The 230686-nt window shown below is 72.2% G+C and carries 209 protein-coding genes, 7 tRNA genes and 1 pseudogene (2 of these 217 cut by a window edge); 154 read left to right on the forward strand and 63 right to left on the reverse strand.

Going from position 1 to position 230686, the window contains the following annotated elements:
• The 4 genes from ACZ516_RS24760 to ACZ516_RS24775 form a co-directional block, all read left to right on the forward strand.
• Positions 1-178, forward strand: partial view of a DUF3090 domain-containing protein gene (locus ACZ516_RS24760; protein WP_358578942.1) — the final stretch only. Its footprint begins 413 nt before the window's first position; the window shows 178 of its 591 coding nt (coding positions 414-591); the start codon falls outside the window, past its left edge; the stop codon is at positions 176-178.
• The gene (locus ACZ516_RS24765) at positions 142-963 is read left to right on the forward strand and encodes an SCO1664 family protein (RefSeq protein ID WP_358697498.1); all 822 of its coding nucleotides are present in this window, start codon (positions 142-144) and stop codon (positions 961-963) included. Before ACZ516_RS24760 ends, ACZ516_RS24765 begins: the two co-directional genes overlap by 37 nt.
• 121 nt (positions 964-1084) lie before the next feature.
• Positions 1085-2314 carry a cysteine--1-D-myo-inosityl 2-amino-2-deoxy-alpha-D-glucopyranoside ligase gene (gene mshC / locus ACZ516_RS24770; protein WP_358578947.1) on the forward strand — a complete coding sequence of 410 codons (1230 nt, stop codon included), beginning with the start codon at positions 1085-1087 and terminating at the stop codon, positions 2312-2314.
• 446 nt (positions 2315-2760) lie between these two features.
• The gene (locus ACZ516_RS24775; RefSeq protein WP_469011694.1) at positions 2761-5823 is read left to right on the forward strand and encodes an NPCBM/NEW2 domain-containing protein; all 3063 of its coding nucleotides are present in this window, start codon (positions 2761-2763) and stop codon (positions 5821-5823) included.
• 92 nt (positions 5824-5915) lie between these two features.
• Here ACZ516_RS24775 and ACZ516_RS24780 read toward each other — a convergent pair whose 3' ends face one another.
• The 9 genes from ACZ516_RS24780 to ACZ516_RS24820 form a co-directional block, all read right to left on the reverse strand.
• Positions 5916-7043: a PAC2 family protein gene (locus tag ACZ516_RS24780; protein ID WP_361078956.1), complete on the reverse strand. Its 1128-nt coding sequence runs from the start codon at positions 7041-7043 to the stop codon at positions 5916-5918.
• A gap of 162 nt (positions 7044-7205) precedes the next feature.
• Positions 7206-7988, reverse strand: a complete 783-nt coding sequence (locus ACZ516_RS24785; RefSeq protein WP_469011834.1) for a ferredoxin reductase — start codon at positions 7986-7988, stop codon at positions 7206-7208.
• Position 7989: 1 nt separating this feature from the next.
• The gene (locus tag ACZ516_RS24790; protein WP_469011695.1) at positions 7990-8643 is read right to left on the reverse strand and encodes a sulfite oxidase-like oxidoreductase; all 654 of its coding nucleotides are present in this window, start codon (positions 8641-8643) and stop codon (positions 7990-7992) included.
• A complete protein-coding gene (locus tag ACZ516_RS24795; RefSeq protein WP_361078950.1) occupies positions 8640-9998 on the reverse strand; it encodes an amidohydrolase in 1359 nt (452 codons plus the stop codon). Before ACZ516_RS24795 ends, ACZ516_RS24790 begins: the two co-directional genes overlap by 4 nt.
• Positions 9999-10028: 30 nt before the next feature.
• Positions 10029-10799: a phosphorylase family protein gene (locus ACZ516_RS24800; RefSeq protein ID WP_361078947.1), complete on the reverse strand. Its 771-nt coding sequence runs from the start codon at positions 10797-10799 to the stop codon at positions 10029-10031.
• On the reverse strand, positions 10796-11758 hold the full coding sequence (locus tag ACZ516_RS24805; protein WP_469011696.1) for an ABC transporter permease: 963 nt from the start codon (positions 11756-11758) through the stop codon (positions 10796-10798). The genes ACZ516_RS24800 and ACZ516_RS24805 overlap by 4 nt, the downstream gene beginning before the upstream one ends.
• On the reverse strand, positions 11758-12816 hold the full coding sequence (locus ACZ516_RS24810) for an ABC transporter permease (protein ID WP_469011697.1): 1059 nt from the start codon (positions 12814-12816) through the stop codon (positions 11758-11760). The genes ACZ516_RS24805 and ACZ516_RS24810 overlap by 1 nt, the downstream gene beginning before the upstream one ends.
• Before the next feature lies 1 nt (position 12817).
• Entirely contained in the window at positions 12818-14365 is a 1548-nt protein-coding gene (locus ACZ516_RS24815) for an ABC transporter ATP-binding protein (RefSeq protein ID WP_469011698.1), read from the reverse strand.
• Positions 14349-15413: a BMP family ABC transporter substrate-binding protein gene (locus ACZ516_RS24820; protein WP_469011835.1), complete on the reverse strand. Its 1065-nt coding sequence runs from the start codon at positions 15411-15413 to the stop codon at positions 14349-14351. Before ACZ516_RS24820 ends, ACZ516_RS24815 begins: the two co-directional genes overlap by 17 nt.
• A gap of 347 nt (positions 15414-15760) precedes the next feature.
• Between ACZ516_RS24820 and mtnA the strand changes: the two genes are divergently transcribed.
• Complete coding sequence (gene mtnA, locus ACZ516_RS24825) at positions 15761-16831, forward strand: S-methyl-5-thioribose-1-phosphate isomerase (protein ID WP_469011699.1); 1071 nt, start codon at positions 15761-15763, stop codon at positions 16829-16831.
• Positions 16832-17092: 261 nt separating this feature from the next.
• Here the strand turns inward: mtnA and mtnB are convergent, their stop codons facing one another.
• The 7 genes from mtnB to ACZ516_RS24860 form a co-directional block, all read right to left on the reverse strand.
• Entirely contained in the window at positions 17093-17704 is a 612-nt protein-coding gene (mtnB, locus tag ACZ516_RS24830) for a methylthioribulose 1-phosphate dehydratase (protein ID WP_361078934.1), read from the reverse strand.
• Positions 17701-18432, reverse strand: coding sequence for an acireductone synthase (gene mtnC, locus ACZ516_RS24835; protein WP_358696629.1), 732 nt, complete (start codon positions 18430-18432; stop codon positions 17701-17703). Before mtnC ends, mtnB begins: the two co-directional genes overlap by 4 nt.
• On the reverse strand, positions 18429-19022 hold the full coding sequence (locus ACZ516_RS24840) for a 1,2-dihydroxy-3-keto-5-methylthiopentene dioxygenase (RefSeq protein WP_469011700.1): 594 nt from the start codon (positions 19020-19022) through the stop codon (positions 18429-18431). The genes mtnC and ACZ516_RS24840 overlap by 4 nt, the downstream gene beginning before the upstream one ends.
• A gap of 142 nt (positions 19023-19164) precedes the next feature.
• Entirely contained in the window at positions 19165-20775 is a 1611-nt protein-coding gene (locus ACZ516_RS24845; protein ID WP_358696630.1) for a glycerol-3-phosphate dehydrogenase/oxidase, read from the reverse strand.
• 4 nt (positions 20776-20779) lie between these two features.
• Positions 20780-22324, reverse strand: a complete 1545-nt coding sequence (gene glpK / locus ACZ516_RS24850) for a glycerol kinase GlpK (RefSeq protein WP_358578983.1) — start codon at positions 22322-22324, stop codon at positions 20780-20782.
• Positions 22325-22405: 81 nt separating this feature from the next.
• Positions 22406-23197 carry an MIP/aquaporin family protein gene (locus ACZ516_RS24855; RefSeq protein WP_358696632.1) on the reverse strand — a complete coding sequence of 264 codons (792 nt, stop codon included), beginning with the start codon at positions 23195-23197 and terminating at the stop codon, positions 22406-22408.
• Positions 23198-23465: 268 nt separating this feature from the next.
• Positions 23466-24230, reverse strand: a complete 765-nt coding sequence (locus tag ACZ516_RS24860; RefSeq protein ID WP_358578987.1) for an IclR family transcriptional regulator — start codon at positions 24228-24230, stop codon at positions 23466-23468.
• A 276-nt stretch (positions 24231-24506) separates the two neighbouring features.
• Here ACZ516_RS24860 and metH point away from each other — a divergent pair, with 276 nt between their 5' ends.
• From metH to ACZ516_RS24880, 4 genes are all read left to right on the forward strand, one after another.
• Positions 24507-28046, forward strand: coding sequence for a methionine synthase (gene metH, locus ACZ516_RS24865; RefSeq protein ID WP_361078924.1), 3540 nt, complete (start codon positions 24507-24509; stop codon positions 28044-28046).
• A gap of 100 nt (positions 28047-28146) precedes the next feature.
• Positions 28147-28842, forward strand: a complete 696-nt coding sequence (locus tag ACZ516_RS24870; RefSeq protein WP_469011701.1) for an HAD family hydrolase — start codon at positions 28147-28149, stop codon at positions 28840-28842.
• A 339-nt stretch (positions 28843-29181) separates the two neighbouring features.
• Positions 29182-30789 carry an ABC transporter substrate-binding protein gene (locus ACZ516_RS24875; RefSeq protein WP_358578993.1) on the forward strand — a complete coding sequence of 536 codons (1608 nt, stop codon included), beginning with the start codon at positions 29182-29184 and terminating at the stop codon, positions 30787-30789.
• 52 nt (positions 30790-30841) lie between these two features.
• On the forward strand, positions 30842-32428 hold the full coding sequence (locus ACZ516_RS24880) for an ABC transporter substrate-binding protein (RefSeq protein WP_358578996.1): 1587 nt from the start codon (positions 30842-30844) through the stop codon (positions 32426-32428).
• An 83-nt stretch (positions 32429-32511) separates the two neighbouring features.
• Here the strand turns inward: ACZ516_RS24880 and ACZ516_RS24885 are convergent, their stop codons facing one another.
• Together ACZ516_RS24885 and ACZ516_RS24890 are read right to left on the reverse strand one after the other, a co-directional pair.
• Positions 32512-33183: a response regulator gene (locus ACZ516_RS24885; protein WP_030782872.1), complete on the reverse strand. Its 672-nt coding sequence runs from the start codon at positions 33181-33183 to the stop codon at positions 32512-32514.
• A gap of 14 nt (positions 33184-33197) precedes the next feature.
• On the reverse strand, positions 33198-34079 hold the full coding sequence (locus ACZ516_RS24890) for a RecB family exonuclease (RefSeq protein ID WP_358696636.1): 882 nt from the start codon (positions 34077-34079) through the stop codon (positions 33198-33200).
• A gap of 128 nt (positions 34080-34207) precedes the next feature.
• Between ACZ516_RS24890 and ACZ516_RS24895 the strand changes: the two genes are divergently transcribed.
• From ACZ516_RS24895 to ACZ516_RS24905, 3 genes are all read left to right on the forward strand, one after another.
• Positions 34208-35701 carry a site-2 protease family protein gene (locus ACZ516_RS24895; protein ID WP_469011702.1) on the forward strand — a complete coding sequence of 498 codons (1494 nt, stop codon included), beginning with the start codon at positions 34208-34210 and terminating at the stop codon, positions 35699-35701.
• A 115-nt stretch (positions 35702-35816) separates the two neighbouring features.
• Complete coding sequence (locus tag ACZ516_RS24900) at positions 35817-36719, forward strand: tRNA (adenine-N1)-methyltransferase (protein WP_358579005.1); 903 nt, start codon at positions 35817-35819, stop codon at positions 36717-36719.
• Between the two features lie 225 nt (positions 36720-36944).
• On the forward strand, positions 36945-37532 hold the full coding sequence (locus ACZ516_RS24905; RefSeq protein WP_358579007.1) for a hypothetical protein: 588 nt from the start codon (positions 36945-36947) through the stop codon (positions 37530-37532).
• An 18-nt stretch (positions 37533-37550) separates the two neighbouring features.
• Here ACZ516_RS24905 and ACZ516_RS24910 read toward each other — a convergent pair whose 3' ends face one another.
• Positions 37551-37865, reverse strand: a complete 315-nt coding sequence (locus ACZ516_RS24910; RefSeq protein ID WP_358579009.1) for a ferredoxin — start codon at positions 37863-37865, stop codon at positions 37551-37553.
• A 253-nt stretch (positions 37866-38118) separates the two neighbouring features.
• Here ACZ516_RS24910 and arc point away from each other — a divergent pair, with 253 nt between their 5' ends.
• The 6 genes and pseudogenes from arc (at position 38119) to prcA (ending at position 43827) form a co-directional block, all read left to right on the forward strand.
• The gene (gene arc, locus ACZ516_RS24915) at positions 38119-39885 is read left to right on the forward strand and encodes a proteasome ATPase (protein ID WP_358579011.1); all 1767 of its coding nucleotides are present in this window, start codon (positions 38119-38121) and stop codon (positions 39883-39885) included.
• Positions 39886-40098: 213 nt separating this feature from the next.
• A complete protein-coding gene (dop, locus tag ACZ516_RS24920; protein ID WP_358579014.1) occupies positions 40099-41610 on the forward strand; it encodes a depupylase/deamidase Dop in 1512 nt (503 codons plus the stop codon).
• A 124-nt stretch (positions 41611-41734) separates the two neighbouring features.
• Positions 41735-41953, forward strand: a complete 219-nt coding sequence (locus ACZ516_RS24925; RefSeq protein WP_223773680.1) for a ubiquitin-like protein Pup — start codon at positions 41735-41737, stop codon at positions 41951-41953.
• 58 nt (positions 41954-42011) lie between these two features.
• Positions 42012-42203: pseudogene (locus tag ACZ516_RS24930) on the forward strand (endonuclease domain-containing protein); the annotation flags it as partial.
• A complete protein-coding gene (prcB, locus tag ACZ516_RS24935) occupies positions 42155-43000 on the forward strand; it encodes a proteasome subunit beta (protein ID WP_358579017.1) in 846 nt (281 codons plus the stop codon). The pseudogene ACZ516_RS24930 and the gene prcB, both read left to right, overlap by 49 nt.
• A 53-nt stretch (positions 43001-43053) precedes the next feature.
• On the forward strand, positions 43054-43827 hold the full coding sequence (gene prcA, locus ACZ516_RS24940; RefSeq protein WP_358579019.1) for a proteasome subunit alpha: 774 nt from the start codon (positions 43054-43056) through the stop codon (positions 43825-43827).
• 78 nt (positions 43828-43905) lie between these two features.
• Here the strand turns inward: prcA and ACZ516_RS24945 are convergent, their stop codons facing one another.
• Positions 43906-44931 (reverse strand): LacI family DNA-binding transcriptional regulator, encoded by a 1026-nt coding sequence (locus tag ACZ516_RS24945; RefSeq protein ID WP_361078902.1) that lies wholly within the window; start codon positions 44929-44931, stop codon positions 43906-43908.
• Between the two features lie 130 nt (positions 44932-45061).
• On the opposite strand from ACZ516_RS24945, the gene ACZ516_RS24950 reads away from it, so the two are divergent.
• The 18 genes from ACZ516_RS24950 to ACZ516_RS25035 all read left to right on the forward strand — a co-directional run bounded on the left by ACZ516_RS24950 (position 45062) and on the right by ACZ516_RS25035 (position 63772).
• Positions 45062-46330, forward strand: coding sequence for an MFS transporter (locus ACZ516_RS24950; protein ID WP_469011703.1), 1269 nt, complete (start codon positions 45062-45064; stop codon positions 46328-46330).
• A gap of 9 nt (positions 46331-46339) precedes the next feature.
• Positions 46340-47701, forward strand: coding sequence for a Pup--protein ligase (gene pafA, locus ACZ516_RS24955; RefSeq protein WP_055550703.1), 1362 nt, complete (start codon positions 46340-46342; stop codon positions 47699-47701).
• A gap of 145 nt (positions 47702-47846) precedes the next feature.
• Entirely contained in the window at positions 47847-48845 is a 999-nt protein-coding gene (locus ACZ516_RS24960) for an FKBP-type peptidyl-prolyl cis-trans isomerase (RefSeq protein ID WP_469011704.1), read from the forward strand.
• A 58-nt stretch (positions 48846-48903) separates the two neighbouring features.
• Positions 48904-49278, forward strand: coding sequence for an FKBP-type peptidyl-prolyl cis-trans isomerase (locus ACZ516_RS24965; protein ID WP_358698338.1), 375 nt, complete (start codon positions 48904-48906; stop codon positions 49276-49278).
• 135 nt (positions 49279-49413) lie between these two features.
• Complete coding sequence (locus tag ACZ516_RS24970) at positions 49414-50367, forward strand: helix-turn-helix transcriptional regulator (RefSeq protein WP_358579031.1); 954 nt, start codon at positions 49414-49416, stop codon at positions 50365-50367.
• Positions 50368-50383: 16 nt separating this feature from the next.
• Positions 50384-51430, forward strand: coding sequence for a helix-turn-helix transcriptional regulator (locus ACZ516_RS24975; protein WP_469011705.1), 1047 nt, complete (start codon positions 50384-50386; stop codon positions 51428-51430).
• On the forward strand, positions 51427-51702 hold the full coding sequence (locus ACZ516_RS24980; protein WP_469011706.1) for a hypothetical protein: 276 nt from the start codon (positions 51427-51429) through the stop codon (positions 51700-51702). Before ACZ516_RS24975 ends, ACZ516_RS24980 begins: the two co-directional genes overlap by 4 nt.
• A gap of 9 nt (positions 51703-51711) precedes the next feature.
• On the forward strand, positions 51712-51909 hold the full coding sequence (locus ACZ516_RS24985) for a hypothetical protein (protein ID WP_358579037.1): 198 nt from the start codon (positions 51712-51714) through the stop codon (positions 51907-51909).
• 204 nt (positions 51910-52113) lie between these two features.
• The gene (gene tatA / locus ACZ516_RS24990; protein ID WP_358579039.1) at positions 52114-52395 is read left to right on the forward strand and encodes a Sec-independent protein translocase subunit TatA; all 282 of its coding nucleotides are present in this window, start codon (positions 52114-52116) and stop codon (positions 52393-52395) included.
• Positions 52396-52487: 92 nt separating this feature from the next.
• On the forward strand, positions 52488-53381 hold the full coding sequence (tatC, locus tag ACZ516_RS24995) for a twin-arginine translocase subunit TatC (RefSeq protein WP_358579080.1): 894 nt from the start codon (positions 52488-52490) through the stop codon (positions 53379-53381).
• A gap of 17 nt (positions 53382-53398) precedes the next feature.
• The gene (locus tag ACZ516_RS25000) at positions 53399-54295 is read left to right on the forward strand and encodes a diacylglycerol kinase (RefSeq protein ID WP_469011707.1); all 897 of its coding nucleotides are present in this window, start codon (positions 53399-53401) and stop codon (positions 54293-54295) included.
• A 43-nt stretch (positions 54296-54338) separates the two neighbouring features.
• Positions 54339-57152 carry a DEAD/DEAH box helicase gene (locus ACZ516_RS25005; protein ID WP_358579043.1) on the forward strand — a complete coding sequence of 938 codons (2814 nt, stop codon included), beginning with the start codon at positions 54339-54341 and terminating at the stop codon, positions 57150-57152.
• 333 nt (positions 57153-57485) lie between these two features.
• The gene (locus ACZ516_RS25010) at positions 57486-59114 is read left to right on the forward strand and encodes an ATP-binding protein (protein ID WP_361078881.1); all 1629 of its coding nucleotides are present in this window, start codon (positions 57486-57488) and stop codon (positions 59112-59114) included.
• Positions 59111-59518 carry a roadblock/LC7 domain-containing protein gene (locus ACZ516_RS25015; RefSeq protein WP_358579048.1) on the forward strand — a complete coding sequence of 136 codons (408 nt, stop codon included), beginning with the start codon at positions 59111-59113 and terminating at the stop codon, positions 59516-59518. The genes ACZ516_RS25010 and ACZ516_RS25015 overlap by 4 nt, the downstream gene beginning before the upstream one ends.
• Positions 59515-59943 (forward strand): DUF742 domain-containing protein, encoded by a 429-nt coding sequence (locus ACZ516_RS25020; protein ID WP_358579051.1) that lies wholly within the window; start codon positions 59515-59517, stop codon positions 59941-59943. Before ACZ516_RS25015 ends, ACZ516_RS25020 begins: the two co-directional genes overlap by 4 nt.
• Positions 59924-60538 carry a GTP-binding protein gene (locus tag ACZ516_RS25025; protein WP_358579054.1) on the forward strand — a complete coding sequence of 205 codons (615 nt, stop codon included), beginning with the start codon at positions 59924-59926 and terminating at the stop codon, positions 60536-60538. Before ACZ516_RS25020 ends, ACZ516_RS25025 begins: the two co-directional genes overlap by 20 nt.
• Before the next feature lie 55 nt (positions 60539-60593).
• On the forward strand, positions 60594-62078 hold the full coding sequence (locus ACZ516_RS25030; protein WP_361078877.1) for a cytochrome P450: 1485 nt from the start codon (positions 60594-60596) through the stop codon (positions 62076-62078).
• Between the two features lie 128 nt (positions 62079-62206).
• A complete protein-coding gene (locus ACZ516_RS25035; protein ID WP_361078874.1) occupies positions 62207-63772 on the forward strand; it encodes a phosphatidylinositol-specific phospholipase C domain-containing protein in 1566 nt (521 codons plus the stop codon).
• A gap of 10 nt (positions 63773-63782) precedes the next feature.
• Here the strand turns inward: ACZ516_RS25035 and ACZ516_RS25040 are convergent, their stop codons facing one another.
• On the reverse strand, positions 63783-64709 hold the full coding sequence (locus ACZ516_RS25040; protein WP_469011708.1) for an RluA family pseudouridine synthase: 927 nt from the start codon (positions 64707-64709) through the stop codon (positions 63783-63785).
• Between the two features lie 99 nt (positions 64710-64808).
• On the opposite strand from ACZ516_RS25040, the gene ACZ516_RS25045 reads away from it, so the two are divergent.
• A complete protein-coding gene (locus ACZ516_RS25045) occupies positions 64809-65402 on the forward strand; it encodes a GNAT family N-acetyltransferase (protein WP_469011709.1) in 594 nt (197 codons plus the stop codon).
• A gap of 89 nt (positions 65403-65491) precedes the next feature.
• On the opposite strand, the gene ACZ516_RS25050 is transcribed toward ACZ516_RS25045, so the two are convergent.
• Together ACZ516_RS25050 and ACZ516_RS25055 are read right to left on the reverse strand one after the other, a co-directional pair.
• The gene (locus tag ACZ516_RS25050; RefSeq protein WP_358579064.1) at positions 65492-66328 is read right to left on the reverse strand and encodes a siderophore-interacting protein; all 837 of its coding nucleotides are present in this window, start codon (positions 66326-66328) and stop codon (positions 65492-65494) included.
• A 52-nt stretch (positions 66329-66380) separates the two neighbouring features.
• Positions 66381-67286 carry a 5'-3' exonuclease gene (locus ACZ516_RS25055; protein WP_469011837.1) on the reverse strand — a complete coding sequence of 302 codons (906 nt, stop codon included), beginning with the start codon at positions 67284-67286 and terminating at the stop codon, positions 66381-66383.
• 268 nt (positions 67287-67554) lie between these two features.
• Between ACZ516_RS25055 and ACZ516_RS25060 the strand changes: the two genes are divergently transcribed.
• From ACZ516_RS25060 to ACZ516_RS25080, 5 genes are all read left to right on the forward strand, one after another.
• The gene (locus ACZ516_RS25060; protein WP_469011710.1) at positions 67555-68625 is read left to right on the forward strand and encodes a quaternary amine ABC transporter ATP-binding protein; all 1071 of its coding nucleotides are present in this window, start codon (positions 67555-67557) and stop codon (positions 68623-68625) included.
• Positions 68618-71230 carry an ABC transporter permease/substrate binding protein gene (locus tag ACZ516_RS25065; RefSeq protein ID WP_469011711.1) on the forward strand — a complete coding sequence of 871 codons (2613 nt, stop codon included), beginning with the start codon at positions 68618-68620 and terminating at the stop codon, positions 71228-71230. Before ACZ516_RS25060 ends, ACZ516_RS25065 begins: the two co-directional genes overlap by 8 nt.
• A 145-nt stretch (positions 71231-71375) precedes the next feature.
• The gene (locus ACZ516_RS25070) at positions 71376-72422 is read left to right on the forward strand and encodes a hypothetical protein (RefSeq protein ID WP_469011712.1); all 1047 of its coding nucleotides are present in this window, start codon (positions 71376-71378) and stop codon (positions 72420-72422) included.
• 58 nt (positions 72423-72480) lie between these two features.
• A complete protein-coding gene (locus tag ACZ516_RS25075; RefSeq protein WP_358579073.1) occupies positions 72481-73056 on the forward strand; it encodes a helix-turn-helix domain-containing protein in 576 nt (191 codons plus the stop codon).
• 22 nt (positions 73057-73078) lie between these two features.
• The gene (locus ACZ516_RS25080; RefSeq protein ID WP_469011839.1) at positions 73079-73792 is read left to right on the forward strand and encodes a helical backbone metal receptor; all 714 of its coding nucleotides are present in this window, start codon (positions 73079-73081) and stop codon (positions 73790-73792) included.
• On the opposite strand, the gene ACZ516_RS25085 is transcribed toward ACZ516_RS25080, so the two are convergent.
• On the reverse strand, positions 73719-74879 hold the full coding sequence (locus tag ACZ516_RS25085) for a TDT family transporter (RefSeq protein WP_469011713.1): 1161 nt from the start codon (positions 74877-74879) through the stop codon (positions 73719-73721). The two genes, ACZ516_RS25080 and ACZ516_RS25085, sit on opposite strands and share 74 nt — an antisense overlap.
• 70 nt (positions 74880-74949) lie before the next feature.
• On the opposite strand from ACZ516_RS25085, the gene ACZ516_RS25090 reads away from it, so the two are divergent.
• A complete protein-coding gene (locus ACZ516_RS25090) occupies positions 74950-75891 on the forward strand; it encodes a LysR family transcriptional regulator (protein ID WP_361078850.1) in 942 nt (313 codons plus the stop codon).
• 57 nt (positions 75892-75948) lie between these two features.
• Here the strand turns inward: ACZ516_RS25090 and ACZ516_RS25095 are convergent, their stop codons facing one another.
• The 3 genes from ACZ516_RS25095 to ACZ516_RS25105 all read right to left on the reverse strand — a co-directional run bounded on the left by ACZ516_RS25095 (position 75949) and on the right by ACZ516_RS25105 (position 79090).
• Positions 75949-76635: a gamma-glutamyl-gamma-aminobutyrate hydrolase family protein gene (locus ACZ516_RS25095; protein WP_469011714.1), complete on the reverse strand. Its 687-nt coding sequence runs from the start codon at positions 76633-76635 to the stop codon at positions 75949-75951.
• A gap of 65 nt (positions 76636-76700) precedes the next feature.
• The gene (eat, locus tag ACZ516_RS25100; RefSeq protein ID WP_358912943.1) at positions 76701-78146 is read right to left on the reverse strand and encodes an ethanolamine permease; all 1446 of its coding nucleotides are present in this window, start codon (positions 78144-78146) and stop codon (positions 76701-76703) included.
• A gap of 194 nt (positions 78147-78340) precedes the next feature.
• Complete coding sequence (locus ACZ516_RS25105) at positions 78341-79090, reverse strand: FadR/GntR family transcriptional regulator (protein WP_361078843.1); 750 nt, start codon at positions 79088-79090, stop codon at positions 78341-78343.
• A 75-nt stretch (positions 79091-79165) separates the two neighbouring features.
• Here ACZ516_RS25105 and ACZ516_RS25110 point away from each other — a divergent pair, with 75 nt between their 5' ends.
• The 6 genes from ACZ516_RS25110 (at position 79166) to ACZ516_RS25135 (ending at position 86401) form a co-directional block, all read left to right on the forward strand.
• On the forward strand, positions 79166-80536 hold the full coding sequence (locus ACZ516_RS25110) for a glutamine synthetase family protein (RefSeq protein ID WP_361078840.1): 1371 nt from the start codon (positions 79166-79168) through the stop codon (positions 80534-80536).
• A gap of 7 nt (positions 80537-80543) precedes the next feature.
• Positions 80544-81893, forward strand: coding sequence for an aldehyde dehydrogenase family protein (locus ACZ516_RS25115; protein WP_469011715.1), 1350 nt, complete (start codon positions 80544-80546; stop codon positions 81891-81893).
• Between the two features lie 5 nt (positions 81894-81898).
• Positions 81899-82678, forward strand: coding sequence for a 3-oxoacyl-ACP reductase (locus ACZ516_RS25120; protein WP_361078834.1), 780 nt, complete (start codon positions 81899-81901; stop codon positions 82676-82678).
• Positions 82679-82769: 91 nt separating this feature from the next.
• Positions 82770-84092, forward strand: coding sequence for a haloacid dehalogenase-like hydrolase (locus tag ACZ516_RS25125; RefSeq protein WP_469011716.1), 1323 nt, complete (start codon positions 82770-82772; stop codon positions 84090-84092).
• A 16-nt stretch (positions 84093-84108) separates the two neighbouring features.
• Positions 84109-85407 (forward strand): HAD family hydrolase, encoded by a 1299-nt coding sequence (locus ACZ516_RS25130; RefSeq protein ID WP_469011717.1) that lies wholly within the window; start codon positions 84109-84111, stop codon positions 85405-85407.
• Between the two features lie 28 nt (positions 85408-85435).
• Positions 85436-86401 carry a DUF2510 domain-containing protein gene (locus ACZ516_RS25135; protein WP_358588517.1) on the forward strand — a complete coding sequence of 322 codons (966 nt, stop codon included), beginning with the start codon at positions 85436-85438 and terminating at the stop codon, positions 86399-86401.
• Between the two features lie 66 nt (positions 86402-86467).
• Here ACZ516_RS25135 and ACZ516_RS25140 read toward each other — a convergent pair whose 3' ends face one another.
• Complete coding sequence (locus ACZ516_RS25140; RefSeq protein WP_361078824.1) at positions 86468-87670, reverse strand: amino acid deaminase/aldolase; 1203 nt, start codon at positions 87668-87670, stop codon at positions 86468-86470.
• Positions 87671-87842: 172 nt separating this feature from the next.
• Here ACZ516_RS25140 and ACZ516_RS25145 point away from each other — a divergent pair, with 172 nt between their 5' ends.
• The 3 genes from ACZ516_RS25145 to ACZ516_RS25155 all read left to right on the forward strand — a co-directional run bounded on the left by ACZ516_RS25145 (position 87843) and on the right by ACZ516_RS25155 (position 91383).
• Complete coding sequence (locus tag ACZ516_RS25145; protein WP_469011718.1) at positions 87843-89321, forward strand: hypothetical protein; 1479 nt, start codon at positions 87843-87845, stop codon at positions 89319-89321.
• Positions 89318-90571: a type VII secretion-associated serine protease mycosin gene (gene mycP, locus ACZ516_RS25150; protein WP_469011719.1), complete on the forward strand. Its 1254-nt coding sequence runs from the start codon at positions 89318-89320 to the stop codon at positions 90569-90571. Before ACZ516_RS25145 ends, mycP begins: the two co-directional genes overlap by 4 nt.
• A gap of 77 nt (positions 90572-90648) precedes the next feature.
• Entirely contained in the window at positions 90649-91383 is a 735-nt protein-coding gene (locus tag ACZ516_RS25155; RefSeq protein WP_469011720.1) for an SseB family protein, read from the forward strand.
• A gap of 4 nt (positions 91384-91387) precedes the next feature.
• Here the strand turns inward: ACZ516_RS25155 and ACZ516_RS25160 are convergent, their stop codons facing one another.
• Positions 91388-91765, reverse strand: coding sequence for a DUF1844 domain-containing protein (locus tag ACZ516_RS25160; RefSeq protein WP_358699297.1), 378 nt, complete (start codon positions 91763-91765; stop codon positions 91388-91390).
• A 389-nt stretch (positions 91766-92154) separates the two neighbouring features.
• On the opposite strand from ACZ516_RS25160, the gene infC reads away from it, so the two are divergent.
• The 10 genes from infC to ACZ516_RS25210 all read left to right on the forward strand — a co-directional run bounded on the left by infC (position 92155) and on the right by ACZ516_RS25210 (position 103310).
• A complete protein-coding gene (gene infC / locus ACZ516_RS25165; protein WP_358577958.1) occupies positions 92155-92820 on the forward strand; it encodes a translation initiation factor IF-3 in 666 nt (221 codons plus the stop codon).
• Between the two features lie 107 nt (positions 92821-92927).
• Complete coding sequence (gene rpmI / locus ACZ516_RS25170; protein WP_007829094.1) at positions 92928-93122, forward strand: 50S ribosomal protein L35; 195 nt, start codon at positions 92928-92930, stop codon at positions 93120-93122.
• A gap of 95 nt (positions 93123-93217) precedes the next feature.
• Positions 93218-93601 (forward strand): 50S ribosomal protein L20, encoded by a 384-nt coding sequence (rplT, locus tag ACZ516_RS25175; RefSeq protein WP_358577712.1) that lies wholly within the window; start codon positions 93218-93220, stop codon positions 93599-93601.
• Between the two features lie 159 nt (positions 93602-93760).
• Positions 93761-94603, forward strand: a complete 843-nt coding sequence (locus tag ACZ516_RS25180; protein ID WP_358577714.1) for a TrmH family RNA methyltransferase — start codon at positions 93761-93763, stop codon at positions 94601-94603.
• 38 nt (positions 94604-94641) lie between these two features.
• On the forward strand, positions 94642-95784 hold the full coding sequence (locus tag ACZ516_RS25185; protein ID WP_469011721.1) for a sensor histidine kinase: 1143 nt from the start codon (positions 94642-94644) through the stop codon (positions 95782-95784).
• Positions 95785-95965: 181 nt separating this feature from the next.
• A complete protein-coding gene (gene pheS, locus ACZ516_RS25190) occupies positions 95966-97096 on the forward strand; it encodes a phenylalanine--tRNA ligase subunit alpha (RefSeq protein WP_358577719.1) in 1131 nt (376 codons plus the stop codon).
• Positions 97096-99606, forward strand: coding sequence for a phenylalanine--tRNA ligase subunit beta (gene pheT, locus ACZ516_RS25195; RefSeq protein WP_469011722.1), 2511 nt, complete (start codon positions 97096-97098; stop codon positions 99604-99606). The genes pheS and pheT overlap by 1 nt, the downstream gene beginning before the upstream one ends.
• A gap of 386 nt (positions 99607-99992) precedes the next feature.
• Positions 99993-101027, forward strand: a complete 1035-nt coding sequence (locus ACZ516_RS25200; RefSeq protein WP_469011723.1) for a PP2C family protein-serine/threonine phosphatase — start codon at positions 99993-99995, stop codon at positions 101025-101027.
• A gap of 248 nt (positions 101028-101275) precedes the next feature.
• Positions 101276-102628 (forward strand): transcriptional regulator, encoded by a 1353-nt coding sequence (locus tag ACZ516_RS25205; protein ID WP_469011724.1) that lies wholly within the window; start codon positions 101276-101278, stop codon positions 102626-102628.
• Positions 102629-102713: 85 nt separating this feature from the next.
• Entirely contained in the window at positions 102714-103310 is a 597-nt protein-coding gene (locus ACZ516_RS25210) for an NUDIX hydrolase (protein ID WP_361078801.1), read from the forward strand.
• On the opposite strand, the gene ACZ516_RS25215 is transcribed toward ACZ516_RS25210, so the two are convergent.
• A complete protein-coding gene (locus ACZ516_RS25215; protein ID WP_469011725.1) occupies positions 103307-103564 on the reverse strand; it encodes a hypothetical protein in 258 nt (85 codons plus the stop codon). The two genes, ACZ516_RS25210 and ACZ516_RS25215, sit on opposite strands and share 4 nt — an antisense overlap.
• Before the next feature lie 190 nt (positions 103565-103754).
• Positions 103755-104615: a 3-hydroxybutyryl-CoA dehydrogenase gene (locus tag ACZ516_RS25220; RefSeq protein ID WP_358577733.1), complete on the reverse strand. Its 861-nt coding sequence runs from the start codon at positions 104613-104615 to the stop codon at positions 103755-103757.
• Positions 104616-104803: 188 nt separating this feature from the next.
• On the opposite strand from ACZ516_RS25220, the gene ACZ516_RS25225 reads away from it, so the two are divergent.
• Positions 104804-106039 carry a glycoside hydrolase family 10-like protein gene (locus ACZ516_RS25225; protein ID WP_469011726.1) on the forward strand — a complete coding sequence of 412 codons (1236 nt, stop codon included), beginning with the start codon at positions 104804-104806 and terminating at the stop codon, positions 106037-106039.
• A gap of 67 nt (positions 106040-106106) precedes the next feature.
• On the opposite strand, the gene ACZ516_RS25230 is transcribed toward ACZ516_RS25225, so the two are convergent.
• Together ACZ516_RS25230 and ACZ516_RS25235 are read right to left on the reverse strand one after the other, a co-directional pair.
• Positions 106107-106301: a DUF1918 domain-containing protein gene (locus ACZ516_RS25230; protein WP_361078794.1), complete on the reverse strand. Its 195-nt coding sequence runs from the start codon at positions 106299-106301 to the stop codon at positions 106107-106109.
• A 96-nt stretch (positions 106302-106397) separates the two neighbouring features.
• Complete coding sequence (locus tag ACZ516_RS25235; protein WP_469011727.1) at positions 106398-107363, reverse strand: DMT family transporter; 966 nt, start codon at positions 107361-107363, stop codon at positions 106398-106400.
• On the opposite strand from ACZ516_RS25235, the gene ACZ516_RS25240 reads away from it, so the two are divergent.
• Together ACZ516_RS25240 and ACZ516_RS25245 are read left to right on the forward strand one after the other, a co-directional pair.
• Complete coding sequence (locus tag ACZ516_RS25240) at positions 107362-108798, forward strand: aminotransferase-like domain-containing protein (protein ID WP_361078788.1); 1437 nt, start codon at positions 107362-107364, stop codon at positions 108796-108798. The genes ACZ516_RS25235 and ACZ516_RS25240 overlap by 2 nt on opposite strands.
• A 70-nt stretch (positions 108799-108868) precedes the next feature.
• A complete protein-coding gene (locus tag ACZ516_RS25245) occupies positions 108869-109306 on the forward strand; it encodes a GNAT family N-acetyltransferase (RefSeq protein ID WP_361078785.1) in 438 nt (145 codons plus the stop codon).
• On the opposite strand, the gene ACZ516_RS25250 is transcribed toward ACZ516_RS25245, so the two are convergent.
• Together ACZ516_RS25250 and ACZ516_RS25255 are read right to left on the reverse strand one after the other, a co-directional pair.
• Complete coding sequence (locus tag ACZ516_RS25250) at positions 109257-109784, reverse strand: DUF6314 family protein (protein WP_361078782.1); 528 nt, start codon at positions 109782-109784, stop codon at positions 109257-109259. The two genes, ACZ516_RS25245 and ACZ516_RS25250, sit on opposite strands and share 50 nt — an antisense overlap.
• 16 nt (positions 109785-109800) lie before the next feature.
• Positions 109801-110790: an aldo/keto reductase gene (locus ACZ516_RS25255; RefSeq protein ID WP_361078779.1), complete on the reverse strand. Its 990-nt coding sequence runs from the start codon at positions 110788-110790 to the stop codon at positions 109801-109803.
• 223 nt (positions 110791-111013) lie between these two features.
• On the opposite strand from ACZ516_RS25255, the gene ACZ516_RS25260 reads away from it, so the two are divergent.
• Positions 111014-111244 carry a hypothetical protein gene (locus tag ACZ516_RS25260; protein WP_361078776.1) on the forward strand — a complete coding sequence of 77 codons (231 nt, stop codon included), beginning with the start codon at positions 111014-111016 and terminating at the stop codon, positions 111242-111244.
• Positions 111241-112500 (forward strand): serine hydrolase domain-containing protein, encoded by a 1260-nt coding sequence (locus tag ACZ516_RS25265; RefSeq protein WP_469011728.1) that lies wholly within the window; start codon positions 111241-111243, stop codon positions 112498-112500. The genes ACZ516_RS25260 and ACZ516_RS25265 overlap by 4 nt, the downstream gene beginning before the upstream one ends.
• A 178-nt stretch (positions 112501-112678) precedes the next feature.
• On the opposite strand, the gene ACZ516_RS25270 is transcribed toward ACZ516_RS25265, so the two are convergent.
• Both ACZ516_RS25270 and ACZ516_RS25275 read right to left on the reverse strand, forming a co-directional pair.
• Positions 112679-114151: an MFS transporter gene (locus tag ACZ516_RS25270; protein ID WP_469011729.1), complete on the reverse strand. Its 1473-nt coding sequence runs from the start codon at positions 114149-114151 to the stop codon at positions 112679-112681.
• Entirely contained in the window at positions 114148-114744 is a 597-nt protein-coding gene (locus ACZ516_RS25275) for a TetR/AcrR family transcriptional regulator (RefSeq protein ID WP_469011730.1), read from the reverse strand. The genes ACZ516_RS25270 and ACZ516_RS25275 overlap by 4 nt, the downstream gene beginning before the upstream one ends.
• A 129-nt stretch (positions 114745-114873) precedes the next feature.
• Here ACZ516_RS25275 and ACZ516_RS25280 point away from each other — a divergent pair, with 129 nt between their 5' ends.
• Positions 114874-117093, forward strand: coding sequence for an NADP-dependent isocitrate dehydrogenase (locus ACZ516_RS25280; RefSeq protein WP_358577764.1), 2220 nt, complete (start codon positions 114874-114876; stop codon positions 117091-117093).
• A 153-nt stretch (positions 117094-117246) separates the two neighbouring features.
• Here the strand turns inward: ACZ516_RS25280 and ACZ516_RS25285 are convergent, their stop codons facing one another.
• Positions 117247-118017, reverse strand: a complete 771-nt coding sequence (locus ACZ516_RS25285) for a LysR substrate-binding domain-containing protein (RefSeq protein WP_469011731.1) — start codon at positions 118015-118017, stop codon at positions 117247-117249.
• Positions 118018-118074: 57 nt separating this feature from the next.
• Here ACZ516_RS25285 and ACZ516_RS25290 point away from each other — a divergent pair, with 57 nt between their 5' ends.
• Complete coding sequence (locus ACZ516_RS25290; RefSeq protein WP_358577770.1) at positions 118075-118494, forward strand: DUF5997 family protein; 420 nt, start codon at positions 118075-118077, stop codon at positions 118492-118494.
• A gap of 16 nt (positions 118495-118510) precedes the next feature.
• Here ACZ516_RS25290 and ACZ516_RS25295 read toward each other — a convergent pair whose 3' ends face one another.
• A complete protein-coding gene (locus ACZ516_RS25295) occupies positions 118511-119680 on the reverse strand; it encodes an alanine--tRNA ligase-related protein (protein ID WP_469011732.1) in 1170 nt (389 codons plus the stop codon).
• 238 nt (positions 119681-119918) lie between these two features.
• A complete protein-coding gene (gene rox, locus ACZ516_RS25300) occupies positions 119919-121373 on the reverse strand; it encodes a rifampin monooxygenase (RefSeq protein WP_469011841.1) in 1455 nt (484 codons plus the stop codon).
• Between the two features lie 199 nt (positions 121374-121572).
• Here rox and ACZ516_RS25305 point away from each other — a divergent pair, with 199 nt between their 5' ends.
• From ACZ516_RS25305 to ACZ516_RS25355, 11 genes are all read left to right on the forward strand, one after another.
• On the forward strand, positions 121573-122313 hold the full coding sequence (locus ACZ516_RS25305; RefSeq protein ID WP_469011733.1) for a VOC family protein: 741 nt from the start codon (positions 121573-121575) through the stop codon (positions 122311-122313).
• 175 nt (positions 122314-122488) lie between these two features.
• The gene (locus ACZ516_RS25310; protein WP_361078749.1) at positions 122489-122719 is read left to right on the forward strand and encodes an acyl carrier protein; all 231 of its coding nucleotides are present in this window, start codon (positions 122489-122491) and stop codon (positions 122717-122719) included.
• Complete coding sequence (locus ACZ516_RS25315; protein WP_469011734.1) at positions 122707-124080, forward strand: WS/DGAT domain-containing protein; 1374 nt, start codon at positions 122707-122709, stop codon at positions 124078-124080. Before ACZ516_RS25310 ends, ACZ516_RS25315 begins: the two co-directional genes overlap by 13 nt.
• A gap of 267 nt (positions 124081-124347) precedes the next feature.
• Positions 124348-124623 (forward strand): acyl carrier protein, encoded by a 276-nt coding sequence (locus ACZ516_RS25320; RefSeq protein ID WP_361078743.1) that lies wholly within the window; start codon positions 124348-124350, stop codon positions 124621-124623.
• Complete coding sequence (locus tag ACZ516_RS25325; RefSeq protein WP_361078740.1) at positions 124620-125828, forward strand: beta-ketoacyl-[acyl-carrier-protein] synthase family protein; 1209 nt, start codon at positions 124620-124622, stop codon at positions 125826-125828. The genes ACZ516_RS25320 and ACZ516_RS25325 overlap by 4 nt, the downstream gene beginning before the upstream one ends.
• Positions 125829-125903: 75 nt before the next feature.
• On the forward strand, positions 125904-127157 hold the full coding sequence (locus ACZ516_RS25330) for a wax ester/triacylglycerol synthase domain-containing protein (protein ID WP_469011735.1): 1254 nt from the start codon (positions 125904-125906) through the stop codon (positions 127155-127157).
• Positions 127158-127221: 64 nt separating this feature from the next.
• Positions 127222-128250, forward strand: coding sequence for an N-acetyl-gamma-glutamyl-phosphate reductase (gene argC, locus ACZ516_RS25335; protein WP_358577881.1), 1029 nt, complete (start codon positions 127222-127224; stop codon positions 128248-128250).
• Complete coding sequence (argJ, locus tag ACZ516_RS25340; protein WP_469011736.1) at positions 128247-129398, forward strand: bifunctional glutamate N-acetyltransferase/amino-acid acetyltransferase ArgJ; 1152 nt, start codon at positions 128247-128249, stop codon at positions 129396-129398. Before argC ends, argJ begins: the two co-directional genes overlap by 4 nt.
• Positions 129395-130348 (forward strand): acetylglutamate kinase, encoded by a 954-nt coding sequence (gene argB / locus ACZ516_RS25345; RefSeq protein WP_469011737.1) that lies wholly within the window; start codon positions 129395-129397, stop codon positions 130346-130348. Before argJ ends, argB begins: the two co-directional genes overlap by 4 nt.
• A complete protein-coding gene (locus ACZ516_RS25350; protein WP_469011738.1) occupies positions 130345-131550 on the forward strand; it encodes an acetylornithine transaminase in 1206 nt (401 codons plus the stop codon). The genes argB and ACZ516_RS25350 overlap by 4 nt, the downstream gene beginning before the upstream one ends.
• Positions 131551-131557: 7 nt before the next feature.
• The gene (locus ACZ516_RS25355) at positions 131558-132100 is read left to right on the forward strand and encodes an arginine repressor (protein ID WP_358577893.1); all 543 of its coding nucleotides are present in this window, start codon (positions 131558-131560) and stop codon (positions 132098-132100) included.
• Between the two features lie 7 nt (positions 132101-132107).
• Here the strand turns inward: ACZ516_RS25355 and ACZ516_RS25360 are convergent, their stop codons facing one another.
• From ACZ516_RS25360 to ACZ516_RS25370, 3 genes are all read right to left on the reverse strand, one after another.
• On the reverse strand, positions 132108-133148 hold the full coding sequence (locus ACZ516_RS25360; RefSeq protein ID WP_469011843.1) for a bile acid:sodium symporter family protein: 1041 nt from the start codon (positions 133146-133148) through the stop codon (positions 132108-132110).
• Between the two features lie 124 nt (positions 133149-133272).
• Positions 133273-133980, reverse strand: coding sequence for a L,D-transpeptidase family protein (locus ACZ516_RS25365; RefSeq protein ID WP_469011739.1), 708 nt, complete (start codon positions 133978-133980; stop codon positions 133273-133275).
• Between the two features lie 3 nt (positions 133981-133983).
• Positions 133984-134571 carry a pyridoxamine 5'-phosphate oxidase family protein gene (locus tag ACZ516_RS25370; protein WP_361078721.1) on the reverse strand — a complete coding sequence of 196 codons (588 nt, stop codon included), beginning with the start codon at positions 134569-134571 and terminating at the stop codon, positions 133984-133986.
• 172 nt (positions 134572-134743) lie between these two features.
• Between ACZ516_RS25370 and argH the strand changes: the two genes are divergently transcribed.
• The 4 genes from argH (at position 134744) to ACZ516_RS25390 (ending at position 139420) form a co-directional block, all read left to right on the forward strand.
• Positions 134744-136174, forward strand: a complete 1431-nt coding sequence (gene argH / locus ACZ516_RS25375) for an argininosuccinate lyase (protein ID WP_469011740.1) — start codon at positions 134744-134746, stop codon at positions 136172-136174.
• A 57-nt stretch (positions 136175-136231) separates the two neighbouring features.
• The gene (locus ACZ516_RS25380) at positions 136232-137206 is read left to right on the forward strand and encodes an aldo/keto reductase (protein WP_469011741.1); all 975 of its coding nucleotides are present in this window, start codon (positions 136232-136234) and stop codon (positions 137204-137206) included.
• Positions 137207-137327: 121 nt separating this feature from the next.
• Positions 137328-137879, forward strand: a complete 552-nt coding sequence (locus tag ACZ516_RS25385) for a TetR/AcrR family transcriptional regulator (RefSeq protein ID WP_358699243.1) — start codon at positions 137328-137330, stop codon at positions 137877-137879.
• Positions 137876-139420 carry an MFS transporter gene (locus ACZ516_RS25390; protein ID WP_469011742.1) on the forward strand — a complete coding sequence of 515 codons (1545 nt, stop codon included), beginning with the start codon at positions 137876-137878 and terminating at the stop codon, positions 139418-139420. Before ACZ516_RS25385 ends, ACZ516_RS25390 begins: the two co-directional genes overlap by 4 nt.
• Positions 139421-139903: 483 nt before the next feature.
• Here ACZ516_RS25390 and ACZ516_RS25395 read toward each other — a convergent pair whose 3' ends face one another.
• Complete coding sequence (locus tag ACZ516_RS25395; protein WP_361078709.1) at positions 139904-140593, reverse strand: lysophospholipid acyltransferase family protein; 690 nt, start codon at positions 140591-140593, stop codon at positions 139904-139906.
• Between the two features lie 389 nt (positions 140594-140982).
• On the opposite strand from ACZ516_RS25395, the gene ACZ516_RS25400 reads away from it, so the two are divergent.
• The 3 genes from ACZ516_RS25400 to ACZ516_RS25410 all read left to right on the forward strand — a co-directional run bounded on the left by ACZ516_RS25400 (position 140983) and on the right by ACZ516_RS25410 (position 143342).
• Positions 140983-142161, forward strand: a complete 1179-nt coding sequence (locus ACZ516_RS25400) for a glycerophosphodiester phosphodiesterase (RefSeq protein WP_469011743.1) — start codon at positions 140983-140985, stop codon at positions 142159-142161.
• Positions 142162-142273: 112 nt separating this feature from the next.
• Positions 142274-142801, forward strand: coding sequence for a sigma-70 family RNA polymerase sigma factor (locus ACZ516_RS25405; protein ID WP_361078703.1), 528 nt, complete (start codon positions 142274-142276; stop codon positions 142799-142801).
• A gap of 37 nt (positions 142802-142838) precedes the next feature.
• Positions 142839-143342: a GNAT family N-acetyltransferase gene (locus tag ACZ516_RS25410; RefSeq protein WP_358577917.1), complete on the forward strand. Its 504-nt coding sequence runs from the start codon at positions 142839-142841 to the stop codon at positions 143340-143342.
• 45 nt (positions 143343-143387) lie between these two features.
• Here ACZ516_RS25410 and ACZ516_RS25415 read toward each other — a convergent pair whose 3' ends face one another.
• Positions 143388-143819, reverse strand: a complete 432-nt coding sequence (locus tag ACZ516_RS25415; RefSeq protein WP_361078700.1) for a hypothetical protein — start codon at positions 143817-143819, stop codon at positions 143388-143390.
• 1 nt (position 143820) lies between these two features.
• Entirely contained in the window at positions 143821-144180 is a 360-nt protein-coding gene (locus ACZ516_RS25420; protein ID WP_358698360.1) for a hypothetical protein, read from the reverse strand.
• A gap of 71 nt (positions 144181-144251) precedes the next feature.
• Between ACZ516_RS25420 and ACZ516_RS25425 the strand changes: the two genes are divergently transcribed.
• From ACZ516_RS25425 to ACZ516_RS25470, 10 genes are all read left to right on the forward strand, one after another.
• Positions 144252-144899 carry an HAD-IA family hydrolase gene (locus tag ACZ516_RS25425; protein WP_469011744.1) on the forward strand — a complete coding sequence of 216 codons (648 nt, stop codon included), beginning with the start codon at positions 144252-144254 and terminating at the stop codon, positions 144897-144899.
• A 406-nt stretch (positions 144900-145305) separates the two neighbouring features.
• A complete protein-coding gene (locus ACZ516_RS25430; RefSeq protein ID WP_358577927.1) occupies positions 145306-146364 on the forward strand; it encodes a methionine ABC transporter ATP-binding protein in 1059 nt (352 codons plus the stop codon).
• Entirely contained in the window at positions 146361-147224 is an 864-nt protein-coding gene (locus ACZ516_RS25435; protein ID WP_361078692.1) for a methionine ABC transporter permease, read from the forward strand. Before ACZ516_RS25430 ends, ACZ516_RS25435 begins: the two co-directional genes overlap by 4 nt.
• A gap of 72 nt (positions 147225-147296) precedes the next feature.
• Entirely contained in the window at positions 147297-148130 is an 834-nt protein-coding gene (locus tag ACZ516_RS25440) for a MetQ/NlpA family ABC transporter substrate-binding protein (protein WP_469011745.1), read from the forward strand.
• 2 nt (positions 148131-148132) lie between these two features.
• The gene (locus tag ACZ516_RS25445; protein WP_361078689.1) at positions 148133-148969 is read left to right on the forward strand and encodes a MetQ/NlpA family ABC transporter substrate-binding protein; all 837 of its coding nucleotides are present in this window, start codon (positions 148133-148135) and stop codon (positions 148967-148969) included.
• Between the two features lie 133 nt (positions 148970-149102).
• On the forward strand, positions 149103-149744 hold the full coding sequence (locus tag ACZ516_RS25450) for a GNAT family N-acetyltransferase (protein ID WP_358912546.1): 642 nt from the start codon (positions 149103-149105) through the stop codon (positions 149742-149744).
• 154 nt (positions 149745-149898) lie between these two features.
• Entirely contained in the window at positions 149899-151119 is a 1221-nt protein-coding gene (gene cbiE / locus ACZ516_RS25455) for a precorrin-6y C5,15-methyltransferase (decarboxylating) subunit CbiE (protein ID WP_361078686.1), read from the forward strand.
• A 357-nt stretch (positions 151120-151476) separates the two neighbouring features.
• Positions 151477-156060, forward strand: a complete 4584-nt coding sequence (gene cobT, locus ACZ516_RS25460; RefSeq protein ID WP_469011746.1) for a nicotinate-nucleotide--dimethylbenzimidazole phosphoribosyltransferase — start codon at positions 151477-151479, stop codon at positions 156058-156060.
• A 184-nt stretch (positions 156061-156244) separates the two neighbouring features.
• Entirely contained in the window at positions 156245-157477 is a 1233-nt protein-coding gene (gene cobA / locus ACZ516_RS25465) for a uroporphyrinogen-III C-methyltransferase (RefSeq protein ID WP_358577941.1), read from the forward strand.
• Between the two features lie 98 nt (positions 157478-157575).
• Complete coding sequence (locus ACZ516_RS25470) at positions 157576-158394, forward strand: TrmH family RNA methyltransferase (RefSeq protein WP_358700669.1); 819 nt, start codon at positions 157576-157578, stop codon at positions 158392-158394.
• Positions 158395-158662: 268 nt separating this feature from the next.
• Here the strand turns inward: ACZ516_RS25470 and ACZ516_RS25475 are convergent, their stop codons facing one another.
• The gene (locus tag ACZ516_RS25475) at positions 158663-160033 is read right to left on the reverse strand and encodes a serine/threonine-protein kinase (RefSeq protein WP_358912633.1); all 1371 of its coding nucleotides are present in this window, start codon (positions 160031-160033) and stop codon (positions 158663-158665) included.
• A gap of 196 nt (positions 160034-160229) precedes the next feature.
• Between ACZ516_RS25475 and ACZ516_RS25480 the strand changes: the two genes are divergently transcribed.
• The 4 genes from ACZ516_RS25480 to ACZ516_RS25495 all read left to right on the forward strand — a co-directional run bounded on the left by ACZ516_RS25480 (position 160230) and on the right by ACZ516_RS25495 (position 162596).
• Positions 160230-160496, forward strand: coding sequence for a hypothetical protein (locus tag ACZ516_RS25480; protein ID WP_469011747.1), 267 nt, complete (start codon positions 160230-160232; stop codon positions 160494-160496).
• A 199-nt stretch (positions 160497-160695) separates the two neighbouring features.
• A complete protein-coding gene (locus ACZ516_RS25485) occupies positions 160696-160899 on the forward strand; it encodes a hypothetical protein (protein ID WP_358577948.1) in 204 nt (67 codons plus the stop codon).
• A 366-nt stretch (positions 160900-161265) separates the two neighbouring features.
• Positions 161266-162186, forward strand: a complete 921-nt coding sequence (locus tag ACZ516_RS25490; protein ID WP_361078678.1) for an aminoglycoside phosphotransferase family protein — start codon at positions 161266-161268, stop codon at positions 162184-162186.
• Between the two features lie 119 nt (positions 162187-162305).
• Complete coding sequence (locus ACZ516_RS25495; protein ID WP_361078675.1) at positions 162306-162596, forward strand: TFIIB-type zinc ribbon-containing protein; 291 nt, start codon at positions 162306-162308, stop codon at positions 162594-162596.
• A 55-nt stretch (positions 162597-162651) separates the two neighbouring features.
• Here ACZ516_RS25495 and ACZ516_RS25500 read toward each other — a convergent pair.
• The 5 genes from ACZ516_RS25500 to ACZ516_RS25520 all read right to left on the reverse strand — a co-directional run bounded on the left by ACZ516_RS25500 (position 162652) and on the right by ACZ516_RS25520 (position 163138).
• Positions 162652-162726, reverse strand: a tRNA-Val gene (locus tag ACZ516_RS25500).
• Positions 162727-162756: 30 nt separating this feature from the next.
• Positions 162757-162828 (reverse strand) — tRNA-Val (locus ACZ516_RS25505).
• A gap of 50 nt (positions 162829-162878) precedes the next feature.
• Positions 162879-162950: transfer RNA gene (locus ACZ516_RS25510), tRNA-Val, on the reverse strand.
• A 1-nt stretch (position 162951) separates the two neighbouring features.
• Positions 162952-163025, reverse strand: a tRNA-Cys gene (locus ACZ516_RS25515).
• Positions 163026-163065: 40 nt separating this feature from the next.
• Positions 163066-163138: transfer RNA gene (locus ACZ516_RS25520), tRNA-Gly, on the reverse strand.
• A 187-nt stretch (positions 163139-163325) separates the two neighbouring features.
• On the opposite strand from ACZ516_RS25520, the gene ACZ516_RS25525 reads away from it, so the two are divergent.
• From ACZ516_RS25525 to ACZ516_RS25535, 3 genes are read left to right on the forward strand one after another with little or no spacing between them, the layout of a single operon-like run.
• A complete protein-coding gene (locus tag ACZ516_RS25525; RefSeq protein WP_469011845.1) occupies positions 163326-164345 on the forward strand; it encodes a chorismate-binding protein in 1020 nt (339 codons plus the stop codon).
• A 2-nt stretch (positions 164346-164347) separates the two neighbouring features.
• Positions 164348-165169 (forward strand): aminotransferase class IV, encoded by an 822-nt coding sequence (locus tag ACZ516_RS25530; protein ID WP_361078672.1) that lies wholly within the window; start codon positions 164348-164350, stop codon positions 165167-165169.
• A 26-nt stretch (positions 165170-165195) separates the two neighbouring features.
• A complete protein-coding gene (locus ACZ516_RS25535) occupies positions 165196-166020 on the forward strand; it encodes a GNAT family N-acetyltransferase (protein ID WP_361078669.1) in 825 nt (274 codons plus the stop codon).
• Between the two features lie 59 nt (positions 166021-166079).
• Here ACZ516_RS25535 and ACZ516_RS25540 read toward each other — a convergent pair whose 3' ends face one another.
• Positions 166080-166610: a DsbA family protein gene (locus ACZ516_RS25540; RefSeq protein ID WP_361078666.1), complete on the reverse strand. Its 531-nt coding sequence runs from the start codon at positions 166608-166610 to the stop codon at positions 166080-166082.
• A 213-nt stretch (positions 166611-166823) separates the two neighbouring features.
• Here ACZ516_RS25540 and ACZ516_RS25545 point away from each other — a divergent pair, with 213 nt between their 5' ends.
• Both ACZ516_RS25545 and ACZ516_RS25550 read left to right on the forward strand, forming a co-directional pair.
• Positions 166824-167273: a hypothetical protein gene (locus tag ACZ516_RS25545; RefSeq protein WP_469011748.1), complete on the forward strand. Its 450-nt coding sequence runs from the start codon at positions 166824-166826 to the stop codon at positions 167271-167273.
• 290 nt (positions 167274-167563) lie between these two features.
• Positions 167564-167785 (forward strand): hypothetical protein, encoded by a 222-nt coding sequence (locus ACZ516_RS25550; protein WP_358590646.1) that lies wholly within the window; start codon positions 167564-167566, stop codon positions 167783-167785.
• A 64-nt stretch (positions 167786-167849) separates the two neighbouring features.
• Here ACZ516_RS25550 and ACZ516_RS25555 read toward each other — a convergent pair whose 3' ends face one another.
• Together ACZ516_RS25555 and ACZ516_RS25560 are read right to left on the reverse strand one after the other, a co-directional pair.
• Positions 167850-168407, reverse strand: a complete 558-nt coding sequence (locus tag ACZ516_RS25555; protein WP_358590648.1) for a CGNR zinc finger domain-containing protein — start codon at positions 168405-168407, stop codon at positions 167850-167852.
• A gap of 245 nt (positions 168408-168652) precedes the next feature.
• Positions 168653-169066 carry an SsgA family sporulation/cell division regulator gene (locus ACZ516_RS25560; RefSeq protein ID WP_003959770.1) on the reverse strand — a complete coding sequence of 138 codons (414 nt, stop codon included), beginning with the start codon at positions 169064-169066 and terminating at the stop codon, positions 168653-168655.
• Positions 169067-169257: 191 nt separating this feature from the next.
• Here ACZ516_RS25560 and ACZ516_RS25565 point away from each other — a divergent pair, with 191 nt between their 5' ends.
• Together ACZ516_RS25565 and ACZ516_RS25570 are read left to right on the forward strand one after the other, a co-directional pair.
• Positions 169258-169692: a TIGR02611 family protein gene (locus ACZ516_RS25565; RefSeq protein ID WP_469011749.1), complete on the forward strand. Its 435-nt coding sequence runs from the start codon at positions 169258-169260 to the stop codon at positions 169690-169692.
• A gap of 64 nt (positions 169693-169756) precedes the next feature.
• Positions 169757-169828: transfer RNA gene (locus ACZ516_RS25570), tRNA-Val, on the forward strand.
• Positions 169829-169964: 136 nt separating this feature from the next.
• Here ACZ516_RS25570 and ACZ516_RS25575 read toward each other — a convergent pair.
• A complete protein-coding gene (locus ACZ516_RS25575; protein WP_469011750.1) occupies positions 169965-172496 on the reverse strand; it encodes an SCO7613 C-terminal domain-containing membrane protein in 2532 nt (843 codons plus the stop codon).
• A gap of 93 nt (positions 172497-172589) precedes the next feature.
• On the opposite strand from ACZ516_RS25575, the gene ACZ516_RS25580 reads away from it, so the two are divergent.
• Both ACZ516_RS25580 and ACZ516_RS25585 read left to right on the forward strand, forming a co-directional pair.
• Entirely contained in the window at positions 172590-173036 is a 447-nt protein-coding gene (locus ACZ516_RS25580) for an SRPBCC family protein (protein WP_358585729.1), read from the forward strand.
• 39 nt (positions 173037-173075) lie between these two features.
• Positions 173076-173150: transfer RNA gene (locus ACZ516_RS25585), tRNA-Val, on the forward strand.
• Positions 173151-173323: 173 nt separating this feature from the next.
• Here the strand turns inward: ACZ516_RS25585 and ACZ516_RS25590 are convergent.
• A complete protein-coding gene (locus ACZ516_RS25590; protein WP_358585731.1) occupies positions 173324-174049 on the reverse strand; it encodes a 3'-5' exonuclease in 726 nt (241 codons plus the stop codon).
• A 167-nt stretch (positions 174050-174216) separates the two neighbouring features.
• On the opposite strand from ACZ516_RS25590, the gene ACZ516_RS25595 reads away from it, so the two are divergent.
• The 4 genes from ACZ516_RS25595 (at position 174217) to ACZ516_RS25610 (ending at position 178773) form a co-directional block, all read left to right on the forward strand.
• Positions 174217-174783 carry a DUF4365 domain-containing protein gene (locus ACZ516_RS25595; RefSeq protein ID WP_358585733.1) on the forward strand — a complete coding sequence of 189 codons (567 nt, stop codon included), beginning with the start codon at positions 174217-174219 and terminating at the stop codon, positions 174781-174783.
• Positions 174783-176012: a hypothetical protein gene (locus ACZ516_RS25600; protein WP_469011751.1), complete on the forward strand. Its 1230-nt coding sequence runs from the start codon at positions 174783-174785 to the stop codon at positions 176010-176012. Before ACZ516_RS25595 ends, ACZ516_RS25600 begins: the two co-directional genes overlap by 1 nt.
• 135 nt (positions 176013-176147) lie before the next feature.
• Positions 176148-178127, forward strand: a complete 1980-nt coding sequence (gene thrS, locus ACZ516_RS25605) for a threonine--tRNA ligase (RefSeq protein ID WP_358585737.1) — start codon at positions 176148-176150, stop codon at positions 178125-178127.
• Positions 178128-178206: 79 nt separating this feature from the next.
• Positions 178207-178773 carry an HIT family protein gene (locus tag ACZ516_RS25610; RefSeq protein ID WP_361078643.1) on the forward strand — a complete coding sequence of 189 codons (567 nt, stop codon included), beginning with the start codon at positions 178207-178209 and terminating at the stop codon, positions 178771-178773.
• Positions 178774-178779: 6 nt separating this feature from the next.
• Here the strand turns inward: ACZ516_RS25610 and ACZ516_RS25615 are convergent, their stop codons facing one another.
• Positions 178780-180435 (reverse strand): hypothetical protein, encoded by a 1656-nt coding sequence (locus ACZ516_RS25615; RefSeq protein WP_469011752.1) that lies wholly within the window; start codon positions 180433-180435, stop codon positions 178780-178782.
• A 164-nt stretch (positions 180436-180599) separates the two neighbouring features.
• Positions 180600-182816 carry an elongation factor G-like protein EF-G2 gene (locus tag ACZ516_RS25620; protein WP_469011753.1) on the reverse strand — a complete coding sequence of 739 codons (2217 nt, stop codon included), beginning with the start codon at positions 182814-182816 and terminating at the stop codon, positions 180600-180602.
• Positions 182817-183074: 258 nt separating this feature from the next.
• On the opposite strand from ACZ516_RS25620, the gene pgsA reads away from it, so the two are divergent.
• The 15 genes from pgsA to ACZ516_RS25695 all read left to right on the forward strand — a co-directional run bounded on the left by pgsA (position 183075) and on the right by ACZ516_RS25695 (position 198515).
• On the forward strand, positions 183075-183746 hold the full coding sequence (pgsA, locus tag ACZ516_RS25625; protein WP_358585745.1) for a phosphatidylinositol phosphate synthase: 672 nt from the start codon (positions 183075-183077) through the stop codon (positions 183744-183746).
• Positions 183743-184660 (forward strand): phosphatidylinositol mannoside acyltransferase, encoded by a 918-nt coding sequence (locus ACZ516_RS25630; protein WP_469011754.1) that lies wholly within the window; start codon positions 183743-183745, stop codon positions 184658-184660. Before pgsA ends, ACZ516_RS25630 begins: the two co-directional genes overlap by 4 nt.
• Positions 184657-185817, forward strand: a complete 1161-nt coding sequence (locus ACZ516_RS25635) for a glycosyltransferase family 4 protein (protein ID WP_358585749.1) — start codon at positions 184657-184659, stop codon at positions 185815-185817. The genes ACZ516_RS25630 and ACZ516_RS25635 overlap by 4 nt, the downstream gene beginning before the upstream one ends.
• 80 nt (positions 185818-185897) lie before the next feature.
• Positions 185898-186443: a hypothetical protein gene (locus ACZ516_RS25640; protein ID WP_358585751.1), complete on the forward strand. Its 546-nt coding sequence runs from the start codon at positions 185898-185900 to the stop codon at positions 186441-186443.
• Between the two features lie 141 nt (positions 186444-186584).
• Positions 186585-187499 carry a pyridoxal 5'-phosphate synthase lyase subunit PdxS gene (gene pdxS / locus ACZ516_RS25645; RefSeq protein WP_358585753.1) on the forward strand — a complete coding sequence of 305 codons (915 nt, stop codon included), beginning with the start codon at positions 186585-186587 and terminating at the stop codon, positions 187497-187499.
• The gene (gene pdxT / locus ACZ516_RS25650) at positions 187499-188104 is read left to right on the forward strand and encodes a pyridoxal 5'-phosphate synthase glutaminase subunit PdxT (RefSeq protein WP_469011755.1); all 606 of its coding nucleotides are present in this window, start codon (positions 187499-187501) and stop codon (positions 188102-188104) included. Before pdxS ends, pdxT begins: the two co-directional genes overlap by 1 nt.
• A gap of 77 nt (positions 188105-188181) precedes the next feature.
• On the forward strand, positions 188182-188940 hold the full coding sequence (locus ACZ516_RS25655; RefSeq protein WP_358585757.1) for a YebC/PmpR family DNA-binding transcriptional regulator: 759 nt from the start codon (positions 188182-188184) through the stop codon (positions 188938-188940).
• A gap of 169 nt (positions 188941-189109) precedes the next feature.
• On the forward strand, positions 189110-189685 hold the full coding sequence (ruvC, locus tag ACZ516_RS25660; protein ID WP_358585759.1) for a crossover junction endodeoxyribonuclease RuvC: 576 nt from the start codon (positions 189110-189112) through the stop codon (positions 189683-189685).
• On the forward strand, positions 189682-190293 hold the full coding sequence (ruvA, locus tag ACZ516_RS25665; protein WP_358585761.1) for a Holliday junction branch migration protein RuvA: 612 nt from the start codon (positions 189682-189684) through the stop codon (positions 190291-190293). The genes ruvC and ruvA overlap by 4 nt, the downstream gene beginning before the upstream one ends.
• A gap of 64 nt (positions 190294-190357) precedes the next feature.
• A complete protein-coding gene (ruvB, locus tag ACZ516_RS25670) occupies positions 190358-191431 on the forward strand; it encodes a Holliday junction branch migration DNA helicase RuvB (RefSeq protein ID WP_358585763.1) in 1074 nt (357 codons plus the stop codon).
• Between the two features lie 198 nt (positions 191432-191629).
• Positions 191630-192100 carry a preprotein translocase subunit YajC gene (gene yajC, locus ACZ516_RS25675; protein ID WP_361078625.1) on the forward strand — a complete coding sequence of 157 codons (471 nt, stop codon included), beginning with the start codon at positions 191630-191632 and terminating at the stop codon, positions 192098-192100.
• Between the two features lie 165 nt (positions 192101-192265).
• On the forward strand, positions 192266-194068 hold the full coding sequence (gene secD, locus ACZ516_RS25680; RefSeq protein WP_469011756.1) for a protein translocase subunit SecD: 1803 nt from the start codon (positions 192266-192268) through the stop codon (positions 194066-194068).
• Between the two features lies 1 nt (position 194069).
• Positions 194070-195191, forward strand: coding sequence for a protein translocase subunit SecF (gene secF / locus ACZ516_RS25685; RefSeq protein WP_358912585.1), 1122 nt, complete (start codon positions 194070-194072; stop codon positions 195189-195191).
• Positions 195188-195736 carry an adenine phosphoribosyltransferase gene (locus ACZ516_RS25690; RefSeq protein ID WP_358699427.1) on the forward strand — a complete coding sequence of 183 codons (549 nt, stop codon included), beginning with the start codon at positions 195188-195190 and terminating at the stop codon, positions 195734-195736. The genes secF and ACZ516_RS25690 overlap by 4 nt, the downstream gene beginning before the upstream one ends.
• Positions 195737-195974: 238 nt before the next feature.
• A complete protein-coding gene (locus ACZ516_RS25695; protein WP_469011757.1) occupies positions 195975-198515 on the forward strand; it encodes a RelA/SpoT family protein in 2541 nt (846 codons plus the stop codon).
• Between the two features lie 69 nt (positions 198516-198584).
• Here ACZ516_RS25695 and ACZ516_RS25700 read toward each other — a convergent pair whose 3' ends face one another.
• Together ACZ516_RS25700 and ACZ516_RS25705 are read right to left on the reverse strand one after the other, a co-directional pair.
• Positions 198585-199817 (reverse strand): DUF349 domain-containing protein, encoded by a 1233-nt coding sequence (locus tag ACZ516_RS25700; protein WP_358583942.1) that lies wholly within the window; start codon positions 199815-199817, stop codon positions 198585-198587.
• A gap of 133 nt (positions 199818-199950) precedes the next feature.
• Positions 199951-200775, reverse strand: coding sequence for a peptidylprolyl isomerase (locus tag ACZ516_RS25705; RefSeq protein ID WP_469011758.1), 825 nt, complete (start codon positions 200773-200775; stop codon positions 199951-199953).
• Between the two features lie 175 nt (positions 200776-200950).
• On the opposite strand from ACZ516_RS25705, the gene ACZ516_RS25710 reads away from it, so the two are divergent.
• The 5 genes from ACZ516_RS25710 to rpsD all read left to right on the forward strand — a co-directional run bounded on the left by ACZ516_RS25710 (position 200951) and on the right by rpsD (position 206091).
• The gene (locus ACZ516_RS25710) at positions 200951-201673 is read left to right on the forward strand and encodes an MBL fold metallo-hydrolase (RefSeq protein WP_358697976.1); all 723 of its coding nucleotides are present in this window, start codon (positions 200951-200953) and stop codon (positions 201671-201673) included.
• A gap of 13 nt (positions 201674-201686) precedes the next feature.
• A complete protein-coding gene (hisS, locus tag ACZ516_RS25715; protein WP_358697978.1) occupies positions 201687-202949 on the forward strand; it encodes a histidine--tRNA ligase in 1263 nt (420 codons plus the stop codon).
• Positions 202950-203041: 92 nt separating this feature from the next.
• Positions 203042-203683 (forward strand): vitamin K epoxide reductase family protein, encoded by a 642-nt coding sequence (locus ACZ516_RS25720; RefSeq protein ID WP_361078610.1) that lies wholly within the window; start codon positions 203042-203044, stop codon positions 203681-203683.
• A 71-nt stretch (positions 203684-203754) separates the two neighbouring features.
• Complete coding sequence (locus tag ACZ516_RS25725) at positions 203755-205128, forward strand: replication-associated recombination protein A (RefSeq protein WP_358583952.1); 1374 nt, start codon at positions 203755-203757, stop codon at positions 205126-205128.
• A 348-nt stretch (positions 205129-205476) separates the two neighbouring features.
• Positions 205477-206091, forward strand: a complete 615-nt coding sequence (gene rpsD / locus ACZ516_RS25730; protein ID WP_358583954.1) for a 30S ribosomal protein S4 — start codon at positions 205477-205479, stop codon at positions 206089-206091.
• Here rpsD and ACZ516_RS25735 read toward each other — a convergent pair.
• Positions 206079-208211: an ATP-binding protein gene (locus ACZ516_RS25735; RefSeq protein WP_469011759.1), complete on the reverse strand. Its 2133-nt coding sequence runs from the start codon at positions 208209-208211 to the stop codon at positions 206079-206081. The two genes, rpsD and ACZ516_RS25735, sit on opposite strands and share 13 nt — an antisense overlap.
• Before the next feature lie 171 nt (positions 208212-208382).
• Between ACZ516_RS25735 and ACZ516_RS25740 the strand changes: the two genes are divergently transcribed.
• From ACZ516_RS25740 to nusB, 13 genes are all read left to right on the forward strand, one after another.
• Positions 208383-208841 carry a DUF948 domain-containing protein gene (locus ACZ516_RS25740; RefSeq protein ID WP_469011760.1) on the forward strand — a complete coding sequence of 153 codons (459 nt, stop codon included), beginning with the start codon at positions 208383-208385 and terminating at the stop codon, positions 208839-208841.
• Between the two features lie 7 nt (positions 208842-208848).
• A complete protein-coding gene (locus ACZ516_RS25745) occupies positions 208849-209214 on the forward strand; it encodes a DUF6167 family protein (RefSeq protein ID WP_358697649.1) in 366 nt (121 codons plus the stop codon).
• A complete protein-coding gene (gene alaS, locus ACZ516_RS25750; RefSeq protein ID WP_358583961.1) occupies positions 209214-211883 on the forward strand; it encodes an alanine--tRNA ligase in 2670 nt (889 codons plus the stop codon). Before ACZ516_RS25745 ends, alaS begins: the two co-directional genes overlap by 1 nt.
• A 20-nt stretch (positions 211884-211903) precedes the next feature.
• On the forward strand, positions 211904-212368 hold the full coding sequence (gene ruvX, locus ACZ516_RS25755) for a Holliday junction resolvase RuvX (protein WP_358583998.1): 465 nt from the start codon (positions 211904-211906) through the stop codon (positions 212366-212368).
• Positions 212369-212492: 124 nt separating this feature from the next.
• Positions 212493-214190 (forward strand): endolytic transglycosylase MltG, encoded by a 1698-nt coding sequence (gene mltG, locus ACZ516_RS25760; protein ID WP_469011761.1) that lies wholly within the window; start codon positions 212493-212495, stop codon positions 214188-214190.
• Entirely contained in the window at positions 214187-215017 is an 831-nt protein-coding gene (locus tag ACZ516_RS25765; protein WP_361078592.1) for a shikimate dehydrogenase, read from the forward strand. The genes mltG and ACZ516_RS25765 overlap by 4 nt, the downstream gene beginning before the upstream one ends.
• A gap of 169 nt (positions 215018-215186) precedes the next feature.
• The gene (gene aroC, locus ACZ516_RS25770) at positions 215187-216371 is read left to right on the forward strand and encodes a chorismate synthase (protein WP_469011762.1); all 1185 of its coding nucleotides are present in this window, start codon (positions 215187-215189) and stop codon (positions 216369-216371) included.
• On the forward strand, positions 216368-216883 hold the full coding sequence (locus ACZ516_RS25775) for a shikimate kinase (RefSeq protein ID WP_361078588.1): 516 nt from the start codon (positions 216368-216370) through the stop codon (positions 216881-216883). Before aroC ends, ACZ516_RS25775 begins: the two co-directional genes overlap by 4 nt.
• Positions 216880-217977, forward strand: a complete 1098-nt coding sequence (gene aroB / locus ACZ516_RS25780) for a 3-dehydroquinate synthase (protein ID WP_469011763.1) — start codon at positions 216880-216882, stop codon at positions 217975-217977. Before ACZ516_RS25775 ends, aroB begins: the two co-directional genes overlap by 4 nt.
• 150 nt (positions 217978-218127) lie before the next feature.
• Positions 218128-219063: a Pro-rich N-terminal domain-containing protein gene (locus tag ACZ516_RS25785; protein WP_469011765.1), complete on the forward strand. Its 936-nt coding sequence runs from the start codon at positions 218128-218130 to the stop codon at positions 219061-219063.
• Between the two features lie 93 nt (positions 219064-219156).
• Positions 219157-220263: an aminopeptidase P family protein gene (locus ACZ516_RS25790; RefSeq protein WP_358583974.1), complete on the forward strand. Its 1107-nt coding sequence runs from the start codon at positions 219157-219159 to the stop codon at positions 220261-220263.
• Positions 220264-220321: 58 nt separating this feature from the next.
• Positions 220322-220888 carry an elongation factor P gene (gene efp / locus ACZ516_RS25795; RefSeq protein ID WP_358583976.1) on the forward strand — a complete coding sequence of 189 codons (567 nt, stop codon included), beginning with the start codon at positions 220322-220324 and terminating at the stop codon, positions 220886-220888.
• A 2-nt stretch (positions 220889-220890) separates the two neighbouring features.
• Positions 220891-221325 (forward strand): transcription antitermination factor NusB, encoded by a 435-nt coding sequence (gene nusB / locus ACZ516_RS25800; protein WP_358583978.1) that lies wholly within the window; start codon positions 220891-220893, stop codon positions 221323-221325.
• Between the two features lie 200 nt (positions 221326-221525).
• Here the strand turns inward: nusB and bldD are convergent, their stop codons facing one another.
• Complete coding sequence (gene bldD / locus ACZ516_RS25805; protein ID WP_055698930.1) at positions 221526-222026, reverse strand: transcriptional regulator BldD; 501 nt, start codon at positions 222024-222026, stop codon at positions 221526-221528.
• 224 nt (positions 222027-222250) lie between these two features.
• Between bldD and pyrR the strand changes: the two genes are divergently transcribed.
• The 7 genes from pyrR to ACZ516_RS25840 form a co-directional block, all read left to right on the forward strand.
• Positions 222251-222823, forward strand: a complete 573-nt coding sequence (gene pyrR / locus ACZ516_RS25810) for a bifunctional pyr operon transcriptional regulator/uracil phosphoribosyltransferase PyrR (RefSeq protein WP_358583980.1) — start codon at positions 222251-222253, stop codon at positions 222821-222823.
• Positions 222824-222912: 89 nt separating this feature from the next.
• On the forward strand, positions 222913-223899 hold the full coding sequence (locus ACZ516_RS25815) for an aspartate carbamoyltransferase catalytic subunit (RefSeq protein ID WP_358583999.1): 987 nt from the start codon (positions 222913-222915) through the stop codon (positions 223897-223899).
• A 2-nt stretch (positions 223900-223901) separates the two neighbouring features.
• Positions 223902-225188 carry a dihydroorotase gene (locus ACZ516_RS25820; RefSeq protein WP_361078577.1) on the forward strand — a complete coding sequence of 429 codons (1287 nt, stop codon included), beginning with the start codon at positions 223902-223904 and terminating at the stop codon, positions 225186-225188.
• The gene (locus ACZ516_RS25825; protein WP_358583984.1) at positions 225185-225754 is read left to right on the forward strand and encodes a PH-like domain-containing protein; all 570 of its coding nucleotides are present in this window, start codon (positions 225185-225187) and stop codon (positions 225752-225754) included. The genes ACZ516_RS25820 and ACZ516_RS25825 overlap by 4 nt, the downstream gene beginning before the upstream one ends.
• Complete coding sequence (gene carA / locus ACZ516_RS25830; RefSeq protein WP_469011768.1) at positions 225751-226893, forward strand: glutamine-hydrolyzing carbamoyl-phosphate synthase small subunit; 1143 nt, start codon at positions 225751-225753, stop codon at positions 226891-226893. Before ACZ516_RS25825 ends, carA begins: the two co-directional genes overlap by 4 nt.
• Positions 226886-230194: a carbamoyl-phosphate synthase large subunit gene (carB, locus tag ACZ516_RS25835; RefSeq protein ID WP_358583988.1), complete on the forward strand. Its 3309-nt coding sequence runs from the start codon at positions 226886-226888 to the stop codon at positions 230192-230194. The genes carA and carB overlap by 8 nt, the downstream gene beginning before the upstream one ends.
• Before the next feature lie 90 nt (positions 230195-230284).
• Positions 230285-230686 carry the beginning of a quinone-dependent dihydroorotate dehydrogenase gene (locus tag ACZ516_RS25840; protein ID WP_358583990.1) on the forward strand. The gene runs 705 nt beyond the window's last position, so only the first 402 of its 1107 coding nucleotides appear in the window; it begins with the start codon at positions 230285-230287; its stop codon lies beyond the right edge, outside the window.

Here is a 230686-nt window from a genome sequence, read left to right on the forward strand (position 1 = left end):
GGAGAACGGCCCGCCGATGCTGCGCGTGCGGCTCACCGGCGCCCAGGCCCGCGCCTTCGCCAAGCGGGCCCTCGACGTCGTGAACGCGGGTCGCCCGCCGTGCCCGCTGTGCAGCCTCCCGCTCGACCCGGAAGGACACGTATGCCCGCGTCAGAACGGATACCGGCGGGGAGCGTGACCACCGACCCCCGCACCCTCCTCACGCACGGGCAGCTCACTGTGCGCGGGCAGATCCGCGAGGCCTCGAACGCGGTGCTCTACTGCACGGTCGCGTACGAGGGCGAGGAGGCCGCCTGCGTCTACAAGCCCGTCGCCGGGGAGCAGCCGCTGTGGGACTTCCCCGACGGCACGCTCGCGCAGCGCGAGGTCGCCGCCTACGAGGTGTCACGGGCCACGGGCTGGGACCTCGTGCCGCCGACCGTCCTGCGGGACGGCCCGTACGGCGAGGGCATGTGCCAGCTGTGGATCGACGCCTCCGGGGACGAGGCGCTCCTGGCCCTGGTCGACGGCGACGAGCCCGGGGACGGCTGGAAGGCGGTCGGACGCGCCCAGGTCGACGAGGAGCGCACCGCGCTGCTCGTGCACGCGGACGACGACCGGCTGCGGCGGCTCGCGGTGCTCGACGCGGTGATCAACAACGGCGACCGCAAGGGCGGCCATCTGCTGGCCGCAGGCGGACGCCTCTACGGCATCGACCACGGCGTCACCTTCAACGCCGAGGACCGGCTGCGGACGCTGCTGTGGGGGTGGGCGGGGGAGCCGCTGACCGAGGAGGCCGTCGAGGTCCTGCGGGGCCTGCGGGAGGCGCTCGCGGACGGCGGGGCCCTCGCCGAACGGCTCGCCGCGCTCCTCACGAAGGTCGAGGTCGAGGCGGTGCGCGAGCGGGTGCGGTCCCTGCTGGAGTCCGGGCTGCATCCGGCGCCGTCGGGGGAGTGGCCGGCGATTCCCTGGCCGCCGGTGTAGGGCCGTAGGCCGCCGCGGACGGGCCCCGCACATCTTCGGGCGGACCGCAAGAGGGCCTCTTCGGCCGGCATTCGATGATCCCCACTCGTATGCGGACGCCCCGTCCGGTTAGGCTCAGGTCATGCATGCCTGGCCCGCTTCTGAGGTCCCCGCCCTTCCTGGCAAGGGCCGCGACCTCCGGATCCACGACACCGCGACCGGTGAGCTCGTCACCCTCGACCCCGGTCCCGTCGCCCGTATCTACGTCTGCGGCATCACCCCGTACGACGCGACCCACATGGGTCACGCGGCGACCTACAACGCGTTCGACCTCGTACAGCGCGTGTGGCTCGACACCAAGCGGCAGGTTCACTACGTCCAGAACGTGACCGACGTGGACGACCCGCTGCTGGAACGCGCCACCCGTGACGGCAAGGACTGGGTCGCTCTCGCCGAGGGCGAGACCGCCCTGTTCCGCGAGGACATGACCGCGCTGCGGCTCCTGCCGCCGCGGCACTACATCGGGGCCGTCGAGGCGATACCCGGCATCGTGCCGCTCGTCGAACGCCTGCGGGACATGGGCGCCGCCTATGAACTGGAGGGCGACACCTACTTCTCCGTCGAGTCCGACCCCCACTTCGGGGAGGTGTCCGGGCTGGACGCGGCCGCCATGAAGCTGCTCTCCGCCGAGCGCGGCGGCGACCCGGAGCGCCCCGGCAAGAAGAACCCCCTCGACCCGATGCTGTGGATGGCGGCCCGCGAGGGCGAGCCGAGCTGGGACGGCGCGTCCCTCGGGCGGGGGCGGCCCGGCTGGCACATCGAGTGCGTGGCCATCGCCCTGGACCACCTGGGCATGGGCTTCGACGTGCAGGGCGGCGGCTCCGACCTCGCCTTCCCGCACCACGAGATGGGCGCCTCGCACGCCCAGGCGCTGACCGGCGAGTACCCCTTCGCCAAGGCCTACGTCCACGCCGGGATGGTCGCCCTGGACGGCGCGAAGATGTCCAAGTCCAAGGGCAACCTCGTCTTCGTCTCCAAGCTGCGGCGCGACGGCGTCGACCCCGCGGCGATCCGCCTCGCCCTGCTCGCGCACCACTACCGCGCGGACTGGGAGTGGACCGACTCCGTCCTGACGGAGGCCGTCGAGCGGCTCGGCCGCTGGCGCGCCGCCGTGTCCCGTCCTGACGGGCCGCCCGCCGAGACGGTCGTCGAGGAGATGCGGGAGGCTCTCGCCGATGACCTCGACGCGCCGGCCGCGCTGGCCGCCGTCGACCGCTGGGCCGCGCGGCAGGGCGCCGAGGGCGGTACGGACGAGGGGGCGCCGGGGGTTGTGTCGCGGGCCGTCGACGCGTTGCTTGGCGTGGCCTTGTAGGTCTTGCTTCAGCTCGGTCGGTCGCCCTTCGGGCTCGTCCTCAATCGCCGGACGGGCTTGAAAGTGTCCCCCGGCGGGCTTGAAAGTCCCCGGACGGGCTTGGAGTCCCCCGGGGCGGGCTTGGAAATCCCCCCGGGTGGGCTTGGAAGTCCCCGGGCGGGAAGTCCCCGGACGGGCTCGGAAGTCTCCGGGCGGGTTTGGAAGTCCCTGGGCGGGCTGGAAATCCCCCCCGGCCGGCTCGGAAGTCCCCGGGCGGGCTTGGAAGTCCCCGGACCGGCTTGAAATCCCCCCCCCGGGCGGGCTTGGAGTCCCCCCGGGCGGGCGAGGCATTTTCGCGGCGTCGGCCTGAAAGCGTGGGTTCTTGGGGGAGGGGGCGGGGCGGAAGTCCAGGAGTGGGGTGGCTAAGTCCATGGCCCTGGCGGGGGGTGGCGCGCTAGACCTCCGGCATGAGATCTCCCACGCGCTTCAAAGCGGCGGTCGCCACCGCCCTGCTGGGCCTCCTCGCCGCGTTCGCGGTGCCCGGCGGCGGCGTACCGGCGCGGGCCGCCGAGGATCCCGCCACCACCGTCGGGGACGTCACCGGCTTCGACCACGCCGGTGGCGTCTACCGCCTGCGGGCGGGCGATGCCGAGGCCCGCGTCACCTTCGTCTCGCCGCGCACGTTCCGGCTCGAACTCGCCCCCGACGGACGGTTCACCGACCCCACCGGCAAGGACATCGTCCTGCCCCAGGGGAAGGCGCCGCGCACCACGTGGCGGGAGACGGGCGACCGCTACGAGCTGAGCACCTCCCAGGTGACGCTGCGCGCCTACAAGTCGCCGCTGCGCTTCGCCCTGTACCGCGCCGACGGCACCCGCCTGTGGTCCGAGTCCAAGGGCCTGACCTGGACGAAGGACACCACCACGCAGAGCCTCGCGCGCGGCGCCGACGAGCAGTTCTACGGCGCCGGGATGCAGAACGGCCGCGGCAACACCTCGCACCGCGGCAAGAAGGTCGAGGTCGGCGTCGACTACGACTGGGACGACGGCGGGCACCCCAACTCCGTGCCCTTCTACCTCTCGTCGGCGGGGTACGGCGTCTTCCGGAACACCTACGCCCCGAACACGTACGACTTCGCCGAGCCCGTGACCGCCACCGCGGAGGAACACCGCTTCGACGCCTATTACTTCGCGGGGAAGGGGAGCGACGCGGCCAAGGACGTCATCGGGCAGTACACCGGGCTCACCGGCAAGCCCTTCCTGCCGCCCGTCTACGGCCTGGAGATCGGCGACGCCGACTGCTACCTGCACAACGCCAACCGCGGCGAGCGCCACACCCTGGACGCCCTCGAGGTCGCCGACGGCTACGTCGAGCACGACATGCCGAACGGCTGGATGCTCGTCAACGACGGCTACGGCTGCGGTTACGAGAACCTTCCCGAGACCTCCAAGGGCCTCGCCGAGCGCAAGACGAAGATGGGCCTGTGGACCGAGGACGGCCTCGACAAGATCGCCGAGCAGGTCAAGGCCGGCCAGCGCGTCGCCAAGCTGGACGTCGCCTGGGTCGGCGACGGCTACAAGAAGGCCCTCGACGGCTGCAAGGACGCCCACAAGGGCATCGAGGACAACAGCGACGCCCGCGGCTTCACCTGGGCCCCCGAGAGCTGGTCCGGCGCCCAGCGCTGCGGCGTGCAGTGGTCCGGCGACCAGAGCGGCAGCTGGGAGTACATCCGCTGGCAGATCCCGACGTACGCCGGGTCCACCATGTCCGGCCTCGCGTACACCACCGGTGACGTCGACGGCATCTTCGGCGGCAGCCCCAAGACGTACGTACGCGACCTCCAGTGGAAGATGTTCCTGCCCGTCACCATGACGATGGACGGCTGGGCCGCCAGCGACAAGCAGCCCTTCCGGTACGGGGAGCCGTACACCTCCATCAACCGCAGGTACCTGAAGCTGCACGAGTCGCTGCTGCCCTACCTGTACTCGTACGCCCACGAGGCGACCCGGACCGGTGTGGGCGCCGTGCGGCCGCTGGCCCTGGAGTACCCGGGCGACCCGAGGGCGGCGACCGACGCCGCCAAGTACGAGTTCCTGACCGGCGAGGACTTCCTCGTCGCCCCCGTGTACAAGGACACCACCACGCGCGACGGCATCTACCTGCCCAAGGGCACCTGGACCGACTACTGGAGCGGACGCACCTACCGGGGCCCCACCACCGTCGACGGCTACAGCGCGCCCCTGGACACCCTGCCGCTGTTCGTCAGGGGCGGTGCGAGCGTACCCATGTGGCCCGGCGGCATCCGCTCCTACGCGGACCGCACGGCGCGCTCGCCGCTCGCCTGGGACATCTACCCGCAGGGCGAGTCCTCCTTCGAGCTGTACGAGGACGACGGCGTGACCCGGCGCCACCGCGCCGGGGAGTACGCCGCCCAGCGCGCGGAGGTGCGGGCCCCGCGCTCCGGCCCGGGGGACGTGCGCGTACGGATCGGCGCGAGCGAGGGGCACTTCGCCGGGAAACAGGCCACCCGGCCCTACGCGTTCACGCTGCACACCGGTGACGCGCCGAGCCGCGTCGGGCTGGACGGCCGCGCCCTGCCGCGCCTCGCGTCGAAGGAGGCGTACGAGAAGGCCGGGCACGGCTGGTTCTACGACCGGGACGACCGGGGCGGTGTGGTGCGGGTCAAGACGCCGTCCCGGCGCACCGACCGCGCCTTCGAGCTGACCCTGGACGACACGAGCGCCGTCGGCGGCGCCGTGCCCGGAGCGCCCGCCACCGTGCGCGTCCCCGCCGGCCAGGAACTGGGCGCTGGCACCCCCGGCAAGGTCGCCGTCGACGTCACGGCCGGCACGAAAGACGCCACCGGCGTCGACGTCACCCTCGACGCACCCGAGGGGTGGACCGTCATCGCCGCGCGGGCGGACCGCGTCCCGGCGGGCACCACGCGCCGCTTCGAGGTGGGCCTCACCCCGGCCAAGGACGCGAAGCCGGGCGAACAACCGCTGACGGCGCGCGTCCGGCACCGCTCGGCGGGCCAGGACCGCACCGCCGTCCAGCGGTTCGCGCTCGGCGTGATGCCCGAGGCGCCCGGCAAGGACACCTGGGCGAGCGACATGGTGTGGCTGAAATCCACCAACGGCTACGGCCCCGCCGAACGCGACCGCAGCAACGGCGAGTCGGGCGCCGGCGACGGGCACACGCTGACCCTCGCGGGCAAGACGTACGAGAAGGGGATCGGCACGCACGCCGACTCGGGCATCGAGCTCTACCCGGGCGGGCGCTGCTCGAAGTTCACCGCCGACGTGGGCATCGACGACGAGATCAACGGCTACGGGGAGGTGGCCTTCTCGGTCGAGGCCGACGGCGAGGTGCTGTGGTCCTCACCGAAGCTGACGGGTGCCTCGCCGACCGTCCCGGTGGACGTCGACGTGCGCGGGGCACGCCATGTGGAGCTGAAGGTGACGGACACCAACGGCGCCAAGAGCGGGGACCACGCGGACTGGGCCGGGGCCGCGTTCACCTGCGCGTAGCCATCGGCATCGCGCCCGGCGCCGCTGTCGTGCGGGGTGCCGGAACGGGGCGGCTCCCGTGCGGGAACCGCCCCGTGGGCGTGGCAGCGGCCTCAGTCGTCCGAGGTGTCGGCGGAGTCGGAGCCGCCGGAGTCCTCGCCGCTGCCCTCGCTGACGGAACCGTCCGAGGCCGGCTCGTCCGGAGCCGCCCCCTCGGGCGCCGGCCCCTGCGCGGTGGGCCCGTCGGGTGCCGCCTCGGCGTCCGAGCCGGCCCGCCGTCCCGGCTTGGACGGTTTCGGCGGACGCGTCCGCTCGCCGGACGTGTCCCGCAGGTACGATCCGCCCTCACCGCCGTCCGTGGCATGACCGCCCGGCTGCGGCGATCCGGCGGGACCGGTGGCCCCGTCCCGCCGCCGCAGATAGCGCTCGAACTCGCGCGCGATGGCCTCGCCCGACGCCTCCGGCAGATCGGCGGTGTCCCGCGCCTCCTCCAGCGACTGGACGTACTCGGCGACCTCGCTGTCCTCGGCGGCCAGTTGGTCCACGCCCAGCTGCCAGGCCCGCGCGTCCTCGGGCAGCTCGCCCAGCGGGATGCGCAGGTCGATCAGGTCCTCCAGGCGGTTGAGGAGCGCGAGCGTGGCCTTCGGGTTCGGCGGCTGCGAGACGTAGTGCGGGACGGCGGCCCAGAGGCTGACGGCCGGGACACCCGCGTGCGTGCACGCCTCCTGGAGAATGCCGACGATCCCCGTCGGGCCCTCGTACTTGGTCTCCTCCAGGTCCATGGTGCGCGCGAGATCCGGGTCGGACGTCACGCCGCTGACCGGCACCGGACGGGTGTGCGGGGTGTCGCCGAGCAGCGCGCCCATGACGACGACCAGCTCGACGCCCAGCTCGTGCGCGAAGCCGAGGATCTCGTTGCAGAACGACCGCCAGCGCATGGACGGCTCGATCCCGCGCACCAGGACGAGGTCACGCGGCTTGTCGCCGCCGACGCGGACCACCGAGAGCCGGGTCGTGGGCCAGGTGATCTTGCGGACCCCGTCGTCGAGCCAGACGGTGGGGCGATTGACCTGGAAGTCGTAGTAGTCCTCGGCGTCCAGCGCCGCGAACACCTCGCCCTTCCACTCCTTCTCCAGATGCGCGACCGCGGCGGAGGCGGCGTCGCCGGCGTCGTTCCAGCCCTCGAACGCGGCCACCATGACCGGGTCGACCAGCTCGGGAACTCCCTCGAGCTCGATCACCCAGGCCTCCTTCCGACGTTCCCTTGCGTACGCCCCAACCTTACGGCGTCGGCGGGGGCCCTCCGCAGCCCCCATGCGTGGGGGAATGCGTGATCACTGCCCACCCCCGGCGCCGGGAAACGGCGCTCACGGCGCGGACCGCGGCCACTGCTCCGGCACGCCTCAGCCGAAGCGTTCGATCCGGATCCGGTCCACCGGTTGGCCGGCCTCCACCAGCAGCCGCGAGGCGTGCTCCGCGAAGCCGTTGGAGCCGCAGACGTACGCCTCCCAGCCGCCCTCGGGCCGCCCCTTCGCACCGAGGAAGGGCGCCAGGTGCCCCGCGTGCAGCCGGCCCTCGGTACGGGTCAGCACGACGGTGGTCTCATCCGCGTATTCGTCGGCGTAGATCAGGTCCTCGGGCGTGCGCGCCGAGACGATCAGCCGCAGCGGCAGGCCGAGGCCGCGCAGGCGGTGGTGGCGGACCATCGACATCAGCGGCACCACACCCGAGCCCGCCCCGAGCAGCAGCGCGGGCCGGTCGCCCGGCCAGGCGAAGAAGCCGGACAGCGGGCCGCGCACCTCCACCGTGTCGCCGACGCGGGCCACGGTGTGCAGATGCCCGGACACCTCACCGCCGGGCACGTGGTCGAGGGTCAGCTCGATCTCGCCGCTGCCGTCGGGCGCGGAGGCGATCGAGTAGTGCCGCTGGGCGACATAGCCGTCCGGCGCCGTGAGCCGCAGCATGAGGTGCTGGCCCGGCAGATGGCCCGCCCAGTCGGGGACCTTGAGCCGGAACGTCGAGGCGGCCGGGGTCTCCCGGCGGATGTCCGTGATCAGCGCGCGCTGCCACAGGGCGGCGGCGCGGTTGCTGACGGCGATCCGGCCGGGCACGGCGAACCGCGTCGGCGGCACGAAGGGCCGTTCCGGGGAGGGGGTTTCGGGGGTTTCAGAGGTTTCGGAGGGGATGTCAGTCACCTGCGTAGCGCTCCTCGGCCCACGGGTCACCCCGGTGGTGGTAGCCGTTCCGTTCCCAGAAGCCCGGCTCGTCGTGGTCGAGCAGGCGCAGCCCCGCGACCCACTTGGCGCTCTTCCAGAAGTAGCGGTGGGGGACGATCAGCCGGGCCGGGCCGCCGTGCTCGGCGGGCAGCGGCTCGTCCCCGTACTCCCACACGATCCACGCCCTGCCGCCCGTCACGTCGTCGAGCGGGAGGTTGGTGGTGTAGCCGGTGTGGGAGTACGCGACGACGTGCGTGGCCGCGGGCAGCGGCCCGGCGTCGGCGAGGAACGTGTCGAGGCTCACCCCGCCGAAGCGCACCCCGAACTTGGACCAGCTGGTCACGCAGTGGATGTCGCCGCGGTACTCCGAGGCGGGCAGCGCGTGCGCCTCGTCCCAGGTCCAGGTGCGCGGCGCCGCCACGAGACCGTCGACGCGGAAGGTCCAGTCGGCGGCCGCGAGGGACGGGGTCACCTCGGCGGACAGCACGGGCCAGCCGTCCCGCGCGTCGTACTGGCCCGGGGGCAGGCGCGGATCGCGGTCGGCGGCCCGGGCGCGGCCGGTGAAGCCGCGGGTGGGCTCGAGGGCCTCGGCCCCGGCGGGCGGGGGGCGGAAGGGGGAGGTCATGCGGTGCTCGTCACTCCGGGGTCGGTCGCCGCGTCCCGCAGGGCGCGCAGGACAGCCGGTTCGTCCAGCGTACGCAGGGTGCGCCCGCGCATCAGGACGCGCCCGTCGACGACGGTGTCGCGCACGTCACCGGCCCTGGCGGCGTACGCCAGCGTCGACCAGGGGTCGTGCCGGGGCGCGAGGTGCGGCCGGTCCAGGTCGAGCACGATCAGGTCCGCCCGCTTGCCCGCCTCCAGGGAACCCAGTTGGTCCGCGAGGCCGAGGGCGCGCGCCGACTCGATCGTCGCCATGCGTACGGCCTGCTCGGCGCCGACCGCCGTGGGGTCGCCGCCCGCCTTGTGCACCAGGGCGGCGATGTTCACCGCGCCCAGCAGGTCCAGTGTGTTGGAGCTCACGGCGCCGTCCGTGCCGAGGCCCACCGTGACGCCGGCGGCCAGCAGATCGGGGACGCGGGCGATGCCGCAGCCCAGCTTCAGGTTGGACACCGGGCAGTGCGCGACGGCCGTGCCCGTGCGGGCCAGCGTCGCGATCTCCGCGTCGGTCAGGTCCACGGCGTGCGCGAGCAGCGTGTCGGGGCCGAGCACGCCGAGCGAGTCGAGCAGTTCCACCGGGCGCATGCCGTACCGCTCGGTGACCATCGCCACCTCGCCCGCGTTCTCGGCGGCGTGCAGGTGCAGCAGGGCGCCGAACTCCCGGGCGAGCGCGGTGATCTCCGTCAGCTGCCCGGGGTCCAGGGTGTACGCGGAGTGCGCGAAGACCACGGGGCGGGTGCCCGGCGCGGGGGTGCGGGACTTCAGGTCGGCCCTCGCCCAGCCGAGCCGCTCCGCGTAGGGGCGGCCGTCGGGCGGACCCGGCACGTCCATGAACGTCGGGCCGGTCAGCAGCCGCCACCCGGCGTCGCGCGCCACGGCCTCGGCCGCCTCGTGGAACCAGTACATGTCGAGCGCGGCGGTGACCCCGCCGCGCACGGACTCGGCGATCGCGGCGCCGAGCGCGGCCCTCACCGTGGCCGGGTCCAGGATCGCCGCCTCGCGCGGGATCACCCGGGCGAGGAAGCCCTGGAGGGTCACGTCGTCGGCGATGCCGCGCATCAGGTTCATCGCCAGGTGCGTATGGGTGTTGATGAGCCCGGGCAGCACGAGGCAGCCCCGGGCGTCGATCTCCTCGGCGGCCTCGTAGGCCCGGCGCAGCCGTGCGGCGGGGCCCACCTCGACCACGCGCCCGGCGCGGACGGCCACCGCGCCGTCCGGCACGACCGTGCCCGCGTCGTCGACGGTCAGCACGTCCGCGCCGTGCACCAGCAGGTCGAGGGAGCCGCCGCGGGCCTGGGCAGGCAGGTCGGTGGGGTGCGTCACTCGTGTCTCTTCCCGTTCGCCTCGGTCGTGTCAGTGCTCGGCCGCGGCCAGCAGGCGCAGCGCGTCCAAGGCTATCCGGGCGCCCCGCTCGACCCCTTCGGCGACCACGTCGCGGTGCGGGTCGTAGGCGCCGGTCGACAGGGGGTCGTCCGCGTCCACCAGTTCGTCGGCGTTGGCGCCGTCCACGACCAGCGCGCCGCCCGCCGTCAGACCGTGCGTCGAGGCGAAGACGTACAGGGCGGACAGCTCCATCTCGATGGCGGCGATCCCCGCGGCCGCGTACGCCTCGCCGGGCAGCGGCAGGAAGCCCGGCTGGAACGCCGCCCGCGTCCACACCACGCCCCGGTGGTAGGGGGCGCCCGCCGCCCGCGCCGCGCGCTGGAGGGCGATGACCGCCTCCGGGGCGGAGAACGCCGGGTACTCGGCGGGGATCAGCTGCTGGGTCACGCCGTCGTCGCGCACCGCCGCGTCCGCGATGACGAGGTCGCCGTCCTGGATGCCGGGGCGGATCGCGCCCGCCGTGCCGAGCCGCAGGAAGGTGCGGACGCCCGCCTCGGCCAGCTCCTGGAAGAGGAGGATCGCGCCGGGGGCGCCCACGCCGTGCGAGGCGACGACGACCTCGGTGCCCTGCCAGGTGCCGGTGAAGACGCGGTACTCGCGGTGGTACGACACCTCTTTCGCGTCGGACAGCAGATCGGCGACGGCGGCCGCCCGACCCGGGTCGCCGACCACCACCGCTCGGGCGGGCAGGCCGGTCCGGGGGACACGGGTGACGGGCAGCGCGTCGGTGAGGGACGTCATGAAGAGGCTCCTACCAGGGGCTCGGGGGCCGGCGGACCGGGGTCCGGGGACGTGGGGCCGGCGGGACGGCGCTTGTGCCGTCCGCGCCGCGCCGTGGACAGGAAGAGGGCGGCCAGGGTCACCACGTAGGGAGCCGCGTCGGTCGCCTGCGGCGGCAGGCCGTTGCCCTGCAGCCGGAAACCGACCGCCTCCGCGACACCGAACAGCAGCGCGGCGAGCAGCACCCCGACCGGCAGCGCCCGGCCCAGCATGACCGCGACCACGGCGATCCAGCCGCGCCCCGCCGTCATGTTCTCCGAGAAGAGCGTGACGTTGCCGAGCGCGAGTTGGGCGCCGGCGAGGCCGCACAGGAGACCGCTGGTGAGCACGGCCGCGTAGCGGTACCGCGCCGGGCTCACGCCGAGCGTCGCCGCCGCGTCCGGTGCCTCGCCGACACCGCGCAGCCGCAGCCCCCACGGGTGCCGGGCGAGGAACACGGCCGCGACGACGACGGCCGCCCAGGACAGGTAGACGAGGGGCGAGTGGCCGGACAGCACGGGCCCGAGAGACGGGACGGCGCCTAGGCCCGGCAGGCCGACGCCGTCCAGACCCGCGAGCGCCGGATCGGAGAAGGTGCCCTGCACGCCGAAGACCGTACGCAGCAGGAACCCGGTCAGGCCGACGGCGAGGAGGTTGAGCGCGACGCCGAGGACGACGGCGTCGCCGCGCAAGGTGATGGTGCCCACGGCGAGGATCATCGCGTACGCGGCGGACGCGAGGGCACCGAACAGGACACCGAGCCACGCGCTGCCGGTGAACCAACTGCCCGCCACGGCGCTGAAGCAGCCGATCAGCATCATGCCTTCGAGGCCGATGTTGAACACGCCCGCCCGCTCGCAGATCGCGCCGCCGAGCGCGGCGAGCAGGATCGGTGTGAGCGCGAGGAGCGCGGAGTGGAACAGCGCGGAGTCCACGGACATCACAGGCCCCCTTCCGGGCGTGCGGACTTCTCGGCGCGCCGCCACATGAGGCGCAGGCGGGCGGCCAGGAAGACGATGACGACGGCCTGGAGTACCTGCGTCAGCTCGCGCGGCACCTCGGTGGCCCGCTCCATGGCGAGCCCGCCCACGTCGAGCGCGGCGAAAAACAGCGCGGCGAGCGCGGTGCCCAGCGGCGCCGCCGAGGCCAGCAGTGCGGCGGTGAGCCCGGTCCAGGTGTGCCCGGCGGCGGTCAGCGAGCCGTCGACGAAGCGGTGGGGGAAACTGAGCACGCCGATCGCGCCGACCAGTCCCGCCACGGCCCCCGACAGGCTCATCAGGCGCAGGGTGAGGCGCGGCCGGTCGATCCCCGCGTACGCGGCGAAGCGCGGGTTCAGGCCCGTCATGCGGATCTCGTAGCCGGTGGCGGTGCGGGCGTCCGCGACGGCGAACGCCGCGGCGGCGAGCGCGACGAGGACGAGCCCCACGGTGACCGTCGACGAACCGAAGGCGGGCAGCGCGACACCGTCCGGCAGCGGCCTGGTCTGCGGCAGGCTCGAACCCTCCTCCTTGAGCGGGAAACGCGCGAGGTAGGAGGCGAAGGACTGGGCCGGATAGCCGAGCAGCAGACTGCTCACCAACAGCGGTACGCCGAACCGGTTCTGGCAGAGCGCGGCGAGCGCGGCGTAGCCGGCGCCCGCCGCCGTCCCGGCGAGCAGCGCGGCGGCCACGGCGAGCGGCGCGGGCAGCGGGACGTAGAGCCCGGTGGCCGCGGCGGCGATCCCGCCGAGCACCAGCTGCCCGTCGCCGCCGAGGTTCAGCAATCCCGCCCGCAGCGGGATGGCGAGCGCCACCGCGAGCCCGAGGATGTTGGTCCCGGTGGTCAGCGTCGACCCGATCCCGTCGGGCCCCAGCGCGCCGTCGACGACGGCCCCGTACGCGCCGAGAGGATCGGCCCCGGTCCCGAGGAGGAAGAGCGCCCCGACGAGCACGGCGGCCACCACGGAGTGCAGGGCGGGGGAGCGTGCGATCCGCGCTCCGGCGGACGTTCGGACCGCCATGTCAGGGGGCCTCCTTCAAAGGCGGGGCGGCGGCGTCGGCGGAAGCGCCCGCCATCGCGAGACCGAGCGTGCGTTCGTCCGCCGCGGCACGCGGGTACTGCGCGACGACGCGGCCCTCGTACATCACGAGGATCCGGTCCGCGAGGCCGCGGAGCTCGCTCAGCTCGGCGGAGACGAGCAGGAGGGCGTGGCCCGCGTCGCGGTGGGCGATCAGGTGGTCGTGGATCGTCTGCACGGCTCCGATGTCCACGCCCCGGGTGGGCTGCTCGACGATCAACACCGGCGCCTCGTGGGCGAGTTCGCGGCCGATGACGAGCTTTTGCAGATTGCCGCCCGACAGGGAGCCGGCCGGGTGCGCGGTCGACGCCGTCTTGATGCCGAAGCGCTCCACCAGCGTCCGCGCGTGCTCGCGCAGCCGCGCCGGACGGAACGGGCCGGGCCCGCGGTGGTGGCCCATCGCGAGGTTCTCCGCGATCGTCGCGGCCGGCGCGGTGCCCACCGCCGAGCGGTCCTCGGGGACGTACGCGAGACCGGCGGCGCGGCGCTCCCCGACCGTCGCGTCCGTGAGGTCCCGCCCGCCGAGCGTGACCCGGCCCCCGGTCACCCGGCGCAGCCCGGTGACGGCCTCGACCAGCTCCGACTGGCCGTTGCCCGCGACCCCCGCGACGCCGACGATCTCCCCGGCGCGGACCGTGAGCGTGACGCCCCGCACCCCGTCCGCCGTCAGGTCGGTGACCGCGAGGACCTCCTCGCCCGGCGAACCGGCCGGATGCGTCCGGTCGAGGTCCACCGCGTGCCCCGTCATGGCCGCCGCGATGCCGTCCGCGCTGGTGTCGGCGGTCCGCGTGTGCGCCGCCACCCGTCCGTCGCGCAGCACGGTCACGGCGTCGCTGCCCTCGATGACCTCGCGCAGCTTGTGCGTGACCAGCAGCACGGTGCGGCCCTCGTCCGCGAGCGAGCGCAGCACACCGAAGAGCGCGTCCGCCTCGGCGGGCGTCAGCACGGCGGTCGGCTCGTCGAGGATGAGCGTACGGGCGCCCCGGTACAGCAGTTTGAGGATCTCCACGCGCTGGCGCACGCCCACCGGCAGGTCCCCGACCCTCGCCGCCGGATCGACGGCGAGCCCGTGCTCCTCGGCGAGCGCGGCCACCCGCCGCAGCGCCGCCCCGCGGTCGGTGAGACCAAAGCGGCGCGGCTCGGCGGCGAACACCACGTTCTCGGCGACCGTGAAGGACGGGAAGAGCTTGAAGCTCTGGTGCACCATCCCGAGCCCGGCCGCGATGGCCTCGCTCGGGCTCGCGAAGGACACCTCGCGCCCGTCCAGGAGCACCTGGCCCGCGTCCGGCCGCCGCAGGCCGTACAGGACGGACATCAGCGTGGACTTGCCCGCGCCGTTCTCGCCCATCAGCGCGTGGATCTCACCGCGCCGGACGGTCAGGTCGACCCGGTCGTTGGCGAGCGTGCCGGGGAACTCGACGGTGATGCCCCGCAGTTCGACGGCGGGCACGGCCCTGGCGTCCGCGCCGGCGTCCTCAGGCCGCGGGGTCATCGACGGTCAGCTTCCCGGCGACGATGTCGTCGCGCAGCTCCTCGACGCGCCGCAGCACATCCTTGTTGGCGGGCTTCGCGATCAGGCACTTGGAGCCGGCGAGCCCCGGCTCCAGACCGGTCAGCGACATGCCGCCCTCTTTGAGGCCGTACGACACCGTGGTGCCGCCCTTGCCGTCGAGGATCTGCGCGATGCCCTTCTCCACGGCGACATCGGTCTTCTTCAGTACGTTGTCGACGACGACACCGGGGCTGCCCAGGCACTGGTTGGCATCCACGCCGTACGCCTGGAAGCCCTTGCCGCCGGCGGTCCCCGCCGCCTGGAAGACGCCCGTGTTGCCGCCCGCCGCGGCGGCCATGACCTGGTCGGCCCCGCCCGAGGCGAGCGTCGCCCCCTGGTCCTTGGCGCGCGCCGCGTCGTTGAACGGCGACTGGCCGCCGACGAACAGCGTCCGCGCGGACACCTTCGGCTCGACCTTCCGCGCGCCCGCCGCGAACGGCTCGCTGTAGCGGCGGAACTGCGGCGTGTCGAGCACGTCGACGGCCCCCACCTTCTTGCTCTTCGTGAGCAGACCGGCCTCCGCGCCCGCCAGGTACACCGCCTCGTGCTCGCGGAAGACGGCGCAGGTGACGTTCTCGTACGCCTTCTCGGTGCACGCGTCGACCAGCAGGAACTGCTGCTCGGGATGCTCCTTGGCCTGCTGCGCGAGGATGTCCGCGAACTCGAAGCCCACCAGTACGACGACGTCGGGCGCGGCGTCGACGGCCGAGGCGACGTTCTGCCGGCGCGAGTCGATGTCGCTGCTCTGGAAGACCTTCTGCGAGCCGCCCCGCGCCTTCGCCGCCGACTGCACTCCGCTGACGGCCAGCTTCAGGAACTCGTTCTGGGCGACCGGGTCGGGCGTCACGAGCGTGAACGCCTTGCCGCCGCTCTCGTGCGAACCCCCGCCCTTGGCCGCGGCGTTGCAGCCCGAGGCGAGGAGCGCGGCGCAGAGGGCACCGGCAGCGGCCGAGGTGAGCCGCGGGGACATGCGCGTACGCAAGGACATCAGGGACACGGGGAGCGCCTTAGTGGAGGTGCCCGGGAGCGGCCCGGGCGGGTGGCAGGAGAGTCGTACGTGTGCGAGCGGCGTCGCTTAGCGGGAACAGCGGCGACAGCGGCACATTCGGCGGCCGCAGGACACGGCGGGGCAGCGCTGCGCGGCGGATGTCGCGTGCATGGGCTGCCTCCTCACGCCGTGGATCGGACCGATCCGTCCTGGGTGGCGGTGAGAGTAACACCGGCTTCCGAGCGCTCGCACGAACGTCTCGAAATGTGGTTCCCGCACGTCAGGTACGGTGACCGCACCCCTCCTCCCGTGGCCTGATCGCCCCTTTTTCCTTCGGAGTTGAGCCCATGAACAGCCAGGATCTGCGCGCCGTGACCTGGACGGCCGCCGCGGACGGCGGCGCGCCGTCCCTGTCGCTGATCGACCAGACGGCCCTTCCGCACGCGCTGGAGCGGCTCGACGTCACGACGGTCGACGCGCTGATCGACGCGATCGTGCGCCTGGTCGTCCGCGGCGCCCCCGCGATCGGCGCGGCGGGCGGCTACGGAGTGGCGCTCGCCATGGCGCAGGGCGGGCGCGAGGGCTGGGACCGCGCCCGCCTGGACGCGGAGATCGCCCGGATCCGCGCGGCCAGGCCCACCGCGGTCAACCTGATGGTGTGCGTGGACCGGGTGGCGGCGCGCGTCGACGAGGGCATCGCCGCCGTGCTCGCGGAGGCGGACGCGGTCGTCCGCGAGGACCTGGCGGCCAACCGCGCCATGGGCGCCCACGGCGCGGACTGGCTGCTCGAACGCGTCGCCCCCGCCTCGGACCGCCCCCTGCGCGTCCTCACCCACTGCAACACCGGCGCCCTCGCCACGGCGGGCTGGGGCACGGCACTCGGCGTCATCCGGGAACTGCACGCCAGGGGGCGCCTGGAGAGGGTCTACGCCGACGAGACGCGCCCCCTGCTCCAAGGGGCCCGCCTGACCGCCTGGGAACTCGCCCAGGAGGGCATCGCGCACTACGTCCAGGCGGACGGGGCCGCGGCGGGCACGATCCTGCGGGGCGAGGTCGACGCGGCGATCGTGGGCGCGGACCGCGTCGCCGCCAACGGCGACACCGCCAACAAGGTCGGCACCGTCGCCATCGCCCTGGCGTGCGCGCACGCGGGCATCCCGTTCATGGTGGCGGCGCCCACCACGACGGTCGACCTCGCCACCGCGTCGGGCGACGCCATCCACATCGAACTGCGCGACGGCGACGAGGTGGTGGAGTGGGCCGGTGTCCGCACGGCCCCGGCCGCCTCACGCGGCCACAACCCCGCGTTCGACGTCACCCCGGGCTCCCTGGTGACGGCGCTGGTCACCGAGCGGGGCGTACGGGAGGTCGCGGCGGGGGAGCTGCCGGACACCTCCCTGCCGGACACCCTGGGGTAGCGCCCGCCTTCCGGGCGTCGGCCTGAGGTAGCGCCCACCTTCCGGGTGCCCGGCTGGGGTAGCGCCCGCCTTCCGGGCGTCGGCCTGGGGTAGCGCCCGTGTTCCGGGCGTCGGCCTGGGGTAGCGCCCACCTTCCGGGTGCCCGGCTGGGGTAGCGCCCGCCTTCCGGGCGTCGGCCCGGGGTAGCGCCTACCTTCACGCCCACCTGGGGTAGCGCCCACCTGCGGTGGCGGCGTCCCGAGCCCCCCGGCCGGTCGGTGCTCAGCCCCGCGCCGCCGCCAGCTCCAGCAGCCACTCCACGACCTCGGCGCGGTGCCGGGCCTCGCGGGGATCCGAGCCCCACACGTAGATCCCGTGCCCGGCCACGACCACGGCCGGCATCCCCGGCGTCAGCGCCGCTTCGAGGCGGTCGCCCAGCTCCGTCATGTCCTGGCTGTTGGCGATCACCGGCAGGGTCACCGAGACCTCGTGCGTCGGATGCCCGAGCCCCTTCAGCATCTCCAGGCCCTCGAAGGGGATTCCCCCGGGTGAGCGCTGCCCCATGACCACCGACGCCACCGTGTGGACGTGCACGACGGCCCCCGCCCCGGTCAGGCGCGCCACGCGCGCGTGCAGGGCCGCCTCGGCGGAGGGCCGGCCCGGGCCGACCGCCGCGCCTTCCCCGTCCGTCACCACCACGTCGGACGGCGTCAGTTCGCCCTTGTCCCGCCCGCTGGCGGTCACCGCGAGGCGCAGCGGATCCCGGGACAGCACGAGGGACAGGTTCCCCGACGTGCCCCGCATCCAGCCGAACGAGGCGAACCGCGCGGCCTCGGCGGCCAGCACGGCACCGGCCTCCTCCAGGTCCCGAGCGGCGGCGGTGGTCTCGGTCATGAACTGCTCCTGGTGGCAAGGGAGATCTCGGAGAAGTCCGCCGTCTGGGGGTGGTCCCCGACTCCGGCGGCGAAGTACGGCTCACCGGCCCTGCGCACCCCGACGGTCCGCCAGCCCGCGGCCCGCGCCGCGTCCAGCTCGCCCGGCCGGTCGGAGAGGAAGAGCAGGCGACCGGGGGAGTCGCCGGTATGCGCGGCGATGGCCCGGTAGGAGTCCGGCTGCTGCTTGGGCCCCGCGTTCTCGGTGTCGTACAGCCCGCTGACGAGCCCGAGCAGGTCGCCCTCCGGCGTGTGCGCGAACCACGCCCGCTGCGCGGCCACCGAGCCCGACGAGTAGACGTACAGCCGCAGCCCCTGGGCGTGCCAGCGGCGCAGTACCGGGATGACGTCGGGGTAGAAGTGCGAGACCAGCTCGCCGCGCGCGAAGCCCTCCGCCCACAGGATGCCCTGGAGCGTCTTGAGGGGCGTGGCCTTGCGGTCCTCGTCGATCCACTCGCCGAGGACCTTCTCCACGCGCCCCGCGTCGGCGTCGGGCTCGCCGATCTCGGCGCGCACCTGGGCGACGGCCCGCGCCACCTCGGGCTCCTCGCCCCGCGTGGCGAGCAGCGCCCCGAAGCGCTCGCGCGCGTACGGATACAGGACGTCCACCACGAAACCGGTGGCGCTCGTGGTGCCCTCGATGTCGAGCACCACGGCGTCCACGTCGAACCGCGCGTTGCGCACACTCACGCGGCGGACCCCGCGTACCCCGAGTGGATCTCGTCGAAGTCGGGGAAGCGGTCCGCGATCGGGCTGCCCGTGAAGTTCCCGATCCAGCCGTCCTCCTCGTGGAAGAAGCGGATCGCCGTGAAGGCGGGGGAGGTGCCCATGTCGAACCAGTGCGTGGTGCCGCGCGGCACGCCGAGCAGATCGCCCTTCTCGCAGTAGACGGCGTGCACTTCACCGCTCACGTGGAGGTAGAAGACGCCCGCGCCCGCGACGAAGAAGCGCACCTCGTCATCGTCGTCGTGCGTGTGCTCGGCGAGGAACTTCTTGCGGGCGGCGGCCGCCTTCGCGGGCCACTCGGGAGACGCGTCGGGATGCAGCGCCACCACGTCGACGGTCCTGAAGCCCTCTTCGGCGTTGAGCTTGTCGATCTCCGTGCGGTACGCGGCGAAGACCGTGTCGCTGTCCGCGTCGGCCGGGACGTCCTCGCGCACCGGCCACTGTTCGTAGCGCACGCCTATGGGGGCGAGCGCGGCGGCGATCTCGGCCGCGTCCGAGGTGCGGCGCACCACGGTCTGTGGCCCGGCCTCCGGCCAGGTCGTCAGGAGAGTCATGGATCACTCCGGGGCAGGTCGGACGGGTCTTCCCGGGATCGTAGCTCCCGGCCCCGGCCCGCCACAGGGTGTCCCAGTGCGTGGACGCGTAAGGGGCGGCCTCCATAGAGGCCGCCCCTTAGATGCTTCTACCGATGGGCCGTCAGGCCTTCTTGCCCAGCAGGTCCTCGACCTTGCCCCGCACCTCGTCCGTGGCCAGGCCCCGGATCGTCAGCGTGGTGCGGCGGCGCAGCACGTCGTCCGCCGTCTCGGCCCACTCGTTGTCCCGGGCGTAGACGACCTGCGCCCAGATCTCCGGGGCGTCGGGGTGGACGCGCTCGGCCAGCTCAGGGTTCTCGTTCGCCAGGCGGGCGATGTCGAAGGAGAGCGAACCGTAGTGCGTCGCCAGGTGCCGGGCGGTGTCGGCGGCCATGCGCGGGCCGGGGGCCGGGCCGTCCACCAGCAGGCGGTGGGCGACGGCGCGCGGGTTGGCGATGCCGGGCAGCGGCAGCTTCTTCGGCAGCTCGGAGATGGGCTCGTAGTCGTCGCCCAGCGGGTGACCGGGGAGCGACTCCAGCTTCTTCATCACGGTACGGCCGATGTGGCGGAACGTCGTCCACTTGCCGCCCGCGACCGACAGCATGCCGCCGCGGCCCTCGGTGACGACCGTCTCGCGCTTGGCCTTCGACGTGTCTCCGGGACCGCCGGGCAGCACCCGCAGACCCGCGAAGGAGTACGTGATCAGGTCTCGCGACAGCTGCTGGTCGCGGATGGAGAAGGCGGCCTCGTCCAGGATCTGCGCGGTGTCGGACTCCGTCACCTCGACGTCCGCCGGGTCGCCCTCGAACTCCTCGTCCGTGGTGCCCAGCAGCAGCATGTCCTCCCAGGGGAGGGCGAAGGTGATGCGGTACTTGTCGATCGGCGTCGCCAGCGCGGCCTTCCAGGGGGAGGTGCGCTTGAGGACCAGGTGCGCGCCCTTGGACAGGCGGATGGAGGGCGCCGCGTCCGGGTTCTCCATCTTGCGCAGGTGGTCGACCCACGGGCCGGTGGCGTTCAGTACGAGGCGCGCGTTGACGCCGAACTCGTCGCCGCTCATGCGGTCCTTCAGCTCCGCGCCCGTGACCCGGCCCTTGGTGAAGCGCAGCCCGGTGACCTCGGCGTGGTTGAGCACGGCGGCGCCGGCCTCGACGGCCGCGCGGACCGTCATCAGGGCCATGCGGGAGTCGTTCATCTGGTCGTCGCCGTAGACCGCGACGGCCTTCAGGTTGTCGGTGCGCAGCTCCGGCACGTCCTGCGCGGCCTTCGACGGCGAGAGCAGGTGGCCGACGCCGTCGCCGAAGGCGGACAGCGCGCTGTACGCGAAGACGCCCGCGCCCAGCTTGGCGGCGCCGTGCGGGCCGCCCTTGTAGACCGGCAGGTAGAAGGTGAGCGGGTTCGCCAGGTGGGGGGCCACCTGGCGGGAGACCGCGCGACGCTCGAAGTGGTTCTCCGCCACCAGCTTCACCGCGCCGGTCTGCAGGTAGCGCAGACCGCCGTGGAGCAGCTTGGAGGAGGCGGAGGAGGTGGCGCCGGCGAAGTCACCGGCGTCCACCAGGGCCACCCGCAGTCCCGACTGCGCGGCATGCCAGGCGGTGGAGATGCCCAGGATCCCGCCGCCGATCACCAGGAGGTCGTACGTCGCCTTGGAAAGCTGCTCCCGGGTCTCGGCGCGGCTCGGGTTGAGGCCGGCAGCCGGATGCGTCCCGAGGGCAGGGACGCTCTGCAGGGTGGTCATTGTCTTACTCCTCGCCACTCTCATCGAGCCAGCCCATCGACCGTTCCACGGCCTTGAGCCAGCTCTTGTACTCACGGTCGCGGGTGCCCGCGTCCATGTTCGGGGTCCATTCGGCGGCCCGCCGCCAGTTGGCGCGCAGCTCGTCGGTCGAGGACCAGAAGCCGACGGCGAGACCGGCGGCGTAGGCGGCACCGAGGCAGGTCGTCTCGGCGACCATCGGGCGCACCACGGGCGCGTCGAGGAAGTCCGAGAGGGTCTGCATCAGCAGGTTGTTGGAGGTCATGCCGCCGTCGACCTTGAGGGCCGCGAGCTCGACGCCGGAGTCCTTCGTCATGGCGTCGGTGATCTCACGGGTCTGCCAGGCCGTGGCCTCCAGGACGGCGCGCGCGATGTGCGCCTTGGTGACGTACCGGGTCAGGCCGGCGATCACACCGCGGGCGTCGGAGCGCCAGTACGGGGCGAACAGACCGGAGAAGGCCGGCACGAAGTAGGCGCCGCCGTTGTCCTCGACCGACGACGCGAGCGTCTCGATCTCGGCGGCGGAGTTGATCAGGCCCATCTGGTCGCGCATCCACTGCACCAGCGAACCGGTGACCGCGATGGAGCCCTCCAGGGCGTAGACCGGCTTCTGCTCGCCGATCTGGTAGCCGACGGTGGTCAGCAGCCCGGAGTAGGAGTTGATGGCCTTGTCACCGGTGTTCATCAGCATGAAGGTGCCGGTGCCGTACGTGGACTTCGCCTCGCCCTCGGCGAAACAGGTCTGGCCGAACAGGGCCGCCTGCTGGTCGCCGAGCGCGGAGGCGACGGGGATGCCGCCGAGCAGGTCGCCGAGTTGTCCGCCGGTGACCTCGCCGTAGACCTCGGCGGAGGAGCGGATCTCGGGCAGCATCTGCTTCGGGACGCCGATGGACTCGCAGATGCGCTCGTCCCACTCCATCTTGTGGAGGTTCATCAGCATGGTGCGCGAGGCGTTGGTGACGTCGGTGACGTGCTTGCCGCCGTTCACCCCGCCGGTCAGGTTCCAGATGACCCAGGAGTCCATGGTGCCGAAGAGGATGTCGCCCGCCTCGGCGCGCTCGCGCAGGCCCTCGACGTGGTCGAGGAGCCAGCGGGCCTTGGGCCCCGCGAAGTAGGAGGCCAGCGGCAGGCCGGTCTCGCGGCGGAAGCGGTCCTTGCCGACGTTGCGCCCGAGCTCCCGGCAGAGCGCGTCGGTGCGGGTGTCCTGCCAGACGATGGCGTTGTGCACCGGCTCGCCGGTGTTCTTGTCCCACAGCAGCGTGGTCTCGCGCTGGTTGGTGATGCCGATGGCCTTGATGTCGTCCCGGGTGATGCCGGCCTTGGACACGGCTCCGGCGACGACCTCCTGGACGTTGGTCCAGATCTCGGTGGCGTCGTGCTCGACCCAGCCCGGCTTGGGGAAGATCTGCTCGTGCTCCTTCTGGTCGACCGAGACGATCCGGCCGTCCTTGTCGAAGACGATGCAGCGGCTGGACGTGGTGCCCTGGTCGATGGCCGCGATGAAGGGGCCTGCGGTGTGTGCGTCGGTCACGGTGTGTGCTCCTGAGTTCTCTGCTGACGGCTCGGGCGTCTTAGGCGGTCATCGGTCGCTGTCGCGGATCCACTTGAACGCCTACTTGAAGGCGATGTTGTAGAGACCGCCGGCGATGGCGCCGCCGATCAGCGGACCGACGATCGGAACCCAGGCGTACGACCAGTCCGAGCTGCCCTTGTTCGGCAGCGGGAGCAGGGCGTGCACGATGCGGGGACCGAGGTCACGGACCGGGTTGATGGCGTAGCCCGTGGGGCCGCCGAGCGAGAGGCCGATGCCGACCACGACGAGCGCGGTGATCAGCGCGCCGAGGACGCCGAGGCCGTTACCGCCGTCGTTCAGGCCCTGCGTGAGGATGGCGAGCACCAGGACGACGGTGGCGATGATCTCCGTGACCACGTTCTGGACGTAGTTGCGGATCTCGGGGCCGGTCGCGAAGACGCCGAGCACCGGGCCGGCCGCGGGGGCGGCCTTCTGGTCCACCATGCCCTCCACGGAGGGCTGTGCCGCGAGGATCTCGGGGTCGGTCAGGTGGGCCTTGAACTGGCCCAGGTAGGTGACCCACACCAGGACGGCACCGATCATGGCGCCGAGCAGCTGCGAGGCCAGGTAGAGCGGGACGTCGCCCCACTTGGTGCCGCCCTCTATCGCGAGGCCGAGCGTGACCGCCGGGTTGAGGTGGGCGCCTGAGACGCCACCCGCGAGATAGGCGGCCGTCAGCACGGCGAAGCCCCACCCGAAGGTGATCGCGAGCCAGCCGGCGTCCTTGGCCTTTGAGCGCTTGAGCGTGACGGCGGCGCACACGCCGCCGCCCAGCAGGATGAGCACGGCGGTACCGATGGTCTCGCCGATGAAGATGTCGGAGCTGGACACCCGCGACTCCTTTGTCCTTCGTCCAGGGGAAGGCGAACCCCGGGTCCCTCCGGTGGTCCGCGACCTCAGGTGAGGTCGTTGCCGGCCCTTGGCCTTGTCACACTCTAACGCGTAATGCCGGTAGGTGTTCGACAATGCCGACCGATGGACGCGAGTCTCGCCCCGGGGTTACTCACCCGTCAAGAGTTCTGTTATTGAAAACACGATCGTTATTGATCGTTTCGCGTTATCGGTGATACCGCAGCTCGGGAGGGGTGGGACGGGGTCCCTAGAAGCGGCCCGCGCCCAGGTCCCGGGAGACGGCGCGCGCGCAGTCCCGGACGGCGGCGATCAGGTCCGGCCGCAGCTCGCCGTCCTTGCAGACGCGCTCCACGGCGCCGGTCACACCGACCGCGCCGACCGGCATGCGGCGCCGGTCGTGGATCGGGGCGGCGACGGCGGCGATGCCCTCCCAGGTCTCCTCGACGTCGGCCGCGTACCCGCGCGCGCGGGTGAGGTCCAAGATGTCCTCGAAACCCTCGGGGTCGGTCACGGTGCGCGCGGTGAAGGCCTCGTGCTCGACCTCGACGGCCTCGTTGTGCGCGACCGGGTCGTAGGCGGACAGGACCTTGCCCAGCGCCGTGGAGTGCAGCGGCTGCATGGCGCCGACCTCCAGGACCTGGCGGCTGTCGTCGGGCCGGAAGACGTGGTGGACGATCAGCACGCCCTGCTGGTGCAGGACGCCGAGATGGACGCTCTCCCCGCTGGAGCGGGCCAGGTCGTCGGTCCACACCAGGGCGCGGGCCCGCAGCTCGTGCACGTCCAGGTAGCTGTTGCCGAGGCGCAGGAGCTCGGCGCCCAGCTGGTAGCGGCCGGACGCGGGGTCCTGCTCGACGAAGCCCTCCGCCTGGAGGGTGCGCAGGATGCCGTGGGCCGTGCCCTTGGCCAGGTCGAGGGCGGAGGCGATCTCCGAGAGACCGAGCCGTCGCTCGCCGCCCGCGAGCAGTCGCAGCATCGCCGCGGCCCTTTCGAGCGACTGGATGTTGCGTGCCATCGCAGCCCCGACCTCCGTACCTCACACCACATATCGACGTTCGACAATGCTGAACACTATCGGTCGTTGTCGACCTCTCGCCAATGCCCGGACAGCACGCGTCGCCCCGCTCTCCCGGGTCAAGCACCTGTTCGAGCCAGGCCCGGGGTCCTGTCCACCGCCGTCCGCCCCGTGGACGTCTTCCCAAAGGGACCTTGGTCCCGGCTACCCTGGCCGGGTGCGCCCGCCCACAGCGGGCGCAAAGCCGACAGCCGTCGCACTCCAGGGAGCTCTTACATGGCCTCGTCGCCAACCCCGTCCGCGCAGTCCACGCCCGTCTCGGCCGAGAGCAAGGTCCGGGCCGAAGCCCTCCGCGAGGCCCTCGCCACCCGTGTGGTCGTGGCCGACGGCGCGATGGGCACGATGCTCCAGGCCCAGGACCCCACCCTCGAGGACTTCCAGCACCTCGAGGGCTGCAACGAGGTCCTGAACATCACCCGCCCCGACATCGTGCGTTCCGTGCACGAGGAGTACTTCGCGGTCGGCGTCGACTGCGTCGAGACCAACACCTTCGGCGCGAACTTCGCCGCCCTGAGCGAGTACGACATCCCCGAGCGGAACTTCGAGCTCTCCGAGGCCGGCGCCCGCATCGCCCGCGAGGTCGCCGACGAGTACACCGCCCGTACGGGACAGCAGCGCTGGGTGCTCGGCTCCATGGGCCCCGGCACCAAGCTGCCCACCCTCGGCCACGCCCCCTACGCCACCCTGCGCGACGCCTACCAGATCAACGCCGAGGGCATGATCGCCGGTGGCGCCGACGCGCTCCTGGTGGAGACGACCCAGGACCTCCTGCAGACCAAGGCCGCGATCCTCGGCGCCCGCCGCGCCCTGGAGGCCACCGGCGCGAACCTCCCGGTGATCTGCTCGGTCACCGTCGAGACCACCGGCACCATGCTGCTCGGCTCGGAGATCGGCGCCGCCCTGACGGCCCTGGAGCCGCTCGGCATCGACATGATCGGCCTGAACTGCGCGACCGGCCCCGCCGAGATGAGCGAGCACCTGCGCTATCTGGCCCGCCACTCGCGCGTCCCGATCTCCTGCATGCCCAACGCGGGCCTGCCCGTCCTCGGCAAGAACGGCGCCCACTACCCCCTGACGGCGCCCGAGCTGGCCGACGCCCAGGAGTCCTTCGTACGCGAGTACGGCCTCTCCCTGGTCGGCGGCTGCTGCGGCACCACCCCCGAGCACCTGCGCCAGGTCGTCGAGCGCGTGCGCGGTGTGCAGGCCCCGGCCCGCGACCCGCACCCCGAGCCGGGCGCCGCGTCCCTCTACCAGACCGTGCCGTTCCGCCAGGACACCGCCTACATGGCGATCGGCGAGCGCACGAACGCCAACGGCTCGAAGAAGTTCCGCGAGGCCATGCTGGAGGGCCGCTGGGACGACTGCGTGGAGATGGCCCGCGACCAGATCCGCGAGGGCGCGCACATGCTCGACCTCTGCGTCGACTACGTCGGCCGGGACGGCGTCAAGGACATGGCGGAGCTGGCCGGCCGCTTCGCCACCGCCTCCACCCTGCCCATCGTCCTGGACTCCACCGAACTCCCCGTCCTGCAGGCCGGTCTGGAGAAGCTCGGCGGCCGCGCGGTCATCAACTCCGTCAACTACGAGGACGGCGACGGCCCCGAGTCCCGCTTCGCGAAGGTCACCGCCCTCGCCAAGGAGCACGGCGCCGCCCTGATCGCGCTCACCATCGACGAGGAGGGCCAGGCCCGCACCGTCGAGCACAAGGTCGCCGTCGCCGAACGCCTGATCGAGGACCTGACCGGCAACTGGGGCATCCACGAGTCGGACATCCTCGTCGACACCCTGACCTTCACCATCTGCACCGGTCAGGAGGAGTCCCGCAAGGACGGCCTGCACACCATCGAGGCCATCCGCGAACTCAAGCGCCGCCACCCGGACGTGCAGACCACACTCGGCCTGTCCAACATCTCCTTCGGCCTCAACCCCGCCGCCCGCGTCCTGCTCAACTCCGTCTTCCTGGACGAGTGCGTCAAGGCCGGCCTGGACTCCGCGATCGTCCACGCCTCCAAGATCCTGCCCATCGCCCGCTTCGACGACGAGCAGGTCACCACCGCCCTCGACCTCATCTACGACCGCCGCGCCGAGGGGTACGACCCCCTGCAGAAGCTCATGCAGCTCTTCGAGGGCGTCAACATGAAGTCGATGAAGGCGGGCAAGGCCGAGGAACTGCTCGCCCTGCCGCTGGAGGAGCGCCTCAAGCGCCGCATCATCGACGGCGAGAAGAACGGCCTGGAGGCCGACCTCGACGAGGCCCTGACCGACACGCCCGCCCTCGACATCGTCAACAACACCCTCCTGGAGGGCATGAAGGTCGTCGGCGAGCTGTTCGGCTCCGGCCAGATGCAGCTGCCGTTCGTGCTCCAGTCCGCCGAGGTCATGAAGACGGCCGTCGCCTACCTCGAACCGCACATGGAGAAGGTCGAGGGCGACGAGGCGGGCAAGGGCACCATCGTGCTCGCCACCGTCCGCGGCGACGTGCACGACATCGGCAAGAACCTCGTCGACATCATCCTGTCCAACAACGGCTACAACGTCGTCAATCTCGGCATCAAGCAGCCCGTAGGAGCGATCCTGGACGCCGCCGCCGAGCACAAGGCCGACGTCATCGGCATGTCCGGCCTCCTGGTCAAGTCCACCGTGATCATGAAGGAGAACCTGGAGGAGCTGAACCAGCGCGGCATGTCCGCCGACTTCCCGGTGATCCTCGGCGGCGCCGCCCTCACCCGCGCCTATGTCGAACAGGACCTCCACGAGATCTACGAGGGCGAAGTGCGCTACGCCCGCGACGCCTTCGAGGGCCTGCGCCTGATGGACGCCCTCATCGCCGTCAAGCGCGGCGTGCCCGGCGCGTCCCTGCCCGAGCTGAAGCAGCGCCGCGTGCCCACCAAGGCCACCGCGGCCGTCCTGGAGGCGCAGGACGAGGGGCCCGCCCGCTCGGACGTCGCCACCGACAACCCCGTGCCCACCCCGCCGTTCTGGGGCACCCGCGTCATCAAGGGCATCCAGCTCAAGGAGTACGCCTCCTGGCTCGACGAGGGCGCCCTCTTCAAGGGCCAGTGGGGCCTGAAGCAGGCGCGCACCGGCGACGGACCCTCGTACGAGGAACTGGTCGAGACCGAGGGCCGCCCGCGGCTGCGCGGCTGGCTGGACGAGCTGCAGACCCGCAACCTGCTGGAGGCGGCCGTCGTGCACGGCTACTTCCCGTGCGTGTCCAAGGGCGACGACCTGATCATCCTGAACGACGACGGCTCGGAGCGCACGCGGTTCACCTTCCCGCGCCAGCGCCGCGGCCGCCGCCTGTGCCTCGCGGACTTCTTCCGCCCGGAGGAGTCCGGCGAGCGGGACGTCGTCGGCCTGCAGGTGGTCACCGTCGGCTCGAAGATCGGCGAGGCGACGGCCGAGCTGTTCGCCGCCGACTCCTACCGCGACTACCTCGAACTGCACGGCCTGTCCGTGCAGCTGGCCGAGGCCCTCGCCGAGTACTGGCACGCCCGGGTCCGCGCCGAGCTGGGCTTCGGCGGCGAGGACCCCGGCGACGTGGAGGACATGTTCGCCCTGAAGTACCGGGGCGCCCGCTTCTCGCTCGGCTACGGCGCCTGTCCCGACCTGGAGGACCGCGCGAAGATCGCCGAACTCCTGCGGCCGGAGCGGATCGGCGTCCAGCTCTCCGAGGAGTTCCAGCTCCACCCGGAGCAGTCCACGGACGCGATCGTCATCCACCACCCCGAGGCGAAGTATTTCAACGCGCGCTGATCCGGCCCGGTCGTACACTGGTCGGTCCAGCAGAGGCCGGTCGCTTCCTTGCTCCCAGCAGGCGACCGGCCTTGTCGTCCCCCACGGAAGGTGTGGTCGCATGACCAGTACGGTTCCTGCGCTCGGCACTCGAACGGCCGAAGGCTCCGCACTCCAGGCCGTCCTCCTCGACATGGACGGCACCCTCGTGGACACCGAGGGCTTCTGGTGGGACGCCGAGGTCGAGGTGTTCAAGCGGCTGGGCCACACGCTCGACGAGGCCTGGCGGGACGTCGTCGTCGGCGGCCCCATGACGCGCAGCGCCGGCTTCCTCATCGACTCCACGGGCGCCGACATCTCCCTCGCGGAGCTGACCGTGCTGCTCAACGACGGCTTCGAGGAGCGCATCAGCCGCTCCCTGCCGCTGATGCCGGGCGCCGCGCGGCTGCTGGCCGAGTTGGCCGCCCACGAGGTGCCGACGGCGCTCGTCTCCGCCTCGCACCGGCGCATCATCGACCGCGTCCTGGAGTCGATCGGTGCCCACCACTTCGAACTGACCGTCGCGGGCGACGAGGTGGCCCGCACCAAGCCCCACCCCGACCCCTACCTCCTGGCGGCCGCGGGGCTCGGCGCGCACCCCGCCCGGTGCGCCGTCGTCGAGGACACCGCGACCGGGGTCGCCGCCGCGGAGGCCGCCGGCTGCCGCGTGGTGGCCGTCCCCTCGGTCGCGCCCATCCCCGCGGTGGCGGGGCGCACGGTCGTCTCCTCCCTCGAAGACGTCAACCTTCCTTTCCTGCAAAGGCTCATGACCCTCTGACAGTTCCGTTTCACGCCTGCTGGGGGCTGTGACGTTTCCCACTTCGAGGGGGGTCGACAGCGGGATCGGCATGTGCAGAACCCCCCTTGGGGGTGTCGGAAGGCGTGGCGTTTGGTCCGGGTTTGGTGGGGGCGTGCACGAAACCTTCCGGTGTCGGGTTATCGGTGCGTCCACGCCCGGTTTCGCTGCGTGATGGGGGCACTCCTTCCACCCCCATCCGGCGCTCAACCGGTGCGGACTAATGTCGTCGCGAGAACATCGCCCCACCCCCGTGCCCCACCAACCCACACCCCGCGTTGCGGGATTCACGGGATCCAAGAGCTCTGGAGAACGTCGAGCATGAACCGCAAGACTTTGGTGCTGCCGGCCGTCATAGGTCTGCTCGCCCCCGCGCTCGCCGCGTGCGGTGGCTCGGGCAGCGGCGACGGGGACGACGCGATCGCCGTCGGCACCACGGACGCGTTCGCCATCTCCAAGGAGGTCCCGGCGCCGTTCGACCCCGCGTACGCCTATGACGCCGGGTCCTGGAACCTGCTGCGCCAGACCATCCAGACCCTCATGGCCCAGCCGCGCGGCGACGGCGAACCCCAGCCCGAGGCGGCCGAGAGCTGCGGCTTCACCGACACGGGCAACGAGCGCTACGCCTGCACCCTGCGCAAGGGCCTGACGTTCTCCGACGGCAAGCCGCTGACGGCCGCCGACGTGAAGTTCTCCATCGAGCGCGTGCGGGACATCAAGCTCAAGTACCCCAGCGGTTCGGACGCCCTGGTCGCCAACGTCGAAGAGATCGAGACCCAGGGCGACCGCGAGGTCGTCTTCCATCTCAAGACCCCGGACGCGACGTTCCCGTACAAGCTGGCCACGCCCACCGCGGGCATCGTCAGCAAGGAGCAGTACGGCAAGAACAAGCTGCGCGAGGGCTTCGAGGTCTCCGGCTCCGGGCCGTACCTGGCCGAGCAGGAGGTCGAGGACAACCGCCTGGTCAAGACGGTGTTCACCAAGAACCCCAAGTACAAGGGCTCGTTCAAGCCGCAGAGCGACAAGGTGGAGCTGCGCACCTTCGCGGACGCCGAGGCCATGGGCAAGGCGCTCGAGGACGGCGACATCGACCTGATGACGCGCACCATGTCGCCCGAGCAGGTCAAGGAGCTCGACGGCTCCTCGCACAAGAAGATCGACCTGGTCGAGATGCAGGGCCTGGAGATCCGCTACCTCGCGTTCGACACCGACGCCCCCACGGTCAAGAGCAAGGCCGTGCGCCAGGCCATGGCCCAGGTCGTCGACCGCGGCGCGCTGGCCTCGGCGGTGTACGGCTCGACGGCCGAACCGCTGTACTCGCTGGTGCCCTCCACCATCACGGGCCACGCCAACTCGTTCTTCAACAAGTACAACAACCCGAGCCCGGCCAAGGCCCGTTCGCTGCTGAACAAGGCGAACATCTCCACGCCGGTCAAGCTCACCCTGCACTACACCACGGACCACTACGGCCCGGGCACCAAGAAGGAGTTCGAGGTGCTGCGCGAGCAGCTGAACGACTCCGGGGTGTTCGACGTCTCCATCAAGGGCACGCCGTGGAGCACGTTCCGCGCGGCCGAGCGCGACGGCAAGTACGACGTGTACGGCATGGGCTGGTTCCCCGACTTCCCCGACGCCGACAACTTCCTCGCGCCGTTCCTCGACAAGGACAACTTCCTCGGCTCGCCGTACGTCAACCGCGACATCAACGACCAGCTGATCCCCACCTCGCGCCGTGAGGCCGACCGGCTGGCCGCGTCCAAGAGCATCCGCAAGATCCAGGACATCGTCGCCGAGGACGTCCCGGTGCTCCCGCTGTGGCAGGGCAAGCAGTACATCGCCGCGCGGGACGACATCACGGGCGCGCAGTGGGCCCTCAACGCCTCCTCCAACCTCCAGCTCTGGGAGCTGGGCCGCGGCGTGAGCGGCTGAGCCCCACCCGCTCCCACCCCCACCGCACGACCACAACACCAAAGGCACGTACGTGAAATCTCGTAACCAGTGGCTGGCCCTCCCCCTCACGGGTGGGCTCGCCGCCGCCCTGCTGACCGGCTGCGGAACGGAGTCGGGCGGGGCGGGGGACACGGGCGACGCCGTCGTGATGGGGATGTCGGACGACGTCCTCGCCACCGACCCGGCATCCGGCTACGACCCCGGCTCGTGGCTGCTGTTCAACAACGTCTTCCAGTCCCTCCTGAGCTTCCCCAAGGGCGCCACCGAGCCCGAGCCGGAGGCGGCCAAGAGCTGCGGCTTCACCGACACGGAGACCAAGGTCTTCAAGTGCGAGCTGCGTGACGGGCTGAAGTTCAGCAATGGCAACGCCCTGACCTCGAAGGACGTCAAGTTCTCCTTCGACCGCATGCGCAAGATCAACGACGCCGCCGGTCCGGCGATCATGTTCCCGATGCTGGACAGCGTCCGCACCCCCGACGCCAAGACCGTCGTCTTCCGGCTCAAGTACGCCGACGCGACCTTCCCCAGCAAGATCGCCTCGGGCGCCGGCTCGATCGTGGACCACCGCGAATACGCCCTGGACAAGCTGCGCGAGGACGGCAAGGCGGTCGGCTCCGGCCCGTACACGCTCGACTCGTTCGGCAAGGAGCAGGCGACCTTCTCCGTCAACTCCTCCTACAAGGGCACCGCCAAGGCCAAGAACGAGGGCGTGGCCCTCAAGTTCTTCCACGGCGACCAGAAGGGCCTGAAGAAGGCGCTCCTGGACAACGACGTCGACCTGGCCTACCGAGGCCTCGCCGCCGCCGACATCGCGGACATCGAGCAGGACACCTCTGCGGCCGGCAAGGACGTCGACATCGTCGAGGGCACCAGCGCCGAGGTGCAGCACCTGGTCTTCAACATGAAGGACCCGGTGGCCGGCAAGCTCGGCGTGCGCAAGGCCATCGCCTACCTGCTGGACCGGGACGCCCTGGTCCAGCAGGTCTACCAGAACTCGGCCACGCCGCTGTACTCGATCGTCCCGGCGGGCATCGGCAGCCACAACACCGCCTTCTTCGACACCTACGGCGCCCGTCCGCAGCGCGCGAAGGCCCTCTCCGCGCTGCGCGGCGCCGGCGTCGAGGGCAAGGTCAAGCTCACGCTCTGGTCGACGCCCTCGCGCTACGGTCCGGCCACGGACCAGGAGATGAAGGCGATCGCCGCGCAGCTCAACGACTCGGGCCTGTTCGACGCCGACGTGAAGTCCGTCGAGTTCGAGCAGTACGAGAAGGACATCGCGGCCGGCAAGTACGGCGTCTACGTGAAGGGCTGGGTGCCGGACTACCCGGACCCGGACAACTTCACGCAGCCCTTCTTCGGCAAGGGCAACGTCCTCGGGAACCACTTCGAGAACAGCGACATCACCACGAAGATCATCCCCCGCACGGCGACCGAGAGCGACCGCGGCAGGACCGACAAGCAGTACGCCGAGCTCCAGGACATCGTGGCCGAGCAGCTGCCGATCCTGCCGGTCTGGCAGGCCAAGCAGTACGCCGTCGTCCGCGACAACGTCTACGGCGTGGAGTCCTGCCTGGACGCCTCGACGGTCTTCCGGTTCTGGGAGATCAGCAAGGGCTGAACGCGGGAGACCGCATGACGACGGTGGCCGCCCCCCTCGGGGGACGGCCACCGTCGTCGTTACTTCACACCCTCGGCCCCGGCCTACTGCGCGCCGGGACGCACCAGCCCGCTCTCGTACGCGTACACCGCGGCCTGCACCCGGTCGCGCAGGCCCAACTTCGTGAGCACATGGCCGACATGGGTCTTCACCGTCGTCTCGCTGACGAAGAGGTCCGCGGCGATCTCCGCGTTCGAAAGGCCCCGCGCCACCAGCTTCAGGACCTCCACCTCGCGGTCGGTGAGCGTGTGCAGGGTGTCCGGCACCGGCTCGTCGCCCGAGGGGAGATGCGCCGAGTACTTGTCGAGCAGCCGGCGCGTGATGCTCGGCGCGAGCATCGCCTCGCCCGCGGCGACCACGCGGATCGCCTGCACCAGCTCGTTCGCCGGGGCGTCCTTGAGGAGGAAACCGCTGGCACCGGCGCGCAGCGCCTCCACCACGTACTCGTCCAGGTCGAAGGTGGTCAGCACCAGGACCTTCGCCGGACCGTCCCGGCCGGGCCCGGTGATCTGCCGGGTCGCCTCGACGCCGTCCATCCGCGGCATGCGGATGTCCATCAGCACCACATCGGGCTGCAGCGCCCGCACCTGGTCAAGAGCCTGGAGGCCGTCTCCGGCCTCGCCCACGACCGCGATGTCCTGCTCGGCCTCCAGAATCATCCGGAACCCGGTGCGCAACAGCGGCTGGTCGTCGACCAGTAGGACGCGGATCGCCACGTAACTCTCCTTAGCTAGCCCGGCCCCATTCTGCCCTGCTCGCCCTCGGCGGACTCGGGCACCCTCACCGGAAGCGGATACGGCGGGGGAGTCCCGCCGAACTCCGGACACACCGCCTGATGATCACACCAACCGCACAGTTTCGTCGGCCGGGGGCGCCACTCACCGGTCGCCGTCGCCCGCTCGATCGCCTCCCAGAGCGCGAGCAGCTTCCGCTCGACCCGCTCCAGGTCCGCGACGACCGGGTCGTACGTGATGACGTCACCGCTGCCCAGGTACACCAGCTGCAGGCGGCGCGGGACGACGCCCTTCAGCCGCCAGACCACCAGGGCGTAGAACTTCATCTGGAACAGCGCGCCCTCCGCGTACTGCGGACGCGGGGCCTTGCCCGTCTTGTAGTCGACGATGCGGACCTCGCCCGAGGGGGCGACGTCGACGCGGTCGATGATGCCCCGCAGCCTCAGGCCCGACTCCAGCTCCGCCTGCACGAACAGCTCGCGCTCGGCGGGCTCCAGCCGGGTCGGGTCCTCCAGGGTGAACCAGCGCTCGACGAGCTTCTCGGCGTCCGACAGCCAGCGCGCCATCCGCTCGCCCTCCGGATCGTCGGCGAACAGCTCGGTCAGCTCGGGCCTGGCCTCGCGCAGCCGGTCCCACTGGCCGGGGATGAGCGACTTGGCGCGCGGCGCCGTGCGCTCACTCGCGGGCGCGTCGAAGAGTCTTTCCAGAACGGCGTGGACCAGCGTGCCCCTGGTGGCGGCCTCGCTCGGCTTCTCGGGCAGCTTGTCGATCACCCGGAACCGGTAGAGCAGGGGGCACTGCATGAAATCGCCCGCGCGCGAGGGCGACAGGGATGCCGGGCGCACGGCCGCCGCGACACCTTCGGTGCTGGTTTCCATAGGGACAGACCCTACGACCCGCCACCGACAACAGCCGCATACCATCGACGGCAGACCCTCTCGCCCTGCATGATCGTGTGGGTGATCGCGCCATTCCGGGCGAGGGACGCATCGAACGAGGGGACATCGTGGACGAGAGCGGCGAGAGCGGCAGGCCGCAGTCCGACGGCGCACAGGGCCCGCGGCAGGGCGACACGGCCGCCCCCTCCGAGCCGACGCGCCCAAAGACGCGGCACCCCGACAAGGCCGACGAGGCCGCCGCGCCGGACGAGGCGGACGGGCCCGGAGGAACGCCCCGCCCCGGGGCCGCGGACACCCCGCCCCCCACGAAGCGGCAGGAGCAGGAGGAGGAGATCCCCGCCTCCCTGACCAAGGCCCTGCGTGAGATCCCCCGGCCCGGGCCACCCGAGGACGGGCCGCGCCCCACCAGGAAGGGGCCGCCGAGGCCCGGCCCCGGCAAGGAGCGCAAGAACCCCGGCGGCGGGCTGCTCATGGGCAGGCCCTTCGGCGTGCCCGTCTACGTCGCGCCCAGCTGGTTCCTCGTCGCCGCCCTCATCACCTGGGTCTTCGGCGGCCAGCTCGACCGCGTCCTGCCCGAGCTGGGCGGCGCCCGCTACCTCGTCTCCCTCTTCTTCGCCGTCGCCTTCTACGCCTCCGTCCTGGTGCACGAGCTGGCCCACACCGTCGCGGCCCTGCGCTTCAAGCTGCCGGTGCGCCGCATCCAGCTCCAGTTCTTCGGCGGAGTCTCCGAGATCGAGAAGGAGTCCGAGACCCCGGGCAGGGAGTTCGTCCTCGCCTTCGTCGGCCCCCTGCTCTCGCTCGTGCTCGCCGCCGTCTTCTACGCCGGCATGCGCGTCGTCGAGCCGGGCACCGTCCCCGGCGTGCTCCTCGCCGGCCTGATGGTCTCCAACCTCATCGTCGCCGCCTTCAACCTCCTGCCCGGCCTGCCCCTCGACGGCGGCCGCATGCTGCGCGCCGTCGTCTGGAAGATCACCGGGCGGCCCATGAGCGGTACCGTCGCCGCCGCCTGGGTGGGCCGCGTCCTCGCCGTCTCCGTGCTCATCGGGCTGCCCCTGCTCAACCAGTCCGGCGCCCTCGGCGGCGAATCGCAGGACATCGGCGGCATGAACACCGTCACCGACGCCCTGCTCGCCGCCATCCTCGCCGCGATCATCTGGACCGGCGCCGGGAACAGCCTGCGCATGGCCCGGCTGCGCGAACACCTGCCCGAACTGCGCGCCCGCACCCTGACCCGCCGCGCCGTCCCCGTCGAGTCCCACACCCCCCTCTCCGAGGCGCTGCGCCGGGCCAACGACGCCGGGGCCCGCGCCCTCGTGGTCGTCGACCCCGACGGCGACCCGATGGCGGTCGTCCGCGAGGCGGCCATCGTCTCCGTGCCCCAGCACCGCCGCCCCTGGGTCGCGGTCAGCGGCCTCGCCCAGGACATCACCGAGGGCATGCGGATCTCCGCCGAGCTGGTCGGCGAGGAACTGCTCGACACGCTGCGGGCCACCCCCGCCACGGAGTACCTGGTCATCGAGGAGTCCGGGGAGATCTACGGAGTGCTCTCCACCGCCGACGTCGAGCGCGCCTTCGTCAAGGCGATGGCCCGGCCGTCCTGAGCCCCGCCCCCCCTCACGCGGCTACCGGCGGAGGGCAGGGGCATACGTCGCCCCCCCGGCCCGCCTGACCTCGGGGATGGTCCGGAGCCCCCCGCGCGGCCGGTAGTCTGTTCGCATGTCCGAACCGACCGGTGCCGCCCGCCGTCGCGGGCCCTTCAAGGTCGGGGACCAGGTCCAGCTCACCGACCCCAAGGGACGCCACTACACGTTCACGCTCGAGGCCGGGAAGAATTTCCACACCCACAAGGGTTCCTTCCCCCACGACGAGCTGATCGGCGCTCCCGAGGGCAGTGTTGTCCGTACCACGGGGAACGTCGCCTACCTGGCGCTGCGCCCCCTGCTCCCCGACTACGTCCTGTCCATGCCCCGCGGCGCCGCCGTGGTCTACCCCAAGGACGCGGGGCAGATCCTGGCCTTCGCCGACATCTTCCCCGGCGCCCGCGTCGTCGAGGCGGGTGTGGGCTCCGGCTCGCTCAGCAGCTTCCTGCTGCGCGCCATCGGCGACCAGGGGATGCTGCACTCCTACGAGCGCCGCGAGGACTTCGCCGACATCGCCCGGCAGAACGTGGAGCGCTACTTCGGCGGCCCCCACCCCGCCTGGCAGCTCACCGTCGGCGACCTCCAGGACAACCTCAGCGACACCGAGGTCGACCGCGTCATCCTCGACATGCTCGCCCCCTGGGAGTGCCTGGAGGCCGTCTCCAAGGCGCTCGTCCCCGGCGGCATCCTGTGCTGCTACGTGGCGACCACCACCCAGCTCGCCAGGACCGTGGAGTCCATCCGCGAGATCGGCGGCTTCAACGAGCCGACCGCCTGGGAATCGATGATCCGCAATTGGCACATCGAGGGCCTCGCCGTCCGCCCGGATCACCGCATGATCGGGCACACCGGCTTCCTGCTCACCGCCCGCCGCCTCGCGGACGGCGTGGAGCCCCCCATGCGCCGCCGTCGCCCCGCCAAGGGCGCCTATGGTGACGACTACTCCGGCCCGAACGCCGACGGCGGCACCCCGCGCTGACCCGCGCGGCCGCCGTACGGCCAAGAAGCGGGCGCCGCCGCCGAGTTCCCCGACCGACCGGGGAACTCGGCGGCGGCGTCGTTTCGTTGACGGGACACCAGCCGCGTACCGCCGCGCACCAAAAGAGATCCGGGTACCCGGGGACCCCGGTGTTCCACCTCACTGTGACGTATGGCACGATGCTGGCCACCCCACCGGCACAGCTCTCACAGGAGACACTTCCTCGTGCAGCACCCCGCCGTCCCGGCCCAGGCGCACACCACCGCCCGCCCCGCCCACTGGCTGGCCATCGCCGCCGCGCTGGCCGCCGTCGTCACGGGCGCGGCCTTCCTCCAGCCCGACCCGGCGACCGCCGCGCAGTCGACGCCGCAGACGCGGGGCGGAGCCCTCGCGGGCGCGCCCGCGCCGGCCGCCGCGCCCGACCCCGCCTCGGTCACCTTCCCCCTCGACTGCGGCACCGTGCGCCCCGTCGTGAAGCAGAAGGCCACCGGCGACCTCGACGGGGACGGCAGGGCCGAGACGGTGGCCGTCGTGCACTGCCGCGCCGGTTCCGGCACCCCGCCCGACGGGATCTATGTGCTCACCGGCGAGCGCACGGGCAAGGCGCGCGTGGTGGCCACCCTCCTCGACCCGAAGGACCAGCTGACCGCGACCGATTTCGCCGTCCGTGACGGCGCGGTCACCGCGACCCTCCTCGGCTACTCCTCGCTCGACGTCCCCCGCTGCTGCCCCGACCGCGAGGAAGCGGCCAAGTGGCGATGGCGAAACGGCGCGTTCGAGCGGACAGCGCCCGCGGGAGCCCGCAGCGTCTGAGGCGCGGGGCGCGGCGGCTCAGTCGGCGTCGGGGCCGTACACCTCGACCCTGTCCGAAACGCGCCGTACATGGATGCAGTCGCCCGGACACTCCTTCGCGGAGTCGGCGACGTCCTGGAGCAGCGGCAGGGGGACGGGTGTGGTGGCCCCGGGGGCCTGCAGCAACTCGTCCTCGCCGCTCTTCACATAAGCCAGTCCGTCGATGTCCAGCTCGAAGACCTCGGGCGCGTACTGCGCGCAGATGCCGTCCCCGGTGCAGAGGTCCTGGTCGATCCAGACCTCCAGCAGATCGTGGCCCTCACTGCCGGTCTCGGCGTCGTGCCGCACGGTCATCTCTCCTGCCGGTCGTTTCGTCGAGCCGCCCGGCCGATCGGTAAGTCGGGCCAGCTCTGACGGGTGTTGAACGCTTCGACGATACAACCGCCCGCTTTCCGATGTTGTTGGGTGGGTATTCACCTGGTGTGAGGGGAAGCGCAAGGGTGAAGATCGGACACACCCCTTTGTCTTTGTGATCTAGGGGTTTCAATCGACACCCACCCAGGTAGGGTCTGGAAGCGTCCAGCTCCCCTTGGAGGAGGTGAGGACCGTGGCAGCCCACGACGACGACAACAACCGCGGCATCCGGCCGGGACGAGGGTCTGAGGACCCCGCCGGTCAGGTTGCCTATCTCGAGCAGGAAATCGCCGTCCTGCGACGCAAGCTCGCCGACTCTCCGCGTCATACGAGGATTCTCGAAGAGCGGATCGTCGAGCTGCAGACCAACCTGGCCGGCGTGTCCGCGCAGAACGAGCGGCTCGCCAACACGCTCCGCGAGGCCCGCGACCAGATCGTGGCCCTCAAGGAGGAAGTCGACCGGCTCGCGCAGCCGCCGGCCGGCTTCGGGGTCTTCCTCGTGGCCAACGAGGACGGCACGGCGGACATCTTCACCGGGGGCCGCAAGCTCCGGGTGAACGTCAGCCCCAGCGTGGAGCTCGAAGAGCTCAAGCGCGGCCAGGAAGTAATGCTCAACGAAGCGCTCAACGTGGTCGAGGCCATGGAGTACGAGAGCGTCGGCGACATCGTCACCCTCAAGGAGATCCTCGAGGACGGCGACCGAGCCCTGGTGGTCGGACACACCGACGAAGAGAGAGTGGTGCGGCTCGCCGAACCCCTCCTCGACGTCACCATCCGCCCGGGCGACGCCCTGCTGCTCGAACCCCGCTCCGGGTACGTCTACGAGGTCGTGCCGAAGAGCGAGGTCGAGGAACTCGTCCTCGAAGAAGTGCCCGACATCAGCTACGAGAAGATCGGTGGTCTCGGCGGCCAGATCGAGATGATCCGGGACGCCGTCGAGCTTCCGTACCTCTATCCCGACCTCTTCAAGGAGCACGAACTGCGGCCGCCCAAGGGTGTGCTGCTGTACGGGCCCCCCGGCTGCGGCAAGACACTGATCGCCAAAGCCGTCGCCAACTCCCTTGCCAAGAAGGTCGCCGAGGTCACCGGCCAGCCCGCGGGGAAGAGCTACTTCCTCAACATCAAGGGCCCCGAGCTCCTCAACAAGTACGTCGGCGAGACCGAGCGCCACATCCGCCTGGTCTTCCAGCGTGCCCGGGAGAAGGCGAGCGAGGGCACCCCCGTCATCGTCTTCTTCGACGAGATGGAATCCCTCTTCCGCACCCGCGGATCCGGTGTCAGCTCGGACGTGGAGAACACCATCGTCCCCCAGCTGCTCGCCGAGATCGACGGCGTGGAAGGGCTGGAGAACGTCATCGTCATCGGCGCCTCCAACCGCGAGGACATGATCGACCCCGCGATCCTGCGGCCCGGACGACTCGACGTCAAGATCAAGATCGAGCGCCCGGACGCCGAGGCCGCGAAGGACATCTTCGCCAAGTACCTCACCGAGCGGCTCCCGCTGCACGCCGACGATCTGGCCGAGCACAGTGCCGACCGGCACGCCACCGTGCACGGCATGATCCAGTCCGTCGTCGAGCAGATGTACGCGGAGTCCGAGGAGAACCGCTTCCTCGAGGTGACGTACGCCAACGGCGACAAGGAAGTCCTGTACTTCAAGGACTTCAACTCCGGCGCCATGATCGAGAACATCGTGGGCCGCGCCAAGAAGATGGCCATCAAGGCCTTCTTGGAGGCGAACCAGAAGGGCATCAGGGTCTCGCACCTCCTCCAGGCTTGCATCGACGAGTTCAAGGAGAACGAGGACCTGCCCAACACCACCAACCCCGACGACTGGGCCCGCATCTCCGGCAAGAAGGGCGAGCGGATCGTGTACATCCGCACCCTTGTCACCGGAAAGCAGGGCGCGGACACCGGACGCTCCATCGACACGGTGGCCAACACCGGTCAGTACCTGTAGAACCCAGGGCGGCTGCGGGTGTCCTTCACGGGTACCCGCGGCCGTCTGCTTTTCAACGAAGGCAATGATCTGCCCACCAGCGCAAAGGCGTTCTAGGCTCTGCGGTACCGCCGAGTCGCGCAGTGCGGGGACGGGCACCGCACACGCACCGGAGCACCAGCGGTACTTGAGCGCCGTTCCCGGACGGGAGCGCCGCCGGGCAAGGAGGGCCGCATGACCGTACGGCGAGTAATGGGCATCGAGACGGAGTACGGCATCTCCGTCCCCGGCCACCCCAACGCCAATGCCATGCTCACCTCGTCCCAGATCGTCAACGCCTATGCCGCGGCGATGCACCGGGCGCGACGCGCCCGCTGGGACTTCGAGGAGGAGAACCCGCTGCGGGACGCGCGGGGTTTCGACCTCGCCCGCGAGGCCGCCGACTCCAGCCAGCTGACCGACGAGGACATCGGCCTCGCCAACGTCATCCTCACCAACGGCGCGCGGCTGTACGTCGACCACGCGCACCCCGAGTACAGCTCGCCGGAGATCACCAACCCCCTGGACGCCGTCCTGTGGGACAAGGCCGGCGAGCGCATCATGGCCGAGGCCGCCGACCGCGCGGCCCAGCTCCCCGGGGCCCAGCCGATCCACCTGTACAAGAACAACACCGACAACAAGGGCGCCTCCTACGGCACGCACGAGAACTACCTGATGAAGCGGGAGACCGCCTTCTCGGACATCGTGCGCCACCTCACGCCCTTCTTCGTCTCCCGGCAGGTCGTCACCGGCGCCGGGCGCGTCGGCATCGGCCAGGACGGCCACGAGCACGGCTTCCAGCTCAGCCAGCGCGCCGACTACTTCGAGGTCGAGGTGGGCCTGGAGACGACGCTGAAGCGGCCCATCATCAACACCCGGGACGAGCCGCACTCGGACGCGGAGAAGTACCGCAGGCTGCACGTCATCATCGGCGACGCGAACCTCTCGGAGATCTCCACCTACCTCAAACTGGGCACCACCTCGCTCGTCCTCGCCATGATCGAGGACGGCTTCATCGCCGTCGACCTGGCCGTGGACCAGCCGGTGCGCACCCTGCACGAGGTCTCCCACGACCCCACGCTCCAGCATCTGGTCACGCTCCGCAGCGGCCGCTCACTGACCGCGGTGCAGCTGCAGATGGAGTACTTCGAGCTGGCCCGCAAGTACGTCGAGGAGCGCTACGGCTCCGACGCCGACGAGCAGACCAAGGACGTCCTGGCCCGCTGGGAGGACGTGCTCGGCCGCCTGGAGAGCGACCCGATGAGCCTGTCCGGAGAGCTGGACTGGGTCGCCAAGCGCGAGCTGATGGAGGGCTACCGCCGCCGTGACGGCCTGGACTGGGACGCGGCGCGGCTGCACCTGGTCGACCTCCAGTACGCCGACGTACGGGCCGAGAAGGGCCTGTACAACCGCCTGGTGGCGCGCGGCAAGATGAAGCGGCTCCTGGACGAGGCGGACGTGGAGCGGGCCAGGACCAAGCCGCCGGAGGACACCCGCGCCTACTTCCGCGGGCGCTGCCTGGAGCAGTACGCGGACGACGTGGCCGCGGCGTCCTGGGACTCGGTCATCTTCGACCTGCCGGGCCGTGACTCTCTGCAACGGGTGCCGACCCTGGAGCCCCTGCGCGGCACCAGGAACCACGTCAAGGAGCTCCTGGACCGCTGCCGCTCGGCAGAGGAACTGGTTCGGGTCCTGTCGGGCGGCTGAAAGGTCACCGGCGGGGGAATCACAGAGGTGGGCCCCGTAGATCGCGCGAACGCGGGGCCGATGTCGGACCCGGCTTGTAGGGTCTGATCAAGATAGGTCCAACCGAGCGAGCGGGGTGAGGCAGATGGCGACCAAGGACACCGGCGGCGGACAGCAGAAGGCGACGCGCTCCACCGAGGAGACCGAGGAGCAGGCGCAGGACGCGCAGGCGTCCGAGGACCTCAAGGAGCGCCAGGAGAAGCTGAACGACGACGTGGACTCCGTGCTGGACGAGATCGACGACGTACTCGAAGAGAACGCCGAGGACTTCGTGAGGTCCTTCGTCCAGAAGGGCGGCCAGTAAGCCGGTCCGGCCCGCGCCCGCGGCGCCGTGCGGACGCGCCGCGGGCAGCCTCCGCATCGCTCGCGCAATCCATGTGGATCACCGCCGCGTGCCGGGTAGGGTCCGTGGCGTAACACGCTTCAACTGCAATTCGGCCATCGGCAAGTTGGGAGACGATCCCGACGCTGTTCGTCGGGCTGCCGCCTATCTGGAGGGATCCTCGTGGAAGTCAATACTCGTAGCACCGGGCGTCTACCGGCTGCCTTCCTGACGCCTGGTTCGTCGTCCTTCATGGATTTCCTGTCCGAGCACCAGCCCGAGATCCTGCCCGGCAATCGCCAGATGCCGCCCACGCAGGGCGTGATCGAAGCTCCGCACGGCACCACCATCCTGGCGGTGACGTTCCCCGGCGGCGTGGTCCTCGCCGGTGACCGCCGGGCCACGATGGGCAATGTCATCGCCTCGCGGGACATGGAGAAGGTCTTCCCGGCCGACGAGTACTCGGCGGTGGGCGTCGCCGGCACGGCGGGCCTCGCCATCGAGATGGTGAAGCTCTTCCAGCTGGAGCTGGAGCACTTCGAGAAGGTGGAGGGCGCCACGCTCTCCCTGGAGGGCAAGGCGAACCGTCTCTCCACGATGATCCGCGGCAATCTCGGCATGGCCATGCAGGGCCTGGCCGTGGTGCCGCTCTTCGCCGGCTATGACGTGGACCGCGAGAAGGGGCGCATCTTCTCGTACGACGTCACGGGCGGCCGCTCCGAGGAGCGCGGGTACGCGGCGACCGGCTCCGGCTCGGTCTTCGCGCGCGGCGCCCTGAAGAAGCTCTACCACGACGGTCTCACGGAGGACCAGGCGACGACCCTGGTGGTCCAGGCGCTGTACGACGCCGCCGACGACGACTCGGCGACCGGCGGCCCGGACGTGGCCCGGCGCATCTACCCCATCGTCACCGTCATCTCCGACGAGGGCTTCCGGCGCCTCACGGACGAGGAGACCTCCGCGATCGCGCGCTCGGTCCTGGACAAGCGGCTGGAACAGCCCGAGGGCCCGCGCGCCGCGCTGCTCTGAGCGGACCGAATTCGTTACCGACTGAAGTTTTTTGACAGAAAGGGACGGATCCGGTGTCGACGCCGTTCTATGTATCACCCCAGCAGCAGATGGCCGACCGGGCGGAATACGCCCGCAAGGGCATCGCGCGCGGTCGCAGTCTGGTCGTCCTGCAGTATGCCGACGGCATCGTCTTCGTCGGCGAGAACCCCTCCCGGGCGCTGCACAAGTTCAGTGAGATCTATGACCGGATCGGTTTCGCCGCCGCCGGCAAGTACAACGAGTACGAGAACCTCCGGATCGGCGGCGTCCGTTACGCCGATCTGCGGGGCTACACCTATGACCGCGACGACGTGACGGCGCGCGGCCTGGCGAATGTGTACGCGCAGACGCTGGGCACGATCTTCTCCAGCGCGGCCGAGAAGCCCTACGAGGTGGAGCTGGTCGTCGCCGAGGTGGGCGAGACGCGCGAGGGCGACCAGATCTACCGCCTTCCGCACGACGGCTCCATCGTCGACGAGCACGGTTCGCTGGCCGTGGGCGGCAACGCCGAGCAGATCAGCCAGTACCTCGACCAGCACCACAACGACAGCATGACGCTGGCGGAGGCCCTGAAGCTGGCCGTGCGGGCGCTCTCGCGCGACACCAACGGCACGGAGCGGGAGATCCCGGCCGAGCGCCTCGAGGTCGCGGTGCTCGACCGCACGCGGCCGCAGCAGCGCAAGTTCAAGCGGATCGTCGGGCGGCAGCTGGCGCGGCTGCTCGACGAGGGCGGCGCGACGGACGCCGCCAGTGACACGGACGAGGGCCCCGGGCCCGTTCAGCGGTCCGGCGGAGACATCGAGTAGTCCGCCGCGGTGCGAGCCCCGCGCTCCGGCCCCTGCGGCCGGGACGCGGGGCGTTCGCGTGCGCGGGGCGCACCCGCGTCAGCGGGCGGGGCCCGTCGAGTCGCGGACGACCAGTTCGACGGGGAGCGGGCCGGCCTGCGGGGTGCGGCCCTCGACGACGGCGACCAGCGCCTCCATGCCGCGCTCGCCGAAGCGCTCGGCGGGCAGGCGCACCGTCGTCAGTTCGGGCTCGACGGCGGTGGCGAGGGTCAGATCGTCGAAACCGGTCACCGAGAGGTCCTCGGGGACGCGCAGCCCGAGCCGGCGCGCGGCCTTGCAGACACCGGCGGCGAGGAAGTCGTCGTCGCAGACGACCGCCGTGGGCCGGGGGCCGGGAGCGGCCAGGGCGGCCTCCGCGGCCGTGCGGGCCGCCTGGACGGTCAGCGGGGCGGTGATCCGGCGCACGGTCGCGCCCGTGCCGTGCAGCGCCGCCGCGAGGGCGTCCGCGCGCACGTCGAAGGTCCAGGAGTCCACCGCCGCCGCGAGGTGCAGGAAGTCGCGGTGGCCGAGGGCCAGCAGATGCTCCGTCACCTGCCGCATGCCGTCGGCCAGGTCGAGGTTGACGGTGGCGGCGCCGAGGCTGCGGGCGGGGTCGCTGTCGAGCATGACCAGCGGCAGGTCGTCGCCGCGGATGGTGGCGAGCGCGTCGGAGGCCATGGAGGAGGCGAGCACGCCGTCCAGGGAGGCGCGCGCCGAGTCGAAGGGGTCGCGGGCCGGGCCGGGGCCCTCGGGGGAGGGGTAGAGCAGGACGCCGAAGCCGTGCCGGGCGGCGACGCGGGCGGCGCCGGTGTGGACGTGCGCGAAGAACTCGTTGGTCAGGGCGGGGACGACGAGCAGCGCCGTCCGGGTCCTGCCGAGCCGCAGATTGCGGGCGGCGAGGTTCGGGCGGTAGCCGAGCTGCCGGGCGGCGGTCCGCACGCGCTCGGCGGTGGGCTCGGCGACCCGGCCGCGCCACTTGTCGCCGAGCACCAGGGAGACGGTCGCCTGGGAGACACCGGCGGCGCGCCCGACGTCGCGGCTCGTGGGGGGCCGGGGGGCGCCGGCTTCCTGCTGTGGCCCGGCCACTGTCACCTCCCTGCTCGTGCCCGCGTCCCGCGCGCACGGTGGACCCGCGTACAGCGCTCATGGTACGTATGACGCTCGACGTTATACGTAAAACCCCGGCCGTGGCGGCGTGGGGGAGGGGCGGTAATGCATGGCTGCGGGATACGCGGAGATCCTCCGGACGCGGTACGCGACGCGCCTGCTCGCGGGGACGCTGGTGGGCCGGCTGCCCAACGCCACGGCGGCGATCACCATCGTGCTGTTCATCCGGGCCGAGGGCGGCACCTACAGCCTGGCCGGCGCCCTCGCCGCGGTGTACGGCGTGGCCAACGCGGTCGGCCAGCCGCTGCTCGGCCGCCTGGTCGACCTGTACGGCCAGCCGCGCGTCCAGCTGCCCGCCGCCCTGCTCTCCGCGCTCGCCATGGCGGCCTTCGCCTTCACCGGCCCCGACCGGCTGCTCCTCGCCCACCTCGCGGTGGGCGTCGCGGGCCTGTGCACACCGCCGCTGGAAGGCGGGCTGCGGGCCCTGTGGCCCCATGTGCTCGGCAAGGAGGAGCAGGTCCACGCGGCGTACGCCATGGACGCGGTCGCCCAGGAGGTGATGTTCACCGTCGGCCCGCTGTTCGTCACCGGCTGCGTGGCCCTGTGGTCGGAACAGGCGGCCCTGCTCGTCGTGAACGCCATCGGCGTGCTGGGCGCCCTGTCCGTGGTGGCTTCGGCGCCGTCCCGGGCGTGGCGTTCGGCCCCCCGGGAGGCGCACTGGCTCGGCGCCCTGCGCTCTCCGGGGCTGCTCGCGCTCCTCGGGGCGTTCCTCTTCGTCGGCGTGGCGCTCGGCTCGATCACCGTCGCCGGCGTGTCGTACGCGGACGCGCACGGCGGCGACGTGGTGTACGGCTGGATGATGGCGGCGATCGGACTCGGCGCCCTGGTCGGCGGTTCCGTCTACGGGGCGCGGCGGTGGAGCGGCGTGCCGGAGCGGCGGCTGAGCGTTCTCGTGGCCCTGCTGGCCCTGGGCTACGTGCCGTTGACGCTGATGCCCGGCGCGCCGGCCATGACCGCGCTCTGCGCCGTCGCCGGCGTCTTCCTCGCGCCGTCGCTGGCCTGCGCGTTCATCATCGTGGACCGGCACGCCCCGCGCGGCACGGTCACCGAGGCGTTCTCCTGGCTGGTGACCACGTTCACGGTCGGGACCTCGCTGGGCACGGCCGGCGCCGGACCGGTGGTCGAGTGGGGCGGGACCGGCTGGGGGTTCGCCGTTCCCTCTCTCGCGGGAGCGGCCGCCCTGCTGGTTTTGCTGGCCACCTCACGGGTACTGGTGCCGGCCGTGCAGGCCCGGGAAACAGAGGTCGTTGCGAGTTCATCGGAAAATGATCGAAACGGTACGGCCGAACCCGGTTTCAGTGCCGGGCATCAGGCGTAATGTTCAGTCATGGACCGCCGCATTTTCGGGCTGGAGAACGAGTACGGCGTCACGTGCACGTTCAGGGGACAGCGCCGCCTGTCGCCTGACGAGGTGGCGCGCTACCTCTTCCGCCGTGTTGTGTCATGGGGCCGCAGCAGCAACGTATTCCTGCGGAACGGCGCCCGCCTCTATCTTGACGTGGGATCACATCCGGAATACGCCACACCCGAATGTGACAATGTGACCGAGCTGGTCACCCACGACAAAGCGGGCGAGCGCATTCTCGAAGGCCTGCTCGTCGACGCCGAACGCCGCCTGCACGAGGAGGGAATCGCGGGCGACGTCTATCTCTTCAAGAACAACACCGACTCGGCGGGTAACTCCTACGGCTGCCACGAGAACTATCTGGTGGCCCGGCACGGGGAGTTCTCCCGGCTCGCGGACATCCTCATCCCCTTCCTCGTCACCCGGCAGCTGCTGTGCGGCGCCGGCAAGGTGTTGCAGACCCCGCGCGGCGCCGTGTACTGCGTGAGCCAGCGCGCCGAGCACATCTGGGAAGGGGTCTCGTCGGCGACGACCCGCTCCCGGCCGATCATCAACACCCGCGACGAACCGCACGCGGACGCCGAGCGCTACCGCAGGCTCCACGTCATCGTCGGCGACTCGAACATGTCCGAGACGACCATGCTCCTCAAGGTGGGCGCCACCGACCTGGTGCTGCGCATGATCGAGGCGGGCACGGTCATGCGCGACCTCACCCTGGAGAACCCCATCCGGGCCATCCGCGAGGTGAGCCACGACATCACCGGCCGCCGCAAGGTGCGCCTGGCCAGCGGCCGCGAGGCCTCGGCCCTCGAAGTGCAGCGCGAGTACTACGAGAAGGCGGTGGACTTCGTCGACCGCCGCGGCATCCGCACCGGCACGGTCGAGCAGGTGCTCGAACTGTGGGGCCGCACGCTGGACGCCATCGAGGCGGAGGACCTCGACCGCATCGGCACCGAGATCGACTGGGTCATGAAGTACAAGCTCATCGAGCGCTACCGCGCCAAGAACAACATGACCATGTCGCATCCGCGGGTCGCCCAGATAGACCTCGCCTACCACGACATCCACCGCCGTCGCGGCCTCTACTACCTCCTGGAGAGGAAGGGCCAAGCCGCCCGCATCTGCAACGACTTGAAGATCTTCGAGGGCAAGTCGGTGCCGCCCCAGACCACCCGGGCGCGGCTGCGCGGCGACTTCATCCGACGCGCCCAGGAGCAGCGCCGTGACTTCACGGTCGACTGGGTGCACCTGAAGCTCAACGACCAGGCGCAGCGCACCGTGTTGTGCAAGGACCCGTTCCGGTCGGTGGACGACCGGGTGGAGAAGCTCATCGCCGGAATGTGACCGGATGACAATGTGGTCCGGGTGAAGCCGGTGGCGTTGTGGGAACGCAACACGGGCGCCGTACGTTCCTCGTACGGCGCCCTTCTCACGCCGTAGAGTTGCGCGCACGCCAACCGACAAGATCGACCGATACGAGGCCCCCACCGTGCGCCGACGCTCACTCCTCCTTGCCGTCCCGGCCGGCCTGCTCACGCTGGCAGGCTGTGGTGACGACAAGGCCGACAAGGCCAAGTCCAAGCCCAGCGACAGCCCGACCAACTCCCCGTCGGCCGCGCCGACGGCGAAGATCGTGGACGGACCGCTGCCCGAGATCACCAAGGGCGACAAGTTCCGCCAGAAGCCGACTGTCGCCAAGGGCCCCGGCAAGGCGTCCCCCGACCTCGCGGTCAAGACCCTGATCGAGGGCAAGGGCGAGAAGGTGGCCAAGGGGGACCACCTCCAGGCCGACTACCTCGGCCAGATCTGGGCCACGGCCAAGGTCTTCGACAACTCCTACGACCGCGGCAGCCCCACGGTCTTCCCGATCGGCGTCGGACAGGTCATCCCGGGCTGGGACCAGGCGCTCGTCGGCAAGAAGCTCGGCAGCCGCGTGGAGCTGGCCATCCCCCCGAAGATGGGGTACGGCGAGGAGGGCAACAAGCAGGCGGGCATCAAGGGCTCGGACACGCTCGTGTTCGTCGTCGACCTCGTGGACAGCTTCAACGCCAAGAGCTCGGCGAAGGGCAAGGAGGTCGCCCAGTCCAACAAGGACCTGCCCAAGGTCGGCACGAACACCGACGGCAAGGCCCCTGCCATCGACATCCCCAAGGCCGACGCGCCCGACAAGCTCGTCGCGTCCTACGTCCTGGAGGGCGACGGCGATGTGATCAAGGAGACCGACAGCCTCCTGTGCCAGTACAAGGGCGTGCTCTGGGCCGACGGCAAGGAGTTCGACTCCTCGTACAAGAGGAAGCAGCTCGCGCAGTTCCAGCTGGCGCAGGTCGTCAAGGGCTGGGCGCAGGGCCTGACCGGCAAGAAGGTCGGCAGCCGCGTCCTGATCGTCATCCCGCCGAAGCTGGGCTACGGCGACAAGCCCCCGCAGAACAGCTCCATCAAGAAGGACTCCACGCTCGTCTTCTGCGTGGACATCCTCGCGAAGGCCTGAGCCCGCGAGGATGTAAGACTGTCCGCGCTGACTTTCCGTACCAAGCAGGAGCACTTTCGTGAGCATTGAGAAGCCCGAGGTCGACTTCCCCGGTGGCGAGCCGCCGACCGAGCTGCAGATCAGGGACATCTGGGAGGGCGAAGGGGCGGTCGCCAAGGCGGGCGACTTCGTCAAGGTCCACTACGTGGGCGTCGCCTTCAGCACGGGCGAGGAGTTCGACGCCAGCTGGAACCGCGGCAACCCGCTGGAGTTCCAGCTGGGCGCCGGCCAGGTCATCTCCGGCTGGGACCAGGGCGTGCAGGGCATGAAGGTGGGTGGCCGGCGCGAGCTGATCATCCCCGCGAACCTCGCGTACGGCGACCGCGGCGCCGGCGGCGGCCGCATCGCCCCGGGCGAGACGCTGATCTTTGTCTGCGACCTGGTCGCCGTCTGATCACGTCCTTGACCTGATCCTTTCGTCGGGGGTCCATGCCTGACCGGGCATGGGCCCTCGGCTTTTGCCCGGACACCCCGGGGCGGTACGGTCATCGGTCGGAAGCACAATCTGAACAGCCGAGAAAGGGCGTCGATGGCCATTGCCAAGGCCGAGCGGCTCATGAACCTTGCGCTGTGCCTGCTCGGGACCCGGCGGCCGCTCAGCAAGCGGGAGCTGCGGGAGTCTATCGAGGCCTATCTGGAAGCGGGGTCGGACGACTCCTTCAACCGGATGTTCGAACGCGACAAGGACGACCTGCGTGAGCTGGGCCTGGTCATCGAGACCGTGGAGAACGTCGAGGGCGAGGTCGGCTACCTCGCCCGCCGCGACAGCAACCGCCTGCCGCCCATCACCATCGACGCCGAGGAGGCCGCCGCCCTCGGCCTCGCCGCCAAGGTCTGGCAGCAGGCGCGCCTGGCCGGAGCCGCCAGCGGCGCCCTGCAGAAGCTGCGCGCCGCGGGCCTGCCCGAGGACGCCGACCCCTACGGCACGCACAGCGCCCTCGAGCCCCGCATCCCCGCCCACGAAGCGGCCTTCGAGCCCTTGATGCTGGCGTGCCGCGACCGCCGCCCCGTCGTCTTCGACTACCGCAAGGCCACCGCCGCGCGCCCCGAGCAGCGGCACGTCGAGCCGTGGGCGCTCGAATGCTGGCGCGGCCACTGGTACCTCGCCGGCTGGGACCGCGACCGCAGGGCCGAGCGCGTCTTCCGCCTCTCCCGCATCACCGGCAAGGTCCGCGCCCGCGCCGGGAAGTACACCGCCGACGTACCGGACGTCGTCACGGTCCGCGAGACGGTCGCGGGCTGGGCGGGGGAGAGCGCCGACCGCACGGCCCGGATCCGGCTGCGCACGGGCGCCGGCTACCCGCTGCGCGCCAAGGCCGGCTCGGTGCGGGAACTGGGCGATGGCTGGGACGAGTTGGAGATTCCCTACGGCCATGGGCTGGACGCCTGGCTGGTGGAGTTCGGGCCCGACGTGGTGGTCCTGGAGCCCGCCGAACTACGGGCCGACGTCGTGGACCGGCTGCGCGCCGTGGCCAAGGGCTGAGGGGGAGCGAAGAGCAATGGCCTCGAACGCCATCGACCAGACGCGGCGCATGCTGTCGCTGGTGACCTATCTGCGCGAGCGCCCCGGCGCCCACGTCGGCGACGTCGCCCGCGCCTTCGGCATCACCCCGGACGAGCTGATCTCCGACCTCGACGTGCTGCCGATGTGCGGGACCAGCTTCCGCGGCGGCGACCTGCTCGACATCGACACCGACGGCGACCGCATCTGGTGGCACAACCCCGACGACGTGGCGGCCCCGCTGCGGCTCGCCGCCGACGAGGCGACCGCGCTGCTCGTGGCCGCCCGCGCGGTGGCCACCCTGCCCGGCCTGCGGGAGAGCGACCGGCTCGCCCTGCTGCGCGCCACCGCCAAGCTGGAGACGGCGGCCGGCGAGGCGGCGGGCGCCAGCGCCCGGCTCTCGGTGACCTTCGAGTCCGAGGGCGGCGTCTTCGCCGACGTCGACCGCGCCATCTCCGAGCGCCGCAGACTCTGGATCCGCTACTACTCGCCCGCGCGCGACGAGCTCACCGAGCGCGAGATCGACCCGATCCGCCTGGTCAGCGTCGGACACACCTATGTGGAGGCGTGGTGCCGCCGCTCCGAGGCGCGCCGCACCTTCCGCCTGGACCGCGTCGCCGAGATCAAGATCCTCGACGAGCCGTCCGCGCCGCCCGAGGTCGAGCTGCGCGACCTCTCCGAAGGCCTGGTGCAGCCCGCCGCCGAGGACCCGGAGGTCGTCGTCGAGGTCGGCCCCGGCGGCCGCTGGGTCGCCGAGTACTACCCCCACGACAGCGCGGAGGAACTGCCCGACGGCGGTCTGCGGATCACGCTGCGCACCCCCGAACCCGCCTCGCTGCGCCGCCTCGCGCTGCGGCTCGGCAGGGACGGCCGGATCGTCACCCCCGTCCAGCTGGCGGACAGCGCGCGCCAGGCGGCCCGCGAGGCGCTCGCCGCCTACGGCCAGGAGAGTGATCAGCCGTACGAGTCATGCGGCGAGCCGGGTGACGGATCGGCCCCGGGGCCGTACGGCCGGCCCCACGAACGGCAGGAGCAAGGGCGTTGAGCACACCGACCAGGTCCGGGCTGCCGGGAGTGCCGGCGCAGCCGAGGCGGGGCCCCGTCCTGTTCACCGCCGCCTGCACCGACTGCCGCGCCCGCTTCGAACTGTCCGCGGGCGCGCTGCGCCTGGTGATGGGCGCGAGCCCCCGCACCACCTTCTACTCCTTCACCTGCCCCGAGTGCGGGGCGGCGGTGCGCAAGCCCGCGGGCGAGCGCATCGTCGAACTCCTCACCGGCGGCGGGGTGCGGACGCTGCGTCTGCACCCCACCGTCTAGGCTCGGCGCATGTTCTGGGCGATGCTCGCGATCGCGGCGGGCTTCTTGGGCCTCGCCGTCCTCGGCGTAATGGCGATCAAGGTCTTCGTGGAGGCGCAGCGCCTCGGCCTGCAGGTGTCCGAGACCACTCGGAGGATCAACCGGGCGGCCGAGGACCTGGAGAAGGCCGCGGCCCAGGTGGCCCGCGCGGGGCGAGAGGCTCCTTAGCTCCGCGACCTGTCGAGTGCCCGAGAGGGGCGGGTACGCTGCGAACGCGGCCCGGATCGAGGCGGGGGCCGCACCCGGAGGACGCGCGGGGATTGCCGAGCGTTTACCCCGGGGGGTTACGATCGCTGACAGCGGAGATCGGATGTATGTCCGGTCTGCCTGGCAACCAGACTCCTGTCGCCTCGGTGAAGAAGGTAAAAAGCTATGGGTAGGCTCGGCCCCACCGAGATCGTCCTCATTCTCGTCATCGTCATCCTGCTGTTCGGAGCGAAGAAGCTGCCCGACATGGCGCGCTCCCTCGGCAAGTCGGCCCGCATCCTCAAGAGTGAGGCCAAGGCCATGAAGTCCGAGAGCAAGGCGGACGACGCCGTCCCGGCCGACCCGCCGAGCGACCCCGCCGTCCAGCAGCGCACCATCCAGGCGGCCCCCGGCGATGTGACCAGCTCGCGCCCGGTCACCGAGCCGACCGACACGACGAAGCGCTGATCCAGGGCCGGCGACGGCCGGCCTGCCGCACGAGATGAGGACGTGGGTTGCTCAAGTCTGCCCGCAAGAAGGAGAAGGACCCCGAGGGGCGGATGCCCCTCGCGGAGCATTTGCGCGAGCTCCGCAACCGGCTCGCCAAAGGGCTTCTCGCGATCACGGTCGTGTCGATCGTGGCCGCGTTCTACAGCCAGGAGCTGATGGAGTTCCTGGCTGATCCCGTGCCGCGCTGCGAGCCCGGCATGAAGCAGACCGGCGGCCACTGCGCGAAGGTGACGTTCAACGACCTGCTGTCGCCCTTCACCACCACGGTGAAGGTCAGCCTCATGGTCGGCATCATCGTCTCCAGCCCGGTCTGGCTCTACCAGCTGTGGGCGTTCGTCGCCCCCGGTCTGCACAAGCACGAGCGGAAGTACACCTACTGGTTCGTCGCCGCCGCCGTGCCGCTCTTCTTCGGAGGCGCCTGGCTGGCCTACACGATCCTCCCGGTCAGCATGCGCGTCCTGCTCGGCATCACGCCCGACGGCGCCGAGAACCTCCTCCCGATGGACACGATCCTCGACTTCACCGTCAGGATGGTCCTCGTCTTCGGCATTTCGTTCGAGCTACCCCTGCTCCTGGTGATGCTCAACATGACCGGCATGGTGACCGGCCGCCGCATGGCGACCTGGTGGCGCGGCGTGGTCATGGGCGTCTTCATCTTCGGCGCCGTGGCGACCCCGACCACCGACCCCGTCGGCATGATCGCGCTCGCCGGACCGATCGTCGTCCTGTACTTCATGGCGGTGGGCATCTCCCTCCTGAACGACCGGCGCCGCCGTCGCAAGGACCCCGACGCCGAACTCGACGACGACGAGGCGTCCGCGATCGACCTCACCCCCGAGGCCATCGGCGGCATCGAGCCCGTCGCCCCGCCCAGGGCGCTCCCCGAGCAGGCGGCCACGGCACGGGCCGATCACCGGGTGAACGGTTACGACGACGTGACCTGACCTTGTAGGGTCCGGCCGTGACCAGCGAGATCACCCTCTTCGTCAATCCCACCGCGGGACGCGGCCGGGGCGCCAGGGCGGCGCGGCCGGCCGCTTCGGCGTTGCGGGCCCGCGGCTTCCGCGTGGGCACCGTCATCGGCGCGGACGCTCCCGACGCCCTGCGGCGGGCGCGCGAGGCCGTCGCGGGCGGCACCGGGGCGCTGATAGCCGTCGGCGGCGACGGCACGGCGAGCCTCGCGCTCCAGGCCGTCGCCGGGACGCGGACCCCGCTCGGGGTGATCGCGGTGGGCACCGGCAACGACTTCGCGCGGGCCCTCGGGCTGCCGGTGCGGGACGCCGCGGCGGCCGGGGAGGGTGTGGCCGAGTGGCTCAAAGGGGCGCGCACCCGCGACATCGACCTGGGGCGGGTCGGCGGGACCTGGTTCGCGACCGTGCTCGCCTCCGGCTTCGACTCGCGGGTCAACGACCGGGGCAACCGGCTGCGGTGGCCCACGGGGCGCTTCAAGTACGACCTCGCGATGGTCGCCGAGCTGGCGGCCTTCAGGCCCGTCCCGTACCGGATCACCCTGGACGGCGGTGCCGTCCACGAGGTCGAGGCCACGCTGGTCGCCGTCGGCAACGGACCGTCGTACGGCGGTGGCATGCGGATCTGCGCCGGGGCCGACATGGGCGACGGCCTCTTCGACGTGACCGTGGTGGGGGCGTGCAGCCGTACGACGCTGCTCACGGTGTTCCCGCGCGTCTACCGGGGCACGCACCTCGGGCATCCCCGGGTCACCGTGCACCGGGCCGCCGCGGTGGAGCTGGCGGCGCCCGGGGTCACCGGGTACGCGGACGGGGAACCGCTGGGGGCGCTGCCGCTGCGGGCCGAGTGCGTGCCGGGGGCCGTGCGGGTCCTGGGACCTCCCGATTAATGATCGTCCGTTGTCAGTGGTGCCCGGTAGTCTCGAAAGCACGATGACAGAGGACCTCTCACCGGCCGAGCGGTACGCGGCGGCGCGCAAGCGCGCTGTCGAGCAGGCCACCGCACTCGCGTCCTTCCGCGAGATGTACGAATTCGGCCTCGACCCCTTCCAGATCGAGGCCTGCCAGGCGCTGGAGGCGGGCAAGGGCGTGCTCGTGGCCGCCCCCACGGGCTCGGGCAAGACGATCGTCGGCGAGTTCGCCGTGCACCTCGCGCTCCTCCAGGGCAAGAAGTGCTTCTACACCACGCCCATCAAGGCGCTCTCGAACCAGAAGTACGCCGACCTCGCCAGACGCTACGGCGCCGACAAGGTCGGCCTCCTCACCGGCGACAACAGCGTCAACTCCGACGCCCCGGTGGTCGTGATGACCACCGAGGTCCTGCGCAACATGCTGTACGCGGGCTCGCAGGCGCTGGTGAACCTCGGCTATGTGGTCATGGACGAGGTGCACTACCTCTCCGACCGCTTCCGCGGCGCCGTCTGGGAGGAAGTGATCATCCACCTCCAGGAGTCGGTCACGCTCGTCTCCCTGTCGGCCACCGTGTCGAACGCCGAGGAGTTCGGCGACTGGCTCGACACCGTGCGCGGCGACACCGAGGTGATCGTCTCCGAGCACCGGCCCGTGCCGCTCTTCCAGCACGTGCTCGCCGGGCGCCGGATGTACGACCTCTTCGAGGAGGGCGAGGGCCACAAGAAGGCGGTCAACCCCGACCTCACCCGCATGGCGCGCATGGAGGCCAGTCGCTCGTACAACCCGCGCGAGCGCCGCAAGGGCAAGATGGTCCGCGAGGCCGACCGCGAGCGCGAGCGTCGGCAGCGGTCGCGGATCTGGACCCCGGGGCGCCCCGAGGTCATCGAGCGGCTCGACGCCGAGGGCCTGCTGCCCGCGATCACGTTCATCTTCAGCCGCGCGGGCTGCGAGTCGGCCGTGCAGCAGTGCCTGTACGCCGGCCTTCGGCTGAACGACGACGAGGCGCGGGCGAAGGTCCGCGAGATCGTGGAGGAGCGCACGTCCTCCATCCCGGACGAGGACCTCCACGTCCTTGGCTACTACGAGTGGCTGGAGGGGCTGGAGCGCGGCATCGCGGCGCACCACGCGGGCATGCTGCCCACCTTCAAGGAAGTCGTCGAGGAGCTGTTCGTCCGGGGCCTGGTCAAGGCCGTGTTCGCCACCGAGACCCTCGCGCTCGGCATCAACATGCCCGCGCGCAGCGTGGTCCTGGAAAAGCTCGTCAAGTGGAACGGCGAGCAGCACGCCGACATCACCCCCGGCGAGTACACCCAGCTGACCGGCAGGGCCGGGCGGCGCGGCATCGACGTCGAGGGCCACGCGGTGGTCCTGTGGCAGCGCGCCATGAGCCCCGAACACCTGGCGGGTCTCGCGGGCACCCGCACGTATCCGCTGCGCTCCAGCTTCAAGCCGTCGTACAACATGGCGGTGAACCTCGTGGAGCAGTTCGGGCGGCACCGCTCGCGCGAGCTCCTGGAGACGTCCTTCGCGCAGTTCCAGGCCGACAAGTCGGTCGTCGGGATCTCCCGGCAGGTGCAGAAGAACGAGGAGGGCCTGGCGGGCTACCAGGCCTCCATGACCTGCCATCTCGGCGACTTCGAGGAGTACGCGCGCCTGCGGCGTCAGCTGACGGACCGCGAGACCGAGCTGGCCAAGCAGGGCGCGGCCCAGCGCAGGGCCGCCGCCGCGGCCTCCCTGGAGAAGCTCAAGCCGGGGGACGTCATCCACGTGCCCACGGGGAAGTACGCGGGGCTCGCCCTCGTCCTCGACCCCGGGCTGCCCGCCGGCCGGGCCAACGGCCACCGCGGGTTCGACCACGTCGACGGCCCGCGGCCGCTGGTGCTCACCGCCGAGCGCCAGGTCAAGCGGCTCGCGTCGATGGACTTCCCGGTGCCGGTCGAGGCCCTGGAGCGGATGCGCGTCCCGAAGTCCTTCAACGCCCGCTCGCCGCAGTCCCGCCGCGACCTGGCGTCCGCGCTGCGCACCAAGGCCGGGCACATCGTGCCCGACCGGCACCGCAAGGGGCGCGCGGCGGCCGCGGACGACCAGGAGATCGCCCGGCTGCGCACCGAGCTGCGCGCCCACCCCTGCCACGGCTGCGACGAGCGCGAGGACCACGCGCGCTGGGCCGAGCGCTACCACCGGCTCAAGCGCGACACCTCGCAGCTGGAGCGCCGCATCGAGGGGCGGACGAACACCATCGCCCGCACCTTCGACCGCATCGTGGCGCTCCTGACCGAGCTGGACTACCTGCGGGGCGACGAGGTCACCGAACACGGCAAGCGGCTCGCCCGGCTCTACGGCGAGCTGGACCTGCTGGCCAGCGAGTGCCTGCGCGCGGGCGTCTGGGAGGGGCTCGGCCCCGGTGAACTGGCCGCGTGCGTCTCGGCGTTGGTCTACGAGTCCCGGGTCGGCGACGACGCGCTCGCGCCGAAGCTGCCGTCCGGGGCCGCGAAGGCGGCGCTCGGCGAGATGGTGCGGATCTGGGGCCGGCTGGACGCCCTGGAGGAGGACTTCAGGATCCGCCAGGCCGAGGGTGTCGGCCAGCGCGAACCGGACCTGGGCTTCGCGTGGGCGGCGTACATGTGGGCGAGCGGCAAGGGCCTGGACGAGGTGCTCCGCGAGGCCGAGATGCCGGCCGGTGACTTCGTGCGCTGGTGCAAGCAGGTCATCGACGTCCTGGGCCAGATCTCGGCGGCGGCTCCCCGGGAGGGCGGCAGCACGGTCGCCAAGAACGCCCGCAAGGCGGTCGACCAGCTGCTGCGCGGCGTAGTGGCGTACAGCTCCGTGGGCTGACACGGCATCGAAGAGGCGGCGCGTCCTGCTCCTGGGCGCGCCGCCTTTTGCACGTTCGACGGCGTCACTCCATGTGTTCGGGTGATCGCCACGCGTGTAAATGGGGCGAGTGTATGCCCGGCGGCGGGGGCTGTGCAGAGGGTTGCCGAATATGACTCGGCGATGATTTCGGCGCACTAAGCTCGCCCGGAGCGCGGCGAGTTGGAACGAGTTGCGACGAGTTCGCATGCTTGTTCCCCAATCTTGTGATTGTTCGCTTTCGCGCTCCCGTCCGACCAGCTCTCCCGTACCTCCCCACCCCCTTTCCCCAAGACGACTGTTCAGAGGGCATACATGGTGAGTGTTCAATCGCCTCCCGGTGGCCGAGAAGTCCCCTACGCGCGCGTGCTGTTGCTGCCCGCCATGCTCATGGCCGCGGCGACCGGAGCCGCCGTCGCCACGGTGACGGAGCCGGCCCGGCCCGCCGTCGGCTGGTGCGGCGCCGTCGCGACCCTCATGGTCATCGTGGTCGGCGTCGAAGCCGTGCGGCGCGGCCGCACCATCAAGGGGCAGCGCGCACAGTACGCACAGCGGATCGCCCACCTCGAAGGGCGCATCGCCTCCCACGACGACGAGACGGTCCGCCTCGGGCAGGAGATCCTGCCCGAGGCGCTCTGGCGCCTCAGGCAGGGCGAGACCCCCGTCGACGTGGTGCGCAACGTCGTCGACAAGGACGAGGCCTACCGCGACCTGCCCGACGCCCAGCGCCAGTTGCTCCGCTCGGTCCTGGAGATCCTGGACCACGAGGGAGCGCTGCGCGAGTCCGCCCAGCGCGCCTTCGTGAACATCGCCCGGCGCGTCCAGTCGATCGTCCACCAGCAGGCCGCCGAACTGCGCGAGATGGAGGAGTTCCACGGCCGCAACCCCGAGGTCTTCGACGACCTGCTGCGCATCGACCACGGCACCGCGCTGATCGGCCGCCTCGCCGACTCCATCGCCGTGCTCGGCGGCGGCCGCCCCGGCCGCCAGTGGCCCAACCCCGTACCGCTGTTCAGCGTGCTGCGCGGCGCGATGTCCCGGATCCTGGACTACCCGCGCGTGGAACTGCACTCGATCGCCGACGTCGCGATCAAGGGCACCAGTGTCGAACCGCTCATCCACGCCTGCGCCGAACTCCTCGACAACGCCACCCGCTACTCGCCCCCGCACACGAAGGTCCACGTCACCGCCGTCGAGGTGCAGACCGGTATCGCCGTCGAGATCGAGGACGGCGGCGTCAGCCTCAGCGAAGAGGCCCGCACCCGCGCCGAGCGCATGCTGGCGCAGGCCCAGGCCGGCATCGACCTCAACGACCTCGGCGAGACACCCCGCCTGGGCATGGCGGTCGTCGGCCGCCTCTCGCAGATGTACCGCATGCAGATCTCCCTGCGGCAGTCCGCGTACGGCGGCGTCCGCGCGGTGCTCATCGTGCCGCGCGACATGATGACCACCGAGCCCGCCCCCGGCCTCGCCCACGGCATCGGCGCCTCCGCCGTGCCCCGCGTGGACAACGTCGGAAACCCCATCGAGGAGCCCGCGCGCAACATCCGCCGCAAGAAGCCGCGCGTCGTCACCGCCGGCCCGCCGCTGCGCTCCCCGCTCACCCCGACCGCGACCTTGCGGGACGACGACGTGCCCGAGGTCACCGAGTGGACCGAGAACGGCCTGCCGCAGCGCCGCAGCCGCGTGACGATGTCGCTCAAGGAGCGCTACGCCATGGAGGCCGAGGCCCAGCGGGCCGCCGAAGCCCACGCCGCGACGACCGCACCGCCTCCGCCCAGGAAGGAAGGGGCCGAACCGGGCCTGTGGGTCGAGGCGTTCATGAAGGGCGTAAAGGGCGACGGCCAGGCCGGCCCCGACCCCTCGGCCCCGCAGGGCAGCACCCCTCCGCAGGGAACCGACCGGAACAACCACGGCAACGCCGACGAGGGGGAGTGGCAGTGATCCAGCAGCGCGCCAATTTCGACTGGATGCTGAAGGAGCTCGCCGACGGGGTGCCGCAGACGCGGCAGATCGTGGTGCTCTCCGCCGACGGCCTGCGCATCGCCCGCTACGGTGGCGACCCGGACGCCGCCGACCGCATCGCCGCCGCCTGCGCCGGACTGCAGAGCCTGGCCGCCGCCGTGGCCACGGAGATCCCCCGCAGCGACGGCGGCATGAAGATGGTCATCATCGAGATCGACGGCGGCTACTTCTACCTGATGGCCGCCGGCACCGGCGCCTATCTCGCGGTGCTCGCCGACGAGACCGTCGACGCGGGCCTCGTCGCCACCCGGATGCGCGACCTCGTCGTACGCATCGGAGCGCATCTGACGAGTCCGCCACGGCGTGACGGGCAGGCCGTATGACTCCTCGGCACGGCCCTTCGCACGGCCCTTCGAACGGGGACGTCCCCTCCGCCCGGGACGCCCCCGACCCGGACGCCCCTGCGCAGCGTGAACGCCGCGACCCCCAGAACCCCGAGCGGCTGTACATCCTGACGGGCGAGGACTCCGAGCGGGCGCCGCTCGACCTCGTCACCCTCATCGTGGCCCAGGGCGAGGCGTCCCCACTGGCCCAGCCGGAGCACTCCGCGGTGCTGCGGCTGTGCACCACACCGATCTCCGTCGCCGAGCTGTCCGCCTATCTGGCGCTGCCGTTCAGCGTGGTGACCGTCGTCCTGACGGAGTTACTCGCCACCGGTCTCGTACAGGCGCGCGCCCCCATCGTCCGCTCCGCGATCCCCGACCGTTCCCTCCTCGAAGCGGTGATGCATGGACTTCAAAAGCTCTGACACGATCACCGGCCCCCGCAGCGAGGACGTCCTGCCGCACACGGCCACGGCCGCCGTGAAGGTCGTGATCGTCGGCGGGTTCGGGGTCGGCAAGACGACGATGGTCGGTTCGGTCAGCGAGATCCGCCCGCTGACGACCGAGGAGACCATGACCCAGGCGGGCATCGGCGTCGACGACAACTATGGCTCCGAGTCCAAGACGGCCACCACCGTGGCCATGGACTTCGGCCGCATCAGCATCTCCGACGAACTGGTCCTCTACCTCTTCGGCACCCCCGGCCAGGAGCGCTTCTGGTTCCTGTGGAACGGCCTGTTCGAGGGCGCGCTCGGCGCGGTCGTGCTCATCGACACCCGCCGCCTGGAGGTCAGCTTCGACGTGATCGGGCGCCTGGAGGAGCGCGGCGTGCCGTTCGTCGTCGCCGTCAACGACTTCCCGGACGCCCCGCAGCACCCGATCGAGACCCTGCGCAGGGCCCTGGACCTGGAGCCCGCGGTGCCGATCATGCCCTGCGACGCCCGGCGCAGGGAGTCCAGCCGGGACGTCCTGATGACCCTGATGCGCTACCTGCACTCCCTGACGGTGACCCGCGTCTGACACCCACCGACCTCTGCACCCCCGGAACCCCTTCCGCGAACCCGGAGCGACGACCGTGACGACCCCTTCCCCCTCCTGGCCCGGCGCCGACCACCTCGCCGCGCCCCCCGGCTGTCCCGCCCACGGCCTCGGCCCCGGCGGCCTGCGCCGCCTGTACGGGCCCGAGGCGGACACCGACCTCGCGGGCCTGTACGAGAAGCTGCGCGCCGAGTACGGCGCGGTGGCGCCCGTACTGATCCACAACGACGTGCCGATCTGGGCCGTGCTCGGGCACAGCGAGAACCTCCACATGGTCCGCACGCCCTCGCACTACTCCCGGGACTCGCGCCTGTGGCGCGCCGTGCAGGACGGCAGCGCCGGGCCCGACCACCCGCTCGCGCCCGTCTTCACCTGGCAGCCCATGTGCAGCTTCGCCGAGGGCGACGAGCACCAGCGGCTGCGCGGGGCGGTCACCGGCGCCATGTCCGGCATCGACCACCGCGGCATCCGGCGCCACATCAACCGCTACACGAACCACCTGATCAACGACTTCTGCGAGGACGGCGAGGCCGACCTGGTCAGCCGGTTCGCCGAGCATCTGCCGATGATGGTGATGTGCCACGTCCTCGGCATGCCCGAGGAGTACAACGAGCGGATCGTGCAGTCGGCCCGCGACATGATCAAGGGCACCGAGACCGCCATCGCCAGCAACGCGTACATCATGGAGGTCCTGATGGGCCTCGTGGCGCGGCGCCGCGCCCAGCCCGACGAGGACTTCACCAGCAGCCTCATCGCGCACCCGGCGCAGCTCACCGACGACGAGGTCGGCGCTCATCTGCGCCTGGTGCTCATCGCGGCCTACGAGGCCACCGCCAACCTCATCGCGAACGTCCTGCGGATGGTCCTGACCGACCCCCGCTTCCGCGCCCAGCTCAGCGGCGGCCAGATGACGGTCCCCGAGGCGGTCGAGCAGTCCCTGTGGGACGAGCCGCCTTTCAGCGCGATGGTCGGCTATTTCGCCAAGCAGGACACCGAGCTGGGCGGCCGGCACATCCGGGCGGGCGACGGGTTGATCATGGGCATCGCGCCGGGCAACGTCGATCCCGTCGTCCGCCCCGACCTGGCCGCGAACATGCGGGGCAACCGCTCGCACCTCGCGTTCAGCGGCGGGCCCCACGAGTGCCCCGGGCAGGACATCGGGCGCGCCATCGCCGACACCGGCGTCGACGCGCTCCTGATGCGCCTGCCGGACGTCGAACTGGACATCGACGAGCGGGACCTGCGGTGGACTTCGTCCATCCTGTCGCGGCACCTGGTGGAGCTGCCGGTGCGGTTCGCACCGCGCCCGCCGCAGGACGTCATGGCCCGGCCCTCGGCGCAGCTGCCGAGGCCGCGCACGGACTGGCAGGTCTCCACCCCGCCACCGCCCGCGCCGCAGGCCGCCGCGCAGGCCCCGCGGCCCGCGGCGACACCCTCCGCGACCACGACCGAGACCGCGCTTGAGCCCATGCCGGCCCAGGGCGCCTGGCGGCGCTTCCTCAGCTGGTGGCGCGGCTACTGACCCGACCTGGTGCGGCAGCGGTGTCAACGTGGGCACACCTCTGAGGCGGGCGTGAGAGAAACGTGAGAGAAGCGTGAGCGGCAGGGTGGAAGCTGGGCATCTATTGCCCCGCTCTGGACAGGAGTCCCATGCCCAGCCCCACCCCCCGCGCCACCGGCGCGGGATCGCGCAGACGGTCCCGCACGCTGGCAGCTTTGATGACGGTCAGTGTCGCGCTGGGCGCGGCACTGCTGACGCCCACGGCCGCAGGGGCGGCCGGGTCGACCAACAGGGACGCCTTCGAAAACCTCGGGCAGCCGGACCGGGCCGAGTGGATGTCGGGCGTCGCCAGCGAGACCAGGCTGTCGGCGATGTCCATCCCCGGCACCCACGACACGCTCGCTCTCCACGGCGGGGCGGCCGTGCAGACGCAGGAGGACTACGGCGACAGCGCGAAGACGCTGGCGGCGCAGTACGAACGCGGGATCCGCGCCCTCGACATCCGGGTCCGCGTCGTCAACGGCGGCCAGGACTTCGCGATCCACCACGCCGCCTTCTACCAGAACGCCAACTTCGACGACGTCCTGGAGAAGACGAAGTCCTTCCTCAAGGCGCATCCGACCGAGACGGTCGTGATGCGGCTGAAGTCCGAGTGCCCCTACTCGGGTGCCGCGCTGCACGAGTGCAAGCACGACCCGGAGTCGATGACCGCGAAGAACGTCAGGGACATCTTCGGTTTCTACGCGAAAAAGAAGGAATACTCCGACCTGTTCTGGGCCCCCTCCATCACGGGCGGCGGCCGGGCGGCGATCCCCAAGCTCGGGGAGGTCCGCGGCAAGCTGGTCCTGGGCAGCTTCGACAGCGTCGAGAACCCGCACTACGGGCTTGAGGGCTTCAACGACCACAACGAGGACCACTACCAAGCTTCGGACATCACGGAGAAGTGGAACTACGTCAAGAAGAACGTCGACGAGGCCATGTCCGACGCCTCCCACCTGTACGTGACGTACACGTCCGCGAACAAGGTCCCCGCCGGGGGGTCGCCGCGTCACTACGCCGGCGGGTACACGAAGGTCCAGAGCGGCGTCAGCACCGAGGTCCCGGGTGTGAACTACCACCTGATGAAGTACCTCAACAAGACACAGGGTCGCGTCGGCATCGTCATGATGGACTTTCCCGGCTGGGGCCTGGTGAACGCGATCATCGACCACAACAAGGACGATGCGCGCACCAGCGGCAACCGGATGGTCTGGCAGGTCAAGGGCGACAAGACCTACGTGAACACGCTCTACGGCCGCTGCATGGTGCGGGGTCCCGAGTTCGACGACTCCAAGTCCGGCGGTCTGGTCACCCAGCGCGAGTGCCAGTCGAGTCCGCCCAGCAGCCACCAGTGGGGGGCCGAGAAGCCCTCCTCGTTCGACGACAAGGGCCACTTCTGGATCAAGGCGAGCAACGGCAAGTGCCTGACCGTGCCCTACAACAACGGCACCCCGCCCGGCTCCGGCACCCAGATGTTCTGGTGGGACTGCGAGACCCGCTGGTTCTCCGGCAGCCAGATGTGGAACATCGTCCCGGTCAAGGTCACCACCTCGAACGGTGAACAGCAGGCCTACAAGTTCGTCAACAACTGGACGGGCATGTGCCTGTCGATGGACCCGGCCACCGCCGACAAGTCGGGCGGCAAGGTGACCCAGGAGACCTGCCCGAGCAAGTGACCGGTGCGGTTCAGACCGACCAGGCCGCCAAGGTGCGCCCGCTGACGAAGCGGTGCGGGTGGCCCGTGACCGGATCCGTGAACTCCAGGACGCGCGCCAGGAGTTGCAGGGGCCGCCGGAAGTCGTCCGGCGCCGCGGGTCCGGTCACCACCGGGTAGAGCGGGTCGCCGAGGATCGGCAGTCCCAACGCGTTCATGTGGACGCGCAGTTGATGGGTGCGTCCGGTGCGCGGGGTCAGCCGGTAGCGGCCGAGGTCGCCGCGGACCTCGACCAGTTCGACGTGGCTCTCGCTGTTCGGTTCGGCGTCCTCGACCTCGTACGCCGCGAGGACGCCGCGTTCCTTCACGATGTGGCTGCGCACGGTGCGCGGAAGCGACACCCCGGGGTCGTACGGCGCGATCGCCTCGTACTCCTTGTGGACGCGGCGGTCGCGGAACAGCGTCTGGTAGGCGCCGCGTTCGTCCGGCCGCACGGTGAACAGCAGCAGCCCGGCGGTCAGCCGGTCCAGGCGGTGCGCGGCGCTCAGCGTCGGGATGCCCAGATCCGTGCGGAGCCGGGCGAGCGCCGTCTGGGTGACGTGGCCGCCGCGCGGCATCGTGGCGAGGAAGTGCGGCTTGTCCACGACGACGATGTGCTCGTCCCGGTGGACGACGTCGAGGGCGAACGGCACCGGGACCTCCGGGGGCAGGTCCCGGTGGAACCAGAGGAAGGCGCCCGGCGCGTAGGGCGCGTCGGGCGCCACCGGAACGCCGTCCGCGCCGACGATCCGGCCGTCCCGGAGCATCGCGTCGATGACCCCGGGCCCGGCCGCGAGCCGCTCCACGAGGTGGTCGCGCACGGTCGGCCACGCCCCGTCGGCCGGCAGCCTGACCCGCACGGGGTCGACGCCCTCGCGCTGGGGGAGCGGGGCGGGCGGAATGCGGCTCTTGCGTCTCATCAGGGGGCCAGCGTACGGGGCGGCGCAGGTCAGGGCATGCGTCGGTGCGGGGGCGGAAAACCGGTGCCGTCGCGCGGGCCGCGCTGCCACGATGGGGCCATGCCCTTCACGATCTCCGACGTGGTCGCGCCCGGCACGCTCGCCCGCCGGGCGCAGCCCGCGCTCCCCGTCCCCGGCGCTCTGGTCCTCAGGCCCTGGACGGACGCCGACGCTCCCGCCGTGTACGAGGCGTTCCAGGACCCCCTGCTCCAGCGGTGGCACGCCCGCGTGGCCGACTCCGCGAGCGAGGCGCTCGGCTGGATCGCGGACTGGCGCGCGGCGTGGGCCGGTGAGGACGACGCGTACTGGGCGATCGCCGACGCCGTGACGGACGAGGTCCTGGGCCGGGTCGCCCTGCGGCAGATCCGCCTGGGGGACGGACAGGCCGAGGTCGCCTACTGGACGATGCCGTCGGCGCGCGGCCGGGGCATCGCGCCGCGCGCGGTCGACCGCCTCACGCGGTGGGCGTTCGACGAGGTGGGCCTGCACCGCCTCGAACTGACGCACGCGACGGCCAACGAGGCGTCGTGCCGGGTCGCCCTGAAGGCAGGCTTCCCCGCGGAGGGCACCAAGCGCAGCGCGCTGCTGCACGCGGACGGCTGGCACGACATGCATCTGCACGCGCGGATCGCGGGCGACCCCGAAGTGGCATGACGGGGCGGGGCGCCACCGGGGACGCGTACGGCAGAAGGCGGCCCCCTGCTTCCAGGGTGGCCGCCAACGCGTGCTTGCGGGCCCAGCGCCTACGCGGCGGCCTCCTGCTCCGCCTCCACCTGCGCGTTCCACTCCCGCTTGGAGGCCTGCCAGCCGTCCTCGTTGTGGCCGAGGCGCCAGTAGCCCGAGACGGACAGGCGCTCGCGCGGCACCTCGTGCTCGACGCGCAGCAGGCGGCGCAGCTCCTTCACGAAGCCCGCCTCGCCGTGCACGAAGGCCTGCACGTCACCCGCGGGCCACTCCAGGGAACGCACGGCCTCGATCAATGCCCGGCCCACCGGGCGGCCGGCGCGGTGCAGCCAGACGACCTCCGCGTCCGTGGCGATCTTCTGCTCCTCCTCGGGCCCCTCGACCTCCACGAAGATCCGGGCGACGGCGCCTTCGGGGAGGGCCTCCGCCGCGGCGGCGATCGCGGGCAGGGCGCTCTCGTCGCCGACCAGCAGGTGCCAGTCGGCGCCCGCGTCCGGGGCGTAGCCGCCGCCGGGGCCGAGCATGCGGATCGTGGCGCCGGGCCGGACGTCCCGCGCCCAGGGGCCCGCGAGGCCCTCGTCGCCGTGGATCACGAAGTCGAGGGCGAGCTCCCGCGCCCCGGGGTCCCACGAGCGCACGGTGTAGGTCCGGGTGACCGGCCACTGCTCCCGGGGGAACTCCTCGCGGATCCGCTGTATGTCGAAGGGCTCCGGATAGGTGACGCCCTCGGCGTCGAAGAGCAGTTTGACGTAGTGATCGGTGCACTCGCCCGCCGCGAACTCGGCGAGGCCCTCGCCGCCGAGCACCACGCGCTGCATGTGCGGGGTCAGGCGCTCGGTGCGCACGACCCGCCCCGTGTGGGTCTTCGGCGCTTTGCGTGCCGGACGTTCTGCCATGGCGGCGGCCTCCCCTGGTCCTCAGCTACTTAGGCTTACCTAAGCTAGCACTTCAGGGCTGGAGCGTGGTGAGGAGGCGGTGGAGCGAGCCGCCCAGGTTCCACCGCTCGGCCAGCTCTTCGAGGGCCGCCTCGTCGCGGGGCGCGCGGGGGAGTGCCACGTCGACCTCGGGCAGCGGGACGTCGGCGGCGACCCGGACGACCTTCGGCGCGACGGCCACGTAGGGTCGGGACTCGTCCAGGCGCCTGCGTTGCGAGGGGGTGAGCTTCGAGCGCGGGTCGTCCACGGCGGCCATGATCCCGGCCAGGTCGCCGTAGGCGTCCAGGAGCTTGGCCGCCGTCTTCTCGCCGATGCCGGGCACCCCGGGCAGGCCGTCGCTCGGGTCGCCGCGCAGCAGCGCCAGATCGACATAGCCCGGACCGTCCACGCCGTACTTCTCGCGCAGCCACGCCTCGTCGGTGACCTGGAGGGTGCCGACGCCCTTGAGGGGGTACAGGACGCGGATGCCGCGCGCGTCGTCCACCAGCTGGTAGAGGTCGCGGTCGCCGGTGACGATGTCGACCGGTCCCGTGGCGCGGGCCGCGAAGGTGCCGATCACGTCGTCGGCCTCGTACGCCGGCACGCCCACCCGGGCGATGCCCAGCGCGTCCAGGACCGCCTCGATCACCGGCACCTGCGGGGAGAGGGTGTCGGGGACCTCCTCGGCGTCCGGGCCCTGCGCGCTCTCCTCGGCGACGCGGTGCGCCTTGTAGGAGGGGATGAGCTCGACGCGCCAGTGCGGGCGCCAGTCCGCGTCCATGCACGCGACCAGGTCGTCGGGCCGGTGGTCCTGGACGAGGCGGGCGATGAAGTCGAGCAGCCCGCGCACGGCGTTGACCGGCGTGCCGTCCGGGGCCTTCACGGAGTCCGGGACGCCGAAGTAGGCCCGGAAGTAGAGGGAGGCCGTGTCGAGGAGCATGAGCCGTCGTGTTCGCTGAGTCACGGTCCGCATCATGCCGCACGGCACCGACAGCCTCCCTCGACCTGGGGCGACGACATGCGGACCAGCGGCGTAGTGAGCTGAGTCACTTCTGTGTTTGCTTCTCACGAGACGGGGCAGGCGCGCCGCCGGAGTGCACCCCGTCGAGGATTCAACATTTCGACCGGGCAAGTGGGCAGAGGCCACGGTGCTCCACGGCCCGCCGGCGGGGGAGGCGGGCCGTCTTGGTTCGACCCGAGAGGTGTATGTGTCCAGGCTGCAGGCCGAGCACTTGTACAAGGTGTTCGGCAGACGACCCGCTGACGCGGTGGAGCGACTCCGCCACGGAGCCGACCGGGAGGAGCTGCGCGCCGACGGCACCACCGCCGCCGTGATCGACGCCTCCTTCGAGGTCGAACCGGGCCAGATCTTCGTCGTCATGGGTCTCTCCGGATCCGGCAAGTCCACGTTGCTGCGCATGCTCAACGGGCTGTCGGAGCCGACGGCCGGTCACGTCCGCTTCGACGGCCAGGACCTCACCGAGCTGAGCGCGCGCCAGATGCGCCAGGTGCGCTCCAAGAAGATCAGCATGGTCTTCCAGCACTTCGCGCTCTTCCCGCACCGCAGCGTGCTGGAGAACGCGGGCTACGGCCTGGAGGTCCAGGGCGTGCCGCGCGCCGAGCGCGAGAAGCGCGCCACGGAGGCGCTGGAGCTCGCCGGCCTCAAGGGCTGGGAGAAGTCCTGGCCCGACGAGCTGTCCGGCGGCATGCAGCAGCGGGTGGGCCTGGCCCGCGCGCTCGCCACCGACGCCGACCTGCTCCTGATGGACGAGTCGTTCAGCGCGCTCGACCCGCTGATCCGGCGCGACATGCAGGACCAGCTCCTCGAACTCCAGAAGCGGCTGAAGAAGACGATCGTCTTCATCACCCACGACCTGAACGAGGCCATGCGCCTGGGCGACCAGATCGCCGTCATGCGCGACGGCCGCATCGTCCAGATCGGCACCGCCGAGGACATCCTGGTCACCCCGGCCAACGACTACGTCGCCGCGTTCACGCAGGACGTCGACCGCGCCCGGGTGCTCACCGCCGGCGCGATCATGGCGGACCCGGACAGCGGTTACGTACGGGCCGACGCGCCCGCCACGGTCACCGCCGACACCCCGATCATCGACCTGTTCACGCCCTGTTCCACCAGCGTGGTGCCGGTCGCCGTGACCGACGCGGACGGCGAGCTCGTCGGCGTCGTGCCGCGGGAGCGGCTGCTGGCCGTACTGGGCGAGCCGATGAGCCCCGAGGACGAACCGCAGGACAGCGAGAAGGTGGTCAGCGGTGCCTAGGATTCCGTTCGGTGAGTGGGTCAACGACACCGTCGACTGGCTGCTCAGCCACATGTCGTGGCTGTTCGACTTCTTCAAGACCGTCTTCCAGGGCGCCTACGACGGCATAGCCGACGTGCTCCAGGCGCCCGAGCCGCTGCTGCTCGCGGGCATCTTCGCCGTCATCGCGTTCTGGTTGCGCGGTGTGGTCGCCGGTGTGCTGACCTTTGCGGGCTTCGCGTTCATCGTCTCGCTGGAGCTGTGGGACCACGCGATGATGACGCTGGCCCTGGTGCTCGTCTCGACGGTCATCGCGCTGGTCGTCTCCGTGCCGGTGGGCATCTGGGCGGCACGGTCGAACACGGTCAGCGGCATCGTCCGCCCGGTGCTCGACTTCATGCAGACGCTGCCGGCGATGATCTACCTCATCCCCGCCATCCTCTTCTTCGGGATGGGTGCCCCCGCCGGCATCGTCGCCACCCTGATCTTCGCGCTCGCCCCCGGCGTGCGCATGACGGAGCTGGGCATCCGCCAGGTCGACAAGGAACTGGTCGAGGCCGCCGACGCGTTCGGCACCACCCCGCGCAACATCCTGCTGCGCGTCCAGCTCCCCCTCGCCCTCCCCACGATCATGGCCGGTGTCAACCAGGTCATCATGCTGGGCCTGTCCATGGCCGCCATCGCGGGCATGGTCGGCACGGAGGGCCTGGGCGCCGACGTCAACGAGGCCATCGGCCAGCTCAACGTGGGCCTCGGCTCCGAGGCCGGCGTCGCCATCGTCATCCTGGCGATCTACCTGGACCGGATGACCGGCTCGCTCGGCACCCAGGTCTCCCCGCTGGGCCGGCGCGCCGCCGCCAAGGCGCGTGCCGCGCGGGGTCTGAACATCTGGACCTACCGTCCGCAGGCCGCGGTCGCGGTCGTCGGCGTGGTCGTCCTCGCCCTCGTCGCGGGCGGCATGGGCGTCTTCGGCGGCTCGAAGTCCGAGGAAGCCACCGCGGACGCGGCGAACGTCGGCCGGGGCGCGAAGATCAACATCGGGTACATCCCCTGGGACGAGGGCGTGGCCTCCACCTTCCTCTGGAAGGAGATCCTGGAGCAGCGCGGCTTCAAGCCGCAGACCAAGCAGCTGGAGGCGGGCCCGCTCTACACCTCGCTGGCGCAGGGCGGCGTGGACTTCCAGACCGACTCCTGGCTGCCGACGACGCACGCCGCGTACTGGAAGAAGTACGGCGACAAGCTGGAGGACCTGGGCGCGTGGTTCGGCCCGACCTCGCTGGAGCTGTCCGTGCCCTCGTACGTGAAGGGCGTCGACTCGCTGGCGGACCTCAAGGGCAGGAGCGGCACGTTCCACGGCAAGATCGTCGGCATCGAGTCGAGCGCCGGGATGATGGGCCTGCTCAAGGACAAGGTGCTCGGGGCCTACGGCCTGGACAAGGAGTACAAGGTCGTCGACGGCTCCACGCCCGCGATGCTGGCCGAGCTGAAGCGCGCGTACGCCAAGAAGGAACCGATCGTCACCACGCTCTGGTCGCCGCACTGGGCGTACAGCGACTTCGACCTGAAGAAGCTCAAGGACCCCAAGGGCGCCTGGGGCAAGGGCGACGGCGTGCACACGCTGGCGCGCAAGGGCTTCTCGGCCCAGAACCCGCAGGTCGCCAAGTGGCTCAAGGACTTCAAGATGAGCGAGAAGCAGCTCACGGGCCTTGAGGCGGAGATCAACAAGGCGGGCAAGGGCAAGCAGCAGGAAGCCGTCCGCGCCTGGCTGAAGAAGAACCCGGGCGTCGTCGACAAGCTGGCCCCGCTGCCGGAGAAGTCCACGCCCGCCGAGGCCAAGCGCCCGCTGAACGCCGCGTACTTCGCTTGGGACGAGAACGTCGCCGTCACCAATCTCTGGAAGCGGGTCCTGGAGAAGCGCGGCTACACGATGAAGCTGACGCCCTCCGACGTCGGCCCCGTCTACACCGCGCTCGCCCAGGGCGACCTCGACCTGGACCTCGACGCCTGGCTGCCCACCGCCCAGAAGCAGTACTGGGAGAAGAACAAGGCGAACCTCGAGGACCTGGGCTCCTGGTACAGCCCGACGTCGCTGGAGGTCGCCGTCCCCTCCTACGTCAAGGACGTGAAGTCGCTGGCGGACCTCAAGGGCAAGGGCGACAGGTTCAAGGGCAAGATCATCGGCATCGAGCCCGGCACGGGTGTGATGACGGCGCTCAAGGACAAGGTCCTGCCCGGCTACGGCCTGGACGACGAGTACAAGATCGTCTCCGGTTCGACGCCCGCGATGCTCTCCGAGCTGAAGTCGGCGTACGCCAAGAAGGAGCCGGTCGCGGTCCTGCTCTGGTCGCCGCACTGGGCGTACAACGAGTACGGGCTGACCAAGCTCAAGGACCCCAAGGCCGCCTTCGGCAAGGGCGACACCATCCGGACGATCTCCAGCAAGGAGTTCCCGGAGCAGTACCCGCGGCTCACGAAGTGGCTCAAGCACTTCAAGATGAGTGAGAAGGAACTGGCCGGCCTGGAGAACGAGATCAACAAGGCGGGCAAGGGCCATGAGCCCGCGGCCGTCGACTCCTGGCTGAAGAAGAACCCGGGCTTCGAGGAGAAGATGACGCCCGCGCAGTAGGCCGATCCCTTCCTCCCCGTGTCCCGCTCCCGAGGGGTGGGCCTCGCCCTGTGGCGAAGCCCACCCCTCGGGGCGTTCCCGGGGCTCCCGCCGCTCCCTAGGCTGGGCACCCGCCCCTCCACTCGAACGTAAGTGCTGCCCCGCCGTGACCGTCCGCACGACGCCCCGCCTCGCCGTCACCTCGGCCCTGGCCCTCTCCGCCGCCCTGCTCCTCACGCAGCTGGCCCGCGCGGACGCCGCCCCCGCCTCCGCGGCCACCGCCCGCCTGGCCGCGCTCGCCTCCGACGTCACCACCGCCGACGGCCACCGCTACGACGCGCGGGACCACACCGGGCGCACCATGGACGCCGCCGAGATCGAACAGGCCCAGGACGGCCGCTACCTCGCCGTCTACCACACGCTGCTGCCCGACGGCCGCTTCCACGCCGCCGTCGCCACCTCCACCGACCTGCTGCACTGGCGGCGCCGCCACGACTTCGGCCCCGGCACCCACCAGGCCTCGCTCGCCCACGACGGGCGCGGCGGCTACGTCCTCGCGTACGAGAAGGACCCCCGCAACCACATCGCCGTCCGCGCCTACGACGACACGGCGGCGCTGCTCCACGGCCGCGCGGACCGCGCCTTCGACGCGCCCCGCACCCTGTCGCGCTGCGCCGAGGGCACCCCCGGCGTCACCGCCGTGCGCGGCGGCACCATCCACCTCACCGGGCACTACCGCGCCGCCTGCGACACCGACCGCCAGCTGCGGGCCACCCTCACCGGCTTCCGGCACTGGCACGCCGAACCCGACCGGCGCCTGGACCGCGCCGTGCGCGCCTGGGGCACCGGCGGCAACATCGGCGACCGGACGCCCGTCGCGCTCGGCGGGCAGGGCGCCGTCCTCGTCGAGGGGCAGGGGCGGCGCGCTGACTTCGGCAGCTGGGGCCTGTACGCCTACGATCCCGTGAGCGGCCGCGCCGACAGTCTCGACGTACGCACCCACGGCGGCAGCCGCGCCTTCGCCAACCCCTCCGCGACCTTGCTGACCGACCCGGGGGGCCGGCCCGCGCTGCTCGTCAGTCTGTTCGTCCCGGCCGAGGGTTCCGCCCCCGCGGAGGCCGGTCAGCTGCTGTACTGGCACAGGCTTCGATCGGCGGCGGGGGCGTGTGACCATCCGGCCGACGGGGCGGAACCGCCCGGTGAACATGCGTAGGGTGCTAAAGACCCCGCAGGGTGGAGAGTGGACCGACGCGCCGAAGGGAGCCGAGGCGATGGACGAGCACAAGGAGACCCTCCGGGTGGGCTCGGCCGTGCGGCGCCGCCGCCGGCAGCTGGAGCTCACCCTCGCCGTCGTCGCCGAGCGCAGCGGCCTGTCGGTGCCCTTCCTCAGCCAGATCGAGAACGAACGCGCCCGGCCCAGCAGACGCTCCCTCCAGCGCGTCGCGGACGCCCTGCGCACCACCGACGTCGAGCTGCTCGCCGCGGCGGACCCGGCCCGCACCGTCGATGTCGTGCGCGCCGACGACGACACGGACCTCGACACCTCCACGCCCGAGGCGCGCGTACGCCTGCTCGCCCGCGGCCACCACCAGCTCCAGGTCCTCGAATTCGTCGGCGACCACGACGAGGGCCGTGAACTCCAGCACCGCAACGACGAGTTGATGTACGTCGTCGAGGGCGCCGTCGAGATGGAGGCGGAGGGCCGCGCCTACCGCCTCGGGCGCGGCGACAGCGTCTTCCTCACCGGAGGGGTGCGCCACCGCTGGCGGGCCACGGTGGCGGACACCCGGGTCCTGGTGGTCGCCGTGGGGGACCACATCGAGGCGATCGACGACGGCGGGCGCTGAGGTGCCCGGGAAGCGGGGACCGCTGCGGGTCGTCTCGCTGGTGCCCTCGCTGACCGAGGCGGTCGCCGTGAGCGTGCCCGGCGCGCTGGTCGGGGCCACGGACTGGTGCGACCACCCGCCGGACCTGGACGTCACCCGGGTGGGCGGCACGAAGAACCCCGACGTGCCCCGGATCATCTCCCTCGCCCCCGACCTGGTGATCGCCAACGAGGAGGAGAACCGCGCCCCCGACCTGGCCGCCCTGCGCGCGGCGGGCGTCGAGGTCCTGCTGACCGAGGTGCGGACGCTGGATCAGGCCTTCCGGGAACTGCGCAGGGTCCTCGCGGCGTGCGGGGCCGGCTCGGCACGCTGGCCGGCCGAGGCGGAGACGGCATGGCGGCTGCCCCGCCCGCCGGCCCGGCTGCGGGCGGCGATCCCGATCTGGCGGCGGCCGTGGATGGTCCTCGGCCGGGACACGTTCGCGGGGGACCTGCTCGCCCGCCTGGGCATCGACAACGCCTGCGCCGGCCACGCCGAGCGGTATCCGCGCATCCCGGTCGAGGAGCTGTGCGCGGCCGATCTCGACCTGGTCGTCCTGCCCGACGAGCCGTACCGCTTCACGCGCGAGGACGGCCCGGAGGCGTTCCCCGGCCTGCCCGTCGCGCTGGTCAGCGGCCGTCACCTCACCTGGTACGGGCCTTCGCTGGTCGAGGCACCCGCCGTGCTCGGCGCGGCCCTGCGAGCAGCTCGCCGGTGAGGACACCGCGCGCGGTGAGCGCCAGCGCCACCGCCCAGGCGGCGACGAGGAAGGCGTAGAGCCCGGCCGCGAGCCAGTCGAACACCGGCAGGCCGGTGTGCCCGCCGAGCCCCTCGGCGCCCGTCACGCAGGTGCCGACCGGGAAGGTGAACGCCCACCAGGTCATCGCGAAGCCCATCCCGGCGCGCCGGGCGCGCCGCACCAGGGCGAGCGCGAGCGCCAGCCACAGCAGGGCGAAGCCCGTCACGGGCACGCCGTAGAGCACGGCGAGGACGAGGAAGCCCTGGTCGAGCGGGGCGGGTACGACGCCGGGGGCGGCGTCCGCGAACTTGTTGGCGGCGGTCGTCGACTGGCCCAGCGGGCCGAGCACCAGGAACAGGGTCGGGGTGAGCGCCAGGGGCGGCGGGCCCGAGGTCACCAGACGGGCGAAGACCACCGGCAGGACGACCAGGGTGGCGAGCAGGCTCAGGCCGAACATCGCCAGGCAGGCGTACAGCAGTGTCCGCTGGGCCGTGCCCTCGGGCAGCCGGGGTATCAGCAGCGGGCCGAGGGCCGCCGACACCATCGGGGCCACCACCGGCAGCAGCCACACGGGCGAGGCCTGGTCGGCGGTGATGCGATGGCGGACCACCATCAGATACGGGATGACGACGGCGCCGGCGAGGCCGATCAGGGTGCCGAGGGTGAACAGCACGGCGTCGACCGCGACCGCGGCGCCGGCGCCGATCCAGTCCTCGCCGACGATCAGCGCGCCGCCGCCGACCGCGAGCAGCGCCATGGACAGACAGCCGTAGAAGGGGGCCACGGCCGGGTCGAGGAGATGGGCGCGGGCCTGGTCGCGGTGGTGGGCCCAGTGCCCGGCGCGGGCGACGAGCAGCACGGCGAGCAGCACGAGGGACAGCGCCCAGACGGCGGTGCAGGCCGTCCGCAGGCCCGGGACCCGGTAGGGGAGGGTGGCGCCCGCCGTGGCGACGATGGCGGTGCCCATGACGGACGCGTACCAGTTCGGGCCGAGGTGGCGGACGGCGGGGAGCCGGGGGCCGGGGGTGGGGGGAGCGAGAGGAGCCGGGCGGGCGACGGTGACCATGGCTCCACCGTCGTACGCGGACGGAGGCCGCGCCAGGGAGTACGTTCCTATGAGGACATAAGCTGGCTTTATGAGTCAGCCCTCTCCGTCAGCTACGCCGCCCGCATCGGCGCAGGCGGCGCTCGCCCACCGCGTCCCCGACCTCGGGGCGCTCCAGCTGCTGCTGGCCGTGGCCCGGCTCGGCAGCCTCGGGCGGGCCGCGCGGGAGCTGGGCATCACGCAGCCGGCGGCGAGCAGCAGGGTCCGCGCGATGGAGCGGCAGCTGGGCGTCGCGCTGGTCGACCGGTCGCCGCGCGGCTCGCGCCTGACGGACGCCGGGGCGCTCGTCACCGACTGGGCGGGGCGGATCGTGGAGGCGGCGGAGGCCTTCGACGCGGGGGCGCAGGCGCTGCGCGACCGCAGGGACTCGCGGCTGCGGGTGGCGGCGAGCATGACGATCGCCGAGTACCTGCTGCCGGGCTGGCTGATCGCGCTGCGGAGCCAGCGCCCCGACACGGCCGTCTCGCTCCTCGCGGGCAACTCCGCGGCCGTGGCGTCGCGGCTGCTGGCCGACGAGGCGGACCTCGGCTTCGTCGAGGGGCTCACGGTGCCGGCCGGTCTCGACGACGTGGTCATCGCGCATGACCGGCTGGTCGTCGTGACGGCGCCCGGGCACCCCTGGGCGCGGCGCGGCGAACCGCTCGGCGCCCAGGAGCTGGCGGCGACGCCGCTGATCCTGCGCGAGGAGGGCTCGGGCACCCGCCAGGTCCTGGACGCGGCACTCGGCGGCCTGGCCCGCCCACTGATCGAACTGTCCTCGACGACGGCGGTCAAGGCCGCGGCGGTCAGCGGCGCGGGCCCCTCGGTCCTGAGCGAACTCGCCGTGGGCGAGGAGCTGGCGGCGCGCCGCCTGGTGGAGATCCCCCTGCGGGAGATCCGCCTGCGCCGCGCACTGCGCGCGGTCTGGCCCACGGGCCACCGCCCGACGGGCCCGGGAAGGGACCTGTTGACGCTCACGCGGGGCGGGCGCTGAGCCGAGCGGGGGCGCGGCCGTAAGGGCGGCGGAGTCGCAGGGCGCGGCGAGCCGCGCTCAGGAGGCGGCTCGGACCAGCGCCGTCATGACCCGCGTGTCCTCCCCCATCTCCGGGTGCCACTGCACGCCCAACGCCCAAGCGGGCGAGGCCAGTTCGATGGCCTCCACGGTGCCGTCCTCGGCGTGGGCCGAGACCGTGAGGCCCTCGCCGAGGCGGTCCACGGCCTGATGGTGGTACGTCGGCACGTCCGACGCCGCGTCCGAGGCGAGGGACGCGTAGAGCGTGCCCGGCACCGGTTTCACCGTGTGCGTGCCGAAGACGCCCGGCGCCACCGCGTGCCCGTCCAGGTGCTGCACCAGCGTGCCGCCGAGCGCCACGTTCAGCAGCTGCATGCCCCGGCAGATGCCGAGCAGCGGCGTCCCGGACTCCAGCGCGGCCTCGATCAGGGCCAGTTCCCAGGCGTCCCGCTCCGGCGCGGGCGGCCCGGTCAGCTCCTCGCGCCGCGCCCCGTACCGCCCGGGCTCGACGTCGGGCCCGCCCGCGATGACCACGCCGTCCAGCCGGGCGACGACGGAACGCGCGTACGACGGGTCGTCCGGCGGCAGCAGGGCGGCGAGGGCGCCCGCCCGCCGCACCAGGTTCGGGTACGCGGCGGGCAGCAGCGCCGCGGGCAGCTCCCACACGCGCCAGCTCGCCCGCGCCTCCAGATAGGTGCTGACACCGATCAGCGGCCTGCCGCCCACTGCGTTCTCCCTCGTCGTCGTCCTCGTGGTCCTCGTCGCCCTCGCCGCTGTCCGCGCCGAGGTGCTCAGTCTCGCTCCAACTCCGCCTCGGCGGCCGCGAGCGCCGCGAACTCCTCCTCCGGCGCGCTCGCCACCAGGTGGCGGCGGCTGTACAGCCCGAAGTAGGCGATCGCGACCCCGTACACCACGAGCGCGATGACCGCCGCCGTCACGTCCACCAGGAAGGTGGCGACCAGCGCCGCACAGGCGAGGACCAGCGCGACCGACGAGGTCAGGACGCCGCCGGGCGTGCGGTAGGGGCGCTCGAGGCCCGGCTCGCGGCGGCGCAGCACGATGTGCGAGAGCGACATCAGCGCGTACGAGATGGTGGCGCCGAACACCGCGACGTTCAGCATGCGGGCGCCGTCCCCGGTCGCCGCGGCGAGCCCGAAGCCGATCGCGCCGGGCACGAGCAGCCCGAGGTAGGGCGCCTTGCGGCTGCTGGTGAGCGACAGGAAGCGGGGGAGGTAGCCGGCGCGGGAGAGCGCGAAGAGCTGGCGCGAGCCCGCGTAGATGAGGGAGAAGAAGGACGCCACGAGCCCCGCGAGACCGGCGTAGTTGATGACGCGGCTCAGGCCCGTCGCCTCGCCGTCCGGCTGCAGCGCCTCGACCAATGGGTTGCCCGCGTCCTGGAGCGCGTCGGCGCCGCGCGCGCCGGCCGAGGCGAAGAAGGTGAGGAGTGCGAGGGCGACGAGGATGGCCATCGACCAGCGGATCGCCCGCGGCAGCGTGCGCGCCGGGTCCTTCGTCTCCTCGGCGGCCAGCGGCACGCCCTCCACCCCGAGGAAGAACCACATGCCGAACGGGAACGCCGCCCAGATGCCGAGCAGACCCATCGGCAGCCAGGAGTTGGCGCCGAAGGCGTCCGCGTCCACGGGGATGTCGTTCAGTCGGGCGGCGTCGAAGTCCAGGAACGCGCCGACGGCGAAGACCAGCAGCGCCGCCACGGCGACGCCGGTCACGACGAAGCTGAAGCGCAGCGCCTCGCCGACGCCCCACAGGTGGATGCCGATGAAGACGACGAAGCAGGCGAGGTAGACGGGCCAGCCGGAGGTGAGGCCGAACAGGCCGAGCGACTCGACGTAGTCGCCGATGAAGATGGAGATCGCGGCGGGCGCCAGGATGTACTCGATGAGGATCGCCGTGCCGGTCAGGAAGCCGCCCCAGGGGCCGAGCGCCCGGCGCGCGAAGCCGTAGCCGCCGCCGGCCGTGGGCAGCACGGAGGAGAGCTCGGCGAGCGAGAAGACCATGCAGGCGTACATCACGCCCATCAGGGCCATGGCGATCCCGAGGCCGCCGAAGCCGCCCTCGGCCAGGCCGAAGTTCCAGCCCGAGAAGTCGCCCGACACGACGTAGGCGACGCCGAGGCCGGTGAGCAGCAGCCAGCCCGCGCTGCCCCGGCGGAGCGTCCTGCGCTCCAGATAGTCGTCCGCCGGTTCGGCGGGGCTCGGCTTGCTGGACTCCACGGTCATGGCACGGCTCCTCTGCGGCGGCGGCACTGCGGGGCGGGGAGGGGGAGGCTGGGCGGCTTAGTGGCTTAGTGGCTTAGTGGCTTAGCGACTGGGCGGCTGGGCCGCTGGGCGATTCAATGGAACGGATGCATACCTTTGCCGTGCCGGGGGCGGGAAAGCAAGACCCGTGCGTTACGGAGAGGTAAAAGGCCGCCTCACGTCAAGAACCCCCGCAGCAGCGCCGCCGTGCCCGCGCAGTGCTCCCGCATCATCTCCCGCGCCCCGTCCGCGTCCCCGTCGAGCACCGCCTCCACGAGCGCGGTGTGCTGGCGCTGCGAGTGCTCCAGGTTGCGCACCAGTAGCGGGATGCAGTCCAGCAGGTCGTTCACGGTCGCCCGCACCGCGGCGTACTGCGCGGTGAGCGTGGGGGAGCCGCACAGCTCGGCGAGCGTCAGGTGCAGCAGCGTGTCCAGGCGGCGGTACTGCGACAGGGGCGCGTCGTGCGTCCGCGCGAGCGCCGCCCGCAGCCGGTGAGCCTGGTCGCCGGTGAGGCCGTGCGCCGCGCACAGCCCGGCCGCCCCCACCTCCAAGACCTCCCGGAAGCGCAGCGCGTCCTCCACGTCCACGTCCGCGATCCGCCGGCGCAGCTCGTCCTCGCCCGCCGCCTCGGGGCGCGGGCGCACGAAGGTGCCGCCGTACCGCCCGCGCCGCGACTCGACCAGGCCCTGGTCGGTCAGCACCTTCAGGACCTCCCGCAGCGTGACCCGGCTGATGCCGAGGCGGTCGGCCAACTCCCGCTCCGACGGCAGGCGTTCGCCGCCCGGCACCAGGCCGAGGCGGACGACCTGGAGGATCTGCTCCAGCGCCTCCTCGAAGCCGTTGCCCGCCCGCACCGGGCGCAGTACCGGAGTCAGCCCGTCCGCGTCCCGCGACACGGGAGATCTGCCCTCTTCCGGGTGCGACATCTCCGTACCCCCTTCCCAAGCAAAGGTTCTCCGCAATACCTTATGGCTCCCGGCTGACCCAAGGAGGCATTTCCCGTGGCAGACCGCACACCCCCGCTCGCCGTCGAGGAGCTGACCGCCCTCGTCGCGAGCGGCGAGATCGACACTGTCGTCCTGGCCTTCCCCGATATGCAGGGGCGGCTCCAGGGCAAGCGGTTCGCCGCCCGCTTCTTCCTCGACGAGGTCCTCGAACACGGCACGGAGGGCTGCAACTACCTCCTCGCCGTCGACACGGAGATGAACACCGTCGACGGATACGCCATGTCCTCCTGGGAGAGCGGCTACGGCGACTTCGCCCTGCACGCCGACCTCACCACCTTGCGCCGCGTCCCCTGGAACGAGGGCACCGCGATGCTGATGGCGGACCTCGCCTGGAACGACGGCTCACCCGTCGTCGCGGCCCCCCGCCAGATACTGCGCCACCAGCTCGACCGGCTCGCGGAGCTCGGCTACAGCGCGCACGTGGGGACCGAGCTGGAGTTCATCGTCTTCAAGGACACCTACGAGCGGGCCTGGGACGCCGGCTACAAGAACCTCACGCCCGCCAACCAGTACAACATCGACTACTCCGTCCTCGGGACCGGCCGCGTCGAACCCCTGCTGCGCCGCATCCGCAACGAGATGGCGGCCGCCGGGCTCGTCGTCGAGTCGGCCAAGGGCGAGTGCAACCCCGGCCAGCACGAGATCGTGTTCCGCTACGACGAGGCCCTCGTCACCTGCGACCAGCACGCCATCTACAAGACGGGCGCCAAGGAGATCGCGGCCCAGGAAGGTGTCTCGCTCACCTTCATGGCCAAGTTCAACGAGCGCGAGGGCAACTCCTGCCACATCCACCTCTCGCTCCAGGACGCCGACGGCGCCAACGCCATGGCCGGCTCCCCGGACGACCCCGGCGGCATGTCGCCCCTCATGCGGCACTTCCTCGCCGGCCAGCTCGCCGCGCTGCGCGACTTCTCCCTCCTCTACGCGCCCAACATCAACTCCTACAAGCGGTTCGTGCCCGGCTCCTTCGCGCCGACCGCCGCCGCGTGGGGCCACGACAACCGCACCTGCGCGCTGCGCGTCGTCGGCCACGGCCGCTCCCTGCGCTTCGAGAACCGGCTGCCCGGCGGCGACGTGAACCCCTACCTCGCGGTCGCGGCGCTGGTCGCCGCCGGCCTGTACGGCGTCGAGCACAAGCTCGAACTGCCGGACGAGTGCACCGGCAACGCCTACACCGGCGACCACGCCCACGTCCCCACCACCCTGCGCGAGGCCGCCGAGCTGTGGGAGAACAGCCCCATCGCCAAGGCCGCCTTCGGCGACGAGGTGGTCGCGCACTACCGCAACATGGCGCGGGTCGAGCTGACCGCCTTCGACTCCGCGGTGACCGACTGGGAGCTCCGCCGCTCCTTCGAACGCTTGTGAGGCAGCCTTGCTCGACGTACTGAACCCGGCGACGGAAGAGGTCATCGCGACCGTCCCCGCCGCCGACGCGGACGACGTGCGGCGCGCCGTGGAGCGGGCCGTGGGCGCCCAGCGGGCCTGGGCCGCCGTCGCCCCCGCGGACCGCGCCCGGCTGCTGCGCCGCTTCGCCGACACCGTGGACGGCCACCTCGACGAGCTGGCCGATCTGGAGGTCCGCGAGGCCGGTCACCTGCCGGGCAACGCCCGCTGGGAGGCGGGCAACGTCCGGGACCTGCTCCTGTACGCGGCCGGGGGCGCCGAACGCCTCACCGGGCAGCAGATCCCGGCGCCCGGCGGCTGGAACGTCACCTTCCGGGAACCGCTCGGCGTGGTGGGCGTCATCGCCCCCTGGAACTTCCCGATGCCCATCGCCGCCTGGGGCTTCGCCCCCGCCCTCGCCGCGGGCAACACCGTCCTGCTCAAGCCCGCCGAGACCACCCCGCTCACCGCCCTGCGACTCGCCGAACTGGCCCTGGAGGCCGGACTGCCCGAGCACGTCTTCCAGGTGCTGCCCGGCCACGGCCACATCACCGGCCGCGCCCTGGTCGACCACCCCGACGTCGCCAAGATCGTCTTCACGGGTTCCACGCGCACCGGCCGCGAGATCATGGAGCGCTGCGCGGGCCAGGTCAAACGGCTCACCCTGGAACTGGGCGGCAAGAGCCCCAACATCGTCTTCGCCGACGCGGACCTCGAGGCCGCCACCGACCCCTTCTCCTTCCTCGACAACTCCGGCCAGGACTGCTGCGCCCGCACCCGCGTCCTCGTACAGGAGTCGGTGTACGACGAGGTCGCGGCGCTGCTGACCGAGGCGCTCGGCGAGGTCGTCGTGGGCGATCCGCGGGATGCGAAGACACAGATGGGTCCGCTGATCTCCCGACGGCAGCTGGAGAACGTGCGCGCGCTCGTGCCGGACGAGGCGCCCGGCATCCGCGGCAGCGCCCCCACCGGGCCCGGCTTCTGGTTCCCCCCGACCGTCCTGACCGCCGAGCGGCCCGACTCGCCCGCCGCCGTCGAGGAGATCTTCGGCCCCGTGGCGGTGCTGCTGCCCTTCACCGACGAACAGGACGCGATCCGCCTCGCGAACGCCTCGCCGTACGGCCTGTCCGGCTCCATCTGGACGCGGGACGTGGGCCGGGCCCTGCGGGTCTCCGAGGCCGTCAAGGCCGGGAACCTCTCCGTCAACTCGCACTCCAGCGTGCGCTACTGGACCCCCTTCGGGGGCTACAAGCAGTCCGGCCTCGGGCGCGAGCTGGGCCCGGACGCGCTGCACGCCTTCACCGAAACCAAGAACGTCTTCATCAGCACGGAGGCCTGAACCCCATGTCAGAGAACATCTGCCGCCGCCTCGTCGGCCGCACCGCCGTCATCACCGGCGCCGGCAGCGGCATCGGCCTCGCCACCGCGCGCCGCCTCGCCTCCGAAGGCGCCCACGTCGTCTGCGGCGACATCGACGAGAGCGCGGGCAAGGCCGCCGCCGAGGAGGTCGGCGGGACCTTCGTACGCGTCGACGTCACCGACGCCGAGGAGGTCGAGGCGCTCTTCAGGACCGCCCACGACACCTACGGCTCCGTCGACATCGCCTTCAACAACGCGGGCATCTCACCGCCCGACGACGACTCCATCCTGGACACCGGCCTGGAGGCCTGGAAGCGCGTCCAGGACGTCAACCTCACCTCCGTCTACCTGTGCTGCAAGGCCGCCATCCCCTACATGCGGCGCCAGGGCAAGGGCTCCATCATCAACACCGCCTCGTTCGTCGCCAGGATGGGCGCGGCGACCTCGCAGATCTCCTACACCGCGTCCAAGGGCGGCGTCCTCGCCATGTCCCGCGAGCTGGGGGTCCAGTTCGCCCGCGAGGGCATCCGCGTCAACGCGCTCTGCCCGGGCCCGGTCAACACCCCGCTGCTCCAGGAGCTGTTCGCCAAGGACCCCGAGCGCGCCGCGCGCCGCCTCGTGCACATCCCCGTGGGCCGCTTCGCCGAGGCCGAGGAGATGGCCGCCGCCGTGGCGTTCCTCGCCAGCGACGACTCCTCGTTCGTCAACGCCACCGACTTCCTCGTCGACGGCGGGCTCACCGGCGCGTACGTGACCCCGCTGTAGGCACAGCGCGCCGTTCACCCGGCAGCCACCCGCACGTCGGTCGGGCGTCGCACGACGCCCGACCGGCCCGCGTAGACACGGGAGTGTGTTCGTGAACCTCAAGCGCCGCGCCATCGCGGCCGCATCCGTGCTCGCCGTCGCCACCACCGGCTTCCTCGGCGTCCAGGCCACCGCCGAGGCGACCCAGGACGCCCCGCCGCGGGCCGACAAGTGCCCCGCGCTCACCGTCTCCGCGGGCTGGTACGGCAGCAACAAGGCCAGACTCCAGCACATGGTGGACCGCTACGGCCGGTGCGGCGACGGGCACGGCGCCAAGCCGCTCGCCGCCTTCGACTGGGACAACACCGTCGTCAAGAACGACATCGGCGACGCCACCATGTTCTGGCTGCTGCGCCACGGCAGGATCCGCACGCCCTCGGGCGGCGACTGGCGCACCACGAGCCGCTACCTGACCGCCCCGGCGGCCCAGGCCCTGGCCAAGGCCTGCCCGGCCACCCGGGCCACCCTGCCCACGCACCGGAACACCGCCCGGGGCGCCGCCTGCGCCGACGAGATCCTGTCCGTCTACGGCGAGGGCGCCACGACCTCGGGCGCGCCGGCCTTCGCGGGCTTCGACCACCGGCGCATGGAACCGCAGTACGCCTGGCTCGCCCAGCTCACCCAGGGCTGGACCACCCGCCAGGTCAAGGGCTTCGCGGCCGCCGCGCGCGAGGAGAACCTCGCCGCGCCCGTCGGGGCGCGGCAGCGGGTCGGCACCCACCAGGTCACCGGCTGGGTGCGCTACTACGACCAGCAGCGCGACCTGATCCACACCCTGAAGAAGGCCGGTTTCGACGTGTACGTCGTCTCCGCGTCGCCCGAGCCGGTCGCCGAGGTGTGGGCCGCGGCCGTCGGCGTCGACGCCCGGCACACCCTCGGCATCCGCAACGTCCTCGCCCACGGCAGGCAGACCGCCCATCTCAAGGGCTGCGGCACCGTCGCGGACGGCGACGACTCGATGATCACGTACATCGACGGCAAGCGCTGCTGGATCAACAAGGAGATCCTCGGCGTGCGCGGCGCCGCCGCCGAGCGGGTCCAACCCGCCGCGCGGCGGCAGGTGTTCGCGGCCGGCGACTCGGACACGGACATCTCCTTCCTGCGCGACGCCACCGGCCTCAGGCTCGCCTTGAACCGCAACAAGAACGAACTGATGTGCCGCGCCTACGAGAACGGCGACGGCCGCTGGCTGGTCAACCCCATGTTCATCGAGCCCAAGGGCGAGAAGGCGGACCCCTACCCCTGCGCCACCACCGGCTACACCGAACGGGACGGCCGGCAGGGTCCGGTGCGCCGTACGGACGGCTCGGTGATCCCCGATCAGCGGGACACGGTGTTCGGGACGTCGACGCCGTCGCCCGCCGCACAGGACTGATGTACGGTCCACTCGCATGCGTAACAGAAACATTTCGGCGCTGACCCTGGCGGCGGCCGCCGCGCTGGCGGCGGTGCCCGCGGCGCTCCCCGCGGCCGCCGCCACGCCCACGAACTCCGCCACGGCAGAGGTCCGTTGTCCGCAGCTCTCGAAGAAGCTCAGCTGGTACGGCGACAACCGCGCCCGGCTCCAGCGGGTGATCGACGAGCGCGGCCGCTGCGCGAACCCCCACCCGGGCCACGGGCACGAGCGCCCGGTCGCCGCCTTCGACTGGGACAACACGGTCGTCAAGAACGACGTCACCGACGCGACCATCGCCTGGTCCCTGCGGCACGACAAGATCCTGCGCCCCAAGAGCTGGAAGGCCACCAGCAAGTGGCTGACCGACGAGGCGCACCGCGCCCTCACCGAGGCCTGCGGCACCGACGTGCCCGTCGGCAAGCCCCTGCCGACCTCCAGGAACACCGCCTGCGCGGACGAGATCTTCGAGATCCGCGAGGACGGCAGGACCATGAGCGGCGCCGCCGCCTTCGCGGGCCGGTGGGACCACCGGCACACCGTCCCGCAGTACGCCTGGGTGCCGCAGCTCTTCGCCGGGCACACCGTCCCTCAGCTGGAGTCGTACGCCGCGAAGGCCCGCAAGGAGGCGCTCGCCGCCCCGGTCGGCGCCACGCAGACCGTCGGCACCCATGAGATCCCCGGCTACGTCCGCTACTACGACCAGCAGCGCGACCTGATCCGCACCCTCAAGAAGGCCGGTTTCGACGTCTACATCGTCTCGGCGGGCTCCGAACCGGTCGCCGAGGTGTGGTCCAGGAGCGTCGGCGTCGACCGCGCGCACACCATCGCCATCCGCTCCGTCCTGGACCGCGAGGGCCGCATCACCACCTGGAACCAGGGCTGCGGCGATGTGCCCGTCAACAAGGGCGAGGCCATCCCCTACATCGACGGCAAGCGCTGCTTCATCAACCAGGAGATCTACCGGGTCAAGGGCAAGGCGGCCTGGCAGAAGCAGGACCGGGCGCGGCGCATCGCGCTCGGCGGCGGCGACGCCGACACGGATGTCACCTTCGTCGGCGACGCCACCGGCGCGCACCTCGTGCTGAACCGCAACAAGAGCGAGTTCATGTGCCGCGCGTACGACAACGCCGACGGCCGCTGGGTGGTGAACCCGATGTTCATCGAGCCGATGCCGCGCAAGACCGGCACCTACCCGTGCTCGACCGCCGCGTACAACGAGCACGACGGCAGCAAGGGCCCCGTGCTGCGCGACGACGGCTCGGTGGTGCCCGACCAGCGGGATTCGGTGTACTGACCTTCCGATCACGTCCTAGAGTGCCGGAATGAGCATGACACCTCCGCCCGGCTGGTACCCGGACCCGAACCAGCCCTCCGTCGAGCGCTGGTGGGACGGGGCCGCGTGGACCGAGCACCGCCGCGCCCCCGGCAACGCGCAGGCGGCGGCCCCGGCGGCGCAGGGCTTCGGCCCGGCGCCCGACCTGGCCGCGACGCCGGTGAGCACTCCGGGGACCCGCTCCGGCGGCGGCCGCGCGAAGACCATCGCGCTGGCCGCCGCCGGAGCGGTCCTCGTCGCCGCTATCGTCACGGGCGTCGTCGCCCTCACCAAGGACGACGGCGAAGCGCGGGGCGGCGACGCCCCGTCCGGCGCCCCGACCGCGACGCAGGGGAGCGAGAGCCCCTCCCCGACACCGACGCCGACGAAGACGTCCGACCCGAACCCCGACGTCCTCGTCGACGACCTCAACGGGCTCACGCTCCCCGTCATCGACGGCTGGGAGAAGGCCGAGAGCACCGTCAACAGGGAGCCGACCCTCCAGACCCCGGACACCTACGACTGCCCCGGCGACTCGGGCGTCTGCCGCCACGGCGAGATCACCTCGCACCCCGTGACCGCCACCGACGAGACCTCCCCGAAGGCGCTGGCCAGGGGCGACATCAACGACGCCGCCAAGAGCGTCTACGGCGAGGACGTCCTCGGCAACAACCCCTACGACGGCATCACCGGGCACGAGAAGGTCGCGGAGGGGACGGTCGCCGTCGCCGGCCGCAGCGGCTACTACGTGCGCTGGAAGGTGCGGACCGGCAAGGGCTCCGGAGGGTACGTGCAGTCGGTGGCGTTCAAGTCGAGCATCGGCGCCGAACCGATGGTCATCGTCCGCCTCTCCATCGACGTCGCCAAGGGCGCGCCGCCCCTGTCCGACATGGACCGCGTCGTCAAGGGCATCCGCTCGGTCGACGACAGCGCGACGGGCGGCGGGGTCGGCGAGGACGTGGGGGCGACGCCCTGAGGCGTCCCGCGGGGCTCCGGAGGGTGCCGCGGCAGGCTCCGGGGCGCCGCGGGCCGCGCCGCCCGGTCACAGGAAGGTGCGGCCCTCGCCCCGGTACGTCGGCACGCTCCCCGTCACCTCGTCGCCCGCCACCAGGTGCAGCGCGGCGAACCGCTCGCACAGCTCCCCGGCCTTGGCGTGCCGGAACCACACCTTGTCGCCGATCAGCAGATCGTCCGCCGCCGGGCCGTGCAGCGGCGTCTGCACCTCGCCGGCGCCCTCCTGAGGGTCGTACCGCAGGCCCTCGGGGAGATACGGCACCGGGGAGCGGTCCGCACCCGCGACCCCCGACGCCGGATAGCCGCCGCCGAGCACCGTCACCGTGCCCGGCCCCGGCCTGCGCACCACCGGCTGCGCGAAGAGCGCGGCCGGACGGCCGCTGAACGACGTGTAGTTGTCGAACAGCCGCGGCACGAAGAGCCCCGACCCGGCGGCGATCTCCGTCACCGCGCGCTCCGCCGCCGTGTGCTGCACGCTGCCGGTACCGCCGCCGTTGACGAACTCCAGGTCCGGCACCACCGCCCGCACGGCACCGATGGTCCGCGCCCGCCGCTCCGCCAGCTCCCGGCGCGCCGCGGCCTGCATCATCCTGATCGTCCGCGAGCGCGCCGGACGCCCCTCCACCGCGTCGCCCACGCCCGCGACATGGCCCTCGTACGCCATGACGCCCACGAGCCGGAAACCGGGCCGGCGGGTGATGGCCCGGGCCAGCGCGGCGACCTGCGCGGGCGCGTGCAGCGGGGAGCGGAGCGCGCCGATCCGCACGCGGCCGCCCAGTGTCCGGAAGGAGGTGTCCAACTCCAGGCAGACCCGCACTTGTTCCGTGCCGCCGTTCCTGGCCTCGTCGATCAGCCGCAGCTGCGCCGGGTCGTCGACCATCACGGTCACCGCGGCCGCCAGCTTCGGGTCGGCGCTCAGCTCGGCGAAACCGGCGCGGTCCGCCGAGGGATAGGCGAGCAGCACGTCCTCGAAGCCGGAACGCGCGAGCCATATCGACTCCGCGAGCGTGAACGACATGATCCCGGCGAAGCCGTCGCGGGCCAGGACGCGTTCGAGCAGGGCCCGGCAGCGCACGGACTTGCTCGCGACGCGGATCGGCTTGCCGCCCGCGCGGCGCACGAGGTCGTCGGCGTTGGCGTCGAACGCGTCCAGATCCACGATCGCGAGGGGGGCGTCGAGATGTGCGGTGGCCCGGTCGTAGCGGGCTCGGTCTGCGGCGAGGCCAGTCATGGCGGAAGCCTGCCAGAGACGATTACCCGAGGGTAGGGGGATGATCCGGGCAGATCGCCCGGGGCCCGGGAGGGGGGTTCCCGAACGGCCCTCCCGTGCCCGTAGAGTGACGCGCACGGAGCCTCGCCGGGCCGAGCGTTCCGGCAGCCGGAGCGCGAGGAGACGGGCGGGCATGAGCACGGAGGCGGGAGCGACCCCGATTCCCCCGCGCCCCACCGCGCCGCCCCGCCCCACGGCCCCGCCGGACGAGCCGCCCCCCGCGCCGTCCGCCCGCTTCCCCGACGTGCGCCCCCGGGTCGACGAGGACTGGCTCTTCGACGCCCTGCGCCCCACGCCCCCCTCCGAGGACCCCGACCACGCGTCCCGGGTGGCGGACCTCCTGGCCCCCTTCACCGAGGCGGCCCGCAGCAGGCCCCGCACGCTTCCCCGCCACATCCCGGCACCCCGCCCCAGCACGCCCCCTGCCGCCGAAGCGACGCCCCCAACGGCCGCCGCCGCCAAGAACACGACAGCCACGGGGACCGACGGCGTGGCGGGCGTACGAGACGCTGATGCGCAGGCCGCGGCCCCGCCCGCCGGTGACCTGCCGAGCCGACCCCGCGTAGAGCCGTCCGGCGAGCCGTCGACGCCCGCCCCACCGTCCGCGCCGGCGCGCACCGGCGAAGTGCCGCCCGCCGAACCGCCCACGCCCCGTGCGTCGTCGGCCCGTGCCGGGCAGGTGCCGGACGGGTCGTCGTCGGGGGAGGCGGCTGCCCCGACCCAGCACCTCGGCCCGGGCCGCCCGGCGGTCGGCGGCCCGATGACGGGTTCCGGCGCCGGCTCCGGGCGCCCCCTCGTCTTCCTCGCGCGGCCCGCCCTGGACGACGGCGCCTTCGCCCGGCCGCGCTCCCTCCGGGCCTGGGCGCGGCCCCGTGCCGTCGCCGCCGCCGTCTGCGTCGTCCTCGGACTGGGGCTCATCGGCGGTGCGGTGACCGGGAGTTGGCTGACCGGCGAGTCGGTGGCCAACGGCGGGTCCCCGCGCAGCGCGTACAAGGTCACCGGCGACCTGTGGCACAGCGCGCCCGTCGACCGGCTCTTCCCGCCCGACCTCAAGGGCGAGGGCGCGGGCCCCGGCGGCGCGGACCGCTCCTGGACCCGGGTCGCCGTCGCCCCCGACAGCGGCTGCGGGGCCGCCTTCGACCCCCTGCTGGCGAGGGCCCTCGCCCCCGTCGGCTGCCTGCGGCTGCTCCGCGCCACGTACACCGACGCGACCCGCAGCCACGTCACCACCGTCGGCCTGCTGTTCACCAAGGCGGACGCGGACGCCATGCGGGCGCTGCGGAACCGCTTCGCACGGGAGGGCCTCGGCAGGCGCCCGGACCTGATGCCGAGGACGTACCCGGCGAAGGGCACGGTCGCCGAGGGCTTCGGCGACGCCCAGCGCGCGTCCTGGACGGTGTCGGTGCTGCCGGACGCACCCGTCGTCGCGTACGCCGTGTCCGGCTTCGCGGACGGCCGCGTCGTCACGGACCCCGAGCCCGCCACCGAGGCGATGGGCGCCACCGCCACCTCGATGCCCGCCCAGTCCGGTCTCGGCCACGAGGCGAAAGGCATCGCGGACCGCGTCGAACGAGGCCTGCGCAAGACCATCGTCCGAGCGGAGGAGGCATGAGGAACACCCGCCGCACCCGCCCGAACCGCCGCACCCACCCGGACCGCCGCACCCGCCCCCATCGCCGAAACCACCCCCGCCGGCCGCTCCTCGCCGCCGCGCTCACCGCCGCCCTGGCCCTCGCCCCCGCCGCCCCCGCCCACGCCGACGACGGCATCCGCGCCCAGCAGTGGGCCCTGGACGCCCTGCACACCGACCGGATATGGCAGACCACCAAGGGCGGCGGCATCACCGTCGCCGTCCTGGACACCGGCGTCGACGACCGGCACCCCGACCTCGCGGGCAACGTCTTGGCGGGCAAGGACCTGATCGGCTTCGGTGCCGGCCGCGGCGACCGCCCCTGGGCCCGGCACGGCACCGCCATGGCCGGCATCATCGCGGGCCACGGGCACGGCGAGGGCAACGGCGACGGCGTACTGGGCATCGCGCCCGAAGCGAGGATCCTGCCGGTCCGGGTGATCCTCGAAGACGGCGACCCCGCCCGCGGAAAGGCCCGCGACACCCGGGGCACCGCCCTGGCCGAGGGCATCCGCTGGGCCGCCGACCACGGCGCGGACGTCATCAACCTCTCCCTCGGCGACGACTCCAAGTCCGCCCACCCCGAACCCGCCGAGGACGCCGCCGTCCAGTACGCCCTGAAGAAGGGCGTCGCCGTCGTCGCCTCCGCGGGCAACGGCGGAGAGCGCGGCGACCACATCTCCTACCCGGCCGCCTACCCCGGCGTGATCGCCGCGACGGCCGTCGACGAGAACGGCGCCCGCGCCGCCTTCTCCACCCGCCGCTGGTACGCCACCGTCGCCGCGCCCGGCGACGACATCGTCATCGCCGACCCCGACCGCAAGTACTACGAGGGCTGGGGCACCAGCGCCGCCTCCGCGTTCGTCTCCGGCACCGTCGCCCTGCTCCGCGCCGCCCACCCGCACCTCACGCCCGCCCAGCTCAAGCAGCTCCTGCGGGACACCGCCCGCGACGCCCCGCCCGGCGGCCGCGACGACTCCCGCGGCTTCGGCCTGATCGACCCCGCGGCCGCCTTCGCCCGCGCGGGCCGGCTCGCGCGGGACAAGCCCCGCACGACGGCGTACGGAGCCAAGTACTTCGGCCCGGGCCCCGAGGAGGCCGCCTCCGACAGCGGCCCCGCCCCCTGGGTCGGGCCCCTCGCGGGAGTCCTCGGCGTGGGCCTGCTCGTGGCCGGCATCTGCCTCTGGCGCGGACGCCTCGGCCCCCTGCCGACCTCGCGGCCCCGCGACTGACGGGACGGCGCCCACCGCCAGGCCGCCCAGGGGAGACCCGGACAGGCCGCCGCAAGGCGCCTCTGTAGGGTCGGGGCGTGGCGAACAAGAACATTCCCGACCCCGGCTTCTCCGACGACGACGGCACCGCCGACCCCCGGCTGGCCGCGGCGCTCACCGCCTGGTCGCAGGACCGCACGGCGCACGGCCCCGTCCTCGAAGCCCTCGCCGGGGCGCGGCTCCTCGTCCCCGTCGTCGCCGTCCTCGGCGAGGTCGAGGAGGACGAGAACGGCCTGCGCCGCGAGAAGACCAGCGACATGGCCGTCCCCACACTGCGGGCCGGTGACCGCAAGGCGCTGCCGGCCTTCACCTCCACCGAGGCCCTCGCGCTGTGGGACCCGGCCGCCCGGCCCGTCGCCGTGCCCCTGCACCAGGCGCTCCAGGCCGCCGCCCACGAACAGGCCGACACGATCGTCCTCGACCTCGCGGGCCCCGTCCCCTACGAACTGGGCCGCACCGCGCTGCTCGCCCTCGCCGAGGGCCGCGCCAGCGCCGACCCGCTCGCCGACCCCGCGGTCACCGGCGCCGTGCGCGCGGCCGTCGCCGCCGAGCCCGCCGTGCTCCGCGCCCACCTCGGCCCCGGCAGCTTTGACGGCATCCTCGCCCTGGTCGTCGACCCGGCCGCCGACCCCGCCGAGACGGCCCGGCGCGTGGCCCACCGCATCACCGCCGACGAAACACTGAGGGCCCGCCTGGTGCGCGGCCTCGACCTGGCACTCCTGCCGGCCGAGGCGACGCCACCGGGCGAGCCCCTCTACGTACGTACGGTGTGAGGGCTCAGCCGAAGACCGGCCCCGTGTACTTCTCGCCCGGGCCCTGACCCGGCTCGTCCGCCACGATCGACGCCTCGCGGAACGCCAGCTGCAACGACTTCAGTCCGTCCCGCAGCGGCGCCGCGTGGAAGGAGCTGATCTCCGTGGCGCTCGCGTCCAGCAGACCGGCCAGCGAGTGGATCAGCTTGCGGGCCTCGTCGAGGTCCTTGTGGCCCTCGCCGCCCTCGGCGAGTCCGAGGTTCACGGCGGCGGCGCTCATCAGGTGGACCGCCACCGTGGTGATCACCTCGACCGCGGGGACGTCCGCGATGTCGCGGGTCAGGGTGTCGAAATCGGGGGAGTCGCCGGCGGGGGACTCGGGGGTGGGGGTCGCGTCGCTCATGTCCACACGATAAGCCGCGCACCGCGCCGGCCCCGCCCCGGGAGAGGACGGAGGGACCGGTTCGCTCCCGCCCGGGGGAGCTGCTAACCTTGTGTAACGACCGGCCGGAGACCCGCGTGCCAACGCAAGGATCCGGCCCACAAGTGGAGGCTCCGATCTCCCACCTGGCCGCTCCCTGAGCGGCGGGTCACCGGTCAGGCGGCCGAAGCCTCAAGGCTTTGGGTCGCCCGATGTGCGCCCCGCGATCACCGCGGAGGTGCTCCGGTAGTACGTGGAGCCCCTTCTGTGATCGGTCGGGGCATTTTTTGTGGCCCCGCTCGGTTGGTCCAGTCAACAGACGTAACGCGGCTGTCCGCCAGACGGCCGCGTGGTGCTACCGAGGAGGATCCATCAGCGCCGAGCCCCGCATCAACGACCGGATTCGCGTTCCCGAGGTGCGACTTGTCGGTCCCAGCGGCGAGCAGGTCGGGATTGTTCCGCTTGCCAAGGCCCTGGAGCTTGCGCAGGAGTACGACCTCGACTTGGTCGAGGTGGCCGCCACTGCGCGTCCGCCGGTCTGCAAGCTCATGGACTACGGGAAGTTCAAGTACGAGTCGGCCATGAAGGCCCGTGAGGCGCGCAAGAACCAGGCGCACACGGTCATCAAGGAGATGAAGCTCCGGCCGAAGATCGACCCGCACGACTATGACACCAAAAAGGGTCACGTCGTCCGGTTCCTCAAGCAGGGCGACAAGGTCAAGATCACGATCATGTTCCGTGGTCGCGAGCAGTCCCGCCCCGAGCTGGGCTTCCGGCTGCTGCAGCGTCTCGCTTCGGACGTCGAGGACCTTGGGTTCATCGAGTCCAGCCCGAAGCAGGACGGCCGAAACATGATCATGGTTCTCGGTCCGCACAAGAAGAAGACCGAGGCGATGGCCGAGGCCCGTGAGGCCCAGGCGGCCCGCAAGGCGGACGCGAAGGCCAACCCCGGCCGCTCGCAGAACTCCGCCGAGGGGGAGGAGCTCTCCGAGGAGGCTCCCGCCGAGGCCCCGGCCGAGGCCAACGCCGAGGCCTGATCTCCCGGACGCGAGTCCAGGCGATCGCCAACTGACACATATGGCTCCCGGATGCCCGGTTTCACGACCGGGCATCGGAGTGCCACTGACGAGGAGAGAACGGCGCTATGCCGAAGAACAAGTCGCACAGCGGTGCCAGCAAGCGCTTCAAGGTCACCGGCTCCGGCAAGGTGCTCCGCGAGCGTGCCGGCAAGCGCCACCTGCTCGAGCACAAGTCGTCCCGTCTGACGCGTCGTCTCACCGGCAACGCCGAGATGGCCCCGGGCGACGCCAAGAAGATCAAGAAGCTTCTCGGCAAGTGAGTCCGGGCGCGCACCGCGCGTCCGAACTCTGACCGGGACCCAATCGATACCGGGTCGTGTGAGTCCAACCACGGCCCCGCTACAAGGAGTAAAAAGTGGCACGCGTCAAGCGGGCAGTCAACGCCCACAAGAAGCGTCGGGCGATCCTCGAAGCGGCCAGCGGCTACCGCGGCCAGCGCTCGCGCCTGTACCGCAAGGCCAAGGAGCAGGTCACCCACTCCCTGGTCTACAACTACAACGACCGCAAGAAGCGCAAGGGCGACTTCCGTCGGCTGTGGATCCAGCGCATCAACGCCGCTGCCCGCGCCAACGGCATGACGTACAACCGCCTCATCCAGGGTCTGAACGCCGCCAACATCGAGGTGGACCGCAAGATCCTCGCGGAGCTGGCCGTCAACGACCAGAACGCGTTCGCCGCGCTGGTCGAGGTCGCGCAGAAGGCGCTGCCGAGCGACGTCAACGCGCCGAAGGCCGCGTGACGCTGCGCTGAGCGTTGTTTCGGACCCGTGGGCCTGGTGGCCTGCGGGTCCGTTTCTGTTCGGGGGCGCGCCCGCCCCCTGCCGTCCGCGGGTTCGTGTGTGGCTGGTCGCGCAGTTCCCCGCGCCCCCTTCCGGGGCGCTGTCCCTGAGGTGAGTTTTATGGTTGCCGCTGAATTGATCTCCTCCAAGTCGCCGCGCGTCAGCGCCGCCCGGCGGCTCGCCAAGCGGAATTTCCGGGGCAAGGAGCGGCTGTTCCTCGCCGAGGGGCCGCAGGCCGTGCGGGAGGCCGCCGGACACGCGGACACGCTCGTCGAGCTGTTCGCCACCGTCGAGGCCGCCGAGCGCTACGCCGACATCGTGGGGGAGGCCCGCGGCGCCGGGGCCCGGGTGCACCTCGCCGACGAGGACGTCATCGCCGACATCTCCACGACCGTGACCCCCCAGGGCCTCGTCGGCATCTGCCGGTTCCTCGACACCCCGTTCGAGGAGATCCTCGCCGCGCGGCCGAAACTCGTCGCCGTCCTCGCCCACGTGCGCGACCCCGGCAACGCCGGGACCGTGCTGCGCTGCGCCGACGCCGCCGGCGCCGAGGCCGTGATCCTCACGGACGCCTCCGTGGACCTCTACAACCCCAAGTCGGTGCGCGCCTCCGTCGGCTCCCTCTTCCACCTGCCGGTCGCCGTCGGCGTCCCCGTGGAGCGCGCCGTCCAGGGGCTGAAGGACGCGGGCGTCCGCATCCTCGCCGCCGACGGGGCGGGCACGGACGACCTCGACACCGAACTGGACAAGGGCACCATGGGCACCCCCACCGCCTGGGTCTTCGGCAACGAGGCCTGGGGGCTCCCGGAGGAGACCCGCGCACTCGCCGACGCCGTGGTGCGCGTTCCGATCCACGGCAGGGCCGAGAGCCTCAACCTCGCGACGGCCGCCGCCGTGTGCCTCTACGCCTCCGCCCGTGCACAGCGCGCCGCCGGAGGGTGCCGCTCCGTCACATCGAGCTAGTAGGGTGACGGGCCAGTCCGAGAGGTGGGGTACGGGGAATGAGTGTCGGCACCAGAAGAGCACCGGGAGTACAGGACCTCGTCCGTGCCCGCACGGACCGCGGCGCTCCAGGTGATCTCGGCGACCTCGGACTGGACCCCGACGAGCTGCCCGACGGGCTCGTCGTGGCGGACGAGACGGGCCGGATCATCTGCTTCAACGCGGCGGCCGCACGGATCACCGCCGTCCCCGCCGCCGACGCCCTCGGCGCGCCCCTGGAGCACGCCCTGCCGTTAGAGGACCTGGAAGGCCGCCGCTGGTGGCAGCTGACCGACCCCTACGGCGGCCTCGCCATCCGGGTCGGCCAGCCCGAGCGCAATCTGCTGCTGCCGGGCGGCCGCGAGGTGCTGGTCTCCGCCCGCTATCTGCGCACCGCCCGCACCGGGCCCGTGCGCCGCGTCGTGGTCTGTCTGCGCGACACCGAGGCCCGCCGCCGCACCGAGCGCAGCCACGCCGAGCTGATCGCCACCGTCGCCCACGAGCTGCGCTCGCCCCTCACGTCCGTCAAGGGCTTCACGGCGACCCTGCTCGCCAAGTGGGAGCGGTTCACGGACGACCAGAAGAAACTGATGCTGGAGACCGTCGACGCCGACGCCAACCGCGTCACCCGGCTGATCGCGGAACTGCTCGACATCTCCCGCATCGACTCCGGCCGCCTCGAACTGCGCCGCCAGCCCGTCGACGTGGGCGCCGCCGTGGGCCGCCACATCCGGGCCTACGTCGCCTCCGGCCAGGACGCCGCCCGCTTCCTCGTACGGCTCCAGCGGCCGCTGCCCGACCTGTGGGCGGACCCCGACAAGATCGACCAGGTGCTGAGCAACCTCCTGGAAAACGCGGTGCGGCACGGCGAGGGAACGGTCACCATCGATGTGGCGCCCTCCTCCTCCGCGCGCGAGCGGGGCGGCGCCGAGACCGCCGTGACCGTCAGCGACGAGGGTCCCGGCATTCCGGAGGAGTCGATGGGCCGCGTCTTCACCCGCTTCTGGCGGGGCAGCAAGCGCGGCGGGACGGGACTGGGGCTGTACATCGTGAAGGGCATCGTGGAGGCGCACGGCGGGACGATCACCGTCGGCCGCGCCCCGGGCGGCGGCGCGCAGTTCCGATTTACGTTGCCCGTGGGGGCTCCCGCGTACCTCCTGTGAGTCGCCGACCGGCCGTCGGCGACTGACGGCGAGGACGTCCTGAGCAGCCCGCGGGCGCATTCGAACACCGCACCCCCGGTAGACTCGGTCGTTGGCACTGTGCGTCCCCAATCCTTGGGACACTCCGTCTCCGATTCGTCGACGGGGACCATCCGCCAGCCAACCGGAAGCACGGGAAGAGATGTCGGCACCGAACAAGTCGTACGACCCTGTTGAGGTCGAGGCACTGAAACCTGAAGAGATCGAGCGCATGCGGGACGAGGCGCTCGCCGCCTTCGCGGCCGCGGACAGCCTCGACGCGCTCCAGGAGGCCAAGGTCGCGCACACCGGCGGCACCTCGCCGCTGGCCCTCGCCAACCGCGAGATCGGAGCGCTGCCCCCGCAGGCCAAGGCCGAGGCCGGCAAGCGCGTCGGCATGGCACGCGGCGCCGTGAGCAAGGCGCTGGCCGCCCGCCAGGCCGAGCTGGAGGCCGAGCGGGACGCCCGCGTCCTGGTCGAGGAGGCGGTGGACGTCACGCTGCCCTACGACCGCACGGCCGCCGGCGCCCGGCACCCGCTGACCACGTTCATGGAGCGCGTCTCGGACGTCTTCGTCGCCATGGGCTACGAGGTCGCCGAGGGCCCCGAGGTCGAGGCGGAGTGGTTCAACTTCGACGCCCTCAACTTCACGCCCGACCACCCGGCCCGGCAGATGCAGGACACGTTCTTCGTGCAGGGCCCCAAGGGCGCCTCCGGCGACGAGTCCGGTGTCGTGCTGCGGACGCACACCTCCCCGGTGCAGGCCCGCGCCCTGCTCGAACGGCGCGAGCCGCCCGTCTACATCGTCTGCCCCGGCCGCGTGTACCGCACGGACGAGCTGGACGCGACGCACACCCCGGTCTTCCACCAGATCGAGCTGCTCGCCGTCGACGAGGGCCTGACCATGGCCGACCTCAAGGGCACCCTCGACCACATGGTCCAGGCGCTCTTCGGCCCGGACATGAAGACGCGGCTGCGGCCGAACTACTTCCCGTTCACCGAGCCGTCCGCCGAGATGGACATGGTGTGCTACGTCTGCCGCGGCGAGTCCGTCGGCAACCCCGACCGCCCCTGCCGCACCTGCGGCAGCGAGGGCTGGATCGAGCTGGGCGGCTGCGGCATGGTCAACCCCAAGGTGCTGACCGCCTGCGGCGTCGACCCCCGGAAGTACAGCGGATTCGCCTTCGGGTTCGGCATCGAACGGATGCTGATGTTCCGCCACAACGTCGAAGACATGCGAGACATGGTCGAGGGTGACATCCGGTTCACCCGGCCGTTCGGGATGGAGATCTGATGCGGGTCCCGCTTTCCTGGCTGCGGGAGTACGTCGACCTCCCCGCCACCGAGACCGGCCGTGACGTGCAGGCCAAGCTCATCGACGTCGGCCTGGAGGTCGAGACCGTCGAGCAGCTCGGCGGCGGCCTCAAGGGCCCGCTCGTCGTGGGCAAGGTCCTCACCATCGAGGAGCTGGAGGGCTTCAAGAAGCCCATCCGCTTCTGCACCGTCGACGTCGGCACCGCCAACGGCACCGGTGAACCGCAGGAGATCGTCTGCGGCGCCCGGAACTTCGCCGTCGGTGACAAGGTCGTCGTGGTGCTGCCCGGCGCCGTCCTGCCCGGCGACTTCGCCATCGCCGCCCGCAAGACGTACGGCAGGACCTCGCACGGCATGATCTGCTCCGGCGACGAGCTGGGCATGGGCGACGACGGCTCCGGGGGCATCATCGTGCTGCCGCCCGAGCACGAGGTCGGCACCGACGCCATCGAGCTGCTCGAACTGGTCGACGAGGTCCTGGACATCGCCGTCACGCCCGACCGCGGCTACGCCCTGTCGATGCGCGGCGTCGCCCGCGAGACCGCCATCGCCTACGGCCTGCCGCTGCGCGACCCGGCGCTGCTCGACGTGCCCGCGCCGAACTCCTTCGGCCACCCCGTCAAGATCAGCGACCCGCTCGGCTGCGACCGCTTCACCGCCCGCACCGTCACCGGCCTGCAGCCCGAGGCCCGCTCGCCGATCTGGCTCAAGCGACGCCTGCAGAAGGCCGGGATGCGCCCCATCTCGCTCGCCGTCGACGTCACGAACTACGTGATGCTGGAGCTGGGCCAGCCCCTGCACGCCTACGACCGCTCCCGCATCCAGGGGACGATCGGCGTGCGCCGGGCCGAGCAGGGCGAGAAGTTCACCACGCTCGACGGCGCCCAGCGCGTCCTCGACGCCGAGGACCTGGTCATCACCGACGACCGCGGGCCCATCGGCCTCGCGGGCGTCATGGGCGGCGCCAACACGGAGATCGCCGACCACGCTGCCGAGAGCGGCACCACCGATGTCGTCATCGAGGCCGCGCACTTCGACGCGCTCTCCATCGCCCGCACCGCGCGCCGCCACAAGCTGGGCTCCGAGGCCGCCAAGCGCTTCGAGCGCGGCGTCGACCCGCAGGCCGCCTCGGCCGCCGCCCAGCGGACCGTCGACCTGCTCGTGCTGCTCGCGGGCGGCACCGCCGAGGCCGGTGTCACCGAGGTCATCGCGCCCACCGCGCCGCGCACGATCACCATGCCCGCCGACCACCCCGACAGGGTCGCCGGTGTGACCTACGGCCGCGAGACCGTCGTACGCCGCCTCCAGCAGGTCGGCTGCGACGTGTACGGCCAGGACGACCTGACCGTCACCGTGCCGTCCTGGCGCCCCGACCTCGCGGAGCCGAACGACCTCGCCGAAGAGGTCATCCGCCTGGAGGGGTACGAGAACCTCCCCTCGACCCTGCCCAAGCCCCCCGCGGGCCGCGGCCTGACCGAGCGCCAGCGCCTGCACCGCCGGGTCGGGCGCGCCCTGGCCGGCGCCGGGTACGTGGAGGCGCTGAGCTACCCCTTCATCGGGGAGAGCGTCTTCGACCAGCTCGGCCTGGCGGCGGACGACCCGAACCGCCGCGTGGTCAAGCTCGTCAACCCGCTCTCCGACGAGGAGCCCGCCCTCCGTACGACGCTGCTGCCGGGGCTGCTCGCGGCGCTCCGCCGCAACGACGGACGCGGCAGCCACGACCTGGCGCTCTTCGAGACGGGCCTGGTCTTCCACCCGCAGGACGAACTGAAGGTCGCGGTGCGGCTGCCCGTCGACCGGCGGCCCACCGACGAGGAGATCGCCTCCCTCACCGAGGCGCTGCCCGTCCAGCCCCGGCACGCCGCCGTCGTCCTCGCGGGCGCCCGCGAGCAGGCCGGCTGGTGGGGCAAGGGCCGCCCGGCCGACTGGGCGGACGCCGTCGAGGCGGCGCGCACCCTGGCCCGCGAGGCCGGTGCCGAACTCATCGTCGACCAGGGGCAGTACGGCCCCTGGCACCCGGGCCGCTGCGCGGAGCTGAAGGTCGTCGTCGACGGCGACATCGTCACCGTCGGCCACGCCGGCGAGCTGCACCCGCGGGTCGTCAAGGCGCTGCACCTGCCCGCGCGCACCTGCGCGATGGAGCTGGACCTGGACCGCCTGGCGCAGGCCGGCGAGGGCACGCCGCGCGCACCGCGGATCTCCACCTTCCCGGTGGCCACGCAGGACGTCGCGCTGATCGTCGACAAGGAGGTGCCGGCCGCCGTGGTCGAGTACTACCTGACCGGCGGCGCGGGTGAACTCCTCGAGTCCATCCGGCTGTTCGATGTATTTGTTGGGTCACAGATCGGCGAGGGCAAGAAGTCCCTGGCGTACGCGCTGCGCTTCCGCGCGGCCGACCGCACGCTGACCGTCGACGAGGCGTCGGCGGCCCGTGACGCGGCCGTCGCCCTGGCGGCCGAGCGCACGGGCGCGGTGCTGCGCGGAGCGTAACCGCGTTCTGTCCCTGCCGACAGGCGCACCCTGAGGCGCACAGAGGGTCTCATCCGGATCATCGGATGAGACCCTCACTCATTGGAGTGACAACAGGCATCACCCTGGCCCGATCGGGTCACTCGGTCGACAGAATCAGAGCGGCCGTAGGGGTCGGCCTGCGCGCTGGACGGGGCCTTAGGGGGACCGACGGCATGATGATGATCCGTATCAGGGCTGGGGCTCCCCGCCGTTCGATGTCCTGGGCGAGGACCAGGGTGAGGACCGGGGCGAGGTCCGGGGCGAGGACGAGGGCGGGCGCGGGACGCCGAGGCCCCCGGGACCGCGACCGGAGCGCGGTCCTGTGCATCGGCAGACCCCGGGCCGCGTCCCGGCTGCCTCCCCGGGTGGGCCGCAGGCGGTTCCGCCGCCCGCTCACGCTGGGGCTGCCGACCGTCTGGGGCGCCGTCGCCGTCACGTACAAGCTGCTCTGCCCGCTCGCCCAGCAGAACGGCATGGGGGCGCGGATCGTCAGCAGCGCGGTCTTCTTCGCCGTCGGGTCCGGGCTGGTCGTGCACGTCCGCCGGGCGCTGCTGCGGGAGTTGCGGCAGGTCCGCGAGGTCGCCGGGGCCGCGCAGAACGCACTCCTGCGCCCCCTGCCGCCCCGCCTCGAAGGCCTCGCCCTGGCTGCCGGACGGTTCTCGGCCGCACGGGGCGCCTCCGTCGGGGGCGACCTGTACGAGGTGGTCGCCGGCGACCACGGCGTGCGCGTCGTCATGGGTGACGTCCGGGGGCACGGCATCGGCGCCATGGCGACCGTCGCCGCCCTTCTCGGCAGCTTCCGCGAGGCGGCCCACGACGAGCCCGAACTGCCGCTGGTCCTGAGCCGGTTGGAGCGGACCCTGGCACGGCACCTGCACGAGCGGGCCTCTGCCGGGTACCCCGTCGGCGGCGTCGTGCCGGACGCCCCGTCGGCCGAGGAGTTCGTCACCGTCCTGCTCCTGGAGATCGGCGCGGACGGGGAGGTCTCCGCGCTCAACTGCGGCCACCCCTGGCCCTTTCTGCTGAGCGGTCACGCCCGGCCGCTCGCCGCCGCCGACCCGCTGCCCCCGCTCGGCCCCTTCCCGCTCCCCGCCGACCTGCCCGTGCTGTCCTGCGGCCGATTGCTGCCGGGCGAGGCCCTCGTCCTGTACACGGACGGCATGGAGGACGCCCGCGACGCGGCCGGGGAGTTCTTCCCGCTCCAGGCCGCGCTCACCGAAGCCGCCCGCGTCCCCGCCCTCTCCCCGCAGTGCCTCATCCACTCGGTCCAGGCCGAACTGCTGCGGCACACCGGGCGGTCGCCCTCCGACGATGCGACCCTGCTCGTCGTGCGCAACGACCGCACCCGGGCCCGCGCCCCGCACCCGGAGCCGGAGTGCCGGGCCCGCACGATGAGTTGAACGCCGCCCGCCCCGCCATGGTGTCGGGCAGACGGCGGGGACGGACGGCGCCGGGACGGGCCGCCGCACTGCGTGAGGGGGGAGCCGGCGGCCCACCGGCCTCTTCTCCTGAACGAGGCACCCCAAGTCAAGCGAGCCCACACGGCGCGCGGCAGAGCGCACACCCCCCGGACCCGGGCACTCCGTTCACACCCCGTGTGAAGGCACCTCCACTACGCTGAGAAGCACCGAGCCACCGGAGGGCATTCATGCAGCCCAACACCCTGCTCGACGCGATCCTCGACGAAGCCGGCATCTCGCACGCGGGACTCGCCGCACATGTGAACCAGGCCGGGAAGTCCAGAGGACTCGCGCTGCGCTACGAACACACCGCCGTCTCCCGGTGGTTGAAGGGCCAGCGCCCACGCGGCCAGGTCCCCGACCTGATCTGCGAGGTGCTCGCCGCCCGGTTGCGGCGGCCCGTCACCCTCGACGACATCGGCCTCGGCCTGCCCGGCACGCCCGCCACCGCCCGCACCGGCACGCCGTCCTCCACACTCTCCGGCTTCGTGGAGCGGGCCACCGCCCTGTGGCGCTCGGACGAACAGCAGCGGCCCCACCTGCTCGGCGCGCCCGCGGTCACCGGCACCCCCGCGGTGATGCCGGTCTGGGAGTGGGAGAACCCGCCCGAGGACGTCGACGTGTCACGGGGCGGACACCACCCCGTCAGCACCGCCGACATCGACATGATGCGCGCCGCCCGCGCCCACTACGAGCAGATGTACCGCAAGACCGGCGGCATCGCGACCCGCACCCGCATCGTCGGCTTCCTGAACGCGGAGGCGGCGCCCCTCCTGCGCGGCAGCTACACCGACGAGATGGGACGCCAACTGCACCGCTCGACGGGTGGGTTGGTGGCCATAGCGGGTATCTGCGCCTACGACTCCGACGCCCACGGCCTCGCCCAGCGCTACTTCCATCAGGCCCTGCGGCTGGCAAAGGCCAGCGGCGACCGGGGACTTGGGGCGTACGTCATCGCACTGCTGGTCAACCAGTCGCTGTTCATGCGCGAATACCGCCAGGCCGTGGCGTTCGCCGAGGCGGCGCTGCGGGCCGCGGGCCGCGACCTGACCCCGGCGCTCGCCTCCGACCTGTACGCGATGCAGGCCAAGGCGTACGCACACCTGGGCGACGGCAGGAGCGCGCTGTCGTGCATCCGGCGTGCGGAGGCCGCCGCCGACCGCATCCTGCGGGGCCGCGAGCCGGACGAGACCGGTTATGTCCAGCCCGGACTGGTCAACGTACAAGTGGCGGAGGCCCTGCTGAGCCTCGGCGACCTGGCCGGCGCCCATGAACACGCCGCGGCCGCCGTGGACACGCCGGCGCACGACCGGGGCAGGGTCCACCGGCTGGCCATGCTCAGCCAGATCGAGCTGCGGCAGGGGAACACCGACGAGGCGGTGGCCACCGCCGTGCAGATGGCGGAGCAGGCGCGCGGCATGGAGTCGCAGCGGCTGCGCGACCGGCTGCGCGCCGTGCGCGAGCACCTCGTCCGCAGCGACTGCGCGGGCACCGCCGAGGCGGCCGCCCTCATCGACGGGGCGCTGCGCGTGCCGCTGTGACCCCCTGACGCTCCGCCGCGCACCCTGCTCTGCGGTCTTCCCCTGCTGCGATATTGCCATCTACTCGGCGGAAGGTGGCAGAACCGTGCAGTGGACGAAACAGAGCGAACAAACTGTGTATGGAAATCGATGGTTCACGGTCAATCTGGCAGACGTGGAGCTGCCCGACGGCCGGCACCTGGACCACTTCCTCATCCGGATGCGGCCCGTGGCCGTGGCCACCGTCGTCAACGACGCCAACGAGGTGCTGCTCCTGTGGCGGCACCGCTTCATCACCGACAGCTGGGGCTGGGAGCTGGCGGCAGGCGTCGTCGAGGACGGCGAGGACATCGCGTACGCGGCGGCACGAGAGATGGAGGAGGAGACCGGCTGGCGGCCGGGCCCGCTGCGGCACCTCATGAGCGTCGAGCCCTCCAACGGGCTCACCGACGCCCGGCACCACATCTACTGGTCCGACGAGGGGACCTACGTAGGCCATCCCGAGGACGACTTCGAGTCGGACCGCCGTGAGTGGGTCCCTCTCAAGCTCGTCCCCGACATGGTGGCCCGCGGCGAGGTCCCGGCCGCCAACATGGCCGCGGCGCTGCTCCTCCTGCACCATCTGCGTCTCGGCCAGGACACGCACGCCGGCCAGGACACGCGCCTCGGCCAGGACACGCATCTCGGCCAGGGCCCCGGCTAGCGGCCCATGGCCTGCCAGAACGCGACGGCGAACGCCGCGACCGACGCGAGGGCGACGATCGTGGGCAGCGGCCAGCGCGTGTGCTCCAGTGCGATGACCCTGGCCTCCAGGGCCGCCACGTTCTTGGCGGTCTGCTCGTCGTGCTGAGTGAGCAACGCCAGCCGTCCGTCGACGCGGGCCAGGCCCACGTCCAGGCCGCGGCGCAGCTCGGCGAGTTCTTCCGGGACCACGGCACTCTCGCCGTCGATGGTCACGAGGGCACTCCTCTCTGTAGTGGCGCGTCCCCCCTTCATCCGCACGGGCAGTCAACTCGCCTGGTGGAGCGGGCGGGAGCGTGTGCGACGGGCATATGCGAGCCCACCGCGCACACGGTGTGTGAACGCCGCGGGCCCGGCACTCGAAGGAGTGCCGGGCCCGTCGGCGCGCGGGAATTCACACCGGGTGTCAGCCGTAGGTGTAGAAGCCCGAGCCGGTCTTCCGGCCGAGGCGGCCCGCGTCGACCATCCGCTGGAGCAGCGGGGGAGCGGCGTACAGCGGTTCCTTGTACTCCATGTACATCGAGTCGGCGACCGAGGCGACCGTGTCCAGGCCGATCAGGTCGCTGAGCTTGAGCGGGCCCATCGGGTGGGCGCAGCCCATCTCCATGCCGTTGTCGATGTCCTCGCGGCTCGCGATGCCCGACTCGAACATCCGGATCGCGGAGAGCAGATACGGGATGAGCAGCGCGTTGACCACGAAGCCCGAGCGGTCCTGGGCGCGGATCGCGTGCTTGCCGAGGACCTTCTCGACCATGACCTGGGCCCGGCTGATGGTGCCCTCGGACGTGGTCAGCGCCGGGATCAGCTCCACGAGCTGCTGCACCGGCGCCGGGTTGAAGAAGTGGATGCCGATGACCTGGTCCGGCCGCGAGGTCGCGACGGCCAGCTTCACCAGCGGGATGGAGGAGGTGTTGGAGGCGAGGATCGCGTCCTGCCGGGTCACCACCTGGTCGAGCACCTGGAAGATCTCGGTCTTGACCTGCTCGTTCTCCACCACGGCCTCGATGACGAGGTCACGGTCGGCGAACTCGCCGAGGTCCGTGGTGAAGCTCAGGCGCTCCAGCGCCGCGTCGCGCTCCTCGTCGGAGATCTTGCCGCGCTCGGCCGCCTTGGAGAGTGAGTTGTACAGCCGGGTACGGCCGATCTCCAGGGCCTCGCCGGTGGTCTCCGCGACCTTCACATCCAGTCCGGAGCGGGCGCAGACCTCTGCGATTCCGGCGCCCATCTGGCCACAGCCCACCACTCCGACGCGTGCGATATCGGTCATGGAGTCGGTCACCTCGTGCCTTTCGCTGATCAACGGGGCCGGCAGGTCCCCCGTCCCCCATATGGATGCGGTGCCTGCCTCGGCCGTGAACGTTACTCCGCGATGAGGGGTCCATGGCGTGCCGGGTCGGGCATGCTGTCCGCAACCCGGCGAAAGGGGCCGGACACAGCGAGCTGAGGGGCGTACAGATGAGGCGTATGTCACGCCGGGGTTTCTCGGTGGCGGCCGCGGCGGCGATCGCGGGCCTGGCGACGGCCGGACAGGCGGCTGCGGCCCCCGGCCGGCGCCGCAAGAAGGAGCGCGAGCTGCGGGCGATGTGGCTGGCGACCGTGGTCAACCGCGACTGGCCCTCCAAGCCGGGCCTGCCCGCGCAGCAGCAGCGCGCCGAGCTGCTGGCCCACCTCGACACCGCGGTGAACCGCGGACTGAACGCGGTGGTCTTCCAGGTGCGGCCCACCGCCGACGCGCTGTGGCCCTCGCCGTACGAACCGTGGTCGGAGTATCTCACCGGCACGCAGGGCAAGGACCCGGGCTGGGACCCGCTGGGCACCGCGGTGCGGGAGGCGCACCAGAGGGGCCTGGAGCTGCACGCGTGGTTCAACCCCTTCCGGATCGCCAACCACACCGACCCCTCGCGCCTCATCGCCTCGCACCCCGCGCGCGTGCACCCCGACTGGGTGGTGCCCTACGGCGGGAAGCTCTACTACAACCCGGGCCTGCCCGAGGTGCGGCGCTTCGTGCAGGACGCGATGCTCGACGCCGTGCGCCGCTATCCGCTGGACGCGGTGCACTGGGACGACTACTTCTACCCGTACCCCGTCGCGGGCCAGACCTTCGACGACGACGAGGCCTTCGCCCGCCACGGCGGCGGCTTCCCCGACCGCGCCTCCTGGCGGCGCGACAACATCGACCGGCTGGTGCGGGAGATGTCCGGCCGGATCAAGAAGACCCGGGGGCGCACCCAGTTCGGGGTCAGTCCGTTCGCGGTCTGGCGCAACCTCGCGACCGACCCGACCGGCTCGGACACCCGGGCGGGCGTCCAGACGTACGACGATCTGTACGCGGACACCCGCGGCTGGGTGAAGAAGGGCTGGCTCGACTACATCGTGCCGCAGGTGTACTGGAACATCGGCTTCCCGGCGGCGGACTACGCCAAGCTGGTCCCGTGGTGGAACGACGTGGTGCGCGGCACGGGCGTACGCCTGTACATCGGCGAGGCCCTCTACAAGGCGGGCGACCCGGCGCAGCCCGCGGCCTGGCAGGACCCCGCGGAGCTGTCCCGCCACCTCACGTACGCCGAGGGCTTCGACGAGGTGCGCGGGCACGTCTACTTCTCGGCGAAGGAGGTCGGCGTCGACCGGATCGGCGCGATGGCCCGGGTGGTCGCCGACCACTACCAGGAGCCGGCGAAGCCACCGCGCTGAGACCCGTGGCGGTAGGGCCTCTCTTCCGGATCTTGCCGGGCTCGCGGCCTGATCCGAAAGAGAGGCCCTAGCTCGCCGGGTCCTGGTGCTGTACGACGGTGTCGGGGCCCGGCGAGACCAGCGTCTCGTGCCCGTTCTCGAACCGGACCCGGTACGGCGGGCCGCCGTCCGCGCCCAGGACCTCGACGACCTCCGCGATCCGGTCGCTCTGCCCGACGACCCTGCCGTGCAGCACCAGCTTGTCACCTGCGGTTGCGCGCATCTGGAGTGCTCCCTCGTCCCTCTCGACGGTCGCGTTCCGTGGCCGTCAGTCTACGACGGGTGGCCGCCGATGGCGCCGGGCCGGGCGGGCCGGGGATCAGCCGCGCGCCCGTTGGGTGACCGCGATGCACACGAGCACCGCCACCGCGGTCAGCGGGGCGGCGACGGGCAGGTGCTCGCCGAGCAGGAACACCGACCAGACCAGGGTCAGCAGCGGTTGGGCGAGCTGGAGCTGGCTCGCCTTGGGGACGCCGATGGCCGCCATGCCCCGGTACCAGACGACCAGGCCGAGGAACTGCGAGCCGATCGCGGAGTAGAGCAGGCCCGCCGTGCTGTGCCCGGTGAGCTGGAACGACTCGTGCTGGAGGGCGACCGCCGCGCCCACGGCGTTGAGCGGCAGGCACAGCACCAGACCCCAGCCGATGACCTGCCAGCCCGGCATCTCGCGGGCCAGCCGGCCGCCCTCGGTGTAGCCGGCCGCACAGATCAGCAGCGCGCCGAAGAGGTAGAGGTCGGCGGCGGACAGCGCGCCGCCGCTCTGCTGCACGGTGAACGCGATGACCGCGGCGGCCCCGGCGAGCGCCGCCGTCCAGAACGCGCGTGAGGGGCGCGCCCCGGTGCGCAGCGCCGACAGGACGGCGGTGGTCAGCGGGAGCAGGCCGACGACCACGGCCGCGTGCGCGGTGGTGGAGGTCTGCAGGGCGAGCGTGGTCAGCAGCGGGAAGCCGACGACGACACCGGCGCCGACCACCGCGAGCCCCGCCCAGTGCCGGCGGTGCGGCACCGATATGCGCAGCGCGAGCAGGCAGCCGCCCGCGATGAGGGCGCTGAGCGCGCCGCGCAGCGTCACCAGGCTCCAGGCACCGAAGCCCTCCAGGCCCCAGGCGGTGGCGGGGAAGGTGAGCGAGAAGGCGGTGACGCCGAGGGCGGCCAGCACGGTACCGAGGCGGCGGGAGCCATGGGCGCCGTGCGGAGTGCCTGTCGTCGTGGGGGTCGCCACGGCCGTGGGGCTTTTGGCGACCGCTATCCGCCTCGGGCGAGTAGCGCTATCCTGTGCTGTCATGCATGACGGTAGCAGTGTGGGCGAATTGGCGAAACAGCTGCGGGGCGAGCTTGACCGCTACTCGCCAGGAGGAAAGCTGCCATCGAGCCGGGCGCTCATCGAGCGGTTCCGGGTTAGCCCGGTGACCGTGTCGCGGGCCCTGGCGCAGCTGGCTGCCGAAGGGCTCGTCGTCACCCGCCCCGGCGCCGGCGTCTTCCGCGCCGAGCGCCCGGCGCCCGCCGCGCCCGCCGGGGACACCTCGTGGCAGGAGGTGTCCCTGAGCGCCGACGCGGCGGCCGAACTGGTGCCGCGCGCAGTCGACGCGTCCGGCGTCCTCGCCACGCTCGCCGCGCCGCCGCCGGGCGTCATCGAGTTCAACGGCGGCTACCTCGACCCCGCGCTGCAGCCCGAACGCGCGATGGCGGCGGCGCTCGCCCGGGCGGGGCGCCGCCCCGGCGCGTGGGGGCGGCCCCCGGTCGACGGCCTGCCGGAGCTGCGGGAGTGGTTCGCGCGCGGACTGGGCGGGGCGCTGACGGCCGCCGAGGTGCTGATCACGGCCGGCGGGCAGAGCGCGCTGACGACGGCGCTGCGGGCGCTCGCCCCGCCGGGGGCGCCGGTGCTCGTCGAGTCGCCCACCTACCCCGGCATGCTGGCCATCGCCCGCGCCGCGGGCATGCGGCCCGTGCCCGTCCCCGTCGACACGGACGGGGTGCGCCCCCAGCTCCTCCAGGCGGCGTTCCGCGCCACGGGCGCCCGGGTCTTCGTCTGCCAGCCGCTGTTCCAGAACCCCACCGGAGCGGTGCTGTCCGCCGAGCGCCGCCCCGAGGTGCTGCGGATCGCCCGCGAGGCGGGGGCCTTCGTCATCGAGGACGACTTCGTGCGCCGCCTCGTCCACGAGGACGCCGGACCGCTGCCGCGCCCGCTGTGCGCCGACGACCAGGACGGCGTGGTCGTCCACGTCTGCTCGCTCACCAAGGCCACCTCGCCGAGCTTTCGCGTGAGCGCCCTCGCGGCGCGCGGACCGGTCCTCGAACGGCTCCGCGCCATCCAGGTCGTCGACCACTTCTTCGTGCCGAGGCCGCTCCAGGAGGCCGCGCTCGAACTGGTCGGCTCCCCGGCCTGGCCGCGCCATCTGCGGGCCGTCTCGGGCGAGTTGAAGGTGCGCAGGGACGCGCTGGCCGCGGCGCTGCGGCTGCGGCTGCCCGAGGTCGCCATGCCGCACATCCCCGCGGGCGGCTACAACCTGTGGGTGCGGCTGCCCGACGGCACGGACGAGGCGGCGCTGGCCGCCGCCGCCCTGCGCGCGGGCGTCGCCGTGGCCCCCGGCCGCCCGTACTTCGCGGCGGAGCCCCCGGCGGCATACGTCCGGCTGAGCTTCGCGGCGGTCGCGGGGGTGGGGGAGATCGGCGAGGGGGTGCGCCGGCTCCGCGAGGCCTGCGACGAAGTGTGGGGCTGACCGGGCACCCCCCGTCCCACCAGGCGAAACACGCTCGACTTCGCGCGGGCGCTGCTGTCAGGGTCGGGGGATGAACGACAGTGTCACGCTCCACGGGGAGTACGAGATCTCGGCCGATCCCGCCCGCGTCGACGCGGCCCGCGTCCACGCGTGGCTGTCCACGGACGCGTACTGGGCCCTCGGCCGCACCCGCGCCAAGCAGGACGCGGCGATGGCGGGGTCGCTGAACTTCGGCGCGTACGACGCGGTCACCGGCGAGCAGGCCGCCTACGCCCGGGTGGTGACCGACCGGGCCACCTTCGCCTGGCTCTGCGACGTGTACGTCTCCCCGGCCGCGCGCGGCAAGGGCCTCGGCACCGCGCTCGTCGACGCGGTCCGCGCGCACCTGGAGCCCTTCGGCCTGCGCCGGGTGCTCCTCGCCACGGCCGACGCGCACGGGGTCTACGAGAAGGTGGGCTTCAAGGCGCTGGAGACTCCCCAGAAGTGGATGGCGCTGGGCGAGCAGTGATCCGGCGTGGGTCCGCCTCGGATCGCGCCCGGATACGTACGTAGTCCGTGACGAGCAGCAGGTCCTTGGCGGGGCCGCCCACCCGCCACCGGGTGCGCCAGCGGTCCGCGTCGTACACCTCGAACACACCGCGATAGAGATCCGCGGCGCAGGGGTGCTCCGCCATGTGGTGGCCCGAGCGCAGGTCCAGGTCGTGGAAGAAGCGCCCGTCGGCGAACTCCACCCGGGCCGTGCCCGGGACCTCGCCGGGCAGGAAGCGCAGGGTGCGCTCGGCGGGGCGCGCGGTGCCGCGCCAGGTGAAGACGCCCGACTCGTGGTGCAGCAGCCCGCCGCCGTCCGGGGCGGGCAGCGGCGTGAAGCGCGTCGTACCGGTGAAGCGGCCCTCGGACCCGGCGGCGAGATCACGGACCGCGCGGGTCACCCGCCACTCGCCCGCGAGATGGGCCAGCGCCTCGGGGACGGGGTGGTGGAGGGCCATACCGGCAGGTTAGCCGCTACTTGTCGACGACCGACATGCTGCGCTCGTCGTACCGGGTGCCCGCGACCCTGCCCTCGGGCACCGCCGCGTCGATCGCCGCGAGGTCCTCGGCGGACAGCTCGATCGTGGCGGCCGCGACGTTCTCCTCCAGGTACTTCTCGCGCCGCGTGCCCGGGATCGGCACCACGTCGTCGCCGCGGTGCTGCACCCAGGCGAGCGCGAGCTGCCCGGCGGTGACGCCCTTCTCGGCGGCGAGCGCGTTCAGGGCGTCGACGATGGCCAGGTTCCGCTCCAAATTGCCGTCGGCGAAGCGGGGCTGGCTGCGCCGCAGATCGTCCTCGGGGAGCGCGTCGAGCGAGGTGTAGCGGCCGGTGAGGAAGCCGCGGCCGAGCGGGGAGAACGGCACGAGGCCGATGCCCAGCTCCCGGCAGACCGGTGCGATCTCCGCCTCCAGGTCCCGGGTCCACAGCGACCACTCGCTCTGCAGCGCGGCGATCGGATGCACGGCGTGCGCCCGGCGGATCGTGCGCGCGCTGGCCTCGGAGAGCCCGATGTGGCGCACCTTGCCCGCCTCGACCAGCTCGGCGAGCGCGCCGACGGTCTCCTCGATCGGCACGGTCTTGTCCACCCGGTGCACGTAGTACAGGTCGATGTGGTCGACGCCGAGGCGGCGCAGCGAGGCGTCACAGGCCTCGCGCACGTAGGCGGCGTCGCCCCGTATCCGCAGCGGGTCGCCGAGGCGGTTGGCGAAGCCGAACTTCGTGGCGAGGACGGCCTGTTCGCGACGCGGGCCGGCGAGGGCGCGGCCGATCAGCTCCTCGTTGTGGCCGCTGCCGTAGAAGTCGGAGGTGTCGAGCAGGGTGACGCCGAGGTCGAGGGCGCGGTGGATCGTCGCGATCGACTGGGTGTCGTCCGCGGCGCCGTAGGCGTGGCTCATCCCCATGCACCCCAGCCCCTGGGCCGAGACGGTCAGCGCGCCGAGGCGGCGGGTGGGAAGGCCGGTCATGGTGGTACCTCCTGGCTGGTGCTCGGTGGTCGGCTCGACCTTAGGAGTTGGAGCGGACTCCAGGTCAAGCGGCGGTGTCGGGAGAACCACCGGCCCGTCCTGGTGCTGGCCCCAGGAAAGATCGTCCCGCTGGCCCGATGGTGGGGCGGCGCCGGGATTTCTACCGTGGTGATCACCCCTCCGGCCCCCGTCCGCAGCGACGGACACCGAACCAAGGAGCACGATGCGCCTCGCGTCAGCAGCCACCGCGGGCCTGGGCCTCGCCGGTCTCCTCGCGAGCGAAGTGGCCGCAACCGCCGCCCCGTTACCACCCGAGAAGGTCCGCGACACGCCGAGTTGGGACGACGGCCTCACGCCCGTCCCCTGCGCCGACCTGGCCGTCAACACCTACCTGCGCGACGGGCAGCTGCCCGCCGCGGACCTCACCTGCCCGAAGCCGGAGACACGCTCATGACCGAGATCAGCAGGCGCACCGAAACGGGGATCAACAGGCGCGCCGGAACGCGTATCAGCCGGCGCACCGGACTCACGGCCGCCGCGGCGGCACTGCTCACGGGGGCGGTGGCCCCGGCCGCCTCCGCATCCACCGCCGCGCCCCGGCGCGGGCACGGCCTCCAGCGCGGCGTCGACGCCGTCCTCGCCACCGGCGTGAGCGGTGTCCTCGCCGAGGTGCGGGGCCCCCACGGCCGCACGGCCGCCCGCGCGGGCGTCGCCGACCTCGCGGCGAAGGACCCCGTGCCCTGGAACGCGTACTACCGCATCGGCAGCGACACCAAGACGTACACGGCCGCCGTCGTCCTCCAGCTCGTCGGCGAGGGACGGCTCAAGCTCACCGACACCGTCGAGCACCGGCTGCCCGGGTTGATCCGCGGCCACGGCAACGACGGGCGCCGCATCACCGTCACCAACCTGCTGCGCCAGACCAGCGGCCTGAACGACTACATCGCCCTCGGGGCCGACCCGGGCGACCTCACCCCGGAGGCCTACCGCGCCCACCGCTTCCACTCGCAGACCCCCGAGGAGCAGGTGACGGCGGCCCTCGGCGAGCCGCCGCGCTGGCTTCCCGACGCCGACGACCCGGCGGGGGAGCGGCGCTGGGGGTACTCCAACACGAACTACGTCGTCGCCGGACTGCTCATCGAGGCCGTCACCGGACACCCCTGGGCCCAGGAGATCCACGAGCGGATCATCGAACCGCTGGGCCTGCGCCACACCCTCGCCCCCGGGACCTCGCCGTACGTGCCCGGCCCGACGGCCACCGGCTACACGTACTTCCCCCACGGCACCGGGCCGATCGACACCACCCTCGGCTTCGGCGGCGGGGCGGACGGCTGCCTCATCTCCACGGTCCGCGACCACGGAACGTTCCTGCGCGCCCTGTTCGGCGGGCGGCTGCTGCGACCCGCGCAGCTCACGGCGATGAAGCGGACGGTTCCCGTGCGGGACTGGATACCGGCCGACGGCGTCCGCTACGGCCTCGGCGTGGCCTGGCGGCCGGTGGCCGGCCTGCGGGACGGCATCTGGTTCCACGGCGGGACCAGCCTGGGCTGCGTCTCCGAGGGCGGCGTGACCCCGGACGGCGCCACGGCCGTCACCAGCGCCGCCTTCACGCTGCGGCTGGACAGCGAGGAGAGCCACCAGACGCAGGCAAAGGCGACGCTGCGCATGGTGGACGCGGCGCTGCGGGACGCGACGAACGCAGGCCGATGAGGAGGGCCGGTGCCGGTTCGCCCCACAGCGCGGCCCGTACGCGCCGGCCCGCCCGCCGAGACGCGTCGGCTTGACCGGCACCCGGCCGGGAGTGGCCGCGCCCCGCGAGAGGGCGTCACCTCCAGGTCCTTCGGCGCCGCGCACACCGGCAGTGGCCGGATACAGGCAGGGGCCGCCGTCACCGCGAGGGGGCGTCCGCCGTCGGCCGGGGTGATGGCGCCGCCTCCGGGGAGACACCGGCCCGTGGGTCGGCCCGCCGCGGCAGCCTCGTCGCCGCCACCGCGCCGAGCGCCGCGACGGCCGCGAAAACCGTCAGGGTCGGGCCCATCGCGGAGAGGAAGGCGCCGTCCGTCCAGTGCGGCCCCCTGCCCCCGGGGTGTGCGGCCGGGGCGGCGAGGGCGGTCATCAGCGTGGTCGCCGCGGCGATGCCCAGCGTGGGGCCGATGTTCATCGCGGTCTGCTGGAGACCGCCCGCCACCCCCGCCTCGGCGACCGGGGCGTGCCGTACGACGACGGCCGTCGCGGCGACCATCACCGTGCCGAACCCCGTGCCGATCAGCAGGAAGGCGCCAGCGGTCGCCGGCGGGCCCGACGCCTGGTCCAGGCGGGACAGGGCGAGGACACCGAGGGCGAGCAGCGCCATCGCGGCCGTGATCGTGTGCCGGGGGCCGTACCGCCGCAGCAGTACCGCCGCGAGCGGCGCGCTCACCACCATCATCAGCGCGAGCGGCAGCGCCCGCAGCGCGCTGTGCAGCGGAGTCAGCGCCAGCACGTCCTGAAGGAAGTACGTCGCCACGAACAGCGCCCCGAACATCGCCGCCGAGGCCGCCACCAGAATCCCCAGGGCGGGCCCGATGGCGGCCGACGCGACAAGGCGGGGCGGCACCAGCGGGCTCGCCGCCCGGCGCTCGTGCCGCAGGAACGCGGCCCCGGTGACCGCGGCCGCGCCGCAGCCCAGCGCGGTCGCCGTCGTCCAGCCGGTCCCCGGGACGCCGACCAGCGTGTGCACGAGGCAGGCCAGCGTCACCGCGAGCAGCGCGGCGCCGGGCACGTCGAGGCGCGGTGCGGGCCCCTCGCGGGGCGGCGCGGGCACCCGTATCGCCCAGGCCAGTGCGCCGATGACCAATGCCGGTACGACGCCGAGGAAGAACACCGAGCGCCAGCCCAGCCGGGTGGCGAGCGCCCCGCCCAGCACCGGTCCGGCCGCCGCCGCGAATCCGATGGCGCTCGTGCGCACCGCGATCGGCATCCCGAGCCGCTCCGGCGGGTACGCCGCCCGCAGCATCCCGAGCGTGGCGGGCTGGAGCAGCGCGCCGCAGACGCCCTGGGCCACACGCAGCCCGATCACCCAGCCGACGCCGGACGCGAGGCCGATCCCCGCCGACGCGAGCGCGAAGCCGAGGGTCCCGACGGCGAAGACCCGCCGGTGCCCGTACCGGTCGCCGAGGCGCCCCGCGAAGACCAGCAGACTCGCGACGGCGATCAGATACCCGGTGCTCGTCCACTGCACCTGGGCGAAGGAGGCGCCCAGATCGCGCTGGAGGGCGGGCTGGACGACGGTCAGCACCGTGCCGTCCAGGGCGACGAGCATCGCGCCGAGCACACTGCACGCGAGGGTCAGGTTCCGCTGCACCCCGGGGCCCGCGCTCATGCCGGCCCCGGACCGAGGTGCGCGTCGAGCGCGGCCGCGATCAGGGGCTCCACGTCCGCCGCCCCCGTGGCGAGCCGCAGGCTGCCCCATCCCCACAGCTGCGCGATGCCGTGCAGGTTCGCCCACAGCGCGCCCGCGACGACCCGGGCCCCCGCGCCGGACGCCGGACCGGCCTCGGCGACCAGTCCGACCAGCACGTCGAAGAGCGGCAGGCTGGTCTCGCGCAGCCCGAGCCCGTCGCTCTCCAGCAGGTCGTGGCGGAACATCAGCTCGAACATGCCGGGGTGCTCCGCCGCGAAGCCGAGGTAGGCGCGGCTCAGTGCCGTCAGCCGCGTACGGGCGTCCCCCTCGGCGGCGGCCCCGGCCACGCGCTCGGCCAGCTCGGCGTAGCCCCGCCGCGCGATGGCGGACAGCAGCGCCACATGCGTGGGGAAGTGGCGCCGGGGAGCGCCGTGCGAGACCCCCGCCCTGCGGGCGATCTCCCGCAGGGTCAGCGCCTGCACCCCCTCCGCCGCCAGAAGTCCGACGCCGGCGTCCACCAGCCGGGCGCGCAGCCCGGCGTCCTGCTCGCCCGTAGGCGCTCCCTCGCTCATAGACAGTGTCTACTACATTACGTAGACACTGTCTACGGACTGCGGGATGCCCAGGGCCCTGTCCTTCGCGGGGGAGGTACGAGGTATCTTGATGTCGAGAAATGTTGCAGACGCGGAGCGGAGCACCCGGTGACTGACTCGACCATCATCTACACCCACACTGACGAGGCCCCGGCCCTGGCGACCCATTCCTTCTTGCCGGTCGTCCAGGCCTACGCCTCGACCGCGGGCGTCAGCGTGGAGACCCGCGACATCTCGCTCGCGGGCCGGATCATCGCGAGCTTCCCCGAGCGTCTGGAGGAGGGCCAGCGCATCAACGACGCCCTCGCCGAGCTCGGCGAGCTCGCCAAGACGCCCGGGGCGAACATCATCAAGCTGCCCAACATCTCTGCCTCGATCCCGCAGCTGAAGGCCGCGATCGCCGAGCTGCAGGGCCAGGGCTACGCGCTCCCCGACTACCCGGACGACCCGAAGACCGACGAGGAGCGCGACATCCGCGCCCGTTACGACAAGGTCAAGGGCAGCGCCGTCAACCCGGTCCTGCGCGAGGGCAACTCCGACCGCCGCGCCCCCGCGTCGGTCAAGAACTACGCCAAGGCCCACCCGCACCGCATGGGCGCCTGGTCGTCCGAGTCGAAGACGAACGTCGCCACCATGGGCGAGAACGACTTCCGCTCCACCGAGAAGTCCGCGGTGATCACCGAGGCCGGCGCGCTGCGCATCGAGCTGACCGGCGACGACGGCTCCACCACCGTCCTGCGCGAGTCCGTACCGGTCCTGCCGGGCGAGGTCGTCGACGCCTCCGTCATGCGCGTCGCCGCACTGCGCGAGTTCCTCAAGCAGCAGGTCGCCCGCGCCAAGTCCCAGGGCGTCCTGTTCTCCGTGCACCTCAAGGCCACGATGATGAAGGTCTCCGACCCGATCGTCTTCGGCCACGTGGTCCGCGCCTTCTTCCCGAAGACCTTCGCCGCGTACGGCGAGACCCTGGCCGCCGCCGGTCTGACCCCGAACGACGGCCTGGGCGGCATCTTCAAGGGCCTGGAGTCCCTCCCCGAGGGCGACAAGATCAAGGCGTCCTTCGAGGCCGAGCTGGCCGAGGGCCCGGAGCTGGCCATGGTCGACTCCGACAAGGGCATCACCAACCTGCACGTCCCGAGCGACGTCATCGTCGACGCCTCCATGCCGGCGATGATCCGCACCTCCGGCCACATGTGGGGCCCGGACGGCGAGGAGCAGGACACCCTCGCCGTGCTCCCCGACAGCAGCTACGCCGGCATCTACCAGGTCGTCATCGACGACTGCCGCGCCAACGGCGCCTTCGACCCCGCGACCATGGGCTCCGTCCCGAACGTCGGTCTGATGGCGCAGAAGGCCGAGGAGTACGGCAGCCACGACAAGACGTTCGAGGTGCAGACCACCGGCACCGTGCGCGTCCTCGACGGCGCGGGCAAGGTCGTCCTGGAGCAGGCCGTCTCCGCCGGCGACATCTTCCGCATGTGCCAGACCAAGGACGCCCCGATCCAGGACTGGGTCAAGCTCGCCGTCACCCGCGCCCGCGCCACCGGCAGCCCCGCCGTGTTCTGGCTGGACGAGACCCGCGCCCACGACGCCGTGCTCATCGGCAAGGTCCGCCAGTACCTCGCCGACCACGACACCGCGGGCCTGGACATCCGGATCATGTCGCCGGTCGAGGCCACCGCGTTCTCCCTGGAGCGCATCCGCCGCGGCGAGGACACCATCTCCGTCACCGGCAACGTCCTGCGCGACTACCTCACCGACCTGTTCCCGATCCTGGAGCTGGGCACCAGCGCCAAGATGCTCTCGGTCGTCCCGCTGATGAACGGCGGCGGCCTCTTCGAGACCGGCGCCGGCGGCTCCGCCCCCAAGCACGTCCAGCAGCTCGTCAAGGAGAACTACCTGCGCTGGGACAGCCTGGGCGAGTTCCTCGCCCTCGCGGTCAGCTTCGAGCACCTGGCCACCACCACGGGCAACGCCCGCGCGCAGATCCTCGCCGACACCCTGGACCGCGCCACGGCCACGTTCCTGGAGAACGACAAGTCGCCGAGCCGCCGCCTCGGTGGCATCGACAACCGCGGCAGCCACTTCTACCTCGCCCTGTACTGGGCGCAGGAGCTGGCCAAGCAGACCGAGGACGCGCAGCTCGCCGAGGCGTTCGCGGCGCTGGCCAAGACGCTGGCCGAGCAGGAGCGGACCATCGTCGACGAGCTGATCGCGGTGCAGGGCTCGCCGGCCGACATCGGCGGCTACTACCAGCCGGACGCCGCCAAGGCCGCCGCGGTCATGCGCCCGTCCGAGACGCTCAACCAGGCGCTGGCGATCCTGGGCTGACGCCCGGCACGCAGTCGCGAAAGGGCCTCCCGCGCAGTGGCGGGAGGCCCTTTCCGCGTGCTCGCCGTCTTTCCCGTGCTCGCCGCCGACTACGACCAACGCCGACTACGACCAACGCCGAGTACGACCGGCGACGACTACGACCGCCGCCGACTACGACCGGCGGCGGGGCTTGCCGCGCTTGGCGGCCGGCTTGGCGCCCTTCGACGGCCGGGCGGGCGCCCCGCGGCGGCCCTTCTCGCCCGCCTTCGCCTTGGCCGCGCCGGCTTTGGGGGCGGCCTTGGCCTGCGGCTTGTCCTTGGCGGAGGTCTGCGTGCGGCCCCGCGAACTGTTCACCGTGCGGCCGCGGACGATCCCGATGAAGTCCTCCACCAGGTCCGTCGTCTCCGCCTCCGGCCACGACAGGGCGACGCGGGACTCGGGGGCGTCCGTCACGGGCCGGTAGGTGAGGTCCTTGCGGTGGTGCAGCCGGGCCAGGGACTGGGGGACCAGGAGGACGCCGATGCCCGCGGCGACCAGCTCGATCGCGTCCTCGGTGGTGGCCGGGCGCTCCAGGGCGGGCAGCCCCGGGCGCCACTCCCACTCCAGCGTCTCGTCGAGCGGGTGCAGCACGACCTCCCCGGCCAGATCCTCGCGGGACACCTCTTCCACGGCCGTCACCACGTGGTCCCTGGGGACCACGACGACCGTCGTCTCGGTGTAGAGGGGGATGGCGCTGAGATCCGTACGGTCGATCGGCAGCCGGACGAATCCGGCGTCGGCGCCGCCCGTGCGCAGCACGTCAGGTGCTTCGGCGGCGGAGACCTGGAGAAGGGTCAGCGGGACGTCGGGCAGCCGCTCGTTCCAGATACGCACCCACTTGGCGGGTGTCACCCCCGGGACGTAGGCGAGCCGGAACGAAGGGGTTACTTCCGAGCCTGTCACCTCGCCAGGCTACCCGGCGTGGTCGGGAGTAGCGCACATGCTCGATACCCTTGACCCATGACGTCGCACCAGACCACCCAGACCATGAAGCCCGCGACCGCGGCGAAGAAGCTGGGTGTGTACCTCCAGGCCACGCCCGCCGAGTTCCAGGAGGGTGTCGTCTCGCGCAGCGAGCTGAACGCGCTGCAGGCCGACCCGCCCGAGTGGCTCCAGGAACTGCGGCGCACCGGCCCGCACCCCCGACCCGTGGTCGCCGCCAAGCTCGGCGTCTCCATCGCGGGCCTCGCCCGCGGCGGGATCACCGAGCCCCTCACCACCGAGCAGATCGACGCGCTGAAGGACGAGATGCCCGGCTGGCTGCGCGAGGAGCGCGCCACGCAGGCCGAGGTCCGCAAGGAAGCGGTGCGGATCAAGGAGAAGCGGGAGGAGCAGGCGGCCAAGCGCGCCGCACGCGCCGACGAGGACGCCCGCTCCTAGTCCCGTCGCCAGGCCCTCAGCCCGTCGGCCGCAGGGCCGTCACCAGATCGCGGGGCAGCCCATGGGTGTCGTGGAGGTAGCGGAAGTCCTCCTCGTCCAGCGGGCCCCGGAACCGTGGCCGGGCCAGCACCTGCCGGCCGCGCTCCAGGAGCCGCCGGAAGCGGCGCTCCTCGTCCAGGAGCACCCGGCGCACCTCGCCCGGACCGGCCTCCTGCCGGAACCGGTCCAGGGTGTGCCGGACCAGCTCGTCGGGCAGATCGCCGAGACCGCGCGAGGGATCGTCCCGCCACAGCACGGTCAGCACCCGCCGCACCAGCCGGCGCAGCACGTAGCCGCGTCCGGTGGCGGCCGGGCGCACCCCGTCGCCGATCACCACCACGGCCGAGCGCAGATGGTCGCAGACCACCCGCAGCGACGGCTCGTCCACCGGCCACAGGCCCGGCACGAGCCGCCGCCACGGCTCGAAGACGTCGCACTCGAAGACCGACGTCCGGCCCTGGAGCAGGGCGGCCAGCCGCTCCAGGCCGAGGCCGGTGTCCACGTTGCGCCGGCGCAGCGGCACGAGGGAGCCGTCGGGCAGCCGGCGGTGGCTCATCATCACGTGGTTCCACACCTCGACCCAGCGGGCGTCGCGCGTGGGCGTCGACTCGGGCGGGCCGTCGCCGGTCCACAGGAAGATCTCCGAGTCGGGCCCGCACGGACCGGGTGAGTCGCCGGGCCACCAGTTGTCCTCGACGGTCAGCTCCACCGGCACCCCGCGCGAGTGCCACAGCTCCAGCGAGTCGGTGTCGGGCCCGCTCCGCTCGTCCCCGCCGAAGGCGGTGGCGTGCAGCAGCCCCGGGTCGACCCCGAACCCCTCGGTGAGCAGCCCGTGCCCCCATTCGAGGCTCTGCCGGCCGTCGTAGTCCCCGAGGGACCAGGTGCCGAGCATCTCGAAGACGGTCAGATGCGTGGGGTCGCCGACCTCCTCCAGGTCCGTGGTGCGCAGACACCGCTGTACGTCGACCAGCCGGCGGCCCAGCGGATGCGGGCGCCCCTCCAGATACGGGATCAGCGGATGCATGCCCGAGGTGGTGAACAGGACGGGGTCCCCGGGCGGTGGCAGCAGGGTCGAGCCGGTGATCCGGCGGTGCCCGCGCTCCTCGTAGTACTCGACGAACGTACGGACGATTCGTTCGGTGTCCATGGCGGTGGTTCCTTCGCGTCGCTGCGGAGAGGCGCCGGGCGACGGCCCGCTGCTGCACCGGAACCGGGACGGGAGGACCACGGGACACCGGCGGGCCGTTTCCGGTCGCCGGTGGGAGAGGAGTACGTCAGGCGGCGGCAACCGGCGAGCTGGTCGCTCGCGCGGTCGCGGTGCGGCTGGTGCCGGTGACGTTCATGCCGCCGAAGATAACGCGCCGAGGTGTGCCGGGGCACACGATTTACCGGGCGGCGCCGAACCACCTGGGCAGGTGGCGCAGCAGCTCCTCCTGCTCCCCGCCGACCCACGCCACGTGGCCGTCGGGCCGCAGCAGCATCGCGGGCACGTCCCCTTCCCCCCACGCGTCCACTTCCTCGCACGCGTCCACGACGTGGTCGACCCGGTCCGCCCAGCCCTCCACCGACAGCCGGCCGGTCCGGTCGAGCAGCAGACCGCGACCGCCGCGCATCAGTTCGTAGAGGCGGCCCTCCTTCAGGTGCACGTCCCGCATCCGCCGGCCGACCAGGTCGTGGTCCGCCGCCGGCCCGCCGAAGTCGTAGCGGATGTCGACCGCGGTGATGAGCCCGGTGACGTACCGGTTCACCTCCTCGAAGTCGAGCAGCTTCCCGAACAGCTCCCGCAGCGCGGTCGCGCCGGGGGAGGTGCCGAGCAGCGTGATCTGGGCCCGCGTGTTGGCCAGCACGGCGGCGCCCACCGGGTGCCGTTCGGCGTGGTAGGTGTCGAGCAGCCCCTCCGGGGCCCAGCCGGCGACCGCGGCGGCCAGCTTCCAGCCGAGGTTGAAGGCGTCCTGCACCCCGAGGTTGAGGCCCTGTCCACCGGTCGGCGGGTGGATGTGCGCCGCGTCGCCGGCCAGCAGCACCCGGCCGACGCGGTAGCGCTCGGCCTGCCGGGTGGCGTCGCCGAACCGGGAGAGCCAGCGCGGCGAGTGCACCCCGAAGTCGGTGCCCGCCGTCGCCCGCAGCTGCCGCTTGAACTCCTCCAGGGTCGGCGCCGCCCGGTCCTCGCTCACCCCGTCGGCGGGCACGACGACGCGGCACACCCCGTCCTCACCGGGCGCGACACCGAACCGCAGCTGGGTCTTGCGGACCTCCGCCACGACGGCGGCGACCTTCGCCGGGTCCTCGGTCATCTCCATGTCGCCGAGCATCGTCTCGACGGTGGCGGGCTCGCCGGGGAAGTCGACCCCGATCAGCTTGCGCACCACGCTGCGCCCGCCGTCGCAGCCGACGACATAGCGGGAGCGCAGCCGGGTGCCGTCCGCCAGCTCGACGCTCACCCCGTCCGCGTCCTGGCTCAGCCCGACGACCTCGCAGCCGCGCCGTAGGTCCGTGCCCAGTTCGCGTGCACGCTCGTGGAGCAGCCGCTCGGTGACCGGTTGCGGGGCGGCGATGCCGTAGGGGTGCGCCGTGTCCAGCTGGTCCGGCCACGGCTTCATCATGCCGCCGAACAACCCGCCGGCCTGGAACTTCTGGCTGGTGGCGAGAAACCGGTCGAGCAGGCCGCGCTGGTCCATCACCTCGACGCTGCGGACGTGCAGGCCCTGCCCCCGGGACTCCTTGGTCGGCTCGGTCAGTCGCTCCAGCACGACCACGCGCACCCCGTGCAACCGCAGCTCGGCGGCCAGCATCAGACCGGTCGGCCCGCCGCCCACCACGATCACGTCCATCGCGTCCATCATCAATGACATCCATCCGACGAGGCTGCGCGAGCCCGTCTTTTCCGCAGGTCATGAGCTTGAGGGAGCATTCTGCGGGACGAACGGGGCCTTGCGGCAAGCCCCCTGGCGCGCTATAAGTTGACAGTGGCGAGAAGCGTGCAAGCTTCCCGCCCTTCTTCTTGTTCCGGCGCCTCGGGCCGTGCGTAGGATCGCCCGTATGGCACTGCGACCCGTACAGGTGAACATCAAGGCCCTCGACGCCCCGGCCGTCGGCCGGTTCTGGGCGCAGGCGCTCGGCTGGCAGGCCTACAGCCCCGGCGTGACGACCTGCGTCGGGCCCGCCGGCGGCCTGGTCTGGCCGGACCCCGATGCCGTCTGCGTCGACGTCGTGCCCGTCCCGGAACCGAAGACGGCGACCAAGAACCGCCTGCACCTCGACCTCGCCACCACCTCCCCGGACCACCAGGCGGAGTTGGTCGCCCGCCTGTGTGCCCTCGGCGCCACACCCGTGGACGTGGGGCAGGGCGATGTGCCGTGGGCGGTCCTCGCCGACCCCGAGGGCAACGAATTGTGCGTACTGGAACCCCGGGAGGTGTACCGGGACACCGGGCCGATCGCCGCGATCGTGGTCGACTGCGCCGATCCGCGGGCCATGGCGCGGTTCTGGGGCGAGGCCATGGACTGGACCGTGCTCGAAGTGGGCGACGACCAGGCGGTGTTGCGCTCCGCCAAGGGGAGCGGCCCGTACCTGGAGTTCCTGCGCACGCCCGGCGCCGGGACGGTGCCGGACCGCGTCCACCTCGACCTGCTGCCCTACCCCGGCGACGACAAGGCGGCGGAGGTGGCCCGGCTGCGGGCCCTCGGCGCCACCGACCTCGATCTCGGCCAGGGCGACGTCCCGTGGACGTGCCTCACCGACCCGGAGGGGCATGAGTTCTGCGTGCTCGCCGTCGAGTGATGGAGGACGGCGACGGGTCAGGGCGAACCCCAGGCCCCTCGTCCGGGTGAATTGTTCGCCTGTGTTCGGTCATTCCCGGGCCCTGTCGCGAGGATCGAGAGTTACAGCCGGTGGCAGCAGCCGGTTCGAGTGACCTCGCGAGGAGACAGCAGTGAGCACGGGATACAGCATTGTCGTGGAAGTTCTGTCCGGCCAATTCGATTGCGTGGCGCGGGACTTGACACCGCACACCACGATGGAGGACGTGGACCTGGACTCGCTCGCACAGGTCGAGTTCGCCGTCGCCCTGGAGAACCGGACCGGCCTGAGGTTCAGCGACGACCAGGTCACCCTGGACACGACGCTGAGCCAGATCGCCGCCGTCATCGACGCCTCCCGCGAGGCCAACGCCTCATGCGAAGCGTGAAGTGCCCCGGCCCCGTCGGCGGCACCGTCCTGACGCCCGTCGAGGAACTTCTCTGCGGGAACGGCGCGCTCCCCGAGCCCCCCATCGGAATGGCCCTGCTGTTCGAGGGAAGACCGCCGCGTCTCGATGAGCTGCGCGGCCGGGTGGCCGATCGCTGGGGTGGCACCCCGCTGCTGTCCCGGACGCTGCTGCGGCCACCGCCTCCCACCTGGACGCGCCGTCACCGCTGGTCACCGGCCGCCGCGTTCGATGTCCGCGCCCAGGTCGTCGAGACCCGCGTCGAGGTCCCGCTCGCGGACGCGGACGGCACGGCGTTCACCGACCTGCTCGGCCGCCTGGTCGCCGAGCCGGTGCCCCACGGGTTGCCGCCCTGGCGCCTGCACCTGGTCCACGCGGGACGCGAGCACGCCCCCCGGGAGGCGTTCGCGCTCATCCTGACCACCCACCACTCCCTCATGGACGGCCGCTCCTTGGAGCGCCTGCTGAGCGGACTCCTGGACGGCGCCCCCGGCCGCGACGGCGCGTACGCCGGCGCGCGGTCCGTCCGTACGCCGCAGGCCGCCGGGCCCGTACGCGAGGCGCCCGCCCGGTGGGTCAAGCGCACCGGCCGCGTCCTCGACAGCGTGCGACCCGGGCGCGCCCTGCCGCTCGACGCCGGTCCGCCCCGCGTGCAACGGGACCTCGCCTGGGTGGATCTCGACGCGGACGCCGTTCGAGCGGCCCGCCGCGCCCTGCCGGGGCTCGGGGCGACCCTCAACGAGGTACTGCTGGCCTGCTCCGCGGGCGCCCTGCGCGCCGTCCACGGTGCGCCGGACACCTGGCCCGGACCGTCCCGCCCGCTCTTCGGCATCTTCTCCGTGGACCTGCGCACCCCGGAGCGGAGCGAGGAGCTGGGCAACATCGTCTCGGTGGTGCGGCTCCCGCTGCCCGTGGCGGCCGACGGCCCACGGGAGCGGCTGAGAGCCTGCCGCGCCACGCTGTCCGGTTCGGGGCCGGTGTACGGCGCGAGCACCGCCACCCGCTTGATCAACGCCGCCTCCGCGCTCGGCCCCTGGGCGCTGCGCCTGCTCGTCATGGAGTCCAGGAGGCCCCGTTGGGCCCCCGTGACCTGCATCGCCATCAAGTGGCCGCGCGGCGCCCGGTCCCTGGACGGCGCGCCGCTGACGAGGGTGATCCCGCTGCCGCAGGTGCCGATCCCGGGGACGGTCACCCTCGCGCTCGTGGATTTCGCGCGCACCTTCACCCTCTGCGTGGTGGGCCACACCCCCGCCGGTCACGCGCAGAACCTCGCCGACGCGTTCGGGCGCGAGCTGGCGGCCCTCGGGAACCATGATCCCCAACTCACCCTCGCGGCACGGTGATCGCCCGCCCTTCGTAACCCGCCGCCCCGTAACTCGTTCCCATCTGTGACCGTGAGCACCGGCATCGGGCGCCGGCGTCGGCCTTCCGGGCGCCGGTCTCAAGCGTCGGCCGCCCGTCGGCCCGGCGGCGCGGAACCGTAACGCCCGCGCGCTCGCCGTCACGAGGACGACGTGCCGACACGCGTACGGAGTGCCGGGCATGGCCACCACGACGCGGGCGACGCCGCACCGGCACACCGGACGGCACGAGGACAAGGGAAAGGCACCGTGGACACAGAACGGCTAGACCTCTGGAACGAGTTGCGCACCCTGTGCGCGAGCATCATGTCCGTGCCGGCGCAGGACGTCGTACCGCAAGCCCTGCTCGTGGCCGACCTCGGAGCCGACAGTCTGGACATCACCGAACTCCAGGCGGCCTCGGAGGAACACTTCGGCGTGTCCTTCAAGGGCACCGACCCCGCCGCCGTCAGCACCGTCGGTGACGTGGCCGACCTCATCGCGCGGCTGCGCACCGTCGCGGCGCCGGGCGTGGTCACTGCATGACCCCCAAGGACACTGTCGCGATCACCGGCCTCGGGGTCCGCTGCGGAGCAGGGGCGACCGTCGGCGAACTGTGGGAGAACCTGCTCAACTCCCGTTCCGCGGCCACGATGCACGCCTTCGACGACGAGGGCACCGTCGTGCGCCCCGCGTGCCCCATGCCCGCGTTCACGCCCGAGGGCTACCTGAGCGTGAAAGAGGTGCGGCGGACGGACCGGTCCGTGCAGTTGGCGGTGTGCGCCGCCACGGACGCGGTCGCCGACGCCGGGGGGCTGCACCCGCCGGCGGGCCGCCGGGCCGTCGTCACCGGCACCGCCTACGGCGGAATGATCAGCCAGGAGCGGGGCGTCGGGCAGCCCGACGTGCTGTACACACCCCGGCACATGCACAACGCCGGCGCGTACTGGCTCAGCGACAAGCTCGGCGTCACCGGCCCCACCCTGACCCTCTCCACGGCGTGCGCCTCCGGCACCCACGCGGTGGGCGAGGCCATGCAGCTGATCCGGACCGGGCGCGCCGATGTCGTCGTGGCCGGCGGTCACGAGAGCCCGATGACCGCGACGACCGCGCTGTCCTTCGGGCGCTCCGGTGCCCTGGTCACCGAGTGCGACGACGCCACCCGCGCCGCACGGCCGTTCGACGCGGAACGGCAGGGGTTCCTCCTCGCGGAGGCGGCGGCCTTCCTGGTGCTCGAACGGCTGGAGGACGCCCGCCGCCGCGGCGCGCGGGTCTACGCCACCCTCACCGGTTACGCCTGCACCTCCGACGCCCATCACCTCACGGCGCCGCAGCCCGAAGGCGTCGGCGCCCGGGCCTGCATGGAGCAGGCGCTCGCCGACGCCGGCACCCCCGCCGACGCCATCACCCACGTCAACGCGCACGGCACCGGCACCCCGCTGAACGACCTGGCCGAAGCCCGCGCCCTCTCCGACCTCTTCGGGCCCGCCGCCGTCCCGGTGACCGCCTGCAAGTCCGTCACCGGGCACGCCATCGGGGCGGCGGGAGCCCTGGAAGCCGTGATCACCGCTCTGTCGCTGTACGAGGGACTCGTGCCGCCGACCGCGAACCTCACCCGCCTCGACCCCCTGTGCGACCTGGACCTCATCACCGCGCGGCCGCGCAAGGTGCCCGCGGGGCCGGCCATCAGCAACAGCTTCGCCTTCGGGGGCCACAACGCCTGCGTCGTCCTCGACACCCCCCTGCCCTGACCCGGCGGGTGGACCGAGGCCGAGGACCGTGCCGACCAAGAGGACTGTGCCGACCAACCGGAAAGGGGCGCACCCATGAGGCTGACCGCATTGGAGGAAGGCTTCCTGTGCAATGGACTGCCCGAGACGATCGGCGCGGCCGCGCTGTTCACAGGTGACCCCTTCGACCTGGCCGAACTCCGCGCCCGCGTCGGCGAACGGTGGGGCGCGCTGGAGCGGATGAGCCAGCTCCCCGAGCCGTCGCGGACCGCGGCACTGCTGGGCCACCGCTGGTCGGCCCCGGCGCCGTTCGACGCCGCCGCACACGTCACCGCCTGCGCCCAGGAGCTGGAGCCGCTCCTGACGGCGTCGGTCACCCGGCGCCTGCCGACCGACCGGCCGCTGTGGCACCTGCTGGTCCCCGAGCCCACGCCGAGCGGCGAACAGCCCCTGCTGCTGCTGGCCCACCACGCACTCCTGGACGGCAGCTCCGTCCTCACCCTGCTCCGCCTGCTCATGGACGACCTCAGAACGCGGCCCCCGGCGCCCCTGACGACGCCACCGCGAGAGCGCCCCCGCGTCCCGGCCGCCACCCTGCTCAAGGAGTGGCGCGACAGCAACGCCCGTGGCCGGCACCTGCCGCTGGCACCCGGCGAGCCCCAGGCGTCCGTCGCCGTCGCCCGGCTCGACCCCGACGTGATGCGCTCCGCGCGCCGCCGGCCCTCCACCGGACGGGGCGCGACACTCAACGAACTGCTTCTCGGCGCCTTCGCAGGCGCCCTTCCCACCTGCTACGACGCCCTCGCGTCCCCGGCCGACGGCGACACGCCGCTCTTCGCGACGGTGCCGATGGACCTGCGTGCCCGGCACGAGACGGACGACCTCGGCAACCTCATCACCGCCATCCGCGTCCCCCTGCCCCTGGGCGCCGACACCCCGGCCGGCCGCCTGCACGCGTGCCAGCACCTGCTGGCCGCACTCCAGGAGCGGTCCCGGGCGCACCACGTGGTCCTGCCGATCCTGGAGGGCGTCACCCGGGTCGCGCCCTGGCTGACCGCGACGCTGGCCCGGCGCATCGCCCGGCCGGAGGTGACCACCGCGGTGTGCACGGCGTTCAAATGGCGGGACGGCCCCAGCCGCCTGCACGGCCGCCGCCTGAACGGCATCGTCACCCTGCCCGCCCTCTCCCCGCCCGGCACCGCGAACCTCGGCCTCGCCCAGCACGGCGACACCTACCTCCTCACCGTCGTGAGCCACCTGCGCCCGGCGGACTCCCGGCTCATCGCCGACACGGTGGCGAAGGAGCTCACGGCGATGGCGTTCGGAGGAGCCCGGCAGCCGATCGCATAAAGGGTCGGCGATTGCATAAAAGTGCGGCTCTGCGTATAGTCATGCCATCCAAGAGGAGGGTTCCATGGCGGTACGCGCAGCAGTGGCAGGGGCGAGCGGGTATGCGGGCGGCGAATTGCTGCGCCTGCTGCTCGCCCACCCCGAGGTGGAGATCGGCGCCCTGACCGGGCACGCGAACGCGGGGCAGCGCCTGGGCGGGCTCCAGCCGCATCTGCTCCCGCTCGCCGACCGCGTCCTGGAGCCGACCACCGCCGACGTGCTGGCCGGGCATGACGTCGTGTTCCTCGCGCTGCCCCACGGGCAGTCCGCCGCCGTCGCCGAGCAGCTCGGCCCCGACGTCCTCGTCGTGGACATGGGCGCCGACTTCCGGCTGAAGGACGCGGGGGACTGGGAGAAGTTCTACGGCAGTCCGCACGCCGGCACCTGGCCGTACGGGCTGCCCGAACTGCCCGGCGCGCGGGCGGCGTTGGCGGGCGCCCGGCGCATCGCCGTGCCCGGCTGCTATCCCACCGCCGTCTCCCTGGCGCTCTTCCCCGCGTACGCGGCCGACCTCGTCGAACCCGAAGCGGTGATCGTCGCCGCGTCCGGCACCTCCGGCGCGGGCAAGGCGGCCAAGCCGCACCTGCTCGGCTCCGAGGTCATGGGGAGCATGTCGCCCTACGGGGTCGGCGGCGCCCACCGGCACACGCCCGAGATGATCCAGAACCTCTCCGCCGCGGCGGGCACCCCCGTCTCCGTCTCCTTCACGCCGACCCTGGCCCCGATGCCCCGCGGCATCCTCGCCACGTGCAGCGCGAAGGCGAGGGCGGGCGTCGGCGCCGAGTCGGTGCGGGCCGCCTACGAGAAAGCCTTCGCCGACGAGCCGTTCGTCCACCTGCTCCCCGCGGGGCAGTGGCCCGCGACCGCCGCCGTGTACGGCTCGAACGCCGTGCAGGTCCAGGTCGCGTACGACGAGGCGGCGGGCCGCGTCATCGTGATCAGCGCCATCGACAACCTCACCAAGGGCACCGCCGGCGGCGCCCTGCAGAGCATGAACATCGCCCTCGGCCTCGACGAGGCCACCGGGCTCACTACGATCGGAGTCGCGCCGTGAGTGTGACGGCAGCCAAGGGATTCACGGCCGCGGGCATCGCCGCCGGAATCAAGGAGAACGGCAACCCGGACCTGGCCCTCGTGGTCAACACCGGGCCCCGCCTGGCGGCCGCCGGCGTCTTCACCTCCAACCGGGTCAAGGCCGCGCCCGTCCTGTGGTCGGAGCAGGTCCTCAAGGGCGGTCTCGTCTCCGCCGTCGTCCTCAACTCCGGTGGCGCCAACGCCTGTACGGGCCCCCGGGGCTTCCAGGACACCCACGCCACCGCCGAGAAGGCCGCCGAGGTGCTCTCCCTGAACGCGGGCGAGGTCGCCGTCGCCTCGACGGGGCTCATCGGCGTCACCCTGCCGATGGACAAGCTGCTGCCCGGCGTCGAGAAGGCGGCCGGTGAACTGTCCGCGCACGGCGGCGAGAAGGCCGCCATCGCCATCAAGACCACCGACAGCGTCCACAAGACGTCCGTCGTCACCAGGGACGGCTGGACCGTCGGCGGCATGGCCAAGGGCGCGGGCATGCTCGCCCCCGGCCTCGCCACGATGCTGGTGGTGCTGACCACGGACGCCGACCTGGCGGCCGACGTCCTGGACCGGGCGCTGCGCGACGCCACCCGGCTCACCTTCGACCGGGTCGACTCCGACGGCTGCATGTCCACCAACGACACCGTGCTCCTGCTCGCCTCCGGTGCGGCCGAGATCACCCCGGAGTACGCCGAGTTCGCCGAGGCCGTCCGCGAGGTCTGCGACGACCTGGGGCGCCAGCTCATCGGCGACGCCGAGGGCGCCAGCAAGGACATCAAGGTCGAGGTCGTGAACGCGGCGAGCGAGGCCGACGCCGTCGAGGTCGGCCGGTCCATCGCCCGCAACAACCTCCTCAAGTGCGCCCTGCACGGCGAGGACCCCAACTGGGGCCGGGTGCTCTCCGCGATCGGCACGACGTCCGCCGCCTTCGACCCGAACGAGCTGAACGTCGCCATCAACGGCGTCTGGGTCTGCAGGAACGGATCCGTCGGCGAGGACCGCGACCTGGTCGACATGCGCTACCGGGAGATCGTCGTCACCGCCGACCTCGCCGCGGGCGGGGCGAGCGCCACGATCTGGACGAACGACCTCACCGCCGACTACGTCCACGAGAACAGCGCGTACTCCTCATGAGCAAGGAAGCCGGCGGCCAGCCCACCGCCCGCAAGCACACCGCGCTGCCCAAGGCGCAGATCCTCATCGAGGCCCTGCCCTGGCTGACCCGGCACCGAGGCAAGACCGTCGTCATCAAGTTCGGCGGCAACGCCATGGTCGACGACGCGCTGAAGGCGGCCTTCGCCCAGGACGTCGTCTTCCTGCACCACGCGGGCCTCAGGCCCGTCGTCGTGCACGGCGGCGGACCGCAGATCAGCAGGGCCCTCGACCGGCACGGCATCGTCAGCGAGTTCAAGGCCGGCCTCCGGGTCACCACCGAGGACGCGATGGACGTCGTACGCATGGTGCTCGCCGGGCAGGTGCAGCGCGAGCTGGTCGGGCTGCTCAACCGGCACGGCCCGCTCGCCGTCGGCCTCACCGGCGAGGACGCGCACACCATCACCGCCACCAAGCATCAGCCCCGCATCGAGGGCGAACTGGTCGACATCGGCCGGGTCGGCGAGATCACCGAGATCGACACGGGCGCCATCGAGGCGCTCCTCGCCGACGGCCGCATCCCGGTCGTCTCCTCGATCGCCCGTTCCCAGGACGATCACCATGTCTACAACGTCAATGCTGATACGGCGGCTGCGGCACTCGCTGCGGCGCTGGGTGCCGAGACCCTGATGGTCCTGACCGACGTCGAGGGCCTGTACGAGGACTGGCCGAACTCCGACGAGGTCATCAGCCGCCTCACCGCCCGGGAGCTGGAGAAGCTCCTGCCCGAGCTGGCCAGCGGCATGGTCCCGAAGATGGAGGGCTGCCTGCACGCCGTGCGCAACGGCGTCGAGACGGCCCGCGTCATCGACGGCCGGGTCCAGCACTCGATCCTGCTGGAGATCTTCACCGACGAGGGCATCGGCACCATGGTCGTGCCCGACACGCCGGCCCACGCCACGCCGCCGCACGACACCGAGGGGGAGTCATGAGCAACCAGGAGCTGACCGAGCGCTGGCAGGGCGCGCTCATGGACAACTACGGCACCCCGCGGCTGCCCCTCGTGCGCGGTGCGGGCACCAGGCTGTGGGACGCCGACGGCAAGGAGTACCTCGACTTCGTCGGCGGCATCGCGGTCAACGCCCTCGGCCACGGCCACCCGGCCGTCGTCGAGGCCGTGAGCGCCCAGATCGCGGCGCTCGGCCACGTCTCGAACCTCTTCGTCGCCGAGCCGCCCGTCGCGCTCGCCGAACGGCTGCTCCAGCTCTTCGGCCGCGAAGGCCGCGTGTACTTCTGCAACTCCGGCGCCGAGGCCAACGAGGGCGCCTTCAAGCTCGGCCGGCTGACCGGCCGCCCGCACATGGTCGCCACCGATGGCGGCTTCCACGGCCGCACCATGGGCGCGCTCGCCCTCACCGGCCAGCCCGGCAAGCAGGAGCCGTTCCTGCCCCTGCCCGGTGACGTCACCCATGTCCCGTACGGCGACGTGGCAGCCCTGCGTACGGCCGTGACCAGCGAGACGGCGTTCGTGATCATCGAGCCGATCCAGGGCGAGAACGGCGTCGTCATGCCGCCCGCGGGTTACCTCACGGCGGCCAGGGAGATCACCCGGGCCACCGGGACCTTCCTCGTCCTGGACGAGGTGCAGACCGGGATCGGGCGCACCGGCCACTGGTTCGAGCACCTCGCGCACGAGGACGTGGAACCGGACATCGTCACACTCGCGAAGGGTCTCGGCGGTGGTCTGCCGCTCGGCGCGACCGTCGCGTTCGGTGCCGCCGCCGAGCTGTTTCGGCCCGGGCACCACGGCACGACGTTCGGCGGCAACCCGGTCGCCTGCGCCGCCGGACTCGCCGTGCTCGACACCATCGCCGCCGAGGGACTGCTGGAGAACACCAAGCGGGCGGGCGACAGGATCCGTGACGGGATCGAGTCACTCGGCCACCCGCTCGTGGCCCGTGTCAGGGGCTCGGGCCTGCTGCTGGGTATCGTGCTCACCGAGCCGCTCGCGCCACGGGCGCAGCAGGCGGCTCAGGACGCCGGCTTCCTGGTCAACGCGCCCGCCCCCGATGTCGTACGGCTGATGCCGCCGCTGAACGTGCGCGACGACGAGGTGGAGACGTTCCTCCGGGCCCTGCCCGGCGTACTGGACAAGGCCGCCGAGGCCGACGGGGACGGACGATCCGGAGAATGAGACGACGATGAGCCAGGCGCAAGGCAACGAGCACGGCGACCACGCGGGTCCCGCCGTGCCGCAGACCCGCACCGCACGCCACCGCCGGATCGTGGACATCCTGAACCGGCAACCGGTGCGCTCCCAGAGCCAGCTGGCGAAGCTGCTCGCCGACGACGGCCTGACCGTCACGCAGGCGACGCTCTCCCGGGACCTGGACGAGCTGAACGCGGTCAAGATCCGCGACGCCGAGGGCGACCTCATCTACGCGGTGCCGAGCGAGGGCGGTTTCCGCACCCCGCGCGCGCCGCTCGGGGAGTCGGCCAAGGAGGAGCGGATGCGGCGCCTGTCCGCGGAGCTGCTGATCTCCGCGGAGGCCTCGGCCAACCTCGTCGTGCTCCGTACGCCGCCGGGCGCGGCCCAGTTCCTCGCCTCGGCCATCGACCAGGCCGAGCTGCACGACGTCCTCGGGACGATCGCGGGCGACGACACGTTGATGCTGATCAGCAGGGAGCCCGCGGGGGGCCAGGCGCTGGCGGACCACTTGCTGCGGCTGGCCTCGAACGAGTGACTCATCCTCAGTCGCCGGGCGGGCTTGATGTCCGCCCGTCCGGCGAAATCCGGGCGCCGTTCGGTGACTTCCGAGAGCCTTCCGGTGACTTCTGGGAGCGCGCCATCCAGGCGGCCACCAGCGCCCCCGACACGTTGTGCCACACGGAGAAGACCGCCGAGGGCAGCGCGGCCAGCGGGCTGAAGTGCGCCGTCGCCAGGGACGCGGCCAGGCCGGAGTTCTGCATGCCGACCTCGAAGGCCATCGCCCGGGACGCCGGCGGGCCGAGGCGGGCCAGCTTGCCCGCGCCGTAACCGAGCGCGAGGCCCAGGCCGTTGTGCAGGAACACCGCGAGGAACACCAGTGCCGCGGCCGACTTGATGGCCGCGGCACTGCCCGCGACGACGATCGCCACGATCGCGGCGACGGTCAGCGCCGACAGCCACGGCAGCGCGCCGAGCACCCGGTCGACGTACCGCCCGAGGAGCAGCCGCACGGCGAGTCCGGCGACGACCGGCAGCAGGACGGTCTTGAGGATGTCCGTGACCATCGAGCCCGCGTCGACGGGCAGGTACTCGCCCGCGAGCAGCAGGGTCAGCGCCGGTGTGACCAGCGGGGCGAGGACCGTCGAGACGGTGGCGACGGACACCGAGAGCGCCACGTCGCCGCGCGCCAGATAGGTCACCACGTTGGACGCGGTGCCGCTCGGCGCGCAGCCCACCAGGATCACCCCGGCCGCCAACTGCGGCGACAGGCCGAGCGCGTGGGCGATCAGCCAGCCGAGCCCCGGCATGATGACGTAGTGCGCGACGAGGCCGAGCGCCACGGCCCAGGGCCGCTTGACCACGCCCTGGAAGTCGAGCGGGGTCATGGTCAGCCCCATGCAGAACATCACCACGCCCAGCAGGTACGGGACGTTCGTCCCCCAGCCCTCGAAGGCGCCCGGCGCGGCGATGCCGAGGCCGCCCGCGGCCAGGACGAGGACGGGGAAGACGGTGACGGCCCGGCGGGCCGCCCTGCCGCCGCCGCTCCCGCCCTCGCCGTCGGCGGGGCCGGTGTCACTGGGGATGGTCTGTTCGGGTCGCACGGCGTGATGCAACGCCGCGGCCCGGCGCCCACGCAACCCCGTCTCGGTATGTGGTCGCTACATGTACGTCAGGTGGTCGCGCCATGCCCTACGGGGTGACGTGACGTCAGTTCTGTGCCAGAGCCGTCGGTCCCGACGTCGTGCCGATCGCGATGTGCGGCATCCCGTCCGGCCTCACCCACCGCAGCACCGCGCGCATCGCCTCCTCGGAGACCGACACGCAGCCGGCCGTCGCGCCGCGTCCGTTGACGTGGAGGAAGATCCCGGCGCCCCGGTCGCGCACGGGACGGTCGTAGTTGAAGCCGATCACGAGGGCGTGCCGGTACTGCGGGTCGTAGGTGACGAGGTGTTCGGACTCGGCGGCCCGGCAGTCGGCGGCGAGCGGTTCGGACCAGCGGTTGTAGGACTGCGAGCGGTTGTCCTGGCACCACCAGGACTCCTTCGTCACGCGCCGGTAGGGGTAGTGGGCGCCGGGGGGCCGCGGCGCGAGCCCGAAGGCGTACGGCAGCGCGTACAGCCCCGTGGGGGTGGTGTCCGTGCCCTGACGGCGCGAGGCGCCCGCCACCAGTCCGTTCGCGCCGAAGCGCGCGGGCGCGGAGCCGGCCCGCACCCAGCGCCCGCCGCGCCGGTCCCACCAGGTGAGCGTGCCGGTGGTGGAGTCGGCGCGGGGCGCCTGCGCGGTGATGAGCTGGCTGCCGCCGCCCGTGTCGGCCATCCGCTCCGGCAGCGGCGGGTTCGAGCCGGGCGCCGACCCGAGCGTGCCGAGGGCGGCGAGAAGGGCGGCACGGGCGAGGGCGGCGGCTCTGGGGCGCATGGCTCAGACGCTAGTGGGCGGCAGCGGGAGCGGCAGCCCGGGAAGGCCGTCGATGCTCCGCGCGATGTGCTCCTTCTTGGTGAAGTAGGCGCTCAGCGAGGCGTCGTCCTCCCGTGCGAAGCGCCTGCTGTGCAGGTCGCGGTCCTCGTCGTACGTCATGAAGGGCACCGCGTAGCCGCAGGTGTCCCGGACCAGTTCGGCCGTCACGACGATGATGGCGCGCAGGCCGTGCGGGGCGGGGTCGATGTCGGGGAAGTGGGCGAGCAGCTCCTGGAAGCGCGGGTCGTCGCGGAAGACCGGCTCGCCGCGGCCGTGCACCCGTGCGATGTTGGGCGGGCCCTGGAAGGCGCACCACATGAGGGTGATGCGGCCGTTCTCGCGCAGGTGCGCGACGGTCTCGGCGTTGCTGCCCGCGAAGTCGAGGTAGGCGACGGTCCGTTCGTCGATGACCGCGAAGGAGCCCTTGAGGCCCTTGGGGGAGAGGTTGATCGTGCCGTCCCCGGAGAGGGGCGCGGTCGCCGTGAAGAACATCGGCTGCGCCTCGATGAAGGCGCGGAACCGGCCGTCTATGTGTTCATAGGTCTTTCCCATGGCTAAGGATTATTCTCTGAAAACCTTTGCCTGTCTAATGAATCTGCGACGAATGTGGCGCCACCGCGCCCCGCGAGGTGGCGATTGACGAATCATGCAGAGTTCTGCATACTCATGCATCAAGAAGAGTGACCCGGTGAGTGACAGCCATGAGCCATGAGGAGCACGTGCAGTGAGCAGCAACAACGGCGGTGACGTCCGGCTCTGGGGCGGACGGTTCGCCGACGGGCCCGCCGAGGCCCTGGCCAAGTTGTCCGCGTCGGTCCACTTCGACTGGCGTCTGGCGCCGTACGACATCGCCGGCTCCCGCGCCCACGCGCGCGTGCTCCACAAGGCGGGCCTGCTCACCGAGGACGAGCTGACCCGCATGCTGGCCGGGCTCGACCAACTCGAAGGGGACGTCGCCGACGGCTCGTTCGTCGGCACCATCGCCGACGAGGACGTCCACACCGCCCTGGAGCGCGGCCTGCTCGAACGGCTCGGCCCCGACCTCGGCGGCAAGCTGCGGGCCGGGCGCTCGCGCAACGACCAGGTGGCGACGCTCTTCCGGATGTACCTGCGCGACCACGCGCGGATCATCGGCGGCCTGCTCGCCGACCTCCAGGGCGCGCTCGTGGGCCTCGCCGAGGCGCACCCGGACGTCGCCATGCCGGGCCGCACGCACCTCCAGCACGCCCAGCCGGTGCTCTTCGCCCACCACGTCCTCGCCCACGCGCAGTCCCTGTCCCGGGACGCGGAGCGGCTGCGGCAGTGGGACGCGCGCACGGCCGTGTCGCCGTACGGTTCCGGCGCGCTCGCCGGGTCCTCGCTCGGCCTCGACCCGGAGGCGGTCGCCGAGGACCTCGGCTTCGAGCGCGGCAGCGTGGGCAACTCCATCGACGGCACGGCCTCGCGTGACTTCGTCGCGGAGTTCGCCTTCATCACCGCGATGATCGGCGTGAACCTCTCCCGCATCGCGGAGGAGATCATCATCTGGAACACGAAGGAGTTCTCCTTCGTCACCCTCCACGACGCGTTCTCGACCGGCTCCTCGATCATGCCGCAGAAGAAGAACCCGGACATCGCCGAGCTGGCGCGGGGCAAGTCGGGCCGCCTGATCGGCAATCTGACCGGCCTGCTGGCCACCCTCAAGGCCCTGCCGCTCGCCTACAACCGCGACCTCCAGGAGGACAAGGAGCCGGTCTTTGACTCCTGCGACCAGCTGGAGGTCCTGCTGCCCGCGTTCACCGGCATGATGGCGACCCTCACCGTCCACCGCGAGCGGATGGAGGAGCTGGCCCCGGCCGGTTTCTCGCTCGCCACCGACATCGCCGAGTGGCTGGTCAGGCAGGGCGTGCCGTTCCGGGTCGCGCACGAGGTCGCGGGCGAGTGCGTGAAGGTCGCCGAGGCCGAGGGCAAGGAGCTGGACGAACTCACCGACGAGCAGTTCGCCAAGATCTCCGCGCACCTCACCCCCGAGGTGCGCACGGTCCTCGATGTCCCCGGCGCCCTGGCCTCCCGCGACGGCCGCGGCGGCACCGCCCCCTCGGCCGTCGCCGTCCAGCTCGCCGAGGTCAAGGCGGACCTGGCGCTCCAGGAGGAGTGGGCGGCGGCCCGCGGGTGAGCCGAGGGCGTCGCGGGTTACGTTGGCGGGAAGATCCCCTACGACGAGGAGCCCGCGATGTCCTTCGCCCGGCTGGCCAAGGCCACGACCCCGACCGCGCATCTGGGGCTCGGCCTCGCCGCGGTCGGCAGGCCCGGCTACATCACGCTGGGCCGCGAGGCCGACCTGCCGCCGTCCCGCGGCGTGGACGCCCTGCGCGAGCGCGCCTTCGAACTCCTCGACGCCGCGTACGCCTCGGGTGTCCGTTACGTCGACGTGGCGCGCTCCTACGGCCGCGCCGAGGAGTTCCTCGCCGACTGGCTGCGGGCCAGGCCCGACGTCCGTGACGTCGTCGTCGGCAGCAAGTGGGGTTACACGTACACGGCGGACTGGCGCACCGACCCCGAGGGGCCGCACGAGGTCAAGGACCACGGCGTCGCCGCGTACGACCGGCAGCGCGCCGAGAGCGCCGAGCTGCTCGGCGACCGGCTCGACCTCTACCAGATCCACTCGGTCACGCCCGGGAGCCCGGCGCTCACCGACCGGGAACTCCACGCCCGGCTCGCCGCCCTGGCCGCCGAGGGCGTCACCGTCGGCCTCTCCGTGAGCGGCCCGGAGCAGGCGGCCGCGATCCGCGCCGCCCTCGCCGTGACTGTCGACGGAGCGCCGCTGTTCCGGACCGTGCAGGCGACGTACAACCTCCTGGAGACCTCGGCGGGCCCCGCGCTCGCCGAGGCGCACGACGCGGGTCTCACCGTGATCGTCAAAGAGGGCATGGCCAACGGCCGCCTCGCCGCCCCGCACGCGCCGGCCGCGCTGCGCGAGGTCGCCGAGGAGGCGGGGTACGGGTGTGACGCGGTGGCGCTGGCCGCCGTGCTGCGCGAGCCGTGGGCGGGCGTGGTCCTGTCGGGAGCGGCGACCTCCGCGCAGCTCGTGTCCAACCTGCACGCGGCGGTGGTCGACCTGGACCCCGGCCGCCTGGGACGCCTGGCGGAGCTGGTGGAGGAGCCGGGGGCGTACTGGGGGCGGCGCGGGGAGCTGCCCTGGCACTGAACGGCGGCCGCCGAGGGGTGTGCGGCGAGGCGATGGCATGCCGGTGAGGCGAGACCGTCGCACACCGTCGATGCGATGCGCCGCTGAGACAAAGCCGTCTCAATGGGGCTAGTCTTGTCTCATGTCAGTCGATCGCGAGCAGGTTCTGCGCAGCGCCGCGGCCCTGCTCACCCGTAAGTCAACCTCCACCATGGACGAGGTCGCCCGCGCGGCGGGCATCAGCAGGGCCACCCTGCATCGCCACTTCGCGGGCCGCGAGGCGCTCGTACTCGCCCTGGAGGGGCTGGGGCTCCAGGAGTGCGAGGCGGCCCTGGACCGGGCGGCTCTCGACGACGGCAGCGCCGAGGACGCGCTGCGGCGCCTGGTGAAGGAGGTCGAGCCCGCCGCCGGCCTCCTCGCCTTCCTCTACACGGAGAACCAGCTCTTCGAGGGCGGCACGCAGAACGAGGGCTGGTCCCGGATCGACGCCCGGCTGGCCGCCCTCTTCCGGCGGGGGCAGGAGAACGGCGAGTTCCGCATCGACCTCACGCCGGTCTGGCTCACCGAGGCCTTCTACGGCCTGATCGGCTCCGGCGCCTGGGCCGTCCTGGACGGCCGGGTCGCCGCCAAGGACTTCTCGTACATGATCGCCGAGCTGCTGATCGGCGGCGCACGGCGGAGAGTGGAATCATGACCAGCACCCCTCAGCGGACCGCCGAGGCGGACGTGGAGCGCGGCCCCGGCCGCTGGCTCGCGCTCGCCGTGCTCGTCCTCGCCGTCCTCCTGGTCGCCGTGGACGCGACCGTGCTCGGCCTGGCGACGCCGTACATCAGCGAGGACCTCAAGCCGTCCGGCACCCAGCTGCTGTGGATCGGCGACGTCTACTCCTTCGTCATCGCCGGCCTCCTGGTGTCCATGGGCAGCCTCGGCGACCGCATCGGCCGCAAGAAGCTGCTGCTCACCGGCGCCGTCGCCTTCGGCGCGGTCTCCGTGCTCAACTCCTACGCCACGAGCCCCGAGCTGATGATCCTGGCCCGGGCGCTGCTCGGCGTGGCCGGCGCCACGCTGATGCCGTCCACGCTGGCGCTCATCCGGAACATCTTCCACGACCCGCGCGAGCGCAGCCTCGCGGTCGGCATCTGGGGCGCCATGGCCTCGGCGGGCGCGGCCGTCGGCCCCGTCGTCGGCGGCTTCCTGCTCGAACACTTCTGGTGGGGCTCGGTCTTCCTCATCAACCTGCCGGTCATGGCCGTCCTCGTCCTCGTCGGCATCAAGCTGCTGCCCGAGTCGAAGAACCCGGCGCCGGGGCCCTGGGACCTGATCAGCGTCGTGCTCTCGCTCATCGGCATGATCGCCGTCGTGTACGCCATCAAGGAGGCCGCGGCCCACGGCGTGCGCTGGGACGTCGCGGCCGCCGCGGCCGTGGGCGCGGGCGCGCTCACCTGGTTCGTGCGCCGTCAGCTGACGCTGCCCGCGCCGCTCCTGGACATGCGGCTCTTTCGCAACCGCGGCTTCTCCGGGGCGGTCCTCGCCGACCTGCTGACCGTGCTCGGCCTGTCCGGCCTGGTCTTCTTCCTCTCCCAGTTCCTGCAACTGGTCCAGGGCAGGCGGCCGTTCGAAGCGGGCCTGGCCGAACTGCCCGCCGCCGTCGGCGCGGTGGGGGCGGGGCTGATCGCGGGCGTGGTCGCGCGGCGCTTCTCCGTCCGCGTCGTCGTCGCGGGCGGGCTCGCGGCGGTGGGGCTCTCGCTCGCCGTACTCACCGGGCTCAGCCAGCACACCGGCTACCCGCTGCTCGGGGCCTCGCTGCTGGTGGTCGGCATCGGGGCGGGCTTCTCGTTCACGGTGACCGCCGACGTCATCCTCTCCAGCGTCCCCAAGGAGCAGGCGGGGGCGGCCTCCGCGGTCTCCGAGACGGCGTACGAACTGGGCGCGGCCCTCGGCATCGCCCTGCTCGGCTCCGTCGTCACGGGCGTGTACCGCGACTTCACGGCCCCCCAGGGGACCCCGCCGGAGGTGGCGTCGGCGGCGCACGAGTCCCTCGGCGGCGCGGTGGAATCGGTCGACGGCCTCCCGGCCCACCAGGCGGACGCGCTGCTGGCCTCAGCCCAGACGGCCTTCGTCGACGGCCTGCGCCTGGCGTCGGGCGTAGGAGCGGCGGTCCTGCTCGCCACGGCAGCGGCGGCGTGGTTCCTCCTGAAGGGCCAAGCCCTGGAAGACACGGCACCCCCGCACTAGCCCCGCGCCCCTTGCAGGGGCCCAGGAAAAACGCCCCTCAGGGGCGCGGGGAACGGCGCGCCAAGCCACACGAAACCCGCACGGGGGGCCGACCGAAACCCCCTCAGGGGCGCGGGGAACGGCGCGCCAAGCCACACGAAACCCGCACGGGGGGCCGACCGAAACCCCCCTCAGGGGCGCGGGGAACGGCGCGCCAAGCCACACGAAACCCGCACGGGGGGCCGACCGAAACCCCCTCAGGGGCGCGAGGAACGGCGCGCCAAGCCACACCAAACCCGCACCCGAGAAGCGACCGAAACCCCCCTCAGGGGCGCGGGGAACTGCGCGACCGCGGCCGGCCCCCACCCACCCGCAGCCGAGCAGGCAAGCGAAACCACCCTCGCCCCCGCCCCCGAGGCACCCACGAAAAGGGCGCCCGCCCCAACACCGGGAAACCCCCGGCGGGAACAGGCGCCCAGCACAAACCGCCCAAGCCCCGCAGGGCTACGCCGCTTTGGCCTTCGTGGCGTACATGTCCACGTACTCCTGCCCGGACAGCAGCATGACCTCCGTCATCACCGAGTCCGTCACCGCCCGCAGCACATACCGGTCGCGGTCCATCCCGTCGTACCGGGAGAACTCCATCGGCTCACCGAAGCGCACCGTCACCTTGCCGGGCCGCGGCAGCCCCTTGCCGCCCGGCTGGAGCTTGTCCGTGCCGATCATCGCGAAGGGCACGACGGGCGCGCCGGTCATCAGGGTCAGCCGGGCGATGCCCGTACGGCCCCGGTACAGCCGCCCGTCGGGCGACCGCGTCCCCTCGGGGTAGATGCCGAAGACCTTGCCGTCGTCGAGAACGCGCCGACCGGTCATCAGCGCGGCGACACCGCCACGCCCGCCGTCGCGGTCCACGGGGATCATGCCGACGCCGGTGAAGAACCACGCCATGAGGCGGCCCTTGAGCCCCTTGCCGGTGACGTACTCGTCCTTGCCGATGAAGAACACCGGACGGTTGGTGACCAGCGGCAGGATCATCGAGTCGATGAACGTGAGGTGGTTTCCGGCCAGAATGACGGGCCCGGTCCCGGGAATGTTCTCGGCGCCTTCTACCCGTGGGCGGAACATCAGGCGCAAGATCGGTCCGAGCACTGCCTTGATGAGCGCTAGACGGGACAACAGGCCCTCCGATGTCAACGGGTAGACGACGAGTAAACGCAGGTGAGGACGATACTCGCGGGCCGCCGCCGTTTGCACATCGGGTTCACGCACTCGATACGCGCTGTTGACATGGTTCCGTGCGGTCCTGCCCTGGTCCGTCGCCCTTGTGACGACGGTAGCGCCGCGAGGAGGGTGTGGCCCGAAGTAGTGGTCCTTGTCACGCCCCCACTTCGCTCCACGTAGCGACCGGGACAGCGACCTGCCCAGCGACCGCACAGCGGCCGCCCCGCACCGCCGCCACGCACACTCGCCATGCCGCGTCACCCTCACGTTCCGTCCAGGGTCTCCCACCCGTCACTCGCGGCCACCTACGATCAGTCCCGCTTTGTCAGGTGCAAGGCGGAGGCACATCGGGAGGAGCGCCAATGGCGACGCAGGAGTCGGGTCAGCAGCAGCCGGGGACGAGCCGGGGGCGTCGAGCGGTCCTGGGGGCGGCGCTCGCCGGCGCGGGCACGGCCGTGGTCGGGCTGCCCGGCGTGGCGAGAGCCGACCAGCGGCACGATCACGGGCACGGGCACGGCGGCTACGAGAGCCTGCCCAAGCCGACCGTCGTCGCGCACCGGGGGACCAGCGGCTACCGGCCCGAGCACACGCTCGGCTCGTACCAGCTGGCCCTGGACATGGGCGCCCACGTCATCGAGCAGGACGTCGTGCCCACCAAGGACGGTCATCTCGTATGCCGTCACGAGAACGACATCACCGCGACGACGGATGTCGCGGCGCACCCCGAGTTCGCGTCCCGCAAGACCACCAAGTCCGTCGACGGCACCCCGCTCACCGGCTGGTTCACCGAGGACTTCACGCTCGCCGAGCTGAAGACGCTGCGCGCCAAGGAGCGCATCCCGGGCACCCGCCAGCGCAACACCCTCTACGACGGCCGCTGGGACGTGCCCACCCTCGAAGAGGTCCTCGAGTGGGCCGAGAAGGAGGGCCGCAGGCGCGGCAGGCCCGTCTGGCTGCACATCGAGACCAAGCACCCCACGTACTTCCGCAAGCTGGGCCTCGGCCTCGAAGAGCCCCTGGCCAAGCTGCTGCGCCGGTACGGCCGCCACAAGAAGAACTCGCCGAACTTCCTCCAGTCCTTCGAGCCCAGCAGCATCCAGCGCCTGGCCGAGCTGGTCTCCGCGCCGCGCGTCGTGCTCCTGTCCGGCGCCACCAGCCGCCCCTGGGACTTCGTCGAGGCCGGCGACCCGCGCACCGTCGCCGACCTGATCAAGCCCGAGGGCCTGCGGTGGATGGCACGGTTCGCGCAGGGCATCGGCCCCACGCTCGACCTGATCATCCCCAAGAAGGCGGACGGCAGCCTCGGCACGCCGACCACGCTCGTCGACGACGCGCACGACGCCGACCTGATCCTGCACCCGTACACGATGCGCAACGAGAACACCTTCCTGCCCACGAACTTCCGCAAGGGCACGGACCCGACCGCGTACGGAGACGCCTTCGGCGCGTTCAAGGCCTACTTCGAGACCGGCATCGACGGCATCTTCTCCGACAACGCGGACACCGCGCTGCTGGCCGCCGCCGACTTCGCCAAGGACTGAGCGGAACCTCGCCAAGGGCGGACGGCGTCAACGGCGGATCGAGCGCACCCGGTTGGGGTGAGTGACGGCCGCTCCGGAAACCTCGCACCGGAGCGGCCGCGTCCCGCCCGACATGACGTACGACCTCATTCCCGCGCTGATCCCCGCCCTCGGCCCGCTGCTCGCCGCCGAGGCGTCCGCGGAGGCACTCGGCCACGGCGACGATCCCGGCGACCTCGAACAGGCCGTCTGGCTGCGGCTGTTGGAGCGCCTGGAGTCGAAGGGCCCGCCCGCCGACCCGGCGCGGTGGGTGCGCGGCGCCGTCCGGTCGGAGGCGCGCCGCTCCAGAAGCGCCGCCCGGCGCGAGAGGGCGTACGCGCAGGAGCCCGCCGACGACTTCGAGCACGGCCCTGAACAGCGCGCCCTGAGCGCCGACCGACGCCGCAGCCTGTACGCGGCGGTCCGCAGACTGCCCGGCCGCTGCCCCCGCATCATGGCCGCGCTGCTGTCCCCCAAAGATCTCACCTACCGGGAAATCGCAGGGGAGTTGGGAATGTCACAGGGCAGTCTGGGGCCGGAACGTTCCCGATGCCTGGGATGCCTGCGCAGAATGCTGGCGGCGGAGGTTGCAGCTCCTGAACCGCGGGGAATGGAGCGTTAGACAACCGGTGGAGCAGGTGAGCGGGAGGCATGCACACATGGGCATGAGCGTGACCATCTCGGAGGCGGCGGAAGCGGACGCCGAGCAGATCCTCAAACTGCAGTACCTCTGCTACCAGAGCGAGGCCGAGCTCTACGGCGACTACTCGATCGAGCCGCTGACCCAGACCCTCGACTCCATCAAGGCCGAACTGACCACGGGCACCGTCCTGGTGGCCCGCCTCGGCGACGAGGTGGTGGCCTCCGTGCGCGGCACGGCCGACACCGACGGCACGGCGCGGATCGGCAAGCTCATCGTCCACCCCAGGATGCAGCGGCACGGCCTGGGCGGCCGCCTCCTGCTCGCGATCGAACGCCGGCTCGGCGCGGACAGCACCACCAAGTGCTTCCAGCTCTTCACCGGCCACCGCAGCGAACAGAACCTCCAGCTCTACCGCAAGCACGGCTACGCCCCCGTGAAGACCGAGCGGGTCAACGACCGCCTCACGGTCGTGACCCTCACCAAGGACTCCGACACCCGGGCGTACGCGACGAGCGCCTGACCGAGCCAGCGGCCCCGGCGTACGCGCGGGCGGCGGGCGCGGCGCTCAGCGTCCCGTCCGCCGCGCCCTCACCAGCCAGAAGATCGCCGTCACCGGCAGGATCACCGGGATGAACAGGTAGCCCATCCCGAAGTCCGACCAGACCGTGGCGTCCGGGAAGGCGGAGGGGTCCGCCAGTGTCCACGTCCCGACGGCCAGTACGCCCACCAGCTCGGCGGCGCAGCACACCAGCGCCGCCCGGCGGGCCGTCTCGCCGCCGCGCACCAGCGAGTACGTGATGAAGCCGTAGACGAGGCCCGCGAGCGCCGACAGCGAGTAGGCGAGCGGGGCCTTGTCGAAGTCCGTCGAGATCTGGACCGCCGAGCGCGACACCGCGCCGACGACCATCACGCCGTACAGCCACAGCAGCAGGATGCCCGGCCCCGTGATCAGCTTCCGGCGGGGCTCGTCCTTGACGCCCTCTTCGGTGTCCGTCATCTCAGCCGCCCCAGATGTCGTAGAGCCGTACCTGGAGCACGGCGAGGACCACGCCGCCCGCGGCGACCGTCAGGGAGCCCCAGCGGGTGCGCTCCGCGAGGGACATGAAGCCCGCCGCGGGGACGCACGCGAAGGAGCCGAGCAGATACGCCACGAAGATCGTCGTGCCCTGTTCCGGGTCCTCGCCGCGCGCCAGCTGCACGACACCGACGATCAGCTGGACCAGGGCGAGCAGCGTCACCACGCCCATGCCGATGAAGTGCCAGTCCTTGGTCGGCTGGTCGCGGTACGCGGCGAAACCGCACCAGGCGGCGAGGGCGAGCGCGGCCACGGCGGTCGCGATCGTCAGGGCAACAAGCATGCCGGTGACTTTATTACGTGCCCTTTGACCCGATGCGGGTGCCCCCGGCGCCCCACGTACGCTGGGACGCCATGAAGATCCAGGCCGAAGCGCTCCTGTTCGACAACGACGGCACCCTCATCTCCTCCCTGGAGTCGGTCCACCGCTGCTGGACGCGGTGGGCCGACGAGTACGGGATCACCCCCGAGGAGTTCGCCCGGGTCGAGCTGCACGGCCGCCCCGCCGCCGAGATAGCCGCCGACCTGCTGCCCCCGGAGAAGCTCCCCGGGGCCGTCGCCCGCATCGAGGAGCTGGAGGTGTCCGACGTGGCCGGCGGCGTCCACCTGCTGCCCGGCACCCGCGCCCTGCTCGACTCGCTCCCCATGGACCAGTGGGCCGTGGTCACCTCCGCCACCCGCGTCCTGGCCGAGGCCCGGCTCGCCGAGGTCGGCATCCGCCCCGCGCTGCTGATCGCCGCCGACGACATCACGCGCGGCAAGCCCGACCCGGAGCCCTTCCTGCTCGCGGCCGACAAGCTCGGCGTCGACCCGGCGCGCTGCGTGGTGTTCGAAGACGCCCCGGCGGGACTGGCCGCGGGCCGCGCCGCCGGCATGACGACCGTGGCGTTGGCCACAACCCACGACGCCGCCGAGCTGTCCGCGGACTTCCTGGCCAAGGACCTCTCCGCCGTGTCCGCGCAGGCCACGGCGGGCACCGTGGAGATCACCGTCGCCGGCTGACCGTCCCGCCCGTCCCGCCCGCCCCCGTCCCACCACTGTCCGCTATTCGGACAGCGGGGGTGGACGGTGGGCTCACGCGTGTTTTACTTGGGCCCATGACCACGACGAGCAGCCGCACCCTTGCGACCGAGGCGATCACGACGCCCGGTGCTCGTTGTATGTGTCGAATGTGCGCCTTCTGAGGGCCCCCGCACCACCGAAGAGCCTCGCGCCCCGAAGCGAAGCCGCTGTGCCGCGCCCCTGCCCGACGTACGCGACGAAAGCCGTACCGACGCAGGAAGCGAGCTAGCCCCGCGCACACGTCCTCCGGTTCCGATCGCCACCGCGAGAACCGTGCCGCGTTCCGAACGAATGCCCCGTGCCCGGCCACACCCGCGCCGCGCACTCGACAGTGACGGAATCCCCTGTGATCACCACTTCCGGCCTCACCAAGGTCTACCGCTCACGCGGTCGTGAAGTAACCGCCCTCGACGGAGTCGACCTGCACGTCCGCGAGGGTGAGGTGTACGGCGTCATCGGCCAGTCCGGCGCCGGCAAATCCTCGCTGATCCGCTGCGTCAACCTCCTGGAACGCCCCACCTCCGGCACCGTGACCGTCGCCGGCCAGGACCTCACCGCCCTCGCCGGCCGCGGCCCGCGCGCCGGCCGGGAGCTGCGCCGGGCCCGCAGCCGCATCGGCATGGTCTTCCAGCACTTCAACCTGCTCTCCTCGCGGACCGTGCAGGACAACGTCGAGCTGCCGCTGGAAATCCTCGGCCTCTCCGGCCAGGAGCGCTCCCGCAAGGCCCTCGCACTGCTCGACCTCGTCGGCCTCGCCGAGAAGGCGAAGTCCTACCCGGCGCAGCTCTCCGGCGGCCAGAAGCAGCGCGTCGGCATCGCGCGCGCCCTCGCCGGCGACCCGAAGGTGCTGCTCTCCGACGAGGCGACCAGCGCGCTCGACCCGGAGACCACCCGCTCCATCCTCCAGCTGCTGCGCGACCTCAACCAGCAGCTCGGTCTGACCGTCCTGCTCATCACCCACGAGATGGACGTCGTCAAGAGCGTCTGCGACTCCGCCGCCCTCATGGAGCGCGGGCAGATCGTCGAGTCCGGCACCGTCAGCGAACTGCTCGCGACGCCCGGCTCCGAGCTGGCCGCCGCGCTCTTCCCCGTCAGCGGCGAGGCCACGGGCGACGACCGCACCGTCGTCGACGTCACCTTCCACGGCGACGCGGCGACCCGGCCGGTCATCTCCCAGCTGTCACGCACGTACAACATCGACATCTCGATCCTGGGCGCCGCGATGGACACCGTCGCGGGCCGGCAGGTCGGCCGCATGCGCATCGAACTGCCCGGCCGCTTCGAGGAGAACGTCGTCCCGATCGGGTTCCTGCGCGAGCAGGGCCTTCAGGTCGACATCGCGGGCGAGGGGCCCGTACCCGCGCCCCGGGACGAGAAGCTGCTGGTCAAGGAAGGTGCCAAGTGACCTGGTCGGAGATGCAGCCGCTGCTGGAGCAGGCGTGTTGGGACACGCTCTACATGGTCGGCTGGTCGACGCTGATAGCCGTCGTCGCCGGACTGCCGCTCGGTGTCCTGCTCGTCCTCACCGAGCGTGGGGCACTTCTGCAGAACGCCGTGCTCAACAAGGTCATCGGGCAGGTCGTGAACATCGCCCGCTCGATGCCCTTCATCATCCTGATGGTCGCCCTGATGGGCTTCACGCGCTGGATGACCGGCACCACCATCGGCCGTGAGGCGGCCCTCGTACCGCTCGCCGTCGGCGCCATCCCGTTCTTCGCGCGCCTGGTGGAGACCTCCATCCGCGAGGTCGACGGCGGGCTCGTGGAGGCCGTCCAGTCGATGGGCGGCTCCACCTGGACCGTCGTACGCAAGGTCCTCGTCCCGGAGTCGCTGCCCTCGCTGATCTCCGGCGCCACCACCACGATCGTCGCGCTCATCGGCTACTCCGCGATGGCGGGCACGGTCGGCGGCGGCGGCCTCGGCGACCTCGCGCTGCGCTACGGCTACCAGCGCTTCGAGACCGAGCTGATGTGGATCACCGTGGCGATCCTCGCCGTGGTCATCTCGATCATCCAGTTCGCGGGCGACTACGCGGCCCGCAGGCTGCACAAGCGCGGCGGCGGCTCCGGTCCGCTGCTGCTGTTCCGGCCGCTGCGCGGGGCGCTGCCCGCCACCACCGCCGCCGAGTCGGCCATCGAGACCGCCGAGGCCACGCAGGCCCCCGGCACCACCCCGGCCGCACAGGTCACCAAGGCCACCCCGGTCACGGAGACCACCAAGGCCACCGAGACCAGCCAGGCCACCCAGGTCACCAAGACCGGCTGACCGGGCGCAGGCCCGCAGACCGCCCCGCCCACCCGTGCGGGGCAGCACCACCCCTGGAGAAAGGCACTTTTCGTGCGTAACACCGCCAAGATCACCACCGCTGTCCTCGCCGCCGGAGCCCTCACCCTCGGGCTGAGCGCCTGCGGCTCCGAGAAGGGCTCCGCGGGCGACAAGGACGGCGCGCTCGTCGTCGCCGCCACCCCGACGCCGCAGGGCCAGATCCTCGACTACGTCCAGAAGAACCTCGCCAAGAAGGCCGGCCTCGACCTGGAGGTGAAGGAGTTCACCGACTACGTCACGCCGAACACCGCCGTCCAGCAGGGCGAGGTCTTCGCGAACTACTTCCAGCACAAGCCGTACCTGGACGACTTCAACAAGAAGAACGGCACGGACATCGTGCCCGTCCCGGGCGCCACCGTGCACCTGGAGCCGCTCGGCGTGTACTCCAAGGGCGTCAAGAAGCTCGGTGACCTGAAGGACGGCGCCACCGTCGCCGTCCCGAACGACACCACCAACGAGGCCCGCGCGCTCAAGCTCCTCGCGGACAACGGCCTCATCGAGCTGAAGAAGGGCGTCGGCTACGACGCGACCCCCAAGGACGTCGCGAAGAACCCGAAGAACCTGAAGTTCAAGGAGCTGGAGGCCGCCCAGCTGCCCCGCTCCCTGAGCGACGTCGACGCCGCGGTGATCAACGGCAACTACGCGCTGGAGGCCGAGCTCAGCCCCGCCAAGGACGCCCTCGCCGCCGAGAAGGCCAAGGGCAACCCGTACGGCAACTTCCTCGCCGTGAAGAAGGGCGACGAGAAGGACCCGCGCGTCAAGAAGCTCGCCAAGCTCCTCACCTCGCCCGAGGTCAAGAAGTTCATCGCCGACAAGTACGACGGCGCCGTCGTCGCGGCGTTCTGATCATGCGTACGACCGTCATCGCCGCCGCGGCGGGCACCCTGGCCCTCGGCCTCGGGCTCACCGCGTGCGGCGGGGGCGCCAAGGGGTCCGGCGGCGACCAGCTCGTCGTCGGGGCCACCCCGACCCCGGCCGGCGAAGTCCTCACGTACATCAAGGAGCACCTCGCGAAGAAGGCGGGGCTCGACCTGAAGATCACGGAGTTCACGGACTACGTCACGCCGAACACCGCGCTCCAGGAAGGCTCGCTCGACGCCAACCTGTACCAGCACACCCCGTACCTGAAGGACTTCAACGCGTCCAAGAAGACGGACCTGGTGCCGGTCACCGAGGTGTACCTGCCGCCCATGGGCGTGTACGCCAAGAAGACCGAGGACATCGGGAAGCTGAGGCGGGGCGCGACCGTCGCCGTCCCCAACGACACGACCAACGAGGGCCGGGCGCTGCAACTGCTCGCCACCAAGGGCGTCATCGGGCTCAAGAAGGGCGTCGGCACCACCGCGACGCCCGAGGACATCACCGCCAACCCGAAGAAGCTCACCGTCAAGCCGCTCGACCCGGCGCAGCTGCCCCGCTCCCTCGACGACGTCGACGCGGCCGTCATCAACAACAACTACGCGCTCGACGCCGGGCTCAGCCCCAAGAAGGACGCCATCCTCCTGGAGTCGCCGAAGCACAACCCGTACAACAACGTCCTCGCCGTCAAGAAGGGCGACGAGGACGACCCGCGGGTGCGCAAACTGGCGAAACTGCTCACCTCGCCCGAGGTGCGGCGCTTCATCGAGGACAAGTACCAGGGCTCCGTCCTGCCCGTCGACAGGACGCCCGCCGAAGGGAACTGACGGACAGTCCGCTGCCGCCCGCACCCGGGGTCCCCTCCTGAGGAAGGAGCGGACCCCGTGGTGCGTCCGCACGCCCGCATGCTGCATGCTGGGCACTTCAGCAGGCCCGAGGTTCCAGGTTACGGAGCGGCGCATGACAACCTTCCCCGACATCTCCCTCAGCACGGAGCGGTTGGTGCTGCGCCCGTTCGAGGACGCCGACGTCGCCGCGTACGCGGAGATGATGAACGACGAGATGGTCACCGCCTGGACCTCCGTGCCCCAGCCCTACACCGAGGCCCACGCCCGCGACTGGATCACCCGCCTCGCCCCGGCCGAGCGCGACGAGGGCCGCGGAATCGCCCTCGCCGTCACGGAGTTCCTCACCCAGCGCCTGGTCGGCCTCGTCCACCTGCGCAACACCGACTGGCGGGTGCGCGCCGGCGAGCTGAGCTACGTCATCGCCCCCTGGGCCCGCGGCGAGGGCTACGCCTCCGAGGCGGCGCTCGCCACCGCCCACTGGCTCTTCGACGACCAGGCGTTCCAGCGCATCGAGCTGCGCACCGCCGCCGACAACACCGCGGCCCAGCAGGTCGCCCAGAAGATCGGCTGCGTCAGCGAGGGCGTCCTGCGCGGCGCCTGGATAGCGCGGACGAGGAACGGCGGCGACCCCTTCGGCGGCTGGATCGAGCTGCGCACCGACCTCATCGTGTGGAGCCTGCTCCCCGAAGACCTCGAAGGCGTCTCCGACAGCTTCGCCGAGAGCGGCTTCTCCGCCTTCTCCGACTGGAACTGAACCCGACTCGCCCCCCGCCCGGCACGCCCGCCCGGCTCCCCGGCATCCCCGAGTCCCACCAGGTACGCTCGCCCCTGGCCGCGTGCGCGGTCGCCCCCCCCGGCAACCGCCGCCCCGCACTGCAGACCCGCGAGAACCCAGGAGACAGACCAAGATGGCCGACCGGGTCACGGTGATCGGCTGGGACGGAACGCCACTGACCGACGCGGCACACTCCGCGCTCCGCGCCGCCACACTCGTCGCCGGCGCCGGCCACCACCTGGCGCTGGACGAGATCCCCGCCCGGGCCGAACGGATCCGCCTCGGCAGCGTGAGCCTCGCCGCCCGCCGCATCGCCGCCCACCGCGGCACCGCCGTGGTCCTCGCCGACGGCGACCCCGGCTTCTTCGGTGTCGTACGCACCCTGCGCGCCCCCGAATTCGGCCTGGAGGTCGAAGTGGTGCCCGCCGTCTCCTCGGTCGCCCAGGCCTTCGCCCGCGCGGGCATGCCCTGGGACGACGCCGAGGTCGTGGTGGCCCACCGCCGCTCCCTGCGCCGCGCCGTGAACGTCTGCCGCGCCCACACCAAGGTCGCCGTCCTCACCTCGCCCGGCGCGGGCCCCGCCGAACTGAGCCTGCTGCTCCAGGGCGTCCACCGCACCTTCGTCATCTGCGAGGAGCTGGGCACCGACCGCGAGCGGGTCACCGTCGTCACCTCCGACAAGGCGGCCGACCACACCTGGCGCGACCCGAACGTCGTCATCGTCGTCGGCGGCTCCGGCACCGTCCCCTCCTCCGACACCGGCTGGATCGCCGGGCGCGAACCGTCGCTCTCGCCGCGCGGCTGGGCGCTGCCCGCCGCGGAGTACGGCGGCGACATCTGGCTGGGCGAGGGGGAGAACGACCGGCTGCGGGCCGCCCAGCTCGCCCGCCTCGGACCGCGCGCCGGCGACCTCGTCTGGGACATCGGCTGCGGCAGCGGCGCCTTCACCGCGGAGGCGGCCCGCTTCGGCGCCGCCGTGATCGCCGTCGACCGCGACGCCGACGCCCTGGGCCGCACCACCGCCGCGGTACGCCGCTTCGGGGTCCAGGCGCAGACCGTCCACGGCGTCGCGCCGCACATCCTCGAAGACCTGCCCGAACCCGATGTCGTACGCGTGGGGGGCGGGGGAGCGGCGGTGGTCTCCGCGGTGGCCGACCGCCGTCCCGAGCGCATCGTGACGCACGCGGCGACCCGCGACGCGGCGGAGCTCATCGGCCGGGACCTGTCCGAGCACGGGTACGTCGTCGAATGCGCCCTCCTCCAGTCCGTCGAGATGGACACCCGCAGCTGGCGGGAAGAGAAGCGGACAGTGGCATTCCTGCTGTCCGGGAGGTTGCCGGACCGTTCCCCGTGACCCTGCCGCGGCGGGGTGCGGGGTAGGCTGGCCGATCGTTGTACCGCACCCGGGTGCCCGGCAATTCATTGGTCAAGGTCCGGAAAGTCCACCCGTTCCGGGGGGCCGGTGTGGTACGGCGGGACCGGAGGACGCGCAACGTGGCGCAGTCCACAGCGGACCGTGGCCGATCAAGCTGCCATGGGGGCGGGCCGACCGGGACAATGCTGGTTGTCCGGTACGCGGTTCGTGCCGCCCGGCGCGCACGCTCGTTGAGGAAGACGGGCGGTTGGTGCGCCGCTCCGGTCGATGGGGCCTCCCCGGCCGAAGGCCGCGGGGCGGTCGAAGAAGCACTAACCGATGGGCGAGGGGTTACGCATGACCGACACCGGCCAGATCCCGGGTGAGGGGCTGCCGGAGGGCGCAGGCAACGGTGTCCCTTCCGGCCCCGTGCAGGGCATGGGGGCGCGGCAGCCGGGCGTTCCCGCTCCGGATGCGTATACCTTCGTGGACCCCGCCGACCCCTCCGAGAACCCCGCCGACGACGACGATCTGCTGCTGATGCCGGGTGCCCAGGGGGCGTGGAGCGAGGCGCAGGCGCAGGCCTACGCGGCGCAGGCCGCCCAGGCCCAGGCCGCCGCCCAGGCCCAGGCCGCGCAGGCCGCTCATCAGCCGGGCCCGCACGAGACCGCGGGCCGGGACAGCGGCTCGGTCGACCTGAACGGCGTCCGCATGCCCGGCGCCGTGTCCGCCGCGTCCCACGCCGGCTCTTCGCGACGTCCGCTGCACCACGGTCCCTCGGGCCCCGCGGTGCCCGACAGCTCGGGCAGCCCGGTGCGGACGCTCGCCGACCGGGGCCCCGCCGGGGCGACCACCGCGCAGCAGGCCGTGCCGGCGCGGCACGCGGCGCCGCCGGCCGCCGGGCCCGAGTACCTGGACGCCCCGCGCGACGACGCGGCCACGTCCGGACCGCGGCTCGGCGAGATCCCCTCGCAGGGCGGCGCCCCGCAGACCGCCGAGCAGGCGCCCGCGCCGGAGCCGGAGCAGCTGCCCGAGGCCCAGCACGAGCCGTACGCCGCCTCAGCAGAAACGGTCGTCCCAGCGGTGTCAGGGGCCACTGAGGCCACCGACGTCACGGCCGCACCGCAGCCGGTGGCGGCCGGGGTGACCGAGATCGCCGGGGCGGTTGAGGCGGTTGAGGCGCCGCAAGCCCACGAGGCCCTGCCGGCCCAGGAGATGGCCCAAGCCCCGCAGACTCCGGACGCACCGCAGGCCCCCCAGGCGTCCGTGACTATGGACATGCCCCAGCCTGTGGTGACCGCCCAGGCTCCAGAGGCACCGCAGGGCTCCGAGGCGCCGCAGGCTGCCCAGATGCCCGTAGCCCACGACATGCCTGAGGCCGTCGCGCCCTTGCAGGGTCCGGAAGCGCCGCAGGCCCCCCAGGCGCCGCAGGTCGCGGAAGCCGCCCCTCCGGTCCAGGAGGTGCCGGAAGACGCTCCCGCCGCGCCCATCGCGCCGCCCGCAGCCGAGGCGTACGCGGACCAGACGGCGCACACTGCCGAGACGGCCCAGGCAGCGGAGACGGTGCAGGCGCCGGTTCAGCCGGTCGAGACGACCCAGGCGGCCGAGATCGACCAGCCGGTCGGGACGGCCGAAACGGCGCAGGCGGCCGAGATCGACCAGCCGGTCGAGACGGCCGAAACTGCGCAGGCGGTCGAGACGACCTCAGCGACCGAGGCGGCTCAGGCGGTCGAGACGGCCCCGGCCACCGAGGTGGCACAGCCGGTCGAGGCGGCACAAGCGGCCGTCGAAGCGGCACAAGCGGCCGAGGCCGCTGAGGCCGCCGCCGCGACCGTGGACCCGGCTGCCGCCGCGACCGTGGACCCGGCTGCCGCCGCGACCGTGGACCCGGCTGCCGCCGCGAGCGCCGATCCGACCGTCCCCGCACCCGTGGCTCCCCCCGCCCCGGAAGCCGTCCCGTTCCCGGACGCGGCTGACGCCGTCGCCGCCCAGGCCGGACCCGACGCACAGACCGGCGCCGACTTCAGCGCCGACGTCACTGCCGGGCCCGACGTCGTGCCCGGCGCTTTCCCCGAGCAGGCCGCCGGGGTGGACCAGGGCCAGCCGGTGTTCGCCGAGGCGGTGTCCACCGCCGTGAACCAGCCCGGTCCCGACGCGCAGACCGGCGCCGACTTCAGCGCCGACCTCGCTGCCGGGCCCGACGCCGTACCCGGCGCTCTCCCCGCGCAGGCACCTGCGGTGGACCAAGAGCAGCCGGTGTTCGCCGAGGCGATGCCCGCCGCCGTGAACCAGCCCGCGTTCGCCGTCGCCTCCGCCCAGCCCTGGGGCAGCGCGCAGGCGGGGCAGGCCGATTTCGCCCCCGGCACCGCCCAGGGCGCGTACGCCGCGGCCGTCGCCGCCCAGGGCCACGCGCCGAACGGCGTGCTCCCGGCCGAGGCCCGACACGCCGCACCCGGCCGGCCCCACCCCGAACAGCAGAGCCCGCAGGGCGCCGACGCGCCGGAGTACGCGCCGCTCACCGACGAGCAGGGCGAGGCCCCCGAGCCCCTGCCCATCGGCCGGTTCGTGCCGGTCGAGGGCTCCGTCCCGACCACCCCGCACCTCGCGCCGACGCCGCCGCGCCCCCTGGTCATCCCGCAGGACGACCCGGAGGCCGAGCAGTTCGCCGGCCAGCAGCCCACCGGCGCCCCGGCCGAGCCCACGGAGCCCGAAGGCGCCGTCCCCGCCGTCCCCATGCCCGCCCCGCGCGACGGCGCCGAGCCCATGGCGGTGGACGCCGGGCAGGCCGCCGAGGCCGCGCCGTCCGTGGATTCCCCTGTACCTCCGGTGGTGGCCCCGGCCGAGTTCCCGGCCGCCCCCGGAACGGCCGACCCGGCCGACGAGTTGGACGAGGCCGACGAAGTCATCTCGTTCGAACCGATCGAAGCGAACGAAGTGACCGAAGTGGCCGAAGCACCTGAGATGGCCGAAGTGGCCGAAGCACCCGCGATGACCGAAGCACCCGCGCCCGAAGCACCGCAAGCACCCGCGACCGCAGCGCCGCAAGCGCCCGAGACGGCGGAAGGCCCCGAGCTCCTCGCGGCCGACGACGCCCCGGAGGCGGCCCAGGCCCAGGCGCAGGCACCGGCACCGGCCGTCGCCGAAGCCCCGGGCCTCCTCATCATCGAAGAGGACCCCGCGGAGGCGGCCGCGCCCCTGACCTCCCCGGGCACCGCGGCGCCGGGCTACGCCGACGCCGAGCGCGAGGCCGTGCTGCGCGTCATGCGCGAGCGCCGCGACATCCGCAACGGCTTCCGCCGCGACCCCATCCCGCACGAGGTGCTGCTGCGCGTCCTGGAAGCGGCCCACACGGCACCGTCCGTCGGCCACTCCCAGCCCTGGGACTTCGTGGTCATCAAGTCCGCCGAGACCCGGCGCACCATGCACGAACTGGCCCAGCGCCAGCGCGACGCGTACGCCAAGTCCCTGCCCAAGGGCCGCGCGAAGCAGTTCAAGGAACTGAAGATCGAGGCCATCCTCGACACCCCGGTGAACATCGTCGTCACCGCCGACCCCACCCGCGGCGGCCGCCACACCCTCGGCCGGCACACCCAGCCGCAGATGGCCCCCTACTCCTCGGCGCTCGCCGTCGAGAACCTCTGGCTCGCCGCCCGCGCCGAGGGCCTCGGCGTCGGCTGGGTCAGCTTCTTCGACGAGCGCGAGATGGTCCGTGCCCTCGGCCTGCCCGAGCACCTCGAAGTCGTCGCCTACCTCTGCGTGGGATACGTCGACGAGTTCCCGGACGAGCCCGAGCTGATGCAGGCCGGCTGGTCCAAGCGGCGCCCGCTGTCCTGGGTCGTCCACGAGGAGACGTACGGCCGCCGCGCGCTGCCCGGCGAGGACCCGCACGACCTGCTGGCGGAGACCGTCACCAACATCCGCCCGCTGGACGCCAAGGCGCTCGGCGAGGCGTGGGAACGCCAGAAGCGGATGACCAAGCCGCCGGGCGCCCTCGGCATGCTGGAGATCATCTCCGCCCAGCTCTCCGGGCTGTCCCGGATGTGCCCGCCGCCGATCCCGGAGCCCGCGGCCGTCGCGATCTTCGCGGGCGACCACGGCGTGCACGCCCAGGGCGTCACCGCCTGGCCGCAGGAGGTGACCGCGCAGATGGTCGCCAACTTCCTCGGCGGCGGCGCGGTCTGCAACGCCTTCGCCAACCAGGTGGGCGCCGAGGTCTGCGTCATCGACGTGGGCGTGGCGAGCGAACTGCCGGCCACGCCGGGCCTGCTGCCCCGCAAGGTCCGCGCGGGCACCGCCGACATGACGACCGGGCCCGCCCTGACCCGCGAAGAGGTCAAGGCGGCCATCGAGGTCGGCGTCGAGACGGCCCGCGACCTCGTGGCCGCGGGCAACAAGGCGCTCCTCACCGGCGAGATGGGCATTGCGAACACCACCGCGTCCGCGGCGCTGATCTCCGTCTACACCGAGGTGGACCCCGCCGAGGTCACCGGCCGGGGCACCGGCATCAACGACGAGATGCACGCCCGCAAGGTCGAGGTGGTCCGGCGCGCCCTGGAGCTGCACCAGCCCGACCCGGCCGACCCGATCGGCGTCCTCGCGGCGGTCGGCGGCCTGGAGCACGCCGCCATGGTGGGCCTCCTCCTGGGCGGCGCGTCCCTGCGTACGCCGGTGATCCTGGACGGCGTGAGCGCCGGCGCGGCCGCCCTGGTCGCCCGCGCCATCGCCCCCGAGGTCCTCGCGGCCTGCATCGCCGGCCACCGCAGCGCCGAGCCCGGCCATGTCGCGGCCCTCAACAAGCTGGGCCTGCGCCCGCTGGTCGACCTGGACCTGCGTCTCGGCGAGGGCACGGGCGCGCTGCTCGCCCTGCCGATCGTCCAGAGCGCCGCCCGCGCGATGCACGAGGTGGCCACGTTCGACTCGGCGGGCGTCACCGAGAAGTAGCCGAGCCGGGGCGAGCACCCCACGCGGCGGAGCCGCACGGTGTCGCAGCCGCGGCGGGGCGGGGCTCGGGGGAGAACCCCGACCCCGCCCCCGCCATACTGAACCCGCACGTCAACGCAGCCGCTCCACCGCCGCAGCGGCCCGCACCCCTCAAGACTCCGCCCGTACGAGGAGCCGCACAGCCATGGCCGAACACCCCGCCTACCCCGTAGGCCTCCGCCTCGAAGGCCGCCGCGTCGTCGTCCTCGGCGGCGGCCAGGTCGCCCAGCGCCGGCTGCCCGCCCTGATCAAGGCAGGCGCCGACGTCCTCCTCGTATCCCCCTCGGCGACCCCCTCGGTGGAGGCGATGGCCGACGCGGGCGAGATCACCTGGACCCGGCGGCGCTACGAGGACGGCGACCTCCAAGGCGCCTGGTACGCCCTGATCGCCACCAGCGACGCCGACGCCAACACCCGCGCGTCGGCGGAGGCGGAGGCGCACCGCGTCTGGTGCGTACGGTCCGACGACGCCGAGGCGGCCACCGCCTGGACCCCGGCCACCGGCCGCTCCGAGGGCGTCACCGTCGCCGTGCTCAGCAGCGACGTGCAGGACCGCGACCCGCGCCGCACCGCCGCCATCCGCGACGCGGTCGTGGAGGGCCTGCGCGACGGCAGCCTCGTCGCCCCGCACCTGCGCACCCGGACCCCGGGCGTCGCCCTGGTCGGCGGCGGCCCCGGCGACCCCGACCTGATCACCGTGCGCGGCCGCCGGCTGCTCGCGGCGGCGGACGTCGTCATCGCCGACCGGCTCGGCCCGCGCGACCTCCTGGACGAACTGCCGCCGCACGTCGAGGTCATCGACGCCGCGAAGATCCCCTACGGGCGCTTCATGGCCCAGGAGGCCATCAACAACGCCCTGATCGAGCACGCCAAGCAGGGCAAGGCCGTCGTCCGGCTCAAGGGCGGCGACCCCTACGTGTTCGGGCGGGGCATGGAGGAGGCGCAGGCCCTCGCCGAGGCGGGCATCGCCTGCACGGTCGTGCCGGGCATCTCCAGCTCGATCTCGGTCCCCTCCGCCGCGGGCATCCCGGTCACCCACCGGGGCGTCGCCCACGAGTTCACGGTGGTCAGCGGCCACGTGGCGCCCGACGACGAGCGCTCCCTGGTCGACTGGCCCGCCCTGGCCAGGCTGCGCGGCACGCTCGTGATCCTGATGGGCGTCGACAAGATCGGCAAGATCGCCGAGGCCCTCATCGCCCACGGCCGTACGGCGGACACCCCGCTGGCGCTGATCCAGGAGGGCACCACGGCCGCCCAGCGCCGCGTGGACGCCACGCTCGGCACGGTCGCCGAGGCGGTCCGCACCCACGAGGTGCGGCCCCCCGCGGTCATCGTCATCGGGGACGTCGTCCGGGTCGGCCCGCAAGCCCTGGCCTAGACAGGCCGGGGGCCCTGGCCCGCCATCCGAGTAACCAGCGGTAACGGAACACGCTCCCGGCCGTTGGCACCCCACCCACGACAAGGCAGTATCACCCTGTGGCTGATCTCATCACCGTCGACGACCCCGACGACCCCCGCCTGCGCGACTACACGGGCCTGACCGACGTCGAGCTGCGCCGCAGGCGCGAACCGGCCGAGGGCCTGTTCATCGCCGAGGGCGAGAAGGTCATCAGACGGGCCAAGGACGCCGGCTACGAGATGCGCTCGATGCTGCTGTCGGCCAAGTGGGTCGACGTCATGCGGGACGTCATCGACGAACTCCCGGCACCCGTGTACGCGGTCAGCCCGGACCTCGCCGAACGGGTCACCGGCTACCACGTGCACCGCGGCGCCCTGGCCTCGATGCAGCGCAAGCCGCTGCCCACGGCCGACGAACTCCTCGCGACCCACCGCCGGGTGGTCGTCATGGAGGCGGTGAACGATCACACGAACATCGGTGCGATCTTCCGGTCGGCGGCCGCCCTCGGCATGGACGCGGTGCTGCTCTCGCCGGACTGCGCGGACCCCCTCTACCGCCGCTCGGTGAAGGTGTCGATGGGCGCGGTCTTCTCGGTGCCGTACGCCCGTCTGGAGTCCTGGCCCAAGGGCCTGGAGGGCGTGCGCGAGGCCGGTTTCAGCCTGCTCGCCCTGACCCCGGACGAGAAGGCGAAGTCCCTGGACGAGGTGGCCCCGCATCGCATGGACCGCGTCGCGCTGATGCTCGGCGCGGAGGGCGACGGCCTCTCCACCCAGGCCCTGGTCGCGGCCGACGAGTGGGTCCGCATCCCGATGGCCCACGGCGTGGACTCGCTGAACGTGGGCGCGGCGGCGGCGGTCGCCTTCTACGCGGTGGCGACGGGACGCCCGCACCTCTGATGGGACGCCCGCACCTCTGACGGGGCGCCCGTGCCTCCGACCGGGCATCCGTGCCCCCGTCGGGCATCCGTGCCTCTGACGGGGTGTCCGCAGCCCTGACGGGGCGTCCGCATCCCTTACCGGACGCCCGCACCTCTGACGGGACGCCCGTGCCCCTGACGGGGTGTCCGCATCCCTGACGGGACGCTCGCACCTCTGACGGGGCGCCCATATCCCTGACGGGGCGTCCGCATCCCTTACCGGACGCCCGTAACTCCTGCGGCCCCCGTCAGGTGCCGGGCGTCTGCCCCGGCTCGGCCGGGCCGCTCTGGGACGTCGTCCCCCGCTGCGGCACGTCCACGTCGCCGAGGCTCCGCGCGGGACCCTGGCAGCCCTGCGCCGCCGCGATGCCCAACGCCACCAGCAGGGTGACGACCACGAACACGAACAGCCGTTGGCGCAGCAGCCGCGGATTGGCGGGCATCATCCTGCGCCCCGACCCGCTGGTGCGCGGCCCCTGCCTGCCGGTGCCGCTGCGCGGGGCGGGCCTGGCGCCGGAACGCGGCGCGTTCCGCGCGGCCGACGGCCGGGACCCGGTCCGCGAGACGCCGGGCCTGGACGCACCGGTCCGTGAGGAACCAGTACGTGAGGAACCAGTACGTGAGGAACCGGTCCGCGAGGTGCCCGGCCGGGGCGCGGCGGGTCGCGGCGGGGGAGTGCCGCCGGGGGCGGGCCGCCGCTGGGTGCGCTGTTCGGCGTAGCTCTCGGCGAGGCGTCCCGTCGGCCGGTCGTGGTCCTGACGCGGCGCCGGGGGCCGTACGTCGCCGAGGCCCTGTGCCTCTCGCGCGGCGATCTCCTTGAGGCGCAGCGACAGTTGCAGCGTGCTCGGCCGCTCCTCGGGGTCCTTGGCGAGGCAGGCGCGGATCAGCGGCGCCAGGGAATCCGGCACGCCGTGCAGCTGCGCCTCCTCGTGCACCACCCGGTACAGCATGACCTCGGAACTGCCCTGCCCGAAGGGTGAGTCGGCCATGCCCGCGTACGCGAGGGTCGCGCCGAGCGCGAAGACGTCGGTGGCGGGTGTGACGGCGGCGCCCCGTACCTGCTCGGGGGCGAGGAAACCGGGCGAGCCCACGGCCGTCCCCACGTGCGTGAGCGTCGAGGCGCCGGTGGCCCACGCGATGCCGAAGTCGATGATCCGGGGCCCCTTGGGGGACAGCAGGATGTTCGACGGCTTCAGGTCGCGGTGGACGACACCCGCCTCGTGCACGGCGACGAGCCCCTCGGCGAGGGCCGAGCCGACCACGGCCACGTCGGCCGCGGCGAGCGGCCCCTCGGCGGCGACCTTGTCGTGCAGCGAGGGCCCGGGGACGTACTGCGTGGCGAACCACGGCCGGTCCGCGTCGAGGTCGGCGGCGACGAGCCGCGCCGTGCAGCCGCCGCGGATGCGCCGGGCGGCGGAGACCTCGCGGGCGAACCGCGACCGGAACTCCTGATCCTCCGCCAGGTCCGGCCGGATCACCTTCAACGCGACGCGCTGGCCCCGCCGGTCGGAGCCCAGATAGACGACACCCATGCCGCCGGCGCCCAGGCGCCTGTGCAGCCTGAACGAGCCGACGACACGCGGGTCCTCGCGCCGGAGCCGCATCATCGCCATGTCCATCCCCGCTACCCGGTCCGTCTGACGAGCCACAGCTTACGTTTCCACGGGCGGGCACGTGCAGAGGCCGCGCCCTCGCGAGGCGATCGATTGTCAGTGCCGGGTGGGAAAATCGAAGAGTGGTCAGGGAGCGGGGGACACGCGGCCGTTGGCGCCGGCCCCGACTCCAACCATCCAGCGCCGAAGGGGGATTGATCCCGTGAAGGGTGACCGCGTGGAGATAGTCGTGGACGCGGGGGACACGACGAAGACGTACGAGGTGGTGGCGAGCCGGGCGGGCCGACGGGTGGAGACGGCGGTGCGCAGAGGAGTGGTGGAAGTGAGCGAAGTCACCCGTACCGGCTCGGTGGTGCGTACGGCCAGGTTCATGGCGACCCGGGTCCTGGCCCTGGTCGAGCAGCCCGTCCCCAGGGCGGACGACTCCGAGACATCGGCCCGCTCCCTCCGGGAAGACCCTGAGACCTAGGTCTCCGTCTCCACCCAGGGGAGTACATGCGCGGGGGCCGCTCATCCTCCGGGAGGCCGACCAATCGGTACGAGGGCATGACGCCAGGGGGTGTCCACCCACCTAAATTTGAGGTCAAGCGGCGAGTGCAGCACTCGTCCCCCGAGGTCAGCCACTCGCCGCTGCCAGATCCACATCGGAAACGGTCAGGAGAGGAACCATGGCGGACACGGCACCGCGGACCATGCTCCGCACGCAGGGGCGCAGGTTCTCCGCGTTCGGCACCCGCCCGTCCGGCACGCGCCACCCGCTGGTGGCGACGGCCATGGTCCTCCCGCTGGCAGCCCTGCTCGTGGTCGTCTTCGGCGGCTGGGAAGCAGTGGTCACACAAGCGTCGTCCGTAGGCGTGATGCTGGGGCGCTGAGCGGCGCCCCGGGCCCGGAAGAGCGGTCCGGGCGGGGACATCCGGCCAGGAAACCCCGTGGGGACGGGGGTGCGGCGGACGGCACAGATGCCCGCGCAGCTGGGGAGCTGCGCGGGCATCACCACGCCCACGAGCCCCTCGGACGAGCCGCTCCGAGTAACCGCCCGGCCCGCCCCCACGGCGTCCCCGCCAGTCGCCGGGACCCGTCCGTCCAGCGAGTCCGGCGGCCCGCCCGTTCGGGCGTAGGCCTGACCACAACAACGGAGCGCCGGATGCGCTCGCCCCCGCCTGCCCCCGCAGGAGGCCCCCGCCCCGGACTGCGTACGCTTCGGCCGGTAAGCCCGCCCACGTACCCCCGGGGGACCCGTGACCACCCTCCTCCCCGCGCTGGCCGCCACGGCCCGTCGCGTCGCTCACCCGCGTGCGGGCCACTGCCGCTGCGGTGCGGGCGAAGGCGTCGGTGCCGTTCTCGCGGACCGTCCTGACGCCACCGTCGTGCGCCACGGCGGCATCGTCGCGAAGGCCCACGCCGAGGAGACGGAACCGGCAGACCTGGCGGTACGCCTCGCCGTGGCCGAGCGACTCCCGGACGTCCTGCTGCCGCCCCTGTCCGCCGTCCCCACCGCGCTGCACGGCCGCCTGGTCACCTGCTGGCCCCACGGCACCCCCGTGGACCGCGACGACCCGGACGCGGCCCCTTGGGAGGCCGCCGCCACTCTCCTGGCGAGGTTGCACCGCACCGACCCGGCGGCCCTCCCGGGTCCGCTGCCCGCCATGCGGGGCCCGGCCAAGGCGGCCCGCGCCGTCGGGCGTCTCCGCGCGGCCGGTCCGCATCGCGCCGCGCCCCCGGTCCTGCGGGCCTGGCGGGCCCTGCCGGCCTGGGCGCGCGACGAGGGCGCCGCCCCGGGCCCGCCGCGCCTGTGCCACGGCGACCTCCACCTCGGCCAGCTCGTGCGCACCCCGGACGGCACCTGGCTGCTGATCGACGTGGACGATCTCGGCGCGGGCGACCCCGCCTGGGACCTGGCCCGTCCCGCCGCCTGGTACGCGTGCGGACTGCTCGCCCCGCAGGAGTGGGCCCGCTTCCTGGACGCCTACCGCGCGGCCGGCGGCCCGGCCGTGCCGGCCGGCGGCGCCGACCCCTGGCCGGCCCTCGACGTCCCGGCCCGCGCGCTCACGGTGCAGACGGCCGCCCTCGCGATCGCCAAGGCGGCCGCCGCCGACCGCCCCCTGGACGAGGTCGAGCAGGCCGTGATCGACGCCTGCGGCCGGATGGCCCCGGCCTGAGCCGAGGGTCCGCCCGCCCGCCCGAGTTGGCCCGGGAGGCGACGAAGTAGGGTGCGACGCACCGAAGCCGGGCAGAGATCCGGCGAAGCAGTCACCACCGGCGAGGAGTTGAGCCGTCCATGCAGTGCCCCAAGTGTCACGCACCGATGCACACGTACAACCGCAATGGCGTCCAGATCGAGCAGTGCAGCGGCTGTCGCGGCATCTTCCTGGACTACGGCGAGCTGGAGTCCCTGACCCGCCTGGAGGCCCAGTGGGGCGGCCAGCAGGCCCCGCCGCCGCCCGCGCCCCCGCAGGCCTACCCGGCCGCGCCGGCCCCCGCCTGGGGCGCCCCGCACGGCGGCCACAGCGGTCACTACGGGCACGGCAAGCGCCACCAGAGCTTCGGGCACATGCTCTTCTCCTCCTGAGAAGCCCCGGAACGACGAAGCCCCCGGCCGTGGAGACGGCCGGGGGCTTCGGGGGTGGTGCGCGATACTGGGATTGAACCAGTGACCTCTTCCGTGTCAGGGAAGCGCTCTCCCGCTGAGCTAATCGCGCGGGCTTGTCCTGCGTGTGCTGCGTACTGCGTGCGCGATACTGGGATTGAACCAGTGACCTCTTCCGTGTCAGGGAAGCGCTCTCCCGCTGAGCTAATCGCGCGGGTTCGACCTTCGGGAGCACACCGTCGAGACGGTCTCCGTGAAGATCAGTGGACGATACTGGGATTGAACCAGTGACCTCTTCCGTGTCAGGGAAGCGCTCTCCCGCTGAGCTAATCGTCCTTGGAGGTGGAGACGGGATTTGAACCCGTGTAGACGGCTTTGCAGGCCGTTGCCTCGCCTCTCGGCCACTCCACCAGGAGTGCGGGGTCTCGGGAAGATCCCCCACGTTCCTGCGAGCGGACGACCAGGTTCGAACTGGCGACCTCAACCTTGGCAAGGTTGCGCTCTACCAACTGAGCTACGTCCGCTTGTCTTTCCCGGCCCGCTTGCGCGTCCCGGCGACGTGTTGAACTCTAGCGGATTCCTGGGCCAGTACAAAAACGCGTTTGCGCAGCGTGCTGCGCTGTCGCCGGTCCGGGGCGCCGCCAGGACGCCGGTCATAGACTCGCAGCCGTGCACAACCCCCCTCCGACGTCCTCATCGGCGCTCCCTCCCATGGCGCGGTTCGGCGGCCTCGTGGCCACCGGCCTGCGCGACGTGACCAGCGACCCTTCGGCCCTGGACTCCGCCGGCTTCTGGGCGGTGTCCGCGGATTTCGAGGGAGGTCTGGTCTGCGCCCGCTTCGACGACGTACGCGAAGAGGCCGTGCCCGCTCCCGTGCCGGGGAGGTGGCAGGGGCCCGCGAGCGGCGACTGGACGTCCTCCCTCGACCGCGCCGCGTACACGGAGGGCGTACGAAGGGTGCGCGCGTACATCGCGAAGGGCGAGGTCTATCAGGCGAACCTCTGCCGCATTCTGTCCGCGCCACTCCCGCCCGACGCCGACGTGGACGCCCTGACGGCCCTCCTCGCGCGCGGGAACCCCGCTCCCTACGCAGGAACGATTCGCCTGCCCGCGCACGGCGTGGAGACGGCCACCGCCTCCCCGGAGCTCTACCTGCGCCGCCGGAGCCGCGTCGTGGAGTCCGGCCCCATCAAGGGCACCGGGCGCACGGAGGCGGACCTCCTGGACAAGGACTACGCCGAGAACGTGATGATCGTGGACCTCGTCCGCAACGACCTGGGGCGCGTCTGCGCGACCGGCTCGGTGACGGTCCCCGACCTCTGCGCGGTGGAGAAGCACCCCGGCCTCGTCCACCTCGTCTCCACCGTCCACGGCGAGCTGCGCCCGGACGCCGGCTGGCCGGAACTGTTCGCGGCGACCTTCCCGCCCGGCTCCGTCACCGGCGCCCCCAAGTCCAGCGCCCTGCGGATCATCGAGGAACTGGAGACGGCCCCCCGGGGCCCGTACTGCGGCGGCATCGGGTGGGTGGACGCCGACCGGGGCACCGGAGAGCTGGCCGTCGGCATCCGGACCTTCTGGATCGACCGGGCCGAGGGAATGCTGCGCTTCGGCACGGGAGCGGGCATCACCTGGGGTTCGGACCCCGAGGGGGAGTGGCGGGAGACCGAGCTGAAGGCCGCGCGGCTGCTGGCGGTAGCGTCGGGGGCGTACGAAGCGAGCGGAGGAACCTGAACGTGAAGATATGGCTCAACGGCGGGCTGCGGGACATCGACTCCGCGCGGGTCTCCGTGCTCGACCACGGCCTCACGGTGGGCGACGGCGTCTTCGAGACGGTCAAGTCCGTCGAGGGCAGGCCCTTCGCCCTCACCCGCCACCTGGACCGGCTCGCCGGCTCCGCGCGGGGCCTCGGGCTGCCGGAACCCGACCTCGACGAGGCGCGCCGCGCCTGCGTCGCCGTCCTGGAGGCCAACCCGCTGCCTCTGGGACGCCTGCGGATCACCTACACCGGAGGCCTGTCGCCGCTCGGCTCGGACCGCGGCGACCAGGGCACCACCCTGATCGTGGCCCTCGGTGAGGCCGTGCGCCGCCCCGACGCCACCGCCGTGATCACGGTCCCCTGGACCCGCAACGAACGCGGCGCCCTGACCGGCCTGAAGACCACCTCGTACGCGGAGAACGTCGTCGCCCTCGCCCGCGCCCACGAGAAAAACGCCTCGGAGGCGCTGTTCCCGAACACCGTCGGGCAGCTCTGCGAAGGCACCGGCTCCAACGTCTTCGTCGTGCTCGACGGCGAGATCCTCACCCCGCCGCTCGCCTCCGGCTGCCTCGCGGGCATCACCCGCGCCCTGGCCGTCGAATGGACGGGCGCCCGCGAGAGCGACCTGCCGATGGACGTCCTGGAGCGCGCCGACGAGGTCTTCCTGACCTCGACCCTGCGCGACGTCCAGGGTGTCCACCGCATCGACGGGCGCCAGCTGACCGCCGCCCCGGGCCCGGTGACCACCAAGGCGATGCGGACGTTCGACGAGCGGGCCGCCGCCGATCTGGATCCCTGAGCCGCGGGGCGGGTAGAACCTGTGGGATGACCACCACTCTGCGGCCCAGCGGGCCGCTTCAGCGCAGCGCCGAGGGCGGCAGGGCGCGCACGTACGACGTCTGTGTGAACAGCCGCCCCGTCGGCTCCGTCGCGCTCGCCACCGACGAGGTCTTCGGCCCGGCCGTGTGCCGCGTGCGCGACCTGCGGATCGCCGGGCCGGACCGCCGCCGCGGGCGCGGCACCGTGGCCGCGCTCGCCGCGGAGGAGGTCGCGCGGGGCTGGGGCTGCGAGCGCGTCGAGGTCGACGTGCCCGCGGAGGCGGCCGAGGCGCTGCGCCTCGTGCGGGCGCTCGGCTACGTGGAGCGCAACCGTCGCATGGCCAAGCCGGTGCCGGCCGAGCCCGCCGCGCTGCCGCCGGGCGTCACGGGGCGGCCGATGACCCAGGACGAGTACGAGGTGTGGCTGGCGCGGGCCAAGCGGCAGTACGCGCAGTCCTGGATCAAGCGCGGTGTGCCCGAGGCCCAGGCCCACGCCAAGTCCGAGGCCGACCACGCCAAGGGCCTGCCGCAGGGGCTCGCCACCCCCGGCGTCCTGCTGAGCGTGCTCACGCGGGACGCCGCCACGGTCGGTCACCTGTGGCTCAGGATCGGCGACGACGACGCGTTCGTCTTCGACGTCGAGGTGGACGAGCCCCACCGGGGGCGCGGGCACGGCCGTTCCCTGATGCTCCTCGCCGAGGCGCAGACCCGAGCGGCGGGCCGCGACCGCATCGCCCTCAACGTCTTCGCGGGCAACGCCCCGGCCCTGCGCCTGTACGACTCCCTCGGCTACGAGCCGATCACGTATTGCCTCTACAAGCCGCTGCTCTAGACCGCTTCACGGCCGGACCGCCTCACGGCCGGACCGTCTCGTGGCGAGCCGCCTCGTGGTCAGGCGCCTTCGGCAGCCGCCAGGAGGCGGTCGGCGATCTCCTCGACGCGCTGGCGCAGGCCCTCTTGGCTCTTGCCGCCGTCCAGGCGCTCGCCGCCGATGACGTACGTCGGCGTGCCGGTGACGCCGATGGCCTTGCCCTCGGCCTGGTCGGCGTCGACGATCAGGATGTGCCGGCCGTCGACCAGGGCGGTGTCGAACTCCTCCGCGTCCAGGCCCAGTTCCCGGGCGGTGTCCACGAGGAAGGGCTCGCCCCTGCGGTCGAGATCCTCGACCCCGGCGAGCACCGCCTCGACGTACGGCCAGCCCTTGCCCTGCTCGAAGGCCTCCTCCGCGGCCTGGGCGGCGGCGAAGGAGTGCTTGTGCTTCTCCAGGGGGAAGTGGCGCAGGCGCAGCTCGACGCGGTCGCCGTAGCGGGCGCGCAGGGCGCGCACGTCGTCCAGGGCGGTACGGCAGTCGGGGCACTGGAGCTCGCACCAGACGTCGACGACGACGGGGCGGGCGGGGTGGTGGGCAGGGGAGTCGCTCATGGGCACAGTCTTCCAGCCCCCGGGGCGGCCTCCCAACCGGGACCGGAGGCGACCAGGACGCCGACCGGCACCTGGGGAGGAGCCGGGACTCCGGGATGACCCGGATATGTCCCTGAGGTCCGCCGCCGGGCGTGGCTCCGCGGCCCCCGCTCGGTGCAGGATGGAGGGGAGGACAGGGCCTTGCGGCCGACGCCCGTATTCCTGGAGGACCGGATGATTGCCGAGACCGTCTGTTCCGCCGTCTCCGCGGCCGGGCTCGGCATCGCCGCGGTCACGGTCTACCGCAGGCGCTTCCTCGCCGCCGCCCGTCTCGCCGCGTACTCCCTGGTGCCCATAGGACTCATGCTGACCGGCGTCGTCGGGTGGGCGGCGGACACCGCGTTCAGCCTCAAGGCGTGGGTCGGCTTCGGGGTGCTCGGCGCGGCCTGGCTGATGTTCCTGGGGACGCGCGCGGTGGAGCGCCGCAGGGGCGGCACCCGCGAGGAGCGCAAGGCCGCGAAGGCCGCCCGGCGCGAGGCGGTGGCCCCCGCCGCGTCGGCGCCCTCGCTCGGCCAGGGCGGCGCCCGCCCGCCCGCCGCGAAGCCCGCCGCCAGGCCGAAGGCCGCCGCGCCCGCTGAGGACTTCAGCGACATCGAGGCGATCCTTAAGAAGCACGGCATATGAGGGCTTTCGGCCACCGGCTCATCGGGGGCCGGCGCGGCGCTCGGGGGCGTGGGCCCACCGCGTAGTCCTTGCCGCGCACGCCGGGCCGCGCGCTCCCCGCCGGGCACGGCCGCTCCCTCGTTCGAGTGTGGCCCGAGCCGCCGGGCGGCGCGCGGGTGAACGGCCGTGGGTCATGGGCGGAACGCACCGGGCACAGGACTTTGGCCTGTTCACGGGTTCCGGCGAACTCCCCTCCCGCCCGGGCGTGTTGGTCGGCGGGCACCGGCCGCCTGCGTCATCATCACGACGAGATGCTTGACACCCCTACACAGGGCGATGCCGCACCGCCGGACGACGGACGGCGAGCGGCCCCGGACCCGACGCGACGACCCGCCGACGCAGAGCGGCACGCCACCGACGAAGAACCGCGAGGCTGCCTCTTCGCCCTCTCCCAGCCGCCACTGATGATCTTCCTGACGGTGGTCGGCATGCTGATCCTGCTGGCGTCGCTGCACGACCTGCTGTTGCTCTAGCCGCGGTCGCCCCGCCGACCACCCCGCCGGCCGCTCCGCCGGTCGCTGTCGCGTCGGCCGCGCGCTAGCCCGCCGCTTCCTTGCGGCGGGCGCGGTAGGCCGCCACGTGCAGCCGGTTGCCGCAGGTGCGGCTGTCGCAGTAGCGGCGCGAGCGATTGCGGGAGAGGTCGACGAACGCGCGCCGGCAGTCCGGCGCCTCGCAGCGCCGCAGCCGCTCCTGTTCCCCGGCGACCACGAAGAAGGCCAGGGCCATCCCGCCGTCGGCGGCCAGGTGGTCCGCGATGGACGCCCCCGGCGCGAAGTAGTGGATGTGCCAGTCGTGACCGTCGTGGTCGGTGAGCCGGGGCGTGGTGCCCGCCGCCGCGACGAGTTCGTTGATGATCGTCGACGCGGTCCGCGGCTCGGGGTTCGCGAAGACCTCCGCGAAGCGGGCGCGGACCCGGCGCACCCCTTGGAGGTCACGCTCCGCGAGCGTCCCCACGTCGCTCACCTTGTGGCTCCGTGCGAAGTCGCCGAGCGCCGCCACGTCCGCGAGTGCGTCGGCGCCGGCCTCCTCCGGTGCGGTGTTCACCAGATCGACCACGGCGTCGAGGGAACACCGGGTGTCGTGGGTGATCAGCACGATTCGCTCCCTGGCCTGGGGATGGCGGGGGTCCCCCCGCTCATGGAGAGCCGGGGAACGGTGCCCGCGGATGCTGGCCGATGCTAGCGGCTTCCCCCCGGCACGCACCGGCGCCGTCGCCGCGGGGGTTCCGCGGCGACGGCGCCGGTGCCTGCTTCCTGTTCGCCTTGTGTCGTCGTGTCGTGGCTGTGTGCGCCGTCGCCCCGAGTCGGACGGCGCGAGGAGATCTCGACGCCTGCGCGCCGCTAACTTTCGGCCAGGATGTGGGACAGCTCCGTGTCGAGATCGAAGTGGCGGTGCTCCGTGCCGGGGGGCACGGCCGCGTCGGTTCGCTTCAGGAAGGATTCCAGGGCCCGCGCCGGGGCCTCGAGCAGGGCCTCGCCCTCCGGGGAGCTCAGGGCGATGCAGACGACGCCCTGACCGTGGCTCCGGGACGGCCAGACTCGGACGTCGCCGGTACCGGTGGGCCGGTGCAGGCCCTCGGCGAGGAGGTCGCGGGCGAAAACCCACTCGACCGTCTCCTCGGCTCCGGTGTGGAAGGTGGCGTGCACGGCGTAGGGATCGGCCGTGTCATACCGCAGTCCTGCGGGTACAGGCAGTGAGGACTCGCTCGACACAACGAGGCGCAGGTGCAGCTCGCAGCTGACCGTGGTGTTCATAAGCGCCAGGGCCTTTCGCTCAGTGTGCGCTCGGGGATTCGCACGTCGGCGAAATCGACATGCCACCTACGGTGGCGTTGTAAACCCCTCTGAGGGTTTTGGGTGTCTTTAGGTAGCTCGTTTGGCGGGTTCTCTCTCCTGCCCATGCGTCCATTCCGGTGACGGGTTTCCGTCCGGTAGGGTTTGGCCGTATGAATACGGGGAGTAACGAACCCGCGGAGGTCGCCGAACCGGCCGCCGGGGCGGAGACCGAGCAGCCGCTCGGATCGCGGGCGCCGCAGTACGTCCAGGCCCGCCGGATGCTGCACCTGAGCTGGCAGGTGGGCGTCTTCGTCGTGGGGCTCGCGGTCGTCGTCGCGGGCATCATCATGCTGCCGCTGCCCGGCCCGGGATGGCTGGTGATCTTCGGCGGCATGGCGATCTGGGCGACCGAGTTCGTCTGGGCCCAGCTGGTGCTGCGCTGGACGAAGCGCAAGGTCACGGAGGCCGCGCAGCGTGCGCTCGACCCCGCGGTGCGCCGCCGGAACATCATCTTGACGACCGTCGGCCTGGTCATCGTCGCGGTGCTGGTCGCCATCTACGTCTGGAAGTTCGGCATCACGATGCCGTGGAAGATCAAGGAGTGACCGGTGGTGGCTCCGAGGCGGTCGGAAGCACCCGCTGACATGCGGTAATGTTCTCTGTGCGCCCGGGCGATTAGCTCAGTGGGAGAGCGCTTCGTTCACACCGAAGAGGTCACTGGTTCGAACCCAGTATCGCCCACCCCGGATTGCGGCCCGGAGGCTTTCAGCCTCCGGGCCGTTGTCGTATTCCCGTGTCTTTCAAGGGAATTGACGGATCCACATACCCGCCCCGCCCGACATGGCCGCTGCCCGGCCCGGTCGGGGGTGACGGTATTTCAGTTCATTCGGTGGAGCGCATTCCGGAACCGCCGCGCGTCGCGCAGGCGTTGTTCATATGTCGCGCCGACGGCCAGGAGCAGCAGCCCCGCGAGCGCCGGCGGCAGCCAGCGGGGCAAGGCGCCCGTCACCTGCACGATGTACGGGGCCAGTTCGTGCAGGGCGTCCAGGGTGAGCACGACGCCGCCGAGGACCAGCGGGGCCCGCAGCCGGTGCCGGGCGCCGGCCAGGGTCAGGGCGAGCGCCGCGCCGCCGAGGAGCAGCGGGCGCTGCCAGTACGGGTCCCCCCAGGCGGCGGCGAGGCTCGGCAGCAGCGTCGTGGCGAGGCCGGGCCCGTAGGCCGTCCAGGACGAGGTGTCCGGGACGCGGCGCCGGTGCAGCAGTCCGAGGAGCAGCGCGGGGACCGTCACCGGGAGCGTGTACGCCTCCGGGGTCACCACTTCCCACGAGGCGAGGCGGACCCAGCTCGCCAGGACGAACAGCGCCCCGGCCGCGTACGCCACGGGGCGGCGGTCCGGGCGGAGCGCGGTGCCCGCCGCGATGAGCCCGGCCAGACCCAGGGCGAGGGCGAGCGCGGGGGCGTGGCCCGAGGTGAGGGCGACGGCGACGGCCCCGGACGCGGCGGCCGCGATCTCGACCGGCGCCGCCAGCGGATGCCGGCCCAGGCGGGCGGCGGCCAGCGCGGCGAGGACCGGCACGGTCAGGGCGGCCAGCCCGATGTGCTCCACGCGCAGCCCCAGCGCGGCACCGGCCGCGCAGACGAACGCGGTGGCGTACGCGACGGCCGCGCAGGCCGGCGGCGTGGCCGTGCCGGGTCGAGCTGCCGCCACGGCGCCGGCGCCGACCGGCGCACCGCCCCGCACGGCCTCCCGGCTGGCGGCGGCCAGGAACAGAGCGGTGAGTGCGCCGAGGACGGCGAGGGTGGCCGCCTCGGTGGCCAGCGCGAGGAACGCGACGCTCACGGAGGTCGCGAGCGCCAGGACCGACGCGGTCAGGGCCGCCGCACGGGACGCGGCCCGGACGGCGGCGCCCAGCAGGACGGCGACCACCAGGACATGTGCCGACACTCCCACGACGTACGGCAACCGCAGCGCGGCCGGCAGGGCGAGGGCAGCGGCCCACCCCAGAACCCCCGCCCCGAACCAGGCGGCACGCCGAGCACCGGCGGCCGGGCGGTCGCCACCGACGGACGGGGTGCTGGGCCCGCCGGTCGCGGGCGGCACCGGTCCGTCCGGCGTCGTGGCGGCGGGCCCGGCCGACGGCGTGACGAGGAGGCCCGCTGTCGTGAGCAGTGCCGCGGCGACTGCCGCGAGCACCAAGGGGGCCAGGGCGGCGTGGGGCAGCGGGAGCGGGGTGAGCAGGGCGTCGCGGGCGTCCGCGGGGGTGGCCGACCAGGCGCGGGTGGCCCGGCCGAGCGGAGCGAGCAGCGCCACCGCCGCGACGGGCAGCGCCCACAGCACCGCGAGGCCCTGGACCACGGCCGACGCCCCGGCGAGCCCCCGGCGCACGGCCGCGGACGGCACGGCGCGGACGGCCGCCAACAGCGCGACACCGCAAGCCAGATGGGCCGGGACGGTCCACGCCGCCGGCAGCACGGTCCGCAGCACTCCGCCGGAAGCGGCCACCACGAGCAGACCGCCCGCGCCCGCCGCGCCGACGGAGATCTCCGCACCCTTCGCCCGCCACGCCACCACCAGCGCGATCAGCGCGGCGAACAGCAGCAGGACGCCCGCCTGGGCCGCCGCCGTCGGATCCACCGCGCGGACGGACAGCCGACCGGCGCTCGCCGCGCCCCAGAGCCCGAGCGCGCAGCCGGCGACGGCAGCGGTCACGCGCACCGATGTGACGGCCGCCGTCAGCGCGAGCACCGCGTCGAACGCCGCCGTCACGAGCAGCGCCGCCGTCATCGTGTGCTCACCGGCCTGCGCGGCCCCCGCCCAGAGGATCAGCGGGAGTTGGGCCGTGACCACCGCGATCGGCACCGGCAGGCGCAGCTCGCCGAGCAGGCGGCCGTACACCGCCCACAGCGTGGTGAGCACCGCGGAGGCGCCCGCCGCGTAGGACAGCGTGTCCACTGCGGAGAGGGCCAGATGCCGCACCGCGTACGTGTCGAGGACGGTCAACGCGAGCCCCAGGCCCGCCACGGCCTCCGCCGTCGAGCACAGCGAACGCCGCAGCAACGCCACGGGAGCGCACAGCGCCGCCAGTGTCACCGCCCCGAGGACCGCGCCGCGCCCGCCGATGCCCAGGTGCCCCCAGCTCACCACCGTGAAGGCGATCGCCGCGATGGTCAGGAGCACACCGCCCAGCGTCAGCAGAACGTTCTGGACACTCGGCCCGCTGCCCCCGGGGACGGGCGGCCCGGCCGGAGTCGGAGGAGGGGCGGTGGGCGGCCGGGCGGGGTCCGCCGCGCGCAGGACGTCGAGGAGCCAGGCCCGGCGCCGCAGCAACTGCGCTCTGCGCGCCTCGAGTTGGCCCAGCTCCCAGTCGAGGACGCGCAGCTCCTCGGCCGGTGGCGGAATGTTCGTCATGCCGAGGAGTGTGGTCCGCGCCACGCCGCGCGGTATCGGCGCGGATACTCAGGACGTACTCAGATCCGGCCCCAGGCGGGGCAGACTTCCCCCATGAACTGGTGCCACTACCGATTCCGCAGCCTCTGGGACCTGCCCGGAGCGCCCGCCGACGTCTACGCCGTCCTGGAACGGGTCGAGGACTATCCGCTGTGGTGGCCGCAGGTGCGCGAGGTGACGTCCCCCGACGGCCGCAGCGGCGTCGCCCGCTTCCGCTCCTTCCTCCCCTACGACCTTCATGTGGCCGCGCAGGAACGGCACCGCGACCCGGACGCGGGCGTCCTGGAGGTCGTCATGAGCGGCGACCTGGACGGCTGGGCGCGCTGGACGGTCACGCCGGGCCCGCTGGGGACCCGGGCCCGCTACGACCAGGAGGTCGAGGTGCGGCGACCGCTGATGCGGCGTTTCGCCGTGCCCGGCAGGCCCGTGTTCCTGCTCAACCACGCGGTGATGATGAGGGCGGGGCGCAGGGGTCTCGCGGCTCATCTGGCAGCGGTTTGAAGGAAAGGCGCCTGGACCTGTATTGTTCAGTGCGTTCCCGGGCGATTAGCTCAGTGGGAGAGCGCTTCGTTCACACCGAAGAGGTCACTGGTTCGAACCCAGTATCGCCCACCACAAGAAGTTCCCGGTACCTTCCAAGGGCCACCCGTCAGGGTGGCCCTTGCTGGTTCCCGGACCGTGTCGGTGTCCGGCAGGGAAGACGCGATGACCGTCATCCATTCCTCTCCCGCCCGAGGTGACGCGCGCTCCGGGCGATCGACGTCGGCCACCCGTGTGACGGGCGACGCTCAGGCGGCCGCCGGGAGCTCGGGACGTATCGGCCACGCCGGGTCCACCGCCTCCGGAGAGCCGCTCTTGGCGAACCACGCCTGGAGACCGCGTGCCTGTGCCGCGTGCCACACCGCCTGCAGTGTGTGCAGCTCGGCCGGTGAGAGCCGCTCCAGGCGAGCCGCGAAACGGCGCCCCACCGCTCGTACGACATCGAGGGCGGCCTGCGCGTCCGCCGCCGCGTCATGGGCCTCGGCCAGCTCCACCTCGTAGTGCGCGCACAGGTCGCTGAGCGTGCGCCGCCCCTTGCGGTAGCGGTCCAGCTGCTTGTCCAGGACCCGCGGATCGATCACGCACAGGGACGAGCCCTCCGTGTAGCGGGCGAGCGACGAGGCGCGGTGCCTGCGCAGCTCCCGGTCCAGGATCGTCAGGTCGAACGGCGCGTTCATCACCACGATCGGCCGCCCCGCCGCGCCCTGTTCGGCCAGATCGCGCGCTATCTCCTCCATCACCGGCGCGGGCCAGCGGCCGTTGCGCTGAAGGTGATCCTCGGTCAGTCCGTGTACCGCGGTGGCCTGCTCGGGCACCGGAACGCCCGGGTTCACCAGCCAGCGGCTGATGCGCGGACGCGTACCCGCGCCCTGCTGGACGACGACGGCGGCCGACACGATCCGGTCGGTCTCGACGTCGACGCCCGTGGTCTCCGTGTCGAATGCGGCCAAGGGCCCCTCGTACCAGCACGTCATGGTGACGCAACTCCTCGATCCGGTCCGGCAGATGACGTCCATCCCCTGCCCACGCTGGTGATACCCGGGCCGTTTGCGCTGTACGCGGCCCGGAGACAACAGAGGTACAGAGCCTTGACGTTGATGGTCCGGGCAAGGAACAGCCGCTTTCGGAAGGCGTGTTGGACATGGCGCTCGCGCGGCCCGAACAGCCTGGGCTGCTGCCCGAGCGGATCGCACCGCCGCGCGGCACCCTCGCCACCACCGCCTGTATGGAGACCCTCCAGGTGGCCTATCTGCACGCCGTCGCGGCGGCCGCCGGGTGCTCGCTCTCCCAGCCCTTCCCGGACAACGGCATCGACTGGCACGTCAGCCACAGCGCCCCCGGGCACACGGTCGACGACGAGGTCACCATCAAGGTCCAGCTCAAGTGCACGTACCAGATACGGCCCGACCCGGCGCGGCCCGCCTTCTCCTTCACGCTCGACAACCCGCACCTGGAGAAGCTCGCCCGCTCGCCGGTCTCGGTCCACAAGATCCTGGTCGTCATGCTCGTGCCCAGATCGCGGGAGGAGTGGCTGCGCGCCGGTCACGACCGGCTCGATCTGCGCCACTGCTGCTACTGGACCAATCTGGCCGGCCACCCCGTGACCGGCCGGCGCAGGACCACCGTGCGCATCCCGACCTCGCGGATCTTCGACGACCGCGCGCTCTGCGAGATCATGACGCGCGTCGGGACGGGAGGGAGACCCTGATGCACCGCCCCCACGACCCCGGCACGATCGATCCGGCGGTGCTCGGCGCGCTGCTCGCCCGGCACGGCTGGCAGCGGCGCGGTCGGTCCCCCGGCCGCTACGCCCGGTGGACACCGCCCGGGCCCGGCGGCAGCGGCACCAGCCTCCTCGTCCCGGAGAGCCGGGCCTATCCCGACTGCGACGATCTCCTCGGCGAGGCCCTCCTCGCGCTCTCCCGCAGCGGCTCCCCGGCCGCCCGTGACGTGCTGGTGGGGCTCGCCGTGCCCAGCGACGAGATCCGCTGGTCACGCGATGTGCCGACGGGACCCGCGGGGGCGGTGACCTGGCCGGTGGCGGAGCGGCTGCACGCCGCGGCCCGCCGGATGCTGCTGGCCGGCGCGCTCGCCGCGCGGGCGTGCGCCGGGTACCACGGGGCGCGGCACCGCAGGCCCGCCACCGTGGCCCTGGAGGACATCCTGGTGGCCTCCGACCCCGGCGGGCAGCGGCTGACCGCGTTCGTGCCCGTCGCGAGCGGGCGGCCGCTCGCGGTCCGGCTGCACCAGGCGCTGTACGCCACCAGGGAAGCCGTCGACTACCAACGCGCCACCGGCGGCATGGACGCCTTCGACGGCGCCGTGGCGGCGGGCGTCAGCCACGAGCTGACCGAGGCCGTCGTCGCGCTGGTACGCGGCACCGAGGGGGCGCGCGTCGGCGTGGAGTGGGCGCCCGGCGCGGGCGTGCCGGAGGGCTGCGCGGCGCACGCCGGGCCCGTCGAGTTCTCGCCCGGTGACCTGACCGTGCTGCGCGAGGCGGGCGCCCGCTACCTGCGCGCCGAGCCGTCGGTGCCGGTGCGGATCACCGGGACCGTCGTCCGCATGCGCCGCTCCTCGACGGGCGGGGCGGGCGCGGTGCGGCTGCGGGTGATCGCGGGGGCGGAGATCCCGCACGTACGGATGACCCTGGACGAGGAGGCGTACCGCGTCGCGGGCCACGCGCATCTGGTCGGACTGCCGATCAGGGTGCACGGGCGGCTGGAGAGCCGGGGCGGTTTCCGCAGGCTCACCGGGGCGACCGGGGTGGCCCCGGTGCAGGTGCACGAGGCCGACCGGGACCACCTGGAGAAGTCGCTCCAGGAGAACCTCGACTTCTTCGACGGCACGTACGGGCAGGAGAGGGACGGGACGTACGGGAAAGGGGCGTGCGGCGCCGAAGAGGCGTACGGCACCGGCGACACGTACCGCTCCGACTGACCGGGAGTCGAGGCGGAGGGGCCGCTTCCGGGCGGCCGGGAAGATCCGTTTCGCGGCGGGAGCCCCTGGCTCGGTACGATCCCTAGTGCGCGCGCATCAGAGAGCGCCGCACCCCCCTTCTGCAAGGAGAGACCGGTGTCAGACGTCCGTGTGATCATCCAACGCGATTCCGAGCGGGAAGAGCGCGTGGTGACGACGGGCACTACGGCCGCCGACCTCTTCCCCGGTGAGCGCACCGTCGTCGCCGCCCGCGTCGCTGGCGAGCTGAAGGACCTGGCGTACGCCGTCGCCGACGGCGACGAGATCGAGCCCGTCGAGATCTCCTCCGAGGACGGCCTGAACATCCTGCGCCACTCGACCGCGCACGTCATGGCGCAGGCCGTGCAGGAGCTGTTCCCCGACGCCAAGCTGGGCATCGGCCCGCCCATCCGGGACGGCTTCTACTACGACTTCGACGTCAAGGAGCCCTTCACCCCCGAGGACCTCAAGCGCATCGAGAAGAAGATGCAGGAGATCCAGAAGCGGGGCCAGCGCTTCTCGCGCCGCGTCACCAACGACGACGACGCGCGCGTGGAGCTGGCCGACGAGCCGTACAAGCTGGAGCTGATCGGCCTCAAGGGCAACGCGGCGAACGCCGCCGACGGCGCGGACGCCGAGGTCGGCGCCGGCGAGCTGACCATCTACGACAACATCGACGCGAAGACCGGCGAGCTGTGCTGGAAGGACCTCTGCCGAGGCCCGCACCTGCCCACCACGCGGAACATCCCCGCGTTCAAGCTGATGCGCTCCGCCGCCGCCTACTGGCGCGGCAGCGAGAAGAACCCGCAGCTCCAGCGCATCTACGGCACCGCCTGGCCCTCGAAGGACGAGCTGAAGGCGCACCTGGAGTTCCTCGCCGAGGCCGAGAAGCGCGACCACCGCAAGCTCGGCGCCGAGCTGGACCTCTTCTCCTTCCCGGAGGAGCTGGGCCCGGGCCTCGCGGTCTTCCACCCCAAGGGCGGCGTGATCCGCAAGGTGATGGAGGACTACTCCCGCAAGCGGCACGAGGACTCGGGCTACGAGTTCGTGAACACCCCGCACATCTCGAAGGAGCACCTCTTCGAGACGTCCGGGCACCTGCCGCACTACGCGGAGGGCATGTTCCCGCCGATCGAGTTCGACGGGCAGAACTACCGCCTGAAGGCGATGAACTGCCCCATGCACAACCTTATCTTCAAGTCGCGCGGTCGCTCCTACCGCGAACTGCCCCTGCGGCTCTTCGAGTTCGGCACGGTCTACCGCTACGAGAAGTCGGGCGTCGTGCACGGCCTGACCCGCTCGCGCGGCTTCACGCAGGACGACTCGCACATCTACTGCACCAAGGAGCAGATGGGTGAGGAGCTCGACAAGCTCCTCACCTTCGTCCTGGACCTGCTGCGCGACTACGGCCTGAACGAGTTCGAGCTGGAGCTGTCCACCCGCGACGACTCCGACAAGTTCATCGGCTCCGAGGAGGACTGGGCGGAGGCCACCGAGGCGCTGCGGCAGGCGGCCGAGAAGCAGGGCCTTCCGCTGGTGCCGGACCCGGGCGGCGCCGCCTACTACGGCCCGAAGATCTCGGTGCAGGCGCGGGACGCGATCGGGCGGTCCTGGCAGATGTCGACCCTCCAGGTCGACTTCAACCAGCCCAAGCGGTTCGGCCTCGAGTACACCTCGGCGGACGGTTCCAAGCAGCAGCCCGTCATGCTGCACCGCGCGCTGTTCGGTTCGATCGAGCGGTTCTTCGGTGTGCTCCTGGAGCACTACGCGGGCGCGTTCCCGGCGTGGCTCGCCCCCGTGCAGGCCATCGGCATCCCGGTCGGCGACGCGCACGTGCCCTACCTCCAGGAGTTCGCCGAGGAGGCCAGGAAGCGCGGACTGCGGGTCGAGGTGGACGCCTCCTCGGACCGCATGCAGAAGAAGATCCGCAACGCCCAGCGCAGCAAGGTGCCCTTCATGGTCATCGTCGGTGACGACGACATGAACGCGGGCGCGGTGTCCTTCCGCTACCGGGACGGATCGCAGGAGAACGGCATCGCCCGTGACGAGGCCATCGCCAAGCTCGTCGACGTGGTGGAGCGCCGCGTACAGGTGTGACCTGCTCCCCGCGCCGGCGGGGGGACATGAGGGGCGGTCCCGTACGGGGCCGCCCCTCGGCGCGTGCTCGCCGGGGAATATGCTGACCACCATGACGAGTGAGCCGGAGCAGCAGATCGGAGTGGGTACGCAGGACGCGTTCCAGCGCCTGTGGACGCCCCACCGGATGGCGTACATCCAGGGCGAGAACAAGCCCACGGGCCCAGGGGCCGACGACGGCTGCCCCTTCTGCTCCATCCCGGCCAAGTCCGACGAGGACGGGCTGGTGATCGCGCGCGGCGAGCAGGTGTACGCGGTGCTGAACCTCTACCCGTACAACGGCGGCCACCTGATGGTCGTGCCCTACCGGCACGTCGCCGACTACACCGACCTGACCGGCCCCGAGACGGCCGAACTGGGCGAGCTGACCAAGCAGGCGATGACGGCCCTGCGCAGCGCGTCCGGCGCGCACGGCTTCAACATCGGCATGAACCAGGGAGCGGTGGCGGGCGCCGGCATCGCCGCCCACCTGCACCAGCACGTCGTACCCCGCTGGGGCGGCGACACCAACTTCATGCCCGTCGTGGGCCACACGAAGGTGCTGCCGCAGCTGCTCGCCGACACCCGCACGATGCTCGCGAGCGCCTGGCCCGCTGTCGCGGGCTAGCCGCCCTCATGCGTCGTACACGTCCGCCTTCCTCGGCATCGGGTCCTGGATCGCGCCGCTGAGGAAGCCGGAGCGGGTGCCGAACTTCTCGGTGTTCACGCCGTTCTCCGCGAGGACCTTGATCGCCGCCGAGTGGACGACGCGCAGCACCGGGGTGGCGGCGCGCAGCGCGTCGTCGGCCATGAAGCGGTGCCGCCACGGCTTGTCGGCCCAGGCGTGCCGCAGACCGAAGGGCTCGGGCAGGACGAGCTTGCCGCCGAGGTGGTCCAGGAGCGGCGGATACCACGTGAACGGGGCGCGCACGGCCAGGCGCACCACCTCGTCGGCGTCGACCAGGGGCAGGTTGCGGTCGACGGTCTCCCAGAACTTGATGGCCTTGGAGACCGTCTTCGTCTTGGGCTCGGGCTTGGTGGTGAACAGGGAGTGCACCGGGCCGAGGGCGTGTCCGGTGACTTCGATGCGCAGCGTCTCGTGCAGCACGGTGACCGTGATCAGCATCGTGATGACCAACTGGCCGTCCCAGAGCGTGAACTGGACGCCCAGGTAGTGCCGGTCACCGCTGCCGAACTGTTGTTCGTTGCAGATGCGCTGTATCTCGTGGCCGCGGATCTGGAAGGCCTCGACGTCCGTGCCGGTGGGGCGGGCCACCGCTCCGGCGTTCTCCCCGATGGGGGAGACGATCCAGTGGTTGATCGACGGGGTGGGGAAGCCCCCGGTGTGCAGCGGGCCGCGCTCCAGCATGCGGAGCTGGTCGTGCACCGCCCTTATGACGTCCCAGCTGCGGAAGGGGTGGATCTCCTTGCCGTCCTCGGCGGGCACCAGCTCCTCGGCCAGCTGCCAGCTGCCCCAGCGTGTCCCCATGCCCAGTATGCCCTTGGGCCCGGCGTAGAACACGGAGTTGCTCTGCTGCTCGGCGGAGAGCCTGGCCAGGCCCTGGCGGAGCCGCTCGGCGGCCGTCTCCCCGGGGCTGCCGGGCACCGCCTCGGGGATCTTGGCGCCGATGCCGCCGCCGGAGAGCAGGCTCGCCCATCGGTCGCGCATGTCCCTGGCGGTGCGCTCGGCGATCTGCTTCGCCCAGAACCAGCCCACCACCGGCAGGACGATCGACGCCCGCAGATACCACGCCCAGAAGCCGTGGAACGGCAGCTTGAGCAGGGCGAGGACGGCCAGCACGCCCATGGCGACCAGGACGGTCGTGGCCAGCGCGCCCGCGCGCTTGTTGTCGTTCTTGGCGACCTGGCGCCGGATGGTGAAGACGAGCAGCCACACGAACAGGCCGGGCAGGAAGAGCACCCCGCACAGGACCATCACGGCGGTGAGCCAGCTGTCGCGCTCCTTGCGGATGCGGTTGGCCGCGAGGCAGTGCTCCACCACCGACTGGGGCTCTATCCCGAAGGACTGGATGAGCGGCTTGCGGCCGCCGCCGAGCATCCGCACCTGCACGGTCCGTGCGAACGCCTCGCCGAGGCTCGGCTTGAACAGCGAGAACATGCCGGGCTTCACCACGGACTTGTGCCACTCGCCGTTGGCCTTGAGGATCTCCTCGACGTCCCCGTCCCGATACGCGGCCGAGGCCAGGGCGTGCGTCGCCGCCGTCTGCCCCGCGGCCCCCGAGAGCGGGACCTGGGCCCCGGGCCTGAAGTCGAATCCGTCGTCCGCCACTGCCGCCCCCTCGCCGCGACGCCTTCGCCCCGGCTCTTCCCGACTTCCTTGTCCGGCACACCTGTTGCCGTCCCGCGCATCCGTTGATCAGGTCATCAGCGTATCGGGGAGCACCGACATCCGTCAGGGGGCGCCGGCGGGCCACTCCGCGCGCGCCGGTACAACTACGGGGCGGTCCGCGCCTGTTCGCGGAACCGCTCCGACAACTGCGCCGGCATCGGCTCGTGGCGGGCGTACGCCCGGCTGAAGCGTCCGGTGCCCTGGGAGAGGGAGCGCAGATCCACGGCGTACCGGCCGATCTCGATCTCGGGGACCTCGGCCCGGACGAGCGTACGGCCACCGGCTGCCTGCTCGGTCCCGACCACCCGGCCGCGGCGGCCCGACAGATCGCTCATGACCGCGCCGACGTGGTCGTCGCCGACCAGCACCCGCACCTCGGCGACCGGTTCGAGCAGATGGATCCCGGCGCCGGCCGCCGCCTCCCGCAGCGCGAGCGCGCCCGCCGTCTGGAACGCGGCGTCGGAGGAGTCCACCGAGTGCGCCTTGCCGTCCAGCAGCGTGACCCGCACATCGACCAGCGCGTACCCGCAGGCCACGCCCTTCGCCGCCTGAGCCCGCACCCCCTTCTCGACGGACGGGATGAACTGCCGCGGGACCGCGCCGCCGACGACCTTGTCGACGAACTCGATGCCGCTGCCGCCCGGCAGCGGCTCCACCTCGATCTCGCAGATCGCGTACTGGCCGTGCCCGCCGGACTGCTTGACGTGGCGGCCGCGCCCCACCGCCCTGTCCGCGAACGTCTCCCGAAGGGCGACCTTGTGCGCCACCACGTCGACCTGCACGCCGTACCGGCCGCGCAGCCGCTCCAGGGCCACGTCGGCGTGCGCCTCGCCCAGGCACCACAGGACCAGCTGGTGGGTGTCCGGATTCTGTTCCAGCCGCATCGTCGGGTCCTCGGCCACCAGGCGCGAGAGCCCCTGCGAGAGCTTGTCCTCGTCCGCCTTGCCGTGCGCCCGGACGGCGAGCGGCAGCAGCGGATCGGGCATGTCCCAGGGCTCCATGAGGAGCGGGTCGCCCTTGCCCGACAGCGTGTCGCCCGTCTCCGCGCGGTGCAGCTTGGCCACGCAGGCCATGTCGCCCGCCACGCACCGGGTGAGCGGGCGCTGCTGCTTGCCGAAGGGGGCGGAGAGCGCGCCGACCCGCTCGTCGGCTTGGAGGAGGGAGCGGCCCTCGTGGCCCCGCTCGACCTGCCCGTGCCCGCACACATGCACCGTCTCGTCGGGGCGCAGGGTGCCGGAGAAGACACGTACGAGTGAGATCCGGCCGACGTACGGGTCGGAGGCGGTCTTGACGACCTCGGCCGCCAAAGGGCCCAGCGGGTCGCAGGTGAGCCGGGCGCGCGCCGTGCCGTCCGGTGCGGTCACGGCCGGCACGGGGTGTTCCAGCGGGGTCGGGAAGCCGCCCGTGACCAGCTCCAGGAGCTCGACGGTGCCGATGCCCTGCCGGGCGCCCTCGGCGGCCGGGGCGGCGGCGAGCACCGGGTGGAAGACGCCGCGCGCCACGGCACGCTCCAAGTCGTCCACGAGTGTCGTGAAGTCGATGTCCTCGCCGCCGAGATAGCGGTCCATGAGCGACTCGTCCTCGCTCTCGGCGATGATCCCCTCGATCAGCTTCTCGCGTGCCTCCCGCAGCGGCGGCAGCTGGTCGGCGCCCGGCTCGGACTCCTTGCGCTCCCCGGAGGCGTAGTCGTACACGCGCTGCGAGAGCAGTCCGATCAGACCGGTCACCGGCGCGTGGCCGTCGGGGCCCTGCTCGCCGTGGAGCGGCAGATACAGCGGCAGCACGGCGTCCGGGTCGTCGGCGCCGAACGCCTCGGCGCAGCGGCGCGTGATGTCCGCGAAGTCGGCGCGGGCCGAGTCCAGGTGCGTGACGACGATGGCGCGCGGCATGCCGACCGCCGCGCACTCCTCCCAGACCATGCGGGTCGCGCCCGTGATGCCCTCGGTGCCCTCCGCCGCCGAGACGACGAAGAGGGCCGCGTCCGCGGCGCGCAGACCGGCCCTCAGCTCCCCGACGAAGTCGGCGTATCCGGGGGTGTCCAGCAGATTGACCTTGATGCCGTCCCAGACGAGGGGCACCAGGGACAGCTGCACCGAGCGCTGGCGGCGGTGCTCCGTCTCGTCGTGGTCGGAGACGGTGGTGCCGTCCTCGACGCGGCCCGCCCGGTTCACCGCCCCCGCGGTCAGCGCGAGGGCCTCCACCAAGGTGGTCTTGCCCGATCCGCTGTGGCCGACCAGCACCACGTTCCGTACACAGGAGGGGTGGTCGGCCGTCACCGCCCTGCCGGCGGCTCCGGGGTGTGCGTGCGCCTTGTCGCCCATGCCTTGCCTCCCGGTCACGTGCGCGGTCGAGGAGGCTCAGCCCCCTCGGGGATGCCGGCTGCTCGCGGACGCGCGGGGCCCGGTGCGGGGCCGCTGGGGTGGCGCCCGTGGTGCTTTCGAGCTTTCCACCCGGGTCCCGGTGCGTCCATACGTCGTACGTGATCGTGAGGGGGCGAGCCGGTCCGTCAGGGGCGTGACTACGATGGGTCGGCCGGTGGCCAACGGGGCCACGCGGCGCACCGACCCCTCGGGAAGGCCATGCTGAACAAGTACGCGCGTGCATTCTTCACGCGTGTCCTCACGCCGTTCGCCGCGTTTCTCATCCGCCGCGGGGTCAGCCCCGACGCGGTGACCTTCATCGGCACGGCCGGTGTGGTGGCGGGAGCGCTGGTCTTCTTCCCCCGTGGCGAGTTCTTCTGGGGCACCATCGTCATCACGCTGTTCGTCTTCTCGGACCTCGTCGACGGCAACATGGCCCGCCAGCTCGGCCGCTCGAGCCGCTGGGGCGCCTTCCTGGACTCCACCCTCGACCGGGTGGCCGACAGCGCGATCTTCGGTGGCCTCGCCCTGTGGTACGCCGGGCGCGGCGACGACAACATCCTGTGCGCCGTGTCCATCTTCTGTCTGGCGAGCGGTCAGGTCGTGTCGTACACCAAGGCGCGCGGTGAGGCGATCGGGCTGCCCGTCGCCGTCAACGGCCTGGTCGAGCGCGCCGAGCGGCTGGTGATCTCGCTGGTCGCCGCGGGCCTCTCCGGGCTCCACGCGTTCGGGGTCCCCGGCATCCAGGTGCTGCTGCCCATCGCCCTGTGGATCGTCGCCGTGGGCAGCCTGGTCACGCTCGTCCAGCGGGTCGTCACCGTGCGCCGCGAGTCCGCGGAGGCGGACGCCGCCACGGCCGCCCCGGGCCAGGGGAACGAGGCCGCGCAGTGAAGGACCGCCTCACCGACGGGCTGTACGGCCTCGGTTGGAGCACCGTCAAGAAGCTCCCCGAGCCGGTCGCCGAGCGGCTCGGCAGGACCATCGCCGACACCGTCTGGAAGCGCCGCGGCAAGGGCGTGCTGCGCCTGGAGTCCAACCTCGCGCGCGTGGTGCCCGACGCCACCCCCGAGCGGCTCGCGGAGCTGTCCCGGGCGGGCATGCGGTCGTACCTGCGCTACTGGATGGAGTCCTTCCGGCTGCCGTCCTGGAGCAGGGAGCGCATCAGGGACGGCGTCGACGTCACGGGCGTGCACCATCTGACCGCCGGGCTCGAAGCGGGCAAGGGCGTCGTCGTCGCCCTGCCGCACCTCGGCAACTGGGACCTCGCGGGCGCCTGGGTCGCAGCGAAGCTGGACACCCCTTTCACCACCGTCGCCGAGCGCCTGAAGCCCGAGTCGCTCTACGACCGCTTCGTCGCCTACCGCGAGAGCCTCGGCATGGAGGTCCTGCCGCACACCGGCGGCGCCGCCTTCGGCACGCTGGCCCGCCGGCTTCGCGCGGGCGGCCTGGTCTGCCTCGTCGCGGACCGCGATCTGTCGGCCTCCGGGGTCGAGGTGAAGTTCTTCGGGGACACCGCCCGGATGCCCGCCGGACCCGCGATGCTGGCCCAGCACACCGGCGCGGCGCTGCTCCCGGTGACCCTCTGGTACGACGGGCCCGTCATGCGCGGCCGGATCCACCCGCCCGTCGACGTCCCCGAGACAGGCACCCGCGCCGAGAAGACGTCTGCCATGACGCAGGCGCTGGCAGACGCCTTCGCCACCGGCATCGCCGAGCACCCGGAGGACTGGCACATGCTGCAGCGGCTGTGGCTCGCCGACCTGGAGCCCCGCCCCGGCGGCCCCGCGGCGGGGGAGGCCTCGTGAGGATCGGCATCGTCTGCCCCTACTCGTGGGACGTGCCGGGCGGCGTCCAGTTCCACATCCGCGATCTGGCGGAGCACCTCATCGGCCTGGGGCACGAGGTGTCCGTCCTCGCCCCGGCCGACGACGAGACGCCGCTGCCGCCGTACGTCGTCTCGGCGGGCCGCGCTGTCCCCGTGCCCTACAACGGCTCAGTCGCCCGGCTCAACTTCGGCTTCCTGTCGGCCGCCCGCGTACGCCGCTGGCTGCACGACGGCACCTTCGACGTCATCCACATCCACGAGCCGACCTCGCCCTCGCTCGGGCTGCTCGCGTGCTGGGCGGCGCAGGGCCCCATCGTCGCGACGTTCCACACGTCCAACCCGCGCTCCCGCGCCATGCTCGCCGCGTATCCGATCCTCCAGCCCGCCCTGGAGAAGATCAGCGCCCGCATCGCCGTGAGCGAGTACGCGCGCCGCACCCTCGTCGAACACCTGGGCGGGGACGCGGTCGTCATCCCCAACGGCGTCGACGTCGACTTCTTCGCCAAGGCCGAGCCCAAGCCGGAGTGGCAGGGCGGGACCATCGGCTTCATCGGCCGCATCGACGAGCCCCGCAAGGGGCTGCCCGTCCTCATGAAGGCGCTGCCGCAGATCTTCGCCGAGCGGCCGGAGGCGCGCCTGCTGGTCGCCGGGCGCGGCGACGAGGACGAGGCGGTGACCACGCTCCCCGCCGACCTGCGCTCCCGGGTGGAGTTCCTCGGCATGGTCAGCGACGAGGACAAGGCGCGGCTGCTGCGCAGCGTCGACCTGTACGTGGCGCCGAACACCGGTGGCGAGAGCTTCGGGATCATCCTGGTCGAGGCGATGTCCGCGGGCGCGCCGGTACTCGCCAGCGACCTGGACGCCTTCGCCCAGGTCCTCGACCAGGGCGCGGCCGGCGACCTGTTCGGCAACGAGGACGCCGACTCGCTCGCCGAGGCGGCGGTGCGCCTCCTCGCCGACCCCGCGCGCCGCGAGGGCCTGCGGGAGCGCGGCAGCGCGCGTGTGCGGCGCTTCGACTGGTCGACCGTCGCCGCGGACATCCTCGCGGTGTACGAGACGGTGACGGACGGCGCGGCCTCGGTCGCGGAGGACGAACGCTCTGGGCTGCGGGCCCGGTTCGGACTGGCCAGGGACTGACGTCCTGAGCCCCGCCGGTCCCCGGCGGCGGGCCCGGCCCCCCGACGGGACTTTCGAAACATGCCCTAGCGTGTAGGCCCGTGACCTCCACTTTGATCTGGATCGCGGTAGTCCTCTTCGCGGTAGGCCTCTACCTGAGCTGGACGGCGGGCCGGCTCGACCGGCTGCACGCCCGCATCGACGCCTCCCGCGCGGCCCTCGACGCCCAGCTGCTGCGCCGCGCCTCGGTCGCCCAGGAACTGGCCACCTCCGGAGTGCTCGACCCGGCCGCCTCGATCGTGCTCTACGAGGCGGCGCACGCGGCGCGGCAGGCGGAGGAGGAGCAGCGCGAGGTCGCCGAGAGCGAGCTGAGCCAGGCCCTGCGGGCCATCTTCGGCGAGGTCCAGCAGGTCGAGGCGGTACGCGAGGCCCCCGGCGGGGACGAGGCGGCCACCGAACTGGCCGCGGCCGTGCGCCGGGTGCCGATGGCCCGGCGCTTCCACAACGACTCCGTACGCGCCGCCCGCGCCCTGCGCAGGCACCGCAAGGTCCGCTGGTTCCGCCTCGCGGGGCACGCGCCCTTCCCGCTGGCGTTCGAGATGGACGACGAGCCACCGACGGCGCTGGCCGACCGCCCCGCCGGGTGAGGCGTCGTCCGGGCGCGGTACTGACCAGCGGCGTCCTGGAAAAATGAGCCACCGGTCAACCATTGGCCCTTGCTGTGGCCTGGTGGACGGGCGTTTCCTCGGAAGTGCAGAAACTTCTCTTCAGCGAGTGAGGTCAACCCCGTGCCCAGCACCCCCTCCACCAGCAACCCGACGCCCGAGACCGGCACCGCGCGCGTGAAGCGCGGCATGGCCGAGCAGCTCAAGGGCGGCGTGATCATGGACGTCGTCAACGCCGAGCAGGCGAAGATCGCCGAGGACGCCGGCGCCGTGGCCGTCATGGCGCTGGAGCGGGTGCCCGCCGACATCCGCAAGGACGGCGGCGTGGCCCGGATGTCGGACCCGAACATGATCGAGGAGATCATCGAGGCCGTCTCGATCCCGGTCATGGCCAAGTCCCGCATCGGGCACTTCGTCGAGGCCCAGGTCCTGCAGTCCCTCGGCGTCGACTACATCGACGAGTCCGAGGTCCTCACCCCGGCCGACGAGGTCAACCACAGCGACAAGTTCGCCTTCACCACGCCGTTCGTGTGCGGCGCCACCAACCTGGGCGAGGCCCTGCGTCGCATCGCCGAGGGCGCGGCCATGATCCGCTCCAAGGGCGAGGCCGGCACCGGCAACGTCGTCGAGGCCGTCCGCCACCTGCGCCAGATCAAGAACGAGATCGCCCGCCTGCGCGGCTACGACAACAACGAGCTGTACGCCGCCGCCAAGGAGCTGCGCGCCCCCTACGAGCTGGTCAAGGAGACCGCCGAGCTGGGCAAGCTGCCGGTCGTGCTCTTCTCCGCCGGTGGCGTCGCCACCCCGGCCGACGCCGCCCTGATGCGCCAGCTCGGCGCCGAGGGCGTCTTCGTCGGCTCCGGCATCTTCAAGTCCGGCGACCCGGCCAAGCGCGCCGCTGCCATCGTGAAGGCCACCACCTTCTACGACGACCCGAAGATCATCGCGGACGCCTCCCGCAACCTCGGCGAGGCCATGGTCGGCATCAACTGCGACACCCTGCCCGAGACCGAGCGCTACGCGAACCGAGGCTGGTGATGACCACTCCCGTAGTGGGCGTCCTCGCCCTTCAGGGGGACGTACGGGAGCACCTGATCGCCCTGGCCTCGGCGGACGCCCTGGCCAGGCCGGTGCGGCGCCCCGAAGAGCTGGCCGAGGTCGACGGCCTGGTCATCCCCGGCGGCGAGTCCACCACCATCTCCAAGCTGGCGGCCCTCTTCGGCGTCATGGAGCCGCTGCGCGCGCGGGTGCGCGCGGGCATGCCGGTCTACGGCACCTGCGCGGGCATGATCATGCTCGCCGACAAGATCCTCGACCCGCGCTCGGGCCAGGAGACGGTGGGCGGCATCGACATGATCGTGCGGCGCAACGCCTTCGGGCGGCAGAACGAGTCCTTCGAGGCCGCGGTCGGCGTCAAGGGCGTCGAGGGCGCCCCCGTCGAGGGCGTCTTCATCCGCGCGCCCTGGGTGGAGTCGGTCGGCGCCCAGGTGGAGGTGCTCGCCGAGCACGAGGGCCACATCGTCGCCGTACGCCAGGGCAAAGCGCTCGCCACGTCCTTCCACCCCGAACTCACGGGCGACCACCGTCTGCACGCGCTGTTCGTGGAGATGGTGCGGGGGAACGGGCGCGCGGGATCCTTGTAGGATCTCCGGGGACCCCGGAGCCTTACGGTCTGGGAGAGTTCCTACTGGTTGTTGGGTAACGCGAAGGAGACAGGCAGATGTCCGGCCACTCTAAATGGGCTACGACGAAGCACAAGAAGGCCGTGATCGACGCCAAGCGCGGCAAGCTCTTCGCGAAGATGATCAAGAACATCGAGGTCGCGGCGCGTACCGGCGGTGCCGACCCCGCCGGTAACCCGACCCTGTTCGACGCCATCCAGAAGGCCAAGAAGAGCTCGGTCCCGAACAAGAACATCGACTCCGCGGTCAAGCGCGGCGCCGGTCTCGAGGCCGGCGGCGCCGACTACGAGACGATCATGTACGAGGGCTACGGCCCGAACGGCGTCGCGGTGCTCATCGAGTGCCTCACCGACAACCGCAACCGCGCCGCGTCCGACGTCCGCGTCGCCATGACGCGCAACGGCGGCTCGATGGCCGACCCCGGCTCCGTCTCGTACCTCTTCCACCGCAAGGGCGTCGTCATCGTCCCCAAGGGCGAGGGCGACCTGAGCGAGGACGACGTGCTCGGCGCGGTCCTGGACGCCGGCGCCGAAGAGGTCAACGACCTCGGCGAGAGCTTCGAGGTGCTCAGCGAGGCCACCGACCTGGTCGCGGTGCGCACCGCGCTCCAGGAGGCCGGCATCGACTACGACTCGGCCGACGCCAACTTCGTCCCCACCATGCAGGTGGAGCTGGACGAGGAGGGTGCTCGCAAGATCTTCAAGCTGATCGACGCCCTGGAGGACAGCGACGACGTGCAGAACGTCTTCGCCAACTTCGACGTCTCCGACGAGGTCATGGCGAAGGTCGACGCGTAAGCGCTCCGCCGGGTCACCGGCGATGCGGCCACGGCTCGTTCGTGGTCGCATCCGGAGTGCTCCGCGCCCCCGCAGGGCGCGCAAGGGCCGACGGGACACACCCCGTCGGCCCGTCGCGTTGTCAGAGGGACCCGATAACCTGCACGGACAGGCGAGGGGAGGGGCTTACGTGCGCGTTTTGGGGGTCGACCCGGGGCTGACCCGGTGCGGTGTCGGTGTCGTCGAGGGCGTCGCCGGACGGCCGTTGACCATGCGCGGCGTCGGAGTCGTGCGGACTCCGGCCGACGCCGAGCTGGGGCTGCGGCTGGTCGCCATCGAGCAGGGCATCGAGCAGTGGCTCGACGAGCACCGCCCCGAAGTCCTCGCCGTGGAGCGCGTGTTCAGCCAGCACAACGTCCGCACGGTCATGGGCACCGCCCAGGCCAGCGCCGTCGCCATGCTGTGCGCCGCCCGCCGCGGCCTCCCCGTGGTCCTGCACACCCCCAGCGAGGTCAAGGCGGCCGTCACCGGCAGCGGCCGCGCCGACAAGGCCCAGGTCGGCGCGATGGTCACCCGCCTCCTGCGGCTCGACGCACCGCCCAAGCCCGCCGACGCCGCGGACGCCCTCGCCCTCGCCATCTGCCACATCTGGCGCGCCCCGGCGCAAAACCGCCTCCAGCAGGCCGTCGCCCGCAACAGGCTCCAGCAGGCCGTCGCCCAGCACGCGGCCAAGACCCCCACAGCCCAGAAAGGCCGTACCGCATGATCGCCTTCGTCAGCGGCCCCGTCGCCGCCCTCGCCCCCGATGCCGCGGTGGTCGAGGTCGGCGGCATCGGCATGGCCGTGCAGTGCACGCCGAACACCCTCTCCACGCTCCGGGTGGGCCGGCCCGCCAAGCTCGCCACCTCGCTGGTCGTACGGGAGGACTCCCTGACCCTGTACGGCTTCGCGGACGACGACGAGCGCCAGACCTTCGAGCTGCTCCAGACCGCCAGCGGCGTCGGCCCCCGCCTGGCCCTGGCCATGCTCGCCGTGCACAGCCCCGACGCCCTGCGCCGCGCCGTCTCCACCGGCGACGAGAAGGCGCTGACCGCCGTGCCCGGCATCGGCAAGAAGGGCGCCCAGAAGCTCCTCCTGGAGTACAAGGACCGCCTCGGCGAGCCCCTCGGCACCGGCGGCCCCGCCGTCGGCACCCCCGTCACCTCCGGCTGGCGCGACCAGCTGCACGCCGCGCTCATCGGCCTCGGGTACGCCACGCGCGAGGCCGACGAGGCCGTCGCCGCCGTCACCCCGCAGGCCGAGGCCGCGGAGGGCACCCCGCAGGTCGGCCGGCTCCTCAAGGCCGCGCTCCAGACCCTGAACCGCACCCGCTAGCGCCCGTCCGCCACCCCGTACGCACCAGCCGCCACCCCCTGAACCGCATCGCGAGGCACACCGCATGAACTGGGACGACACGACCGACGAAGCTGCCGCAGCGGCCGAGCGGCTCGTCGGTGCGTCCGCCGACGGCGAGGACCAGGCCGTCGAGGCCGCCCTGCGCCCCAAGGACCTGGGCGAGTTCATCGGCCAGGAGAAGGTCCGCGAGCAGCTCGACCTCGTCCTGCGGGCCGCCCGCGCGCGGGGCGCCACCGCCGACCACGTCCTGCTCTCCGGAGCCCCCGGCCTCGGCAAGACGACCCTCTCGATGATCATCGCCGCCGAGATGGGCGCCCCGATCCGCATCACCAGCGGCCCGGCCATCCAGCACGCGGGCGACCTCGCGGCGATCCTCTCCTCCCTCCAGGAGGGCGAGGTCCTCTTCCTCGACGAGATCCACCGCATGTCGCGGCCCGCCGAGGAGATGCTGTACATGGCGATGGAGGACTTCCGGGTCGACGTCATCGTCGGCAAGGGCCCCGGCGCCACCGCCATCCCGCTGGAACTGCCGCCCTTCACCCTGGTCGGCGCCACCACGCGCGCGGGCCTGCTGCCGCCGCCGCTGCGCGACCGGTTCGGCTTCACCGCCCACATGGAGTTCTACGAACCCGCCGAGCTGGAGCGGGTCGTCCACCGCTCCGCCCAGCTGCTCGACGTGGAGATCGACGTGGCCGGCGCCGCCGAGATCGCGGGCCGCTCGCGCGGCACCCCCCGCATCGCCAACCGCCTCCTGCGCCGCGTGCGGGACTACGCCCAGGTCAAGGCCGACGGGGTGATCGACCGTGACATCGCGGGCGCGGCCCTCGCGGTCTACGAGGTCGACGGACGGGGCCTCGACCGTCTGGACCGCGCCGTCCTGCAGGCCCTGCTCAAGCTGTTCGGCGGCGGGCCCGTCGGCCTGTCGACCCTCGCGGTCGCCGTGGGGGAGGAGCGCGAGACCGTCGAGGAGGTGGCCGAGCCCTTCCTGGTGCGCGAAGGGCTGCTGGCCCGCACCCCGCGCGGGCGCGTGGCCACCCCGGCGGCCTGGGCGCACCTGGGGCTCGTGCCCCCGCGGCAGACGGGCGGAAAGGGACAGCAGGACCTGTTCGGGTCGTGACGGCGGCGGGACGACGGCGCAACCGCGCCACAACGGCACGGAGAGTCGTGCGGCGAGGAACTGCGGTGCCATGCTGAGCGTTGTTCGTTAGGCGCGGACTCGCTTAGACTCCGCCGATGCCGCCTTTGCGGGCGGCGTGCCCACCCCCATCCAGTAGGCCGCTTCACTCGCGCGGTCGTGCGAAGGAAATTCCGTCCCGTGAATATCGTGACCCTCCTCCCGTTCATCGTGCTCATCGGGGCCATGTTCCTGATGACCCGGTCGGCGAAGAAGAAGCAGCAGGCCGCCGCGCAGATGCGTAACGACATGCAGCCCGGCACCGGCATCCGCACGATCGGCGGCATGTACGCCACCGTCAAGGAGGTCCACGACGACGCCGTCCTCCTTGAGGTGGCCCCCGGTGTCCACGCGGTTTACGCGAAGAACGCGATCGGCGCCGTACTGGCCGACGACGAGTACAACCGCATCGTGCACGGCACCGAGGACGACCTGAACGAGGACGCCCCCGTCGTTCCGGACGACGCCTCCTCCCTGACCGAGCCCGCCGAGCCCGCCGACGCCTCCGACGACTCGCGCATCGACCTCGGCAAGAAGGACGCGGCCGACGAGGCCGGCACCGCCGACGACGCGAAGCCGAAGAAGACCGACGGCGAGTCCGACGCGAAGTAGTCACGACCGGGACCCGAGGGGCGCGCCGCTCGCGCACCACGGGTCCCGGACCACGTGCATTTCGCGCCGAGTCTCGACACCACTTCATGGCCGCCCGCCCGGGCCCGCCCCGCACCGCTCGGGGCCGGACCGTATGCCGGGCGGTTGGACAGGGAGAACGAGAAGGTGGCAGCACCGAAGAAGGGCCGAAGGCAGAGCGCACCGGGCAAACCGGGTCGCGCACTGGCCTTCATCCTGATCGCCCTCGTGGCGCTGACCGGGGGAATGTTCCTTTCCGGGCACACCACACCGCGCCTGGGCATCGACCTCGCGGGTGGTACGAGCATCACGCTCGAGGCGAGGAACGAGCCGGGCCAGGAGAACGCGATCAACCCGACCAACATGAACACGGCTGTTGACATCATCAACAACCGCGTCAACGGTCTGGGTGTCTCCGAGGCCGAGGTCCAGACCCAGGGCGAGAAGAACATCATCGTCAACATCCCCAAGGGGACGGACGAGAAGCAGGCCCGCGACCAGGTCGGCACGACCGCGCAGCTCTATTTCCGCCCGGTGATCACCCAGGCCCCCAGTGGCCCGGCCCCCGAGCCGTCCCCCAGCTCCTCGTCCAAGACGGACAAGGAGAAGGACAAGGACATGGCCACCGACAAGGACAAGGCCACGGACAAGGCCACGGACAAGGCGACCTCCCCGACCGCCACCGCGTCCCCCCAGGGCCGTGCCGTCAGCGAGGCCCTGAAGGCCGACCCGACCACGCCCCCGTCGGACAAGGACAAGGACAAGGCCGAGGACGGCAAGAAGAAGGACGGCAAGAAGGACCCGGCGCCCACGCCGTCCGCCGATCCCGCCACGGCCAAGCTCCAGGCGCAGTTCGCCAAGCTGGACTGCACGGACAAGAAGGCCCGGGGCGCGGCAGGCGAGGGCGTCAAGCCGTCCGAGCCGACCGTCGCCTGCGGCAAGAGCCCCGACGGCAAGACGTGGGACAAGTTCATCCTCGCCCCGGCCGAGGTCAACGGCAAGGACGTCGACGAGGCGCAGGCGACGATCAACCCGCAGAGCGGTGCCTGGGTCGTCAACATGGACTTCACCAAGGACGGCTCGAAGAAGTTCGCGAAGGTCACGAGCAAGCTCTCGACGCAGCAACCCCCGCAGAACCAGTTCGCCATCGTCATGGACCGCGAGGTCGTCTCGGCCCCCAGCGTCCGGACCACCCTGACCGCCAACGCCGAGATCTCCGGCAGTTTCAACCAGGAGTCCGCCAAGGAGCTGGCGAACATCCTGTCGTACGGCGCCCTGCCGCTCACCTTCCACGAGCAGAGCGTCACCACGGTCAGCCCGGCCCTCGGCGGCGAGCAGCTCAAGGCGGGCCTGATCGCGGGCGCCATCGGCCTCGCGCTCGTCGTGATCTACCTCGTGGTGTACTACCGCGGCCTGTCGCTCATCGCCATCGCGAGCCTCCTGGTCTCCGCGGCCCTGACGTACACGATCATGACGCTGCTCGGACCGACCATCAAGTTCGCGCTGAACCTGCCCGCGGTCTGCGGCGCCATCGTCGCCATCGGCATCACGGCGGACTCGTTCATCGTCTTCTTCGAACGCGTCCGTGACGAGGTCCGTGAGGGACGCACGCTGCGCCCCGCCGTCGAGCGGGCCTGGCCGCGCGCCCGGCGCACCATCCTGGTCTCCGACTTCGTGTCGTTCCTCGCCGCCGCCGTCCTGTTCATCGTGACGGTCGGCAAGGTGCAGGGCTTCGCGTTCACGCTCGGTCTGACCACGCTGCTGGACGTCGTCGTGGTCTTCTTCTTCACCAAGCCGCTGATGACGCTCATGGCACGCAAGAAGTTCTTCGCGAACGGCCACAAGTGGTCCGGCTTCGACCCCAAGCGGCTCGGCATCAAGCCCCCGATCCGCCGGTCCCGCCGCGCCACCGGCTCATCCGTTGGCCCTGTCGACCCGAAGGAGGCGTGAGATGTCGAAGCTCGGCAATCTCGGCGCCAGGCTCTACCACGGCGAGGTCGGCTACGACTTCATCGGCAAGCGCAAGATCTGGTACGCCGTCTCGATCCTGATCACCATCACGGCCATCGTCGGCCTGGCGGTGCGCGGCCTGAACATGGGCATCGAGTTCGAGGGCGGTGCCGTCTTCAACACCCCGAAGACCACCGTCTCCGTCGCGCGGGCCGAGGAGTCCGCGGAGAAGGCCTCGGGCCATGACGCGATCGTCCAGAAGCTGGGCGACGACGCGATGCGCATCCAGATCGCGGGCGTGGACATCGACAAGTCCGACCAGATCAAGAAGGCCCTGGCCAGCGACCTCGACGTCAAGGCCGAGGAGATCAACGCCGACCTGGTCGGCCCCAGCTGGGGCGAGCAGGTCGCCAACAAGGCCTGGCAGGGCCTGGCGATCTTCATGGTCCTCGTGGTGATCTATCTGGCCATCGCCTTCGAGTGGCGCATGGCCCTCGCGGCACTGATCGCGCTGATCCACGACATCACGATCACCGTCGGTGTCTACGCGCTGGTCGGCTTCGAGGTCACCCCCGGCACGGTGATCGGTCTGCTGACCATCCTCGGTTACTCGCTCTACGACACGGTCGTGGTCTTCGACAGCTTGAAGGAGCAGTCGAAGGACATCACCAAGCAGACGCGCTTCACCTACAGCGAGATCGCCAACCGCAGCATCAACGGCACCCTGGTGCGCTCCATCAACACCACGGTCGTCGCGCTGCTCCCGGTGGCGGGCCTGCTGTTCATCGGTGGCGGCGCGCTCGGCGCCGGCATGCTCAACGACATCTCGCTGTCGCTGTTCGTCGGCCTCGCGGCCGGCGCGTACTCCTCGATCTTCATCGCGACGCCGCTCGTCGCCGACCTCAAGGAGCGCGAGCCGCAGCTGAAGGCCCTCAAGAAGCGGGTGCTCGCCAAGCGCGCGTCGGCCGCGGCCAAGGGGGACTCGGCAGAGGAGCCCGAGTACGCGGACGCCGAGCCGCGGGACGGCGTCTCCGACGACGCCGCACCGGCCGTCGTGGGTCCGCGGGCCCAGCCCGCCTCCCGCGGCCGCGGCAAGGGCCGTCCCTCGGGGAAGCGCCGATGACCGCGTCGACGGACGTCACGGAGCTGCTGCTGAGCCGCATCCGCGACGTCCCGGACTACCCGATCCCGGGCGTGACGTTCAAGGACATCACCCCGCTGCTCGCCGACCCGGCGGCCTTCGCGGCGCTCACGGAGACGCTGGCCGACCTCTGCGTGCGCCACGGCGCCACGAAGATCGTCGGCCTGGAGGCCCGGGGCTTCATCCTCGGCGCCCCGGTCGCGCTCCGCGCCGGGCTCGGCTTCATCCCCGTACGCAAGGCGGGCAAGCTCCCCGGCGCGACGCTGCGCCAGCGCTACGACCTGGAGTACGGCAGCGCCGAGATCGAGGTGCACGCCGAGGACCTGGCCGCGGGCGACCGCGTCATGGTCATCGACGACGTCCTCGCCACCGGCGGCACCGCGGGCGCCTCGCTGGACCTGATCCGGCGCTCGGGCGCCGAGGTGGCCGGAGTCGCGGTCCTCATGGAGCTCGGCTTCCTCCAGGGCCGGCACAAGCTGGTCGAGGCGCTGGCCGGGGCGCCCCTGGAGGCCCTCATCACCGTCTGAGGCGACACGCACGACGACGCGACGGACGTCCCGCACCGGCCGGGGCGTCCGTCGCGCTGTAAGCTCCCGGAGGCTCGCGCGGCCGAACAGGGCGCCTGGCGGGGAATCGCCGCCCGGCCCCTGGCGTTCCTCCAGTACGGAGGCGTCCCACCCGCCGCAGGCGAGCCGAGCCCCAGGATCGATACCATGGGTACTTCGGGGCCTGTCCGGGGGACCCGATCGCGCACAGGGAGCGCTCTTGCCAGACGAGTCCCAGCCACTCACCGCCGCCAAGGCCGCCCAGCGGGCCCAGCAGGCCTCGGCGGGCTCCGTCGCGCCCGCGAAGAAGGCAGAGGGCGCCCAGGGCGACACGTCCGCGCAGCGCGCCCGGCAAGAGGTCTCCCGGGGCGACCAACCGGCCGAGCAGCCTCGCCCGCAGCCGCCCGCCGACCACCACCCGACGGCCCCGGCGGTCCGTCCGGCCGCCGGCCAGCCCGCGCGCTCCGGCTCCTCCAACCGGGTGCGGGCCCGCCTCGCCCGGCTCGGCGTCCAGCGTTCGAACCCGTACAACCCGGTCCTGGAGCCCCTGCTGCGGATCGTGCGCAGCAACGACCCCAAGATCGAGACGTCCACGCTCCGCCAGATCGAGCGGGCCTACCAGGTCGCCGAGCGCTGGCACCGCGGGCAGAAGCGCAAGAGCGGCGACCCGTACATCACGCACCCGCTCGCCGTGACGACCATCCTCGCCGAGTTGGGCATGGACCCCGCCACGCTGATGGCCGGTCTGCTGCACGACACGGTCGAGGACACCGAGTACGGCCTGGACACCCTGCGGCGCGACTTCGGCGACCAGGTCGCCCTGCTCGTCGACGGCGTCACCAAGCTCGACAAGGTCAAGTTCGGCGAGGCCGCGCAGGCCGAGACGGTCCGCAAGATGGTCGTCGCCATGGCCAAGGACCCCCGCGTCCTGGTCATCAAGCTCGCCGACCGCCTGCACAACATGCGCACCATGCGCTACCTCAAGCGCGAGAAGCAGGAGAAGAAGGCGCGCGAGACCCTGGAGATCTACGCGCCGCTCGCCCACCGCCTGGGCATGAACACCATCAAGTGGGAGCTGGAGGACCTCGCCTTCGCGATCCTCTACCCGAAGATGTACGACGAGATCGTGCGCCTGGTCGCCGAGCGCGCCCCCAAGCGCGACGAGTACCTCGCCATAGTGACCGACGAGGTCCAGGCCGACCTCCGCTCCGCCCGCATCAAGGCCACCGTCACCGGCCGCCCGAAGCACTACTACAGCGTCTACCAGAAGATGATCGTCCGCGGCCGTGACTTCGCGGAGATCTACGACCTGGTGGGTATCCGTGTCCTCGTCGACACGGTCCGCGACTGCTACGCGGCGCTCGGCACCGTCCACGCGCGATGGAACCCGGTCCCCGGCCGGTTCAAGGACTACATCGCGATGCCGAAGTTCAACATGTACCAGTCGCTGCACACGACGGTCATCGGCCCCAACGGCAAGCCCGTCGAGCTGCAGATCCGCACGTTCGACATGCACCGCCGCGCCGAGTACGGCATCGCCGCGCACTGGAAGTACAAGCAGGAGGCCGTCGCCGGCGCCTCGAAGGTGCGCACGGACGTGCCGAGGAAGGCCGGCGGCAAGGACGACCACCTCAACGACATGGCGTGGCTGCGCCAGCTCCTGGACTGGCAGAAGGAGACCGAGGACCCCAGCGAGTTCCTCGAATCGCTGCGCTTCGACCTCTCGCGCAACGAGGTCTTCGTCTTCACGCCCAAGGGCGACGTCATAGCGCTTCCCGCCGGCGCCACCCCCGTCGACTTCTCCTACGCGGTGCACACTGAGGTCGGCCACCGCACCATAGGGGCGCGGGTCAACGGCCGCCTCGTGCCGCTCGAATCGACCCTGGACAACGGCGACCTGGTGGAGGTCTTCACCTCCAAGGCCGCGGGCGCGGGCCCCTCCCGCGACTGGCTCGGCTTCGTCAAGTCGCCGCGGGCGCGCAACAAGATCCGCGCGTGGTTCTCCAAGGAGCGCCGCGACGAGGCCATCGAGCAGGGCAAGGACGCCATCGCGCGCGCCATGCGCAAGCAGAACCTGCCCATCCAGCGGATCCTGACCGGCGACTCCCTGGTCACGCTCGCCCACGAGATGCGCTACCCCGACATCTCGTCCCTGTACGCGGCGATCGGCGAGGGCCATGTCACCGCGCAGTCCGTCGTGCAGAAGCTCGTCCAGGCCCTCGGCGGCGAGGAAGCCGCCAACGAGGACATCGCCGAGAGCGCGCCGCCCTCACGCGGCCGCAGCAAGCGCCGCTCCAACGCCGACCCGGGCGTCGTCGTCAAGGGCGTCGAGGACGTGTGGGTCAAGCTGGCCCGCTGCTGCACGCCCGTCCCCGGCGACCCCATCATCGGCTTCGTCACGCGCGGCAGCGGCGTCTCGGTGCACCGCAGCGACTGCGTGAACGTGGACTCGCTCTCCCGCGAGCCCGAGCGGATCCTGGAGGTCGAGTGGGCGCCCACCCAGTCCTCCGTCTTCCTGGTCGCCATCCAGGTCGAGGCGCTGGACCGCTCGCGCCTCCTGTCGGACGTCACGCGCATCCTCTCGGACCAGCACGTGAACATCCTCTCGGCGGCGGTGCAGACCTCGCGCGACCGCGTCGCCACCTCCCGCTTCACCTTCGAGATGGGCGACCCCAAGCACCTGGGGCACGTGCTCAAGGCCGTCAGGGGAGTGGAAGGCGTGTACGACGTCTACCGGGTCACGTCGGCGCGCCGGCCCTGACTCCCAGCGCACATGGGCCCGCCCCCGGCGCAGCAGCGCCGGGGCCGGGCCCACGTGCCGTGCGGGCTGTCAGCCGCCGAACTCGTGCAGACCCTTGAGGGCCTGGTCGAGAAGCGCCTGGCGGCCCTCGAGTTCCTTCTGGAGCTTGTCGGCCCTGGCGTTGTTGCCGGCCGTACGAGCCTTCTCGATCTGCTCCGTCAGCTTGTCCACCGCCGCCTGCAGCTGCCCCGTCAGGCCCTCGGCCCGAGCCCGTGCCTCCGGGTTCGTGCGACGCCACTCGGCTTCCTCGCACTCCTGCAGCGCCCGCTCCACGGCCTGCATGCGGCCCTCGACCTTCGGACGCGCGTCCCGCGGGACGTGACCGATGGCCTCCCAGCGCTCGTTGATGGAGCGGAACGCGGCACGGGCCGCCTTCAGATCCGTCACCGGGACGAGCTTCTCGGCCTCGTCGGCCAGCTCCTCCTTGAGCTTGAGGTTCTCGCCCTGCTCCGCGTCGCGCTCCGCGAAGACCGCGCTGCGCGCCGCGAAGAAGACGTCCTGGGCGCCGCGGAAGCGGTTCCACAGATCGTCCTCGTGCTCACGCTGGGCGCGGCCCGCGGCCTTCCAGTCGGTCATCAGCTCGCGGTAGCGCGCGGCCGTCGGGCCCCAGTCCGTCGAACTCGACAGTGCCTCCGCCTCGCCGACCAGCTTCTCCTTGGCCTTGCGGGCCTCCTCGCGCTGCGCGTCCAGCGAGGCGAAGTGCGCCTTGCGGCGCTTGGAGAACGCCGAGCGGGCGTGCGAGAAGCGGTGCCACAGCTCGTCGTCCGACTTGCGGTCCAGGCGCGGCAGACCCTTCCAGGTGTCCACCAGGGCCCGCAGCCGCTCGCCCGCCGACCGCCACTGGTCGCTCTGGGCCAGCTCCTCGGCCTCGACGACCAGGGCCTCCTTGGCGTGCCGCGCCTCGTCGGACTGCTTGGCCTTCTGCGCCTTGCGCTCCTCGCGGCGGGCCTCGATGGTCTCCACCAGCTTGTCGAGCCGCTTGCCCAGCGCGTCCAGATCACCGACCGCGTGCGCCTCGTCGACCTGCTGGCGCAGGTGGTCGACGGCGGTCATCGCGTCCTTGGCGGACAGGTCGGTCGTCTTCACCCGGCGCTCGAGGAGTCCGATCTCGACGACCAGGCCCTCGTACTTGCGCTCGAAGTAGGCGAGGGCCTCGTCAGGAGATCCTGCCTGCCACGAACCGACCACTCGCTCGCCGCCGTCGGCCGTACGCACGTACACGGTCCCCGTCTCGTCGACGCGGCCCCACGGGTCGCTGCTCACAGCGCCTCCTCCACATGATGCCTGCACAGGGCCGTCGGGCCCCCGGCATCGTCCACAGTTTCGTCACCGCCAACATAGGCGACCGGCGGGGCGGCTGTCCGCATCCCGCACGAGCGAAGTTTGCCCGGCGGGCTCAGGATTTCGTGACGGTGGCCCTGTCGATGACGACCGTCGCGTTCGGGGCGCCGTCGCCCTGCCCGGAGCTCTCCCCGGCGGCGGCGATCTTCTTGAGCACCTTCATCCCGGAATCGGAAATGGTCCCGAACGGTGTGTAGTCGGGCGGGAGCTGACTGTCCCGGTAGACGAGGAAGAACTGGCTGCCGCCGGTGTCGCGGCCCTTCTTCGTCCGGGCGTTGTACTGGTTCGCCATGGCGACCGTGCCCGCCGGATAGACGTTCCCCTTCAGCCGCTTGTCCTTGAGGTTCTCGTCGGGGAGCGAATAGCCGGGGCCGCCCTCACCGGTGCCCTTCGGGTCGCCGCACTGCAGGACGGCGACACCGCCGGTGGTGAGGCGGTGGCACGCGGTGTGGTCCAGGTAGCCCTTGTTCACCAGGAAATCGAAGGAGTTGACGGTGTGCGGGGCCTTCGCGGCGTCCAGGTCGAGCGCGATGTCGCCGCAGGTCGTCGCCAGCCGCATCGTGTAGTCGGCGGACCGGTCGATCTTGAGCGCCGGCTCCTTCGGGAAGCTCAGCGGCTTCACCTTGCCGGGCGCCGCCTTCCCGCAGGGGTCCTTCGGCGGGCTGCTGGGCGACGCCGCCGCGTAGTCCTTCGTCGAGTCGTCACCGTCGAAGGCGCCCGCCGCGTACGACACCGCGCCGGCCGCCACCACCACCGCGAGCGCCCCCGCGAGCACGCCGTTGCGCAGGCGAGCCCTGCGCCGCGCGGCCTCGCGCCGCCGCTGCTGACGCTCGAACTTCTCCCGGGCGAGCTGCCGCCGCCGCTGATCGCTGCTGACCACCGGGTGATCTCCTCTTTCCGCTGCTGCCCCGGTCCTTTCGCGGGACCGCCTGAATGTGCCCCGTACCGTATATGGGTTCGCTGTGGAATCGGCAGCGCCGGTAGGCTCTGACCCACCGCGATCTCCCGACGGGGATCCGCGGTCCCTCCCACCGGACGACGAACGAAGGACGATCGTGCTCATTGCCGGGTTCCCCGCCGGGGCCTGGGGCACCAACTGCTACGTGGTCGCCCCCGCCGCAGGCGAGGAGTGCGTGATCATCGACCCGGGCCACCAGGCCGCCCAGGGAGTCGAGGACGCACTCCAGAAGCATCGGCTCAAGCCCGTCGCGGTCATCCTCACCCACGGCCACATCGACCATGTCGCCTCGGTGGTCCCGGTGTGCGGGGCGCACGACGTGCCCGCCTGGATCCACCCCTCGGACCGGTACATGATGAGCGACCCCGAGAAGGCGCTGGGCCGCTCCATCGGGATGCCGCTCATGGGCGAGCTGACGGTCGGGGAGCCCGACGACCTGCGGGAGCTGACCGACGGCGCCGAACTGAGGCTGGCCGGCCTCGACTTCTCCGTCGCGCACGCGCCGGGCCATACGAAGGGGTCGGTGACCTTCCGGATGCCCGAGACGGCCGAGATCCCCTCGGTCTTCTTCTCGGGCGACCTGCTCTTCGCCGGCTCCATCGGACGCACCGACCTGCCCGGCGGCAGCCACCCCGAGATCCTTCGGTCGCTGGCCCGCGTGTGCCTGCCGCTCGACGACTCGACCGTGGTGCTGTCCGGCCACGGCCCCCAGACATCCATCGGCCAGGAGCGCGCCACCAACCCGTATCTGCGGCAGGTGGCCGCGGCCCGTCAAGGCCACAGGGCGGACCCCACGTCCGCCCCGCGACGAGGAATGTGACGAGAGAACACCCGTGAGCACCTTCAAGGCCCCCAAGGGCACCTACGACCTGCTGCCGCCCGACTCGGCCAAGTACCTCGCGGTCCGCGAGGCGATCGCCGCGCCGCTGCGCAACTCCGGCTACGGCTACATCGAGACGCCCGGCTTTGAGAACGTCGAGCTGTTCGCGCGCGGCGTGGGCGAGTCCACCGACATCGTCACCAAGGAGATGTACGCCTTCGAGACCAAGGGCGGCGACAGGCTCGCCCTGCGCCCCGAAGGCACCGCCTCCGTGCTGCGCGCCGCGCTGGAGGGCAGCCTCCACAAGGCCGGCAACCTCCCCGTCAAGCTCTGGTACTCCGGCTCGTACTACCGCTACGAGCGCCCCCAGAAGGGCCGCTACCGCCACTTCTCCCAGGTCGGCGCCGAGGCGATCGGCGCCGAGGACCCGGCGCTCGACGCCGAGCTGATCATCCTCGCCGACCAGGCGTACCGCACGCTGGGCCTGCGGAACTTCCGCATCCTGCTCAACTCCCTGGGCGACAAGGAGTGCCGCCCCGTCTACCGGGCGGCGCTCCAGGACTTCCTGCGCGGCCTCGACCTGGACGAGGAGACACGTCGACGTGTCGACATCAACCCGCTCCGCGTCCTGGACGACAAGCGCGCCGACGTCCAGAAGCAGCTCGTGGGCGCCCCCTCGCTGCGCGACCACCTGTGCGACGCCTGCAAGGCGTACCACGAGCAGGTCCGTGAGCTGATCACGGCGGCGGGCGTCGCCTTCGAGGACGACGAGAAGCTCGTCCGCGGCCTGGACTACTACACCCGTACGACCTTCGAGTTCGTCCACGACGGCCTCGGCTCGCAGTCGGCGGTCGGCGGCGGCGGGCGCTACGACGGCCTGTCCGAGATGATCGGCGGCCCCTCGCTGCCCTCGGTGGGCTGGGCCCTCGGCGTGGACCGCACGGTGCTCGCCCTGGAGGCGGAGGGCGTCGAGCTCGAACTGCCCTCGCCCACCAGCGTCTTCGCGGTGCCGCTCGGCGACGAGGCGCGCCGCGTGCTCTTCGCCAAGGTGACCGAACTGCGCAAGGCCGGCGTCGCGGCGGACTTCAGCTACGGGGGCAAGGGCCTCAAGGGCGCGATGAAGAACGCCAACCGCAGCGGCGCCCGCTTCACCGTCGTCGCCGGTGAGCGTGACCTCGCCGAGGGCGTCGTACAGCTCAAGGACATGGAGTCCGGCGAGCAGGAAGCCGTCGCGGTGGACGAGATCGTCGCCGTCCTGAAGGGCAAGCTGGCCTGACCGGACGGGGATGTCCAACGGCCGGTGGACACACAGGTACATGCGGCACAATGTGCGTGCCCACAGGCCTCCACAAGTGACGGAACGGCGTGATGACCAAAACGATCTCGGCGCAGGACCAGGACGCGGACCACGGCGAGCGGGCGGCCGCTCCAGGCGCCGTCGGCGGGAGCCGTGGGCTGGCGCTGCTCCTGCTGATCACGGGCGCGGCCGGACTGCTCGCCGCCTGGGTCATCACGCTGGACAAGCTGGAGCTGCTGAAGGACCCGAACTTCCAGCCGGGCTGCAGCATCAACCCCATCGTCTCGTGCGGCAGCATCATGAAGAGCGAGCAGGCGGAGGTCTTCGGGTTCCCGAACCCGATGCTCGGCCTGGTCACCTACGGCATCGTGGTCTGCGTCGCCATGAGCCTGCTCGCCGGCGCCCGCTTCCCGCGCTGGTACTGGCTGACGTTCAACGCGGGCACGCTCTTCGGCGTCGGATTCTGCACCTGGCTGATGATCCAGTCGCTGTACCACATCAACGCGCTCTGCCTGTGGTGCTGCCTGGCCTGGGCCGCCACCCTGCTGATGTTCTGGTACGTCACGTCGTTCAACGTCCGCGCCGGCTTCCTGCCCGCGCCGCGCTGGGCCAAGAGCTTCCTGGCGGACTTCACCTGGGCCCTGCCCGTGATGCACATCGGCGTCATCGCGATGCTGATCCTCACGCGCTGGGGCGCCGACCTCTGGGCCTGACCCGGCCCGGGCCGCTGCCGCCCGCCCCGGTCCAGGACGAATTGTCAGTGGCGTGACATAGGGTTTTCGACGTGGAACCCGACCTGTTCACCGCCGCAGCCGAAGACCGCCAGGAGAAGGACCCCTCCAGCAGCCCCCTGGCCGTCCGGATGCGCCCGCGCACCCTCGACGAGGTCGTCGGCCAGCAGCATCTGCTGAAGCCGGGTTCCCCCCTGCGCCGCCTCGTCGGCGAGAGCGGGGGAGGCCCGGCCGGGCCGTCCTCCGTCCTCCTGTGGGGCCCGCCCGGCATCGGCAAGACGACTCTCGCGTACGTCGTCTCCAAGGCCACGAACAAGCGCTTCGTCGAGCTCTCCGCGATCACCGCGGGCGTCAAGGAAGTGCGCGCGGTCATCGACGGCGCCCGCCGGGCCATGGGCGGCCACGGCAAGGAGACCGTCCTCTTCCTCGACGAGATCCACCGCTTCAGCAAGGCCCAGCAGGACTCCCTCCTGCCGGCCGTCGAGAACCGCTGGGTGACGCTGATCGCGGCGACCACCGAGAACCCGTACTTCTCGATCATCTCCCCGCTCCTGTCCCGCTCCCTGCTGCTCACCCTCGAACCGCTCACGGACGACGACCTGCGCGACCTGCTGCGCCGGGCGGTCACCGACGAGCGGGGCCTCGGCGGTGCCGTCGAGCTGCCGCGGGAGGCCGAGGAGCACCTGCTGCGCATCGCGGGCGGCGACGCCCGGCGCGCGCTCACCGCCCTGGAGGCGGGCGCCGGCTCGGCCCTCGCCAAGGGCGAGGAGACGATCAGCCTCCAGACACTGGAGGAGTCCGTCGACCGCGCCGCGGTGACGTACGACCGCGACGGCGACCAGCACTACGACGTCGCGAGCGCCCTCATCAAGTCCATCCGCGGCTCCGACGTGGACGCGGCCCTGCACTACCTGGCCCGCATGATCGAGGCCGGCGAGGACCCCCGCTTCATCGCGCGCCGCCTGATGATCTCCGCCAGCGAGGACATCGGCCTCGCCGACCCGACCGCCCTGCCCACCGCGGTCGCCGCCGCCCAGGCCGTCGCCATGATCGGCTTCCCGGAGGCCGCGCTCACCCTGAGCCACGCCACGATCGCCCTCGCCCTGGCCCCGAAGTCGAACGCGGCGACGATCGCCATCCAGCAGGCCCAGGCCGACGTCCGCGCCGGCCTCGCCGGCCCCGTCCCGCCCCACCTGCGCGACGGCCACTACAAGGGCGCCGCCAAGCTCGGCCACGCCCAGGGGTACGTGTACCCGCACGACGTCCCCGGCGGCATCGCGGCCCAGCAGTACGGCCCGGACACCATCGAGGGCAAGCGCTACTACCGGCCCACGAGGTACGGCGCCGAGGCGCGGTACGCCGACGTGGTGGAGCGGGTCCGCGCCCGGCTCAAGGGCGAGCAGCCCGAGAGCCAGGGCCCCGGCTGAGGCACCCCGCCGCACCCGGTACACTTGCCCGAAGTGCTGCGTCCCGTGTCCGGTCTCGTACCGGCACCACCAGAACGGGACATCCAGCCGGAACCCCCGCGCCGCGAGGCACAGGGGATCCAGGAGCGTCGCGCACCGTCGAAGGTGTCGCGGGCAGCCCACCACCACCCCGGAGCCCGGGAATCGGTCGGTGGGCCACTCGCGTGCTGCACATAGTGCCCAGACCAGGGAGCGGCTGCCTCACGGCCCAGGCCCACCGGCCCAGGCCCACGGGGTTTCCCAGGCTGCGGATGCGACCTCCCCTAACCACTGGTGAAGCCGAATTCCATTGAACAGAGAGGTTGGTTCATGCCGAACCAGTCCCGCCCCAAGGTCAAGAAGTCGCGTGCTCTTGGCATCGCGCTGACCCCGAAGGCCGTCAAGTACTTCGAGGCCCGCCCCTACCCGCCGGGCGAGCACGGCCGTGGGCGCAAGCAGAACTCGGACTACAAGGTCCGTCTGCTGGAGAAGCAGCGTCTGCGCGCGCAGTACGACGTGTCCGAGCGCCAGCTCGTCCGCGCCTACGAGCGTGCCGCCAAGACGCAGGGCAAGACCGGTGAGGCCCTGGTCATCGAGCTGGAGCGTCGTCTCGACGCCCTGGTTCTGCGTTCGGGCATCGCCCGCACGATCTACCAGGCCCGCCAGATGGTCGTGCACGGCCACATCGAGGTCAACGGCGGCAAGGTCGACAAGCCGTCCTTCCGCGTCCGGCCGGACGACGTCGTCATGGTCCGCGAGCGCAGCCGCGAGAAGCCGCTGTTCCAGGTCGCGCGCGAGGGTGGCTTCGCCCCCGACGGCGAGACCCCGCGCTACCTCCAGGTGAACCTGAAGGCCCTGGCCTTCCGCCTGGACCGCGACCCGAACCGCAAGGAGATCCCCGTGATCTGCGACGAGCAGCTCGTCGTCGAGTACTACGCCCGCTGACCCGGACGTAGCTCACCCTGCTTCAGCCCGTCGCCGCTCCGCCCTTCCGGGCGGGGCAGGCGGCGGGTTCGCTCGTTCCCGGGCTCGGTGCGCAGGGCCCTGGCCACCGCCGCCCGCAGACCGAGCCCCGCGCCCGTGCGCACGCACTCCTCGTACCGCTCGTCGCCGAGCGCCGCGCGGGCCTTCTCCTCGCACAGCACGTGCGGCGCCCCGAAGTGGTCCGAACCAAACAGCGGCAGCCCCACCGAGGGCCAGACGCGCGACGCCGCGCCCTGCAGCACCGCCGCCTCCGCCGGATCGCCCTCCGCCGCCGTGAACAGCGCGAGCAGCTCCATGGACAGCACCGTGCCCAGCAGATCGTGGAAGCGGTGGTCGAGATCGAGGGACTCGGCGAGCAGCTCACGCGCCCGCCCCCTCTCGCCGCGGGTCCAGGCCGCGTACCCGAGGACGTAGAGGGCGTAGGCGAGGGCCCAGCGCTCGCCGTGGTCCGCACAGACGCGGCGCACCTCCTCGCACAGCTCCACCGCGCCGGCCAGCTCGCCGCGGAACGCCAGGGCCATGGCCAGCTCGACCTGGCCCATCAGGACGTTGCTGTTCAGCTCACCGATCTCGCGGTAGCGCTCCAGTGCCGAGCGCAGCAGCCGCTCCGCACGCGGGATGTCGTCCGTGACCAGGGCCAGGCAGCCGATGCGGTGCTCGGCGTAGGCCGCCGCGATCGCGCTGCCGGAACGCTCGGCGCCGTCGCGGCAGGCGTGCAGCGCTCCCAGGGCGGCGACCGTGTCCCCCTGGAGCACCGCCACATAGCCGAGCACCCACAGCGTCTTGAGCCGCGAGTCCTCGTGGCCGCCGTCCAGCTCCAGTGCCCGGTCGAGCCAGTGCCTGCCCTCCGCCAGGCGCCCGCAGCCCACCCAGCAGAACCACAGCGTGCCCGCGAGGTACTGCCCCAGGTGGGCCTCGCCCGGCTCGGTCAGGCAGAACTCCAGCGCCGCCCGCACATTGGGCAGCTCGACGTCGACGAGGGCGGCGACCTCCTCCTGGCGCGGGGAGAACCACTCCAGCTCGCACCAGGTGGCGAGCCCCATGTACCAGTCGCGGTGCCTGCGCCGCAGCCGGGTGGCCTCGCCCGCCGCCGCCAGCCAGTCGGCGCCGTACGCCCGCACCGTGTCGAGCATGCGGTAGCGCACGCCCGCCGGGCCCTCCTCGCGGTTCACCACGGACTGCGCGAGCAGTTCGTCCAGTACGCCGAGGACCTCGTCGGCCCGCAGTCCGTCCCCGGCGCAGATGTACTCGACGGCCTCCAGGTCGAACTGCCCCGCGAACACCGAGAGCCGCGACCACAGGAGCCGCTCCCTGGGCGCGCACAGCTCGTGGCTCCAGCCGATGGCCGTCCGCAGCGTCTGGTGGCGGAGCGGCACATCGCGCCGGGCGCCGGTCAGCAGCCGGAAGCGGTCGTCGAGCCGGGCGAGCAGTTGCGCGGGGGAGAGCGCCCGCAGCCGGCCCGCCGCCAGTTCGACCGCGAGCGGGATGCCGTCCAGGCGCCGGCACAGCTCCAGCACGTCCGCGCGGTTGCCGTCGTCCACGGCGAAGCGGGGCAGGCCGGCCGCCGCCCGGTCGGCGAACAGCGCCGCCGCGTCCTGTTCCGGCAGCGGCGCGAGGGCGATGAGCCGCTCGCCGCCGGTCTCCAGCGGTCTGCGCCCCACCGCGAGCACCCGCAGCCCGGGGGAGTGCACGAGCAGATCCCGCACCAGCGAGGCGCAGGCGTCCACGAGGTGCTCGAAGCCGTCCACGACCAGGAGCACGTCCCGCTCCGCGAGGTGCTCGCGCAGCACCTGACGCGGCGGCCGGCTCGTGTGGTCGGTCAGCCCCAGGGCCTCGGCGACGGCGTGCTCCACCAGCTCCGCGTCCCGCAGCGGCGTCAGGTCCACCAGCCAGGCGCCGTCGCGCGGCCGGACCCCCGCGGCCGCCCGCACGGCAAGCCGCGACTTCCCGACCCCGCCGACGCCGGTCACGGTGACCAGCCGGCCGGCCTCCAACGCCGCGGCCAGCTCGGTCAGTTCGGCGGTGCGCCCGATGAAGGCGTTGAGCTCCAGCGGGAGATTGCCGGGTTGAGAGCGTCGCATGGGGTACGGAGCGTACTCATCCGCGTGCGGTCCGTACAATCACCGGGCCCGTTCCCGTGACAGTCCCGGTGACAGCGCGCGGAATGCGGTACAGACGCGAGGCCCCGGCGCGATAGGGTCGGGGGACGACTTTTCGATGTTCAGGGACGATGTCTCAGGGAGCGGTGCCAAGTGTCCGGTGGAGAGGTTGCCGGGATCCTGGTGGCCGTCTTCTGGGCGATCCTGGTCTCCTTCCTCGCGGTGGCGCTCGCGAGGCTGGCCCAGACGCTCAGGGCGACCACCAAGCTCGTCGCGGACGTGACCGAGCAGGCGGTCCCGCTGCTGGCCGACGCCTCCACCGCGGTGCGCTCCGCGCAGACGCAGATCGAGCGCGTCGACGCCATCGCCTCCGACGTCCAGGAGGTCACGTCGAACGCCTCGGCGCTGTCCACGACGGTCGCCTCCACCTTCGGCGGCCCGCTCGTCAAGGTGGCCGCGTTCGGATACGGCGTCCGCCGGGCCATCAGCCGCAAGGCCGACCCCGAAATGAACGACATGCCCGCCAAGCCGTCCCGTCGTACGGTGATCGTGGGCCGTACCGTCCCCTCCGCACGGCGGAGGAAGCGGGACAACCGGAATATGAGGGACTGACGCAGCGATGTTCCGCCGCACGTTCTGGTTCACCGCGGGCGCAGCCGCCGGCGTATGGGCCACCACCAAGGTCAACCGCAAGCTCAAGAAGCTCACGCCCGAGAGCCTGGCCGCGCAGGCGGCGAACAAGGCGATCGAGGCGGGCCACAAGCTGAAGGACTTCGCGCTCGACGTCCGCGACGGCATGCTCGAACGCGAGGCCGAGCTGGGCGAGGCCCTCGGCCTCAACCGCCACCCCGACGCCGAACTGCCGCCCGGGCGCCGCTTCGCGGTCATCGAGAACCACAGCAACAAGAACACCGACAAGAAGACGCTGTACGTCGAGAAGTCTCCGAACACGACGTACTCGTACAACCGGAATGAGGACCACTGATGGAGTCGGCTGAAATCCGCCGCCGCTGGCTGAGCTTCTTCGAGGAGCGCGGGCACACCGTCGTCCCTTCGGCGTCGCTCATCGCGGACGACCCGACTCTGCTGCTGGTCCCCGCCGGCATGGTGCCCTTCAAGCCCTACTTCCTGGGCGAGGTCAAGCCGCCCGGCCCGCGCGTCACCAGCGTGCAGAAGTGCGTGCGCACCCCCGACATCGAAGAGGTCGGCAAGACCACCCGGCACGGCACGTTCTTCCAGATGTGCGGCAACTTCTCCTTCGGCGACTACTTCAAGGAAGGCGCCATCGAGCTGGCCTGGGAGCTGCTCACCGGCTCCGTGGCCGACGGCGGCTTCGGCCTCGACCCCGAGCGCCTGTGGATCACGGTCTACCTCGACGACGACGAGGCCGAGCGGATCTGGCGCGACAAGATCGGCGTCCCCGCCGAGCGCATCCAGCGCCTGGGCAAGAAGGACAACTTCTGGTCCATGGGCGTCCCCGGCCCCTGCGGCCCCTGCTCCGAGATCAACTACGACCGCGGCCCCGAGTTCGGCGTCGAGGGCGGCCCGGCCGTCAACGACGAGCGGTACGTGGAGATCTGGAACCTGGTCTTCATGCAGTACGAGCGCGGCGCCGGTGACGGCAAGGAGGACTTCCCGATCCTCGGCGAGCTCCCGTCGAAGAACATCGACACGGGCCTTGGCCTGGAGCGCCTCGCCATGATCCTGCAGGGCGTACAGAACATGTACGAGACCGACACCCTGCGCGTCGTGATGGAGAAGGCCACCGAGCTGACCGGCGTGCGCTACGGCGCCGAGCACGGCTCGGACGTCTCCCTGCGCGTGGTCGCCGACCACATCCGTACGTCCGCCATGCTCATCGGCGACGGCGTCACCCCCGGCAACGAGGGCCGCGGATACGTCCTGCGCCGCATCATGCGCCGCGCCATCCGCAACATGCGCCTGCTCGGCGCCACCGGCCCGGTGGTCCAGGAGCTCATCGACGTCGTGATCAACACGATGGGGCAGCAGTACCCCGAGCTGCTCACCGACCGCAAGCGCATCGAGACCGTCGCCCTCGCCGAGGAGGGCGCGTTCCTCAAGGCCCTCAAGGGCGGCACGAACATCCTCGACACGGCCGTCACCGAGACCAAGGCCGCCGGCGGCAAGGTCCTCTCCGGCGACAAGGCGTTCCTGCTGCACGACACGTGGGGCTTCCCGATCGACCTCACCCTGGAGATGGCCGCCGAACAGGGCCTGTCCGTGGACGAGGACGGCTTCCGCCGCCTGATGAAGGAGCAGCGGGACCGCGCCAAGGCCGACGCCAAGGCCAAGAAGACCGGCCACGCCGATCTGCACGCCTACCGCGAGATCGCCGACACCGCGGGCGCCACCGACTTCACCGGCTACTCCCTCACCGAGAACGAGGCCGTGATCGTCGGCCTGCTGGTCAACGGCGTCTCCTCGCCCGCCGCCACCGAGGGCGACGAGGTCGAGATCGTCCTGGACCGCACCCCCTTCTACGCCGAGGGCGGCGGCCAGATCGGTGACACCGGCCGGATCCGCCTGGACAGCGGCGCCCTCGTGGAGATCCGCGACGTGCAGAAGCCGGTCCCCGGCGTGCACGTCCACAAGGGAGTCGTGCAGGTCGGCGAGATCACCGTCGGCGCCCCGGTGTGGGCCTCGATCGACGCGCACCGCCGCCGCGCCATCGCCCGCGCCCACTCCGCCACGCACCTCACCCACCAGGCGCTGCGCGACGCGCTCGGCCCCACGGCCGCCCAGGCCGGTTCGGAGAACCAGCCCGGCCGCTTCCGCTTCGACTTCGGTTCGCCCTCCGCCGTGCCCACGGCCGTGATGACGGACGTCGAGCAGAAGATCAACGAGGTCCTCGCCCACGAGCTGGACGTCCAGGCCGAGGTCATGTCGATCGACGAGGCCAAGAAGCAGGGCGCCATCGCCGAGTTCGGCGAGAAGTACGGCGAGCGCGTGCGCGTGGTGACCATCGGCGACTTCTCCAAGGAGCTGTGCGGCGGTACGCACGTGCACAACACCGCCCAGCTCGGCCTGGTGAAGCTGCTCGGCGAGTCCTCCATCGGCTCCGGTGTGCGCCGCATCGAGGCCCTGGTCGGCGTCGACGCCTACAACTTCCTCGCCAAGGAGCACACGGTCGTCGCCCAGCTCCAGGAGCTGGTCAAGGGCCGCTCCGAGGAGCTGCCCGAGAAGATCTCCGGCATGCTCGCCAAGCTGAAGGACGCCGAGAAGGAGATCGAGAAGTTCCGCGCGGAGAAGGTCCTCCAGGCCGCCGCCGGTCTCGTCCAGGGCGCCAAGGACGTCCGCGGTGTCGCCGTCGTCACCGGCCAGGTGCCGGACGGCACGGGCGCCGACGACCTGCGCAGGCTCGTCCTCGACGTGCGCGGCCGCATCCCCGGCGACCGCCCGGCGGTCGTGGCCCTCTTCACCACGGCCAACGGCAAGCCGCTCACGGTCATCGCCACCAACGAGGCCGCCCGTGAGCGCGGCCTCAAGGCCGGCGACCTGGTCCGTACCGCCGCCAAGACCCTCGGCGGCGGTGGCGGCGGCAAGCCGGACGTCGCCCAGGGCGGCGGCCAGAACCCGGCCGCCATCGGCGACGCCATCGCCGCCGTCGAGCGCCTCGTCACCGAGACGGCCTGATGACCGAGCCCGCCCGGGGCATGCGCAGGGGCCGACGTCTCGCCGTCGACGTCGGTGACGCCCGGATCGGGGTCGCCTCGTGCGACCCCGACGGGATCCTCGCCACACCGGTCGAGACGGTGCCGGGCCGCGATGTCCCGGCCGCCCAGCGCCGGTTGCGGCAGCTGGTCGAGGAGTACGAGCCGATCGAGATCGTCGTCGGCCTCCCTCGTTCCCTGAACGGGCGCGAGGGGCCGGCGGCCGCGAAGATCCGCGCGTTCACCCGGGACCTCGCCCGCATGGTCGCCCCCGTCCCGGTGCGGCTGGTGGACGAGCGGATGACCACGGTGACGGCCAGTCAGGGCCTGCGCGCCTCGGGCGTGAAGTCCAAGAAGGGCAGGTCCGTCATCGACCAGGCGGCCGCGGTGATCATCCTTCAGCAGGCCCTGGAGTCCGAACGGGCGTCAGGGAAGGCACCCGGCGAGGGCGTCGAAGTGGTCATCTGATCGCGATACGGTAACGTTCCGCGCGATGCGGCGGTGTTCGAACAGCTGCCGCACAGCATCAAGAGGCGGAACGGTTGCCCGGCCATCCCAACGGCGGCCCCGCCTCGCGGCATGTAGGGGATCGATGACTGAGTATGGCCGGGGCCCAGGCTCCCAACCGTGGCATCCGGAGGACCCGTTGTACGGGGACGGCGGATGGGCAGGACAGCAGCCCGCGGGCGGGCAGTCCGGCTACGGCGGCCAGGAGCAGTACCAGCAGCCGCACCAGCATCAGCAGCCGCAGCATCAGCAGCCGCAGCAGCACGGGCAGTCCCAGCAGTCGCAGTACGGCGGCGACTGGAACACCGGTCAGCAGGCCGGTTACGACCAGTCGGCCCACGACGGCGGTCAGCAGCGGTACGAGGGCGACCCGGCGCAGCAGTACAACGGCGGGCACGACTCCCACAGCGCTGGCTGGGACGCCGGGCAGCAGGAGCAGGTCCCCTACGCCGGCGACCCGATGGACCCCTACGGCGGCCGGCAGCCCGGCTACGGCCAGGAGAGCCCCGACTACTACGCCACGCCCGAGGCCTACGCGCCGCCGGAGCCGCCCGGCCGCCGACGGGCTCCGGAGCCGGACCCCGAGGGCGACTGGGACCCGGGGCCCGACCAGGGCGAGCACGCTTTCTTCGCGGGCGGCGACGACGAGGACGGCGAGGAGCCCGGCCGCCGCGGTGACCGGCGCGGGGGACGCGGCGGCAAGAAGCAGAAGAAGCGCCGCAACGGCTGCGCCTGCCTGGTCGTGACGCTCGTCTTCGCGGGCGGCCTCGGCGGCGTCGGCTACTTCGGATACCAGTTCTACCAGGACCGCTTCGGCACGGCCCCGGACTACGCGGGCGACGGCTCGGGCAAGGTCACCGTCGACATCCCCAAGGACGCCGGCGGTTACGAGATCGGCGCCAAGCTGAAGGCGGCCGGCGTCGTCAAGAGCGTCGACGCCTTCGTCTCCGCCCAGGGCAAGCACCCGCAGGGGCAGACCATCCAGGCGGGCGTCTACACGCTCAAGAAGGAGATGTCCGCCGCGAGCGCGGTCAAGCTGATGCTCAGCCCCAAGAGCCGCAGCAATCTCATCATTCCCGAGGGCCGCAGGAACCAGTGGGTCTACGGCGAGATCGACCGGCGCCTGGAATTGGCGAAGGGCACCACGGAAAAGGTCGCCAAGACCGAATGGAAGACCCTCGGACTTCCCAAGTGGGCCAATACCAACAAGGACATCAAGGACCCGCTGGAAGGATTCCTCTTCCCCGCCAGCTATCCCGTCGCCAAGGGCCAGAAGCCCGCGGACGTCCTGCGCAAGATGGTCGCCCAGGCCAATGAGAAGTACGAGGAACTGGACCTGGCCTCGAAGGCCGGCGAGCTGAATCTGAAGGACCCGCTACAGGTCCTGACGGTGGCGAGCCTGGTCCAGGCGGAGGGCAAGCACAAGCACGACTTCGAGAAGGTCGCGACGGTCGTCTACAACCGCCTGAAGCCCGACAACACCGAGACCTACGGCCTGTTGGACTTCGACTCCACGGTGAACTACCTCAAGGGCGAGTCCAAGCTCGCCACCGGTTCGGTCGACGAGCTGCGCAAGATCAAGGACCCGTACAACACCTACAAGATCAAGGGTCTGCCGCCCGGACCGATCAGCAACCCCGGTGAGGTGGCGCTGCTCTCCGCACTCCACCCGGCCAAGGGGGACTGGTACTACTTCGTCTCGGTCAGCGAGGACAAGACGCTCTTCGCCGAGACGAACGAAGAGCAGAACCGCAACCGCGAGAAATACCTGAAGGGGCAATGAGCGCGCACCAGCGTCGAGCCGCCGTGCTCGGCTCCCCGATCGGCCACTCCCTCTCACCGGTACTGCACGGCGCCGCTTATGCGGAGCTGGGGCTGACCGACTGGACGTACGACCGTTTCGAGATCGACGAGGCGGCGCTGCCCGAATTCCTCGGGGAAATCGGCCCGGAATGGGCGGGGCTCTCCCTGACGATGCCGTTGAAGCGGGCGATCATTCCGCTGCTCGACGAGATCAGCGACACCGCCGCCTCGGTGGAAGCCGTGAACACCGTGGTGTTCACCGAGGACGGCCGCAAGGTCGGGGACAACACCGACGTCCCCGGCATGGTCGCCGCGCTGCGCGAACACGGCATCGAGCAGGTCGACTCTGCCGCGATCCTCGGCGCCGGCGCCACCGCCTCCTCCGCGCTCGCCGCCCTCGCGCGGATCTGCACGGGCGAGGTCGTCGCCTACGTACGCAGTGACGCGCGCGCCGCCGAGATGCGGCAGTGGGGCGAGCGGCTCGACGTGGAGGTCAGGACCGAGGACTGGGAGGACGCCAGAGAGGCGCTGAGCGCACCGCTGGTGATCGCCACGACCCCGGCGGGCGCCACGGACGCGCTGGCCGCCCTGGTGCCCGAGCGCCCGGCGACCCTCTTCGACGTGCTGTACGAGCCGTGGCCCACGACGCTCGCGGCCCGCTGGTCGGCGTACGGCGGAGCGGTCGTCGGCGGACTCGACCTGCTCGTGCACCAGGCGGTGCTCCAGGTCGAGCAGATGACCGGCCGCACCCCCGCGCCGCTGGACGCCATGCGCAGGGCGGGGGAACACGCGCTCGCCGAGCGGTAGCCCTCGGGGGGATGACGCCGTGTCCGCGAGGTGGGCGCGGCGTCCGCCTGGTGGACCGGAGGCCGGGAGCGCCCCGCGGACGTGGGAGGATCGGGGCGGCGGGCCAGGGCCGCGCACCCGGCCGCGCCGTCGAAGACCGCAGTTCCAGGCGCGAGCATGAGGAGCACCGTTGAGCAAGTTGCGCTGGCTGACCGCTGGGGAGTCCCACGGACCCGCACTTGTCGCCACGCTGGAGGGACTTCCCGCCGGCGTGCCGATCACCACGGACATGGTGGCGGACCACCTGGCCCGGCGGCGGCTCGGCTATGGACGCGGCGCCCGCATGAAGTTCGAGCGTGACGAGGTCACCTTCCTCGGCGGCGTGCGGCACGGCCTGACCATGGGCTCGCCGGTGGCGATCATGGTCGGCAACACCGAGTGGCCCAAGTGGGAGCAGGTCATGGCGGCCGACCCGGTCGACCCCGAGATCCTGGCCGACCTGGCCCGCAACGCCCCGCTGACCCGCCCCCGCCCCGGCCACGCCGACCTCGCCGGCATGCAGAAGTACGGCTTCGACGAGGCCCGGCCGATCCTGGAGCGCGCCTCCGCCCGCGAGACCGCGGCCCGCGTCGCACTCGGCGCCGTCGCCCGCTCCTACCTCAAGGAGACGGCCGGCATCGAGATCGTCAGCCACGTCACCGAACTGGCGGCCGCCAAGGCGCCCTACGGCCTCTACCCGACCCCCGCGGACGTCGAGAGGCTCGACGCCGACCCGGTGCGCTGCCTGGACGCCGACGCGTCGAAGGCGATGGTCGCCGAGATCGACCAGGCCCACAAGGACGGCGACACCCTCGGCGGCGTCGTCGAAGTGCTCGCCTACGGCGTGCCCGTCGGCCTCGGCTCGCACGTGCACTGGGACCGGCGGCTCGACGCGCGGCTCGCCGCCGCCCTCATGGGCATCCAGGCCATCAAGGGCGTCGAGGTCGGCGACGGCTTCGACCTCGCGCGCGTGCCCGGCTCCAAGGCGCACGACGAGATCGTCACCACCGAGGACGGCATCAAGCGCACCTCGGGCCGCTCCGGCGGCACCGAGGGCGGCCTGACCACCGGGGAGCTGCTGCGCGTCCGCGCCGCGATGAAGCCCATCGCGACCGTGCCGCGCGCCCTCGCCACCATCGACGTGGCCACCGGCGAGGCCGCCAAGGCGCACCACCAGCGCTCCGACGTGTGCGCCGTCCCCGCCGCCGGCATCGTCGCCGAGGCCATGGTCGCGCTCGTCCTCGCCGACGCCGTCGCCGAGAAGTTCGGCGGCGACAGCGTCCCCGAGACCCGGCGGAACGTGCGCTCCTACCTCGACAACCTCCAGATCCGGTGACCGGCCCGCAGATCGTTCTCGTCGGCCCCATGGGCGTGGGCAAGACCACGGTCGGCGAGCTGCTCGCCGACCGGCTCGCCGTCGCCTTCCGGGACACCGACGCCGACATCGTCGCCGCCCAGGGCCGCGAGATCGCGGACATCTTCGTCGACGAGGGCGAGCCGTACTTCCGCGACCTGGAGCGGCGGGCCGTGCGCGCCGCCGTCGAGGAGCACAGCGGCGTCCTCGCACTCGGCGGGGGCGCGATCCTCGACGCGTCGACGCGCGCGCTGCTCGCCCCGCACCCCGTCGTCTACCTCTCGATGGACGTCGAGGAGGCCGTCAAGCGGACCGGCCTCAACCAGGCGCGCCCGCTGCTGGCGGTCAACCCGCGCAAGCAGTGGCGCGAGCTGATGGACGCCCGCCGCCGGCTGTACACCGAAGTCGCCCGCGCGGTCGTCGCCACCGACGGCCGCACCCCCGAAGAGGTCGCCCAGGCGGTCCTCGACGCACTGGAGTTGAAGGAAGCATGACGACGGAGCAGACCCCCACCCGAATCCACGTCGGCGCCACCGCCGGAACGGATGCGTACGAGGTCCTGGTCGGTCGGCAGCTCCTCGGCGAGCTGCCCGCACTCATCGGCGGCCAGGTCAAGCGGGTCGCCGTGATCCACCCCGAGGCGCTCGCCGAGACCGGCGACGCGCTGCGCCAGGACCTCGCCGACCAGGGGTACGAGGCCGTCGCCATCCAGGTGCCCAACGCCGAGGAGGCCAAGACGGCCGAGGTCGCCGCGTACTGCTGGAAGGCCCTTGGCCAGTCCGGCTTCACGCGCAGCGACCTCATCGTCGGCGTCGGCGGCGGTGCCACGACTGACCTCGCCGGGTTCGTGGCGGCGACCTGGCTGCGCGGGGTGCGCTGGATCGCCGTCCCGACCACGGTGCTCGGCATGGTGGACGCGGCTGTCGGCGGCAAGACCGGCATCAACACCGCCGAGGGCAAGAACCTCGTGGGCTCCTTCCACCCGCCGGCCGGGGTCCTGTGCGACCTCGCGGCGCTCGACTCGCTCCCGGTGAACGACTACGTCTCCGGGCTCGCGGAGATCATCAAGGCCGGCTTCATCGCCGACCCGGTGATCCTCGAACTCATCGAGGCCGACCCGCAGGCGGCCCGCACGCCCGCGGGCCCGCACACCGCCGAGCTGATCGAGCGCTCCATCAGGGTCAAGGCCGAGGTCGTCTCCGGAGACCTCAAGGAGGCGGGCCTGCGCGAGATCCTGAACTACGGTCACACCCTCGCGCACGCCATCGAGAAGAACGAGCGCTACAAGTGGCGCCACGGCGCCGCGGTCTCCGTGGGCATGCTCTTCGCCGCCGAACTCGGCCGACTGGCCGGACGCCTGGACGACGCGACGGCCGACCGGCACCGCACCGTCCTGGAGTCGGTCGGGCTCCCCCTGACCTACCGCTACGACCAGTGGCCCAAGCTTCTGGAGACCATGAAGGTCGACAAGAAGTCCCGCGGTGACCTGCTGCGCTTCATCGTTCTGGACGGCCTCGGCAAGCCGACCGTCCTGGAGGGCCCGGACCCGGCGGTGCTGCTCGCCGCGTACGGCGAAGTGGGCGAGTAGCCCGCCGCCGTGGCCCCGGTATCCGGCCACGGGCACTTCACGGCCTCCCCGGCCGTTCACACAACGGCGGCCGGGGACGGTACCGTTCGGTAACGGGCGGCCCGGCCGCCGCCCGACCAGCGTCAGTCGCACGAGACGGAGTGGCACCGGATGCAGCACGCAGTGGGGACTCCGCTGCCGCCGCCCCATCAGCCGGGGCACGGACCGGCCACCGGCTGGTCGCCGGCCGCACATCACCCGGGCGCTCCGCCGCCGGGCACCGCCCCCCAGGGCGCCCCGCACCCGGGCGCCGCCCCGCCGCCGGGTCCACCGCACCCGCCCGCCCCGGGCTTCGTCGCGGGCGGCCCCGCGCCCCGGGCACCGGGCCAGAGCCCGCCCCAGGCACCGGGCGGGGCACCGGCGACCCTCCAGCTGGGCCACGGCCCCGTGCCGCCGAACCCGGACACCACCGGGCACGTCCAGCTGCCGCCCGGCGGCCCCGTCGCGATGCCGAGCCCGCCGCCGGACATGGCGCAGGCCGACACCGGCGCGACCACGCTCGCCGTGCTGCTCATCGGCCCCGCGGGCGCGGGCAAGACGAGCGTCGCCAAGTTCTGGGCCGAGCACCGCCGCGTGCCGACGGCCCACATCAGCCTCGACGACGTACGCGAATGGGTGCGCTCCGGGTTCGCCGACCCCCAGTCGGGGTGGAACGACCACTCGGAGGCCCAGTACCGCCTGGCCCGCCGCACCTGCGGCTTCGCCGCGCGGAACTTCCTGGCGAACGGCATATCGTGCGTCCTCGACGACGCGGTCTTCCCCGACCGCCCGGTCGTCGGCCTCGGCGGCTGGAAGCGGCACGTGGGCCCCGGACTGCTGCCCGTGGTCCTCCTGCCCGGCCTGGAGATCGTCCTGGAGCGCAACGCCGAGCGCAGCGGCAACCGCCGCCTCACCGACGAGGAAGTGGCCCGCATCCACGGCCGCATGGCCGGCTGGTACGGCTCCGGCCTGCCCATCATCGACAACTCCCAGCTGGACGTCCCCGCCACGGCCCGCGTCCTGGACGAGGTCCTCGCCCGGGCCATCACGAGCCCGCCGCAGTGGTAGCGCGCGGGCCCGCCGCGGCCGCGTACTGAGGGCCACCGCCCGGTCGGACGCGCTGGCCGGGCCGGGGTGCGCCCGCGCTCATAGGCTCGCCCCATGTCTGAGGTCTACGCGATCCGCAGAGAGCGGGTGAGGGAGCGGTGCGCCGCCGGCGGGGGTGCCGCGGCGCTGGTCTCCCGGCCCGCGAACGTCCGCTACCTCGCCGGGACGGCCCCCGAGGGCGCCGTGCTGCTCATCGGCGAGGACGAGGACGTCCTGCTGTGCGGGCGTCCCCCCGGCGAGCAGCCGGGCGAGGGGCGGCCCGACGAGGCGCTGCGCACCCGGCTGCTGCCCGTGCCGGGCGCCGATCCGGCCGTGGCGGGGGCGAAGCTGGCCGCCGCCGGGGGAGCGGAGTCGCTGGCCGTGGAGGAGCACCACCTGACCGTCGCCCGGCACCGGGCGCTCGGCTCGGTCGCGCCCCGGCTCCGGCTGGTGGACCTCGGCGGGGCGGTGGAACAGCTGCGGTACGTCAAGGACGAGGAGGAGATCTCCTGCCTGCGGATCGCCGCGGAGATCGCCGACCAGGCGCTGGGCGAGCTGCTGGAGTCGATCCTCGTCGGCCGCACGGAGCGGCATCTGGCGCTGGAGCTGGAGCGGCGGCTGGTGGACCACGGCGCGGACGGCCCGGCCTTCCCCACCTCGGTCGGCACGGGACCTCACTCCGGCCGGGGCGGCCACCGGCCCTCGGACCGGCGGGTGGAGGAGGGCGACTTCCTCTCCGTCTGCCTGGGGGCGAGCTACCGCGGATACCGGTCCGAGATCGGGCGCACGTTCGTCATCGGAACCTCGCCCGCGGACTGGCAGATCGAGCTGTACGACCTCGTCTTCGCCGCTCAACGGGCGGGCAGGGAGGCCCTCGTACCCGGTGCGGCCTGCCGTGACGTGGACCGGGCGGCACGTCAGGTGCTGACCGCCGCGGGGCACGCGGACGGCCTTCCTCCACTGACCGGACACGGTGTGGGGCTCGAAATCGACGAGGACCCGCAGCTGGCGCCCTCGGCCATGGGTAAACTGGACGCTTGCGTGCCGGTCACCGTCGAACCGGGGGTTCACCTCCCTGGCCGGGGTGGTGTCCGGATCGATGACACGCTCGTCGTGCGCCCCGAGGCGGACGGCGGACCCGAGCTACTCACCATCACGACCAAGGAACTGCTCGCGCTCTAGCGCGCGTGCCCGACCGGGGTCGTCCACCAGTCAGTCAGTGCAGGAGATTGAAGCAACCGTGGCTTCCACGAACGACCTCAAGAACGGCCTGGTGCTCAAGCTCGAAGGCGGCCAGCTCTGGTCCGTCGTCGAGTTCCAGCACGTCAAGCCCGGCAAGGGCCCGGCCTTCGTGCGCACCAAGCTCAAGAACGTGCTCTCCGGCAAGGTCGTCGACAAGACGTTCAACGCCGGCGTCAAGGTCGAAACGGCCACGATCGACAAGCGTGACATGCAGTTCTCCTACATGGACGGCGAGTACTTCGTCTTCATGGACATGGAGACCTACGACCAGCTGCACATCGACAAGAAGGCCGTCGGCGACGCCGCCAACTTCCTGATCGAGGGCTTCACCGCCACGGTCGCGCAGCACGAGGGCTCGGTGCTCTTCGTCGAGCTGCCCGCCGCCGTCGAGCTGACCATCCAGGAGACCGAGCCGGGCGTCCAGGGCGACCGCTCCACGGGCGGCACCAAGCCCGCCATCCTGGAGACCGGCCACCAGATCAACGTGCCGCTCTTCATCACCACCGGCGAGAAGATCAAGGTCGACACCCGTGACAGCAGCTACCTCGGCCGGGTGAACAGCTAACCGTGGCTGCTCGTAACACGGCCCGCAAGCGCGCCTTCCAGATCCTCTTCGAGGCGGACCAGCGCGGAACGGACGTCCTGACGGTCCTCGCCGACTGGGTGCGCCACTCGCGGTCCGACACCCGGCAGCCGCCGGTGAGCGAGTACACGATGGAACTCGTCGAGGGGTACGCGGAGCACGAGCGCCGCATCGACGAGCTCATCTCGCAGTACGCCGTCGGATGGACCCTGGACCGCATGCCGGTCGTCGACCGGAACATCATCCGGCTCGGCGCCCACGAACTGGTCTGGGTCGACGCGACGCCCGACGCGGTGGTCATCGACGAGGCGGTCCAGCTCGCCAAGGAGTTCTCCACCGACGAGTCGCCGGCCTTCGTCAACGGCCTGCTCGGACGCTTCAAGGACCTGAAGCCGTCCCTGCGCCGCGACGAGGCGTAAGACGTCCCCGTACGTCACACGAGGGGCCCACAGCGCAATGCTGCGGGCCCTTCGGTATACCCGGACCAGGCGGCGCCTTTCACCGGCGTCCGCATTTCCCGGCTCATCGCGCCGGAAATACGAAGACCGCCGGGATGGCCGCGGCCTTTTGGCTGCGGCCATCCCGGCGGCACGTTTCTGCTGAGGTGTCCCGCGGGGGATCAGACCTCTTCGTGGGCGACGGCGCGGCGCGCGTCCGCGTCCAGCACGCCCCAGCTGATGAGCTGCTCGGTCAGGACCGAGGGGGACTGGTCGTAGATGACGGCGAGGGTGCGCAGGTCGTCCTGGCGGATCGAGAGCACCTTGCCGTTGTAGTCACCGCGCTGCGACTGGATCGTGGCGGCGTACCGCTGGAGCGGGCCCGCCTTCTCGGCCGGCACGTGGGCGAGGCGCTCCAGGTCGAGGACCAGCTTCGGCGGCGGCTCGGCGGCGCCACCGGGCGCCGTGCCGGGAAGGAGCTCCTGCACGGGGACGCCGTAGAAGTCCGCCAGCTCGGCGAGGCGCTGCACGGTCACGGCACGGTCACCGCGCTCGTACGACCCCACGACGACCGCCTTCCAGCGTCCCTGGGACTTCTCCTCGACACCGTGGAGGGAAAGGCCCTGCTGGGTACGGATCGCGCGGAGCTTGGCCCCGAGCTGCTTGGCGTATTCGCTGGACATATAGCTCCCCGGACGCTGCGACAATCATGCGGCTCCGCCGCGTGGCTGGTAACTCACTGTGAGGTTACGCAGCGTTACTTGGCTGCGTCAAGCCGAATGGTCCGTACCGCCCCTTCGGTGGAGGCCGATGACGTGGTCGCTCATCAGTACTGGTACTGTGGATGGCGCAATTTCGACGTCCTTTAACGTCCGTCCCGTGAGGCGGAGAAGGAGGTCCGTTTCATATGGACACGCAAGGCTCCAAAGACCCGACCGTCGCGCGCCCCGTTCTCGAAGGGCCCGACATCGCACGGGTGTTGACCCGTATCGCCCACGAGATCGTCGAGCGCGCCAAGGGCGCCGACGACGTGGTCCTCCTCGGCATTCCCACCCGCGGCGTCTTCCTCGGCCGCCGGCTCGCCGAGAAGCTCGAGGAGATCACCGGCCGCAAGATCCCGGTCGGCTCCCTCGACATCACCATGTACCGCGACGACCTGCGCATGCACCCGCCGCGTGCGCTGGCCCGCACCGACATCCCCGGTGACGGCATCGACGGCCGCCTGGTCGTCCTCGTCGACGACGTGCTCTTCTCCGGCCGCACCATCCGGGCCGCCCTCGACGCGCTGAACGACATCGGGCGTCCGCGCGCGGTGCAGCTCGCCGTGCTCGTCGACCGCGGCCACCGCGAACTGCCCATCCGCGCCGACTACGTGGGCAAGAACCTCCCCACGTCGCTGCGGGAGACGGTCAAGGTCCAGCTCACCGAGGAGGACGGCCGCGACGCCGTGCTGCTCGGCGCCAAGCCCGCCGCCGCCTGAAGAGTCCGGCTTCCTCCCTCGCGGGCTTCTGGGGCACACCCCTGTGCGCCCGCGTGCCCGCAGACCTCCACACACCGGAGTACACCCCGATGATGCGACACCTCATCTCGGCCGCCGACCTCTCCCGCGACGACGCCGTCCTCATCCTCGACACGGCCGAGGAGATGGCACGCGTCGCCGACCGGCCGATCAAGAAGCTGCCCGCCCTGCGCGGGCGCACCGTGGTCAACCTCTTCTTCGAGGACTCCACCCGCACCAGGATCTCCTTCGAGGCCGCCGAGAAGCGCCTCTCCGCCGACGTCATCAACTTCGCCGCCAAGGGCTCCTCCGTCTCCAAGGGCGAATCCCTCAAGGACACCGCCCAGACCCTGGAGGCGATGGGCGTCGACGCCGTCGTCATCCGGCACGGCGCCTCCGGCGCCCCCTACCGCCTGGCCACCTCCGGCTGGATCGACGCCGCCGTCATCAACGCCGGCGACGGCACCCACCAGCACCCCACCCAGGCGCTGCTCGACGCCTTCACCATGCGGCGCCGGCTCGTCGGGCACGACGCCGGGCTCGGCCAGGACCTGGCGGGCAAGCACATCACCATCGTCGGTGACGTGCTGCACAGCCGCGTCGCCCGCTCCAACGTCGACCTGCTGCACACCCTCGGCGCCGAGGTCACCCTCGTCGCCCCGCCCACGTTGGTGCCGGTCGGCGTCGAGCAGTGGCCCTGCGAGGTCTCGTACGACCTGGACGGCGTGCTGCCGAAGTCCGACGCCGTGATGATGCTCCGCGTGCAGCGCGAGCGCATGAACGCCGCGTTCTTCCCCACCGAGCGCGAGTACTCCCGGCGCTACGGCCTGGACGGCGAGCGCATGGCGAAGATGCCCGAGCACGCCATCGTCATGCACCCCGGCCCGATGGTCCGCGGCATGGAGATCACCGCCGAGGTCGCCGACTCGCCGCGCTGCACGGTCGTCGAACAGGTCGCCAACGGCGTCTCCATCCGCATGGCCGTCCTCTACCTGCTCCTGGGCGGCAACGAGCCCGCCGTCACCCACACCCGGCCCGTCGATTCGGAGAACAAGTAACCATGAGCAAGATCCTGATCCGCGGTGCGAAGGTGCTGGGCGGCGAGGCGCGGGACGTCCTGATCGACGGCGAGACCATCGAGGCCGTGGGCGCCGCTCTGAGCGCCGAGGGCGCCGACGTCGTCGAGGCCGACGGCAAGGTCCTCCTGCCGGGCCTCGTGGACCTGCACACCCATCTGCGCGAGCCGGGCCGCGAGGACTCCGAGACCGTACTGACCGGCACCCGCGCCGCCGCCTCCGGTGGCTACACCGCCGTGTTCGCCATGGCCAACACCTTCCCCGTCGCCGACACCGCCGGCGTGGTCGAGCAGGTCTACCGCCTCGGCAAGGAGTCCGGCTACTGCGACGTGCAGCCCATCGGCGCCGTCACCGTCGGCCTGGAGGGCAAGAAGCTCGCCGAGCTGGGCGCCATGCACGAGTCCGCCGCCGGGGTCACCGTCTTCTCCGACGACGGCAAGTGCGTCGACGACGCCGTCATGATGCGCCGCGCCCTGGAGTACGTGAAGGCCTTCAACGGCGTCATCGCGCAGCACGCGCAGGAGCCCCGCCTCACCGAGGGCGCCCAGATGAACGAGGGCGTCGTCTCCGCGGAGCTGGGCCTCGGCGGCTGGCCCGCCGTCGCCGAGGAGTCGATCATCGCCCGGGACGTGCTGCTCGCCGAGCACGTCGGCTCGCGGGTGCACATCTGCCACCTGTCGACCGCCGGCTCCGTGGAGATCGTGCGCTGGGCCAAGTCGCGCGGCATCGACGTCACCGCCGAGGTCACCCCGCACCACCTGCTCCTCACGGACGAGCTGGTGCGCTCCTACAACCCCGTCTACAAGGTCAACCCGCCGCTGCGCACCGAGCGGGACGTCATGGCGCTGCGCGAGGCCCTCGCCGACGGCACCATCGACATCGTCGCCACCGACCACGCCCCGCACCCGCACGAGGACAAGGACTGCGAGTGGGCCGCGGCCGCCATGGGCATGGTCGGCCTGGAGACCGCGCTGTCCGTCGTCCAGCAGACGATGGTCGAGACCGGCCTGCTGACCTGGGAGGCGGTCGCCGACCGGATGTCCTTCAAGCCCGCCCTGATCGGCGGGGCCACCGGCCACGGCCGCCCCGTCTCGGCGGGTGAGCCCGCCAACCTCGTCCTGGTCGATGCCGATTACCGTGGGGAAGTGGACCCCGCGGGCTTCGCCTCGCGCAGCCGCAACACTCCCTATGAGGGCCGCGAGCTGCCGGGCCGCGTCACGCACACGTGGCTGAGGGGTCGGGCCACGCTCGTCGACGGGAAACTCGCGTGACATCACTTGTGGAACTGGCCGCCGAGAAGGAATCGGCGGACGTCACCGACTGGGCCGCACGGCTCGGCTGGGTCGTCGGACTGCTGCTCTTCATCGCGCTCGTGTACTGGCTGATGCGTGAGGGCTGGAAGTGGCGCGGCACGCTCCAGGGCGACCTGCCCGAGCTGCCCGGCGCGCCGTCCGAGACGGGCCCGGCGAGACTGGAGCTGAGCGGCCGCTACCACGGCTCCACCACGGCGGGGCAGTGGCTCGACCGGATCGTGGCGCACGGCCTGGGCAGCCGCAGCCGCGTCGAGCTGACGCTCACCGACGAGGGACTGGACGTCACGCGCCCCGGCGCGAGCGACTTCTTCGTCCCGGTCGGTCAGCTGCGCGGGGCCCGTCTCGACAAGGGCATCGCGGGCAAGGTGCTCGCCGAGGGCGGTCTGCTGATCGTCACCTGGGAGCACGGCGGCAAGCTCATCGACTCGGGCTTCCGCTCGGACCACGCGGCCGAGCAGGCCGCATGGGTCGAGTCCATCAACACCATGATCAATACCGCTACGACGGAAGGCACCGCACGATGACGACCTCCACCCGGGGAGCCGCCAAGGCTCCCGCCGTACTCGTCCTGGAGGACGGCCGCATCTTCCGCGGCCGTGCCTACGGGGCCGTGGGGGAGACCTTCGGCGAAGCGGTGTTCTCCACCGGCATGACCGGCTACCAGGAGACCCTGACCGACCCCTCCTACGACCGCCAGATCGTGGTCGCCACCGCCCCCCAGATCGGCAACACCGGCTGGAACGACGAGGACGACGAGTCGGGCCGCATCTGGGTCTCCGGCTACGTGGTGCGCGACCCCGCGCGCGTCCCCTCCAACTGGCGCGCCCGGCGCTCCCTCGACGAGGCGCTCCTCGCGCAGGGCGTCGTCGGCATCTCCGGCATCGACACCCGCGCCCTCACCCGCCACCTGCGCGAGAGCGGCTCCATGCGCTCCGGCATCTTCTCCGGCGAGGCGCTGGCCGCCGACGCCGAGCTGGTCGCCCGCGTCCAGGCGCAGCCCCCCATGAAGGGCGCCAGCCTGTACGAGGAGGTCGCCACCAAGGAGGCCTACGTGGTCCCGGCCGTCGGCGCGAAGAGGTTCACCGTCGCCGCCATCGACCTCGGCATCAAGGGCATGACCCCGCACCGCATGGCCGAGCGCGGCATCGAGGTGCACGTGCTGCCCGCGACCGCCACCGAGGAGGACGTGTACGCGCTCGCTCCCGACGGGGTCTTCTTCTCCAACGGCCCCGGCGACCCGGCCACCGCCGAGGGACCGGTCGCGCTGATGGCCGCCGTCCTCAAGCGCAGGACGCCGCTCTTCGGCATCTGCTTCGGCAACCAGATCCTCGGCCGGGCGCTCGGCTTCGGCACCTACAAGCTGAAGTACGGCCACCGCGGCATCAACCAGCCCGTGCAGGACCGCACGACCGGCAAGGTCGAGGTCACCGCGCACAACCACGGCTTCGCCGTCGACGCCCCCCTCGACAAGGTCTCCGACACCCCCTACGGCCGCGCCGAGGTCTCCCACGTATGCCTGAACGACCAGGTGGTGGAGGGGCTCCAGCTCCTCGACCAGCCGGCGTTCAGCGTCCAGTACCACCCCGAAGCAGCCGCGGGTCCGCACGACGCCGCGTACCTCTTCGACCGCTTCGTATCCCTGATGGAGGGCCAGCGTGCCTAAGCGCACCGATATCCAGTCCGTCCTGGTCATCGGCTCCGGCCCGATCGTCATCGGCCAGGCCGCCGAGTTCGACTACTCCGGCACCCAGGCGTGCCGGGTCCTGAAGGCCGAGGGCCTGCGGGTCATCCTCGTCAACTCCAACCCGGCGACGATCATGACCGACCCGGAGATCGCCGACGCCACGTACGTCGAGCCGATCACCCCGGAGTTCGTCGAGAAGATCATCGCCAAGGAGCGCCCCGACGCGCTGCTGCCGACGCTGGGCGGCCAGACGGCCCTCAACACGGCCATCTCCATGCACGAGCAGGGCGTCCTGGAGCAGTACGGCGTCGAGCTCATCGGCGCCAACGTCGAGGCGATCAACAAGGGCGAGGACCGCGACCTCTTCAAGGGCGTCGTCGAAGAGGTCCGCAAGAAGATCGGGCACGGCGAGTCCGCCCGCTCCTACATCTGCCACTCCATGGACGACGTCCTCAGGGGCGTCGAGGAGCTCGGCGGCTACCCCGTCGTCGTGCGCCCCTCCTTCACCATGGGCGGCGCCGGCTCCGGCTTCGCCCACGACGAGGAGGAGCTGCGCCGCATCGCGGGTCAGGGCCTGACGCTCTCGCCGACCACCGAGGTGCTCCTGGAGGAGTCCATCCTCGGCTGGAAGGAGTACGAGCTGGAGCTGATGCGCGACAAGAACGACAACGTCGTGGTCGTCTGCTCCATCGAGAACTTCGACCCCATGGGCGTGCACACCGGCGACTCGATCACCGTCGCCCCGTCGATGACGCTGACCGACCGCGAGTACCAGATCCTGCGCGACGTCGGCATCGCGATCATTCGCGAGGTCGGCGTGGACACCGGCGGCTGCAACATCCAGTTCGCGGTCAACCCCGAGGACGGCCGGGTCATCGTCATCGAGATGAACCCGCGCGTCTCCCGGTCCTCCGCGCTCGCCTCCAAGGCCACCGGCTTCCCGATCGCGAAGATCGCCGCGAAGCTGGCCGTCGGCTACACGCTGGACGAGATCCCCAACGACATCACGGAGAAGACGCCGGCCTCCTTCGAGCCGACGCTCGACTACGTCGTCGTCAAGGCCCCGCGCTTCGCCTTCGAGAAGTTCCCCTCGGCGGACTCGACCCTGACGACCACCATGAAGTCGGTCGGCGAGGCCATGGCCATCGGCCGCAACTTCACCGAGGCGCTCCAGAAGGCGCTGCGGTCGCTGGAGAAGAAGGGCTCGCAGTTCACCTTCGTGGGCGAGCCCGGCGACAAGACCCTCCTCCTGGAGGAGGCCGCCCGGCCGACCGACGGGCGCATCAACACCGTCATGCAGGCCATCCGCGCCGGCGCCACCCCCGAGGAGGTCTTCGACCACACGAAGATCGACCCGTGGTTCGTCGACCAGCTCTTCCTCATCAAAGAGATCGCGGACGAGCTCGCCGCCGCCGAGCGCCTCGACTCCGACCTGCTCGCCGAGGCCAAGCGGCACGGCTTCTCCGACGCCCAGATCGCCGAGATCCGCGGCCTGCGCGAGGACGTCGTGCGCGAGGTGCGGCACGCGCTCGGCGTGCGCCCGGTCTACAAGACGGTCGACACCTGCGCCGCCGAGTTCGCCGCGAAGACGCCGTACTTCTACTCCTCCTACGACGAGGAGAGCGAGGTCGCCCCGCGCGAGAAGCCCGCGGTGATCATCCTGGGCTCGGGCCCGAACCGCATCGGCCAGGGCATCGAGTTCGACTACTCCTGCGTCCACGCCTCCTTCGCGCTGAGCGACGCGGGCTACGAGACCGTGATGGTCAACTGCAACCCGGAGACCGTCTCCACGGACTACGACACCTCCGACCGGCTCTACTTCGAGCCGCTCACCCTGGAGGACGTCCTGGAGATCGTCCACGCCGAGGCGCAGGCCGGCCCGATCGCGGGCGTCATCGTCCAGCTCGGCGGCCAGACCCCGCTCGGCCTCTCGCAGGCCCTGAAGGACAACGGCGTCCCGGTCGTCGGCACCTCGCCCGAGGCCATCCACGCCGCCGAGGACCGCGGCGCCTTCGGCCGCGTGCTCGCCGAGGCCGGCCTGCCCGCGCCGAAGCACGGCACCGCCACCACCTTCAGCGAGGCCAAGGCCATCGCCGACGAGATCGGCTACCCCGTCCTCGTCCGCCCCTCGTACGTGCTCGGCGGCCGCGGCATGGAGATCGTGTACGACGAGGTCCGCCTCGCCTCGTACATCGAGGAGTCGACCGAGATCAGCCCCTCGCGGCCGGTCCTCGTCGACCGCTTCCTGGACGACGCCATCGAGATCGACGTCGACGCGCTCTACGACGGCAGCGAGCTGTACCTCGGCGGCGTCATGGAGCACATCGAGGAGGCCGGCATCCACTCCGGCGACTCGGCGTGCGCGCTGCCCCCGATCACCCTCGGCGGCTTCGACATCAAGCGCCTGCGCGCCTCCACGGAGGGCATCGCCAAGGGCGTCGGCGTCCGCGGGCTGATCAACATCCAGTTCGCCATGGCGGGCGACATCCTCTACGTCCTGGAGGCCAACCCGCGCGCCTCGCGCACCGTCCCCTTCACCTCGAAGGCGACCGCGGTGCCGCTGGCCAAGGCCGCCGCCCGGATCTCGCTCGGCGCCACCATCGCCGAGCTGCGTGCCGAGGGCATGCTGCCCAAGCAGGGCGACGGGGGCACGCTGCCCATGGACGCGCCGATCTCCGTCAAGGAGGCCGTCATGCCGTGGTCGCGCTTCCGCGACATCCACGGACGCGGCGTCGACACCGTCCTCGGCCCGGAGATGCGCTCCACGGGCGAGGTCATGGGCATCGACACGGTCTTCGGCACCGCCTACGCTAAGTCGCAGGCCGGCGCCTACGGGCCGCTGCCCACCAAGGGCCGCGCCTTCATCTCTGTCGCCAACCGCGACAAGCGCTCGATGATCTTCCCGGCGCGCGAACTGGTCGCCCACGGCTTCGAGCTGCTCGCCACGTCCGGCACGGCCGAGGTGCTCAAGCGCAACGGCATCAACGCCACGGTCGTGCGCAAGCAGTCCGAGGGCGAGGGTCCGGGCGGCGAGAAGACGATCGTCCAGCTCATCCACGACGGCGGCGTCGACCTCATCGTCAACACCCCCTACGGCACCGGCGGCCGCCTCGACGGCTACGAGATCCGCACGGCCGCCGTGGCGCGCTCCGTGCCGTGCCTGACGACGGTCCAGGCGCTCGCCGCCGCCGTCCAGGGCATCGACGCGCTCAACCACGGGGGCGTGGGCGTCCGGTCCCTCCAGGAGCACGCGGAACGCCTGACCGCGGCCCGCGACTAGCAGCCCCGAGGGGGACACCGGAAACGGTGTCCCCCTCTTCATGAGGCTCATTCGCGGCTCACTCCGAGGCTCTCTCCGAGGACATCGAACATGTACAAGCTCTTCTTCAACCTCGTCTTCAAGCGCATGGACCCGGAGCGGGCCCATCACCTCGCCTTCCGCTGGATCCGTCTCGCGGCCCGCGTCCCCGTGCTGCGCACCTTCCTCGCCGCCGCCCTCGCGCCCCGTCACGAGGAACTGCGCACCGAGGCCCTCGGGCTGCGGATGCACGGGCCGTTCGGGCTCGCGGCGGGCTTCGACAAGAACGCCGTCGCGATCGACGGCATGGCGATGCTCGGCTTCGACCACATCGAGATCGGCACGGTCACGGGCGAGCCCCAGCCCGGCAACCCCAAGAAGCGGCTGTTCCGCCTCGTCCAGGACCGCGCGCTGATCAACCGCATGGGCTTCAACAACGAGGGCTCCGCGGCCGTCGCCCAGCGCCTCGCCTCC

It is taken from the genome of Streptomyces sp. NPDC034037, assembly GCF_055575715.1.

Bases quoted from the DNA above. Each gene is read 5' to 3' on its own strand.
- ACZ516_RS25525 (WP_469011845.1), top strand. From the start codon at position 163,326: ATGGCGCGGTTCGGCGGCCTCGTGGCCACCGGCCTGCGCGACGTGACC.
- ACZ516_RS25305 (WP_469011733.1), top strand. From the start codon at position 121,573: ATGGCACTGCGACCCGTACAGGTGAACATCAAGGCCCTCGACGCCCCG.
- ACZ516_RS24815 (WP_469011698.1), bottom strand. From the start codon at position 14,365: ATGACCCCGCGGCCTGAGGACGCCGGCGCGGACGCCAGGGCCGTGCCC.
- mshC (WP_358578947.1), top strand. From the start codon at position 1,085: ATGCATGCCTGGCCCGCTTCTGAGGTCCCCGCCCTTCCTGGCAAGGGC.
- ACZ516_RS25205 (WP_469011724.1), top strand. From the start codon at position 101,276: ATGCAGCCCAACACCCTGCTCGACGCGATCCTCGACGAAGCCGGCATC.
- ACZ516_RS25245 (WP_361078785.1), top strand. From the start codon at position 108,869: ATGAACGACAGTGTCACGCTCCACGGGGAGTACGAGATCTCGGCCGAT.
- ACZ516_RS25400 (WP_469011743.1), top strand. From the start codon at position 140,983: ATGGCGACGCAGGAGTCGGGTCAGCAGCAGCCGGGGACGAGCCGGGGG.
- ACZ516_RS24985 (WP_358579037.1), top strand. From the start codon at position 51,712: ATGTTCTGGGCGATGCTCGCGATCGCGGCGGGCTTCTTGGGCCTCGCC.
- ACZ516_RS24800 (WP_361078947.1), bottom strand. From the start codon at position 10,799: ATGACGTCCCTCACCGACGCGCTGCCCGTCACCCGTGTCCCCCGGACC.
- ACZ516_RS25235 (WP_469011727.1), bottom strand. From the start codon at position 107,363: ATGACAGCACAGGATAGCGCTACTCGCCCGAGGCGGATAGCGGTCGCC.
- ACZ516_RS24975 (WP_469011705.1), top strand. From the start codon at position 50,384: ATGGCCTCGAACGCCATCGACCAGACGCGGCGCATGCTGTCGCTGGTG.
- ACZ516_RS25075 (WP_358579073.1), top strand. From the start codon at position 72,481: ATGGACGAGCACAAGGAGACCCTCCGGGTGGGCTCGGCCGTGCGGCGC.
- ACZ516_RS24820 (WP_469011835.1), bottom strand. From the start codon at position 15,413: ATGTCCTTGCGTACGCGCATGTCCCCGCGGCTCACCTCGGCCGCTGCC.
- ruvA (WP_358585761.1), top strand. From the start codon at position 189,682: ATGATCGCCTTCGTCAGCGGCCCCGTCGCCGCCCTCGCCCCCGATGCC.
- bldD (WP_055698930.1), bottom strand. From the start codon at position 222,026: ATGTCCAGCGAATACGCCAAGCAGCTCGGGGCCAAGCTCCGCGCGATC.
- ACZ516_RS25425 (WP_469011744.1), top strand. From the start codon at position 144,252: ATGAAGATCCAGGCCGAAGCGCTCCTGTTCGACAACGACGGCACCCTC.
- pheS (WP_358577719.1), top strand. From the start codon at position 95,966: ATGTCGGCACCGAACAAGTCGTACGACCCTGTTGAGGTCGAGGCACTG.
- ACZ516_RS25540 (WP_361078666.1), bottom strand. From the start codon at position 166,610: ATGAGCGACTCCCCTGCCCACCACCCCGCCCGCCCCGTCGTCGTCGAC.
- ACZ516_RS24925 (WP_223773680.1), top strand. From the start codon at position 41,735: ATGGCGACCAAGGACACCGGCGGCGGACAGCAGAAGGCGACGCGCTCC.
- ACZ516_RS24860 (WP_358578987.1), bottom strand. From the start codon at position 24,230: ATGGCACGCAACATCCAGTCGCTCGAAAGGGCCGCGGCGATGCTGCGA.
- ACZ516_RS24900 (WP_358579005.1), top strand. From the start codon at position 35,817: ATGTCCGAACCGACCGGTGCCGCCCGCCGTCGCGGGCCCTTCAAGGTC.
- ACZ516_RS25180 (WP_358577714.1), top strand. From the start codon at position 93,761: ATGGTTGCCGCTGAATTGATCTCCTCCAAGTCGCCGCGCGTCAGCGCC.
- ACZ516_RS25365 (WP_469011739.1), bottom strand. From the start codon at position 133,980: ATGCGCCCCAGAGCCGCCGCCCTCGCCCGTGCCGCCCTTCTCGCCGCC.
- pdxT (WP_469011755.1), top strand. From the start codon at position 187,499: ATGACCACTCCCGTAGTGGGCGTCCTCGCCCTTCAGGGGGACGTACGG.
- ACZ516_RS25690 (WP_358699427.1), top strand. From the start codon at position 195,188: ATGACCGCGTCGACGGACGTCACGGAGCTGCTGCTGAGCCGCATCCGC.
- ACZ516_RS25045 (WP_469011709.1), top strand. From the start codon at position 64,809: ATGCCCTTCACGATCTCCGACGTGGTCGCGCCCGGCACGCTCGCCCGC.
- alaS (WP_358583961.1), top strand. From the start codon at position 209,214: ATGGAGTCGGCTGAAATCCGCCGCCGCTGGCTGAGCTTCTTCGAGGAG.
- ACZ516_RS25120 (WP_361078834.1), top strand. From the start codon at position 81,899: ATGTCAGAGAACATCTGCCGCCGCCTCGTCGGCCGCACCGCCGTCATC.
- ACZ516_RS25790 (WP_358583974.1), top strand. From the start codon at position 219,157: ATGTCTGAGGTCTACGCGATCCGCAGAGAGCGGGTGAGGGAGCGGTGC.
- ACZ516_RS24890 (WP_358696636.1), bottom strand. From the start codon at position 34,079: ATGGAAACCAGCACCGAAGGTGTCGCGGCGGCCGTGCGCCCGGCATCC.
- ACZ516_RS25390 (WP_469011742.1), top strand. From the start codon at position 137,876: ATGACCAGCACCCCTCAGCGGACCGCCGAGGCGGACGTGGAGCGCGGC.
- ACZ516_RS25325 (WP_361078740.1), top strand. From the start codon at position 124,620: ATGACCCCCAAGGACACTGTCGCGATCACCGGCCTCGGGGTCCGCTGC.
- ACZ516_RS25035 (WP_361078874.1), top strand. From the start codon at position 62,207: ATGCCCAGCCCCACCCCCCGCGCCACCGGCGCGGGATCGCGCAGACGG.
- secF (WP_358912585.1), top strand. From the start codon at position 194,070: ATGTCGAAGCTCGGCAATCTCGGCGCCAGGCTCTACCACGGCGAGGTC.
- ACZ516_RS25445 (WP_361078689.1), top strand. From the start codon at position 148,133: ATGCGTACGACCGTCATCGCCGCCGCGGCGGGCACCCTGGCCCTCGGC.
- ACZ516_RS25040 (WP_469011708.1), bottom strand. From the start codon at position 64,709: ATGAGACGCAAGAGCCGCATTCCGCCCGCCCCGCTCCCCCAGCGCGAG.
- argC (WP_358577881.1), top strand. From the start codon at position 127,222: ATGGCGGTACGCGCAGCAGTGGCAGGGGCGAGCGGGTATGCGGGCGGC.
- ACZ516_RS25250 (WP_361078782.1), bottom strand. From the start codon at position 109,784: ATGGCCCTCCACCACCCCGTCCCCGAGGCGCTGGCCCATCTCGCGGGC.
- ACZ516_RS25225 (WP_469011726.1), top strand. From the start codon at position 104,804: ATGAGGCGTATGTCACGCCGGGGTTTCTCGGTGGCGGCCGCGGCGGCG.
- ACZ516_RS25260 (WP_361078776.1), top strand. From the start codon at position 111,014: ATGCGCCTCGCGTCAGCAGCCACCGCGGGCCTGGGCCTCGCCGGTCTC.
- ACZ516_RS25275 (WP_469011730.1), bottom strand. From the start codon at position 114,744: ATGAGCGAGGGAGCGCCTACGGGCGAGCAGGACGCCGGGCTGCGCGCC.
- metH (WP_361078924.1), top strand. From the start codon at position 24,507: ATGGCCTCGTCGCCAACCCCGTCCGCGCAGTCCACGCCCGTCTCGGCC.
- ACZ516_RS24810 (WP_469011697.1), bottom strand. From the start codon at position 12,816: ATGGCGGTCCGAACGTCCGCCGGAGCGCGGATCGCACGCTCCCCCGCC.
- ACZ516_RS24805 (WP_469011696.1), bottom strand. From the start codon at position 11,758: ATGTCCGTGGACTCCGCGCTGTTCCACTCCGCGCTCCTCGCGCTCACA.
- ACZ516_RS24845 (WP_358696630.1), bottom strand. From the start codon at position 20,775: ATGACCACCCTGCAGAGCGTCCCTGCCCTCGGGACGCATCCGGCTGCC.
- carA (WP_469011768.1), top strand. From the start codon at position 225,751: ATGACGACCTCCACCCGGGGAGCCGCCAAGGCTCCCGCCGTACTCGTC.
- mycP (WP_469011719.1), top strand. From the start codon at position 89,318: ATGAGGAACACCCGCCGCACCCGCCCGAACCGCCGCACCCACCCGGAC.
- ACZ516_RS25295 (WP_469011732.1), bottom strand. From the start codon at position 119,680: ATGGACACCGAACGAATCGTCCGTACGTTCGTCGAGTACTACGAGGAG.
- ACZ516_RS25495 (WP_361078675.1), top strand. From the start codon at position 162,306: ATGCAGTGCCCCAAGTGTCACGCACCGATGCACACGTACAACCGCAAT.
- pheT (WP_469011722.1), top strand. From the start codon at position 97,096: ATGCGGGTCCCGCTTTCCTGGCTGCGGGAGTACGTCGACCTCCCCGCC.
- mltG (WP_469011761.1), top strand. From the start codon at position 212,493: ATGACTGAGTATGGCCGGGGCCCAGGCTCCCAACCGTGGCATCCGGAG.
- ACZ516_RS25145 (WP_469011718.1), top strand. From the start codon at position 87,843: ATGAGCACGGAGGCGGGAGCGACCCCGATTCCCCCGCGCCCCACCGCG.
- cbiE (WP_361078686.1), top strand. From the start codon at position 149,899: ATGGCCGACCGGGTCACGGTGATCGGCTGGGACGGAACGCCACTGACC.
- ACZ516_RS25350 (WP_469011738.1), top strand. From the start codon at position 130,345: ATGAGCAACCAGGAGCTGACCGAGCGCTGGCAGGGCGCGCTCATGGAC.
- ACZ516_RS24840 (WP_469011700.1), bottom strand. From the start codon at position 19,022: ATGACTCTCCTGACGACCTGGCCGGAGGCCGGGCCACAGACCGTGGTG.
- ACZ516_RS25355 (WP_358577893.1), top strand. From the start codon at position 131,558: ATGAGCCAGGCGCAAGGCAACGAGCACGGCGACCACGCGGGTCCCGCC.
- cobT (WP_469011746.1), top strand. From the start codon at position 151,477: ATGACCGACACCGGCCAGATCCCGGGTGAGGGGCTGCCGGAGGGCGCA.
- ACZ516_RS25450 (WP_358912546.1), top strand. From the start codon at position 149,103: ATGACAACCTTCCCCGACATCTCCCTCAGCACGGAGCGGTTGGTGCTG.
- ACZ516_RS25415 (WP_361078700.1), bottom strand. From the start codon at position 143,819: ATGACGGACACCGAAGAGGGCGTCAAGGACGAGCCCCGCCGGAAGCTG.
- ACZ516_RS25745 (WP_358697649.1), top strand. From the start codon at position 208,849: ATGTTCCGCCGCACGTTCTGGTTCACCGCGGGCGCAGCCGCCGGCGTA.
- ACZ516_RS24765 (WP_358697498.1), top strand. From the start codon at position 142: ATGCCCGCGTCAGAACGGATACCGGCGGGGAGCGTGACCACCGACCCC.
- ACZ516_RS25240 (WP_361078788.1), top strand. From the start codon at position 107,362: ATGCATGACGGTAGCAGTGTGGGCGAATTGGCGAAACAGCTGCGGGGC.
- ACZ516_RS25290 (WP_358577770.1), top strand. From the start codon at position 118,075: ATGACGTCGCACCAGACCACCCAGACCATGAAGCCCGCGACCGCGGCG.
- rox (WP_469011841.1), bottom strand. From the start codon at position 121,373: ATGGACGCGATGGACGTGATCGTGGTGGGCGGCGGGCCGACCGGTCTG.
- ACZ516_RS25090 (WP_361078850.1), top strand. From the start codon at position 74,950: ATGAGTCAGCCCTCTCCGTCAGCTACGCCGCCCGCATCGGCGCAGGCG.
- ACZ516_RS25385 (WP_358699243.1), top strand. From the start codon at position 137,328: ATGTCAGTCGATCGCGAGCAGGTTCTGCGCAGCGCCGCGGCCCTGCTC.
- ACZ516_RS25785 (WP_469011765.1), top strand. From the start codon at position 218,128: ATGCAGCACGCAGTGGGGACTCCGCTGCCGCCGCCCCATCAGCCGGGG.
- ACZ516_RS25720 (WP_361078610.1), top strand. From the start codon at position 203,042: ATGACCAAAACGATCTCGGCGCAGGACCAGGACGCGGACCACGGCGAG.
- tatA (WP_358579039.1), top strand. From the start codon at position 52,114: ATGGGTAGGCTCGGCCCCACCGAGATCGTCCTCATTCTCGTCATCGTC.
- ACZ516_RS25255 (WP_361078779.1), bottom strand. From the start codon at position 110,790: ATGACCGGCCTTCCCACCCGCCGCCTCGGCGCGCTGACCGTCTCGGCC.
- ACZ516_RS24950 (WP_469011703.1), top strand. From the start codon at position 45,062: ATGGCTGCGGGATACGCGGAGATCCTCCGGACGCGGTACGCGACGCGC.
- ACZ516_RS25220 (WP_358577733.1), bottom strand. From the start codon at position 104,615: ATGACCGATATCGCACGCGTCGGAGTGGTGGGCTGTGGCCAGATGGGC.
- ACZ516_RS25265 (WP_469011728.1), top strand. From the start codon at position 111,241: ATGACCGAGATCAGCAGGCGCACCGAAACGGGGATCAACAGGCGCGCC.
- rpsD (WP_358583954.1), top strand. From the start codon at position 205,477: ATGCCGAACCAGTCCCGCCCCAAGGTCAAGAAGTCGCGTGCTCTTGGC.
- ACZ516_RS25405 (WP_361078703.1), top strand. From the start codon at position 142,274: ATGACGTACGACCTCATTCCCGCGCTGATCCCCGCCCTCGGCCCGCTG.
- ACZ516_RS25765 (WP_361078592.1), top strand. From the start codon at position 214,187: ATGAGCGCGCACCAGCGTCGAGCCGCCGTGCTCGGCTCCCCGATCGGC.
- pgsA (WP_358585745.1), top strand. From the start codon at position 183,075: ATGCTGAACAAGTACGCGCGTGCATTCTTCACGCGTGTCCTCACGCCG.
- ACZ516_RS24775 (WP_469011694.1), top strand. From the start codon at position 2,761: ATGAGATCTCCCACGCGCTTCAAAGCGGCGGTCGCCACCGCCCTGCTG.
- ACZ516_RS25005 (WP_358579043.1), top strand. From the start codon at position 54,339: ATGACAGAGGACCTCTCACCGGCCGAGCGGTACGCGGCGGCGCGCAAG.
- mtnB (WP_361078934.1), bottom strand. From the start codon at position 17,704: ATGACCGAGACCACCGCCGCCGCTCGGGACCTGGAGGAGGCCGGTGCC.
- tatC (WP_358579080.1), top strand. From the start codon at position 52,488: ATGCCCCTCGCGGAGCATTTGCGCGAGCTCCGCAACCGGCTCGCCAAA.
- ACZ516_RS25535 (WP_361078669.1), top strand. From the start codon at position 165,196: ATGACCACCACTCTGCGGCCCAGCGGGCCGCTTCAGCGCAGCGCCGAG.
- ACZ516_RS25735 (WP_469011759.1), bottom strand. From the start codon at position 208,211: ATGCGACGCTCTCAACCCGGCAATCTCCCGCTGGAGCTCAACGCCTTC.
- ACZ516_RS25160 (WP_358699297.1), bottom strand. From the start codon at position 91,765: ATGAGCGACGCGACCCCCACCCCCGAGTCCCCCGCCGGCGACTCCCCC.
- ACZ516_RS25485 (WP_358577948.1), top strand. From the start codon at position 160,696: ATGGCGGACACGGCACCGCGGACCATGCTCCGCACGCAGGGGCGCAGG.
- ACZ516_RS25575 (WP_469011750.1), bottom strand. From the start codon at position 172,496: ATGACGAACATTCCGCCACCGGCCGAGGAGCTGCGCGTCCTCGACTGG.
- ACZ516_RS25025 (WP_358579054.1), top strand. From the start codon at position 59,924: ATGGACTTCAAAAGCTCTGACACGATCACCGGCCCCCGCAGCGAGGAC.
- ACZ516_RS25560 (WP_003959770.1), bottom strand. From the start codon at position 169,066: ATGAACACCACGGTCAGCTGCGAGCTGCACCTGCGCCTCGTTGTGTCG.
- ACZ516_RS25050 (WP_358579064.1), bottom strand. From the start codon at position 66,328: ATGGCAGAACGTCCGGCACGCAAAGCGCCGAAGACCCACACGGGGCGG.
- ruvB (WP_358585763.1), top strand. From the start codon at position 190,358: ATGAACTGGGACGACACGACCGACGAAGCTGCCGCAGCGGCCGAGCGG.
- ACZ516_RS25230 (WP_361078794.1), bottom strand. From the start codon at position 106,301: ATGCGCGCAACCGCAGGTGACAAGCTGGTGCTGCACGGCAGGGTCGTC.
- ACZ516_RS25420 (WP_358698360.1), bottom strand. From the start codon at position 144,180: ATGCTTGTTGCCCTGACGATCGCGACCGCCGTGGCCGCGCTCGCCCTC.
- ACZ516_RS25130 (WP_469011717.1), top strand. From the start codon at position 84,109: ATGCGTAACAGAAACATTTCGGCGCTGACCCTGGCGGCGGCCGCCGCG.
- ACZ516_RS25590 (WP_358585731.1), bottom strand. From the start codon at position 174,049: ATGACGTGCTGGTACGAGGGGCCCTTGGCCGCATTCGACACGGAGACC.
- eat (WP_358912943.1), bottom strand. From the start codon at position 78,146: ATGACCGTGGAGTCCAGCAAGCCGAGCCCCGCCGAACCGGCGGACGAC.
- ACZ516_RS25410 (WP_358577917.1), top strand. From the start codon at position 142,839: ATGGGCATGAGCGTGACCATCTCGGAGGCGGCGGAAGCGGACGCCGAG.
- ACZ516_RS24790 (WP_469011695.1), bottom strand. From the start codon at position 8,643: ATGACCTCCCCCTTCCGCCCCCCGCCCGCCGGGGCCGAGGCCCTCGAG.
- ACZ516_RS25595 (WP_358585733.1), top strand. From the start codon at position 174,217: ATGGCGCTCGCGCGGCCCGAACAGCCTGGGCTGCTGCCCGAGCGGATC.
- ACZ516_RS25600 (WP_469011751.1), top strand. From the start codon at position 174,783: ATGCACCGCCCCCACGACCCCGGCACGATCGATCCGGCGGTGCTCGGC.
- ACZ516_RS24910 (WP_358579009.1), bottom strand. From the start codon at position 37,865: ATGACCGTGCGGCACGACGCCGAGACCGGCAGTGAGGGCCACGATCTG.
- ACZ516_RS25545 (WP_469011748.1), top strand. From the start codon at position 166,824: ATGATTGCCGAGACCGTCTGTTCCGCCGTCTCCGCGGCCGGGCTCGGC.
- ACZ516_RS25135 (WP_358588517.1), top strand. From the start codon at position 85,436: ATGAGCATGACACCTCCGCCCGGCTGGTACCCGGACCCGAACCAGCCC.
- ACZ516_RS25565 (WP_469011749.1), top strand. From the start codon at position 169,258: ATGAATACGGGGAGTAACGAACCCGCGGAGGTCGCCGAACCGGCCGCC.
- ACZ516_RS25185 (WP_469011721.1), top strand. From the start codon at position 94,642: ATGAGTGTCGGCACCAGAAGAGCACCGGGAGTACAGGACCTCGTCCGT.
- dop (WP_358579014.1), top strand. From the start codon at position 40,099: ATGACCGTACGGCGAGTAATGGGCATCGAGACGGAGTACGGCATCTCC.
- ACZ516_RS25815 (WP_358583999.1), top strand. From the start codon at position 222,913: ATGATGCGACACCTCATCTCGGCCGCCGACCTCTCCCGCGACGACGCC.
- ACZ516_RS25055 (WP_469011837.1), bottom strand. From the start codon at position 67,286: ATGCTCCTCGACACGGCCTCCCTCTACTTCCGGGCCTACTTCGGCGTC.
- ruvX (WP_358583998.1), top strand. From the start codon at position 211,904: ATGCGCAGGGGCCGACGTCTCGCCGTCGACGTCGGTGACGCCCGGATC.
- ACZ516_RS25020 (WP_358579051.1), top strand. From the start codon at position 59,515: ATGACTCCTCGGCACGGCCCTTCGCACGGCCCTTCGAACGGGGACGTC.
- ACZ516_RS24970 (WP_358579031.1), top strand. From the start codon at position 49,414: ATGGCCATTGCCAAGGCCGAGCGGCTCATGAACCTTGCGCTGTGCCTG.
- cobA (WP_358577941.1), top strand. From the start codon at position 156,245: ATGGCCGAACACCCCGCCTACCCCGTAGGCCTCCGCCTCGAAGGCCGC.
- ACZ516_RS24870 (WP_469011701.1), top strand. From the start codon at position 28,147: ATGACCAGTACGGTTCCTGCGCTCGGCACTCGAACGGCCGAAGGCTCC.
- ACZ516_RS25010 (WP_361078881.1), top strand. From the start codon at position 57,486: ATGGTGAGTGTTCAATCGCCTCCCGGTGGCCGAGAAGTCCCCTACGCG.
- argB (WP_469011737.1), top strand. From the start codon at position 129,395: ATGAGCAAGGAAGCCGGCGGCCAGCCCACCGCCCGCAAGCACACCGCG.
- pafA (WP_055550703.1), top strand. From the start codon at position 46,340: ATGGACCGCCGCATTTTCGGGCTGGAGAACGAGTACGGCGTCACGTGC.
- ACZ516_RS25610 (WP_361078643.1), top strand. From the start codon at position 178,207: ATGCTGACCACCATGACGAGTGAGCCGGAGCAGCAGATCGGAGTGGGT.
- rpmI (WP_007829094.1), top strand. From the start codon at position 92,928: ATGCCGAAGAACAAGTCGCACAGCGGTGCCAGCAAGCGCTTCAAGGTC.
- ACZ516_RS25820 (WP_361078577.1), top strand. From the start codon at position 223,902: ATGAGCAAGATCCTGATCCGCGGTGCGAAGGTGCTGGGCGGCGAGGCG.
- ACZ516_RS25380 (WP_469011741.1), top strand. From the start codon at position 136,232: ATGTCCTTCGCCCGGCTGGCCAAGGCCACGACCCCGACCGCGCATCTG.
- ACZ516_RS24875 (WP_358578993.1), top strand. From the start codon at position 29,182: ATGAACCGCAAGACTTTGGTGCTGCCGGCCGTCATAGGTCTGCTCGCC.
- ACZ516_RS25270 (WP_469011729.1), bottom strand. From the start codon at position 114,151: ATGAGCGCGGGCCCCGGGGTGCAGCGGAACCTGACCCTCGCGTGCAGT.
- ACZ516_RS25140 (WP_361078824.1), bottom strand. From the start codon at position 87,670: ATGACTGGCCTCGCCGCAGACCGAGCCCGCTACGACCGGGCCACCGCA.
- ACZ516_RS25550 (WP_358590646.1), top strand. From the start codon at position 167,564: ATGCTTGACACCCCTACACAGGGCGATGCCGCACCGCCGGACGACGGA.
- ACZ516_RS25655 (WP_358585757.1), top strand. From the start codon at position 188,182: ATGTCCGGCCACTCTAAATGGGCTACGACGAAGCACAAGAAGGCCGTG.
- ACZ516_RS25330 (WP_469011735.1), top strand. From the start codon at position 125,904: ATGAGGCTGACCGCATTGGAGGAAGGCTTCCTGTGCAATGGACTGCCC.
- ACZ516_RS25085 (WP_469011713.1), bottom strand. From the start codon at position 74,879: ATGGTCACCGTCGCCCGCCCGGCTCCTCTCGCTCCCCCCACCCCCGGC.
- mtnA (WP_469011699.1), top strand. From the start codon at position 15,761: ATGAACAGCCAGGATCTGCGCGCCGTGACCTGGACGGCCGCCGCGGAC.
- ACZ516_RS25370 (WP_361078721.1), bottom strand. From the start codon at position 134,571: ATGGGAAAGACCTATGAACACATAGACGGCCGGTTCCGCGCCTTCATC.
- aroB (WP_469011763.1), top strand. From the start codon at position 216,880: ATGACGACGGAGCAGACCCCCACCCGAATCCACGTCGGCGCCACCGCC.
- ACZ516_RS25105 (WP_361078843.1), bottom strand. From the start codon at position 79,090: ATGTCGCACCCGGAAGAGGGCAGATCTCCCGTGTCGCGGGACGCGGAC.
- ACZ516_RS25580 (WP_358585729.1), top strand. From the start codon at position 172,590: ATGAACTGGTGCCACTACCGATTCCGCAGCCTCTGGGACCTGCCCGGA.
- pyrR (WP_358583980.1), top strand. From the start codon at position 222,251: ATGGACACGCAAGGCTCCAAAGACCCGACCGTCGCGCGCCCCGTTCTC.
- ACZ516_RS25475 (WP_358912633.1), bottom strand. From the start codon at position 160,033: ATGGACATGGCGATGATGCGGCTCCGGCGCGAGGACCCGCGTGTCGTC.
- ACZ516_RS25315 (WP_469011734.1), top strand. From the start codon at position 122,707: ATGCGAAGCGTGAAGTGCCCCGGCCCCGTCGGCGGCACCGTCCTGACG.
- ACZ516_RS25620 (WP_469011753.1), bottom strand. From the start codon at position 182,816: ATGGGCGACAAGGCGCACGCACACCCCGGAGCCGCCGGCAGGGCGGTG.